This is a genomic window from Streptomyces venezuelae, from assembly GCF_008642315.1.
Classification (GTDB): Bacteria; Actinomycetota; Actinomycetes; order Streptomycetales; family Streptomycetaceae; genus Streptomyces; species Streptomyces venezuelae_D.
The window spans coordinates 3,818,857-4,044,485 of record NZ_CP029192.1 but is presented as its reverse complement, the minus strand read 5'-3'; the positions used below and the strand labels follow the sequence as shown (position 1 = coordinate 4,044,485).

206 protein-coding genes, 3 rRNA genes and 2 pseudogenes (1 of these 211 running past the window's edge) are annotated in these 225,629 nt (G+C 70.6%); 125 read left to right on the top strand and 86 right to left on the bottom strand.

Annotation, left to right across the window (positions count from 1 at the left end):
* Positions 1-903: 903 nt before the first annotated feature.
* A complete protein-coding gene (locus tag DEJ48_RS17295) occupies positions 904-2,505 on the top strand; it encodes a sensor histidine kinase (protein WP_150217063.1) in 1,602 nt (533 codons plus the stop codon).
* Positions 2,502-3,212, top strand: coding sequence for a response regulator transcription factor (locus DEJ48_RS17290; protein ID WP_223832079.1), 711 nt, complete (start codon positions 2,502-2,504; stop codon positions 3,210-3,212). Before DEJ48_RS17295 ends, DEJ48_RS17290 begins: the two co-directional genes overlap by 4 nt.
* A 16-nt stretch (positions 3,213-3,228) precedes the next feature.
* Here DEJ48_RS17290 and DEJ48_RS17285 read toward each other — a convergent pair whose 3' ends face one another.
* Positions 3,229-3,984, bottom strand: a complete 756-nt coding sequence (locus tag DEJ48_RS17285; RefSeq protein ID WP_150217062.1) for a phosphatase PAP2 family protein — start codon at positions 3,982-3,984, stop codon at positions 3,229-3,231.
* A gap of 172 nt (positions 3,985-4,156) precedes the next feature.
* On the opposite strand from DEJ48_RS17285, the gene DEJ48_RS17280 reads away from it, so the two are divergent.
* Entirely contained in the window at positions 4,157-4,966 is an 810-nt protein-coding gene (locus tag DEJ48_RS17280; RefSeq protein ID WP_150217061.1) for a hypothetical protein, read from the top strand.
* Positions 4,967-5,009: 43 nt separating this feature from the next.
* Here the strand turns inward: DEJ48_RS17280 and disA are convergent, their stop codons facing one another.
* Positions 5,010-6,134: a DNA integrity scanning diadenylate cyclase DisA gene (gene disA, locus DEJ48_RS17275; protein ID WP_150170668.1), complete on the bottom strand. Its 1,125-nt coding sequence runs from the start codon at positions 6,132-6,134 to the stop codon at positions 5,010-5,012.
* A gap of 78 nt (positions 6,135-6,212) precedes the next feature.
* Positions 6,213-7,622: a DNA repair protein RadA gene (gene radA / locus DEJ48_RS17270; RefSeq protein ID WP_150217060.1), complete on the bottom strand. Its 1,410-nt coding sequence runs from the start codon at positions 7,620-7,622 to the stop codon at positions 6,213-6,215.
* Between the two features lie 187 nt (positions 7,623-7,809).
* On the opposite strand from radA, the gene DEJ48_RS17265 reads away from it, so the two are divergent.
* Entirely contained in the window at positions 7,810-9,732 is a 1,923-nt protein-coding gene (locus DEJ48_RS17265; protein ID WP_223832078.1) for a BACON domain-containing protein, read from the top strand.
* Positions 9,733-9,772: 40 nt separating this feature from the next.
* On the opposite strand, the gene DEJ48_RS17260 is transcribed toward DEJ48_RS17265, so the two are convergent.
* Positions 9,773-10,699, bottom strand: a complete 927-nt coding sequence (locus DEJ48_RS17260; protein ID WP_150217058.1) for a DUF3109 family protein — start codon at positions 10,697-10,699, stop codon at positions 9,773-9,775.
* A gap of 71 nt (positions 10,700-10,770) precedes the next feature.
* Between DEJ48_RS17260 and DEJ48_RS17255 the strand changes: the two genes are divergently transcribed.
* From DEJ48_RS17255 to DEJ48_RS17235, 5 genes are all read left to right on the top strand, one after another.
* Positions 10,771-11,703 carry a Ppx/GppA phosphatase family protein gene (locus tag DEJ48_RS17255; protein WP_150217057.1) on the top strand — a complete coding sequence of 311 codons (933 nt, stop codon included), beginning with the start codon at positions 10,771-10,773 and terminating at the stop codon, positions 11,701-11,703.
* A 126-nt stretch (positions 11,704-11,829) separates the two neighbouring features.
* Positions 11,830-12,654, top strand: coding sequence for a sugar phosphate isomerase/epimerase family protein (locus DEJ48_RS17250; RefSeq protein ID WP_150217056.1), 825 nt, complete (start codon positions 11,830-11,832; stop codon positions 12,652-12,654).
* A complete protein-coding gene (locus DEJ48_RS17245) occupies positions 12,651-13,286 on the top strand; it encodes a TetR/AcrR family transcriptional regulator (RefSeq protein ID WP_150217055.1) in 636 nt (211 codons plus the stop codon). Before DEJ48_RS17250 ends, DEJ48_RS17245 begins: the two co-directional genes overlap by 4 nt.
* Positions 13,287-13,476: 190 nt before the next feature.
* Positions 13,477-15,330, top strand: coding sequence for a dihydroxy-acid dehydratase (gene ilvD / locus DEJ48_RS17240; protein WP_150217054.1), 1,854 nt, complete (start codon positions 13,477-13,479; stop codon positions 15,328-15,330).
* A gap of 94 nt (positions 15,331-15,424) precedes the next feature.
* Positions 15,425-15,754: an SH3 domain-containing protein gene (locus DEJ48_RS17235; protein ID WP_411757462.1), complete on the top strand. Its 330-nt coding sequence runs from the start codon at positions 15,425-15,427 to the stop codon at positions 15,752-15,754.
* Positions 15,755-15,841: 87 nt separating this feature from the next.
* Here DEJ48_RS17235 and DEJ48_RS17230 read toward each other — a convergent pair whose 3' ends face one another.
* Positions 15,842-18,115, bottom strand: coding sequence for a protein kinase domain-containing protein (locus DEJ48_RS17230; protein WP_150217053.1), 2,274 nt, complete (start codon positions 18,113-18,115; stop codon positions 15,842-15,844).
* A gap of 183 nt (positions 18,116-18,298) precedes the next feature.
* Here DEJ48_RS17230 and DEJ48_RS17225 point away from each other — a divergent pair, with 183 nt between their 5' ends.
* The 5 genes from DEJ48_RS17225 to proC all read left to right on the top strand — a co-directional run bounded on the left by DEJ48_RS17225 (position 18,299) and on the right by proC (position 22,472).
* Complete coding sequence (locus DEJ48_RS17225; RefSeq protein WP_150217052.1) at positions 18,299-18,835, top strand: EamA/RhaT family transporter; 537 nt, start codon at positions 18,299-18,301, stop codon at positions 18,833-18,835.
* A gap of 207 nt (positions 18,836-19,042) precedes the next feature.
* Complete coding sequence (locus tag DEJ48_RS17220; protein WP_150217051.1) at positions 19,043-19,813, top strand: class I SAM-dependent methyltransferase; 771 nt, start codon at positions 19,043-19,045, stop codon at positions 19,811-19,813.
* A 65-nt stretch (positions 19,814-19,878) separates the two neighbouring features.
* On the top strand, positions 19,879-20,754 hold the full coding sequence (locus DEJ48_RS17215; RefSeq protein WP_190537457.1) for an ABC transporter ATP-binding protein: 876 nt from the start codon (positions 19,879-19,881) through the stop codon (positions 20,752-20,754).
* The gene (locus DEJ48_RS17210; RefSeq protein ID WP_150217050.1) at positions 20,751-21,488 is read left to right on the top strand and encodes an ABC transporter permease; all 738 of its coding nucleotides are present in this window, start codon (positions 20,751-20,753) and stop codon (positions 21,486-21,488) included. The genes DEJ48_RS17215 and DEJ48_RS17210 overlap by 4 nt, the downstream gene beginning before the upstream one ends.
* 159 nt (positions 21,489-21,647) lie before the next feature.
* Positions 21,648-22,472, top strand: coding sequence for a pyrroline-5-carboxylate reductase (proC, locus tag DEJ48_RS17205; RefSeq protein ID WP_150217049.1), 825 nt, complete (start codon positions 21,648-21,650; stop codon positions 22,470-22,472).
* A 10-nt stretch (positions 22,473-22,482) separates the two neighbouring features.
* On the opposite strand, the gene DEJ48_RS17200 is transcribed toward proC, so the two are convergent.
* Positions 22,483-23,070 carry a cysteine hydrolase family protein gene (locus tag DEJ48_RS17200; RefSeq protein ID WP_150217048.1) on the bottom strand — a complete coding sequence of 196 codons (588 nt, stop codon included), beginning with the start codon at positions 23,068-23,070 and terminating at the stop codon, positions 22,483-22,485.
* 74 nt (positions 23,071-23,144) lie between these two features.
* Between DEJ48_RS17200 and DEJ48_RS17195 the strand changes: the two genes are divergently transcribed.
* Positions 23,145-24,152 carry a GlxA family transcriptional regulator gene (locus tag DEJ48_RS17195; protein WP_150217047.1) on the top strand — a complete coding sequence of 336 codons (1,008 nt, stop codon included), beginning with the start codon at positions 23,145-23,147 and terminating at the stop codon, positions 24,150-24,152.
* On the opposite strand, the gene trpS is transcribed toward DEJ48_RS17195, so the two are convergent.
* Complete coding sequence (gene trpS, locus DEJ48_RS17190; RefSeq protein WP_150217046.1) at positions 24,107-25,117, bottom strand: tryptophan--tRNA ligase; 1,011 nt, start codon at positions 25,115-25,117, stop codon at positions 24,107-24,109. The two genes, DEJ48_RS17195 and trpS, sit on opposite strands and share 46 nt — an antisense overlap.
* A gap of 863 nt (positions 25,118-25,980) precedes the next feature.
* On the opposite strand from trpS, the gene DEJ48_RS17180 reads away from it, so the two are divergent.
* The 12 genes from DEJ48_RS17180 (at position 25,981) to DEJ48_RS17125 (ending at position 39,093) form a co-directional block, all read left to right on the top strand.
* Positions 25,981-27,506, top strand: a 16S ribosomal RNA gene (locus DEJ48_RS17180).
* A 312-nt stretch (positions 27,507-27,818) separates the two neighbouring features.
* A 23S ribosomal RNA gene (locus DEJ48_RS17175) occupies positions 27,819-30,939 on the top strand.
* Between the two features lie 87 nt (positions 30,940-31,026).
* Positions 31,027-31,143 (top strand): 5S ribosomal RNA (rrf, locus tag DEJ48_RS17170).
* The 16S, 23S and 5S rRNA genes sit together here, the layout of an rRNA operon.
* An 85-nt stretch (positions 31,144-31,228) precedes the next feature.
* Positions 31,229-31,873 carry an HAD family hydrolase gene (locus DEJ48_RS17165; protein WP_150217045.1) on the top strand — a complete coding sequence of 215 codons (645 nt, stop codon included), beginning with the start codon at positions 31,229-31,231 and terminating at the stop codon, positions 31,871-31,873.
* A gap of 141 nt (positions 31,874-32,014) precedes the next feature.
* Positions 32,015-32,785, top strand: coding sequence for a VC0807 family protein (locus tag DEJ48_RS17160; protein WP_223832077.1), 771 nt, complete (start codon positions 32,015-32,017; stop codon positions 32,783-32,785).
* Positions 32,786-32,853: 68 nt separating this feature from the next.
* Positions 32,854-34,077, top strand: a complete 1,224-nt coding sequence (locus tag DEJ48_RS17155; RefSeq protein ID WP_150217044.1) for an MFS transporter — start codon at positions 32,854-32,856, stop codon at positions 34,075-34,077.
* On the top strand, positions 34,028-35,203 hold the full coding sequence (locus tag DEJ48_RS17150) for an acetoin utilization protein AcuC (protein ID WP_150217043.1): 1,176 nt from the start codon (positions 34,028-34,030) through the stop codon (positions 35,201-35,203). Before DEJ48_RS17155 ends, DEJ48_RS17150 begins: the two co-directional genes overlap by 50 nt.
* Before the next feature lie 170 nt (positions 35,204-35,373).
* On the top strand, positions 35,374-36,189 hold the full coding sequence (locus DEJ48_RS17145; protein WP_150217042.1) for a phosphatase: 816 nt from the start codon (positions 35,374-35,376) through the stop codon (positions 36,187-36,189).
* A 132-nt stretch (positions 36,190-36,321) separates the two neighbouring features.
* On the top strand, positions 36,322-36,531 hold the full coding sequence (locus DEJ48_RS17140) for a helix-turn-helix domain-containing protein (protein ID WP_157869005.1): 210 nt from the start codon (positions 36,322-36,324) through the stop codon (positions 36,529-36,531).
* Between the two features lie 147 nt (positions 36,532-36,678).
* Positions 36,679-36,777 (top strand): 30S ribosomal protein bS22, encoded by a 99-nt coding sequence (locus DEJ48_RS17135; protein WP_003948845.1) that lies wholly within the window; start codon positions 36,679-36,681, stop codon positions 36,775-36,777.
* Between the two features lie 175 nt (positions 36,778-36,952).
* The gene (locus DEJ48_RS17130; protein WP_150217041.1) at positions 36,953-38,008 is read left to right on the top strand and encodes an NAD-dependent epimerase/dehydratase family protein; all 1,056 of its coding nucleotides are present in this window, start codon (positions 36,953-36,955) and stop codon (positions 38,006-38,008) included.
* 14 nt (positions 38,009-38,022) lie between these two features.
* On the top strand, positions 38,023-39,093 hold the full coding sequence (locus tag DEJ48_RS17125; protein ID WP_150217040.1) for a lysophospholipid acyltransferase family protein: 1,071 nt from the start codon (positions 38,023-38,025) through the stop codon (positions 39,091-39,093).
* Between the two features lie 97 nt (positions 39,094-39,190).
* Here the strand turns inward: DEJ48_RS17125 and DEJ48_RS17120 are convergent, their stop codons facing one another.
* The 3 genes from DEJ48_RS17120 to DEJ48_RS17110 form a co-directional block, all read right to left on the bottom strand.
* A complete protein-coding gene (locus DEJ48_RS17120; protein WP_150217039.1) occupies positions 39,191-40,444 on the bottom strand; it encodes a DUF5667 domain-containing protein in 1,254 nt (417 codons plus the stop codon).
* A gap of 238 nt (positions 40,445-40,682) precedes the next feature.
* Positions 40,683-41,477: an ECF subfamily RNA polymerase sigma factor, BldN family gene (locus tag DEJ48_RS17115; protein WP_150217038.1), complete on the bottom strand. Its 795-nt coding sequence runs from the start codon at positions 41,475-41,477 to the stop codon at positions 40,683-40,685.
* Positions 41,478-41,775: 298 nt separating this feature from the next.
* Positions 41,776-42,729 (bottom strand): HAD family hydrolase, encoded by a 954-nt coding sequence (locus tag DEJ48_RS17110; RefSeq protein ID WP_150217037.1) that lies wholly within the window; start codon positions 42,727-42,729, stop codon positions 41,776-41,778.
* 104 nt (positions 42,730-42,833) lie between these two features.
* Here DEJ48_RS17110 and DEJ48_RS17105 point away from each other — a divergent pair, with 104 nt between their 5' ends.
* From DEJ48_RS17105 to DEJ48_RS17075, 7 genes are all read left to right on the top strand, one after another.
* Positions 42,834-43,109, top strand: a complete 276-nt coding sequence (locus DEJ48_RS17105) for a glutaredoxin family protein (protein ID WP_150217036.1) — start codon at positions 42,834-42,836, stop codon at positions 43,107-43,109.
* 305 nt (positions 43,110-43,414) lie between these two features.
* The gene (locus DEJ48_RS17100) at positions 43,415-44,170 is read left to right on the top strand and encodes a redox-sensing transcriptional repressor Rex (protein ID WP_150170720.1); all 756 of its coding nucleotides are present in this window, start codon (positions 43,415-43,417) and stop codon (positions 44,168-44,170) included.
* Positions 44,167-45,705 carry a glutamyl-tRNA reductase gene (locus DEJ48_RS17095; protein WP_150217035.1) on the top strand — a complete coding sequence of 513 codons (1,539 nt, stop codon included), beginning with the start codon at positions 44,167-44,169 and terminating at the stop codon, positions 45,703-45,705. The genes DEJ48_RS17100 and DEJ48_RS17095 overlap by 4 nt, the downstream gene beginning before the upstream one ends.
* Positions 45,702-46,661, top strand: coding sequence for a hydroxymethylbilane synthase (gene hemC / locus DEJ48_RS17090; protein WP_150217034.1), 960 nt, complete (start codon positions 45,702-45,704; stop codon positions 46,659-46,661). Before DEJ48_RS17095 ends, hemC begins: the two co-directional genes overlap by 4 nt.
* Entirely contained in the window at positions 46,658-48,313 is a 1,656-nt protein-coding gene (locus tag DEJ48_RS17085; RefSeq protein WP_150217033.1) for a uroporphyrinogen-III synthase, read from the top strand. The genes hemC and DEJ48_RS17085 overlap by 4 nt, the downstream gene beginning before the upstream one ends.
* A 152-nt stretch (positions 48,314-48,465) precedes the next feature.
* Positions 48,466-49,455, top strand: coding sequence for a porphobilinogen synthase (hemB, locus tag DEJ48_RS17080; protein WP_150217032.1), 990 nt, complete (start codon positions 48,466-48,468; stop codon positions 49,453-49,455).
* Positions 49,456-49,533: 78 nt separating this feature from the next.
* Positions 49,534-50,514, top strand: coding sequence for a zinc-binding dehydrogenase (locus DEJ48_RS17075; protein WP_150217031.1), 981 nt, complete (start codon positions 49,534-49,536; stop codon positions 50,512-50,514).
* A 96-nt stretch (positions 50,515-50,610) separates the two neighbouring features.
* Here DEJ48_RS17075 and DEJ48_RS17070 read toward each other — a convergent pair whose 3' ends face one another.
* Both DEJ48_RS17070 and DEJ48_RS17065 read right to left on the bottom strand, forming a co-directional pair.
* Positions 50,611-51,084 carry a carboxymuconolactone decarboxylase family protein gene (locus DEJ48_RS17070; RefSeq protein WP_150217030.1) on the bottom strand — a complete coding sequence of 158 codons (474 nt, stop codon included), beginning with the start codon at positions 51,082-51,084 and terminating at the stop codon, positions 50,611-50,613.
* 109 nt (positions 51,085-51,193) lie between these two features.
* Positions 51,194-51,451, bottom strand: coding sequence for a hypothetical protein (locus DEJ48_RS17065; protein WP_150217029.1), 258 nt, complete (start codon positions 51,449-51,451; stop codon positions 51,194-51,196).
* 186 nt (positions 51,452-51,637) lie between these two features.
* Here DEJ48_RS17065 and DEJ48_RS17060 point away from each other — a divergent pair, with 186 nt between their 5' ends.
* The 3 genes from DEJ48_RS17060 to DEJ48_RS17050 all read left to right on the top strand — a co-directional run bounded on the left by DEJ48_RS17060 (position 51,638) and on the right by DEJ48_RS17050 (position 55,374).
* Positions 51,638-52,996: a helix-turn-helix domain-containing protein gene (locus DEJ48_RS17060; protein WP_150217028.1), complete on the top strand. Its 1,359-nt coding sequence runs from the start codon at positions 51,638-51,640 to the stop codon at positions 52,994-52,996.
* A 101-nt stretch (positions 52,997-53,097) separates the two neighbouring features.
* Positions 53,098-54,321, top strand: a complete 1,224-nt coding sequence (locus DEJ48_RS17055) for a PLP-dependent aminotransferase family protein (protein WP_150217027.1) — start codon at positions 53,098-53,100, stop codon at positions 54,319-54,321.
* A gap of 111 nt (positions 54,322-54,432) precedes the next feature.
* On the top strand, positions 54,433-55,374 hold the full coding sequence (locus tag DEJ48_RS17050) for a hypothetical protein (RefSeq protein WP_150217026.1): 942 nt from the start codon (positions 54,433-54,435) through the stop codon (positions 55,372-55,374).
* Between the two features lie 26 nt (positions 55,375-55,400).
* Here the strand turns inward: DEJ48_RS17050 and argS are convergent, their stop codons facing one another.
* Complete coding sequence (gene argS / locus DEJ48_RS17045) at positions 55,401-57,167, bottom strand: arginine--tRNA ligase (protein WP_150217025.1); 1,767 nt, start codon at positions 57,165-57,167, stop codon at positions 55,401-55,403.
* A 145-nt stretch (positions 57,168-57,312) separates the two neighbouring features.
* On the opposite strand from argS, the gene lysS reads away from it, so the two are divergent.
* Both lysS and DEJ48_RS17035 read left to right on the top strand, forming a co-directional pair.
* Positions 57,313-59,082: a lysine--tRNA ligase gene (gene lysS, locus DEJ48_RS17040; protein ID WP_150217024.1), complete on the top strand. Its 1,770-nt coding sequence runs from the start codon at positions 57,313-57,315 to the stop codon at positions 59,080-59,082.
* Between the two features lie 88 nt (positions 59,083-59,170).
* Positions 59,171-59,380 carry a hypothetical protein gene (locus tag DEJ48_RS17035; RefSeq protein WP_150217023.1) on the top strand — a complete coding sequence of 70 codons (210 nt, stop codon included), beginning with the start codon at positions 59,171-59,173 and terminating at the stop codon, positions 59,378-59,380.
* An 8-nt stretch (positions 59,381-59,388) separates the two neighbouring features.
* On the opposite strand, the gene DEJ48_RS17030 is transcribed toward DEJ48_RS17035, so the two are convergent.
* From DEJ48_RS17030 to DEJ48_RS17020, 3 genes are all read right to left on the bottom strand, one after another.
* Positions 59,389-60,723, bottom strand: coding sequence for a DUF2637 domain-containing protein (locus DEJ48_RS17030; protein ID WP_150217022.1), 1,335 nt, complete (start codon positions 60,721-60,723; stop codon positions 59,389-59,391).
* A 206-nt stretch (positions 60,724-60,929) separates the two neighbouring features.
* On the bottom strand, positions 60,930-61,841 hold the full coding sequence (locus tag DEJ48_RS17025; protein WP_150217021.1) for a DUF3558 family protein: 912 nt from the start codon (positions 61,839-61,841) through the stop codon (positions 60,930-60,932).
* Between the two features lie 143 nt (positions 61,842-61,984).
* Positions 61,985-62,941 carry a DUF3558 domain-containing protein gene (locus DEJ48_RS17020; RefSeq protein WP_317850920.1) on the bottom strand — a complete coding sequence of 319 codons (957 nt, stop codon included), beginning with the start codon at positions 62,939-62,941 and terminating at the stop codon, positions 61,985-61,987.
* 180 nt (positions 62,942-63,121) lie between these two features.
* Between DEJ48_RS17020 and DEJ48_RS17015 the strand changes: the two genes are divergently transcribed.
* Positions 63,122-64,315 (top strand): RtcB family protein, encoded by a 1,194-nt coding sequence (locus tag DEJ48_RS17015; RefSeq protein WP_150217020.1) that lies wholly within the window; start codon positions 63,122-63,124, stop codon positions 64,313-64,315.
* Between the two features lie 50 nt (positions 64,316-64,365).
* Here DEJ48_RS17015 and DEJ48_RS17010 read toward each other — a convergent pair whose 3' ends face one another.
* From DEJ48_RS17010 to DEJ48_RS16995, 4 genes are all read right to left on the bottom strand, one after another.
* Positions 64,366-65,202, bottom strand: a complete 837-nt coding sequence (locus DEJ48_RS17010; protein WP_150217019.1) for a hypothetical protein — start codon at positions 65,200-65,202, stop codon at positions 64,366-64,368.
* Positions 65,203-65,384: 182 nt separating this feature from the next.
* A complete protein-coding gene (locus DEJ48_RS17005) occupies positions 65,385-65,594 on the bottom strand; it encodes a hypothetical protein (RefSeq protein ID WP_150217018.1) in 210 nt (69 codons plus the stop codon).
* 2 nt (positions 65,595-65,596) lie between these two features.
* Positions 65,597-66,364: an SDR family NAD(P)-dependent oxidoreductase gene (locus DEJ48_RS17000; RefSeq protein ID WP_150217017.1), complete on the bottom strand. Its 768-nt coding sequence runs from the start codon at positions 66,362-66,364 to the stop codon at positions 65,597-65,599.
* 107 nt (positions 66,365-66,471) lie between these two features.
* Positions 66,472-66,807: a YnfA family protein gene (locus DEJ48_RS16995; protein WP_150217016.1), complete on the bottom strand. Its 336-nt coding sequence runs from the start codon at positions 66,805-66,807 to the stop codon at positions 66,472-66,474.
* A gap of 97 nt (positions 66,808-66,904) precedes the next feature.
* Between DEJ48_RS16995 and DEJ48_RS16990 the strand changes: the two genes are divergently transcribed.
* On the top strand, positions 66,905-67,393 hold the full coding sequence (locus DEJ48_RS16990; protein ID WP_150217015.1) for a MarR family winged helix-turn-helix transcriptional regulator: 489 nt from the start codon (positions 66,905-66,907) through the stop codon (positions 67,391-67,393).
* A 10-nt stretch (positions 67,394-67,403) separates the two neighbouring features.
* Here DEJ48_RS16990 and DEJ48_RS16985 read toward each other — a convergent pair whose 3' ends face one another.
* From DEJ48_RS16985 to DEJ48_RS16975, 3 genes are all read right to left on the bottom strand, one after another.
* The gene (locus DEJ48_RS16985) at positions 67,404-68,834 is read right to left on the bottom strand and encodes an MFS transporter (protein WP_150217014.1); all 1,431 of its coding nucleotides are present in this window, start codon (positions 68,832-68,834) and stop codon (positions 67,404-67,406) included.
* A gap of 167 nt (positions 68,835-69,001) precedes the next feature.
* Complete coding sequence (locus DEJ48_RS16980; RefSeq protein WP_150217013.1) at positions 69,002-69,514, bottom strand: GNAT family N-acetyltransferase; 513 nt, start codon at positions 69,512-69,514, stop codon at positions 69,002-69,004.
* Positions 69,515-69,560: 46 nt separating this feature from the next.
* Positions 69,561-70,415 (bottom strand): helix-turn-helix domain-containing protein, encoded by an 855-nt coding sequence (locus DEJ48_RS16975; protein WP_150217012.1) that lies wholly within the window; start codon positions 70,413-70,415, stop codon positions 69,561-69,563.
* An 89-nt stretch (positions 70,416-70,504) separates the two neighbouring features.
* On the opposite strand from DEJ48_RS16975, the gene DEJ48_RS16970 reads away from it, so the two are divergent.
* The 3 genes from DEJ48_RS16970 (at position 70,505) to DEJ48_RS16960 (ending at position 72,939) form a co-directional block, all read left to right on the top strand.
* The gene (locus tag DEJ48_RS16970) at positions 70,505-71,143 is read left to right on the top strand and encodes a TIGR03086 family metal-binding protein (protein WP_150217011.1); all 639 of its coding nucleotides are present in this window, start codon (positions 70,505-70,507) and stop codon (positions 71,141-71,143) included.
* A gap of 105 nt (positions 71,144-71,248) precedes the next feature.
* A complete protein-coding gene (locus DEJ48_RS16965; protein WP_150217010.1) occupies positions 71,249-72,352 on the top strand; it encodes an LLM class flavin-dependent oxidoreductase in 1,104 nt (367 codons plus the stop codon).
* Complete coding sequence (locus tag DEJ48_RS16960; RefSeq protein ID WP_150217009.1) at positions 72,349-72,939, top strand: FMN reductase; 591 nt, start codon at positions 72,349-72,351, stop codon at positions 72,937-72,939. The genes DEJ48_RS16965 and DEJ48_RS16960 overlap by 4 nt, the downstream gene beginning before the upstream one ends.
* Before the next feature lie 35 nt (positions 72,940-72,974).
* On the opposite strand, the gene DEJ48_RS16955 is transcribed toward DEJ48_RS16960, so the two are convergent.
* On the bottom strand, positions 72,975-73,412 hold the full coding sequence (locus DEJ48_RS16955; RefSeq protein WP_016640275.1) for a hypothetical protein: 438 nt from the start codon (positions 73,410-73,412) through the stop codon (positions 72,975-72,977).
* A 335-nt stretch (positions 73,413-73,747) separates the two neighbouring features.
* Here DEJ48_RS16955 and hemL point away from each other — a divergent pair, with 335 nt between their 5' ends.
* From hemL to DEJ48_RS16905, 10 genes are all read left to right on the top strand, one after another.
* Positions 73,748-75,073, top strand: a complete 1,326-nt coding sequence (gene hemL, locus DEJ48_RS16950) for a glutamate-1-semialdehyde 2,1-aminomutase (RefSeq protein WP_150217008.1) — start codon at positions 73,748-73,750, stop codon at positions 75,071-75,073.
* Entirely contained in the window at positions 75,070-75,762 is a 693-nt protein-coding gene (locus tag DEJ48_RS16945; RefSeq protein WP_150217007.1) for a histidine phosphatase family protein, read from the top strand. Before hemL ends, DEJ48_RS16945 begins: the two co-directional genes overlap by 4 nt.
* Positions 75,763-75,976: 214 nt before the next feature.
* Complete coding sequence (locus tag DEJ48_RS16940) at positions 75,977-77,197, top strand: hypothetical protein (protein WP_150217006.1); 1,221 nt, start codon at positions 75,977-75,979, stop codon at positions 77,195-77,197.
* 89 nt (positions 77,198-77,286) lie between these two features.
* The gene (locus DEJ48_RS16935; RefSeq protein ID WP_150217005.1) at positions 77,287-77,922 is read left to right on the top strand and encodes a TlpA family protein disulfide reductase; all 636 of its coding nucleotides are present in this window, start codon (positions 77,287-77,289) and stop codon (positions 77,920-77,922) included.
* The gene (locus tag DEJ48_RS16930) at positions 77,922-78,686 is read left to right on the top strand and encodes a cytochrome c biogenesis CcdA family protein (protein ID WP_150217004.1); all 765 of its coding nucleotides are present in this window, start codon (positions 77,922-77,924) and stop codon (positions 78,684-78,686) included. Before DEJ48_RS16935 ends, DEJ48_RS16930 begins: the two co-directional genes overlap by 1 nt.
* Positions 78,687-78,689: 3 nt before the next feature.
* Positions 78,690-80,411: a cytochrome c biogenesis protein ResB gene (locus DEJ48_RS16925; RefSeq protein ID WP_150217003.1), complete on the top strand. Its 1,722-nt coding sequence runs from the start codon at positions 78,690-78,692 to the stop codon at positions 80,409-80,411.
* The gene (gene ccsB, locus DEJ48_RS16920) at positions 80,408-81,505 is read left to right on the top strand and encodes a c-type cytochrome biogenesis protein CcsB (protein ID WP_150217002.1); all 1,098 of its coding nucleotides are present in this window, start codon (positions 80,408-80,410) and stop codon (positions 81,503-81,505) included. Before DEJ48_RS16925 ends, ccsB begins: the two co-directional genes overlap by 4 nt.
* Positions 81,506-81,586: 81 nt before the next feature.
* The gene (locus DEJ48_RS16915) at positions 81,587-82,222 is read left to right on the top strand and encodes an RNA polymerase sigma factor (RefSeq protein ID WP_150217001.1); all 636 of its coding nucleotides are present in this window, start codon (positions 81,587-81,589) and stop codon (positions 82,220-82,222) included.
* Complete coding sequence (locus DEJ48_RS16910) at positions 82,219-83,154, top strand: CU044_5270 family protein (protein ID WP_150217000.1); 936 nt, start codon at positions 82,219-82,221, stop codon at positions 83,152-83,154. Before DEJ48_RS16915 ends, DEJ48_RS16910 begins: the two co-directional genes overlap by 4 nt.
* Positions 83,155-83,206: 52 nt before the next feature.
* Positions 83,207-83,713 (top strand): SRPBCC domain-containing protein, encoded by a 507-nt coding sequence (locus tag DEJ48_RS16905; protein WP_150216999.1) that lies wholly within the window; start codon positions 83,207-83,209, stop codon positions 83,711-83,713.
* 27 nt (positions 83,714-83,740) lie between these two features.
* On the opposite strand, the gene DEJ48_RS16900 is transcribed toward DEJ48_RS16905, so the two are convergent.
* Positions 83,741-84,190, bottom strand: coding sequence for a nucleoside deaminase (locus tag DEJ48_RS16900; RefSeq protein WP_150216998.1), 450 nt, complete (start codon positions 84,188-84,190; stop codon positions 83,741-83,743).
* Positions 84,183-85,151: an isopenicillin N synthase family dioxygenase gene (locus DEJ48_RS16895; protein WP_150216997.1), complete on the bottom strand. Its 969-nt coding sequence runs from the start codon at positions 85,149-85,151 to the stop codon at positions 84,183-84,185. Before DEJ48_RS16895 ends, DEJ48_RS16900 begins: the two co-directional genes overlap by 8 nt.
* A gap of 122 nt (positions 85,152-85,273) precedes the next feature.
* Between DEJ48_RS16895 and DEJ48_RS16890 the strand changes: the two genes are divergently transcribed.
* On the top strand, positions 85,274-86,239 hold the full coding sequence (locus DEJ48_RS16890; protein WP_150216996.1) for a DMT family transporter: 966 nt from the start codon (positions 85,274-85,276) through the stop codon (positions 86,237-86,239).
* Here the strand turns inward: DEJ48_RS16890 and DEJ48_RS16885 are convergent.
* A pseudogene (locus DEJ48_RS16885) lies at positions 86,142-87,032 on the bottom strand (LysR family transcriptional regulator); the annotation flags it as partial. The gene DEJ48_RS16890 and the pseudogene DEJ48_RS16885 overlap by 98 nt on opposite strands.
* Positions 87,033-87,038: 6 nt before the next feature.
* The gene (locus DEJ48_RS16880; RefSeq protein WP_150216995.1) at positions 87,039-87,368 is read right to left on the bottom strand and encodes a PLD nuclease N-terminal domain-containing protein; all 330 of its coding nucleotides are present in this window, start codon (positions 87,366-87,368) and stop codon (positions 87,039-87,041) included.
* Between the two features lie 89 nt (positions 87,369-87,457).
* Between DEJ48_RS16880 and DEJ48_RS16875 the strand changes: the two genes are divergently transcribed.
* The 3 genes from DEJ48_RS16875 to DEJ48_RS16865 are packed head-to-tail and all read left to right on the top strand — an operon-like array spanning position 87,458 to position 90,520.
* Positions 87,458-88,918, top strand: a complete 1,461-nt coding sequence (locus tag DEJ48_RS16875; RefSeq protein WP_150216994.1) for a menaquinone biosynthesis decarboxylase — start codon at positions 87,458-87,460, stop codon at positions 88,916-88,918.
* Positions 88,915-89,820 (top strand): menaquinone biosynthesis prenyltransferase MqnP, encoded by a 906-nt coding sequence (mqnP, locus tag DEJ48_RS16870; protein WP_150216993.1) that lies wholly within the window; start codon positions 88,915-88,917, stop codon positions 89,818-89,820. The genes DEJ48_RS16875 and mqnP overlap by 4 nt, the downstream gene beginning before the upstream one ends.
* 25 nt (positions 89,821-89,845) lie before the next feature.
* Positions 89,846-90,520 carry a UbiX family flavin prenyltransferase gene (locus DEJ48_RS16865; RefSeq protein WP_150216992.1) on the top strand — a complete coding sequence of 225 codons (675 nt, stop codon included), beginning with the start codon at positions 89,846-89,848 and terminating at the stop codon, positions 90,518-90,520.
* On the opposite strand, the gene DEJ48_RS40775 is transcribed toward DEJ48_RS16865, so the two are convergent.
* Positions 90,517-90,639, bottom strand: coding sequence for a hypothetical protein (locus DEJ48_RS40775; RefSeq protein ID WP_263398811.1), 123 nt, complete (start codon positions 90,637-90,639; stop codon positions 90,517-90,519). The two genes, DEJ48_RS16865 and DEJ48_RS40775, sit on opposite strands and share 4 nt — an antisense overlap.
* A gap of 133 nt (positions 90,640-90,772) precedes the next feature.
* Between DEJ48_RS40775 and DEJ48_RS16860 the strand changes: the two genes are divergently transcribed.
* The 6 genes from DEJ48_RS16860 (at position 90,773) to DEJ48_RS16835 (ending at position 96,091) form a co-directional block, all read left to right on the top strand.
* On the top strand, positions 90,773-91,228 hold the full coding sequence (locus DEJ48_RS16860; RefSeq protein ID WP_030791839.1) for an Lrp/AsnC family transcriptional regulator: 456 nt from the start codon (positions 90,773-90,775) through the stop codon (positions 91,226-91,228).
* Positions 91,229-91,292: 64 nt separating this feature from the next.
* Positions 91,293-92,456, top strand: a complete 1,164-nt coding sequence (gene mqnE / locus DEJ48_RS16855) for an aminofutalosine synthase MqnE (RefSeq protein WP_150216991.1) — start codon at positions 91,293-91,295, stop codon at positions 92,454-92,456.
* Positions 92,457-92,469: 13 nt separating this feature from the next.
* On the top strand, positions 92,470-92,994 hold the full coding sequence (locus DEJ48_RS16850) for a GNAT family N-acetyltransferase (RefSeq protein WP_150216990.1): 525 nt from the start codon (positions 92,470-92,472) through the stop codon (positions 92,992-92,994).
* A 118-nt stretch (positions 92,995-93,112) separates the two neighbouring features.
* Positions 93,113-93,412 carry a DUF4229 domain-containing protein gene (locus DEJ48_RS16845; RefSeq protein WP_150216989.1) on the top strand — a complete coding sequence of 100 codons (300 nt, stop codon included), beginning with the start codon at positions 93,113-93,115 and terminating at the stop codon, positions 93,410-93,412.
* 352 nt (positions 93,413-93,764) lie between these two features.
* On the top strand, positions 93,765-95,183 hold the full coding sequence (locus DEJ48_RS16840; RefSeq protein WP_150216988.1) for a dicarboxylate/amino acid:cation symporter: 1,419 nt from the start codon (positions 93,765-93,767) through the stop codon (positions 95,181-95,183).
* A gap of 272 nt (positions 95,184-95,455) precedes the next feature.
* On the top strand, positions 95,456-96,091 hold the full coding sequence (locus DEJ48_RS16835) for a TetR/AcrR family transcriptional regulator (protein ID WP_150221229.1): 636 nt from the start codon (positions 95,456-95,458) through the stop codon (positions 96,089-96,091).
* Here the strand turns inward: DEJ48_RS16835 and DEJ48_RS16830 are convergent.
* Together DEJ48_RS16830 and DEJ48_RS16825 are read right to left on the bottom strand one after the other, a co-directional pair.
* Entirely contained in the window at positions 96,054-96,938 is an 885-nt protein-coding gene (locus DEJ48_RS16830) for a MaoC/PaaZ C-terminal domain-containing protein (protein ID WP_150216987.1), read from the bottom strand. The two genes, DEJ48_RS16835 and DEJ48_RS16830, sit on opposite strands and share 38 nt — an antisense overlap.
* A gap of 385 nt (positions 96,939-97,323) precedes the next feature.
* Positions 97,324-98,637 carry a 3-oxoacyl-ACP reductase gene (locus DEJ48_RS16825; protein ID WP_150216986.1) on the bottom strand — a complete coding sequence of 438 codons (1,314 nt, stop codon included), beginning with the start codon at positions 98,635-98,637 and terminating at the stop codon, positions 97,324-97,326.
* 72 nt (positions 98,638-98,709) lie between these two features.
* Between DEJ48_RS16825 and DEJ48_RS16820 the strand changes: the two genes are divergently transcribed.
* Positions 98,710-99,990: an acetyl-CoA C-acetyltransferase gene (locus DEJ48_RS16820; RefSeq protein ID WP_150216985.1), complete on the top strand. Its 1,281-nt coding sequence runs from the start codon at positions 98,710-98,712 to the stop codon at positions 99,988-99,990.
* A 105-nt stretch (positions 99,991-100,095) separates the two neighbouring features.
* A complete protein-coding gene (locus tag DEJ48_RS16815) occupies positions 100,096-101,664 on the top strand; it encodes an alpha/beta hydrolase (RefSeq protein ID WP_317850919.1) in 1,569 nt (522 codons plus the stop codon).
* Between the two features lie 56 nt (positions 101,665-101,720).
* On the opposite strand, the gene DEJ48_RS16810 is transcribed toward DEJ48_RS16815, so the two are convergent.
* A complete protein-coding gene (locus tag DEJ48_RS16810) occupies positions 101,721-102,581 on the bottom strand; it encodes a helix-turn-helix transcriptional regulator (protein ID WP_150216984.1) in 861 nt (286 codons plus the stop codon).
* Positions 102,582-102,773: 192 nt separating this feature from the next.
* On the opposite strand from DEJ48_RS16810, the gene DEJ48_RS16805 reads away from it, so the two are divergent.
* Positions 102,774-104,192, top strand: coding sequence for an MFS transporter (locus tag DEJ48_RS16805; RefSeq protein WP_150216983.1), 1,419 nt, complete (start codon positions 102,774-102,776; stop codon positions 104,190-104,192).
* A gap of 25 nt (positions 104,193-104,217) precedes the next feature.
* Here DEJ48_RS16805 and DEJ48_RS16800 read toward each other — a convergent pair whose 3' ends face one another.
* The 8 genes from DEJ48_RS16800 to DEJ48_RS16765 form a co-directional block, all read right to left on the bottom strand.
* The gene (locus tag DEJ48_RS16800) at positions 104,218-105,258 is read right to left on the bottom strand and encodes a transaldolase family protein (protein WP_150216982.1); all 1,041 of its coding nucleotides are present in this window, start codon (positions 105,256-105,258) and stop codon (positions 104,218-104,220) included.
* A gap of 67 nt (positions 105,259-105,325) precedes the next feature.
* A complete protein-coding gene (locus DEJ48_RS16795; protein WP_150216981.1) occupies positions 105,326-106,336 on the bottom strand; it encodes a ketoacyl-ACP synthase III family protein in 1,011 nt (336 codons plus the stop codon).
* 36 nt (positions 106,337-106,372) lie between these two features.
* A complete protein-coding gene (locus tag DEJ48_RS16790) occupies positions 106,373-107,494 on the bottom strand; it encodes a VOC family protein (RefSeq protein WP_150216980.1) in 1,122 nt (373 codons plus the stop codon).
* 33 nt (positions 107,495-107,527) lie between these two features.
* On the bottom strand, positions 107,528-108,313 hold the full coding sequence (locus DEJ48_RS16785; protein WP_150216979.1) for an SDR family oxidoreductase: 786 nt from the start codon (positions 108,311-108,313) through the stop codon (positions 107,528-107,530).
* A 103-nt stretch (positions 108,314-108,416) separates the two neighbouring features.
* A complete protein-coding gene (locus tag DEJ48_RS16780) occupies positions 108,417-109,514 on the bottom strand; it encodes a zinc-dependent alcohol dehydrogenase (RefSeq protein ID WP_223832076.1) in 1,098 nt (365 codons plus the stop codon).
* 16 nt (positions 109,515-109,530) lie between these two features.
* Positions 109,531-109,950 carry a hypothetical protein gene (locus tag DEJ48_RS16775; protein ID WP_223832075.1) on the bottom strand — a complete coding sequence of 140 codons (420 nt, stop codon included), beginning with the start codon at positions 109,948-109,950 and terminating at the stop codon, positions 109,531-109,533.
* Positions 109,947-110,762, bottom strand: coding sequence for a cupin domain-containing protein (locus DEJ48_RS16770; protein WP_150216978.1), 816 nt, complete (start codon positions 110,760-110,762; stop codon positions 109,947-109,949). The genes DEJ48_RS16775 and DEJ48_RS16770 overlap by 4 nt, the downstream gene beginning before the upstream one ends.
* Positions 110,755-112,059 (bottom strand): sedoheptulose 7-phosphate cyclase, encoded by a 1,305-nt coding sequence (locus DEJ48_RS16765; protein ID WP_150216977.1) that lies wholly within the window; start codon positions 112,057-112,059, stop codon positions 110,755-110,757. Before DEJ48_RS16765 ends, DEJ48_RS16770 begins: the two co-directional genes overlap by 8 nt.
* A gap of 202 nt (positions 112,060-112,261) precedes the next feature.
* Between DEJ48_RS16765 and DEJ48_RS16760 the strand changes: the two genes are divergently transcribed.
* From DEJ48_RS16760 to DEJ48_RS16745, 4 genes are all read left to right on the top strand, one after another.
* Positions 112,262-113,173 (top strand): NADP-dependent oxidoreductase, encoded by a 912-nt coding sequence (locus DEJ48_RS16760; protein ID WP_150216976.1) that lies wholly within the window; start codon positions 112,262-112,264, stop codon positions 113,171-113,173.
* Between the two features lie 43 nt (positions 113,174-113,216).
* Entirely contained in the window at positions 113,217-114,452 is a 1,236-nt protein-coding gene (locus DEJ48_RS16755) for an MFS transporter (protein ID WP_150216975.1), read from the top strand.
* Positions 114,453-114,529: 77 nt separating this feature from the next.
* Entirely contained in the window at positions 114,530-116,194 is a 1,665-nt protein-coding gene (locus DEJ48_RS16750) for an FAD-binding oxidoreductase (protein WP_150216974.1), read from the top strand.
* 113 nt (positions 116,195-116,307) lie between these two features.
* A complete protein-coding gene (locus tag DEJ48_RS16745; RefSeq protein ID WP_150216973.1) occupies positions 116,308-117,111 on the top strand; it encodes an alpha/beta fold hydrolase in 804 nt (267 codons plus the stop codon).
* Positions 117,112-117,181: 70 nt separating this feature from the next.
* Here DEJ48_RS16745 and DEJ48_RS16740 read toward each other — a convergent pair whose 3' ends face one another.
* From DEJ48_RS16740 to DEJ48_RS16720, 5 genes are all read right to left on the bottom strand, one after another.
* Positions 117,182-117,631 carry a MarR family transcriptional regulator gene (locus tag DEJ48_RS16740; protein WP_150216972.1) on the bottom strand — a complete coding sequence of 150 codons (450 nt, stop codon included), beginning with the start codon at positions 117,629-117,631 and terminating at the stop codon, positions 117,182-117,184.
* Between the two features lie 201 nt (positions 117,632-117,832).
* Positions 117,833-119,071, bottom strand: a complete 1,239-nt coding sequence (locus DEJ48_RS16735; protein WP_150216971.1) for an acyltransferase family protein — start codon at positions 119,069-119,071, stop codon at positions 117,833-117,835.
* 43 nt (positions 119,072-119,114) lie between these two features.
* Positions 119,115-120,404 carry an MFS transporter gene (locus tag DEJ48_RS16730; protein WP_411757541.1) on the bottom strand — a complete coding sequence of 430 codons (1,290 nt, stop codon included), beginning with the start codon at positions 120,402-120,404 and terminating at the stop codon, positions 119,115-119,117.
* 108 nt (positions 120,405-120,512) lie between these two features.
* Positions 120,513-121,829 (bottom strand): sulfotransferase family protein, encoded by a 1,317-nt coding sequence (locus DEJ48_RS16725; RefSeq protein WP_223832073.1) that lies wholly within the window; start codon positions 121,827-121,829, stop codon positions 120,513-120,515.
* A gap of 132 nt (positions 121,830-121,961) precedes the next feature.
* Positions 121,962-122,585 carry a TetR/AcrR family transcriptional regulator gene (locus DEJ48_RS16720; protein ID WP_150216970.1) on the bottom strand — a complete coding sequence of 208 codons (624 nt, stop codon included), beginning with the start codon at positions 122,583-122,585 and terminating at the stop codon, positions 121,962-121,964.
* A 246-nt stretch (positions 122,586-122,831) separates the two neighbouring features.
* Here DEJ48_RS16720 and DEJ48_RS16715 point away from each other — a divergent pair, with 246 nt between their 5' ends.
* Complete coding sequence (locus DEJ48_RS16715; protein WP_150216969.1) at positions 122,832-124,028, top strand: transposase; 1,197 nt, start codon at positions 122,832-122,834, stop codon at positions 124,026-124,028.
* A 31-nt stretch (positions 124,029-124,059) separates the two neighbouring features.
* Here DEJ48_RS16715 and glpX read toward each other — a convergent pair whose 3' ends face one another.
* From glpX to DEJ48_RS16695, 4 genes are all read right to left on the bottom strand, one after another.
* Positions 124,060-125,097, bottom strand: a complete 1,038-nt coding sequence (gene glpX, locus DEJ48_RS16710; RefSeq protein WP_150221224.1) for a class II fructose-bisphosphatase — start codon at positions 125,095-125,097, stop codon at positions 124,060-124,062.
* 199 nt (positions 125,098-125,296) lie between these two features.
* Positions 125,297-126,094 (bottom strand): SDR family NAD(P)-dependent oxidoreductase, encoded by a 798-nt coding sequence (locus DEJ48_RS16705; protein WP_411757461.1) that lies wholly within the window; start codon positions 126,092-126,094, stop codon positions 125,297-125,299.
* A gap of 36 nt (positions 126,095-126,130) precedes the next feature.
* Positions 126,131-126,829, bottom strand: a complete 699-nt coding sequence (locus DEJ48_RS16700; RefSeq protein WP_150216968.1) for an HAD family hydrolase — start codon at positions 126,827-126,829, stop codon at positions 126,131-126,133.
* Between the two features lie 167 nt (positions 126,830-126,996).
* A complete protein-coding gene (locus DEJ48_RS16695) occupies positions 126,997-127,626 on the bottom strand; it encodes a ScbR family autoregulator-binding transcription factor (RefSeq protein WP_150216967.1) in 630 nt (209 codons plus the stop codon).
* Between the two features lie 115 nt (positions 127,627-127,741).
* Between DEJ48_RS16695 and DEJ48_RS16690 the strand changes: the two genes are divergently transcribed.
* On the top strand, positions 127,742-128,683 hold the full coding sequence (locus tag DEJ48_RS16690; RefSeq protein ID WP_150216966.1) for a ScbA/BarX family gamma-butyrolactone biosynthesis protein: 942 nt from the start codon (positions 127,742-127,744) through the stop codon (positions 128,681-128,683).
* Between the two features lie 69 nt (positions 128,684-128,752).
* Here the strand turns inward: DEJ48_RS16690 and DEJ48_RS16685 are convergent, their stop codons facing one another.
* The 4 genes from DEJ48_RS16685 to DEJ48_RS16675 form a co-directional block, all read right to left on the bottom strand.
* Complete coding sequence (locus DEJ48_RS16685; protein WP_150216965.1) at positions 128,753-129,658, bottom strand: aminoglycoside phosphotransferase family protein; 906 nt, start codon at positions 129,656-129,658, stop codon at positions 128,753-128,755.
* A 9-nt stretch (positions 129,659-129,667) separates the two neighbouring features.
* Positions 129,668-130,753, bottom strand: coding sequence for a molybdopterin-dependent oxidoreductase (locus tag DEJ48_RS16680; protein ID WP_150216964.1), 1,086 nt, complete (start codon positions 130,751-130,753; stop codon positions 129,668-129,670).
* A 65-nt stretch (positions 130,754-130,818) separates the two neighbouring features.
* A complete protein-coding gene (locus tag DEJ48_RS39745; RefSeq protein ID WP_190537455.1) occupies positions 130,819-130,965 on the bottom strand; it encodes a hypothetical protein in 147 nt (48 codons plus the stop codon).
* A 73-nt stretch (positions 130,966-131,038) separates the two neighbouring features.
* Complete coding sequence (locus DEJ48_RS16675) at positions 131,039-132,235, bottom strand: lipase family protein (protein WP_150216963.1); 1,197 nt, start codon at positions 132,233-132,235, stop codon at positions 131,039-131,041.
* Between the two features lie 494 nt (positions 132,236-132,729).
* On the opposite strand from DEJ48_RS16675, the gene DEJ48_RS16670 reads away from it, so the two are divergent.
* Positions 132,730-133,554 carry a tetratricopeptide repeat protein gene (locus DEJ48_RS16670; protein ID WP_190537453.1) on the top strand — a complete coding sequence of 275 codons (825 nt, stop codon included), beginning with the start codon at positions 132,730-132,732 and terminating at the stop codon, positions 133,552-133,554.
* Here the strand turns inward: DEJ48_RS16670 and DEJ48_RS16665 are convergent.
* Positions 133,458-134,573 (bottom strand): AraC family transcriptional regulator, encoded by a 1,116-nt coding sequence (locus DEJ48_RS16665; protein WP_150216961.1) that lies wholly within the window; start codon positions 134,571-134,573, stop codon positions 133,458-133,460. The two genes, DEJ48_RS16670 and DEJ48_RS16665, sit on opposite strands and share 97 nt — an antisense overlap.
* Positions 134,574-134,701: 128 nt before the next feature.
* Here DEJ48_RS16665 and DEJ48_RS16660 point away from each other — a divergent pair, with 128 nt between their 5' ends.
* Entirely contained in the window at positions 134,702-136,468 is a 1,767-nt protein-coding gene (locus DEJ48_RS16660; RefSeq protein ID WP_150216959.1) for an AMP-dependent synthetase/ligase, read from the top strand.
* Positions 136,469-136,484: 16 nt separating this feature from the next.
* On the opposite strand, the gene DEJ48_RS16655 is transcribed toward DEJ48_RS16660, so the two are convergent.
* Positions 136,485-136,799, bottom strand: a complete 315-nt coding sequence (locus DEJ48_RS16655) for an AzlD domain-containing protein (protein WP_150216958.1) — start codon at positions 136,797-136,799, stop codon at positions 136,485-136,487.
* Entirely contained in the window at positions 136,796-137,560 is a 765-nt protein-coding gene (locus DEJ48_RS16650; RefSeq protein ID WP_150216956.1) for an AzlC family ABC transporter permease, read from the bottom strand. The genes DEJ48_RS16655 and DEJ48_RS16650 overlap by 4 nt, the downstream gene beginning before the upstream one ends.
* A gap of 96 nt (positions 137,561-137,656) precedes the next feature.
* Here DEJ48_RS16650 and DEJ48_RS16645 point away from each other — a divergent pair, with 96 nt between their 5' ends.
* A complete protein-coding gene (locus tag DEJ48_RS16645; protein ID WP_150216954.1) occupies positions 137,657-138,226 on the top strand; it encodes a helix-turn-helix domain-containing protein in 570 nt (189 codons plus the stop codon).
* Between the two features lie 121 nt (positions 138,227-138,347).
* Here the strand turns inward: DEJ48_RS16645 and DEJ48_RS16640 are convergent, their stop codons facing one another.
* Complete coding sequence (locus DEJ48_RS16640; protein ID WP_006138897.1) at positions 138,348-138,551, bottom strand: cold-shock protein; 204 nt, start codon at positions 138,549-138,551, stop codon at positions 138,348-138,350.
* Positions 138,552-138,905: 354 nt separating this feature from the next.
* On the opposite strand from DEJ48_RS16640, the gene DEJ48_RS16635 reads away from it, so the two are divergent.
* Entirely contained in the window at positions 138,906-139,742 is an 837-nt protein-coding gene (locus DEJ48_RS16635; protein ID WP_150221222.1) for a menaquinone biosynthetic enzyme MqnA/MqnD family protein, read from the top strand.
* Between the two features lie 5 nt (positions 139,743-139,747).
* On the opposite strand, the gene DEJ48_RS16630 is transcribed toward DEJ48_RS16635, so the two are convergent.
* Positions 139,748-140,776, bottom strand: a complete 1,029-nt coding sequence (locus DEJ48_RS16630; RefSeq protein ID WP_150216952.1) for an alpha/beta hydrolase — start codon at positions 140,774-140,776, stop codon at positions 139,748-139,750.
* A gap of 178 nt (positions 140,777-140,954) precedes the next feature.
* Between DEJ48_RS16630 and DEJ48_RS16625 the strand changes: the two genes are divergently transcribed.
* Complete coding sequence (locus DEJ48_RS16625; protein WP_150216951.1) at positions 140,955-142,589, top strand: serine/threonine-protein kinase; 1,635 nt, start codon at positions 140,955-140,957, stop codon at positions 142,587-142,589.
* Here DEJ48_RS16625 and DEJ48_RS16620 read toward each other — a convergent pair.
* A complete protein-coding gene (locus tag DEJ48_RS16620) occupies positions 142,561-143,184 on the bottom strand; it encodes a hypothetical protein (protein ID WP_150216949.1) in 624 nt (207 codons plus the stop codon). The genes DEJ48_RS16625 and DEJ48_RS16620 overlap by 29 nt on opposite strands.
* A 19-nt stretch (positions 143,185-143,203) precedes the next feature.
* Entirely contained in the window at positions 143,204-147,979 is a 4,776-nt protein-coding gene (locus tag DEJ48_RS16615; RefSeq protein ID WP_150216947.1) for an FtsK/SpoIIIE domain-containing protein, read from the bottom strand.
* A gap of 294 nt (positions 147,980-148,273) precedes the next feature.
* On the opposite strand from DEJ48_RS16615, the gene DEJ48_RS16610 reads away from it, so the two are divergent.
* From DEJ48_RS16610 to DEJ48_RS16590, 5 genes are all read left to right on the top strand, one after another.
* Positions 148,274-148,573, top strand: coding sequence for a WXG100 family type VII secretion target (locus DEJ48_RS16610; protein ID WP_150185642.1), 300 nt, complete (start codon positions 148,274-148,276; stop codon positions 148,571-148,573).
* Between the two features lie 116 nt (positions 148,574-148,689).
* Positions 148,690-148,995 (top strand): hypothetical protein, encoded by a 306-nt coding sequence (locus DEJ48_RS16605; protein ID WP_150216945.1) that lies wholly within the window; start codon positions 148,690-148,692, stop codon positions 148,993-148,995.
* A complete protein-coding gene (locus tag DEJ48_RS16600; protein ID WP_150216944.1) occupies positions 148,995-150,368 on the top strand; it encodes a hypothetical protein in 1,374 nt (457 codons plus the stop codon). Before DEJ48_RS16605 ends, DEJ48_RS16600 begins: the two co-directional genes overlap by 1 nt.
* Positions 150,368-151,051, top strand: a complete 684-nt coding sequence (locus tag DEJ48_RS16595; RefSeq protein WP_150216943.1) for a hypothetical protein — start codon at positions 150,368-150,370, stop codon at positions 151,049-151,051. Before DEJ48_RS16600 ends, DEJ48_RS16595 begins: the two co-directional genes overlap by 1 nt.
* Position 151,052: 1 nt before the next feature.
* Positions 151,053-151,670 (top strand): hypothetical protein, encoded by a 618-nt coding sequence (locus tag DEJ48_RS16590; protein ID WP_150216942.1) that lies wholly within the window; start codon positions 151,053-151,055, stop codon positions 151,668-151,670.
* Here DEJ48_RS16590 and DEJ48_RS16585 read toward each other — a convergent pair.
* From DEJ48_RS16585 to DEJ48_RS16555, 8 genes are all read right to left on the bottom strand, one after another.
* Positions 151,660-152,757 (bottom strand): hypothetical protein, encoded by a 1,098-nt coding sequence (locus tag DEJ48_RS16585; protein WP_150216941.1) that lies wholly within the window; start codon positions 152,755-152,757, stop codon positions 151,660-151,662. The genes DEJ48_RS16590 and DEJ48_RS16585 overlap by 11 nt on opposite strands.
* Positions 152,748-153,422, bottom strand: coding sequence for a hypothetical protein (locus DEJ48_RS16580; protein ID WP_190537451.1), 675 nt, complete (start codon positions 153,420-153,422; stop codon positions 152,748-152,750). Before DEJ48_RS16580 ends, DEJ48_RS16585 begins: the two co-directional genes overlap by 10 nt.
* A 167-nt stretch (positions 153,423-153,589) precedes the next feature.
* A complete protein-coding gene (locus DEJ48_RS16575) occupies positions 153,590-154,180 on the bottom strand; it encodes a hypothetical protein (RefSeq protein ID WP_150216940.1) in 591 nt (196 codons plus the stop codon).
* Positions 154,174-154,779 carry a hypothetical protein gene (locus tag DEJ48_RS16570; protein ID WP_150216939.1) on the bottom strand — a complete coding sequence of 202 codons (606 nt, stop codon included), beginning with the start codon at positions 154,777-154,779 and terminating at the stop codon, positions 154,174-154,176. The genes DEJ48_RS16575 and DEJ48_RS16570 overlap by 7 nt, the downstream gene beginning before the upstream one ends.
* A 43-nt stretch (positions 154,780-154,822) precedes the next feature.
* Positions 154,823-155,152, bottom strand: coding sequence for a hypothetical protein (locus DEJ48_RS16565; RefSeq protein WP_150216938.1), 330 nt, complete (start codon positions 155,150-155,152; stop codon positions 154,823-154,825).
* A gap of 107 nt (positions 155,153-155,259) precedes the next feature.
* Complete coding sequence (locus tag DEJ48_RS40340; RefSeq protein ID WP_223832071.1) at positions 155,260-155,415, bottom strand: hypothetical protein; 156 nt, start codon at positions 155,413-155,415, stop codon at positions 155,260-155,262.
* Positions 155,385-156,386 (bottom strand): hypothetical protein, encoded by a 1,002-nt coding sequence (locus DEJ48_RS16560; protein ID WP_223832070.1) that lies wholly within the window; start codon positions 156,384-156,386, stop codon positions 155,385-155,387. The genes DEJ48_RS40340 and DEJ48_RS16560 overlap by 31 nt, the downstream gene beginning before the upstream one ends.
* Positions 156,387-156,612: 226 nt before the next feature.
* On the bottom strand, positions 156,613-156,912 hold the full coding sequence (locus DEJ48_RS16555) for a hypothetical protein (RefSeq protein WP_150216937.1): 300 nt from the start codon (positions 156,910-156,912) through the stop codon (positions 156,613-156,615).
* Positions 156,913-157,234: 322 nt separating this feature from the next.
* Here DEJ48_RS16555 and DEJ48_RS16550 point away from each other — a divergent pair, with 322 nt between their 5' ends.
* From DEJ48_RS16550 to DEJ48_RS16530, 5 genes are read left to right on the top strand one after another with little or no spacing between them, the layout of a single operon-like run.
* Positions 157,235-157,549 carry a hypothetical protein gene (locus tag DEJ48_RS16550; protein ID WP_223832069.1) on the top strand — a complete coding sequence of 105 codons (315 nt, stop codon included), beginning with the start codon at positions 157,235-157,237 and terminating at the stop codon, positions 157,547-157,549.
* A 2-nt stretch (positions 157,550-157,551) separates the two neighbouring features.
* The gene (locus tag DEJ48_RS16545; RefSeq protein WP_150216935.1) at positions 157,552-158,796 is read left to right on the top strand and encodes a hypothetical protein; all 1,245 of its coding nucleotides are present in this window, start codon (positions 157,552-157,554) and stop codon (positions 158,794-158,796) included.
* Positions 158,797-158,798: 2 nt separating this feature from the next.
* Complete coding sequence (locus DEJ48_RS16540) at positions 158,799-159,260, top strand: hypothetical protein (protein WP_150216933.1); 462 nt, start codon at positions 158,799-158,801, stop codon at positions 159,258-159,260.
* Positions 159,253-159,918: a hypothetical protein gene (locus DEJ48_RS16535; protein WP_150216932.1), complete on the top strand. Its 666-nt coding sequence runs from the start codon at positions 159,253-159,255 to the stop codon at positions 159,916-159,918. The genes DEJ48_RS16540 and DEJ48_RS16535 overlap by 8 nt, the downstream gene beginning before the upstream one ends.
* Positions 159,915-160,547 carry a hypothetical protein gene (locus DEJ48_RS16530; protein ID WP_150216930.1) on the top strand — a complete coding sequence of 211 codons (633 nt, stop codon included), beginning with the start codon at positions 159,915-159,917 and terminating at the stop codon, positions 160,545-160,547. Before DEJ48_RS16535 ends, DEJ48_RS16530 begins: the two co-directional genes overlap by 4 nt.
* A gap of 22 nt (positions 160,548-160,569) precedes the next feature.
* Here the strand turns inward: DEJ48_RS16530 and DEJ48_RS16525 are convergent, their stop codons facing one another.
* The 7 genes from DEJ48_RS16525 to DEJ48_RS40770 form a co-directional block, all read right to left on the bottom strand.
* Positions 160,570-161,229 (bottom strand): hypothetical protein, encoded by a 660-nt coding sequence (locus DEJ48_RS16525; protein WP_223832068.1) that lies wholly within the window; start codon positions 161,227-161,229, stop codon positions 160,570-160,572.
* Positions 161,226-161,930 (bottom strand): hypothetical protein, encoded by a 705-nt coding sequence (locus DEJ48_RS16520; protein WP_223832067.1) that lies wholly within the window; start codon positions 161,928-161,930, stop codon positions 161,226-161,228. The genes DEJ48_RS16525 and DEJ48_RS16520 overlap by 4 nt, the downstream gene beginning before the upstream one ends.
* The gene (locus tag DEJ48_RS16515; protein ID WP_150216928.1) at positions 161,920-162,360 is read right to left on the bottom strand and encodes a hypothetical protein; all 441 of its coding nucleotides are present in this window, start codon (positions 162,358-162,360) and stop codon (positions 161,920-161,922) included. The genes DEJ48_RS16520 and DEJ48_RS16515 overlap by 11 nt, the downstream gene beginning before the upstream one ends.
* On the bottom strand, positions 162,354-163,709 hold the full coding sequence (locus tag DEJ48_RS16510) for a putative T7SS-secreted protein (protein WP_150216926.1): 1,356 nt from the start codon (positions 163,707-163,709) through the stop codon (positions 162,354-162,356). The genes DEJ48_RS16515 and DEJ48_RS16510 overlap by 7 nt, the downstream gene beginning before the upstream one ends.
* 41 nt (positions 163,710-163,750) lie before the next feature.
* Complete coding sequence (locus DEJ48_RS16505) at positions 163,751-164,044, bottom strand: hypothetical protein (protein WP_150216924.1); 294 nt, start codon at positions 164,042-164,044, stop codon at positions 163,751-163,753.
* A gap of 205 nt (positions 164,045-164,249) precedes the next feature.
* Complete coding sequence (locus DEJ48_RS16500) at positions 164,250-165,692, bottom strand: hypothetical protein (protein WP_150216922.1); 1,443 nt, start codon at positions 165,690-165,692, stop codon at positions 164,250-164,252.
* A complete protein-coding gene (locus DEJ48_RS40770; RefSeq protein WP_263399445.1) occupies positions 165,682-167,985 on the bottom strand; it encodes a hypothetical protein in 2,304 nt (767 codons plus the stop codon). Before DEJ48_RS40770 ends, DEJ48_RS16500 begins: the two co-directional genes overlap by 11 nt.
* A gap of 122 nt (positions 167,986-168,107) precedes the next feature.
* Here DEJ48_RS40770 and DEJ48_RS16485 point away from each other — a divergent pair, with 122 nt between their 5' ends.
* From DEJ48_RS16485 to DEJ48_RS16470, 4 genes are all read left to right on the top strand, one after another.
* Complete coding sequence (locus DEJ48_RS16485) at positions 168,108-168,686, top strand: DinB family protein (protein WP_223832066.1); 579 nt, start codon at positions 168,108-168,110, stop codon at positions 168,684-168,686.
* 101 nt (positions 168,687-168,787) lie between these two features.
* Positions 168,788-169,429, top strand: a complete 642-nt coding sequence (locus tag DEJ48_RS16480) for a hypothetical protein (RefSeq protein ID WP_150216920.1) — start codon at positions 168,788-168,790, stop codon at positions 169,427-169,429.
* A 139-nt stretch (positions 169,430-169,568) separates the two neighbouring features.
* A complete protein-coding gene (locus DEJ48_RS16475; protein WP_150216918.1) occupies positions 169,569-174,158 on the top strand; it encodes an RHS repeat-associated core domain-containing protein in 4,590 nt (1,529 codons plus the stop codon).
* The gene (locus DEJ48_RS16470; protein WP_150216916.1) at positions 174,145-174,447 is read left to right on the top strand and encodes a hypothetical protein; all 303 of its coding nucleotides are present in this window, start codon (positions 174,145-174,147) and stop codon (positions 174,445-174,447) included. Before DEJ48_RS16475 ends, DEJ48_RS16470 begins: the two co-directional genes overlap by 14 nt.
* A 53-nt stretch (positions 174,448-174,500) precedes the next feature.
* On the opposite strand, the gene DEJ48_RS16465 is transcribed toward DEJ48_RS16470, so the two are convergent.
* The gene (locus tag DEJ48_RS16465; protein ID WP_150216914.1) at positions 174,501-175,367 is read right to left on the bottom strand and encodes a S1 family peptidase; all 867 of its coding nucleotides are present in this window, start codon (positions 175,365-175,367) and stop codon (positions 174,501-174,503) included.
* A 183-nt stretch (positions 175,368-175,550) separates the two neighbouring features.
* The gene (locus tag DEJ48_RS16460) at positions 175,551-176,507 is read right to left on the bottom strand and encodes a hypothetical protein (RefSeq protein ID WP_150216913.1); all 957 of its coding nucleotides are present in this window, start codon (positions 176,505-176,507) and stop codon (positions 175,551-175,553) included.
* Positions 176,508-176,857: 350 nt separating this feature from the next.
* Here DEJ48_RS16460 and DEJ48_RS16455 point away from each other — a divergent pair, with 350 nt between their 5' ends.
* The 9 genes from DEJ48_RS16455 (at position 176,858) to DEJ48_RS16415 (ending at position 183,437) form a co-directional block, all read left to right on the top strand.
* Positions 176,858-177,574 (top strand): hypothetical protein, encoded by a 717-nt coding sequence (locus DEJ48_RS16455; RefSeq protein WP_150216911.1) that lies wholly within the window; start codon positions 176,858-176,860, stop codon positions 177,572-177,574.
* A 17-nt stretch (positions 177,575-177,591) separates the two neighbouring features.
* Positions 177,592-178,428, top strand: coding sequence for a hypothetical protein (locus tag DEJ48_RS16450; RefSeq protein ID WP_150216909.1), 837 nt, complete (start codon positions 177,592-177,594; stop codon positions 178,426-178,428).
* Positions 178,425-179,735: a CpaF family protein gene (locus DEJ48_RS16445; protein ID WP_150216907.1), complete on the top strand. Its 1,311-nt coding sequence runs from the start codon at positions 178,425-178,427 to the stop codon at positions 179,733-179,735. The genes DEJ48_RS16450 and DEJ48_RS16445 overlap by 4 nt, the downstream gene beginning before the upstream one ends.
* 7 nt (positions 179,736-179,742) lie before the next feature.
* Complete coding sequence (locus DEJ48_RS16440; RefSeq protein ID WP_190537450.1) at positions 179,743-180,750, top strand: type II secretion system F family protein; 1,008 nt, start codon at positions 179,743-179,745, stop codon at positions 180,748-180,750.
* Positions 180,747-181,676 (top strand): type II secretion system F family protein, encoded by a 930-nt coding sequence (locus DEJ48_RS16435; RefSeq protein ID WP_190537448.1) that lies wholly within the window; start codon positions 180,747-180,749, stop codon positions 181,674-181,676. The genes DEJ48_RS16440 and DEJ48_RS16435 overlap by 4 nt, the downstream gene beginning before the upstream one ends.
* 85 nt (positions 181,677-181,761) lie before the next feature.
* The gene (locus DEJ48_RS16430) at positions 181,762-182,007 is read left to right on the top strand and encodes a hypothetical protein (protein ID WP_150170909.1); all 246 of its coding nucleotides are present in this window, start codon (positions 181,762-181,764) and stop codon (positions 182,005-182,007) included.
* Between the two features lie 160 nt (positions 182,008-182,167).
* Positions 182,168-182,545, top strand: a complete 378-nt coding sequence (locus DEJ48_RS16425) for a TadE family protein (RefSeq protein ID WP_223832065.1) — start codon at positions 182,168-182,170, stop codon at positions 182,543-182,545.
* Positions 182,545-182,967, top strand: coding sequence for a TadE/TadG family type IV pilus assembly protein (locus DEJ48_RS16420; protein WP_150216903.1), 423 nt, complete (start codon positions 182,545-182,547; stop codon positions 182,965-182,967). The genes DEJ48_RS16425 and DEJ48_RS16420 overlap by 1 nt, the downstream gene beginning before the upstream one ends.
* On the top strand, positions 182,964-183,437 hold the full coding sequence (locus tag DEJ48_RS16415; RefSeq protein WP_150216902.1) for a TadE/TadG family type IV pilus assembly protein: 474 nt from the start codon (positions 182,964-182,966) through the stop codon (positions 183,435-183,437). Before DEJ48_RS16420 ends, DEJ48_RS16415 begins: the two co-directional genes overlap by 4 nt.
* Positions 183,438-183,452: 15 nt before the next feature.
* Here the strand turns inward: DEJ48_RS16415 and DEJ48_RS16410 are convergent, their stop codons facing one another.
* Both DEJ48_RS16410 and DEJ48_RS16405 read right to left on the bottom strand, forming a co-directional pair.
* Entirely contained in the window at positions 183,453-183,809 is a 357-nt protein-coding gene (locus DEJ48_RS16410) for a hypothetical protein (protein WP_150216900.1), read from the bottom strand.
* 17 nt (positions 183,810-183,826) lie between these two features.
* A complete protein-coding gene (locus tag DEJ48_RS16405) occupies positions 183,827-186,967 on the bottom strand; it encodes a DUF6531 domain-containing protein (RefSeq protein ID WP_190537446.1) in 3,141 nt (1,046 codons plus the stop codon).
* Positions 186,968-187,312: 345 nt separating this feature from the next.
* Here DEJ48_RS16405 and DEJ48_RS16400 point away from each other — a divergent pair, with 345 nt between their 5' ends.
* The 6 genes from DEJ48_RS16400 (at position 187,313) to DEJ48_RS16375 (ending at position 196,877) form a co-directional block, all read left to right on the top strand.
* Positions 187,313-190,375 carry a bacterial transcriptional activator domain-containing protein gene (locus DEJ48_RS16400; RefSeq protein WP_150216897.1) on the top strand — a complete coding sequence of 1,021 codons (3,063 nt, stop codon included), beginning with the start codon at positions 187,313-187,315 and terminating at the stop codon, positions 190,373-190,375.
* A gap of 23 nt (positions 190,376-190,398) precedes the next feature.
* Positions 190,399-191,127, top strand: a complete 729-nt coding sequence (locus DEJ48_RS16395; protein ID WP_150216896.1) for a prepilin peptidase — start codon at positions 190,399-190,401, stop codon at positions 191,125-191,127.
* Between the two features lie 80 nt (positions 191,128-191,207).
* Entirely contained in the window at positions 191,208-192,407 is a 1,200-nt protein-coding gene (gene mqnC / locus DEJ48_RS16390; protein WP_150216895.1) for a cyclic dehypoxanthinyl futalosine synthase, read from the top strand.
* 17 nt (positions 192,408-192,424) lie between these two features.
* On the top strand, positions 192,425-193,024 hold the full coding sequence (locus DEJ48_RS16385) for an imidazolonepropionase-like domain-containing protein (protein WP_150216893.1): 600 nt from the start codon (positions 192,425-192,427) through the stop codon (positions 193,022-193,024).
* 458 nt (positions 193,025-193,482) lie between these two features.
* The gene (locus DEJ48_RS16380) at positions 193,483-194,178 is read left to right on the top strand and encodes a demethylmenaquinone methyltransferase (protein WP_150216892.1); all 696 of its coding nucleotides are present in this window, start codon (positions 193,483-193,485) and stop codon (positions 194,176-194,178) included.
* A 200-nt stretch (positions 194,179-194,378) separates the two neighbouring features.
* Positions 194,379-196,877 (top strand): zinc ribbon domain-containing protein, encoded by a 2,499-nt coding sequence (locus DEJ48_RS16375; RefSeq protein WP_223832064.1) that lies wholly within the window; start codon positions 194,379-194,381, stop codon positions 196,875-196,877.
* Between the two features lie 22 nt (positions 196,878-196,899).
* On the opposite strand, the gene DEJ48_RS16370 is transcribed toward DEJ48_RS16375, so the two are convergent.
* Positions 196,900-197,451: a GNAT family N-acetyltransferase gene (locus DEJ48_RS16370; protein WP_223832063.1), complete on the bottom strand. Its 552-nt coding sequence runs from the start codon at positions 197,449-197,451 to the stop codon at positions 196,900-196,902.
* Between the two features lie 97 nt (positions 197,452-197,548).
* Between DEJ48_RS16370 and DEJ48_RS16365 the strand changes: the two genes are divergently transcribed.
* Both DEJ48_RS16365 and DEJ48_RS16360 read left to right on the top strand, forming a co-directional pair.
* Positions 197,549-198,835 (top strand): geranylgeranyl reductase family protein, encoded by a 1,287-nt coding sequence (locus DEJ48_RS16365; protein ID WP_150216891.1) that lies wholly within the window; start codon positions 197,549-197,551, stop codon positions 198,833-198,835.
* A gap of 61 nt (positions 198,836-198,896) precedes the next feature.
* Positions 198,897-199,226 carry a putative quinol monooxygenase gene (locus DEJ48_RS16360; protein WP_150216890.1) on the top strand — a complete coding sequence of 110 codons (330 nt, stop codon included), beginning with the start codon at positions 198,897-198,899 and terminating at the stop codon, positions 199,224-199,226.
* 124 nt (positions 199,227-199,350) lie between these two features.
* On the opposite strand, the gene DEJ48_RS16355 is transcribed toward DEJ48_RS16360, so the two are convergent.
* Positions 199,351-200,169 (bottom strand): C40 family peptidase, encoded by an 819-nt coding sequence (locus DEJ48_RS16355; protein ID WP_150216888.1) that lies wholly within the window; start codon positions 200,167-200,169, stop codon positions 199,351-199,353.
* A gap of 778 nt (positions 200,170-200,947) precedes the next feature.
* Between DEJ48_RS16355 and DEJ48_RS16350 the strand changes: the two genes are divergently transcribed.
* The 15 genes from DEJ48_RS16350 (at position 200,948) to recQ (ending at position 219,169) form a co-directional block, all read left to right on the top strand.
* Positions 200,948-201,307: an NADH-quinone oxidoreductase subunit A gene (locus DEJ48_RS16350; protein ID WP_003992243.1), complete on the top strand. Its 360-nt coding sequence runs from the start codon at positions 200,948-200,950 to the stop codon at positions 201,305-201,307.
* Positions 201,308-201,328: 21 nt separating this feature from the next.
* Positions 201,329-201,883: a NuoB/complex I 20 kDa subunit family protein gene (locus DEJ48_RS16345; protein ID WP_055564035.1), complete on the top strand. Its 555-nt coding sequence runs from the start codon at positions 201,329-201,331 to the stop codon at positions 201,881-201,883.
* A complete protein-coding gene (locus DEJ48_RS16340; RefSeq protein WP_150216886.1) occupies positions 201,880-202,602 on the top strand; it encodes an NADH-quinone oxidoreductase subunit C in 723 nt (240 codons plus the stop codon). Before DEJ48_RS16345 ends, DEJ48_RS16340 begins: the two co-directional genes overlap by 4 nt.
* Complete coding sequence (locus DEJ48_RS16335) at positions 202,602-203,936, top strand: NADH-quinone oxidoreductase subunit D (protein ID WP_150216884.1); 1,335 nt, start codon at positions 202,602-202,604, stop codon at positions 203,934-203,936. The genes DEJ48_RS16340 and DEJ48_RS16335 overlap by 1 nt, the downstream gene beginning before the upstream one ends.
* Positions 203,933-204,784: an NADH-quinone oxidoreductase subunit NuoE gene (nuoE, locus tag DEJ48_RS16330; protein ID WP_150216882.1), complete on the top strand. Its 852-nt coding sequence runs from the start codon at positions 203,933-203,935 to the stop codon at positions 204,782-204,784. The genes DEJ48_RS16335 and nuoE overlap by 4 nt, the downstream gene beginning before the upstream one ends.
* Positions 204,784-206,145 (top strand): NADH-quinone oxidoreductase subunit NuoF, encoded by a 1,362-nt coding sequence (nuoF, locus tag DEJ48_RS16325; protein ID WP_150216880.1) that lies wholly within the window; start codon positions 204,784-204,786, stop codon positions 206,143-206,145. The genes nuoE and nuoF overlap by 1 nt, the downstream gene beginning before the upstream one ends.
* Positions 206,142-208,655 (top strand): NADH-quinone oxidoreductase subunit G, encoded by a 2,514-nt coding sequence (locus DEJ48_RS16320; protein ID WP_150216879.1) that lies wholly within the window; start codon positions 206,142-206,144, stop codon positions 208,653-208,655. Before nuoF ends, DEJ48_RS16320 begins: the two co-directional genes overlap by 4 nt.
* Positions 208,656-208,693: 38 nt before the next feature.
* Positions 208,694-210,031 (top strand): NADH-quinone oxidoreductase subunit NuoH, encoded by a 1,338-nt coding sequence (gene nuoH / locus DEJ48_RS16315; protein ID WP_223832484.1) that lies wholly within the window; start codon positions 208,694-208,696, stop codon positions 210,029-210,031.
* The gene (gene nuoI / locus DEJ48_RS16310; protein WP_150216877.1) at positions 210,024-210,683 is read left to right on the top strand and encodes an NADH-quinone oxidoreductase subunit NuoI; all 660 of its coding nucleotides are present in this window, start codon (positions 210,024-210,026) and stop codon (positions 210,681-210,683) included. Before nuoH ends, nuoI begins: the two co-directional genes overlap by 8 nt.
* Positions 210,680-211,519: an NADH-quinone oxidoreductase subunit J gene (locus DEJ48_RS16305; RefSeq protein WP_150216875.1), complete on the top strand. Its 840-nt coding sequence runs from the start codon at positions 210,680-210,682 to the stop codon at positions 211,517-211,519. The genes nuoI and DEJ48_RS16305 overlap by 4 nt, the downstream gene beginning before the upstream one ends.
* On the top strand, positions 211,516-211,815 hold the full coding sequence (gene nuoK, locus DEJ48_RS16300) for an NADH-quinone oxidoreductase subunit NuoK (RefSeq protein ID WP_003974374.1): 300 nt from the start codon (positions 211,516-211,518) through the stop codon (positions 211,813-211,815). Before DEJ48_RS16305 ends, nuoK begins: the two co-directional genes overlap by 4 nt.
* A gap of 14 nt (positions 211,816-211,829) precedes the next feature.
* Complete coding sequence (gene nuoL / locus DEJ48_RS16295) at positions 211,830-213,776, top strand: NADH-quinone oxidoreductase subunit L (protein WP_150216874.1); 1,947 nt, start codon at positions 211,830-211,832, stop codon at positions 213,774-213,776.
* A gap of 5 nt (positions 213,777-213,781) precedes the next feature.
* Complete coding sequence (locus tag DEJ48_RS16290) at positions 213,782-215,353, top strand: NADH-quinone oxidoreductase subunit M (RefSeq protein WP_150216872.1); 1,572 nt, start codon at positions 213,782-213,784, stop codon at positions 215,351-215,353.
* The gene (gene nuoN, locus DEJ48_RS16285) at positions 215,350-216,999 is read left to right on the top strand and encodes an NADH-quinone oxidoreductase subunit NuoN (protein ID WP_150216871.1); all 1,650 of its coding nucleotides are present in this window, start codon (positions 215,350-215,352) and stop codon (positions 216,997-216,999) included. Before DEJ48_RS16290 ends, nuoN begins: the two co-directional genes overlap by 4 nt.
* 181 nt (positions 217,000-217,180) lie before the next feature.
* Positions 217,181-219,169: a DNA helicase RecQ gene (recQ, locus tag DEJ48_RS16280; RefSeq protein ID WP_150221212.1), complete on the top strand. Its 1,989-nt coding sequence runs from the start codon at positions 217,181-217,183 to the stop codon at positions 219,167-219,169.
* A gap of 9 nt (positions 219,170-219,178) precedes the next feature.
* On the opposite strand, the pseudogene DEJ48_RS16275 reads toward recQ, so the two are convergent.
* From DEJ48_RS16275 to fahA, 4 genes and pseudogenes are all read right to left on the bottom strand, one after another.
* Positions 219,179-219,786, bottom strand: a pseudogene (locus DEJ48_RS16275) (Uma2 family endonuclease).
* 124 nt (positions 219,787-219,910) lie between these two features.
* A complete protein-coding gene (locus DEJ48_RS16270) occupies positions 219,911-220,306 on the bottom strand; it encodes a GntR family transcriptional regulator (RefSeq protein ID WP_150216868.1) in 396 nt (131 codons plus the stop codon).
* On the bottom strand, positions 220,303-221,103 hold the full coding sequence (locus DEJ48_RS16265; protein WP_223832062.1) for a hypothetical protein: 801 nt from the start codon (positions 221,101-221,103) through the stop codon (positions 220,303-220,305). The genes DEJ48_RS16270 and DEJ48_RS16265 overlap by 4 nt, the downstream gene beginning before the upstream one ends.
* A gap of 140 nt (positions 221,104-221,243) precedes the next feature.
* Positions 221,244-222,533, bottom strand: coding sequence for a fumarylacetoacetase (gene fahA, locus DEJ48_RS16260; RefSeq protein WP_150216867.1), 1,290 nt, complete (start codon positions 222,531-222,533; stop codon positions 221,244-221,246).
* A 386-nt stretch (positions 222,534-222,919) separates the two neighbouring features.
* Here fahA and DEJ48_RS16255 point away from each other — a divergent pair, with 386 nt between their 5' ends.
* Positions 222,920-223,729: an HAD family hydrolase gene (locus tag DEJ48_RS16255; RefSeq protein ID WP_150216865.1), complete on the top strand. Its 810-nt coding sequence runs from the start codon at positions 222,920-222,922 to the stop codon at positions 223,727-223,729.
* Here the strand turns inward: DEJ48_RS16255 and DEJ48_RS16250 are convergent.
* Positions 223,726-225,629, bottom strand: partial view of a CocE/NonD family hydrolase gene (locus tag DEJ48_RS16250; RefSeq protein WP_150216863.1) — the 3' portion only. It continues 88 nt past the right edge of the window; 1,904 of the gene's 1,992 nt are visible here — the last part of the coding sequence; the start codon falls outside the window, past its right edge; its stop codon occupies positions 223,726-223,728. The genes DEJ48_RS16255 and DEJ48_RS16250 overlap by 4 nt on opposite strands.

The window sequence follows — 225,629 nt, the reverse complement described above, 5'->3', positions numbered from 1 at the left end:
CCGAGCCGACCGCCCGACTGCCGGCGCGTCGTGCCCGGCCGCGAAGTTCCCCGCGCCCCTGAAGATCCCCGCACCGGGCCCACCGCAGCCCCCTGAAGATTCCCGCCCCGGGCCCGCCGCAGCCCGTCCCGCGGAGCCGGCCGGTGCGGACCGTCTCCCCGGCGCGGGTGCGTCGTGGCTGATCGCGCAGTTCCCCGCGCCCCTAAAGATCCCCGCCCCGGGCCCGCCGCATCCCCTTGGAGAACCCCGCGACGAGTCGTCGCTGCCGGGAGCGCCGCGGGCTGCCGAGCCCCGGTGCGGGGGGCATTTTGGGGGCGCGGGGAACTGCGCGATCAGCCACGATGGCCCCGCACTCGGGGTCAAGGCCGCGCCGGTCGCTCGGCAGCCGTCCGGGCCCGTTTCCATGGGGGCGTGGGTGCGGGGTGGGTTCAGGGGCGCGGGGAACTGCGCGATCAGCCACGATGGCCCCGCACTCGGGGTTAAGGCCGCGCCGGTCGCTCGGCAGCCGTCCGGGCCCGTTTCCATGGGGGCGTGGGTGCGGGGTGGGTTCAGGGGCGCGGGGAACTGCGCGATCAGCCACGATGGCCCCGCACTCGGGGTCAAGGCCGCGCCGGTCGCTCGGCAGCCGTCCGGGCCCGTTTCCATGGGGGCGTGGGTGCGGGGTGGGTTCAGGGGCGCGGGGAACTGCGCGCTCAGGCACGATGGGCCCGCACTCGGGGTCAAGGCCGCGCCGGTCGTTCGGTGGCCGTCTGGGCCCGTTTCTACGGGGGCGTGGGTGCGGGGTGGGTTCAGGGGCGCGGGGAACTGCGCGATCGGCCACGACGGGTCCGCACCCTGCGCGCTCGGCGGGACCTGACGATCGGCAGGGGCGGAAGGCCGCAGGCGGGCAGTAGCGTCGGCGGGATGGATCGGGGAACGGGGGAGCGCGTCGGCGGACGTATCAGAGGCGTGCTGCTCTGGGCAGCGCTCACCGCACCCGTCGTGAGCGTGGACCGACTGGGCCTCAACGAACCCCGCTCCGCGGGGCAACAGCTCGCCGGGCTCGTCGTCCTCGCCACCGCCGTCACCCTCCGCCGCCCCCACCCCCTCCCCGCCTTCCTCCTCGCCGCCGCCCTCGGCCTCGCCACCGCCCCCTCCCTCTTCACCCTCGCCTACGGCCCCGCCTTCGCCGTCCTCGCCCTGCTCCTCGGCCGCCGCGCCGACCGCGCGAGAACCGCGCTCATCGGCTTCGGAGCAGTCGCCGTCGCCGGCACCGTCAAGATCGCCGTGCGCGGCGTCGACCCGACCGTCGAGTGGGCCGTCCTCATGGCGACGCTCGTCTTCGGCGCGGTCTTCCCCTGGCTCGCCGGCCGCTACTGGCGCCAGGGCCGCGAACTGGCCGCCGCGGGATGGGCCCGCGCCGACCAGCTGGAGCGCGAGCAGCGCATCGTCGCCGACCGCGCCCGGCTGCGCGAACGGGCCCGCATCGCGCAGGACATGCACGACTCCCTGGGTCACGAACTGAGCCTGATCGCCGTACGGGCAGGCGCACTCCAGGTCGCCCCCGACCTGCCGGACCCGCACCGCGCGGCCGCCGCCGACCTCCGCGCGGCCGCCTCGCAGGCCACCGACCGGCTGCACACGATCATCGGCCTGCTCCGCGAGGAGGGCGACGAACAGGCGCCGCTGGCCCCGGCGGGCGAGAGCGTCGCGGCCCTCGTCGCACGCGCCACGGAGTCCGGGATGAGCGTCACGTACGTCGACGAAGAGGGCAGTCCCGGCGCGCAGGGTGACCCCGGGCGCCGGGAGTTGACCGAGGGAACCGTCCACCGTGTCGTCCAGGAGGCCCTGACCAACGCCGCGAAACACGCGCCGGGCGCACACGTCACCGTCACGGTCACGCGGGACGCCCCCTCGACGACGGTGACCATCACCAACAGCCGTAACGGACGGGAAAGTTCCGACGACCCCGCCCTCACGCTCCCACCGGGCAGCCGGTCCGGACTCCGCACCCTGCGCGCCCGCGTCGACGACCTCGACGGCACGCTCGAAGCGGGACCGCACGGCGACGGCTTCCGGGTCACCGCCCGCCTCCCCGTCCGGGGCGTCGCCCCACGGCCCGCCGCGCCCCGCCTCACCGAGGCCCGCCGCCGCACCGCCCTGGGCTTCGGCGCGGCCGTCGCCACGGGAGCGCTGCTCGTCGGCGGCACCTTCGCCTGGTACGCGTACACCCGCACGCATTCCGTCCTCGCCCCCGCCGACTACGCACGCCTGCGCGTCGGCGAGCCCCGCGCCGAGATCGAGCGCGTGCTCCCCGGCCGGGCCGTCGCCGACCCACCGCTCGAACGCGCCCCGACTCCGCCGCCGCGGGGCGCCGACTGCGCGTACTACCGGTCGAGCGGCGAACTCTTCACCTCCGTCGCACATTTCAGGCTCTGCTTCGAGAGCGGAGGTCAGGCCCGTCTTCTGGACAAGGCGGTCATCCCGACGGCACAGGACCAACAGAACAGGGAGAGGGCACGATGAACGAGGTGCGAACGGACGAGATGAGGTCAGCAGGGGGACTCGCCCCCGCCATCCGCGTTCTCCTCGCCGACGACGAGGCCATGATCCGGGCCGGCGTGCGCGCCATCCTGGCCGCGGGCCGGGACATCGAGGTCGTCGCGGAGGCCGGCGACGGGCGCGAGGCCGTGGCGCTGGCCCAGGCCCACCGGCCCGACGTCGCGCTGCTCGACATCCGCATGCCGCTCCTGGACGGCCTGACCGCGGGGGAGGAGATCGTACGGACGACTCCCGGCACCGCGGTGGCGATGCTGACCACGTTCTCCGAGGACGCGTACATCGCACGGGCCCTCGCCGGCGGAGCCACCGGCTTCCTGCTGAAGTCCGGCGACCCGCACGAACTCATCGCGGGTGTACGAGCCGTGGCGGACGGCGCCGCCTTCCTCTCGCCCAAGGTCGCCCGGCACGTCATCGACGGCTTCGGCGCCCGGCGCACGGGCCGCCGCGCCACCGCCCGCACCCGCGTCGAAGCGCTCACCCCGCGCGAACGCGAGGTGCTCGGCCTGGTCGGCGCGGGCCTCTCCAACCCGGAGATCGCCGCGCGCCTGCATCTCGTCGAGGGCACGGTCAAGGCGTACGTGAGCGCGGTCCTCGACCGGCTCGGGGTCAAGAACCGCGTTCAGGCGGCGATCGTCGCGTACGAGGCGGAACTCGTCCCGGAGACGGACTGATCCCGCACAGGGATGATCAGCGGGGCCGCTGCGTGTCGTCCCGGCGGATCGTCATGGTCGGCGGGTCGTACGCGGCGGGGTCGTAGACCGGCGGCTGCTGGGTCGGCGCGGGCGCCGGGGCGGGCGCGGGAGCCGGGACATGAGCACGGCCACGGCCGCGGCCCCGGCCGGGGCCCGGCCCAGCGAACCACGTCACGATCCCCGTGGACGACCCGCGCATCGCCAGCGTGACCCGCGCGACCGGACGCGTCATGATCCGGACGAGCAGGAACACGATCACCGCGCCGAAGACGAGGCCCACCGCCACGTCGTGCGGGTAGTGGACACCGACGAAGACCCGCGAGAAGGCCATGAGCACGGCCATCGGCACGGTCAGCGCCGCGATGCGCGGCCAGGCGAGCGCGAGGCCGATGGCGGCGGCGCCCGCGATGGTGGAGTGGTTGCTGGGGAAGGACCAGTCACCGTGCGGCGGGCACTCGACGAGCGGCCTCAGCGCACCGGACACCGCCCGGCACGGCCGCTCCTCGTCGATCGCGGACTTGGCCAGTTCGCTGCACACGTACGCCACCGCCGTGGCGAGAGGAGCGAGCACCGCGACCGCCAGGGCGCGGGGGTCCCCGCGCCTGGCCCGCCACCAGGCGACGATGAAGAGCACCCCGAAGAGCAGCAGGCCGAGCTCCGTCCAGACCTCCGCGAGGTGCTGGAACCACGAGGGTGTGTCGTGGGCGAACTCGGTGATATCGCGGTAGAGATCGTCGGTCATGGTGTCCATGATTACGGACGGTACGTAGTGCGGCCCAATCGTCACATCTGGCGATCGTCCGATCACGCACCTGACGATCGGCAGGGGCGAAAAGGCGTCCCGGGATGATGATCCGGAAACTTTGTCGCCGAAGGCGGCGGGTGGGGCGGGAGAAGCGGCGGATCTCTCGTAAGGTTTGGGCGTGGGATCTCTGCGCAATCCGGTCGGGCCGCTTCCCTCCACCATCTACTGGCGTCGGAGGGCCGTTCTGCTGTCCGTACTGGGCCTCCTGGTGCTCCTCGTCGTCTGGATCGTCACCTCCGGTGGCGGAGGCGGCGGCAACAACGCGGACGGGCCGGGCGGCAACGGCCCCGCGACGTCCATCACTCCGGGACCCACCGGGTCGGGTCCGGCGATCAGTGAACACCCGGGCGGACGGGACGAGTCGAGCGAGGGCTCCGGCTCCGGTTCGGGCGGCTCCGGCGGCGGATCGGGCTCCGGCGGTTCTGGCGGTTCGGGCGGCGCGGAGGGCTCAGGCGGCGGCGGTTCCGGCGACGACGCGAAGGGCGGCGGGGGTTCGGGCGACCGGCTTCCGGCCGGTACGCGGCTCCCCAACTGCACCAGTGGCGACGTCAAGTTGAAGGTGCGCAGCATCGAGAACCGGTACGCGGTCGACGAGAAGCCGAAGTTCGAGCTGATCGCCGAGAACAGCGGCGGCAAGGCGTGCAAGGTCGACCTCGGCGGCAAGGGCACGGTGCTGACGATCACTCAGGCCGAGGGCGACGACGAGTTCTGGTCCTCGGCGGACTGCCCCGAGGGCGGCGGGAGCCTGCTGCTGCGGGTGCCGGCGGACGGCCGGGTCACGCACTCGGTGCAGTGGGACCGGCGGGCCAGCGAGCCCCAGTGCGCGACGCCTTCGGCGGGATCGGCGGCTCCGGGAACGTACCTGGTCGAGGCGAAGGCCCCTGGACTCGGCACGGCCCAGGCGTCCTTCGTCCTGGAAAAGGACTAGGGCTCCGGAGGCCGGCGGCGCCGTGGGCCCCGCCGGTCGCAGGCTAGACGTACCGCTCGAGGATCGACGACTCCGCCAGGCGCGACAGGCCCTCGCGGACGCTGCGTGCCCGCGCCTCGCCGACGCCGTCCACCGTCTGGAGGTCGTCCACGCTGGCGGCGAGCAGCTTCTGCAGACCGCCGAAGTGCTCGACGAGACGGTCGATGATCGCCCCGGGGAGCCGGGGGACCTTGGCGAGGAGGCGGAAGCCCCGCGGGGAGACCGCGGAGTCCAGCGCCTCGGGGGAGCCCGTGTAACCCAGGGCCCGCGCCACCGTGGGGAGTTCGAGGAGCTCCGCGTGCGTGAGGGAGTCCAGCTCGGCCAGCGCTTCGTCGACCGTGCGGGACCGTTTGGCCGTGGGCTCGGGCACGTAGTCCCGCACGACCAGCTCGCGCTCGGGCTCGACACCCGCGATCAACTCGTCCAGCTGGAGGGCGAGGAGACGCCCGTCCGTGCCGAGCTCCACCACGTACTCGGCGATCTCCGTCGCGATGCGGCGCACCATTTCGAGGCGCTGGGCGACGGCGGTGACGTCCCGCACCGTCACCAGGTCCTCGATCTCCAGCGCCGACAGCGTGCCCGCGACCTCGTCGAGCCGGAGCTTGTACCGCTCCAGGGTGGCGAGCGCCTGGTTCGCGCGGGAGAGGATCGCCGCCGAGTCCTCCAGGACGCGCCGCTGACCGTCCACGTACAGCGCGATCAGCCGCATCGACTGGGAGACGGAGACCACGGGGAAGCCGACCTGCTTGCTCACGCGGTCCGCCGTGCGGTGCCGCGTGCCCGTCTCCTCCGTGGGGATCGTCGGATCCGGCACGAGCTGCACGCCGGCGCGGAGGATCTTGGTGATGTCCTTGTCGAGGACGATGCCGCCGTCGAGCTTGCACAGCTCACGCAGCCGCGTCGCCGTGAACTCGACGTCCAGGATGAAACCGCCCGTGCACATCGACTCGACGGTCTTGTCCCAGCCGAGGACGATCAGGCCGCCGGTGTTGCCGCGGAGGATGCGCTCCAGGCCGTCCCGCAGTGCCATCCCGGGCGCGACGGCGCTCAGGGAGGCGCGCATCAGCCCATCGGCACCGGAGCCCGAACCCGGCTTGCCGGGAACCGATGCCCGGTCGTTGGCTGCCACTGCACTCCCTCGGTCGCAGGTTCTCCAGGCCTTCGCCGGCACCCTGCTTCGTACGGATGGGCGAGACCAGGGCAAAGTCTACCGGCGCTCTTCGTCCTCCCGTGGGGCCTCTCGGCGACGCGACCTCGGAAGGACACGGAGGGCGTCCCCCATGTCGGCGACTTCGATGACCTTCATACCGGCGGGGATCTTCCCGGGATCGGCCGGCACGAGGGCGTGGGTGAAGCCCAGACGGTGGGCCTCCGCCAGTCTGCGCTGGACGCCGGTGACCCGTCTGACCTCGCCCGCCAGACCCACTTCGCCGATCGCGACGAGGTTCTTCGGCAGCGGAGTGTCACTCGCGGCGCTGGCCAGGGCCAGGGCGACGGCGAGGTCCGCCGCGGGCTCGGAGAGTTTCACGCCGCCGACCGTCGCGCTGTAGATGTCGCGCTTGCCGAGCGCGGTGATCCGGCCGCGCTGTTCCAGGACGGCCAGCATCATCGAGACGCGGGAGGTCTCCAGGCCGGACGTGGTGCGGCGGGGGCTCGGGATCTGCGAGTCGACCGTGAGCGCCTGGACTTCGGCCACCAGGGGGCGGCGGCCCTCCAGGGTCACGGTCAGGCAGGTGCCGGGGACGGGCTCCGCGCGGCGGGTGAGGAAGAGGCCGCTGGGGTCGGCGAGTCCGGTGATGCCCTCGTCGTGCAGTTCGAAGCAGCCGACCTCGTCCGTCGTCCCGTAACGGTTCTTGACGCCTCGTACGAGACGCAGGCGCGCGTGGCGGTCGCCCTCGAACTGGAGGACCACGTCGACCAGGTGCTCCAGGAGGCGGGGGCCCGCGATGGCGCCGTCCTTGGTGACGTGCCCGACCAGGAGCGTGGACATGCCGCGCTCCTTGGAGGCGCGGATCAGCGCGCCCGCGACCTCGCGGACCTGCGCCATGCCGCCGGGCGCCCCGTCGATCTCGGGGGAGGCGACCGTCTGGACCGAGTCGAGGATCAGGAGGGAGGGCTTGACCGCGTCCAAGTGGCCGAGGACGGCGGCGAGATCGGTCTCCGCGGCCAGGTACAGGTGGTCGTCGATGGCGCCGATGCGGTCGGCGCGAAGGCGCACCTGGCTCGCCGACTCCTCACCCGTCACATAGAGCGTGCGGTGCGCGTCGCTCGCCGCCTTCGCCGCGACGTCCAGGAGCAGCGTGGACTTGCCGACGCCCGGCTCGCCCGCGAGGAGCACCACGGCGCCGGGGACGAGACCACCGCCGAGCACCCGGTCCAGCTCGGGCACGCCGGTGGAGCGCGCGGTGGCCTGGCGTCCGTCGACCTCGCCGATCGGGACGGCGGACGAGGTGACGCGGCCGGGGGCGGTGGTGCGGACCGCGGGCGCGCCGTACTCCTCGACCGTCCCCCATGCCTGGCATTCGGGGCAGCGGCCGAGCCACTTGGCCGTCTGCCAGCCGCACTCCGTGCAGCGGTAGGACGGACGGTCCTTGGCGGATTTCGTACGGGCAGCCATGGTCGAAACCGTAGCCGAGCCCACTGACAACGCCGCCGCGTCGGTGGCTCATCCGTCACGTGTGCGAGCCGGGGCCACGGAATCGGGGGTTCCTGTCCTCTTTTGAGGGATCTGTTCACCCGTAAGGATTAAATGTGCTCAAGGGGGAGGAAGCGAGCTGCATCATCCGCATAACTTCGCACGGGTGATGAGCAGCAGTCCGGAATCTCCCACGAACACAACCGGCGCACACCGGGCGCACCGTGATGCGCGCAAGCGCGTTGTGCCCCGCCCGGCGTCCCGGACCACGCCTCCCGCGCGCTACGAACCGTGTCTGGACGGCCTGTTCACGTACTGCCTGTCCGTGCTCTGCGACCACGACGCGGCGACGGCGGCCCTGGGCGACGTGCTCCACCACGCCGAGCGCCGGGGCGCCCGCGGCCCCGCGGCCGAGAGCGAGCTGAAGACGTGGCTCTACGCCCTCGCCCGCTGGGTCTGCCTGCGCCGACTGGCCGAGGCGAAGCGCAACCGCGAGGGCGGCGGCAGGCACGCGCAGGGCGCGGCGAAGCGGGGCGAGGCGGCGCAGGGCGCGGGCGGCTCGGGCGGCGCGGGCGGCGCGAAAACCTCGGCGGCTGCGGGGACCTCGGGGGTCTCAGAGGCCCCAGGGACCTCATGGGCCTCGACAGACTCCGGAGCCACAGGGGCCCCAGCGGCCTCCACCGCTTCCGCCACCACCACCCCCTCCTCCTCCCCCTCCTCCGCAACAGACGCCTCCGTCACAGAAGAAACGGCACGCCGGCGCCGCCGCGAACTCGCCCAGCTCGCCTGGCCCGAAGCCGCGGGCACCACCCCCGAGCAGCGCGAGGCCCTCGAACTGGCCGTCCGCCACCAGCTCACCCCCGCCCAGGTCGCCGCCGTCCTCGGCATGGACCTCACCAAGGCCCGCGGCCTGCTCGCCTCCGCCGCCTGCGAGGTCGAGCGCACCCGCGCGGCCCTCGCCGTCGTCGAGACCGGCAGCTGCCCCATCGTGGCCCGCCTCACCGGCGACAACCAGCTCCTGCTCGGCACCGCCCTGCGCCGCGAGCTCGTCCGGCACGTCGACGACTGCCCGCGCTGCCGCCGCACCGCCGAGCGCGCCGGAGCCACCGCCTGGCCCGGCACGGCCGTCAGCCCGGCCGCGCTCCCCGTCGTCGAGGCCCCGCGGTCCGCGCTCCACATGGCGATGGCGCACGTCCCACGCGCGCGTGGCGGCGGCCCGCGCTACGACAGGCGCGGTTTCCCGATGGACCCCAAGGACCACGCGGCCCGCCGCGACCGCTTCCGCGCGCGTGCCGTCACGACGACCGTCGTCGCCACCGTGGTGGCCGCCCCGGTGCTCGCCCTCTGGGCCGCGTACCGGGGAGCGCCGCTCACCGGCGAGGGCCACGACGGCCGTTCGGTCACCGCGAGCGAGGACGGCGGCGCCGGAGGCCTCGGCGGCGACCGCGTGGACGGGTACGAGAACGCGGGCAACGCCCGCAAGGGCCCCGAGCCCCGCTTCACCAAGGGCAGCCACTCGCCCGACGTCTCCGTGGAGGTCATCAGCGGCGGGTCGGCCGGCTCGTCGACCGGCCCCGGCCGCCTCACCGTCGAGGCGCAGCCCAGCGGCGACACGACGCTCATCACGCTGACGGCATCGGGTGGCGCACCGGTCCACTGGTCGGCGGCCGAGAGCGCGTCGTGGCTCTATCTGAGCCGGTCGTCGGGGACGCTCGCGCCGGGCCGGTCGGTCACCATCCAGGTGTACGTCGACCACACCCGCGAACCCGCCGGGCACTGGAGCGCGCGGGTCTCGATCGCGCCCTCGGGCGCGATCATCGCCATCGACGGGCACGGGAACGGACGTCCGCCGACCCGCCCCGGACCGGGCCCCCGGCCCACGGAGCCCCGCCCCTCCGACCCCGGCCCCTCGAACCCGGGCCCCTCCGACCCGGGACCCTCGGATCCCGGCCCCTCCGACCCGGGCCCGACCGATCCCGATCCCACGCCGACCCCGACCGACCCGACCCCCGCCCCGTCGGACCCGGGGCCGGGCTCGGGCGACACGTCACCGCCGCAGGGCGACGGCAGCGGCGGCCCCAGCCCGAGCTAGGGCCCGTGTTGTGCCGCAAGCGCCGCCCGCCCCACAGGCCCTAGCGACCCACAGGGTCCGCGGGGTGCGGCGCGAGCAGCGGCAGCTGGGAGGCCAGGCGCTCCTCGCACAGCTCCACCAGCCGGTCGTACCCCTCCTTGCCCATCAGCTCGATCAGCTCGGGCCGGTAGGAGACGTACACCGGATCGCCCGCGCCGTGCGCCGACGTCGCCGACGTGCACCACCAGTGCAGATCGTGGCCGCCAGGGCCCCAGCCCCGCCGGTCGTACTCACCGATCGACACCTGCAGCACACGGGTGTCGTCGGGCCGGTCGATCCACTCGTACGTCCGGCGCACCGGCAGCTGCCAGCACACGTCCGGCTTCGTCTCCAGCGGCTCGCGGCCCTCGCGCAGCGCCAGGATGTGCAGCGAGCATCCCGCGCCGCCCTCGAAGCCGGGGCGGTTCTGGAAGATGCACGAGCCCTCGTACGGACGGGTCTGGCGGTCGCCGTCCTCGTCCGTGGAGACCCAGCCGGTCTCCCGGCCCACGTCGTGGTGCTGCCAGATGTCGGGCGTCAGCCGCTCGACGTACCCGGCGACGCGCTTCTCGTCGTCGTCGTCCGAGAAATGGGCGCCCAGCGTGCAGCAGCCGTCGGCGGCGCGACCCGGCTGGATGCCCTGGCAGCCACTGCCGAAGATGCAGTTCCACCGAGAGGTCAGCCATGTCAGATCGCAGCGGAACATCTGCTCGTCGTCCGCGGGATCAGGGAACTCCACCCAGGCACGGGCGAAGTCGAGCCCCTTCTCGTCCGGCTCGGCCCGCGTCACCTTCGCCGGCTTCCCGGACTTCCCCGGCTTCTCCTTCTTCGCCACCTTCTCCGGCTTCTCCGGCTTCCCCTTCTTCGTCGGCTTCTCCGACGCGGCCTGCTGGGTCGACGGCTTCCCCGACTTCGATTTGTCGGTCTTCGCCTTTTTCGTCTTTGGCACGTCTCCAGGGTATGCGTGCGGCCGACCGCCCGAGGCCAGCCGATCGCCCCATCCGGCGTAGCGTTCCGTATATGAGACTCGGTGTCCTCGACGTGGGGTCGAACACGGTGCATCTGCTCGTGGTCGACGCCCACCCCGGCGCGCGCCCGCTGCCCGCGCATTCCCACAAGGTCGACCTGCGCCTGGCCCAACTCCTCGACCCCGCCGGTGCGATCGGCCCCGAGGGCGTCGACCGTCTGGTGACCGTCGTCCGCGAGGCGATGGTCGCCGCCGAGGACAAGGGCGTGGAGGAAGTCCTGCCCTTCGCCACCTCCGCGGTGCGAGAGGCGAGCAACGCCGACGCGGTGCTCGCCAGGGTCAAGGAAGAGACCGGCGTCGACCTGCGGGTCCTTACCGGCGAGGAGGAGGCCCGGCTGACCTTCCTGGCCGCCCGGCGCTGGTTCGGCTGGTCCGCGGGCAAGCTGCTCGTCCTCGACATCGGCGGCGGCTCCCTGGAGATCGCGTACGGCATGGACGAGGAGCCCGACGCGGCGGCCAGCCTGCCGCTGGGCGCGGGCCGCCTCACCGCGGCCTGGCTGCCGACGGACCCGCCGGAACCCTCCGACGTGAAGGCGCTGCGCCGCCACGTCCGCGCGCAGATCGCGCGGACGGTCGGCGAGTTCAGCAGGCTCGGCGCGCCCGACCACATCGTGGCGACGTCGAAGACGTTCAAGCAGCTCGCCCGTCTCGCGGGCGCCGCACGCTCGGCCGACGGTCTCTACGTACAACGCGAACTGAAGCGCAAATCCCTGGAGGACTGGGTTCCGCGGCTCGCCGCGATGACCACGCAGGAGCGCTCCGAGCTGCCCGGCGTCTCCGAGGGGCGGGCCGGACAGCTGCTCGCGGGGGCGCTCGTCGCGGAGGGCGCGATGGACCTCTTCGGCGTCGAGACCCTGGAGATCTGCCCGTGGGCGCTGCGCGAGGGCGTGATCCTGCGCAAGCTCGACCACCTGCCGGCATCGTGAGCGGACGGCATGCGACCTGACCCGGACCGCGACCCGGACGGGGCTCCGGCCGACCTTGCGGGCCCCGACCAGGGCGGTACGAGGCCACCTCCCCGGCGCCCGGACGCGGCCCGTACGCTGTCCCTCGTGGCAGAACCAGTGGTGCGCATCCCGGATGCGAAGGTCGCCCTGTCGACAGCCTCGGTCTATCCGGAGTCGACGGCGACGGCCTTCGAGATCGCCGCGCGCCTCGGCTACGACGGCGTCGAGGTCATGGTCTGGACCGACCCCGTCAGCCAGGACATCGAGGCCCTGCGCAGACTGAGCGACTACCACCAGATCCCGATCCTCGCCGTTCACGCGCCCTGCCTGCTCATCACGCAGCGCGTCTGGTCCACGGACCCGTGGGTCAAGCTGCAGCGCGCCAAGGCCGCCGCGGAGAAGCTCGACGCGTCGACCGTCGTCGTGCACCCGCCGTTCCGCTGGCAGCGGCAGTACGCCCGCGACTTCGTCGACGGAATCTGGCGCATGGCCGACGAGACGGACGTGCGGTTCGCCGTCGAGAACATGTACCCCTGGCGCTACCGCGACCGCGAGATGCTCGCGTACGCACCCGACTGGGACGTCACCAAGGACGACTACCGCCACTTCACCGTCGACCTCTCGCACACCGCGACCGCCCGCACCGACGCGATGGACATGGTCGACCGCATGGGCGACCGCCTCGGCCACGTCCACCTCGCCGACGGCAAGGGCTCCGCCAAGGACGAGCACCTCGTCCCGGGCCGCGGCACCCAGCCCTGCGCCGAGCTCCTGGAGCGCCTCGCGGTCAACGGCTTCGACGGGCACGTCGTCATCGAGGTCAACACGCGCCGCGCGATGTCCAGCGCCGAACGGGAGGCCGACCTCGCCGAGGCCCTCGCCTTCACCCGGCTGCACCTGGCGTCCGCGGTGAAGGTGCCGCGCTCATGACCGCCACCGGCACGCCGTCGGAGGCCACGGCCCCGCGACGCCGGGGACGCCCGTCCCGTACGCAGACGGAGACCGGCCCCGCGACGCGCGACCAGATCCTGCGGGCGGCCCGCGAGGAGTTCTCCGAACGCGGCTACGAGAAGACGTCCGTACGCGGCATCGCCAAGGCAGCAGGCGTGGACTCGGCGCTCGTGCACCACTACTTCGGTACGAAGGAGCAGGTTTTCGAGGCGGCCATCACCGTCGCCTTCGCGCCCGCGCTGGAAGCGCCCGCCGCGATCGACGAAGGCCCGCTCGACGGGGTCGGTGAGCGCCTGACCCGGTTCGTCCTCGGCGTCTGGGAGAACCCCGCGACGCGCGCCCCGCTGCTCGCCATCGTGCGCTCGGCCGTCAACAACGAAACGGCCGCCGCGGTCTTCCGCCGCCTCATCTCCACCCAGCTCCTCGGGCGCATCGCGGGCCGTCTCGACCTGCCGGACGCGGAGCTGCGCGCCGAGCTCGCGGCCGCGCAGCTCGTGGGCGTCGCGATGCTGCGGTACGTGATCCAGGTCGAGCCGCTGGCATCGGCGGACGTGGAACAGCTCGTGGCCCGGCTGGCTCCGGTGGTGCAGGGGCACCTGACGGGGGCGTGAACGTGGACCGCGCGCCCCGAAAGGCATGAGACGGCCGTCCCGCGATTCGGACAGCCTGTCCAGATCCTGGAGCCGCGGCGTACGCTCGACAACAGTCACATCTCTCCGTAGACCGCACTCTCCGTAGACCAACCTTTCCGCAGATCGATATCTCCGTAGACCGCTGAAATCCCTGAAGGAGCGAGCGACCATGCCCGAGCTCAGGTCCCGCACAGTCACCCACGGCCGCAACATGGCGGGCGCCCGCGCCCTTATGCGCGCCTCCGGTGTACCCGGGGCCGACATCGGGCGGAAGCCGATCATCGCCGTGGCCAACTCCTTCACGGAGTTCGTCCCCGGCCACACGCACCTGCAGCCGGTCGGCCGCATCGTCTCCGAAGCGATCCGCGAGGCCGGCGGCATCCCGCGCGAGTTCAACACGATCGCCGTCGACGACGGCATCGCGATGGGCCACGGCGGCATGCTGTACTCGCTGCCGTCCCGCGACCTGATCGCGGACTCCGTGGAGTACATGGTCGAGGCGCACTGCGCCGACGCCCTGATCTGCATCTCCAACTGCGACAAGATCACCCCCGGCATGCTGATGGCCGCCCTGCGCCTCAACATCCCGACGGTCTTCGTCTCCGGCGGCCCGATGGAGGCCGGCAAGGCCACGCTGGTCGACGGCACGGTCCGCAAGCTCGACCTGGTCAACGCGATCAGCGACGCCGTCGACGAGAGCATCTCGGACGAGGACATCCTCCGCATCGAGGAGAACGCCTGCCCGACCTGCGGCTCCTGTTCCGGCATGTTCACCGCCAACTCGATGAACTGCCTGACCGAGGCCATCGGCCTCTCCCTGCCGGGCAACGGCTCGGTCCTCGCCACGCACACCGCCCGCAAGGCGCTGTACGAGAAGGCGGGGCAGACGGTCGTCGACATCACCAAGCGGTACTACGACGGGGACGACGCCTCCGTCCTGCCGCGCAGCATCGCCACCCACGCCGCCTTCGAGAACGCCATGGCCCTCGACATCGCCATGGGCGGCTCGACGAACACGATCCTGCACCTGCTCGCCGCGGCCCGCGAGGCCGAGGTCGACTACGACCTCGCCGACATCGACGCCGTCTCGCGCCGCGTCCCCTGCCTCGCCAAGGTCGCCCCGAACGCGGCGCCCACCACCACGTACTACATGGAGGACGTGCACCGCGCGGGCGGCATCCCCGCGCTCCTCGGCGAGCTGTACCGCGGCGGCCTCCTCAACGAGGACGTGCACACCGTCCACTCGCCGTCCATCAAGGAGTGGCTGGACACCTGGGACATCCGCTCCGGCTCCGCCTCCGACGAGGCGAACGACCTGTGGCACGCGGCGCCCGGCTGCAAGCGCTCCGCGGAGGCCTTCTCGCAGTCCGAGCGCTGGGACACCCTCGACACGGACGCCGCGGGCGGCTGCATCCGCGACGTCGCGCACGCCTACTCCAAGGACGGCGGTCTCGGCGTCCTCAAGGGCAACATCGCCGTGGACGGCTGTGTCGTGAAGACCGCGGGCGTCGACGAGTCGATCTGGAAGTTCGAGGGCCCCGCGGTCGTCTGCGACTCGCAGGAAGAGGCCGTCGAGAAGATCCTCAACAAGGTCGTGAAGGACGGCGACGTGGTCGTCATCCGCTACGAAGGACCCAAGGGCGGCCCGGGCATGCAGGAGATGCTCTACCCGACCTCCTTCCTGAAGGGGCGCGGCCTCGGCAAGACCTGCGCCCTCGTCACGGACGGCCGCTTCTCCGGCGGCACGTCGGGTCTGTCCATCGGCCACGCGTCGCCCGAGGCGGCGGCCGGCGGCACGATCGCGCTCGTCGAGGACGGCGACCGCATCCGCATCGACATCCCCGGCCGCTCGATCGAACTCCTCGTCCCCGAGGAGGAGCTGACCGCCCGCCGCGCGGCGCTCGGCGGCGTGTACGCGCCGAAGGCCCGCGAGCGCAAGGTCTCCGCGGCCCTGCGCGCGTACGCGGCGATGGCGACCAGCGCCGACAAGGGCGCGGTCCGGGACGTGTCGAAGCTCGGCTGAGCCTTCACGGAAACTTTTCGGGGCGCGGGCGCGTCCTTGGTGTGAGAAACGCACCGAGGGCGGCCCGCGTCCTCGTGTACGGGGGGAGAGCACTGTGAGCGAGAACGTGATGGTGCCGGAGACCGAGAGCGTCATCGACATCGACATCGACATCGACGCGGAGATCGACATCGAGGCGAAGGCCGCCAGGTCCTACCCGATCGTCGCGGACGTCAACGTCCGATCGGGCCCCGGCACTTCGTACCGCAAGGTCGGCCGCCTCAGTGCGGGCTCCCGCGTCACCATCGCCTGCCAGAAGCCGGGGGAGACGGTGACGGGCCCGACCGGCACGTCGAAGATCTGGGACCGCATCGGCAGCGGCCGGTACGTCTCGGACACGTACGTCCGCACGGGCAGCAGCGGATACGTGGCACCGCGCTGCTGACGCCTGATCCTGGCCTCGTCCTGGCCCCGGGGTCCGGCCGGACGTCAGCGTTCAGCCGGACTTCGGTGTTCAGTCGGACGTCAGCGTTCAGCCGGACTTCGGCGGCTTCGTCGCGTCGAAGGCGAACACCGTGTTCTTGGCGGCCGCCACGACCACCACGCTCCCCTCGACGTGCACGCGCGGGCTCGCGCCCACCTCGCCCGCCAGACCGTCGGCCCGCGGGTTCGTGGACCACCGCTGCTCGCCCTTGCGGGAGGTGAGCGCGGCGACACGGCCGCTGGCCGAGCTGAAGTAGAGCATTCCGTCGCCGTCCCCGGACACCGGCCCGGACAGGCCCTCCACGCCCGTCTGCCGGGACCACTTCTTCCTGCCGGTCACCGGGTCGAGCGCGTTGACGAGCCCGGTCTGCCCGGTCACGAAGACGGTGCCGTCCGCCATCCCGGGCGTCCCGTCGTACGTCTTCGGCAGCCGTGTGTACGTGGCCTTCGTGGAGTCCCGGCCGACCCGCGTCACCCCGTCGTAGCCCACCAGTGCGGGCCCTTCGTGCCGCTCGTGCAGGAGTACGAGGCTGTCGCCCGACGTGCCGACCGGCACGGCGGGTCCCCGGACGGCGACGGGCTCGCCGACGCTCCCCGACGCGAGGTCGACGGTGCGCAGCTCGGGGTGGCGCACATCGGTCGCGTCGATCTCGGCGCTCGGCGCGCACATCGCGTACAGCCGCGTGCCCGCCGTGACCGGGGCGCACTGCTTGCCCGCGGGGAACGGCTGCTTCCAGGCGACCTTGCCGCTGTGCGCCTGCCGCGCCTCGAACCGGCTGTTGGACGCGTCGATCGTCACGACGGTCGAGCCGACCACCACGGCGTCCTGCGTACGGTTCGTCACGGCCGTCGACTGGGCGCCGGACGGCACCGACCACAGCTCCTTGCCCTTGTCCGCGTCGATGGCGACCACTTCGGTGGCGGGGTTGACCGGGTCGTCCTGGGCGGCGATGCGGTAGCCGAGCACCGTGTCGTCGGTGACGCCCACCATGTGCATGCCCTGCGCGGGCACGCCGGGGCTCTTCTCCGTCCAGACCCGGGAGCCGTCGGAGAGCCTGATCCGGGTGGCGACGACACCGCCGCCCCCGCAGAACAGCGCGTCCCCGCGTGCCTCGCAGCGCAGCTCGTCGGGGATGTCCGCGCGGCCGCCCGGCACGGTCTTGCGCCACGGCTCGAACCCGCCGGGCAGCCGCGCCCCGGCGGCGGCGATGTCCCGTCCCTGTTCCCCGGAGCCGGGCTCCTTCGAGTCGCCTGCCCCCAGCACCGCGACACCGCCGCCGATGGCGGCCACGGCGACCGCGGCGGCCAGCGCGGGACGCCAGCGGCGACGCAGCCGGCGCCCGAGGAGGGTCCCGGTCTCCGTCTCCGCGGGGTCCGGGGCGGCCGTGGGCGCCGGAGCGGGTGCCGGCACGGGCGCCGGAGTGGCGTCGTCCGCCGACAGATGGTGCTGCGTGTCGGTCTCACGGGTGCGGCGCGGGCTCGCGGCCGGATCCGTACCGTCGGCCGCGCCGCCGAGGTCGGACGGCAGATCCCGCAGCCGTACGAGAAGTTCGTCCGCGGAGGGCCGGGCGTCGGGATCCTTCGAGAGGCACGGCTCGACGACCTGCCGCAGCGCGCCCGGCACCGCGCCCAGCGAGGGTGGCTCGTGGACGACTTGATACGCCGTCATGTACGGGCTGTCCGCGTCGAAGGGCCCCTGCCCGGTCGCCGCGTACACCAGCAGCGTGGCCAGCGAGAAGACGTCGGAGCGCGGCCCGACGCCGCGCGGCGTCTGCAACTGCTCGGGCGACATGAACGGCGGCGTGCCGATCACCCGGCCCGTCATCGTCAGCGTCTGCTGGTCCGCGGCGCGCGAGATGCCGAAGTCGATGACGCGGGGGCCCTCGGGGGAGAGGACCACGTTGGACGGCTTGAGGTCCCGGTGCACGACGCCCGCGCGGTGGATGTCGCGCAGCGCCTCGGTGAGCCCGATGGCCAGTCTGCGCAGCTCGGCACCGCCGATCGGACCCTGCTCGGCGATGCGCTGGGCGAGCGTGGGGCCCTCGATGAACGTGGTCGCCATCCAGGGGTGCTCGGCCTCGGGATCGGCGTCGATGACGGCCGCGGTGAAGGCGCCGCTGACCCGGCGGGCCGCGGCGACCTCCTGCCGGAAACGGATCCGGAACTCGTCGTCGTCCGCGAACTGCTGGTGGATCAGCTTGATCGCGACGGGCCGTCCGGAGGCCGTACGGCCCAGGAACACGGTCCCCATGCCGCCCGAACCGAGACGCGCCTCGAGCGGGTATCCGCCGATTTCCTCCGGATCTCCTCCACGGAGCGACATGCTGACCGACCTCCCCCGCGTTCACCGATGCAACGTTTCGCTGCCCAAACTAGCGGCCGAGCCTTGCGCCCTGGCAAGGCGGGGGACGAATAGGGCGCGCCTGCACGCGCGCCACCGCCTTCCGGGCGGACAGGCGATACACGCGCGCCGCCAGCTTCTGGGGAGGCAGGCGATAATCGACGAGTGACCGACGACCCCGCCCCCCAGACACCGCCCCCGGGCACAACTCCCTCATCCTCTTCCTCCGCCGGCACGGCCCCAGGCCCGCAACCGGAACCGCTCCGTTTCTTCGGGACGACCTGGGTGGCCCACGACGGCGGCTACGGCGCCCGGCGCGCCGGCGTGGCCGTCGGCTCACTTGTCGCGGCGGCCGCGGGCTGCTTCGTGCTGCGCTTCGCGTACGAGGGCCTGGCCATCGCGGCGGTCGGCAAGTTCGTGAACCTGCTGGTCGTCGTGATGTTCGCGATCTGCAGCGCCCTCGCCTTCCGCCGCACCTGGGAGGGGTTCACACGCCGCCACGACCCGGCGTCCCAGTCCTCGATGCGCGGCCTGATGACCATCGGCTTCGTCGGCACCCTCCTCGCGTACTTCCTCCGTTCCTTCTCCGAGGCCCCGGGCGAGAAACTGCACCGCAAGGAGTACGAGGAAGCGCGCGAGCAGTACGAGAAGCGCACGGCCCGCCGCACCCGCAACCCCTCCCGCAAAAACCGCAAGCGCTGAACCGGCCCCGGCGCCGGGGGGGGGAGGGCGGGAGCGGCACGCGTTCCGTACGGGGTGGTGGCCCCATGGGGTCGGGGCCGCGCGGGGTGGGGCCGTACGAGGTTGAGTCCGCGCCGGACGCAGGCGGCTCCGCGCCGGGCCCGGACGGCTCCGCGCCGGACCCATGACCCCTGGCGGGACCGTCGCCCCGCGCGCCACGATCCCCCCATGACTGCCGCCCCTTCGCGCGCCCACTCCTTCAACGCGGCCGCCGCCCAGTACGCGGCCTACCGCCCCTCCTATCCGCCCGCCCTCTTCGACGCCCTCGAACGCCTGGCGGGCCGCCCCCTCGCCCGCGCCCGCGTCGTGGACGTCGGCGCGGGCACCGGGATCGCCACCGCCCTGCTCGCCGAGCGCGGCGCGAACGTCCTCGCGGTCGAGCCGGGGGACGGCATGGCGGACCAGTTCCGCCGCACGCTCCCGCACATCCCCCTCGTACGCGGCAACGGCGACGCCCTGCCCCTGGCCGACGACTCGGCCGACTTCATCACGTACGCCCAGGCCTGGCACTGGACCGACCAGGGCCGCTCCGTCCCCGAGGCCCTCCGCGTCCTGCGCCCCGGCGGCGCCCTCGCCCTGTGGTGGAACGGCCAGGACCACCTGGACCCCGAAGCACCCTGGCTCGGCGAACAGGCCATCCGCATCGCCCGCTTCCTGGGCACGGACGACCAGGCCCACCGCGCGGCCGACCACGCATCGAACCAGGTCGGCGACCTGACGACCGCCCTCGCCTGCCACCGCGACCGCCTCCACTGGAGCCGCCGCGTCCCGCTCGACACCCACCTCGCCAACCTCGCCACGCACTCCGCGTTCCTGGTCCTCGACGACCGGCGCACGTCGGCCTTCTTCGCGCAGGAGCGCGAGCAGCTCCTGAAGGTCTTCCCGGATGCGGTGGTCGAGGAGCGCTACGTGGTGGACCTATTGGTGGCGACCCCATAACCCCTTCCGACGCACTCGGCGGGATCGGCTTGACGACCCCGACCGCCGGGAGGATTATTCATCACATGATGAATAAGAGGAGTCCGGCGGCCGGCCTCACGGCTCCAACGCCCCGCCCGGCCGACGACCACCCGAACACGACGCCCCCCGGACCGGCCCCGGCCACCGCCGTCCTGGCCCGGGACCTCACCGTCGTCCGAGGCCCCCGCACCGTCCTGCGCGGCCTCGACTTCACCGTCCCCCGAGGCCAGATCACCGGACTCCTCGGCCCCTCCGGCTGCGGCAAGTCCACGCTCATGCGCGCGATCGTCGGCACCCAGGCCAAGGTCACCGGCACCCTCCAGGTCCTCGACCACCCCGCGGGCGCCCCCGCCCTCCGCTCCCGCGTCGGCTACGTCACCCAGAGCCCGTCCGTCTACGACGACCTCACCGTCCGCCAGAACCTCGACTACTTCGCCGCCGTCCTCGACCCCGGCACAGGCGCCGCCGCCGACCGCCGCCGCGACCACGTCACCCGCGTCCTCGACGACGTCGCCCTCACCTCCCACGCCGACTCCCTCGCCGGACACCTCTCCGGCGGCCAGCGAAGCCGCGTCTCACTCGGCGTCGCCCTCCTCGGCGCCCCCGAACTCCTCGTGCTCGACGAACCGACCGTCGGCCTCGACCCCGTACTCCGCCGCGACCTCTGGCAGCTCTTCCACGCCATCGCCGCCGACCGCGCCGCCACGCTCCTCGTCTCCTCGCACGTCATGGACGAGGCCGAACGCTGCCACCGGCTCCTCCTCATGCGGGACGGCGAACTCCTCGCCGACGACACTCCCGACGCCCTGCGCACCCGAACCCACTCCGACACCGTCGAAGAGGCCTTCCTCCACCTCGTGGACGAAGCCGACGCACGCCACGCGGCCCCCAGCAGCACCACGCCCAGGAGCACCCCATGAACGCCTACCGCACCTTCGCCACCGCAGCCCGAGTCCTGCGCCAGCTCCGCCACGACCCGCGCTCCATCGCGCTGATGATCCTGGTCCCCTGCGTGATGCTGCTCCTCCTGCGCTACGTCTTCGACGGCAGCCCGCAGACCTTCGACTCCATCGGCGCCTCGCTCCTCGGCATCTTCCCGCTCATCACGATGTTCCTGGTCACCTCCATCGCCACCCTGCGCGAGCGCACCTCCGGCACCCTCGAACGCCTCCTCGCCATGCCGCTGGGCAAAGGCGACCTCATCGCCGGCTACGCACTCGCCTTCGGTGCCCTCGCCGTCATCCAGTCCGTCCTCGCCACCGGACTCGCCCTCTGGGCCCTCGGCCTCGAAGTCACCGGCTCCGCCTGGCTGCTCCTCCTGATCGCCCTGCTCGACGCCCTCCTCGGCACCGCACTCGGCCTGTTCGTCTCGGCCTTCGCCGCCTCCGAGTTCCAGGCCGTCCAGTTCATGCCGGCCGTGATCTTCCCCCAGCTCCTGCTCTGCGGCCTGTTCGCCCGGCGCGACACCATGCAGCCGATCCTGGAGTGGATCTCGAACGCCCTCCCCATGTCGTACGCCGTCGACGGCATGAACCAAGTCCTCCACCACCCCGACGTCACCGGGGACTTCGTCCGCGACGTCGTCATCGTCGCCGGCAGCGCCCTCCTGGTCCTCGCCCTCGGCGCCGCCACCCTCCGCCGCCGCACAACCTGACCCCCGGACCACGACCCATAGACGGCGACCCACGAACCGCGACCCATAGACCACGCCCCACCGCACCCCCGCGCATCCCGCCCACCGGACACCACCCCTGCCCCCGCCGCACCGATGCGAGGATGGCCCCCGGACGAAGCAACCCGGAGGCCCCCGTTCATGAGCAGCAACACGAGCCAGAAAGTCGCAGTCCTCGGCACCGGAAAGATCGGTGAAGCCCTGCTCAGCGGCATGATCCGCGGCGGCTGGGCGCCCGCCGACCTCCTGGTCACCACCCGCCGCCAGGAACGCGCCGACGAACTCCGCACCCGCTACGGCGTCACCCCCGTCTCCAACGCCGAAGCCGCCAAGCAGGCCGACACCCTGATCCTCGCCTGCAAGCCGCAGGACATGGCCAAGCTGCTCGACGAACTCACCCCCCACGTCACCCCCGACCGCCTCGTCATCAGCGCCGCCGCCGGAATCACCACCGCCTTCATCGAAGAGCGCCTGCCCCAATCCACCCCCGTGGTCCGCGTCATGCCGAACACCCCCGTCCTCGTCGACGAGGGCATGTCCGTGATCTCGGCCGGCAGCCACGCCTCCACCGCCGCCCTGGCCCACGCGGAGGCCATCTTCGGCGCCGTCGGCAAGACCCTCCGCGTCCCCGAGACCCAGCAGGACGCCTGCACTGCCCTCTCCGGCTCGGGCCCCGCCTACTTCTACTTCCTCGTCGAAGCCATGACCGACGCCGGCATCCTCCTCGGCCTGCCCCGCGACAAGGCCCACGACCTCATCGTCCAGGCGGCGATCGGCGCGTCCGTGATGCTCCGCGACAGCGGCGAACACCCCGTGAAACTCCGCGAGAACGTCACCTCCCCCGCGGGCACCACGATCAACGCCATCCGCGAACTCGAGAACCACGGAGTGCGCGCCGCCCTCATCGCCGCCCTGGAAGCAGCCCGCGACCGCAGCCGCGAACTGGCCTCCGGCAACAACACCTGACCCCTGCCCCCTACTGCGCGGCCGCGGTCCGCACCGTCTCCGTGGTCACCACCTGCGCGAAGCCCCCACCGTGCAGGGAAACCGCCGTGGCCTGCGCCAGCTCCTCCGCCTCACGCCGCCAGCCGAAGGGCCCCGCCAGATCGAAGGTGTACGTCGCGTCCAGCGCGAACACCACCTCGTACCCGAGGTTCCCTCCCATCCGCGCCGTCGTCTCGGCGCACATGTTGGTCTGAATTCCGACCACCACGAACTGCGTGATCCCCTCGGCCTTGAACCAGGCGTCCAGATCCGGCGACCCGTAGAAGGCCGAGTTCACGGTCTTGGTCACCAACAGCTCGGCCCCCGCTCCCTTCCCACGCCGCTCCTCGACGTACTCCTTGAAGCCGTTGCCCGCATACCCAGGCCGCAGCGGCGACTCCGGCTTCGTCGAGTCGTGCCGGACGAAGACCACCGGCCGTCCCGTCGCCTGCCACACGTCGAGCAACGACGCGATGTTGTCGTCGGCCTCCGGGTTGTTCCGCGTCCCCCAGAACTCCTCCTCCTCGAACCCCTTCTGTACGTCCACCACGACCAGCGCTGCGTTCTCTGCGATCTCCATGACCACGATGCTGCCGCCCCGCACCCCAACGCCCCAGCGGTACAAAAGACGGCGATCGATGGTTTACTGCCAACGTGCCCAGCACCCTCCCTTCCCCTTCCTCACAGCGCATCGCCCTCCTGGCCTTCCCCGGCATCCGCGCGTTCGACATCTCCGTCATCACCGAGGTCTGGGGCACCGACCGCACCGACCGGGGAGCGCCCGCCTTCGACCTCCGCCGTGTCGGGGCCGACCCCGCACCCGTACCGATCCGAGGCGGTCTGACCCTCACCCCCGACCGCACCCTCGACTGGCTGACCGGCCTCACCGGCACGGACCTGATCGTCGTCCCCGGCCTGGACGACCACCTCACGCCCGCCCCGCAGCCCGTCCTCGAAGCCCTGCGCGAGGCCCACACCCGAGGGATCACCGTCGCCGCGCTCTGTGGCGGCGCCTTCACCCTCGCCCAGGCAGGACTGCTCGACGGCCGCCGAGCGATCACCCACTGGAACCTCGTCGACCTGCTCCGCGCCCATCACCCCCTCGTCACCGTCGAACCCGACGCCCTCTTCATCGAGGACGACAACATCTGGACCGCGGCGGGCACAGCCGCCGGCATCGATCTGTGCCTGCACCTCGTCCGCACCACCCACGGCTCCGAAGCCGCCGCGACCATCGCCCGATCGATGGTCACCGCCCCCTTCCGCTCCGGCACCCAGGCCCAGTTCATCGAGCACCCCACACCGCGCGCCGACCGCGACGCCGATGCCCTCGCCTCCGTCCGCGAATACGCCCTCCGTCACCTCCACGAACCGCTCACCGTCACCGACCTCGCCGCCCGCGCGGGCATGTCGGCACGCTCCTTCGCCCGCCACTTCACGGCGGCCACCGGCACGACCCCACTCCGCTGGCTCCTGGACCAGCGCATCGCGGCCGCGCAGAAACTCCTCGAACGCACCGACCTCCCCATGCCCGAGGTCGCCCGCCGCGCGGGCTTCGGCAGCGAGGTCACGATGCGCCAGCACTTCGCATCGCGCCTCGCCACCAGCCCCCGTGCCTACCGCGCCTCGTTCACCGGCGGCAGCAGCCCGATCGCCCGATAGGCCCCGTCCACCGTCGGCTTGGCCATGCTCCGCGCCCGCTCGGCTCCCCGCCGCAACACCTCCTCCAAGTACCCGGGATCTGCCACCAGCTCCTTGTGCCGCTGCTGTACGGGCCTGAGCAGTTCCACCACGGCCTCGGCGGTGTCCTTCTTCAGCGCGCCATACGACTCGTATGCACCGCTCAAGGCTTCCGGGTTCCCTCCCTGACAGGACGCGAGGATCTCCAGCAGATTCGAGACCCCCGGCTTGGACTCGGGGTCGAAGACGATCTCGCTGCCGCTGTCCGTGACGGCCCGCATGATCTTCTTGCGCACCACCTCCGGCTCGTCGAGCAGATAGACGATGCCGGCCCCGGCCTCGTGGGACTTGCCCATCTTCGACGTCGGGTCCTGGAGGTCCATGACCCGCGCGGCCACCTTGGGCGGCGTGGCCCGCGGCACGACGAAGGTCTGCCCGTACCGCTGGTTGAACCGCACCGCCAGATCCCGCGTCAGCTCGACGTGCTGGGTCTGGTCCTCACCGACCGGCACCTCGTCCGCGTCGTACGCCAGGATGTCCGCGGCCATCAGCACGGGATAGGTGAGGAGCGACAACCGCACGCTCCCGCCCCGCGCCCGCTCAAGGACGGACTTCTCCTTGTACTGGATCATGCGCCGCATCTCGCCGTCCGTCGCGACGCACTCCAGCAGATACGAGAGCCGGGCGTGCTCGTCCACATGACTCTGGACGAAGACGGTCGCCCGCTCGGGATCGATCCCGGACGCGAGCAGCAGCGTCGCCGCCTGCCGACTGAGCCTGCGCACCCGTCCGGGATCGTGGTCCACGGTCAGGGCGTGCAGGTCGACGATGCTGAAGAGGGAGTCGGCCCGGAACTGGTCGACCTCGGCCCACTGCCGGACGGCTCCCAGGTAGTTCCCCAAGGTCAGGTGCCCGGTCGGCTTGACCCCGCTGAAGATCCTCGTCATTTCTCCGCCTCCTGGTCAGGACCGCCGGCCCGGCGACCGGGCTCCGGATCCCCCAGGGGGAGAACGAGAAACGGCCGCCGAGGCGGCGGCCGTTGAGTACATGCGTATGTACGGCCGCCCTCAGGCGGCCCACCACAGTTGGGCGTACGCACGTGTAGTCACGTCATCCAGAGTAGACCCGACGGAGGCCCGTCGTCATGAGTTGACACTCCGGGGGCGGCTACGTAGTGTTCTCCGAGTTGCCCGACGTGAGCGTCGACCACACGGTCGGTCCCCGGGCAGCCATTCCGCAAGAACCATTACAACGATCGACGTCGTGCGCCCTTCCGGGTCTCGCCTTCGGTTCGTTTTCATGCGTATTTGCGAAATGAGGAATCGGCGTTCGAAAGGACGCCCCCGATTAGGTCGGGAGCCAGGGTTCCGCTAAAGTCTCACTCGTCGGAACGGCCCAACAGCCGCAAAGACAACCCACTCTGACTGGGAGTCAGGCCCGAAAGGATCTGATAGAGTCGGAAACGCCGGAAAGGGAAACGCGAAAGCCGAAAGGCCGGAGCGGGAACCGGAAAGGCACCGAGGAAATCGGACACGAAAGAGTCTGATAGAGTCGGAAACGCAAGAACAAAAGAAACACCGAAGGGAAGCGCCCGGAGGAAAGCCCGCAAGGGTGAGTACAAAGGAAGCGTCCGTTCCTTGAGAACTCAACAGCGTGCCAAAAGTCAACGCCAGATATGTTGATAACCCCGGCTCACTTCGGTGAGTTGGAGGTTCCTTTGAAAAAACACAGCGAGGACGCTGTGAACGGACGGGATTATTCCTCCCGACCGTTCCGCTCTCGTGTGTGAGCACCGGATTACCGGTACACATTCACGGAGAGTTTGATCCTGGCTCAGGACGAACGCTGGCGGCGTGCTTAACACATGCAAGTCGAACGATGAAGCCCTTCGGGGTGGATTAGTGGCGAACGGGTGAGTAACACGTGGGCAATCTGCCCTTCACTCTGGGACAAGCCCTGGAAACGGGGTCTAATACCGGATAACACCTTCCCTCGCATGGGGGAAGGTTGAAAGCTCCGGCGGTGAAGGATGAGCCCGCGGCCTATCAGCTTGTTGGTGAGGTAGAAGCTCACCAAGGCGACGACGGGTAGCCGGCCTGAGAGGGCGACCGGCCACACTGGGACTGAGACACGGCCCAGACTCCTACGGGAGGCAGCAGTGGGGAATATTGCACAATGGGCGAAAGCCTGATGCAGCGACGCCGCGTGAGGGATGACGGCCTTCGGGTTGTAAACCTCTTTCAGCAGGGAAGAAGCGAAAGTGACGGTACCTGCAGAAGAAGCGCCGGCTAACTACGTGCCAGCAGCCGCGGTAATACGTAGGGCGCAAGCGTTGTCCGGAATTATTGGGCGTAAAGAGCTCGTAGGCGGCTTGTCACGTCGATTGTGAAAGCTCGGGGCTTAACCCCGAGTCTGCAGTCGATACGGGCTAGCTAGAGTGTGGTAGGGGAGATCGGAATTCCTGGTGTAGCGGTGAAATGCGCAGATATCAGGAGGAACACCGGTGGCGAAGGCGGATCTCTGGGCCATTACTGACGCTGAGGAGCGAAAGCGTGGGGAGCGAACAGGATTAGATACCCTGGTAGTCCACGCCGTAAACGGTGGGAACTAGGTGTTGGCGACATTCCACGTCGTCGGTGCCGCAGCTAACGCATTAAGTTCCCCGCCTGGGGAGTACGGCCGCAAGGCTAAAACTCAAAGGAATTGACGGGGGCCCGCACAAGCAGCGGAGCATGTGGCTTAATTCGACGCAACGCGAAGAACCTTACCAAGGCTTGACATACACCGGAAAGCATTAGAGATAGTGCCCCCCTTGTGGTCGGTGTACAGGTGGTGCATGGCTGTCGTCAGCTCGTGTCGTGAGATGTTGGGTTAAGTCCCGCAACGAGCGCAACCCTTGTTCTGTGTTGCCAGCATGCCCTTCGGGGTGATGGGGACTCACAGGAGACCGCCGGGGTCAACTCGGAGGAAGGTGGGGACGACGTCAAGTCATCATGCCCCTTATGTCTTGGGCTGCACACGTGCTACAATGGCCGATACAATGAGCTGCGATACCGTGAGGTGGAGCGAATCTCAAAAAGTCGGTCTCAGTTCGGATTGGGGTCTGCAACTCGACCCCATGAAGTTGGAGTTGCTAGTAATCGCAGATCAGCATTGCTGCGGTGAATACGTTCCCGGGCCTTGTACACACCGCCCGTCACGTCACGAAAGTCGGTAACACCCGAAGCCGGTGGCCCAACCCCTTGTGGGAGGGAGCTGTCGAAGGTGGGACTGGCGATTGGGACGAAGTCGTAACAAGGTAGCCGTACCGGAAGGTGCGGCTGGATCACCTCCTTTCTAAGGAGCACTTCTAGGCTGCCTCGGCAGCCCAGAGGCCACTACGTCGGCAAACGTTCGACGGTGGTTGCTCATGGGTGGAACGTTGACTACTCGGCACACTTGATCGTCTTCTCCTTCTAGTACTGCTCGTCAGAGCGTGGAGCGTTGAGGGAAGCGGTAAGGGTGTCGGGCACGCTGTTGGGTATCTGAGGGTACGGGCTGTCAAGCCTGTCCTTCGCGATGCCGACCCCAGTGCACTCGGGCTACTGGTCCGGGGTGATGGGTGGTTGGTCGTTGTTTGAGAACTGCACAGTGGACGCGAGCATCTGTGGCCAAGTTTTTAAGGGCGCACGGTGGATGCCTTGGCACCAGGAACCGATGAAGGACGTGGGAGGCCACGATAGTCCCCGGGGAGTCGTCAACCAGGCTTTGATCCGGGGGTTTCCGAATGGGGAAACCCGGCAGTCGTCATGGGCTGTCACCCGCTGCTGAACACATAGGCAGTGTGGAGGGAACGCGGGGAAGTGAAACATCTCAGTACCCGCAGGAAGAGAAAACAACCGTGATTCCGGGAGTAGTGGCGAGCGAAACCGGATGAGGCCAAACCGTATGCGTGTGAGACCCGGCAGGGGTTGCGCATACGGGGTTGTGGGATCTCTCTTTTACAGTCTGCCGGCTGTGAGACGAGTCAGAAACCGTTGATGTAGACGAAGGACATGCGAAAGGTCCGGCGTAGAGGGTAAGACCCCCGTAGTCGAAACGTCAGCGGCTCGTTTGAGAGACACCCAAGTAGCACGGGGCCCGAGAAATCCCGTGTGAATCTGGCGGGACCACCCGTTAAGCCTAAATATTCCCTGGTGACCGATAGCGGATAGTACCGTGAGGGAATGGTGAAAAGTACCGCGGGAGCGGAGTGAAATAGTACCTGAAACCGTGTGCCTACAAGCCGTGGGAGCGTCGGGATGGAGCTTGCTCCATCCTCGTGACTGCGTGCCTTTTGAAGAATGAGCCTGCGAGTTTGCGGTGTGTTGCGAGGTTAACCCGTGTGGGGAAGCCGTAGCGAAAGCGAGTCCGAATAGGGCGACATAGTAGCGCGCTCAAGACCCGAAGCGGAGTGATCTAGCCATGGGCAGGTTGAAGCGGCTGTAAGAGGTCGTGGAGGACCGAACCCACCAGGGTTGAAAACCTGGGGGATGACCTGTGGTTAGGGGTGAAAGGCCAATCAAACTCCGTGATAGCTGGTTCTCCCCGAAATGCATTTAGGTGCAGCGTCGTGTGTTTCTTGCCGGAGGTAGAGCACTGGATAGGCGATGGGCCCTACCGGGTTACTGACCTTAGCCAAACTCCGAATGCCGGTAAGTGAGAGCACGGCAGTGAGACTGTGGGGGATAAGCTCCATGGTCGAGAGGGAAACAGCCCAGAGCATCGACTAAGGCCCCTAAGCGTACGCTAAGTGGGAAAGGATGTGGAGTCGCAGAGACAACCAGGAGGTTGGCTTAGAAGCAGCCACCCTTGAAAGAGTGCGTAATAGCTCACTGGTCTAGTGATTCCGCGCCGACAATGTAGCGGGGCTCAAGCGTACCGCCGAAGTCGTGTCATTCCAGCAATAGGGCCAACGCCTGCTGGGATGGGTAGGGGAGCGTCGTGTGCCGGGTGAAGCTGCGCCGGAAGGCAGTGGTGGACGGTTCACGAGTGAGAATGCAGGCATGAGTAGCGATACATACGTGAGAAACGTGTGCGCCGATTGACTAAGGGTTCCTGGGTCAAGCTGATCTGCCCAGGGTAAGTCGGGACCTAAGGCGAGGCCGACAGGCGTAGTCGATGGATAACCGGTTGATATTCCGGTACCCGCTGTGAAGCGTCAAACATCGAGCCCATTAATGCTAAGGCCGTGAAGCCGTCCTGGAGCCTTCGGGCAAAGGGAAGTGGTGGAGCCGCTGACCCAAGGTGGTAGTAGGTGAGTGATGGGGTGACGCAGGAAGGTAGTCCAGCCCGGGCGGTGGTTGTCCCGGGGTAAGGGTGTAGGGCGCTGTCTAGGTAAATCCGGACAGCTTGTGCCTGAGACCTGATGCCGAGCCGATTGTGGTGAAGTGGATGATCCTATGCTGTCGAGAAAAGCCTCTAGCGAGTTTCATGGCGGCCCGTACCCTAAACCGACTCAGGTGGTCAGGTAGAGAATACCGAGGCGTTCGGGTGAACTATGGTTAAGGAACTCGGCAAAATGCCCCCGTAACTTCGGGAGAAGGGGGGCCATTCCTGGTGATGAGTCTTGCACTCTGAGCTGGGGGTGGCCGCAGAGACCAGCGAGAAGCGACTGTTTACTAAAAACACAGGTCCGTGCGAAGCCGTAAGGCGATGTATACGGACTGACGCCTGCCCGGTGCTGGAACGTTAAGGGGACCGGTTAGTGCGCTTTCGGGCGTGCGAAGCTGAGAACTTAAGCGCCAGTAAACGGCGGTGGTAACTATAACCATCCTAAGGTAGCGAAATTCCTTGTCGGGTAAGTTCCGACCTGCACGAATGGCGTAACGACTTCTCGACTGTCTCAACCATAGGCCCGGTGAAATTGCACTACGAGTAAAGATGCTCGTTTCGCGCAGAAGGACGGAAAGACCCCGGGACCTTTACTACAGTTTGATATTGGTGTTCGGTTCGGCTTGTGTAGGATAGGTGGGAGACTTTGAAGCGGGCACGCCAGTGTTCGTGGAGTCAACGTTGAAATACCACTCTGGTCGTGCTGGATGTCTAACCTCGGTCCGTGATCCGGATCAGGGACAGTGTCTGATGGGTAGTTTAACTGGGGCGGTTGCCTCCCAAAGAGTAACGGAGGCGCCCAAAGGTTCCCTCAGCCTGGTTGGTAATCAGGTGTTGAGTGTAAGTGCACAAGGGAGCTTGACTGTGAGACCGACGGGTCGAGCAGGGACGAAAGTCGGGACTAGTGATCCGGCGGTGGCTTGTGGAAGCGCCGTCGCTCAACGGATAAAAGGTACCCCGGGGATAACAGGCTGATCTTCCCCAAGAGTCCATATCGACGGGATGGTTTGGCACCTCGATGTCGGCTCGTCGCATCCTGGGGCTGGAGTCGGTCCCAAGGGTTGGGCTGTTCGCCCATTAAAGCGGTACGCGAGCTGGGTTTAGAACGTCGTGAGACAGTTCGGTCCCTATCCTCTGTGCGCGTAGGAATATTGAGAAGGGCTGTCCCTAGTACGAGAGGACCGGGACGGACGAACCTCTGGTGTGCCAGTTGTCCTGCCAAGGGCATGGCTGGTTGGCTACGTTCGGAAAGGATAACCGCTGAAAGCATCTAAGCGGGAAGCCTGCTTCGAGATGAGTATTCCCACCCCCTTTGAGGGGTTAAGGCTCCCAGTAGACGACTGGGTTGATAGGCCAGATCTGGAAGCCCGGTAACGGGTGGAGGTGACTGGTACTAATAGGCCGAGGGCTTGTCCTCAGTTGCTCGCGTCCACTGTGTTGGTTCTGAAACCACGAACAACCCCATGCAAGGTCACGCATGGTGCGGTTGACAGTTTCATAGTGTTTCGGTGGTCATAGCGTGAGGGAAACGCCCGGTTACATTCCGAACCCGGAAGCTAAGCCTCACAGCGCCGATGGTACTGCAGGGGGGACCCTGTGGGAGAGTAGGACGCCGCCGAACTTTTTTTGGGAAAACCCCCGCACCGTATGGTGCGGGGGTTTTCTGCGTTCCAGGGGGATTTCCGGAGAAGGATTAGGGTCGGGATATGCGATACGACCTCGTCATCTTCGACAACGACGGCGTTCTGGTGGACAGTGAGCCGATCTCCAACACGATCCTGGCCGGCTATCTGACCGAGCTCGGGCACCCCACCTCGTACAAGGACTCCTTGCGCGACTACATGGGGGGCGCCATGCATCGCGTACACGATCTGGTTCTCGAGCGGAGCGGGCAGCGGTTGCCCGAGGACTTCGACGACGTATTTCACGGGCGTGTGTTTGCCGCGTTCGAGCGGGAGCTGCAGCCCGTGGACGGGGCTGTGGAAGTGCTGGAGAAGTTGGCCGGGAGCGGCGTGGCCTACTGTCTGGCCTCTTCCGGGAGCCATGAGCGGATTCGGGTCGGTCATCGGAAGGCCGGGCTCGACAAGTGGTTCGGTGAGGACCGGGTCTTCAGTTCGCAGGACGTGGGGCGGGGCAAGCCGGCGCCCGACCTTTTCCTGTACGCCGCCGAGCGGATGGGCGTGACGCCGGAGAAGTGCGTCGTGGTGGAGGACAGTCCGCTCGGGGTGCAGGCCGCGGCCGCCGCCGGAATGGATGTCCTCGGGTACACGGCCATGACGCCCGCCGAGAGGCTCGTAGGGGCGACTGAACTCTTCGGTGACATGCGGGAGTTGCTTGACCTGCTCGTATGACGGCGGCCTCGGGGCGGGGCTGACATTTGTCATGGCGAGGTCCGGACGATCGTTTCTGTCGGCGGGTGGGCCGCGGAGGCGAAGCTGAGGTCGTCGCGGAGAAACCGGACGCACGCCGCAGCCCGACGGAGGAACCTGATCATGAGCCAGCTCGCCACCGACGTCCCTGTCGAGGTTCAGCCCCGTACCTACCCTGCCGATGAGGCCGGCGACGCACGCGACGTGCGCAAAGCGCGCGTCGAGTCGCTGAAGCCGCTCGTGCTCGACGCGCTGGTGCCCACCGCCTCGTACTACCTGCTCAGCAAGGGGTTCGGGATGGGGACCATGGCGGCGCTCGCGTGGAGCAGCGTCGTGCCCGCGGGGCGGACGGCGTGGGGGCTGGTCAAGGAGCGGCGGGTCAACGGGCTCGCGGCGCTCATCCTGACCGCCAACGTCGTCGGACTGCTGATGAGTCTCATCGCCGGGGACCCGCGGCTGATGCTCGCCAAGGACAGCGGCATCACCGCGACCGTGGGGATCGCCGTACTGCTGTCGGTGGTGGCCGGGCGTCCGCTGATGACCGCCGCCCTCGAGCCCTGGGTGACCAAGGGCAAGGCGGAGAGGATCGCGGCCTGGCAGCGGCTGAGTGCCGGACGGGGACGGTTCGTGCGGCTGGAGCGGACGTTCTCGGTCGTGTGGGGTGCGGCGCTGTTCGGGGAGGCGCTGCTGCGGGTCGTGGGTGCCTACACGCTGCCCGTCGACACGATGGTGTGGCTCGGCGGTGCGATCGCGGCCGTGACGATCACGCTGACCGTGTGGGTCAGCGGCGCCCTGGCCGTCGCGCCGATGGAGAAGATGGTCGCGGCGGAGGTGGTCCGGAAGACGGCCGGGGAGCCGGCTGGGGTGTGCGCCGAGGGCCGTGGTCGCTGCTGAAATGCCGGAAGAATTGGTCGAGTGATCCATCTACCCACGGGTAGTCCGGGGCCCTACGCTCTGCAGCCATGACCGAAGTGCTGCGGCGCGGCAGGGCCTCGCTGGCGTTCGCGTTCCTGGTGCAGGGCGTGACCTTTGCTCTGCTCGTGACGCGGATCCCGGCGATCCAGGACCGGTACGGGATATCCGACGGGCTGCTGCCCGTCTTCCTCGCGGCGGTGCCGATCCTGGCCGGGGTCGGGAGCGTGGGCACCGAGCAGCTGGTCAAAAGGGTGCCGCCGAGTGCGGTGCTGCGGTGGTCGCAGCCCGTCGTGCTGCTGGCGCTGCTGGGGGTGGGCGCGGGCGACGCCCTGTGGCACGTTGCCGTGGCGCTCGGGGCGTTCGGGCTGGCGGTGGGTGCGCTGGACGCGTCCATGAACATGCTCGGGGTCAGTCTTCAGCGGGCGTACGGGCGGAGCATCATGCTCGGGTTCCACGCCGCGTACAGCCTGGGCGGGATCGTGGGGGCGTCGCTGGCCTGGGCCGGGGCGCACTGGGACCTGTCGCTCTTCGTCTCCTGCCTGCCGGTCGTGGGGGTGCTGCTGCCGGCCGCGCTGATCGGGAGCCGGTGGTACGTCGATGCGCAGAAGGCCGAGGTGGGGGCGGCTGCGGAGGAGGCGGGCGGGCGCGGGGACGGCATCGTTTTCAAGGTGCTGCTTCCGCTGTGCCTGGTGATGACCTTCGCCTACATCGGTGACTCGACCGTCTCCAACTGGAGCGCCAAGTATCTGGAGGACGTGCTGGGGAGCTCGGAGGAGGTCTCCACCGTTCCGTACAACGTCTATATGGTCATGACGCTGGTGGGGCGCGGGCTCGGGGACCTGGGGGTGCGGCGCTTCGGGGCCGTGGCGGTGGTGCGGGCCGGGTCCGTGGTGGCGGCGCTGGGGTTCGCGGTGGTGGCGGTGGCGCCGGGGGCCTGGGTCGGGATCGTCGGGTTCACGGTCCTCGGGCTGGGGCTGTGCGTGATCGTTCCGCAGACGTTCGCCGCGGCGGGAAGACTGTTCCCGGGCGCTTCGGATGCGGCCGTCGCACGCCTGAATATCTTCAACTATGTGGGTTTCCTGATCGGTTCGCCGCTGGTGGGAGCACTTGGGGAGGCCTGGAACTACCGGGGGGCCATGGTCGTTCCCATGGTGTTGGTGCTCTTGACCTTGCTGTATGCCCGTTCCTTCGCCCCCGGACCGGACCGGTACGGTGACGGGCATGAGTGGCCGCGCACAGCTGATGTGGGACGAGGCAGTAACGGGCTATGACTTCGGCCCGGGTCACCCGATGGACCCGGTCCGGCTCGGGCTGACCCGAAGTCTGGTCGACGCCTTCGGGCTCGCCCGGGATCTGGAGGTGGTCTCGGCGAAGCGTGCCGGTGACTCCACACTTCGGCTCGTGCACCGCGGGGACTACGTGGACGCGGTGAAGGCCGCCTCCGTGGATCCCGCGTCGGCGCGGGGGGAGTACGGGCTCGGTACGGAGGACGACCCGGCCTTCGCCGGGATGCACGACGTGTCGGCGCTCATCGCCGGCCAGTCCGTCGGCGCGGCCGAGGCCGTGTGGCGCGGGGAGGCCCTGCACGCGGTGAACTTCGCGGGCGGACTGCACCACGCGATGCCCGGGGGAGCCTCCGGGTTCTGCATCTACAACGACGCCGCGCTGGCCGTCGCCCGGCTCCTGGAACTGGGCGCGGAGCGCGTGGCGTACGTGGACGTGGACGTGCATCACGGTGACGGGGTGCAGGCCGCCTTCTGGGAGGACCCGCGGGTTCTCACGGTCTCGCTCCATGAACATCCGCGGACGCTCTTCCCGCAGACCGGATGGCCCGAGGAGACGGGTGCGGACGGTGCGGCGGAAGGGACGGCCGCGAACGTCGCGCTGCCGGCCGGTACGGGGGACGCGGGATGGCTGCGGGCCTTCCATGCCGTGGTGCCCGAGCTGCTCGCCGAGTTCCGGCCGCAGGTCCTCGTCACGCAGCACGGTGCGGACACGCACTTCGAGGACCCGCTGGCGCACCTCGCGGTGTCGCTGGACGCGCAGCGCGCCGTGCAGGTGGCGTGCCACGAGCTGGCCCACGAGTACGCCGACGGGCGCTGGGTCGCGCTCGGCGGCGGGGGGTACGCGGTGGTGGATGTGGTGCCGCGGTCCTGGACGCACCTCGTCGGCATCGCCGCGGGGCGGCCCGTCGAGCCGACCGCGGAGATTCCCGAGTCCTGGCGGCAGGAAGTCTTCGCGCGGACACGGCAGTTGGCGCCCGGGAGGATGACGGACGGCCGATGGCCGGTGGACTGGAAGGAGTGGGAGTCGGGGTACGACCCCGCCGACCGCCTCGACCAGGCGGTGCTCGCCGCGCGGCGGGCCGTGTTTCCGCTGCGGGGGCTGCTGGCGTAGGAGCGCGTCGAGCTGGGGTGCGTCGGTCCGGGGGCTTCGGTTCGGGGTGTTTCAGGAGAGCGTACTCAGCAGGGGAGGCGGCGGCCCCGATTGTGCCCGTGTTAGCCCAACTGTGGGTGGTTTCCGGGGTTTTGGGGACGGGTGGTCGCGCATGCGACAGCATCGGCAGCGTGTTGAGCACCGGCGCGCTGCGTGCGCATCTGTTGGCGGCTCGGTTGGCCGGGCCCGTGGCCACCTCTCGGGAAGAGAGCCTGCGGAGCTATAGGCTCTTCGCGGCCCGCGACCCGCGGATACTTCTCGGGCTCGATCCCGAATGGAGCTGGGGATCGGCCGACCTGTTGCGCCTGATGTCGGACAAGTGCGGAGTGTCGGCCGATCCGAGGTGCACCTCGGGAGCCGACGTCATCGATCCGGAACGGACGCTGGCGGCGCTCGACGCGTTCGCGGAACGGCTCGCGGCCGCCGCCCGGGGCCGGCTCCCCGTGCTCTTCGGGACCGGTCATCCGCACCGGCTGCTCGGGTTCTACGCCGCGTTGGCGGACGCTTTGTCGGCGGCCGGATGTCCTGTCCTCACCCCTGCGCAGGGCAACAGTGTCGACATAACGACCCGGTTTGGTCTACGCACGTACAACCTTGACTACGTACAAGGAGTCGCGCTGGTGCGCGAACCCGGCGCGCGTCCGACCGGGAGTGAGACCGGCGCACACACCCACTCACCACTCCCGGTTCGGGCCGCCCTCGATGCCGCAGCGGAGGCCGGGGGACCGCTTCCGCGGTTGGTCGTGGGGGACCACGGATGGGTCTGCGGAGCAGGTCAGCTGGGGTTTGAGGCGATCGGTCTGGCGGATACGGACGATCCCGCGCTGTTCGTCGGAGAGGCCGAGGGGCGGGTGTCCGTCGTCGTTCCGCTTGATGACGCTGTGCGGTCTGATTACTACCGACCGCTTACTCGCTATGTACTCAATCGAGCGTGTCTGTCACAGTAGGCGGCCGATGGCTGCTCCTCTTCCCCACTCGCACCATCCGCCCCTAGTCTGGGGAGTGAGCGCGCAGCGACGAAGAGTCACCGGAAGGGGAAGCCGGTGCCCGTCATGTGCGGAAGGTTCAGGTGGGGTGTCATGGCTGCAGACCAGAGGCCGCTGAACGAGGTTCAGTTTCTGACCGTGGCGGAAGTCGCCTCGGTGATGCGAGTGTCCAAGATGACCGTGTACCGGCTGGTGCACAGCGGTCATCTGCCCGCCATCCGGGTCGGAAGGTCCTTCCGGGTTCCGGAGCAGGCGGTTCACGAGTACCTCCGCGAGTCCTATGTGGGGGTCGAAGCAGGTTGAGCGAGGGGTCCCGAGGGCCCGTCGCGCAGGGGTCATGGCCCCTCGATTACGTCCCTCACGCGGGGACGGGTAGGCTAGGCCGACGTAGGTCGTGTGGGCCCAGTCTGCTGCCCCGCACCGAGTGAAGAGAAGTGAGCGAGGGTAGTCGTGGGCTCTGTTATCAAGAAGCGGCGTAAGCGGATGGCCAAGAAGAAGCACCGCAAGCTGCTGAAGCGCACCCGCGTTCAGCGTCGCAACAAGAAGTAGGCGACCGCTGCAACAGCGTGTACCGAAGCCCTCCCGTCATCCGACGGGAGGGCTTCGGTGTTTTCGGCCGTCTCCGGGTGCACGGACATCACACCGCAACGTCCACCCGATAGCGTGGTCCGGAACACAGCCGACGGCGGTGCGGCGAGGGTTTGGGGAAAGGCAGGCGCTGATCTTGGGCAAGGTCGTGCTCGTGACCGGGGTGGCCCGACAACTGGGCGGCCGTTTCGTCCGGCGCATCCAGCGAGACCCGGACGTCGACCGGGTGATCGCCGTCGACGCGGTACCGCCCGAGCACCATCTGGGCGGCGCCGACTTCGTCCGGGCCGACATCCGCCAGCCCACGATCGCCAGGGTCCTCGCCGAGCACGGCGTCGACACGGTCGTGCACATGGACGTCACCGCGACGGCGCTCGGCGGCCGCGGGGGCGGCCGCGGCTCGGTCAAGGAAACCAACGTCATCGGCACCATGCAGCTCCTCGGCGCCTGCCAGAAGTCGCCGACGGTCAAGCGGCTCGTGGTGAAGTCGAGCACCAGCGTGTACGGGTCGGCGCCCAAGGACCCCGCGGTCTTCACGGAGACGACGCCGCCCAAATCGCTGCCCAGTGGTGGCTTCGCCAAGGACACCGTTGAGGTCGAGGGGTATGTGCGCGGCTTCGCGCGGCGCCGCCCGGACGTCGCGGTGTGCGTGCTGCGCTTCGCGAACATCCTCGGGCCCGCGGCGGACTCGCCGCTCGCCGAGTACTTCTCGCTGCCGGTCCTGCCGACCGTGTTCGGCTACGACCCGCGCCTCCAGTTCGTCCACGAGGACGACGCGGTCGAGGTGCTGCGGCTCGCCTCGCACGAACCGGAGCGCGGCACGCTCAACAGCGGCACGTTCAACATCGCCGGCGACGGCCAGCTGCTCCTGTCCCAGTGCTCGCGGCGGCTCGGCCGCCCCACCGTGCCGATGTTCCTGCCGGCCGTCACCTGGGTCGGCTCCGCGCTGCGCACGCTCGGCGCGACGGACTTCTCGCCCGAGCAGATCAGGCTGCTCACCCACGGCCGGGTCGTGGCGACCCGGCAGATGCGCGAGACACTGGGGTTCGAGCCGAAGTACACGACGGCGGAGACCTTCGCGGACTTCGTACGCAGCCGGGGCCCCGGGCTGCTGCCACCAGGTGCCCTCGCGGGCGCAGTCGACCGGATCGCCGCGCTGCCCCTCGCGGGCGGCCACCCGAGCGCCAACTGAGGAGAGCGTCAACGATGGCGGACGCCAAGGTCATTCCGTTCGACGACGACCGGTCGCGCGGCAGCGCGCAGCGCGCCTCGCGCCGCAGGTCCGCGCCGCGCCGCAAGGGTGACCCCGTGGCCGGGGTCAAGGCGCTGCCCGGGCAGCAGGAGGGACAGCAGCCGGAGGTCCCGCAGGCCGTGGAGGAGCAACCGGCGCCCGCTGAGCCGCGGGGCCGGGTGCCGGGGCCGCGGGCCGGCGGTGGCGGCGGCTGGGACCGGCGCATCGCGGGCGGCCTGGCGTTCCTGCGGCGGCGGCTCACGGGTGAGTACGAGGTCGACGACTTCGGTTACGACGAGGAGCTCACCGACCAGGTCCTGATGTCGATGCTCCGGCCCTTCTACGAGAAGTACTTCCGGGTCGAGGTGAAGGGCATCGAGAACATCCCCGCCGACGGCGGGGCGCTGATCGTCGCCAACCACTCCGGGACGCTGCCGCTGGACGGCCTGATGATGCAGGTCGCGGTGCACGACAACCATCCCGAGGGCCGGCATCTGCGGCTGCTCGCCGCCGACCTCGTCTTCATGCTGCCGGTGGTCAACGAACTGGCCCGCAAGGCCGGACACACGCTGGCGTGCGCGGAGGACGCGGAGCGGCTCCTGGAGCGGGGCGAGCTGGTGGGCGTGATGCCGGAGGGCTTCAAGGGCATAGGGAAACCGTTCAGCGAGCGCTACAAGCTGCAGCGGTTCGGCCGCGGCGGCTTCGTCTCGACGGCGCTGCGGACGGGCTCGCCGATCGTGCCGTGCTCGATCGTCGGGGCGGAGGAGATCTACCCCATGATCGGCAACGCCAAGACGTTGGCGCGGGTCCTCGGGTTCCCGTACTTCCCGATCACGCCCACGTTCCCGTGGCTCGGTCCGCTGGGTGCGGTGCCGTTGCCGACGAAGTGGACGATCCAGTTCGGTGAGCCGATCCCGACGGACGGGTATCCGCCGGAGGCGGCGGAGGACCCGATGCTGATGTTCAACCTGACGGACCAGGTGCGGGAACAGATCCAGCACTCGTTGTACAAGTTGCTGGTGCAGCGGCGGTCGGTGTTCTTCTAGCCGGTGTCCTTTTAGCCGGTGTTCTTTTGATCAGTGATACGTGATCGGGGGCGCCCTCCTCGTAAGGAAGGCGCCCCCAGTCACGTACGGGCAGGAGTCAGTTCGCGTCCTCGCCCTTGATGCCGAGCTCCGGGAGCTGGAGGCCGGGCAGGAGCGGTGGCAGCGTCACGTCCGGCTCGGCCGGTGTGCTGTGCTGGCCGGGTTTGCTCTTGCCGTCCGAGGGCTCCGGGCTGGTCTTCTCGTCCGGTGGGTCGAGGAGGCCGCCGGTGGTGCCGCCCAGCAGGCCGTCGTCCTTGCGGTCCGACGTGGACGGCTTCGGCTTGCTGTCGCTGCCCGTGCCGCTGCTGTGCGAACTGCCGCCGCCCGAGGGATGGGACGTCCGGCCGTCGGCGCTGTCCGAGCCGCTGGGGCTCTGCGACGTACGCCCGCTGGAGCCGCCCTTCTCCGGTGCGCTGGGCAGGAGGGAGCGCAGCGGGTCGACCTCTTCGTCTATGGCGTCGAAGACGGAGTTCACCTGCTCTCCGACGTCGCCCAGCTGGACGGGCAGGCGGCCCTGGAGGTCGGTCCATGCCTCGCGGTGCGACCGGGAGAAAGCGGACAGCGCCTGGATGGGGCCCAGGGAGCCGTCCCGCTCGTACGCCTCCAGGAGCAGGCGGTGGCCCTCCGTGGCGTCGTGCCGCATGCCGGAGAGGGCTCGCCTGACCTCGCCGAGGGACTCGTGGTCCAGGGCGCCGGAGCGGCCCCGCTCCATGAGCCTGCGGGCCTCGTTCAGGCGGGTCGACGCATGGTCCAGGTAGATCTGGCCGCGGTCGGTGTCGTCGTCGGCCAGGCCCAGCTTGAAGTCCTCCATGCCGCGCTTGAGGCCGTACAACGAATCGCCGGGGAGTGCGTCGGAGCTGGCCGCCGCCACTCCGCCGAACGCGCCCGCGGCGACGCCGACCGTGAGGCCGCCCGCCGCGATGCCCTTGGACAGACGGGAGCGCGGCCGCAACTTCCGCAGAGCACCCGCTCGGTGGGCCCCCTTGCGGGACCGTTGCTCGGGAACGGAAGGACTGCCGCCCTCGAGGAACATGGCTTCCATCGCGGCCACGAGCTGGGCGCGCTGGACGACCTTGACCTCGGGGTCCAGGGCGGGCTTGGGCAGCGCGTCGAGACCGTCCGTCAGGGCCAGCATGTGGCTCTGCTCGGACGGTTCGGCGCGGCCGGTGGTTTCGGGGGACTCCACGGGTGCGGCCGCGGGTACGGGCGCGGAGTCCACGGACTGCTCGGCCGCCGGACCCTGGTCGGAATGCTCCTCCAGGGCCTGGGCGAAGGCGTTCGCCCGCCGGTGGGCCGATACGTTCGCGATCACTGGCGGCACCTCCTCTCGTCAAGACGGTCGACTCCCCAGGGGGTCCTGAGGGTTGCATGTCCTGACCATTTCCACACGATCGAGTGAGCGGAGCCAGCCAGGTAGCGACCACAGGGAGCCTGCATCCCGCACAACGAGCGTCGCGGCACTTGGGTTACGGACGAAAGATGATCGGACCGCGACAATTCCGTGGCGCCCATCTGGCCGCCACGGAAGGTGAGTTGGGCGCTACGGAGCGCTAGCGGACGTCGTCGGGCAGGAGTCGGGCCAGCGTGCGCACCGCGCGGTACTGGAGGGTCTTGATCGCGCCCTCGTTCTTTCCCATGACCCGCGCGGTCTCCGCCACGGAGAGGCCCTGGAGGAAGCGCAGGGTCACGCACTCCTGCTGCTGCGGGTTGAGGCGGCGGACGGCTTCGAGGAGGGCGGCGTTCGAGAGGGACTCCAGGACGGAGTCCTCGGGGCTGCGCTCGACCTCGTTGGCGTCGAGCATTTCGCCCGTGGTCACCTCGAGGCGGAATCGGCTCGATTTGAAGTGATCGGCGACCAGGTTGCGTGCGATCGTGACCAGCCAGGCGCCGAAGTCGCGGCCCTGCCAGGTGAAGGTGCCGATGCGGCGGAGGGCGCGCAGAAAGGTCTCACTGGTGAGGTCCTCGGCGGTCGCCTTGCCGCCCACGCGGTAGTAGATGTAGCGGTAGACCGTGTCGCTGTACTGGTCGTAGAGGCGTCCGAAGGCGTCGGACTCGCCGGCCTGGGCGCGTTCGACCAGGTCCATCATGCGGGCGCTGTCGCTGTCCGCCGCGGGGCGGCGGGGGGTGGGGGTCGAAGTGGCGGCAGCGGAACCGGAACGGGCCCGTCTGCTGACTGCCGCGCCGCTGTTTGCCAGGGCGTAGCAGGGCCCGGCGGGTGCGGGGACGGCAAGGGCGGGGACGGCGGGGACGGCGTACGCGGTGGGGACGAAGCCGCGCAAGCGGTCGATGACCGTTGCGCGCAGCGTAGCCAGGCCCGAGGCGTCAACCCCGACGTGTGGGTACACGGGACTCCCAGAGGCAGAGCTTCCATCACGTGCAGTGCGGGACCGTTCACCCGTCGTAGCGACGCGCGGGGTCCGTTATGCGTCTGAGGAGAATAACGCTTCGTACAGGCAGCGCTACACCCAGTTGCTCAAATCATCGATTACGTCGCTTCTGTAACCGATTGACGCCCGTTCAAGTACCGCAGAGTGACCAACTGTTGATCGAATCAGTTCACATTCCGTGTCGGCCTGAGGCGTGTTGTGGCCGAGTGCTACCGGCGTGACTGGCGGGAGGCGCGGCGGGGTAGGACCGACGGAATCAGTGGCGGCGGCGGTGCAGGGCCACGGCCGCGGCGGCGCCGCCCGCGAGTGCGCCGACGCCGGCGGCGGCCGGGATGCCGACCTTCGCGGCCTTGCGGCCCGTGCGGTAGTCCCGCAGCCGCCAGTCCCGCTCGCGCGCGTGCTTGCGCAGCTTGGCGTCGGGATTGATCGCGTACGGGTGCCCGACGAGGGAGAGCATCGGGATGTCGTTGTGCGAGTCGCTGTACGCGGCGCAGCGGCCCAGGTCCAGGCCCTCGGCTGCGGCCAGCGCGCGGACGGCCTCGGCCTTCGCGGGGCCGTGCAGCGGCTCGCCGACGAGCTTTCCGGTGTAGACGCCGCCGATCGACTCGGCGACGGTGCCGAGGGCGCCGGTCAGGCCGAGGCGGCGGGCGATGACCGTGGCGATCTCGACCGGGGCGGCGGTGACCAGCCAGACCTTCTGGCCCGCGTCGAGGTGGGCCTGGGCGAGGGCGCGGGTGCCCGGCCAGATGCGCTCGGCCATGTACTCGTCGTAGATCTCCTCGCCGATGGACATCAGCTCGGCGACCCGGTGGCCCTTGACGATGGACAGGGCGCTGTCGCGGGCGTCCTGCATGTGCTCGGGGTCCTCGACGCCGGCGAGCCTGAACCAGGCCTGCTGCCAGGCGAATCGGAACAGCTCCTGGCGCTCGAAGAACTTGCGCTTGTAGAGCCCGCGGCCGAAGTGGAAGATCGCGGCGCCCTGCATCACGGTGTTGTCGAGGTCGAAGAAGGCGGCGGCCTTGTCGTCGCCGACGACGGGGAACTCCGGTTCCCGCTCGCCTTCGTCGGGCTCGGCCCGAGCGGCGAGGGCGTCGAGCTCCTCCTGCTTCCTGGAGGACTTGCGCGCTGCCTCAGCCGAGGCCTCGCCTGCCAACACGCTCCGCGCCGTGGCGGAGCGCCTACGGGGGGTGAGCCATCCGAGAGCGGCCATGTCGTGAGCATAGCCAGTTTGTTCGGTGGTTCCGGAGTCGGGAGGAATCGGGCCTGTGAACTCTCCGTGTCCTGGCCGGGGCAGGGCGGGGCGAGAATGGCGGCATGAGCCCGATTTTTCGTCGTACGAAGAGAAAGCCGCAGGAGCGGTCGGTCACTCTCATCGGCAAGCCCGGGTGCCATCTGTGCGATGACGCACAGTCGGTGATCGAGAAGGTCTGCGGGGAGCTCGGCACACCGTGGGAGAAGAAGGACATCACGCGGGACGAGGAGCTGCATCGGGCCTACTGGGAGCAGATCCCGGTCGTTCTGGTGGACGGGGAGCAGCACACCTTCTGGCGCGTGGACGAGGCGCGGCTGCGGCGCGAGCTCGAGGGCTAGGGCCGTCCGGCACTGACCGATCAGTCCAAAGTGCCCGCGAAGTCGATTACGCTTTGGGGCGGTTTTGGTCTCGGGGGCGATGATCGTGAGGAGTGTGTACGGTTTTGCCCCCCTTGAATGAGCGACGACGCCGCCCGTGCGCCGGTTCCACGATCGTGCGCCGGGAGCGCGTGACCCCGGTCACGTTGGCCGGGCAAATCGGACACCATCTTTGTGCACGCGTTCACAAAGACATAGCCTGCATTCGACGGGGCGGTCTGGGGACGAGTGACCGCCTGCAGCCCCGCTCTACCCGCAGGAGCACCGTGGCAACTGGCCGAACTCACCGACCGGCGACCCGCAGCCGAGGAATTCCCGAGGCCACCGTCGCCAGGCTTCCGCTGTACCTCCGAGCCCTCACCGCACTGTCGGAGCGCTCGGTGCCCACGGTCTCCTCCGAGGAGCTCGCGGCCGCCGCGGGGGTCAACTCCGCGAAGCTGCGCAAGGACTTCTCGTACCTGGGCTCCTACGGGACGCGCGGCGTCGGCTACGACGTCGAGTATCTCGTCTACCAGATCTCCCGCGAACTCGGGCTGACCCAGGACTGGCCGGTCGTCATCGTCGGCATCGGCAACCTCGGCGCCGCGCTCGCCAATTACGGCGGATTCGCCTCGCGCGGGTTCCGTGTCGCCGCGCTCATCGACGCCGACCCCGCGATGGCGGGCACCCCGGTCGCCGGCATGCCGGTGCAGCACACCGACGAGCTCGAGAAGATCATCAGCGACAACGGCGTCTCGATCGGCGTGATCTCGACGCCCGCCGGCGCGGCCCAGCAGGTCTGCGAGCGGCTCGTCGCCGCCGGTGTGACCTCCATCCTCAACTTCGCGCCGACGGTCCTGTCCGTGCCGGACGGCGTCGACGTGCGCAAGGTCGACCTCTCCATCGAGCTGCAGATCCTCGCCTTCCACGAGCAGCGCAAGGCCGGTGAGGACGCCGCCCCCGAGGGCCCCGTCCCGCCCGTCTCCGCCAAGCAGCAGCGCAAGGGACCGGACGGGGACGTTCCCGCCGTGATGCCGGCATGAGTCTCCTGGTCGTGGGGCTGAGTCACCGCAGCGCCCCGGTGAGCGTCCTGGAGCGCGCCGCGCTGTCCGCCGACGCGCAGGCCAAGCTCCTGCAGGACACCCTGGCCGCCGAGCCCGCCGCGGAGGCGGCCGTGCTCGCCACCTGCAACCGCATCGAGCTCTACGCCGACGTGGACAAGTTCCACGCGGGCGTCGCCGAGCTGTCCACGCTGCTCGCCCAGCACAGCGGCGTCGGCCTGGAGGAGCTCACTCCTTATCTTTACGTCCACTACGAGGACCGTGCCGTCCACCACCTGTTCTCGGTGGCGTGCGGACTCGACTCGATGGTCGTCGGCGAGGGCCAGATCCTCGGCCAGATAAAGGACGCCCTGGCGCGCTCGCAGGAGCTGCACACCGCGGGCAAGCTCCTCAACGACCTCTTCCAGCAGGCCCTCAGGGTCGGCAAGCGCGCGCACTCCGAGACCGGCATCGACCGGGCCGGGCAGTCGCTCGTCACCTTCGGCCTGGAGCAGCTCGCCGAGGGCGGCTCCGTGGAGAACTGGGCCGACGGCAAGCGCGCCCTGGTGATCGGCGCGGGCTCGATGTCCTCGCTGGCCGCGGCGACGCTCGCGCGCGCGGGCGTCCGCGAGCTGGTCATCGCCAACCGCACCCAGGAGCGGGCCCGGCGCCTCGCGGAGATCCTCGCGGACTCCGGCACCGAGGCCCTGGCACGCGCCGTCCCCATGGCCGACGTGGCCGATGAACTGACACGTGCCGACGTGGTCGTCTCCTGCACCGGTGCGACCGGACTCGTCCTCACGGCCGAGGCCGTCGCCGCCGCGGTGGGCCGTACGACCCCGCCGCCGGTCGTGCTCGAAGCCCCCGCGCCCGCCGTGGACCCGTTCGCGCCCGCGACCCCCGGCGGCGGAGGCGAAGCCACCGACTTCGAACAGCATGCCGCGTGGCTGGAGAAGGCGCCGGGCGAGGGCCCGGCACCGGCCGCCGCGCGGGACGGCGGCGCCCCCGGCGGGCGTACGACGTCACTCGCACTCCTCGACCTCGCCATGCCGCGCGACATCGACGCCGCGGTGCACCGCATCGACGGGGTGCGCCTCGTCGACATCGAGTCGCTCGCCGAGGCGTCCGCGGACGCCCCGATGGCCGACGACGTGGAGAAGGTCCGCGGCATCGTCTCCGACGAGGTCGCCGCCTTCGGCGCCGCCCAGCGCGCCGCGCACATCACGCCGACCGTGGTCGCCCTGCGCACCATGGCCGCCGACGTGGTGGCCGGTGAGATGGCCCGGCTCGAAGGACGTCTGCCGGGCCTGGAGGACAAGCAACGCGCGGAGATCACGCAGACCGTCCGCCGTGTCGTCGACAAGCTGCTGCACGCGCCGACGGTGCGGGTCAAGCAGCTGGCGAGCGAGCCCGGCGGCGCCGGGTACGCGGACGCGCTGCGCACGCTCTTCGACCTCGACCCGCAGACGGTCGCGGCGGTCAGCAGGGCTGACCACTTGAACAACGAGAACGACGACCCGAATAGAGGCCGGGCATGACCGAGAGGGCCTATCGACTCGGGACCAGGCGCAGCAAGCTGGCCATGACCCAGTCCGGCCACGTGGCCGAGGCTGTCCAGAAGCTGACGGGGCGTCCCGTCGAGCTCGTGGAGATCACGACGTACGGCGACACCTCGCGCGAGCACCTCGCGCAGATCGGTGGCACCGGCGTCTTCGTCGCCGCGCTGCGCGAGGCGCTGGCCAGTGGCGAGGTCGACTTCGCCGTCCACTCGCTCAAGGACCTGCCCACCGCGCAGCCCGCCGAGCTCACCCTCGCCGCCGTGCCGGTCCGCGAGGACCCGCGCGACGCGCTGGTGGCGCGCGACGGCCTGACCTTCGCGGAGCTGCCCGACGGCGCCCGCGTGGGCACCGGTTCGCCGCGCCGCATGGCGCAGCTGAACGCCTACGCGCGCAGCCACGGCATGTCCATCCAGACCGTGCCGATCCGCGGGAACGTCGACACCCGCATCGGATACGTGCACAAGGGCGAGCTCGACGCCGTCGTCCTCGCCGCCGCCGGACTCAACCGCGTCGGCAGGGCCGACGAGGTGACCGAGCTCCTCGCGGTCGACACCGTTCTGCCCGCCCCCGGCCAGGGGGCACTGGCGGTCGAGTGTGCCGCGCACAACGCGTCACTCGCCGCCGCGCTCGCCGAGCTCGACGACCCGTACACCCGGGCCGCCGTGACCGCCGAGCGGTCCCTGCTCGCCGCCCTGGAGGCCGGTTGCAGCGCACCTGTGGGAGCGCTGGCCGACGTCCTGGCCGACGGGCAGATTGTCAAGGAAATGCGCCTGCGCGGCGTCGTCGGTACGACCGACGGCTCGTCGCTGGTGCAGCTGTCCACCACCGGTCCCGTGCCCGAGACGGAGACCCAAGCCATGGCGCTGGGCCGCGAACTCGCGGCCGAGATGCTCGCCAAGGGCGCGGCCGGTCTGATGGGGGAGCGAGCACTTTGAGCCCCACCTCGAACCTTCCCGGCCTTCCCGCACACGGGCACGTCACCTTCCTCGGTGCCGGACCCGGAGATCCGGGACTGCTGACCCTGCGCGCCGTCGAGGCGCTGGCCCGAGCGGATGTGCTGATCGCCGAGCCGGATGTGCTCGACGTCGTCCGCGTGCATGCCAGGGGAGGTGTGGACACACCCCAGCCGACAGCTGACGACACGTCAATGACCGCCGACGCGACGCCGTTCCGAGCTGCGGCCAATCTTGTCATGGAGGCAGCGAAGGGCGGCAGGCGGGTCGTGCGTGCGGTGAGCGGCGACCCGGGCCTCGACACGTACGCGGCCGAGGAGATGCTCGCCTGCGCCGCCGCCGGCATCCCCTTCGAGGTGGTGCCCGGCATCGCGGCCGCCGTCGGCGTGCCCGCGTACGCGGGTGTGCCGCTGCGGGACGCGCAGGGCACGGACGTCCGCTTCGTCGACGCCCGTACCGCCTCCGACCGCTGCTGGAGCGAGGTCGGCGTGTCCGACGGGACCGTCGTCGTCTCGACGGCCCTGGACTCCGTGGCCGCGGCCGCCGGTGAACTGGTCGCCGCGGGCCGCAAGCCGGACACCCCGATGACCGTGACCGTCGCCGGTACGACGACGCGCCAGCGCACCTGGACCGCGACGCTCGGCACGGTCGCGCAGGTCCTCAAGCAGGCGAAGGTGCTGCCCTCGCCGGACGGCGGCCGGCCCGTCATAGCCGTGGTCGGCGAGTGTTCGGCCCCCGCCCAGCGCGACCAGCTGTCGTGGTTCGAGTCGAAGCCGCTCTTCGGGTGGCGCGTCCTCGTGCCGCGTACGAAGGAGCAGGCGGCCTCGCTCTCCGACCAGCTGCGGTCCTACGGCGCCGTGCCCCACGAGGTCCCGACCATCGCGGTCGAGCCGCCGCGCACGCCCCAGCAGATGGAGCGCGCGGTCAAGGGCCTGGTCACCGGGCGGTACGAGTGGATCGCCTTCACCTCCGTCAACGCCGTCAAGGCGGTGCGGGAGAAGTTCGAGGAGTACGGGCTCGACGCTCGTGCCTTCGCCGGGATCAAGGTCGCGGCCGTCGGCGAGCAGACCGCCGCCGCGCTGGTCGCCTTCGGCGTGAAGCCGGACCTGGTGCCGAGCGGTGAGCAGTCGGCCGCGGGGCTCCTGGAGGACTGGCCGCCTTACGACCCGGTCTTCGACCCGATCGACCGGGTGTTCCTGCCGCGGGCCGACATCGCCACGGAGACGCTGGTCGCCGGGCTCATCGACCTCGGGTGGGAGGTCGACGACGTCACCGCCTACCGGACGGTGCGGGCGTCGCCGCCGCCGGCGGACACGCGTGAGGCGATCAAGGGCGGTGGCTTCGACGCGGTGCTCTTCACGTCGTCGTCCACGGTGCGGAATCTCGTCGGCATCGCCGGGAAGCCGCACAACGTCACCGTCATCGCGTGCATCGGGCCCGCCACGGCGAAGACGGCGGAGGAGCACGGATTGCGGGTGGACGTGATGGCTCCTGAGCCGTCCGTCCACAAGCTGGCCGAGGCGTTGGCCGAGTTCGGTACGGCGCGGCGGGCGGCGGCGCTTGAGGCGGGGGACCCCGTCACTCGGCCCAGTGAACGTCGACCGGGGTCCCGTCGGCGCCGTACCGCCCCGTAGGTACCTTTGGGTGGGCGCCTCCCCATGTGGTGCTCTGCACCGGGGGCTGTGCCCACCCGTGCCGCCCTGCGGCACGACTGCCCACAGCGGGCAACGCCCTTGCGGCACGTCGGCCGGCAACGGGTGACCTGCAGCACGAGGTGAGGTTTCACGTGACCAAGTACGGATCGTTTCCCGGGGCGCGGCCGCGGCGGCTGCGGACCACGCCCGCCATGCGGCGCATGGTCGCCGAGACGCGGCTTCATCCGGCCGATCTGATCCTGCCCGCCTTCGTGCGCGAGGGGATCAGCGACCCCGTGGAGATCGGCGCCATGCCCGGCGTCTTCCAGCACACCCGCGACAGCCTGAAGAAGGCCGCCGTCGAGGCGATGGAGGCCGGGGTCGCCGGGATCATGCTGTTCGGCGTGCCGGAGGAGTCGAAGAAGGACGCCGTGGGCACGGCGGGCACCGACCCGGACGGGATTCTGCAGGTCGCGCTCCGCGATGTGCGCGACGAGGTCGGCGACGGCCTCATCGTCATGTCGGACCTGTGCCTCGACGAGACCACCGACCACGGTCACTGCGGTGTCCTGGACGACCAGGGGCGCGTGGACAACGACGCGACCCTGGAGCGGTACGCGGAGATGGCGCAGGTACAGGCCGACGCGGGCGCCCATGTGGTGGGCCCGAGCGGCATGATGGACGGTCAGATCGGTGTCATCCGTGACGCGTTGGACCAGGTCGGGCACGAGGACGTCGCCATCCTCGCGTACACCGCGAAGTACTCCTCGGCGTTCTACGGTCCCTTCAGGGAGGCCGTCGGGTCGTCCCTGAAGGGGGACCGCAAGACCTACCAGCAGGACCCGGCCAACATCCGGGAGTCGCTGCGGGAGCTGGCGCTCGACCTCGAAGAGGGCGCCGACATGGTGATGGTGAAGCCCGCGGGCCCCTACCTCGACATCCTCGCCCGGATCTCCGACGCGGTCGACGTGCCGGTGGCGGCGTACCAGATCAGTGGCGAGTACGCGATGATCGAGGCCGCCGCGGAGCGGGGCTGGATCGACCGGGACAGGGCGATCATGGAGTCCCTGACGGGGATCAGGCGCGCGGGCGCCAACATGATCCTCACGTACTGGGCGACCGAGGTGGCCCGGCAGCTCTGAGGCCCTTGACCTCCACCTTGGTTGAGGTCGGAGGGTGGTGTGCATCGACGTACGTTTCCACGTTCCGAGGAGCACACCATGCGCGCTGTCGTCCTGCACGAGTTCGGTCCCGCCGAGAACCTCCGCAACGAGACCCTGCCCGACCCCGTCGCGGGGCCGGGCCAGGTGCGGATCGCCGTGCGGGCGGCGGGAGTTCACTTCGTCGAGACCGTCATGCGCCGGGGCGAGGCGTCCGACATGGCGCCGCCCCTGCCCGAGCTGCCCGCGGTCTTCGGCGGTGAGGTCGCGGGGACGGTGGAGTCCGTGGGGACCGGCGTCGACACCGCGTGGCTCGGACGCTCCGTCGTGGTCCCGCGCGCGGCCCCCGGCGGGTACGCCGAACTGGCCGTCGCCGACGTCGGGCAGGCGCACGTCGTCCCCGACGGGCTGGGCTTCGAGGCCGCGGTGACGATGGTGATGACCGGCGCCACGACCATGGGGCTGCTCGGTGTCGCTCAACTGCGTCCGGACGACGTGGTGTTGGTCACCTCCGCCGCCGGGGGCGTGGGGCGGCTCGTCGTCCAGTACGCGCACTCCCTGGGGGCGACCGTGATCGGCGCGGCGGGCGGGCCCGCCAAGGTCGATGCCGTACGCGCCCTCGGCGCCGACATCGCCGTCGACTACGACCGGCCCGGCTGGGAGCGCGAGGTCGCCGAACGGCTCGGCGGCGGGCGGCGCGTCACCGCCGTACTCGACGGGGTGAGCGGGGATAAGGGCGCGGCGGCCTTCGAGCTGATCGCCGACGGCGGCCGGTACGTCGTCATCGGCTGGTCGTCGCAGACCGCCTTCGAGCCCGGCCCCGAGGTGCTCGCGGAGCGGGGCATCACCTTCACCAACGCGCTGCTGCACCTGCTGGAGAACCCCGGCGACGGCCCGGCGCACGAGCGGCAGGCCCTGGAGGCCGCCGCCAAGGGGGAGTTGGTGCCCGCCGTCCAGACGTTCCCGCTGGAGCGGGCGGCCGAGGCGCACGCCGCCATCGAGCGGCGGGAGACGACGGGGAAGGTGGTGCTGGTTCCGTAATGCCCTTCAGGCGCCGGGAAGTTGGGCGCGGTGAAGTTGCGTGGGGGGCTCCGGTCGGCATGGTGAGCCGACCGGAGCTCCCCCGTGCCGGGAGGGTCAGCCGAACATGCCGGGCTGGTAGTCCCCGGCGGGCTGCTGGACGATCACGTTCAGCCGGTTGAAGCTGTTGATCAGGGCGATCAGCATCGTCAGACCGGTCAGCTGCTCCTCGTCGAAGTGCTTGGCGGCGTTGCCCCAGACCTCGTCCGAGACCCCGCCCGCCGCGTCGGCGATGCGGGTGCCCTCCTCCGTCAGCTCCAGGGCGGCGCGCTCCGCGTCGGTGAAGACCTTGGCCTCGCGCCACGCGGCGACCAGGTGGACACGCGTCGCGTTCTCGCCGGCGGCGATCGCTTCCTTGGTGTGCATGTCGAGGCAGAAGCCGCAGCCGTTGATCTGGCTCGCGCGGATCCGGACCAGTTCCTGGACGGTGGCCGACAGCCCCGTTTCCGAGATGACCTTCTGGACCGCGGTGAGGTGCTTCAGGGCCTTGCCCGCGGACGGGCTGGCGAAGACGTTCAGACGGGCTTCCATGGTGTGCTCCTGTGCCGTTGGCCGGTGATTCCGGGTGGTTCACAGTGAGGACGGATGGACCCGGCGGGAATGTGACACGGGTGGATGTGACCCGCGTCTCACGTGATCGTCACCGGCGTGACGGGCCCGGGAGGTAGGGGGGCCGGTCGGCGGCGCAGGGAACCGGGTCGTGTGCGGTGCGCCGGTTGGAGCCCGGGAGCGGAACCGTGCTGTGCTGGTCCGTCGTCCGTGCGACGAACGTCGCCGCGCCCTCGTCCCGAGTGCCGGTTCCGTCGGTGCAGCCCGTCAGGGAAAGGGCGCCGAGTACCAGCGTCGTGACCGTGACGCCGCGGACAACGGGGGCGATCCGGGAACCGGTGAGGGGCATGGCTGGTCCTTACTGTGTGCCGGATGCGGCGTGCTTGGATTGCCTGGCGGAGCACAGCTTGTGCCGTGGCGGGACCTACGCGCCACGGGTGCGGGGGAGTTGGGGACGCTGGAACGTCCGCACCGGCTTTGAGCTGGGGGAACGTTGTTCCCTTGGAACGCGTGAATGGAATGGTGGAGGGCGGAGATGGCGACTCTCGCGGAGCTGCTGCGGGAGCTCAAGGAGCGGTCCGGGCTCAGTTACGGGGTGCTGGCCAAACGGCTCCACATGAGCACGTCGACGTTGCACCGGTACTGCAACGGGGACGCCGTGCCGACCGAGTTCGCTCCCGTGGAACGGTTCGCCCGCCTCTGCAAGGCGTCCCCGGAGGAGCTCGTCGAGGTCCACAGGCGGTGGATCCTCGCGGACGCCTCGCGGGGCAAGAAGGCGGAACCGGAACGCGCGGAACCCGCGGCGGTACGCGACGAGACCCCGCAAGTGCGTGCCGAACCCCCGCCGGGATGTGCCTGGCCCGAGCCGGACAGCCCCGGCTCCGCACCGGACAGCCCCGGCTCCGCCCCGGAAGAACCCGGCTCCGAGGCCGACTTGGTCACCGACCGGCCGCAGCGCTCCCCGGCGCGCAGACGCCGCCCCCTCATCCTCGCGGCCGCCGTCGCCGCGGTCGTCGGCATCAGCTCCGTCGCCCTCGCCATGAACGGCGACGATGACGGCGGCAACAAGCGGGACACGGGCGCCGCGGCCTCGCCCCGTCCCGGCGAATCCCCCGACGGTGCCCCCACCGGCAAGGGCAAGGACAAGGCCGACGAGGACAAGAAGAAGGTCGACGGCGAGAAGAAGGACGGCGCCTCCGCGTCGCCCTCCAAGAGCGGCGGCGCCGACCCCAGGACGTCACGGGGCCCCGGCAAGGGACCGGCCTCCGCGGGCGGCAACAGCGGCAGCTCCTTCGACGCGTTGACGGTGCGCACCAGGCCGTACGCCATGGACGACCCCTGCCTCCAGGACTTCCTCGTGAACCGGAAGGCCTCCGAGGTGCCGGAGCAGCCGGCCGTGCAGGACGCGGCCGCCTGGGTCGGCGACCTCGGAGCCGTCCCGGCGGGCCGGCAGCTCATCGAGGTCACCGTGCAGGGCACGGGCGAGGAGACCGTCGTACTGCAGGACATGAACGTCCGGGTGCAGAGCACCAGCGAGCCGCTGGCCTGGAACAACTTCCAGATGGCGACCGGCTGCGGCGGCGACGTCGACCCCAAGTCCTTCTCCGTCGACCTCGACGCCGGTTCGCCGAACGTCACACCGCAGTCGGGGCAGCGCGACTTCCCGTACAAGGTCAGCGAGAAGGACCCCGAGGTCTTCTTCATCATCGCCGACGCGGATCTGCACGACGTGCGGTGGTACCTGGAGCTGGAGTGGTCCAGCGGCAAGCGGCACGACTCCGTGCGCATCGACGACCAGGGCAAGCCGTTCCGCACCAGCGGCAAGAAGGGGCGCCCCACCTACGGGTGGCCGCCCGGCGCCGACAAGTGGACCAGGCAGCTCCAGGACGGCTGACCCGGTACGGCCACGTCCGCATCCCGGAATGGCGTGTGTAGCCCGCACCTACGTGCTTAGGGTGCGGGCTACACAGCTGCCAGAGCCCAAGGAGCTTCGCCGTGACCGTCATCGAGCCCTCCCGCACCGCAGCCCCCCTGCCGCCGTTCGCCGCGCGCGCCGCGGCCGTCGGGGGCTCGCCGGTACGGGACATCCTCGCGGTCACCGCCCGGCCCGAGGTCATCAACTTCGCGGGCGGCCTGCCCGCCCCCGGCCTCTTCGACGGCGAGGGCATCGCCGCCGCGTTCCGCGCGGTCCTCGAAGAGACGCCCGAGCGGGCGCTCCAGTACGCGACGACCGAGGGCGAGCCCGCCCTCCGTACCGCCATAGCCGCCCGCACGAGCGTGCGGGGCCTGCCGACCGACGCCGACGACGTGCTCGTCACCACCGGATCGCAGCAGGCGCTCTCACTCCTCGCGACCGCGCTCGTCGAGCCCGGCGACACCGTCCTCGTCGAGAACCCCTGCTACCTCGCGGCCCTCCAGGCCTTCGCGTTCGCCGGCGCCCGCGTGGTGCCCGTGCCCTGCGACGAGTCCGGCATCGACCCCGCCGCGCTCGAAGACCTCGTCGCCCTGCACCGCCCCAAGCTCCTGTACACCGTCCCCACCTTCCAGAACCCGACGGGACGCACCCTGCCCGCCGACCGGCGCGCGGCGATCGCCCGCGTCGCCGAGCGGCTCGGACTGTGGATCGTCGAGGACGACCCGTACGGCGAGCTGCGCTTCGAGGGGAAGCGCGCGCCCTGGATCGCCACGTACCCCGGCGCCGGGGACCGGACCGTGCTCCTCTCCAGCTTCTCCAAGGTCATGGCGCCCGGCCTGCGGCTCGGCTGGCTGCGCGCCCCCGCCGGGCTGCTGCGCGCCTGTGCCGTCGCCAAGCAGGCCGCGGACCTGCACACGCCCACCGTCAACCAGCTCGCCGCGGCACGGTACTTGGCCGACCGGGACCTGGACGCGCACGTCGCGCGTGTGGCGGGTGTCTACCGCGAGCGGCGGGACGCGATGCTCGCGGGCCTCGCGGACGCGCTCCCCGAGGGGTCCTCCTGGCTCCGTCCCGAGGGCGGCATGTTCGTGTGGGCGAAGCTCCCGGACGGCCACGACACGACGGAGTTGCTGCGGACCGTCATCACGCACGACGTCGCCTACGTCCCCGGCGCCCCCTTCTTCGCGGGCGAACCCGACCGGGCGACCCTGCGGATGTGCTTCGTGACGCAGACGCCGGAGGAGATCGCGGAAGGGCTGCGACGGCTGGGGCGTGCGCTTGTGGTGGCCTCTGGTGAAAACTGAGCGAACTCGCGTTATTTCAGAGGCAGTTGTCAAACCTCGCGCCTAAGGTGACCTCTGTTGAGAATTCATCCGCCTGGGGAGTGCGGATGCTCCACACAGAGGGGATCTCCCATGCGCAGTTCAGTTCTGCCTGTCCGCAGACTCGGGCGCGTCCTGGCCGGCTTCGCGGCAGTCGGCGGCCTGCTCGCCGTCGCCGCGCCCGCGCAGGCCGCGGCGGGCGACCCGGTCGCCGTCAGCTCCTACTCGTACACGAGCGCGGCGGGCGACTACATAGGCCAGGGCGAGTCGGGCACGTACAAGGACCCGCAGAGCCCGGTGCGGATCAGCGGCACGGCGGAGTCCCTCACGGTGCGGCTGCCCGACGCGGAGTGGAGCATCGACATCGCGGCGCCCCGGGGCGAGAAGCTGCACCCCGGCGTCTACCGCGGGGCCGAGCGCGCCGCGTTCCGCACCGGCCGCTCGCCCGGCCTCGACGTCAGCGGCGGCAGCCGCGGCTGCAACGAGGTGTACGGACAGTTCGCGGTCAACCAGATCGAGACGGACGCGGACGGCAACGTCACCGTCCTGGACGCCTCGTTCACGCAGAACTGCGAGAGCGCCACGGCTCCCGCGCTCAAGGGCGCCGTCAAGTACCGCGCCTACCCGCTGTCGTACCGCTTCCAGAGCGACCCCGGCGACTACATCGGCGGCGGCCTCACCGTCGGCTACACCGGCTCCACCAGCACCTTCAGGGCGTCCGGCGACGCTTCCCGGGTGCACTACTCGGTCTCCGGGAAGCGCGACGACTGGTCCGCGGACATTGGCGCGCCCGAGGGGCAGACCTTCGAGATCGGCAAGACCTACCGGGCCAACCGCTTCGGCGACGACGGCCTCGGCCAGCTCGACGTCTCCGGCGACGGCCGCGGCTGCAACACCACGTCGGGCGAGTTCAAGGTGACCAAGCTCGCCCTGGACGAGGCCGGTGAGGTGAAGGCGTTCGCCGCGACGTTCAAGCAGATCTGCGGCGACGGTGGCACCGCCGCGCTGAACGGCACCATCCACTACTACGCCTGACCCGCCCCGTCAGGACCGCCCGGGCGTCAGAGGCGCTCGGGCGTCCTGATGCCGAGCAGCGCCATGCCCTGGTGCAGCGTCCGGGCCGTGATGTCGCAGAGGAACAGACGGTTCTCGACCTGCGCCGGGGTCTCGGCCTTCAGGACCGGGCACTTGTCGTAGAACGTCGTGTACAGCGACGCCAGCTGGTACAGGTACGCGGCCAGCTTGTGCGGCGCGTACTCCGCGGCGGCCTCCGCGACCGTGTCGCCGAACGCGTCCAGGTGCAGGCCCAACGCGCGCTCGGCCGGGGCGAGTTCGAGCTCCGGGTGCGCCGCAGGGGCCGAATCGGCGCCCGCCTTGCGCAGGATCGACTTGATCCGCGCGTACGCGTACTGGAGGTAGACCGACGTGTCGCCGTTCAGGGACACCATCTGGTCGAGGTCGAACTTGTAGTCACGGTTGGCCGACGTCGACAGGTCCGCGTACTTCACGGCGCCGATGCCCACGTACCGCCCGTTCTCGACGATCTCCTCCTCGGAGAGGCCGACCTTCTCGGCCTTCTCCCGCACCACGGCCGTCGCCCGCTCGACCGCCTCGTCGAGCAGGTCCTCCAGGCGCACCGTCTCACCCGCACGCGTCTTGAACGGCTTGCCGTCCGCGCCGAGCACCGTGCCGTAGCCCATGTTGTGCGCGGTGACGTCGTCGTTCAGCCAGCCCATCCGGCGGGCCGCCTCGAAGACCATCTTGAAGTGCAGCGACTGCCGCACGTCCACCACGTACAACAGCGTCGACGCGTTCAGGTCCAGGACGCGGTTGCGGATCGCCGAGAGGTCGGACGCCGCGTACCCGAAGCCGCCGTCCGCCTTCTGCACGATCAGCGGGACCGGCTGGTCGTCCTTGCCGCGGATCTCGTCGAAGAACACGACGAGCGCGCCCTCGGAGCGGACGGCCACGCCCGACTCCTCCAGGAGACGGGCGGTCTCCGGCATCAGGTCGTTGTACGCGGACTCGCCGACGATCTCGTCGTCACGGACCTCCATGTCCAGCTTCTCGAAGACCGAGTAGAAGTAGACCTTCGACTCGTCGACGAAGCGCTGCCACAGGTCGAGCGTCTCCTTGTCGCCGGACTGCAGGGCGACGACCCGCTTGCGGGAGCGCTCCTTGAAGGCCTCGTCCGCGTCGAAGACGGCACGCGACGCCTTGTAGATCCGGTTCAGGTTCGACATGGCCTGCTCGCCGTCGACCTCGTCGGCCGGTGCCAGCTCGCCCGGGTTCTCGATCAGGTACTGGATGAGCATGCCGAACTGGGTGCCCCAGTCGCCGATGTGGTGGCGGCCGATCGTCTTCTCGCCGGTGAAGTCCAGCATGTGGCGCAGCGCGTCGCCGATGACGGCGGAGCGCAGGTGGCCGACGTGCATCTCCTTCGCCACGTTCGGCTGCGCGTAGTCGATCACCGTCGTGCCCGCGGCGGGGTTCAGCGGGACGCCGAGCCGGTCGCCGTCGGCGGCTCGGTCCGCGAGCGTCCGGGTGATCGCGCTGTCGGTGACCGTGACGTTCAGGAACCCGGGGCCCGACACCTCGACATCGGCGAGCAGGTCGCCGTGGGTGATCCGCTCGACGACCTGGGCGGCCAGCTCGCGCGGGTTCGCCTTGGCCTTCTTCGCGAGCGCCAGGATGCCGTTGGCCTGGTAGTCGGCCCGGTCGCTTCGTCGCAGCAGCGGGTCGGCGGCGCCGGCCTCCGGCAGGGCAGCCGAGAGGGCGTCCGCGAGGCGCTGGTGGACGGAAGCGGTGAGGGACGTGACCGAGGCCATGAATGGGTGCCGTTCTGCTCGGGTGCCTGGGTGTGCTGAAGCTACGAAAACCGAGTATCCCACGCGGTGAAAAGCGGTTTTCGCGGTTACGGGACGACCTGGGAGAATGGCTCCGTCAAGCGGTACTCATATAGAGAAGAAAGGCGTGCCGATCGTGGCTCAGAGCACCGATACCACCGACTGGGTCTCCCGCTACGCGGACGAGGTCATCGCCGAGTCGGAGCGTCGTGCCCCGGGCGCGAAACACGATGGCGCGGCCGCGCCGGTGGTCGTCGTCGCCTCCGGACTCTCCCCCTCGGGCCCCATCCACCTGGGCAACCTCCGCGAGGTCATGACCCCGCACCTGGTCGCCGACGAGATCCGCCGCCGCGGGTACCAGGTCCGGCACCTCATCTCCTGGGACGACTACGACCGGTACCGCAAGGTCCCGGCCGGCGTCCCCGGCATCGACGAGTCCTGGGCCGAGCACATCGGCAAGCCCCTGACGTCCGTCCCGGCGCCCGCGGGCTCCGCGTACCCGAACTGGGCCGAGCACTTCAAGGCGGCCATGACCGAGGCGCTCGCCGAGCTCGGCGTGGAGTACGACGGGATCAGCCAGACCGAGCAGTACACCTCCGGTGCCTACCGCGAGCAGGTCCTGCACGCGATGAAGCACCGCGCTGACATCGACGCGATCCTCGATCAGTACCGGACCAAGAAGGCGCCCGGCAAGAAGCAGTCGCAGAAGCCGGTCGACGAGGCCGAGCTGGAGGCCGCCGAGGGCTCCGGCGCGGCTTCCGAGGACGACGGCAGCGGCGGCACCAGCGGGTACTTCCCGTACAAGCCGTACTGCGGACAGTGCGAGAAGGACCTCACGACGGTCGTCTCGTACGACGACGAGACCACCGAGCTCGTCTACACCTGCACGGCGTGCGGCTTCGGCGAGACGGTCCGGCTGAACGAGTTCGACCGCGGCAAGCTGGTCTGGAAGGTCGACTGGCCCATGCGCTGGGCGTACGAGGGCGTCATCTTCGAGCCCAGCGGCGTGGACCACTCCTCGCCCGGCTCGTCCTTCGTGGTCGGCGGGCAGATCGTGCGCGAGATCTTCGACGGCGTGCAGCCCATCGGCCCGATGTACGCCTTCGTGGGCATCTCCGGCATGGCGAAGATGTCGTCCTCCAAGGGCGGCGTGCCCACCCCGGCCGACGCCCTGAAGATCATGGAGGCGCCGCTGCTGCGCTGGCTCTACGCGCGCCGCAAGCCCAACCAGTCCTTCAAGATCGCCTTCGACCAGGAGATCCAGCGGCTCTACGACGAGTGGGACAAGCTGGAGGCGAAGGTCGCCGACGGTTCCGCGCTGCCCGCGGACGCCGCCGCGCACTCGCGGGCGGTCCGCACGGCCGCCGGTGAGCTGCCGCGCACCCCGCGCCCGCTGCCCTACCGCACGCTGGCCTCCGTCGCCGACATCACCGCCGGCGCCGAGGACCAGACCCTGCGCATCCTGCGGGACCTGGACCCCTCCGACCCCATCACGTCCCTCGACGAGGCCCGCCCGCGCCTCGACCGCGCCGAGAACTGGATCACCACCCAGGTCCCGGCCGACGCCCGCACCATCGTCCGCTCCGAGCCGGACACGGAGCTCCTGTCCTCCCTGGACGACGAGGGCCGCGAGTCCCTGCGCCTCCTCCTGGAGGGCCTGGACTCGCACTGGTCCCTGGACGGCCTCACCCACCTCGTCTACGGCGTGCCGAAGGTGCAGGCCGGCTTCTCCGCGGACGCGACGGCGAAGGAACTCCCGCCGGAGATCAAGGTCGCCCAGCGCTCGTTCTTCGCGCTCCTGTACCGCCTCCTGGTCACCCGCGAGACCGGCCCGCGCCTGCCCACCCTGCTCCTCGCGGTCGGCGCGGACCGCGTGCGCAAGCTGCTGGCCGCGTAAAACCGCACGCGGGCTGCATCCTTCGGACTACCTCCGGTTCGGCCGGAGGCAGGACGTGAACGGACGATCCCTGGCCGATGGTGGACGCATGAAGGAAATCATCGCCATCGTCGGCTGGGTCGTCGGCATCCAGGGAGCACTCGGCGTCGCAGGACGCACCTTCGGCGACGAGCCCTGGGGCATGCTGAAGAAGTGGTGGGACGTGCCCACGCCCCTCTACGCCGCGCTCATCGCGGTGGGCGTGGTGCTCGCGGTCTACGGAGAGACCGCCAAGAAGAGGCAGCGGGCGCGGGCCTGAACCCCTGACTACGCGATGTGGTCTTCCATCAGCTCGTTGTCCAGACGGGCCGTGAAGCGGTCCATGTAGTTGTTCAGCTCACGGGACTGGAGGCGCAGGCCGAACGCCGCCTCCGCGTTCGCCGCGAACGCGCCCGGAGTCGGCATGCCCTCACCCTCTATCGAGTGCCGGAACACCTGGTACAGATCCTCGTCGGAGGGGGCCGGAGCCGGGGCGGGGCCCTGGACGGGGCCCTGCGCCGGGACCTCGGGCTGCTGCTGGGTGCCCTCGCCGAGCGGACGGGTGCCGCCCGCGCCGTTCGGGACGGGGAACGCCTGCTGCTCCTCCTGGAACTGCTGCTCGGCGTACTCCTGCCGCTCCTGCGCCCCGTCGGGCGCCTGCTGCCTCTCCTGCTCCGCGTACCACTCGTCGTACGGGGCCACCGGGGCGTACGACGCGTTGTGCGCCGCGAACCAGGGGCTCGCGTGGTTCGCGACCGGGAGGGTCTCCTCCGGGGAGGCGGGAGGCTGGGACTCCGGCTGGGGCTCGGGCTGCGGCTGCGGTTGCTGCTGTGCGGGGGCCGGGGCGGGCTCGGGCTCGGGTGCCGCCGGGAGCTGGGGGTGCTGCGGGGCCGCCTCGGGGGCCTTCGTCATCGAGACCGGCGGGGCCGGCGGGAGCAGGGCGGGGTCGATCCCGGCCGCCGCCAGGCCCGCCGGAGCCGTCTCGGCGAGCGGAACGCCGTAACGGGCCAGACGCAGCGGCATCAGCGACTCCACCGGAGCCTTGCGGCGCCAGCCGCGGCCGAAGCGGGCCTGCAGACGCGCCTGGTAGACGAGGCGCTCCTGTTCGAGCTTGATGACCTGCTCGTAACTGCGCAGCTCCCACAGCTTCATGCGGCGCCACAGCTTGAACGTGGGAACGGGGGAGAGCAGCCAGCGCGTGAGGCGCACGCCCTCCATGTGCTTGTCGGCGGTGATGTCCGCGATCCGGCCCACCGCGTGCCGCGCCGCCTCGACGGCGACCACGAACAGCACCGGGATCACCGCGTGCATGCCCACGCCCAGCGGGTCGGGCCAGGCCGCCGCCGCGTTGAACGCGATCGTCGCCGCCGTGAGCAGCCACGCCGTCTGGCGCAGCAGCGGGAAGGGGATGCGGAGCCAGGTCAGCAGGAGGTCCAGGGCGAGCAGCACACAGATGCCCGCGTCGACACCGATGGGGAAGACCACCGAGAAGCCGCCGAACCCCTTCTCCTCGGCGAGCTCGCGCACGGCCGCGTACGACCCCGCGAAGCCGATCCCGGCGATGACGACCGCTCCGGCGACGACCACTCCGATGAGTATCCGGTGCGTGCGTGTCAGCTGCATCGCGGCCACCCGCGAACCCCTCCCTGTGCAAGACCGTGTGTCGGCTTGTAGCGGCTAATGGCGCCGTGCGGCGCCGTATTGCGAGCGACAGCCTGGCACATACGTGCGGAACGCTGTGTGCCGGTACGCCGGGAGCCCGGCCCGTGAGGGGCCGGGCTCCGTCAACTTGCCTGGTGAGGGCGCGCGTTGGGCGATGCGCGGGAGCGTCAGGACTTGGTGTCGCTGTCGCTCTTCTTCTTGTCGTCGGACTTGGATGCGTCGGACTTCTTGTCGTCCGACTTCTTGTCCTCGGACTTCTTCTCGTCCGTCTTGCCGTCCGTCTTGTCGTCCGACTTCGGCTTGTCGCTCGCGCCCGACGACGCCTTGTCGCCGCCCCCGTTGGCCGCGACGACCGCGTCCGCGGCCTCCTTCGCGGCCTTCTGCGCGTCCTTGCCGAGCTTGCCCGCGTCCGGGGACTTGTCGCCCGCCAGGCCCGCGCCGTTGAAGTCGACGGTGATGACCGCGTTCTCCACGCGCGTCACGAACGTCTGCTGCTTGAAGGTGTCCTTGTCCTTCTTCAGGTCGTACCGCACGAGCGTCGCCTGCTGGCCGACACCCTGCACCGGCTCCGCCTTGACGTTCTTCGCGTCCTTCGTCGCCTGCGCGTCGGCGACCTGCTTGGCGAAGCTGTCCTGCGCGCGCTTGGCACCGCTGCCCAGCGACGCGTCCGACTCGAAACGCATCAGCGAGACGCGCAGCCAGCGGAACTGCGAGCCGTCCACGCCGTTGTTGTCGAGGCTGTCCCAGGAGCAGCTGCCGCGCAGCGCGGTGTCACTGGACGTGCCGGCCTTGCCGGACTTGTCCTTCGCCTTCGGCACGAGGTCCTCGAGGGTCTTCTTCGACAGGACGTCGCAGGGCTCCGGAAGCTTGGCGTACGCGGCCATCTCCACGCTCGGGGCGTCGTCGCCGGACTTGGCCGACGCCGAGGACTTGGCGCCCGAGTCCTTCTTCGACGCGTCGGATCCGGAGTCGGAGCCGGAGTCGGAGGAGCAGCCGGCGACGAGGATCACCGGTACGGCGGCCGCGCAGACGAGGAGGCGGCTGCGGAGCTGTCGCTTTCGCTGTGCAGGTCGGTGCATGGTTCCTTCACTCTGTTCGTCTCGTGACGTCCAGTTCGTCTCGTGACGTCGTCGGGTCCGAGGGGCCACGGTACGCGCATGGGACGGCGGACGACTCCGCTTCAGGGCGGCGGGGGCCCGCCCGTACCCGCCCCGGCCGCCCGCTACTCGTCGAACTCGCCGGCCAGGCCGTCGGCCAGATCCTGCGCTTTGTCCTGCATTTCCTTGCTGTCGGGGACATCCGTGCGACGGCCGGGCTGCTCGTCGTACTCGATGGTCACGATGACGTTCGACGTGCGGAACACCACAGTCACGGTGCGGTGACGGGAGGCGGAGGTGGCGGTCGTGAGGGCGTCGTCGAGGAAGGCCTCGTCGCCGAGGTCGGAGAGGGTGCGGGGCTCCAGGCCGGGGGGCGGGTCCGCGGGCTGGGACGTGGCGGCGCCGTCGCGGACGGCGCCGGCGTCCTCCGCGCCCTCAGGACTGCCCTCACGGCTGCCCTTGCGGCTGCTCTTCTCGTCACCGGCACGGGCGTTCTCGCCGCCCTGCGGCTTGTCGCCCCTGCTCTTGCCGGAGTCCTCGCCCTCGTCCGGACTCTCGCTCCCCTTCCCGCTGCCGCTCCCGCTCCCGCTGCCGCTCCCACTGCTCTCCGTGGGGGCGTCGGACGGGCGGGAGAGGCCCGCCTCGCGCAGCTTCGTCGCGTAGACCTCCGCGGCGCGGGCGTCGTCGCTGACCGAGCCGTCGTAGGACACGACGCGCTCGAAGTCGATGAGCAGGTGGTGGGAGGCGCCGGTCGACTCGACCTTCCAGTTGCAGCCCACGCGGCGGTCCGTGTCGTACGTCACCGCGGGGGTGCCCTCGTACGCCTTCTCGCGCTGCTCGGGGTCCTCCATCTCCGGGATGCCGGGCAGCATCGCGTCGAGGGTGTCCTCGTCGACCTCGCCGCAGGGCTCCGGCAGGGTGCGGTACTTGCCGGGCTGCGCCGGGGCGTTCGAACTGCCGCTGCCGCCCGGCTTGGAGTCGTCGCTCTCGTCACCGAGCCCGGACCCGCCGGTGCAGCCGGTCAGCACGACCGCGAGGAGCGCGGCGGCGCCCGGTACACAGGCCTTGGCCTTCAGCTGCACCGTATGGCTCCTCTCGCCTGGCTCTGCCTGGTTATTCGGTTGCCGCTGGTGGGCGGCCGGTGGACACAATGTGTATCGCACGCGCTGCCGTGGACGCCGGTCCGTCACCCCTTTCGTTGACCTTGGCGCCGGTATTTGCGCTTCTAGGCTTGTAGTTGTTTTCAGGGGGATGAGGACGATATGTCGTATGTAGAGGTTCCCGGGGCGAAGGTCCCGATACGGATGTGGACGGATCCGGCCACGGTCGAGGACTCGGCGATGCGCCAGCTCCAGAACGTGGCGACGCTGCCGTGGATCAAGGGCCTGGCCGTCATGCCGGACGTCCACTACGGCAAGGGCGCGACGGTCGGCTCGGTGATCGCCATGCGCGGCGCGGTCTGCCCGGCGGCGGTCGGCGTGGACATCGGCTGCGGCATGTCGGCGGTCAGGACGTCACTCACCGCGAACGACCTCCCGGGCGACCTGTCCCGCCTGCGGTCGCAGATCGAGCAGGCGATTCCGGTGGGGCGGGGCATGCACGACGACCCCGTCGGGCCGGGGCGCTTCCATGGGATGGCCACGGCTGGGTGGGAGGACTTCTGGGGGCGGTTCGAGGGGGTTGCGGAGGCGGTCAAGTTCCGGGAGGAGCGGGCGGTCAAGCAGATGGGAACGCTTGGAGCCGGCAACCATCACTTGGAACTATCGTTCGATACTGAAGGTGCGGTCTGGCTCACGCTTCACTCCGGGTCGCGCAACATCGGCAAGGAGCTTGCGGAGCATCACATCGGCGTCGCCCAGAAGCTCTCGCACAATCAGGGGCTGGTCGACCGTGATCTCGCGGTCTTCGTCTCGGACACCCCGCAGATGGCGGCGTACCGGAACGATCTCTACTGGGCGCAGGAGTACGCGAAGTACAACCGCTCGATCATGATGGGGCTCCTCAAGGACGTGGTCCGCAAGGAGTTCAAGAAGGCGAAGGTGACCTTCGAGCCGGAGATCAGCTGCCATCACAACTACGTGGCTGAGGAACGGTACGAAGGCATGGACCTGCTGGTGACGCGTAAGGGTGCGATCCGGGCGGGTACCGGTGACCTCGGGATCATCCCGGGTTCGATGGGTACGGCCACGTACATCGTGAAGGGTCTCGGTAACGAGAAGGCCTTCAACTCCGCTTCCCACGGTGCGGGTCGGCGCATGAGCCGAGGTGCGGCCAAGCGTCGCTTCTCGACGAAGGACCTGGAGGAGCAGACGCGGGGCGTCGAGTGCCGCAAGGACTCGGGCGTCGTGGACGAGATCCCGGCGGCCTACAAGCCGATCGAGCAGGTGATGGAGCACCAGCGCGACCTCGTGGAGGTCGTGGCGAAGCTGAAGCAGGTCGTCTGCGTCAAGGGGTGAAGAGGGCGGGGCCCGTGCTGTCACCGGCACGGGCCCCGCTGGTCAGTGCCTCACTGATCGTTCGAGGGCATGGGGACCCGGCCGGTGCGAAGGCGCCAGAGGCGCAGATTGCAGCTCTGGACCGTCCGCCCCAGCTCCGTGGCCGAGACCCCGGCGTCGCAGTGCTGCAGCAGGATCTGGTCTTCCCATTCTTTCCAGCGGCGACGGGGCGGGGCGTGCCTCATGTCGGCCGGGCGGACCCATGAGGCCAGCGTCGCGGCGGCGGCGCGTTTGCGGTCCAGAGCCAGACATCCCGGGTAGTAGAGATCCCTGGCCAGTTCCAGGGCTGGTTCCTTCGTGTAGACGATGTTGTAGATGTCGTCGCGTGCGTTTCGCTTGATCAGGCGCTCGGCGCCGGTGAGCATGCGCGTGTATCTGCAGAGGTAGACCCCTACTGCTGTGCTTGCCGTGGTCAGCGAGATGAACGGCAGCCCCTGGGCGGTGTATCCGACGGCGCCGTCCGCGTCGATGACGCCCCGCAGGTAGTCCCGACGGGAGAACTCCACGCGGGGTGGAGTGATCTTCCTGGACTTGCGGCCGTAGGGCAGGCCGAGTTCGTTGAGCCTGGTTCTGGCTTCCAAAGAGCACAAGGCCCAGGTGGCCGACGTGTGTGTCTCTGCGAAGTTCGTCGAGCGGGTCCGCTCGCTGATGGTGCTGTTGTACGGGGTCAGCCTCTGGAACTCGCGCAGGATCTCGATGTCCCGCACGCTGATCTCGACAGTCAACTTGCCCTTCTGACCGACTCCTTGCTGGAGATGCCCATCGGCCTGCAAGAAGCCGAACATGTACGCGTACTCGGGGACGCTGAGGTCCATGAACTGCGGAGCGCTAGGCTCGGGTTCAGCCATGAGGAAGATGTACGCCTTCCTGTGTGGTCAGGCCCTCGGCTCGGGGTCGCATCCCGGCCGGGGGCCGACGCATGTGATGTTGTCGGCACGAGCCTAGGCAGGCCGAACATCAACTCGCATGGCGATACGTCGCGTTCACCGGTGTGGGTGACTCGCGACGGTGCACGCCCAAGGCGGGATGCCTACTTCGCGTGGGTCACCGCGTAGATCATGATGAACGCGACGATGTGGATGCCGAAGAGGAAGTACGCCAGGTACCACCACACCAGGCGTTCGTTCTTCGCCTCTTCGGCGAGTGAGCGGGCCTCGTGTTCGTGGGTGAGGCGTTCCAGGGGGTCCGGGGAGTCCGCGGAGTAGGCGGGGCGGCCGGGGTCGTCGCCGGGGAGGCGCATCGTCAGGACTCCCTGTGGACCTTGCTGTTGGAGGCCTGGGCGCGGGGGCGGACCACCAGGAGGTCGATGTTGACGTGCGGGGGCCGCGTGACCGCCCACGTGATCGTGTCCGCCACGTCGTCCGCGGTGAGCGGCTCGGCGACGCCCGCGTAGACCTTCGCGGCCTTGTCGGTGTCGCCGCCGAAGCGGGTCAGGGCGAACTCGTCCGTCTTGACCATGCCGGGGGCGACCTCGATGACGCGGACCGGCGTGCCGACGATCTCCAGGCGGAGGGTCTCGGCGAGCACGTGCTCGGCGTGCTTCGCGGCCACGTAGCCGCCGCCTCCCTCGTACGTGCCGTGCCCGGCGGTCGAGGAGAGGACGACCACCGTGCCGTCGCCGCTCGCGGTGAGGGCGGGGAGGAGGGCCTGGGTGACGTTGAGCGTGCCGATGACGTTCGTCTCGTACATCTGGCGCCAGTCCGCCGGGTCGCTGCTCGCGACGGGGTCCGCGCCCAGCGCGCCGCCCGCGTTGTTCACCAGGACCGCGATCTTGCGGAAGGCGGTGGCGAACTCGTCGACGGCCGCGCGGTCGGTGACGTCGAGCGCGTACGCGACCGCGTCGTGTCCGGCGTCGGTCAGCTCGGCGGCGAGCGCCTCGATGCGGTCTTTGCGGCGCGCGGTGAGGACGACGCGGTAGCCGGCGGCGGCGAGGCCGCGGGCGGTGGCGGCGCCGATTCCGCTGCTCGCGCCGGTGACGATCGCGATGCGGGTGGCTGCGGCGGCGGTCATGGGCGCTCCTCGGGCAGGGGGTGCGGTTCGGGGGCGGTGGGCCTTCGGCCTTCAGCCCCTTGGTCAGGATATGCGGGCCGGTCAGCGGCTCCACGGGGCGTGGTCGTTCAGCGGCCCCGCGGCGCGTACATGATCACGGCCATGCCTGCGAGGCAGATCAGCGCCCCCGCCACGTCCCACCGGTCGGGCCGGTAGCCGTCCGCGACCATGCCCCAGGCGATCGAGCCCGCGACGAAGATTCCGCCGTACGCGGCGAGGATGCGGCCGAACTCGGCGTCGGGCTGCAGCGTGGCCACGAAACCGTAGATGCCGAGCGCGATCACGCCCGCGCCGATCCACGCCCAGCCCTTGTGCTCCCGCACGCCCTGCCAGACGAGCCAGGCGCCGCCGATCTCGAAGAGCGCGGCGAGGACGAAGAGTGCGGCGGAGCGGACGATGAGCATGGTCGACAGGGTGGCATGTTCGGTTTGCCGCCGACTCGGGCGCATGTGTGCGTCGTACGATTGTTGTCCGGCGCAGGTATTGGGAGAGGGTTCCGGCATGGCAGAGGGCGGGCAGGGGCGGCGCGGGCTGCTGATGAGTGAGCTGTCCGTCGAGTCGCGGCGGTACATGGCCTCGTACGCCCTCTTCAACCAGGCCGTCGCCGACCACCTCGGGCTGCACCCCACCGACGTGCAGTGCCTGAACCTGCTGGGCCTGGAGCGCGGCCCGGTCACCACCGGGCGCGTCGCGGAGCTGACCGGTCTGACGACGGGTTCGGCGACACGGCTCGTCGACCGGCTGGAGAAGGCGGGCTACGTCGTGAGGGAACGGGACACAGCCGACCGCCGACGCGTGCTCGTCGCGACCGTGCCGGAGAAGCTCGGCGAGTTCGGGCGGATGTGGGGGAAGCTGAGCGGCGGCTGGTTCGAGCTCTTCGAAGGGCTCGACGACGATGAACTCGCCCTCCTCATCGGCCATATGCGGCGCACCGTGGAGTTCAGCGGGGCGCAGGTGGAGCGGATCCGGGGCGGGGAGCTGGACGGCTGACGGGGGCGTCTCAGTGCGGGCGTGCTTCCGGTGCCTTGTATGGCAGCAGCCGTACGAGGGGGCAGCAGAGCAGCGTGACGCCCGCGACCACGGCGAGGCTGACCGTCATGGCGTGGGCCGTGCCGTCCCGCGCGGTCTTGAAGAACACCGTGGTGACCGTCGCCGCGCCGATGGCGTTGGCGAGCTGCTGCACGGCGCTCAGTGAACCGCTCGCGCTGCCGGCCTCCTCCTGGGCGATGTCGCCGATCGTGACGTCGTAGACGGTGCCGAAGCACGTGCCCATGCCGATGCCGATGACGAGCAGGGGCGGAACGAGGGCCCAGGTGCCGGTGTCCGTGCCGGTGGCGGCGGTCTGGGCGAGGAGCCAGCCGGTGCCGGTGAGCGTGATGAGCAGGCCCGCGAGGACGAGGGTGCGGCCGAACCTGCCGATGAGGCCGTAGCAGGCGATCGACGCGATGACGATGCCGACGGAGAGCGGGAGCAGGCCGAGCGCGGTTTCGGAGGGCGAGCGGCCGAGGCCCTGCTGGAGGAAGAGCGAGATGACGTAGAGCAGCCCTGAGACCGCCGCGAAGAAGACGACGCCGAGCACCAGGCCGGACGTGAAGCCGCGGTTGCGCAGCAGCGAGGGCCGGATCAGGGGGTCGGGCGCGGTGGTCTGGCGTCGGCAGAACAGGGCGAAGGCGGCGAGGCCGGCCGCGACGAGGAGGACGGGCGTGGCCGTCCAGCCGTTGGCGGAGCCCTCGATGAGGCCGGAGAGCAGGCCGAGCATGGTGGCGCCGAGGAGGGTGGCGCCGAGGCCGTCGATGGCGGTGGCGCGGTCGCCGTCGTCGTGGGGGAGGAGGCGTACGGCGGCCAGGAGGGCCGCGCCGCCGAGTACGAGGTTGATCAGGAACATCGGGCGCCAGCCGAGGCCGCCGAGGTCGGCGTCGATGAGGAAGCCCGCGAGGACGGGTCCGCCGACCGCGGACAGTCCCATGACGGGTCCGAAGAGGCTGAAGGCCTTGCCGATGTGCTCGCGCGGCCAGGCGGCGCCGAGGATGCCGAAGCCCTGCGGGATGACGAGGGCGCCGAACGCGCCCTGGACGAGGCGGGCGGCGACGAGGGTTCCGGGGGTGGGGGCGAGGCCGCAGGCGAGGGAGGCGAGCGTGAAGCCGGTGAGGCCGGCGAGGAAGAGGCGGCGGCGCCCGTACTTGTCGCCGAGGCGGCCGCCGACGACGAGCAGGACGCCGAGGGCCAGCGCGTAGGAGGCGCCGAGCCACTGGATGAGGGCGGGGCCGCCGCCGAGGTCCTCGGTGATGGCGGGGGCGGCGATGTTGGTGATGGTGGCGTCGACGAGGTCGAGGACGTCGGCGGCGAGGACGACGGCGAGGATGGCCCATCGGCGCTTGGCGGAGGCGGCCTGGGGGGTCTGTTCGGTGTCGGTGTCACTGTCGGAGAGCACGGGGTCCTTCGTTCATGTATTACTGCGGTACGCAGATATTGCGTGACGCAGGTAAATGTGAGGGAGGAGCCCCGGAGCTGTCAAGGCGATTGTGTGCCGGGGGCGCGGAACGCCCCCGGCCCGCAGGTCGGGCCCGCGACCTCGGCCCGAGAGGTCCGTCCGGTTGGTCAGCCCGCGCTCAGCGTGACGCGCCAGTCGTTGCACGCATGCCAGTTCCCCTTCGGGTACTCGACCGTCGACTCGCCCCGCAGCGTGAACCCCGCCTTGCGGCACACCGCGTTCGACGCGCCGTGGTCCGTCGCCGGGAACGCGTGCAGGTGGTCGTGGCGGCCCGCCGCCCTCGCCTTCTCGACGACGAGCCGCGCCGCGTCCGCCGCGACGCCCATGCCCTGGAACTCGGGCAGGACGCCCCACCCGGTCTCCCAGACCTGCTCGCCCTGCCAGGTCGTCTCCCAGTACCCGATCGAGCCCGCGGTGCGTCCGTCCAGCGTGATGCGGAACATCTCGCCCTTGCCGTCGAGCGCGAGATAGCGGCGGTGGCGGTCCGCGACCTTCTCGTCGGTCTCGGGGCCGCCCAAGTGCGCCGTCATATCAGGGGTGTTGAGGCCGTGGAGCAGCGCGAGGCCGTCGGTCTCCGACCAGGGTTCGAGCCGCAGTTCTCGTGCCGGTGATCGCTTCATGTCCCCACGGTAGGCGGGGGGTCCGACAACGACCCGTGCCCAGCCTTCAGTGCGGCCCGTAGGCCGTCGGCGGTACGCCCACCGTCGTGGTGAAGTCCCGTACGAGATGGGCCTGGTCGGCGTACCCGAGCGCGGCCGCCAGGTCCGCCCAGTCGACGTCCCGCTCCGACTCGGCCCGCTCCAGGGCCTCGTGGATGCGGTACCGCAGGATGATCCACTTCGGTCCCACGCCCACGTACGCGGAGAAGAGCCGCTGCAGCGCCCTCACGGACATGCCCTCCGTGCGCGCGAACGCGTCGACGCGGCGGATCGAGCGGTCGCCGCGGATGCGGTCGACGAGGCCCGCCGCCAGGTCGGCCTGCGGGTCCCGCGCGGGGGCGAGGTTCAGCAGGAAGGCGTCGAGCGCCGCCACGCGCGCGTGCTCGTCATCGGGGGAGAGGACCGCCGCCACGGCGGCCGCGGCCTGCTCGGGGGTGTGCGGGAACACCTCGTCCAGCGGGAGCCTGTGGCCCGTCAGGTCCGACAGCGGGCGCTCCGGCGCGAACGGGCGGAACGCGCCGGGACGGAACTGCACCCCGCACACCCGCCCGCGCCCCTCCAGTTTCTGGGTGAAGAGGCCGAGCCCGACGCCGGCGACCTCCCCGAAGGCGGTCCCGGTGGCGTCGGCGGCGTCGGCTGCGTATCGCTGGAAGACGACGTTCACCGACGGGTGCGGGACCACGTGGGTGGCGTAGGGCTCGGGCAGGTCCCAGTCGATCAGCCAGTAGTGCTCCAGGTAGGGGCGGAGCGCCTCGGCGGGGGTGTGGCGGCGGAAGCGCACCTTGGAGAACAGCCCCGGTGCGTCGACGATCCCTCGGGTGTCGCGGCGGGGGCCGTCACCGGCTGCGGGCGCGTCTGGCATGGAGGGATGGTAGGGCCCGCGGGGCCCGTCCGCCCGGAGTGTCGCGTTTCTTCAAGCCGCGGGTCCCCGCCCCTTCGTACCGTCGTCCCATGGACACTTCACGCACCCCCTCCGGCCTCAGGATCAGCGAGCTGCTCGCCCTGGCCGTCGAGCGCGCCGCCCCCGTGGTGCGCGCCCTTCCCGACGGCGACCGTCTCGGCGCGCCCACCCCGTGCGCCGACTACGACGTGCGCGCGCTGGTCAACCACCTCTTCCACGTGGTCGTCCAGTTCCAGGAGCTGGCGGCCAAGCGCGACTCGGACTTCTCCGAGACGCCGGACCGGCTGGCGGAACACGTCGACGACTGGCGGGAGCGCCTCCTGGAAGAGGCGGACGAGCTCGTCGCGGCCTGGGGCGAGCCCGGCGCCGACGAGGGCACCACCGGCGCGATGGACATGCCCGCCGAGACCGTCGGCTGCATGGTGCTGCTCGACCTGACCGTGCACGCCTGGGACCTGGCGCGGGCCACCGGGCAGGAGTACGCGCAGGGGGACCCGGAGGGCGATCCCGTGGTGGTGCGGCTCACCGCCGCCGTCGAGGGCATGGCTCCCATGGCCCGGAAGATGGGCGTCTTCGGGGAGGCCGTTCCGGTGGACGAGTCCCGCGCCTCCGCCTTCGAGCGGCTGCTGGCGGCCACGGGGCGCGATCCGTACTGGATGCCCGGCCAGGTGCGGGCCTCCCGGGAATAGCCCGGGCCGCACCCCTGTTCCGTGGGTATAGTTGAACCGTCAACAAATACGCGGAACAGAAAATACGCGGACCAGACACGCGGACCCGCGGAGAGTGAGCAAGCCATGCAGTTCGGGATCTTCAGCGTCGGCGACGTGACCACCGACCCGACCACCGGCCGCACGCCGACCGAGGCCGAGCGGATCAAGGCCATGGTCGCCATCGCGCTCAAGGCCGAGGAGGTCGGCCTCGACGTCTTCGCGACCGGCGAGCACCACAACCCGCCCTTCGTGCCGTCGTCCCCGACCACGATGCTCGGCTACATAGCCGCCCGCACCGAGCGCCTCGTCCTCTCCACCTCGACCACGCTCATCACCACCAACGACCCGGTGAAGATCGCCGAGGACTTCGCGATGCTCCAGCACCTCGCGGACGGCCGCGTCGACCTGATGATGGGCCGCGGCAACACCGGCCCTGTCTACCCGTGGTTCGGCAAGGACATCCGCCAGGGCATCAACCTCGCCGTCGAGAACTACGCACTCCTGCGCCGCCTCTGGGACGAGGAAGTGGTCACCTGGGAGGGCAAGTTCCGTACGCCGCTGCAGTCCTTCACCTCGACGCCCCGGCCGCTCGACGGAGTCGCGCCCTTCGTCTGGCACGGCTCGATCAGGTCCCCGGAGATCGCCGAGCAGGCCGCCTACTACGGAGACGGCTTCTTCCACAACAACATCTTCTGGCCCGCCGAACACACCGCGAAGATGGTCGAGCTGTACCGGACGCGGTACGCGCACTACGGGCACGGCACGCCCGAGCAGGCGATCGTCGGCCTCGGCGGCCAGGTGTTCATGCGCAGGAACTCCCAGGACGCGGTGCGCGAGTTCCGCCCCTACTTCGACAACGCGCCCGTCTACGGACACGGGCCCTCGCTGGAGGAGTTCACCGCGCAGACCCCGCTGACCGTGGGTTCCCCGCAGCAGGTCATCGAGCGGACGCTGTCCTTCCGCGACACCGTGGGCGACTACCAGCGCCAGCTGTTCCTGATGGACCACGCGGGCCTGCCGCTGAAGACCGTCCTGGAGCAGCTCGACATCCTCGGCGAGGAGGTCGTCCCCGTGCTGCGCGAGGAGTTCGCCAAGAACCGCCCGGCCGACGTCCCGGACGCGCCCACGCACGCGTCAAGGACCGCCGCGGCCCAGCAGGCCACCGCACAGGAAGAGGTCACCGCATGAAGCTCGTCGTCGTGTCCGCGGGGCTGAGCGTGCCCTCGTCCACCCGGCTGCTCGCCGACCGGCTCGCCGCCGCCGTCGGACAGCACGCCGACGTGAGCGTGGAAGTGGTCGAACTGCGCGACCTCGCCGTCGAGATCGCGCAGAGCCTCACCACCGGGTTCCCCGGGCCCGCCCTGGACGCCGCCATCGGCGCGGTGCGCGGCGCCGACGGCCTGATCGCCGTCACGCCCGTCTTCTCCGCGTCGTACAGCGGGCTGTTCAAGTCCTTCTTCGACGCGGTCAGCGGGTTCGACAAGGACGCGCTGGCGGGCACGCCGGTGCTGGTCGCGGCGACGGGCGGCACGGCGCGGCACTCCCTCGTCCTCGACCACGCGCTGCGGCCCCTCTTCGCGTATCTGCGGGCCGTCGTCGTGCCCACCGGCATCTACGCGGCGTCCGAGGACTGGGGCGCGGAAGGGCTCGCGGAGCGTCTCGACCGGGCGGGCGCGGAGCTCGCGCGGCTGATGCGGCCGGGGCCCTCCGGAAGGAGCGCCGAGGTGCCGGTCGTCCCGTTCGAGCAGCAGCTCGCCGCGCTGCGGCAGCGGTGACCGGAAAGCGACGGATGAAGCCGTAGCCGAAGACGTCAGGGCCACACCAGGCAGTACGCCTGGTGGCCCGCGTCGTGCAGGCGGTGGCTGAAATCCTGCCATTCGTGCAGGAGTTGGTACACGTTGAAGGCGTCGCGCGGGCCGCCGCGGTCCGGGACCGTGGACCAGATGAACGCCGCGGCGCCAACCGACTCCTCGCCGATGCCGCGCAGCGGGTCGACGACGGTCATGGGGAGCTTCACCACGGCGTAGTCGGGGTGGAGGACGACCAGTTCGAGCGGGGGGACCTTGTGCAGGGGTATGCCCTCGATGCCGGTCAGGACCATCGCGGCCATCGTCTCCGGCTTGATCTTCGTGAACATGCCGCCCATGCCGAGCTCGTCACCGCCGAGCTCCTCGGGCCGCATCGAGATCGGCACGCGGGCGGCGGTCGCGCCGTCCGGGGCGCCGAAGTACTTGTACGTCACCCCCACCCCGCCACTCCTGCTGCTCACCCGGTCCCGCCGGGACTCACCGGACCCGAGAGGCGTCTGGTCGGACGCCTGCGCCGGTTCCGCTTCCGCTTCGCGTCGGTGCTTGCCCCGCCGGGCACGCCGGGGGCCCAGGCCGTCGGTCCCCTCGCCCAGTCCGCCACCGCGATGCATATCTCCACCCGACTGCTTTGCCAGGGCGGCACGGCCCTGTCTTTTCTAGGCCTCGCGGCCCCCGCCACGCAACCCGATCATCGTGTCAGTGACCTCCCCCACGCTCACCCGCTAAAACGTGGAGTGAAACACCTGTCCGCAGGATGTCCGCGCCCTCTGACACCATGGCTCGTGTGAGCTTCCCGTATAGCGCCCCAGTTTCGCAGACTCTTTTCGACCGTGCGGCGGCCGTGACGCCCGGCGGTGTGAACTCTCCCGTGCGCGCGTTCCGCGCTGTGGGTGGTACGCCCCGTTTCATGGTGTCCGGTGCCGGTCCGTACCTGACTGATGCCGACGGCCGTGAGTACGTCGACCTCGTGTGCTCGTGGGGTCCGATGATCCTCGGGCACAGCCACCCCGAGGTGACCGCCGCCGTCCAGGAGGCCGTCGCGCGCGGCACCTCCTTCGGCACGCCCGGTGAGGGCGAGGTCGCGCTCGCCGAGGAGATCGTGGCCCGCATCGAGCCCGTCGAGCAGGTGCGGCTCGTCTCCAGCGGCACCGAGGCGACCATGTCCGCCATCCGTCTCGCGCGCGGCTTCACGGGCCGCGCCAAGGTGATCAAGTTCGCGGGGTGCTACCACGGCCACGTGGACGCGCTGCTCGCCGCGGCGGGTTCGGGCGTGGCGACGCTCGGCCTCCCGGACACCCCCGGGGTCACCGGTGCCCAGGCGGGCGACACCATCGTCGTGCCGTACAACGACCTCGAAGCGGTGCACGAGGCCTTCCACAAGCACCCCGGCGAGATCGCGTGCGTCATCACCGAGGCGGCGCCGGGCAACATGGGCGTCGTACCGCCGCAGCCGGGCTTCAACGCGGGCCTCAAGGCCGCCTGCGCCAAGAACGGCGCCCTCTACATCTCCGACGAGGTGATGACCGGCTTCCGTACGTCGAAGGCCGGCTGGTTCGGCGTCGACGGGGTGACGCCCGACCTGATGACCTTCGGCAAGGTCATGGGCGGCGGCTTCCCCGCCGCGGCCTTCGGCGGCCGCGCGGACGTCATGGCGCACCTGGCCCCGGCGGGCCCGGTGTACCAGGCGGGCACGCTGTCCGGTAACCCGGTCGCGACGGCCGCGGGCCTCGCGCAGCTGCGGCTCCTCGACGACGCGGCGTACGAGAAGGTGAACGCCGTCTCCGCCGAGCTCCGCTCGCTGGTGACGGAGGCGCTGGCCAAGGAGGGCGTCGCCCACCGGGTGCAGAACGCGTCGAACATGTTCACCGTCTTCTTCACCGACCGCGAGGTCCGCAACTACGAGGACGCGAAGGCGCAGGAGTCCTTCCGCTTCACCGCGTTCTTCCACTCGATGCTGTCGCAGGGCGTCTATCTGCCGCCGTCGTCCTTCGAGTCCTGGTTCGTGTCCACCGCCCACGACGAGCGGGCGATCGAGCGCGTCGCCGCCGCCCTGCCGGGTGCCGCGCGCGCGGCCGCGGAAGCCACGGAGGTCTCCGCATGACCGGCACCCCGGCGGGCGACGAGCTGACCGTCGTCCACGTGATGCGCCACGGCGAGGTGCACAACCCGGACGGGATCCTGTACGGGCGGCTGCCCGACTACCACCTGTCCGAGCTGGGCCGCCAGATGGCGGACCGGGTCGCCGAGCACCTCTCCCAGCGCGATGTCACACACGTCGTGGCGTCGCCGCTGGACCGTGCCCAGGAGACGGCCACGCCCATCGCCAAGGCGCACGGCCTGGACCTCGCCACGGACGCGCGGCTCATCGAGGCGGGCAACGTCTTCGAGGGCAAGACCTTCGGTGTCGGGGACGGCGCGCTGAAGAACCCCGACAACTGGAAGCACCTCGTCAACCCCTTCAAGCCCTCCTGGGGCGAGCCGTACATCGAGCAGGTCGTACGGATGATGGGCGCCCTGGACGCGGCGAAGGACGCGGCCCGCGGGCACGAGGCGGTGTGCGTCAGCCACCAGCTGCCGATCTGGATCGTGCGCAGCTTCGTGGAGAAGCGGCGGCTGTGGCACGACCCGCGCAAGCGGCAGTGCACGCTCGCGTCGCTGACGACGTTCACCTACCGCGGCGACAAGATCGTCTCGGTGGGATACACGGAACCCGCACGGGACTTGGTGCCCGCGCATCTCCTCGCCGGCGCCAAGCCGGTGAAGGGCAAGGGCAAGGCATTCGGCGCCTGAGGGCATCTGCTTTTCCCTTTGGGGCAACTCGATGCATCCCTGATTATCGACGTCGCGTAATCGCGCAGCGACTGTATGTCCCCTTCCGGTAAAACAACATAAATAACCGCGACTTACCGGAACCGCGGTGATCGTCGCGCCCTCTAACTGGTCGTCCGTCTTGCATGGCAGATAGAGCAGGGCCGGACCCAAGGGCGCGACGATTGGGGATGGAATGCGCGACATCAGCCGCAGGGGAATGCTCGGACTCGGAGCCGGTACGGCCGCCGCTTTCGGGCTCGCGGCATGCGGCTCCGGGGGCGGCGGCGATTCGTCGGGGCCCGCGGGAAAGGCCGGGGACGAGCAGGGCGGCGCGAACAAGCAGCCGGCCAAGCCGATCGGTGACGGCTCGACCTCGTACACCGGCAAGCAGCCCCACCAGCCGGGCAAGCCCGTCCCGCTGAAGCCGGGCGAGACGCCGCCGCAGTTCGTGATCTTCTCCTGGGACGGTGCGGGCGAAGTGGGGAACGGTCTGTTCCCGCGCTTTTTGAAGCTCGCCAAGGAGCACGACGCGCACATGACGTTCTTCCTCTCCGGGCTTTATCTGCTTCCGGAATCGAAGAAGCGGATGTACCGTCCGCCGAACAACGGTGTCGGCGCTTCCGACATCGGATATCTCACCGACGGTCACATCAAGGACACTCTGAAGTACGTGCGTGAGGCATGGCTCGACGGCCATGAAATCGGCACGCACTTCAACGGGCACTTCTGCGCGGGCTCGGGTTCGGTCGCCAACTGGACGCCCGCACAGTGGCAGGACGAGATAGACCAGGCGAAGTCCTTCGTGAAGAAGTGGCGTACGAACACGGGCTGGACCGACCTGCCTTCGCTGCCCTTCGACTACGAGAAGGAACTCGTCGGCGGCCGCACCCCGTGTCTGCTCGGCCAGGACAACCTGCTGCCGACGGCGAAGAAGCTCGGCTGGCGCTACGACGCGTCCTCGCCCGGCGGCCGCCAGCGCTGGCCCCAGAAGAAGATGGGCATCTGGGACCTGCCGCTGCAGGCCGTGCCCTTCCCCGGGCACTCCTTCGAGGTCCTGTCGATGGACTACAACATCCTCGCCAACCAGTCGAAGAACTCGACGAAGGCCCCCTCGTACAACTACCCGGGCTGGCGCAAGCAGGCCACGGAGGCGTACATAGCCGGGTTCAAGCGGGCCTACGAGTCCAACCGCGCGCCGTTCTTCATCGGCAACCACTTCGAGGAATGGAACGGCGGCATCTACATGGATGCCGTGGAGGAGGCGCTGAAGCACATCGCGGGCAAGAAGGACGTGCGCCTCGTCTCGTTCCGCCAGTTCGTCGACTGGCTCGACGTGCAGGACCCGAAGATCCTCGCCAAGCTCCAGGGCCTGGAGGTCGGCCAGCAGCCCGCAGGCGGCTGGAAGAGCCTCTGAGAGAGGCCCCCGGCCCGCTCTGAAGAGGGGACTTCGTTCGGTGGAGGGGGTGCGGAAGATCCACGAAATGGACATGCGAAACTTTTCACATGAGTGTCGCCTGCCGCGCCCCACACCGCACCGATAGCAGCAATCACCGCCGCAGCCGCGCCGCCCTGCTCGCCGCAGGTGCCGTCGTCGCCGCGCTGACACTGTCCGCCTGCGGTTCCGGCGGCACGTCGGGCGGTTCCGGCAACACCAACTTCGTCGCCGGGTCCGACGGCATCGCCACCGTGAAGAAGGCGGACCGCAAGGCGAACCCCTCGCTCGACGGCGAGACCCTCGACGGCAAGAAGCTGAACATCGCCGAGGACTACAAGGGCAAGATCGTCGTCATCAACGTCTGGGGATCCTGGTGCGCGCCGTGCCGGGCCGAGGCGCCGAACTTCGTGAAGGTCGCCGCCGAGACGAAGGCCAAGGGCGTCGAGTTCGTCGGGATCAACACGCGTGACCCCGAGCGGGGCCCCGCGATCCAGTTCGAGAAGGAACACAAGGTTCCCTACCCGAGCCTGCACGACCCGAGCGGGAAGCTGATGCTGCGCTTCCCCAAGGGCTCGCTCAACCCGAACTTCATCCCCTCCACGCTCGTCGTCGACCGGGACGGGAAGATCGCCGCCCGCTCCCAGCAGCCGCTGAACGAGGAGAAGCTGCGGAAGATGATCGACCCCGTGCTCGCGGAGAAGTGATGTCGACGCTCGCGGCCCTCACCGGACCGAATCAGACCGTGATGAGCGGGGCCCTGCTCCTCGCGATCCCGGTCGCCGTGCTCGGCGGGCTCGTCTCCTTCTTCTCCCCCTGCGTCCTGCCGCTCGTCCCCGGCTATCTGTCGTACGTCACCGGGGTCAGCGGCCAGGACCTCGGCGAGGCGAAGCGCGGCCGGATGGCCGCGGGCGCCGGACTGTTCGTCGCCGGCTTCACCGTCGTCTTCGTCTCGGCCACCGTCTTCTTCGGGGCGCTCGGACGCACGCTCAAGGAGCACCAGAGCGCCGTCAACACGACGCTCGGCGTGGTGATGATCCTGCTCGGCCTCTTCTTCATGGGGCTCATGCCATGGCTCACGCAGCGCGAGTTCCGCTTCCACAAGCGGCCCGCCGTCGGGCTGGCGGGCGCACCGATAGTGGGCGCCCTCTTCGCCGTCGGCTGGACGCCGTGCATCGGCCCGACCCTCGCCTCGGTCGTCGCCCTCTCCGCCGAGGACGCCAACCCGCAGCGCGGCGCCATCCTCGGTGTCGCGTACTCTCTGGGACTCGGCATCCCGTTCATCCTCGCCGCCGTCGCCTTCCGCAAGACGCTCGGCGCCTTCGGCTGGGTGAAGCGGCACTACGTCTGGGTGATGCGCGTCGGCGGCATCATGATGATCGCGACCGGACTCCTCCTCGTCACCGGTGTGTGGGACAGCATCGTGCAGGAGATGCAGGTCTGGACCAGCAGCTACACCCCGGGGATCTGATCCATGAGTAAGACAGAAGCTCCTGAAGGAACGCCCGAAGCCCCCGAGGGCACGGACGGGTCCCGCGAGGACGGCGATCTCGGTGCCGCGGGCGCCAGCCTGTCGACCGCGCCGCAGGACCGGGACGACGCCCCCAACCTGCCACGCCTCGGCGTCATCGGCTGGATCCGCTGGTTCTGGCGGCAGCTCACCTCGATGCGCGTCGCGCTGATCCTGCTCCTGCTGCTCTCCCTCGGCGCGATTCCGGGCTCCCTGATCCCGCAGAACAACGTCGACGAGCTCAAGGTCCAGGACTTCATGGACCGGCACACCACGCTCGGCCCGCTCTACGACAAGCTGCAGCTCTTCGACGTCTACAGCTCGGTGTGGTTCTCCGCGATCTACATCCTGCTTTTCGTCTCCCTCATCGGCTGCATCGTGCCCCGCACCTGGCAGTTCGTCGGCCAGCTCCGCGGCCGCCCGCCGGGCGCCCCCAGGAAGCTGACCCGGCTGCCCGCCTATACGACGTGGCGCACCGAGGCCGAGCCCGAGCAGGTGCACGAGGCCGCGCTCGCGATGCTCGAGCAGCGCCGCTTCCGCGTCCACACCGCGGGCTCCGGCGCCGACAGCTCCGTCGCCGCCGAGAAGGGCTACCTGCGCGAGGCCGGCAACCTGCTCTTCCACATCGCGCTGATCGTGATGCTCATCGCGTTCGCCGCCGGACAGCTCCTCAAGTCCGAGGGCGGCAAGCTGATCATGGAGGGCGACGGCTTCGCCAACACCCTCAGCCAGTACGACGACTTCAAGTCCGGCAGCCTCTACGACACCGACGACCTGGAGCCCTTCAGCTTCAAGCTCGACAATTTCGTCGGGACGTACGAGGAGTCCGGCCCCAACCGCGGCACGGCCCGCACCTACCGCGCGGACGTCACCTACAGCGAAGGCGTCGACGGCGCCGAGAAGAAGAAGTCCATCGAGGTCAACAAGCCGCTCGAGGTCGACGGCTCGAAGGTCTACCTGATCGGCCACGGCTTCGCCCCCGCCGTCACCGTCCGCGACGGCAAGGGCAAGGTCGTCTACCGGGCGTCCGTGCCGGTGCTGCCCATCGACCAGAACGGCACCGCGACCGGCGCCATCAAGGTCATGGACGGCTACCGCGACAAGAACGGCAAGTCCGACCAGCTCGGCTTCAACGCCTTCTTCGTGCCGACCTTCGCCGGTGTCGGCAAGGGCCAGATGTTCTCGCAGTTCCCCGCCGCGAACTACCCGGTCCTCGCCCTGTCCGCGTACCACGGCAGCCTCGGCGTGAACGCCGGTGTCCCGCAGAACGTGTACCAGCTGGACACCCGCAAGATGACGAAGTTCAAGGACGCCAAGGGCGAGCTGCTCAAGCAGCGGCTGCGCCCCGGCGAGACCATGAAGCTCCCCGACGGCGCCGGCTCGATCACCTTCGAGAAGGACCTCAAGGAGTGGGCGACCTTCCAGATCTCCCAGCAGCCCGGCACCGGGTGGGCGCTGGGCGGCGCCATCGCCGCCGTCGCGGGTCTCGCCGGCTCCCTGTTCATCCAGCGCCGACGCGTCTGGGTGCGGGCGGTCAAGGGCGCCGACGGCGTCACCGTCGTCGAGATGGCGGGCCTCGGCCGCAGCGAGTCCGCGAAGGTCCCCGAGGAGCTGTCCCAGCTCGCCGCACACCTGCACGACCAGGCGCCCACCGCGCCCGCACCCGCCGAAGGGGCTGAGAAGTGAATCTCGCCACCACCCTGGCCGCCGAGCCCAACGAGAACCTCGCGCACATCAGCAATGTGCTGATCTACTCCGCGATGGCCGTCTACCTCCTGGCGTTCTTCGCGCACATGGCGGAGTGGCTCTTCGGCAGCCGCAGCAAGGTCGCCCGCACGGCGGCGGCGCTCACTCCGCGCAAGGAGACGGCCGCCGCGGCCGCGCCCGCCGTCACCACCCGGGCCAAGGGCGGCACCGCCACCCTGGAGCGCCCCCAGGTCGTCACCCGGTCCGTGGCCGGCGCCCGTGACGTGCCCGACGGGCCCGGTGCCTCCGCGGGCGACGAGAAGGGCGACCTCTACGGCCGCATCGCCGTCTCCCTCACGGTCCTCGCGTTCCTGCTCGAGTTCGGCGGCGTGCTCACCCGCGCCCTGTCGGTGCAGCGCGCGCCGTGGGGCAACATGTACGAGTTCAGCATCACCTTCTCCACCGTGGCCGTCGCCGTGTACCTGGTGCTGCTCGCGCTGAAGAAGAACATCGCCTGGCTCGGCCTCCCGCTGGTCACGACGGTCCTGCTCGACCTCGGTCTCGCCGTCACCGTGCTCTACACCAGCAGCGACCAGCTGGTGCCCGCGCTGCACTCGTACTGGCTGTGGATCCACGTCTCCACCGCGATCTTCTGCGGTGCCGTCTTCTACGTCGGCGGCGTCGGCACGCTGCTCTACCTCTTCCGCGACAGCTACGAGACGAAGCTCGTGAACGGCGGGCAGCCCGGCAGGTTCGCCACCTCCGTCCTGGAGCGGCTCCCCTCCGCGGCCTCGCTCGACAAGTTCTCGTACCGCCTGAACGCCGCGATCTTCCCGCTGTGGACGTTCACGATCATCGCGGGCGCGATCTGGGCGGGCGACGCCTGGGGCCGCTACTGGGGCTGGGACCCCAAGGAGGTCTGGTCCTTCATCACGTGGGTCGCCTACGCCGGTTACCTGCACGCCCGCGCCACGGCCGGCTGGAAGGGCCGCAAGGCCGCCTACCTGGCCCTGATCGCCTTCGGCTGCTGGCTGTTCAACTACTACGGCGTGAACATCTTCGTCACCGGCAAGCACTCGTACGCCGGAGTCTGAGCGACGCACCTCCGCGAGAAGCCGGTTCCCGTGACCCAGGTCACGGGAACCGGCTTCTTCCGTACGGACAGGTAAGAGGGCGTGGAGACGAATCCGGGGGAACTTCAGGCACGTCACAGAGCGCTGCGCGTCCGCATCAGGGACGGTGACGCCGACGCCTACGGCGAGCTCTTCGACGCGTACGCGCGCTCGGTGTACAACCACGCCTATCGGCTTACGGGCGACTGGTCGTCGGCCGAGGACATCGTCTCCCTGACCTTCCTGGACGCGTGGCGGCTGCGCGGCCGGATCGACGCGGACGGCGGGTCGCTGCGGCCCTGGCTGCTCGGCGTCGCCACGAACGTCACCCGCAACACGCGCAGGGCCGCACGCCGGCACGCCGCCGCCGTGGCGCGCCTGCCGCGCGACGAGGTCGTCGCCGACTTCGCGGAGGAGCTCGCCGGACGCATCGACGACGAGGAGCAGCTCTCCCTCGTCCGCACGGCACTGGCACAGCTGCGCCGCGCCGAGCGGGAGGTGCTCGCGCTGTGCGTCTGGTCCGGGCTCGACTACGTGTCGGCGGCCGCCGCGCTCGGCATCCCCGTCGGCACGGTGCGCTCCCGGCTCTCCCGGGCCCGAAAGAAACTCGCAAAAGCCTTGGAACCCCCCAAGATGCGCGGACAGGCAAGAGGTGACCGCACCACGGCGGTCAGGCCCATCAAGGAGGGAAACCGATGAACGAGCTTCCCGAGCGCGACCTTCCGCCGGGCCGTCATCACCTGCTCAAGGAGCACCTGTTGACCGAGATCCGGCAGAGCGAGGCCACCGCGGCCGAGCCGAAGAAGAACTCCAAGACCTGGTTCCGCCCCGCGCTCCTCGCGGGAGCGGTCGCCGCGACCGTCGTGGCGGGCGTCCTGGTCGCCTCGCCGTTCGGCGACCGGGCCGCGCAGGCCGACCCGCCGTCGAAGGAGACGGTGCGGATGCTGGAGGAGATCGCGGCGGCGGCGAAGGCGCAGCCGGCGCTCAAGGGGGTCCGCGACGACCAGTACGTGTACATCAAGAGCAAGTCCGGCTACATGACCACGGAAGTGTCGGACGAGGGCGAGAAGTCGGAGATCGAGCCGGTACGGCCCCGGGAGTTCTGGCAGTCCGTCGACGGCCTGCACGACGAGATGCTCCACGAGCCGGACGGCGGCTTCCGGTACGAGAGGATGGAAGCCGACCCTCCGCTGGTCGAGGGGGACTCCCACTACCGCAGCCTGCAGAAGCTGCCGACCGACCCGGTCAACATGCTCGATTGGCTGCACAAGGTGAGCGACGGCGGCAAGAGCGAGGACCAGAACACGTTCGTACTGGTCGGCGACCTGTCGTACGAGTCGCTCATGCCTCCGAAGCAGGCGGCCGCCCTGTACCTGGCCGCCTCGAAGATCCCCGGCGTCGAGCTGATCAAGGACGCGGTGGACGCCGACGGGCGGCACGGCGTCGCCATCGCCCGCGTGGACGACGGCGTCCGGCAGGAGCTGATCTTCGACAAGAAGACCAAGCAGTTCCTCGGCGAGCGGGAGGTCGCCGTCGAGGACCTGCCCACCGGGTTCGAGAAGGGGACCGTGGTCGGCCGCAGCGCCATCCTGGAGCGAACCGTCGTGGACAAGCTGGGCGAGCGTCCGTAAGGACACCCGTGTCAGGAGTGCGGAACCCGCGCCGCCGGGCCACGCTGGACCCATGACCGCCACGATCGGACAGGGCACCAGCCGCACCGACGGCTCCACCCAGCACCTCCAGTACGAACTGCACCTTCCCCACCCTGTGGACAAGGTCTGGGCGGCGGTGGCCACCCCCGGCGGACTGCCGGGGTGGCTCGCCGCCGCCGACGTGTTCGAGCCCCGGCTCGGCGGCGCCGTCACCCTGCGCTGGCTCAACGGCGGGGAGGACGCCACGCACTCCGGGCGCGTCACCGCCTGGGACCCGGGCGTCGTCGCCGAGTACACGATCGACCTGCACGGCCGGTGCCGGTTCCACCTCGAACCCGTCGGGGCGACCGGCACCACGCTGCGCTTCACCAACGAGTTCGAGGGCGACGACGCGCTGCGGCTCGACTGCCTGGCCGGCTGGCACGACCACTTCGGGCTGCTCTCGGACGCGCTCGACGGCCGGCCCAAGGACTGGTCGACGTGGACGACGGCCCGGTGGCGGGAGCTCCGCGACACGTACGCACGCGGCACGGCCTGACCGGCCACCGGCCTCCCGCAGGGGCCGCTACTCCCCGATGTCCTCGCCCCACAGCTCCGGCTGCTCCTCGGCGAACCGCCGCATCAGCGCCGCGCACTCCGCGTCGTGGAGCAGCACGATCTCCACCCCGTGCGCCGCCAGCCAGTCGTGGCCGCCGCGGAACGTCTCCGCCTCGCCCACGATCACCCGCGAGATGCCGAACTGCCGCACCAGGCCGCTGCAGTACCAGCAGGGGGAGAGCGTCGTGACCATGGTCGTGCCGCGGTACGTGCGTTGCCGCCCGGCGTCGCGGAACGCCGTCGTCTCCGCGTGCGCCGACGGATCGCCGTCCTGCACCCGTCTGTTGTGCCCGCGCCCGAGCAGCGTGCCGTCGCCTCCGTAGAGCGCCGCGCCGATCGGGATGCCGCCCTCGGCCCGGCCCCGCCGGGCCTCCTCGACGGCCGTCGCGAGCCACGCGCGGGCCCGCGCCTCATCCATCGGTGCCCTCGGCCGTGTCGACCGTGATGGCGTCCAACTGGCCCCGCAGGTAGACGTGCGAGTCGACGCCCCGGACGTCGGTGCCCGGGTCGCACTCGTAGAAGTACACGAGCGACATCAGCTCCTCCGCGGGCAGGTCGGCCGGCGGGGGCAGGACGCGGTGGCGGCCCGACTGCCAGCGGCCGCCGGTCCAACGCGCCATCAGGTCACCGATGTTGACCGTGAAGGCCTCCGGGTCGAAGGGCGCGTCCTGCCAGCCGTCCTCGTCCGTGAAGACCTGGAGGCCGCCCCGGCCCGCCTCGCGGTCGAGGACCGTGACCGTGCCGAAGTCCGTGTGCGGGCCGATGCGGAACTGGCCCGGCTCCGGTTCGCCCACGGTCTCGCGGCCCGGATACCAGTTGATGTTGAAGCCCCAGGTGGGGTGCCCGGTGTGGCGGGTGAAGAAGTCCTCGCTCTCGCCCAGGGCCACGCCGAGGAGTTCCAGGAGGCGGTCCGAGAGCGACCGCATCTCCCGCAGATACGTCGTCACCAGGGCCCGCAGCTCCGGCGTCTCCTGGGGCCACGTGTTCGCCGCGAACCACTCCGCGTCGACCGCCGCGTCGCCCGTCGGCTCGTCGGCGGCGAAGGACAGGGACTCCTTGAGGTCCGGGGGAGCGGCCGTGCCCTCCGCGTAGCTGTTCGCCTCGGCGCCCGGGCCCAGCCAGCCGCGGCCACCGACCTTCACCGCGTACGGGCGCTTGGCCCGCTCGGGGAGGCGGAAGAAGCCGCGGGCGGACGACCGGATCGCCGCGCGCAGCGCCGGATCGACGCCGTGCCCGGTCACCAGGAGGAAACCGGCGCTCCGCAGCGCCTCGTCGACGGTCCGTGCCGTCCGCGCGCGGGCCTCCGGATCGCCGGAGAGCCAGGGCCGCAGATCGACGGTGGGGATGCGGGACGCGCTGTGTGCCGGTGCGCTGCTCATGCCTTCCATCGTGCCCGTCCCAGCCCCCTGTCAGGCCTCATCGACAACGCCGATGGAGCCATCGGAAGGACGCCCCACTGGCGCGTGGACCAGCGCTTACGCCCGCTCGTAGCTTCATGGGCATGACCTCCACCAAGCTCTCCGAGCGACTGGGCACGGCCCAGCTCACCGCTGCCATGATGCTGTCGGGCACCCTCGGCATCTTCGTCGTCGAGTCCGGCGCCTCCGCCTTCGACGTCGTCTTCTTCCGCGTCCTGTTCGGCGCTCTCGCCCTCGGCGCGTACGCGTTCGCCCGCGGCTACTTCCGCGACCACGGCCTCACCCTCAAGAAGCTCGGCCTCGCCGCGCTCGGCGGGGTGTTCATCGTCTTCAACTGGGTGTTCCTCTTCAAGGCGTACGAGGCCAGCTCGATCTCCCTGGCCACCGTCGTCTACCACACGCAGCCGTTCTTCCTGGTGCTGCTCAGCGCCCTCGTCCTGCGCGAGCGCCTGACCCGCTCCCAACTGGGGTGGCTGGTCGCCGCGTTCGCGGGGCTCATCCTGGTCTCGGGTGTGCGGCCGGGGGACGCGGGATCGCTCGCGGGCATCGGGCTCGCGCTCGCCGCCGCCGTCCTCTACGCCCTCTCCACGCTCGTCACCAAGCGCGTCACCGGCGTCCGCCCCCATCTGATCGCCCTGGTCCAGGTCGTCGTCGGCATCCCGCTGCTGCTGCCCTTCACCGACTTCGGCGCGATGAGCGGCACCGGCGCCGGGTGGGCCTGGCTCGCCGGGCTCGGCGTGATCCACACCGGCCTCATGTACGTCCTGATGTACGCGGCGTACGCCAAGCTGCCCACCGCCAAGATCGCCGTGCTGGCCTTCACCTACCCGGCGGTCGCGATGGTCGCGGACTGGGCGGTCTACGGCCACCACATCGGGCTCGTCCAGGCGCTCGGCGTCCCGCTGATCGTCGCCGCGAGCCTCAAGGTCACGCTGGCCCGGACGGCGAACCCTGCTCCCGCACGAGCCGCACGGCCTGCTCCACGAACAGCCGCACCTGCGGAGCAAGACGCTTCCCCGACCGCCACGCGAGCTGCGTCCACAGTGTGAACGGCGGCTCCCAGTCCAGCCGGACGAGCGTGCCGGCCGCGAGCTCCCTGGCCACCGTCACGGCCGGAAGCAGCGCGACACCCAGACCGCCCGCCACCCCCTGCTTCGTCGCCTCGATGGTGCCGAACTCCATGAAGGGGGGTGGCGTGCCGGTGCGTTCGCGCAGCTCGTCCTCGAAGAGGTCGCGGTACGGGCAGCCCGGCTCGGTGCCGACGAGCTGCGCCGACGTCAGGTCGCCGGTGGCCAGGGCGTCCGCGCCGCGCGCCGCGAGCGGATGGGTGGGCGCGCAGACCAGGACCAGCGGCTCCCGCGCGAGGACCTCGGTCTCCAGGCCCTGGTGCTCGGTCTCCGGCTCCATCAGGAAACCCACGTCGTACGTCCCCTGCCGCAGCGCCTGCCGGGTCTCGTCGCCCAGCGTGGGGCGCAGCGAGAGCCGCACCTTCGGGTAGCGGTGGTGGAAGAGTTCGAGGAGCGGCGGCAGCCGGTAGGACGTCAGCGACTCCATCGTGCCGACCGCGATCGTGCCGGAGGGTTCCTCGGCGCCGACGACGGCGGCCCGCGCCTCGTCGGAGAGCTCGATGATCTGCCGGGCGTAGGGCAGCAGCCGCTCGCCCGCCTCCGTGAGCCGGATGCGGCTGCCGAGCCGGTCGAAGAGCTCCGTGCCGAGGGAGGTCTCCAGGGCGCGGACCTGGCTGGTGACGCTGGACTGCGCGTACTTCAGCTCGGTGGCGGCCCGGGTGAAGCTGAGGACGGTGGCGACCTTCTCGAAGGTCACGAGCAGCCGCAGTTCCACGGTCCCTCAGCCCTCGTTGCCCTTGTCGCGCTTGTACTCGTCACGCTCGTTCTCGTCCGGGGCCTCGTCCCGCAGGGACTTCAGGAACTCCGGGTTGTCGTCGGGCGCGACCCAGCGGGTCCTGCCGCCCCCGGCACCGGCGCCGGGCGCGTGCCGCTTCTTGCCGGTGACGAACCAGGCGATGGGGCCGAGCAGCACCTCTCCGAAGAGGAGCACGATGATGACCCACACCACCTTGGGCAGATGCCTGACCTCTTTCTCCGGAGTGTTCAGGACATCGATGAAGGCGTAGATCCACACCGCCAGGACCAGCAGGAACGGCAGATACCTGAGCATGGTGGCGCGATCCCCCAAGCGGTTGCGGCGGGTGGCGTGCGTGCCCCCGGTGACGGGGCCAGGGTAACCGGTGCCGGATACTGGAACGCATGGCTTACGACGATCTTCGCTCCCTGCTCCGGGCACTGGACCGCGAGGGCGATCTCAAGCGCATCAAGGCCGAGGTCGACCCGTACCTGGAGGTCGGCGAGATCACCGACCGCGTCCAGAAGGCCGGCGGTCCCGCGCTCCTCTTCGAGAACGTCAAGGGCTCCGCGATGCCCCTGGCGATGAACGTGTACGGGACGGACCGCCGCCTCCTGAAGGCGCTCGGCCTGAAGTCGTACAACGAGATCAGCGAGAAGATCGGCGGCCTGCTCAAGCCGGAACTGCCGCACGGTTTCGTCGGGGTGCGCGAGGCGTTCGGGAAGCTCGGCGCGATGACGCACGTACCGCCGAAGAAGGTGAAGGGCGAGAACGCGCCCGTGCAGGAGACCGTCCTCACCGGGGACGACGTGGACCTGGAGCAGCTGCCCGCGCTCTTCACCTGGCCCGAGGACGGCGGCTCCTTCTTCAACCTGGGCCTGACCCACACCAAGGACCCGGACACCGGCGTCCGCAACCTGGGCCTGTACCGCCTCCAGCGCCACGACAAGCGCACCATCGGCATGCACTGGCAGATCCACAAGGACAGCCGCAACCACTACCAGGTGGCCGCCCGCAGGGGCGAGAAGCTCCCCGTCGCGATCGCCTTCGGCTGCCCGCCCGCCGTGACGTACGCCTCCACGGCGCCGCTGCCCGGTGACATGGACGAGTACATGCTGGCCGGGTTCATCCAGGGCAAGCGTGTCGAGATGGTCGACTGCAAGACCGTGCCGCTCCAGGTGCCCGCGCACGCCGAGGTCGTCATCGAGGGCTGGCTGGAGCCGGGCGAGATGCTCCCGGAGGGCCCCTTCGGCGACCACACGGGCTTCTACACGCCGCAGGAACCGTTCCCCGCACTGAAGATCGACTGCGTGACGATGCGGAAGCGTCCGCTGCTCCAGTCGATCGTGGTGGGCCGACCGCCGACGGAGGACGGCCCGCTGGGCCGCGCCACGGAGCGCTTCTTCCTCCCTCTCCTCAAGGTGATCGTCCCGGACATCGTGGACTACCACCTGCCGGAGTCCGGCGGCTTCCACAACTGCGCGATCGTCTCGATCGACAAGAAGTACCCGAAGCACGCGCAGAAGGTGATGCACGCCATCTGGGGCGCGCACATGATGTCCCTGACGAAGCTGATCATCGTGGTGGACAAGGACTGCGACGTGCACAACCTGCACGAGGTGTCCTGGCGTGCGCTCGGCAACACGGACTACGCCCGCGACCTCACCGTCGTCGAGGGTCCCGTCGACCACCTCGACCACGCCTCCTACCAGCAGTTCTGGGGCGGCAAGGCGGGCATCGACGCGACGAAGAAGCTGCCCGAGGAGGGCTACGTACGCGACGGCGGCTGGCCGAACATGGTCGAGTCCGACCCGTCCATCGCGGCGAAGGTCGACCGTCGCTGGAAGGAGTACGGACTCTCGTGAGTTCAGCATCAGCCGCGATCCCGCAGCAGCCGGGCCGCACCAAGGCGTTCCTGCGCCTCGTCATGATCGAGCACTCCGTGTTCGCGCTGCCGTTCGCGTACATCGCCGCGCTGACCGCGATGTTCCGGCTGGACGGGAACATCCACTGGGGACGGCTGCTCCTGGTCACCATCTGCATGGTGGGGCTGCGGACGTTCGCGATGGCGGCGAACCGGATCATCGACCGCGAGATCGACGCCCGCAATCCGCGCACCGCCCACCGCGAGCTCGTCACGGGCGCGGTGTCGGTGAAGTCCGCGTGGACGGGCGCGCTCATCGCGCTCGTCGTGTTCCTCGGCTCGGCGGCTCTGCTCAACCCGCTCTGTCTGGCGCTCGCGCCCGTCGCGGTGGTCCCGATGGTCGTCTATCCGTACGGCAAGCGGTTCACGAACTTCCCGCAGGCGATCCTCGGCCTCGCCCAGGCGATCGGCCCGATCGGCGCGTGGCTCGCGGTGACCGGCGAGTGGTCGTGGCAGGCGGTGATCCTCGGGCTCGCGGTCGGCATCTGGATCGGCGGCTTCGACCTGATCTACGCCTGTCAGGACGTGGAGACGGACCGCGAGGTCGGCGTGAAGTCGGTGCCCGCGCGGTTCGGCATCCCGGCCGCCATCCGGGGCGCGCGCGGCTGTCACCTGGTGACCACGGCGCTCTTCGTCTGGTATGCGGCGGCCACGGACGCGGGCGTGTTCTTCTGGCTGGGCATCGCGATCGTCGCGGGCGCCTTCGTCTACGAGCACTCGATCGTGAAGCCGCACGACCTGTCCCGCCTGAACCGTGCCTTCTTCCAGGTGAACGGATTCATCGGGATCGCCCTGTTCGCGTGCGCGCTGCTCGATCTGCTCGTACGCGGGCTCACCGTGTGAACGGCCCGGGGATAGGCTTCACAGCGTGAACCCAGGAGATACACAGCGTAGGCCTTGGATCGTGGGGGTGTCGGGTGCCTCGGGCACGCCGTACGCCGCCGCTGTGCTGCGTGCGCTGCTCGCGGCGGGGGAGAGCGTGGACCTCGTCGTGTCCCGGGCGTCACGGCTGACGCTGCTCGACGAGACGGGGATCGCCTTCCGGGACGCGCACTGGCGGGACGACCTGCGGCAGTGGCTGGCGCGCGGCGCGGACGGCAAGCCGGGGGTGTTCGACCCGGACGTGTCCGACGTGCGGTACTGGTCCGCCGGTGACCTGGCGGCGGGGCCGTCCTCAGGCTCGTACGCGACGAAGGGGATGCTGATCGTGCCGGCGTCCACGGCGTGCGTGGCCGGGGTGGCGCTCGGGCTCTCGAAGGACCTGCTGCAGCGGTCGGCGAGCGTGACGCTGAAGGAAGGCCGACGGCTCGTGGTCTGCGTACGCGAGACGCCGCTGAACGGACAGACGCTGAAGCACTTGGTGAGCCTGGACGAGGCGGGCGCGATCGTGCTGCCCGCCTCTCCGGCGTTCTACGCGGGGGCGACGCACATCCAGGATCTGGTGGACTTCGTCGCCGGGCGGGTGCTGGACGCGGCACGGGTGCCGCACAGCCTGTACCGCCGGTGGGAGGGAGAGCTGGGCTCCGGCTCCCAGGGGGGTTAGCGCTTCTTGGCGGCGCGCTTCGCGCGGGCCTTGGGCGCGGCGGTCTTGTGGGCACGCGAGCGGTTGGCCATGTCCTGGAGCTCGCGCATGCGGGCGTAGGCCATCTCGATCGAGTACACGGGTGACTCACTCCTGAAGGATCGTCGTTGATCGGCTGAGATTGAGAAAGATTCACAGGGCCTAGGCCCTGTTACGCCTTAGATTCTACACATAGACTCGCGGTATCGCTGAATAATGAAAGGCATCGCACCTATGGACGCCGTGGACAGGCAGCTCATCCAGGCTTTGCGGGAGAACGGACGGGCGTCGTACGCCGAACTCGGCCGGCTCGTCGGCCTCTCCGGGCCCAGCGTCACGGACCGGATCAACCGCCTGGAGGCGGCCGGTGTCATCACGGGTTACCGCGCCACCGTCGACTCCGCCTCGCTCGGCCTCGGCGTCATCGCCCTCATCGGCATCTCGCTCTCCGACGCCGCCGACCACGAGGACGTGGCACGGCGCCTGAAGGACCTGCACGAGATCGAGGACTGCTGGTTCATCGCGGGCGACGACTCGTACATGCTCAAGGTCAGGGCCAGCGACGTGGACGGCCTGGAGAAGACGATCCGCCGCCTCAGCGGCACGCGGGGCGTCTCCCGCACGCGGACGACCATCGTGCTCTCCACCAAGTGGGAGAACCGGGTCGGAGAGCTGCCCGAAGAGGAGTGACCCCCGGGGCGTACCGTGGGCAGGAGTTTTGTGGCAGGTCGTAGGGAGAGGTAAGGGCGAGGGCATGGACGCAGGTCTCAAGCGCGAACTTGAGCAGAAGGTCCGCGACGGGGAGCGGTTGTCCCGCGAGGACGGCATCGCGCTCTACGAGTCGGACGACCTGGCCTGGCTCGGCGGGCTCGCCCACGAGGTGCGCACCCGCAAGAACGGCGACGTCGTGCACTTCAACGTCAACCGTCACCTCAACATGACGAACGTGTGCACCGCGTCCTGCGCGTACTGCTCGTTCCAGCGCAAGCCGGGCGAGAAGGACGCGTACACGATGCGCATCGAGGAGGCCGTCCGCCTCGCCAAGGCGATGGAGGGCGAGAACCTCACCGAGCTGCACATCGTCAACGGCCTGCACCCGAACCTGCCGTGGCGCTACTACCCGCGCTCGCTCAGCGAGCTCAAGAAGGCGCTCCCGGACGTGTCGTTGAAGGCGTTCACGGCGACGGAGATCCACCACTTCGAGACGATCTCCGGGATGCCCGCCTCCGAGATCCTCGACGAGCTCATCGAGGCCGGTCTGGAGTCGCTCACCGGCGGCGGCGCGGAGATCTTCGACTGGGAGGTCCGCCAGCACATCGTCGACCACCGCACCCACTGGGAGGACTGGTCGCGCATCCACCGCCTCGCGCACGAGAAGGGTCTCAAGACCCCGAGCACGATGCTGTACGGCCACATCGAGGAGCGCCGCCACCGCGTCGACCACGTCCTGCGCCTGCGTGAGCTCCAGGACGAGACGGGCGGCTTCCAGGTCTTCATCCCGCTGCGCTACCAGCACGACTTCGTCGACATGCAGGACGGCAAGGTCAGGAACCGCCTCCAGGCGCGCACGAAGATGGCGTCCGGCGCCGAGGCGCTGAAGACCTTCGCGGTCTCGCGCCTCCTCTTCGACAACGTCCCGCACGTCAAGGTCTTCTGGGTCATGCACGGCCTGCACACCACGCAGCTCGCGCTCCAGCACGGCGCCGACGACATGGACGGCTCGGTCGTCGAGTACAAGATCACGCACGACGCGGACAACTTCGGCACGCCGAACAAGCTGACCCGCGAGGACCTCCTCGACCTGATCCGCGAGGCCGGGTTCCGCCCGGTCGAGCGGAACACGCGGTACGAGGCGATCCGGGAGTACGAGGGGCCCGACCCGCTGCTGCGGGAGACGCCGCAGGCGATGCGGGTCTGAGGGAGCGCTGCCCATGTCGCTCGTCTTTCGGCTGGATCCGCCGGTCGACCCCGCGCTGCGCGACGGCGTCCTCGCCCTGTGGGCCGACGTCACCAACGCCGGCGGGGCCGTCGGGTTCGTGCCGCCCACGACGCCCGAGGAGATACGTCCCGAGTTCGTCCGGCACCTCGCCGCGATGTCCGAGGGCCGGACACGGCTCCTCGTGGGGTACGACGAGGAGGGCGCCGTCGCCGCGACCGCGTTCCTCACCCACAACACGCACCGCCTCATGCGGCACTGGATATGGCTCTACACGGTCATGGTCCACCCCCGCCACCAGGGCAAGGGGTACGGCCGCGACCTGATGGCGGCCGTCGACGACGCGGCCCGCTCGCTGGAGGGCACGGACGCGATCCGGCTCACCTGCCGCGGCGGCACGGGCCTGGAGCACTTCTACGCGTCCTGCGGCTACAAGGAGGTCGGGCGGGTGCCCGGCGCCATACGCGTCGCCCCGGGCGACGACCGCGACGACATCATGCTGCTGCGGGAGCTCCGGTAGGTGCTGTGGCAGGCGCCGCGGTAGGCCCGCCCCCCCTTGCCGGGGGTGGAGTTCTCCGTGCTTCACTGGAGAGGCTCGTCCTACTCGGGCCCATTTCGGAACGGAAGAGTGGATTGACATGCTCCGCTACACGCTGATGCGCCTCGGGATCTTCGTGGGTTGCTTCTTGGTCGTCTGGGGCCTCGTCTACTCGGAGATCCTGCCGCGCGGCCTCGGCGAATCGAACCTCCTCTGGGTGCTGCTGCTGGCGCTGGTCATCTCCGCGCCGATCAGCTTCGTCGTCCTCCGCAAGGAGCGGGACCGCGCCTCGGAGACCGTCGTGGCGCGCGTGGACCGCGCCAAGGCGAACCTGGAGGCGAACCGCACGCAGGAGGACGAGGCGGACGACGTGGCGCGCGCGCAGGCGCAGGGTTCGTAAGCGCTGGGTTCGTAAGCTTCGTCACATACTTCTCGGGACCCCGGTTCCGGAGCGCGCTGCTCCGGGCCGGGGTTTCGTGCGTCGGGGGGGGCCTCGGCGCCACCCTTACCTCAAACAAGACCTTTGATGTTCTCAAAGCACGAGTGTTAACGTGTTCGACATGAAGACAGCAGCAGCGCACCACAACGCCATGAGCGTCCCGCTCGTGGCGCGCCTGCATGTCGACCTCTGCCGCTGCATGTCCGCGGCCTGTCACATCTGAAAGTGACCCCCGCTGCAGCGCCGCTGACCCTTCGCGGTCGCCGCTCCCGTACGTCCCCCTCCCCCTGACTTTCCTCACCGGAGTGTGTCCGTGTCCGCGAATTCCGCGACGCCCGCCGACAAGGCCGGCACGACCGAGAAGCCCCAGTCCGGCTTCCGGATACCCAAGTTCCTCAAGATCCCGTTCTGGGCGCAGATCCTCGGCGGTCTCGTGCTGGGCGTCCTGCTCGGCTGGCTCGCCCGCAGCCAGGACATCTCCTGGCTGGTCACGACCCTCTCCAAGGTCGGCGACACCTTCATCGGCCTGCTGAAGCTCGCGGTCGCCCCGCTCGTCTTCTTCGCCATCCTGGTGTCGATCACCAACCTGCGCAAGGTCAACAACGCCGCCCGGCTGGCCACCCGCACGCTGCTCTGGTTCATGATCACGTCGCTGATCGCGGTCGCCATCGGCCTCGCCATCGGCCTGCTCACCAACCCCGGCTCCGGCACCGGCCTCACGCCGAAGGACGGCAAGGCCCCCGACCACGCGGGCTCCTGGATCGACTTCCTGACCGGGATCATCCCGACGGACGTCATCACGCCCTTCACCCAGCTGAACGTCCTGCAGATCGTCTTCATGGCCGCCGTCGCCGGCATCGCCGTGCTGAAGATCGGCGACAAGGCGCAGCCGATCCTGGAGCTCAGCGAGTCGGTGCTCGCCCTCCTCCAGAAGGCCCTGTGGTGGGTCATCAAGCTCTCCCCGATCGGCACCATCGGCCTCATCGGCTTCGCCATCGCGGACTACGGCTGGAACCTCATCAGCAAGTACGCGACGTTCACCGCCGACATCTACATCGGCTGCGCGCTGGTCCTCTTCGGTGTCTACCCGCTGCTCCTCGCGTTCGTCGCCAAGGTCAACCCGCTCCAGTTCTTCAAGGGCGCCTGGCCCGCGATCCAGCTGGCCTTCGTCTCCCGCTCCTCGGTCGGCACGATGCCGATCACCCAGAAGGTCACCGAGCGCCTCGGCGTCCCGAAGGAGTACACGTCCTTCGCCGTGCCCTTCGGCGCCACGACCAAGATGGACGGCTGCGCCGCGATCTACCCGTCGATCGCCGCGATCTTCGTCGCGCAGATCTTCGACGTGAACCTGGGCATCAAGGAGTACCTGCTCATCGCGTTCGTGTCGGTCGTCGGCTCGGCCGCGACGGCGGGTCTGACCGGCGCCACGGTCATGCTGACCCTGACCCTGTCGACGCTCGGCCTCCCGATGGAGGGCGTGGGCCTGCTCCTCGCGATCGACCCGGTCCTCGACATGATGCGCACGGCGACGAACGTCGCCGGCCAGGCGCTGGTGCCGGTCGTCGTCGCGGCCCGCGAGAAGATCCTCGACCGCGAGGCGTACGAGCGTGCGTCGGCGTCGTCGCTGGAGGAGTTCGACTCGTCGGAGTCCACGGACTCCGTGGGTTCGTCGGACTCGGTGGACACGCCGGAGGATGCGCGGCCGTCGCGGAAGGTGCCTGCGGCTGTGTGATGCCGCTTGCGTCCGTGTGACGCCTGACGCCATGGAACCCCACCCCGGAACGATTCCGGGGTGGGGTTCCGTCGTTTTCGCGGTTCCGGCCGGGTTCCGGCCGGGTTCCGTTAATCGTGACCCGGTCCCCGTTGACCGTACGCTGACGTGTGAACGGACAGCGTGGGAAGGCGGGGGCCGGGGTGGGCGAGAAGCCGGGCGACAAGCGGCGGCAGAAACGGCCGAAGGAGCCGAAGGAGCCGAGGGAGCCGAGGGAGCCGAAGCAGACGAGGATGCCGCGCGCCGTGCGCGAACAGCAGATGCTGGACGCGGCGGTGCGGACGTTCGGTCAGCGGGGGTACCGGGCCGCGTCCATGGACGAGATCGCGGAGCTCGCCGGCGTCTCCAAGCCGCTCGTGTACCTGTACCTGAACTCCAAGGAAGAGCTCTTCAGCGCGTGCATCCGCCGGGAGGCGGCGGCGCTGGTCGCGGCGGTGCGGGGTGCCGACGGCGGGGCCGCGGCCCCGGGTCCGGTCCCGGCGGACCGTCAACTCTGGGACGGTCTGCGGGCGTTCTTCACGCACACCGCGGAGCGGCCCGACGGGTGGGCTGTGCTGCACAGTCAGGCGCGGACGCAGGGGGAGCCGTTCGCGGCGGAGGTCGCCGCGATGCGGGAGGAGATCGTCTCGTTCGTCACGACGCTGATCGCCGAGGCGGCACGGGCCGCCCACGGTGACCCGTCCCTTCCCGAGCGGGAGGTCGCCGGGCTCGCGCAGGCGCTGGTGGGCGCGGCGGAGTCCCTGGCGGGCTGGGCCAACGTGGAGGGGGCCGTCTCCGCGAAGGAGGCGGCGGCGACGCTCATGAACTTCGCGTGGGCGGGGCTCGGAGGGCTCATGGAGGGGCGTCGGTGGGTCCCGTCGCCCCTGTGAGGTGCAGTTTGCCCTGGGGGCTGCGGAGTTCGAAGGTGTGGGGGGTGGGGGTGGAGTAGGTCACGGTGGTGGGGAGCGGGACGGGGGCTTTGAACTCGATGCGGGTGTGGGTGGGGGCGTGAGTGTGGGTGGGGGTGCGTGTTTCTCCCCTCTCCTGCTCGGCCAGGCAGCGGGCGGCGGTCCACATGCCGTGGGCGATGGCTCGGGGGAAGCCGAAGGGGCGGGCGGTGAGGGCGTGCAGGTGGATGGGGTTGCGGTCGCCGCTGACGGAGGCGTAGCGGCGGCCGAGGCCGGCGGGTAGCTGCCAGTTCTCGCCGGGTGCGGGTGCGGGTGCGGATTCGGGTTCGGGGGCGGATTCGGGTTCGGTGCGCGGCGCTGAGGCGGTGCTGGTCGGTCGCGTCTTGTGGCGGGCCAAGTAAGTGCTGCGGGACTGCCAGAGGAGTTCCCCGTCGGCGGAGGCGGCCTCGGTGAGGAGGGTGGCTTCGGTGCCGCGGCGGTGCGGGGTGAGTGCGGTGGTGCGGACGGAGAGGTGGAGCTCTTCGGTGGAGCGGATGGGCTTGTACTGGTCGATCTCGATGGAGGTGTGCACGAGGCCGAGCAGGGGGAGCGGGAAGTCTCGCCCGGTCATGAGCCGCATGCTCAGCGGGAAGGCGAGGACGTGCGGGTACGGGAGGGGAAGCGTGGCGTGTCCTGCCGGGAACCCGCAGAGGCGCCGGTAGGCGGCGAGGTGGTCGGGGTCGGTCGTCCGGGTGGTGGTGAGCCGGGTCGGGGGCGGTGGGGCGGAGGGGTCGGGGCGGGAGTGGGTACGCCTGAGGGCGGCTCGGAGAACGGCCAGTGCGGGCGGCATTGAGTCCTTTCGGGGATTGGGTGGTGCGCCTTCGGTCCGTCTGTGGGTGCGGGGCCGCGGGGGTATGTCCGTACTCGCCATCCCTGCGCCGCGCCCGACGTTTCCGGCCGCTATGGCTGGCTCGGTGCTCCGTGCGCACATACCCCCACGTCCCCTCCGGCGCGTGGGCGCCTGCGGCTGGGTGGGGGTCCCCTGGGCCCCTACTCCCACTGGACGGTGCGGGGCAAACGGGTGGGTGGGTGGGGACCATCCGCCGCGAAGCGGCGGTGTCGGTGCTCCTACCCGGAAAGGGCGGTGCGGGGTGAACGGGCGGGTGGGTGGGAGTGATCCGCCGCGGAGCGGCGGGGTCGGTGCTCCTGCCCGGAAAGGGCGTCGCGGGCAAGGGTCAGGCGCCGAGGAGGCTTTGGGCGCAGACTCGGATCGTCTGGGCGTTGAGGCCTCCCTGGGCCAGCCAGGAGGCCGTCTCGGCGACGTCGACGGGAAGGCCCCCCTGCGCAAGGGAGTTCATGCGGCGCCCCGCTTCGCGGATGAGGAGAGGAACCGCCGCAGTCATCTTCGTCTCGATGAACCCGGGCGCCACCGCGTTCACCGCCACCCCGTGCTCCACGAGCGCCCGAGGCCCGAGCGAACGGACGAGCCCGATGACCCCCGCCTTGCTCGCCGCGTAGTTCGTCTGGCCCGCGTTGCCCGCGATGCCGGCGATGGAGGCGGTGGCGACGACGCACCCCCCGCGGCGGATCGTGCCGGTCTTGAGGAGCGTGTCGGTGACGGTGAGGACGGAGGTGAGGTTGACGTCGAGGACCGAGGTCCAGCGGTCCCGGTCCATGTTGGCCAGCTTGCGGTCCCGCGTGATGCCCGCGTTGTGGACGAGGATGTCGAGGCCGTCGGGCAGCGCCGCGGCGATCCGTTCGCCGGCGTCGTGCGCCGTGATGTCGAGGGGGAGCGCCGTGCCGCCGTCGAGGCGGTCGGCGAGGCGGGTCAGGTCCGGCTGTGCGGACGGTACGTCGAGGAGCGTGACGCGGGCCCCGTCACGGGTGAGGACCTCCGCGACTGCCGCGCCGATGCCGCGTGCCGCGCCGGTGACGAGGGCGGTACGACCGGCCAGGGGGCGGTCCCGGTCCGCCGGGGCGGCCACGGTCTCGGCGGGGCCGGTCTCGACGACCTGACCGGTGACGTACGCCGACTTGGGGGAGAGCAGGAAGCGGAGCGTCGACTCCGCGGTGGCCATGGGGCCGCTGACGCGGACGAGGTTGGCGGTGCGGCCGCGGCCGACTTCCTTGGCGAGGGAGCGCAGGAAACCTTCCAGGGCCTGCTGTGCCGCCGCCTGGTGGTGGTCCGCCGGGTCGGGCGGGGAACCGACGATCAGGATGCGGCCGTTGTCGGCCACGTCGCGGACCACGGGATGCAGTGCCGCGTACACCTCGGTGAGGGACCGCGTGTCCGTGACGGCGGTGGCGTCCACCACAACTGCCGTGGGACGGGCGGAGGTTGACGTCACGTTCAGCGATGTCGACAGGAGTGTCCGGAGGTCCGGGGCGCAGGGGGATGCGGTGGTGGGGGACAGGAGCAGCAAATCGCCGGTCAGGTACGGGTTTTCGGGCGTCCAGCGGCGCAGCCGCGTCGGGCGTGGCAGGCCCAGGCGGCGGGTGAGGAAGCGGCCGGGTCCGGTGGCGGTGAAGGTCAGGTAGCGGTCGGCCATTGTCCAACTCCCAGCTCGGTCGTAAATTTACTTCGGAGTAAGGTTACTCAAGGGTCAGGAGCTGGTCGAGACATGAGTCTTCCCTCAGTGCGCCGCGTCGCGGTTCTCGGTGGCAGCCGCGTTCCGTTCGCCCGGTCCGACGGGCCGTACGCCACCGCGTCGAATCAGGACATGCTGACCGCCGTGGTCGACGGGCTCGTCGAGCGCCACGGCCTCCGGGGGCGGGGCGTGGTCGGGGAGCTCGTCGCGGGCGCCGTGCTCAAGCACAGCCGGGACTTCAACCTCGCCAGGGAGGTCGTCCTCGGGTCCGCCCTCGATTCCCGTACGCCCGCCTACGACCTGCAACAGGCCTGCGGGACCGGTCTGCAGGCCGTCGTCGCCGTCGCCAACAAGGTCATGCTCGGGCAGGTCGAGTCCGGTATCGCCGGGGGATCCGACACGGCGAGCGACGCGCCGCTCGGCGTCAACGACGAACTGCGGCGGGTGCTGCTCGCGGCCCGGCGCGCCACGTCCGTCGGCGGGCGGCTGCGGGCCCTGGGCGGAGTGCGGCCGCGGCACCTCGTACCCGACATCCCGCGCAACGCCGAGCCGCGGACCGGGCTCTCCATGGGCGAGCACGCCGCCGTGACCGCGCGGGCGTGGGGGATCACGCGGGCGGCGCAGGACGAGCTCGCGGCGGCCAGTCACCAGCGGCTCGCGGCCGCGTACGAGCGGGGGTTGCTGGACGACCTCGTCGTGCCGTACGAGGGGCTCACGCGGGACCAGAATCTGCGGCCGGGGTCGACCGTGGAGCAACTGGGCAGGCTGAAGCCCGTGTTCGGGGTGGCGGCCGGCGGGGCGACCATGACCGCGGGGAACTCCACTCCGCTGACGGACGGCGCGGCCGTCGTCCTGCTGGGCAGCGACGAGTGGGCCGCGGGGCGCGGCCTCGAACCGCTCGCGCACCTCGTCGCCTGCGAGACCGCCGCGGTGGACTTCGTGCACGGAGATGTCGCCGGGGGCGACGACGGACTCCTGATGGCACCCGCGTACGCCGTGCCGCGGATGCTGGAGCGCGTCGGGCTCGGACTGGGGGACTTCGACTTCGTGGAGGTGCACGAGGCCTTCGCCTCGCAGGTGCTCGCCACGCTCGCCGCCTGGGAGAAGCAGGGGCTCGGCACGGTGGACCGGGAACGGCTCAACGTCGCCGGGTCCTCGCTCGCGACCGGACACCCCTTCGCGGCCACCGGGGCTCGGATCGTCGCCACGCTCGCCAAGCTCCTCGCCGAGCGGGGGCGGCCCGGGCGCGGGCTCATCTCCATCTGTGCGGCGGGCGGGCAGGGGGTGACCGCGATCCTTGAGCGGTCACAGTGACGGAGGGCGAGGCGGTTACGGAGGGTGAGCGTGGGGTGCGCCGAACGGGCGAGGGGCGAGGGGCGCGCTTAGGGTGAGCCGAGGGGCACACCCTGGGAGGTTGCCGTGCGCGGAGCTTGTGCAGTCGCCGGCGTCACCGTGCTCGTCGTCGTGGGAGCGGGCATGGCCGCCGCCGGCGACGAGAGCGGGCGGCCCGATCTGGCGCGCTACTACACGCAGAAGATCAAATGGGGCACCTGCAAGGGCGACACCGAGGCGATGGCCGAGGCCACGGGCGGCGCCAAGGACATCCGGTGCGGGCACGTCAGCGTCCCGCTCGACTACGCCGACCCCGCATCGGGGGACGTCGACGTCGCGATGATCCGGATGAAGTCCAGCGCGAGCGGCAAGCCGCGCGGCTCCCTGCTGCTGAACTTCGGCGGGCCCGGCGGACCCGGCGTCTCCGCGCTCGCGGGGGCCCAGAAGGACTTCGGCTTCCTCAGCAAGGACTACGACGTCGTCTCCTTCGACCCGCGCGGCGTCGGCCTGAGCGAGCCGGTCAGCTGCGGCGACGCCGACAAGAGCACGGATCCCTCGTCCGGCGGAACGGGTGACGCGGCCGCCGTCCTCGCGGAGATGCGCAACGTCGCCGCGGAGTGCGCGAAGAAGTCGGGGCCCGTCCTGCCGCACATGGGGACCGTCAACGTCTCCCGCGACCTGGACGTCATGCGCCAGGCCCTCGGCGACAAGAAACTCAACTACCTGGGCTTCTCGTACGGCACGCGGCTGGGAGCCGTGTACGCCGCGCAGTTCCCGAAGAACGTCGGACGAATGGTGCTCGACGGCGTCGACACGCTCACCGAACCCGTCGCCGAGCAGTCCCTCGTGACCGCCGAGGGGCGCCAGACCGCCCTCGACAACTTCCTCACCTGGTGCACCGGGAACGCGGGCTGCGTCTTCGGCACGGACTCGCGCAGCGCCCGCAAGGGCATGGTCCGGCTCATCAAGGACATGGACCAGATGCCGCTGCGTTCCCTGGACGGCGCCGAGTTCACCGGACAGGACGTCGTCGGCGTACTCGGTCAGGCCCTGTACAGCAGGCAGGCGTGGCCCGCGCTCTCGCAGGCGTTGGGCGCGCTGCTCGCGGACGGTGATCCTCGGGCGCTGATCCGGATGAGTGGGGGCCTCGTGCCCACGGGCATTCCGGCGACCGGTCCGGCGACCGGTCCGGCGGCGGGGGAGGAGGTGCCCGCCGACAACATGGCTGCCGCGCTCATGGGCGTGAACTGCGCCGACGACCCCGACCGGCCCGACGCCGCGCACATAGAGAAGGAAGTCGGCAAGCTGCAGAAGCAGTTCGACGACGCGTCGCCCGTCTTCGGCAAGTCGATGCTGATGCCCGTCCTGCTCTGCTTCGGCCGGCCGGCCGGGACGAAGTACATCCGTGAGGACGTACGTGACGTGAAGACGCCCAAGCTGCTGCTCGTCGGCACGCGCGGCGACCCGGCCACGCCCTACCGGTGGACGGAGGAGACCGCGCGGCGCCTCGGCTCGCAGGCCGTCGTCCTCGACAACAAGGGGGACGGGCACACCGGTTACCTCGGGTCCACGTGTGTGCAGGACAAGGTGAACGGGTTCCTGCTGTACGGGGAGACGCCCAAGAGCGGGGAGTCCTGTGCCGCCGACGAGGGTTAGGGCTTGTGTCGGAAGTCCCGCCCTCCGCCCGGAGGGCGGGACTTCCGACACAGGCCCTAGCCCGCGGTCAGTCTCAGCATCGCTGTCTCGTCCGGCGTGTTCCGCGGGGCCTGGTAGACCACCATGCGCTGGCCGCCCGTCCTCGCCAGCGTCATCACCTCGTACGTGAGCGTCATCGGGCCGACCTTCGGGTGCTCGAACGTCTTGATGCCGCCGCCGCGCTCGCACACGTCGTACCGCTCCCAGATGCGGGCGAAGTCCGGTGACTTCAGCAGGAGTTCCCCTACCAGGTTCGTCAGCTGCGGCGAGTCCGTGTCGGTGCCGCCGATCGCGCGCAGGTGCGACACCGACTTGGCGACCGTCTCCTCCCACGGCTGGTACAGGACGCGGCCCACGGGGTGCAGGAAGAGGTAGCGGAGTACGTTGCGCCGCTCGGCCGGCCACTCCCACAGGCCGGGCAGCAGGGCCTTGCCGGGGGCGTTGGCGGCCAGCATGTGGCTGTGCCTGCTCACCACGTACGCGGGGAGCGGGGCCAGCGCGTCCAGGGTGCGCAGCGTGGAGTCGCGGACCGTGTGGTCGGCCGTGGGGTGCGGTTCCGTGAGGCGGCCCGAGGACAGCTCCGCGAGGTCGCGCAGGCGCTCGTGGGAGTCGCCCGAGAGGCGCAGGGCGCGGGCGAGGGCGTCGATCACGGCGGGGGAGGGGTTCGTCTCGCGGCCGCGTTCCAGGCGTGTGTAGTAGTCGACGCTCACCCCGGCGAGGGTCGCGAGCTCCTCGCGGCGGAGGCCGGGGGTGCGGCGGAAACCCGTGCCCGCGGGGAGGCCCGCTTCGGCGGGGGCCACCCTGGCGCGACGGGCCCGGAGGTAGCGGCCCAGTTCCGTGCCGGGGCTCGGCGCGATGCCGGTGGTGGTGGTCGTCATCCGCTCATTGTCCCTGGTGGTGGTCGGCCTTGGGGGGCCGTGTCAGGGCCTGCCACTGCGTGGGGCTCGGGCGGAGAGTGGGTGTGCCTTGCCGCTCCGCGGCGGTTTCTCCGTCGCTCCGCGACGGGCTTCCCACCTGCCCACCCGGTACCCCGCGACGGGGTCCCCGTAGCCGCGTAGGAGTTTGTCTCCATGGCCGTCCCCACCCTCGTCCCCAGCGCCCGTGTCCCCCGTTCCCCCGACGCCCCCCGCGCCTCCTCCTCCGGCTCCCTCGCCCTCGTCGCCTCCCTGCTCGGGTTCGCCGTCATCACCATCGACGTCACCGCCGTGAACATCGCGCTGCCCGACATCCGCGCCACCCTGCACGGGGGCATGGCCGGGTTGCAGTGGGTCGTGGACGCGTACACGTTGATGTTCGCCGCGCTGATGCTGTCCGCGGGGGCGCTCGCCGACCGGGCCGGGGCGCGGCGGGCGTATGCGCTGGGGGTGGGGGTCTTCACCGCCGCCTCGCTCGCCTGCGCCCTCGCGCCCGGCATCGGCGCGCTGATCGCCGCCCGCGTGGCGCAGGGCGCCGGGGCCGCCATCGTGATGCCTGCCTCGCTCTCGCTGATCAGGCAGGCCTACGACGATCCGCGCCGCAGGGCCCGGGCCATCGCGTTGTGGACGGTGGGCGGGTCCGTCTCCGTCGCGGTGGGGCCCGTGCTCGGGGGCGTGCTGACGGAGGCCGCCGGGTGGCGTTCCGTGTTTCTGCTCAACCTGCCCGTGGGCGCCCTCATCCTCGTGCTGCTCGCCCGCGTCGCCCGCTCCCCGCGCCGCCCCGCGGCGGTCGACCTCGGCGGTCAGGTGACGGCCGTACTCGCCCTCGCGGGGCTCGCGTTCGCCGTCATCGAGGGCGGGCACATGGGGTGGACCAGTGCGCCCGTGGTCGCGGGGTTCGGTGTCGCCGTCGTCTGTGCGGTCGCCTTCCATCGTGTCGAGAAGCGGCACCCCGCCCCCATGGTTCCGCTCTCCCTGCTGCGGCAGCGGCAGGTCGGTGTCGCTCTTGCCGTCGGCTTCGCGGTGAACGCCGGGTTCTACGGCGTGACGTTCCTGCTCGGCCTCTACTACCAGCAGCTGCGCGGCATGTCGGGCGTCGCGGCCGGGCTCATGTTCGTGCCACTCGCCGCGATCATCACCGGCACCAACCTTGTCTCGCCCCGCGCCGCCGAACGGTTCGGACGGCGGACGGTCATCGTGCTCGGCCAGGCCGTCCTCGCCCTCGCCATGTTCGCCCTCGTACCGCTGGACGCCGACACGCCGCTGTGGCTCGTCCTCGTCCTGCTCGTGCCGACCGGTCTCGGCGGCGCCTTCGCCGTCCCCGCGCTGACCGCCCAGCTCCTCGACAGCGTCCCCGGCGAGCGCGCGGGCACCGCGTCCGGGATGCTCAACTCCCTTCGGCAGACCGGCGGTGCGATGTCCGTCGCCCTGTTCGGTGCGCTGATCGCCGGCGGCGGGGACGGTGGCGTCGGGGGCGGGTTCTCGCTCTCCGGGATGCATGGTGGGCTCGTCGTCGCGGGGCTCGTCCTCTGCGCCACGACCGCCCTCGCCGCGTGGATGCTGCCGCGGGACTGATCCGGCCGGTCCCGGCGACCTCGCGTCAGGCCGGGGTCAGCCGCCTGTGGGACTGGTGCGCCCCTCGGTGCGGGTGGGCCGGCGGGTGGGAGGCGGTCTCGCGGGGGGCCGGTGGATCCGCGAGTGCGGCCGGTGGGCTCTGGGGGCCCGCTGCCAACGTCTCCACCGAGATGCCGAACCAGTTCAAGTACGCCAACGTCCGCTCCGCGTCGGCGTAGTGGCGCCACACCCGGTCGCCGCTCACCGTGCCCGCCTCCGCCAGCGCGTCCGCCGCGGCCGGGCGCATCGCGGTGGCCGTGCCCCGCGTCACCAGTTCCTGTACGTAGTACGCCGAGCGGTACGGGGAGGCGCCGCCCGTCACCCACAGCAGCTTCGGTTCCGGGGTGCCCGCGGCCGCCAGTGCTCCCCAGCGTGCCGAGGAGAACGTCATCTCGTGCGCGCGGTGCGCGAGTCGGGCGCACGCCAGACCCGCGCGGCCGCGGAGCGCCTTGGCCTCGTCGGAGCCGATGAGGTCCAGGCGGGCGTCGACGTGGCGTTCGACGCCGGTCACGTCGAAGGAGACGAAGGAGGCCGTGCGGGCCGGGCCGTCGAGGGCCGACAGGAGGGCGGTGGCCGCCTCGCCGTACCGGCGCGGGGAGCACACCCCGGACACCTCCACGGCGACGTCCAGCGCGAACAGTGCCCGCAGGGTCGCCGTGTCGGCCGCCTCGGCGGGGAGGCGCACGACGAGGTTGGGGCGGTCGATCTCGTCGCGCAGGGCGCGGGCCCGCGCCGCCCAGGCGGCGGGATCGGGCGCCGCTCCCGCGGGGAGGGGGACGGAGACCAGGCCGCCGGTGCCGCCGCTCGCCCGGTGCCGGGGGAGAAGCTGGTCGCAGACCCGCCTGATCTCGGCGGCCGGGGCGTGGCCGGCCGCCGGGTCCTCCCGCGGGACGTCCATGCGGGCCCCCGCCACCTCGCCCTGTGCGAGCGCGCGGCGCACCTCGCGCGCCGCGCCCCCGGCGGTGGCCGACACGTCGATCCATACGTCGACGCCTTCGGCCCGAAGTCGCTTCCAGGCGTGATTCATCTCCCCCACCCTCTCCTCGTGTCCCTCGTGTCCTTCTTGTCCCGCACGTCGGATGCCGTCACCGGAGTCAGCTCCGCTCCAGGACCGCGCAGGTCCAGCTGAAGCCCGCGCCCACCCCCACGAGCAGCACCTGGTCGCCGCTCTCCAGCGTGTCGTCCTCCAGGAGCTTCGCCAGGCCCGCCGCCTGGTCGCCGGCGCCCAAGTGGCCGACCGTCAGGCCGAATTCCTGCAGGGTCACCTCGGGCTGGATGCCGAGCGGGGCCAGGCACTGGAGCCGGGAGAGCCGGGCGCCGAAGAACGGGACGACCACGGCCTTCATCCCGGCGATGTCCGTGTCGGCCTCCGCGAGGCAGGTCTTGACCGCGGACATCATGCCCGTCTCGTTGCGCGTCGTGATCTCCTCCTGGGAGCGCCCGCGCAGGAAGCCCTTCTTGCGCGCCACCAGGTCGAGCGGGCCCGTCTCGCTGCCGCTCGGCAGGAACGGCTCGGCACCGCGGTGCAGGCCTTCCAGCATCGGCTGTGAGTACGACGACGTGGCGACCAGGCGCAGCGCCCCCGGCGTGCGGGACAGGACGACGGCCGTTCCCGCGTCGCCGAACGCGAGGCCCCGGTCGGTGCTCCAGCGGGGGAACGCCGGGTCCGCGAACCGGTCGCCGGTGGTGACCAGCGCGGCCCGCGTGGCGGGAATCGCCGTGAGCCGCGCCGCCGCGTTCTCCAGGGCGCTCATCCCGCCGTTGGACATCTGCCGCAGCTCGTACGCCACGCAGTCGCCGTGGCCGAGCACCTGGTCCTGGACGTACGCGGCCGTGTTCCAGAACTCCAGGCCCTGGTACCAGCAGTCCGCGTGGATGAGCAGCCCCACGTCCCGCGCGTCCCGGCCGGCGCGGGCGAGCGCCGTGCGGCCCGCGGCGACGGCGAGTTCGGGCCCGCTGCGCCCGTCGCTCACCGACACGGAGCGCTGTGCGCTCCGTACGATCTCCTCGGCGGGCAGCAGACCGAGGTCCACCGCCTCCTGACCGGTCTGCAGCTTCCCGAACTCGGCGGCCGCGCTCTCCACGTAGATGTCGGTCCAGCGCATTCCCCACCCCTTTCTGTCGCCTGTCCGCCGCGGCGGTCAGCGGTTGGTCCACCGCGGGCTCGGGCCGAACCTGCGGGCCGCGGTGTGCTGCTCGTACGGCATGCCGGGCGGCATGTTGAGCACCTCCAGCTGGAATCCGCCGACGCCGCGGAAGTAGACCCAGCGGTCGCCGTGGATCGGGCCGCCGTCCTCGATGAGCTGCGGCTCGCCCAGCACCTCGGCGCCGTCCGTCGCCGCGAGCCACGCGGCGGCGCGCTCGACGTCGTCGACGAAGAACGCCAGGTGGTGGCCGCCCACGTCGCTGTTGCGGGGGCGTTCCGTGCGGCGGCCCTCGATCTCGTAGCTGCTGAGCTCGACGGTGGTGACCGGGCCGAGGCGGATCGCCGCGGTGTCCTTGCGGAAGGGGGACGTGACCGCGTACTGGCGGCGGGCCGTGCCCGCGTCCACCGACTCGCTGGTGCGGTAGGCGAGTTCGCCGCCCATCGGGCCGGTGAAGAAGGCGACGGCCTCGTCCAGGTCGGCCACCGAGTAGCCGACGTGGCCGATGCCGAGGGAGCCGGGCAGGCCGCGCGGCCAGTCGCCCGCGGGGCGGTAGACGCGGGCCTCGGTCTCCTTCTCGTACGGCAACTCGGTCGCGAGTTCGCGGAGTTCGAGTCGCATGCCCCAGCTGGTGAGCAGGTGGATCCAGCGGTTGCCCGCCGTCGGGCCGCCCGTGTCGGTGTGAGGTTCGCCGAGGACACGGACGTGGGGGGAGCGCTCGGCCTTGGCGAGCGCCACGTCCAGGTCGCTCACGTGGATGCCGATGTGATGGCCGCCGACGTCGGTGAACTCCGGTGCCTGGGTGCGCTGTTCGGGCGCTGTGTACTGGAAGAGCTCCAGGTTGCTGTCCGGGCCGAGGCGCAGCATCGCGATGTTCGTGCTGGCCCGCGGGTGGACGCCGAGCTGGCGCGCCATCCAGTCGCTGTCCGGTTCCTCGACCGGGCCGAGCCGGTAGAGGACGTCGGCGCCGAGCACCGTGGTGCAGAAGTCCACGGCCGTGTCCAGGTCCGCGACGGTGTAGGCGTAGTGGTCGACGTTGCGGGCGGTGGGGATGGAGAGGCCGTCCGCGGTCCGGCCGGTCGCGGCGGCCCGGGTGTCCGACGGGGCTGTGGGTGACATGTTCTTCTGCTCCAGGGTTGTGGGCGGCCGGGGTCAGACCGTGCCGGCGTGGGCGGCGTTGGCGACCGCCGCGGAGAGCGCCATGCCGCCGTCCACGAGGGTCGAGGTGCCCGTGGTGTAGGCGGCGGCGGGGGAGGCCAGGTACGCGACGAGGGCGGCGACCTCGTCGGGGCGGCCGGGGCGGCCCGCGGGGATGGCGGGGCGGGCGATGTCGGCGGCGTCGAGTCCTGCCGGCACGTTGTTCATCGGGGTGGCGGTCTCGCCGGGTGCCACGGCGTTGACCGTGATGCCGTGTCCGGCCAGGTCGAGGGCCATGGCCTTGGTGAGCGCGCCGAGGCCGCCCTTGGCGGCGCAGTACGTGCTGCCCTCGCCGATGGGGATGTGCTCGTGGATGCTGGTGATGTTGATGATGCGGCCGCCGCGGCCCTGCGCGATCATGCGCGCGGCGGCGACCTGGCTCAGCCGGAACGGGCTGGTCAGATTGACGTCGAGGATGCGCTGCCAGTCCTGGAGGGTCTCCTCGACGACGGAGGCGCGCCGGTTCAGGCCCGCGTTGTTGACCAGGACGTCGATGCCGCCGAACGCGTCGACGCGGTCCCGCAGGGCCTCGCCCGCGGCCGCGGGGTCGGTCAGGTCGAGCCCGAGGGTCTCGGCCCGTACGCCGTGCCGCACGGCGAGCCCGTCGGCGATCTCCTTGGCGGCGTCCGCCTGCCGTCCGTAGCCGACGACGAGGTCGAAGCCGGCCGCGGCGAGCGCCTCGGCGACGGCCGCGCCGATGCCTGAACTGGCGCCGGTGACAACGGCGATGGGGCGGTTCATGGGATGTCCTTTCCAGAAAGTGGGGCGAGGTGGGGTGGGGCCGGAAGCCCCTGACGCAGCCGGGGGAAGGAAGCGTCAGGGGCGGTTGCCGGCCACATCCCCTTCAGGGACGGGGAGTCAGTGACAGAGCCACCTTGGGAGCGGCTCGACGCCCCCTCTCCAGGAGCTCGAACGCCTTGTCGACGTCGGCCAGCTCGAAGACGTCGGCGATCATGCCCTTCGCCGACAGGACGCCCTCGGAGAAGAGCCGCAGTGCCCGCTCGTAGTAGTCGAGCCCGTGCCGTACGCCGGTCATGGTGACGCCGCGCAGCACCAGCTCCGAGGCGTCGACGGCCGGCAGCGGGTCGTTGGGCACGCCGACCGCCGCGATCCGGCCCCCGACGTCGGCGACCCGCAGCGCTTCGAGGAGGGCCGGCACCGCGCCGGACGCCTCGATGACGACGTCGTAGTCGCCGTCGCGCGCCTCGCCGGGCAGGAAGGCGTGCTCCGCCCCCATGCGCAGCGCGGCGCCGATGCCCGCGTCGTCGATGCCGACCACGTCGACCGTGCCCGCGACGCGGCGCGCCATCTGCACGGCGAGCAGGCCCATCGTGCCGGTGCCGAAGACGAGGACGCGTTCGCCGGGGAAGACCCCGACCTTGTCCAGCGCCGCGAGCACCGTCACCGCGGGTTCCGCGAGCGCCGCGGAGAAGTCGTCGACGCCCGGCGGGACCTTCGTCAGGGACTGGGCGGGGAGTCTGATGAACTCCGCGGCCGCGCCCTGCTGGCCGTAGAGGCCGACCTCCTTGAGCTGCGAGCACTCGTTGCGGTGGCCGCGCTGGCAGGCCCGGCAGCCCCCGCAGGAGAGCATGGTCTGCCCGACGACGCGGTCGCCGATCTGCAGCTGCCGCGAGTACTGGCAGTTCCCGGCGATCGCCACCACACGTCCGACCCACTCGTGGCCGAACACGTGGGGCATGGTGGCCCTGCCGTCCCGCACGTAACTGGCCGTGCCGTGCAGGAGTTCGAGATCCGTGCCGCAGATGCCGACCGTCGTGGGGGCCACCAGGACATAGCCGAGCTCGGGGCCCGGTATCTCCACCTCCACCTGGCCGACCTTGTTGACGTCCATGACCGCCGCGGCCTTCATGGAGCCGTTCGGCCAGCGGCCGCACAGCAGGTCGTCCGTGGGCGGCAGCACTTTTTCGTGGTGATCAGCCAACGTGTCTGCTCCTCAATCAGCGCCCGTCTTCGGTCGGCGGGCGGAAAATCGGGGTCTGCTCGCGCGTCGGCAGCTCCGGCACCCGCACGGGGAGCCGGGAGGCGACATCGGCGGGCAGTACGCGTACGGCGAGGAGGTCGAGCCCCTCGGACCCGGCGGTGACCCGCACCGCGGCGCGCGCCTCGACGAGCAGCGCGCCGCCGGTGTCGAGCGCGCGCCCGGCACTCTCACCGGCCTCCACCGACGCCGACCCGGCGACGGCGTAGAGCGCGGCCTCGGTGCCGTGGGCCGGCTCGTGCGCCCAGGAGGCGCCGGGGGCGAGCCGGATCTGCTCGAAGGACTCGCACTCGCTGTGCAACATGCCGCGGCGGGCGAGGCAGCGCCAGGTGCCGCCGGCGCCGCGCAGGGAGGGCGGGGCGGGTTCGCTGACGATCACCGGTCGGACCCCGGCGTCGCGACGGCGACCTCGGCGTGGAAGAACTCCAGGCCGTCCTCGCGGTCCGCGCCGATGCGGGCGCGGGTGCCGAGCGGCAGGGTGACGGCCGTGCCGGGGTGGAGCTCCGCGGTGTCGCTGCCGTTCTCGACCCAGCCCGTGCCGGAGAGCACGAACACCATGTGCTCGCGGCCGTCGGCCGTCAGCTCGACGGTGCCGGAGGCGTCGACCGTCTCCAGGGAGAGCGTGCGCAGCGGTCCTGTGAAGACGCCGGCGGGGGAGACGGAACGCTCGGCTCGTAGGTCGTGAAGGCGTGCGGTGGGCACCGGGGGCTCCTCCTTGGCGGAAGCGGGTACAGGGGGGTGGGCCGGGGCGTCGGTCGCGCCGAGCTCCGCGCTGAAGCGGGGCGACCGCATTTCGATGACCAGCCAGGCCAGGTCGCTGTCGCCCGTGTTGCGCAGGCCGTGGACGGTGCCGAGGCCCGTGAGGACCATCGAGCCGGGCGCGATGGGGTGCGCCGTGCCGTCGAGGTAGATCTCGCCGGTCCCGGAGAGGATGAAGTAGACCTCTTCGGTCCGGGTGTGCAGGTGCTCGCCGCTGACGCCGCCCGGCGGGACGCACGCCCACTCGACGGCCTCCCAGCCGCCGCGCAGGTCGGCGCCGGACGCGAGGGCCTTCCAGCGGGTCACGCCGGTGGTGCCGTGCACGCCGTGGATGTGGGCGGGGCCGCTGACGTCGCCGATGATCACGTCACCGCCGCCGTACGCGGAGAGGGGCTGTGCCTCGGGAGCCGGGGCGTACGCGGTCTCAGACATGCTGGCCCTCCACGAGGTCACGCCCGCGCCCGGCGACCCGCAACTCGGCGACCGCGTCGAGGAGTTCCTGCTCGGTGACGTCGTTGACGAAGGTGACGTCGCCGATGCCCACGGGGAGCGGGAGGCGCTGCTGTCCGTTGCGGTGGCGGACCGTGTCGAGGAGGGCGGCCGTCAGGAGTTCCGGCTGGTCCAGGAGGTCGTCCCAGGCGGGCAGTTCGAGGCCGTGCATCACGTCGTAGACGCGTCGCGCGTCCGCGTCGTCGATCAGGCCGCGCCGGCGGGCGAGTGCGGTGGTCAGCGCCATGTCGACGCAGACCGCCTCGCCGTGAAGGAGTGCGGGCAGGGCGCGCATCTCGACGGTGGGGCTGAAGGTGTGGCCGTAGTCGACCGAGCGCTCCAGCTTGGTCTCCCACAGGTTGGGCTGCAGCTCTTCGAGCATGCCCTGGATGGCGCGGTGCACGACCTCGCGCGCGGCGTCCTCGCCCGCCTCGCTCTCGCCCTGGAACTTCTCGTTCAGGAGCAGCGGTCCGTGGCTCTCCAGGACGTCGAAGAGGCGGGCGTCCTTGATCAGGGCGATCTTGAGGATCTCGGCGAGCCCGTTGCCGATGTGACGGCGGTCGAGCGTGGCGAGGAAGGTGCGGTCCAGGAGGGTGAGGTCGGCGGGGAAGTAGGTGCCGAGCCGGTTCTTGTGGCCGTTGAAGTTGACGCCGGTCTTGGCGCCCACGCCCGCGTCGACCAGGCCGATGAGGGTGGTGGGGACGCGGATGAACGGGGTGCCGCGGCGGTAGAGGCTGCTCGCCAGGCCGACGATGTCCATGAGGACCCCGCCGCCGATGACGATGAGGGGCTCGCGGCGCCGGTCCACGCCGAACGCGTCGAGTTCCTCGACGATGCGGGACGCGGTCTCGAAGCTCTTGACGGTCTCGTCGGCGGGGACGACGCAGATGACGTGCTCGACGTCGTGGTAGTCGAAGTAGGCGCGGATGCGGTTGCCGTGGAGCAGGTCGACGTCGGAGTCGAGCACCACGAACCGGCGCAGGCGCTTGCCGGGGGCCGCGGCCGGTTCCAGGAGGTCCGTGCGCTCGAAGTCGAACAGGCCGTCGGCGACGCGCACTTCGTAGCTGACGGGCTTGGCGGTTCGGACGACCCATGAGTCGACGCGCTCGCTGTAGGCGTAAAGACCGGCGCCGGGCTGGGCCGCGACGGCTGCGTCACCGGCGGTGCCGGCCGCCCCGTACCCGACGGTCTGGACGCGCTCGCTGGGTCGGCCCAGAAGCGCCGAATTGTTCCCGGACACAAGTCACCTCAACTGGTTCGGAGTGAGCCTCTCGGTTGTGGAGAGCGACTTAATCTATGCATTCTCAAGCAATCAACGGCAAGCGCGATCGGCCATTTCCTGGACTTGGCGAAGTAGCAGTCCATGGCTCGCGGGGGCGGGATCGAAGAACCGAACGACTGCTACGTTCTCCCGTAATCACATAACTCGCAGGAGGATCTACGTGCGTGCCAGCACCCTGCCCCGGTACGGGGGCCCTGAACTGCTGACCGTGGCCGAGCTGCCCCGCCCCACGCCGGGGCCGGGGCAGATCCTGGTCCGGGTCGCGGCGTCGGCCGTGAACCCGGTCGACCTGGAGGTCCGTTCGGGCTCGCATGCCCAGAACGTCCGCCACGGCTTCCCGATGATCCTCGGCTGGGACCTCTCCGGCGTCGTCGAGGAGTGCGGCACCGGGGTCGACCGCTTCACCGCGGGGGACCGGGTCGTCGCCATGTCGGCGCAGATGGCCACCGGGGCCGGCACCCACGCGCAGTACGTCGCGCTCGACGCGGAGCTGGCCGCGAAGGCCCCGCGCACCGCCGAACTGCCGGACGCCGCCGCGCTGCCCCTCGCCGGGCTCACCGCCCACCAGGCGCTCGAAGCCCTCGCCCCGCAGGCCGGCGCCACCCTGCTCGTCACCGGCGCGACCGGTGCCGTCGGCGGGTTCGCCGTCCAACTGGCCGTCTCCCGCGGCTTCAAGGTGCTCGCGTACGGACGGCCCGGCGACGCCGACCGGCTGACGGCGCTCGGCGCCCACGAGACCTACTCCGACGAGCGCCCCGTGCCGCCCGGCGCCGCCGACTGCCTCCTGGAGACGGCGGGCCTGCCCGGCTCGATCGCCGGGGTACGGGACGGCGGCCGTGCCGTCTCCATCGTGCCCAAGGCGCCGCCCGTCGCGGAGCGCGGCATCGACGTACGGATGTCGTTCGTGGAGCAGGACGGCCGGCGCCTCGAAGAGCTCTCCGCCCTGGTGGACGAGGGCGTGCTCACGCTGCGGGTGGCGGAGACGTTCCCGCTCGCCGGGGTGGGCGAGGCACACCGGCGGCTCGCGGCGGGCGGCTCCCGCGGCAAGCTCCTGATCTCTCCCTGGGACTGACCCCGGCTCTCTCCTTTTCCCCGACCCGTGCATTGGAACAGCCATGCCGTTTGCCCTCTTCCCCCTGATGCTCTGCGTCTTCAGCGTCGGCAGCGCGGAGCTGGTCGTCGCCGGTGTCCTGCCGGCCATCGCCGGTGACCTGGACGTCTCCCTGTCCGACGCGGGGCTGCTCGTGACGGCGTACGCGCTCGGCGTCGTGGTCCTCGGCCCGCTCGTCACCCTCGCCACCAGCCGGGTGCCGCGCACCCCGCTGCTGCTCGCCCTGATGGGGCTGTTCGTGGCGAGCAACGTGCTCGCCGCGCTCGCCCCCACGTACGCGGTCCTGATGACCGCGCGCGTGCTCTCGGCGATCACCCACTGCACGCTGTTCGCGGTCTGCATCGTCGTCGCGGGGTCGCTGGCGGAGAAGGGCAAGGAGGCCTCGGCCGTGTCGCGGGTCGCCGTCGGCCTCAACCTCGCCACCGTGCTGGGCGTGCCGCTCGGCGTCCTCCTTGAGGAGCACTTCGGCTGGCGCTCGGCGTTCTGGAGCATCGCGGGCCTCAGCCTGCTCGCCCTCGCCCTGGTCGCCTGGCGGCCGCCCGTCACGCCCGCGCCGGTCGCCGGCGCGTCCGGTGGCGTCGGTGCCGAGCTGCGGGTGCTGCGCAACCGCACGGTCCAGATCGCCATCCTGCTCACCGCGCTGGCGATGGCGGGCGTCTTCACCGCGTACACCTTCGTCAACCCGATCCTCACCTCGATGGGCGGGTTCGACGACTCGACGGTGAGTTGGCTGCTGCTGCTCGTCGGCTGCGGCTCCCTCGTCGGCAACCTCATCGGCGGCAAGCTCGCCGACCGCGCGCTGATGCCCTCGCTCGTCGGCGTCCTCGCGGTGCTCGGCGCCGACCTCGCCCTGATGGCGCTCGGCGGCGACGTGCCCTGGCTCCTGCTCGTCCTGCTCGTCGTCTTCGGCGCCGCCTACTTCGCCGTCATGCCGGGGCTGCAGGCACGCATCCTCAAGGGAGCGGGGGACGGCGCGCCCACGCTCGCCATCGCCATCAACATCGGCGCCTTCAACATCGGCATCGCCTTCGGTGCCTGGTTCGGCGGTCAGATCCTCGGCCTCGACCACGGGCTGCGCGTCGTCATCGCCGCGTCGGCGGTCCTCTCCTGGCTCGCCATGTCCCTCGCGGCCAACGAGCTCAGGAAGGACCGGCGCGCCGAGCGCGCCGCCGCCCCGGAGCCCGCCGCCCCGGACCCCGCCTCCGCCCCCGCTTCGCGCGTTCCCGCCACGGCCGACTGAGGCAGGCCCCCGTCGTCCGCGGCCCCACCTGCCGCAGCAACCACCTGTGGCACCCGACTTCTCCTGGAGTAGCACTGATGAGTGAGCTCACCCGGCGCAAGGTCCTGCGGCGATCCGCGGTGGCGGGCGGCGTCGCCCTGGGCGCGACGGTCCCCGGCGCGGGATTCGCCGAGGCCGCGCCCGTCCGGGCCACGTCCGTCCGGGCCACGTCCGTCCGCGCCGCGTCCACCGCCTCGTCGGCGGCCGGTCCCGCGGTCACCGTGCGGCCCGACGACGCCCGCTACCCGGAGCTGATCCGCGGCACCAACCAGCGCTGGGTCGGCAGCCCCGACTACGTACGTCTGGTGACCAGTGCCGACCAGGTGGTCGACGCCGTCAAGGAGGCCGTCGCCGCGGGCAAGCGCGTCGCGGTGCGCAGCGGCGGGCACTGCTACGAGAACTTCACCACCAGCTCCGACATCAAGGTCGTCATCGATCTGTCGCAGCTCGCGTCGGTGACGTACGACGCCGGTCAGCGGGTCTTCGTGGTGGAGCCGGGCGCCTGGCTCTCCGACGTCTACAGCACCCTGTTCAAGCGCTGGGGCGTCACGCTGCCCGGCGGCTCCTGCCCGTCGGTGGCGGCCGGCGGCCACATCGTCGGCGGCGGCTACGGCGCGCTGTCCCGCCTGTTCGGGCTCACCGTCGACCACCTGCACGGCGTCGAGGTCGTGACGGTGGACAAGGACAAGACCGTGCGCAAGGTGGTCGCCACCCGGGACAGCGCCGACGCCCGCCTGCGCGACCTGTGGTGGGCGCACACCGGAGGCGGCGGCGGCAACTTCGGCATCGTCACCAAGTACCTGCTCCGCACCCCCGACGCCACAGGATCCGATCCGGCGAAGCTCCTGCCCCGCCCGCCCGCGGAGCTGCTCACGTCCACCGTCACCTGGTCCTGGGACGGTCTGACGCAGACGGGCTTCAAGCGTCTGGTGAAGAACTACGGCGACTGGTTCGTCGCCCACGGCGGCCCCGACGCCGCCCACCTCGACCTGTTCAGCCAGCTCAAGGCGGCCCACAAGGCGGCGGGCGCGATCACGATGGTCACGCAGCTCGACGCCACCCGCGCCGGCGCCGAGGCCGACCTGGACGCGTTCGTCGCCGCCGTCGGCGCGGGCGTGCCCGTCAAGCCGCAGGCGAGCACTCAGCGGCTGCCGTTCCTGCACGCCACCAAGTGGCCCGGCTTCGCGGGCGGCGACCCGACGCTGCGCTTCGAGGACAAGTCCGCGTACATGCGCGCGAGTTTCCCCGACGACCAGCTCTCCGCCGCGTACCACCACCTGACCCGCACCGACTACACCAACCCGGCGGCGCTGCTGCTCATCGCGGGGTACGGCGGGCGCGTCAACGCCGTCGCGCCCGACGCGACCGCGGTGGCCCAGCGGGACTCGGTGATGAAGCTGCAGTACCTCGCGTTCTGGCAGGACGCCGCCGAGGACGAGCGGCACCTGGCGTGGGTGCGCGAGTTCTACCGCGACGTCTACAGCGCCTCCGGCGGCGTCCCCGCGCCGGGCCGCGTCAACGACGGCTGCTTCGTCAACTACGCCGACGTCGACCTCGGCGACCCGGCGCACAACACCTCGAAGACGCCGTGGCACGCCCTGTACTACAAGGACAACTACCCGCGCCTGCAGCGCGTGAAGGCCGCCTGGGACCCGCGCGGCATCCTGCGCCACGCCCAGTCCGTCGAGCCCTCCGCGGGCTGACCCCCTGATCTCCGCGGTCCCTCCCCGGGCCGCGGCGCCGCGCCGGCCCCACAACCGGCGCGGCCTCCCCTCCCGCACGACAGCAGAACGAACACGACGACAAGGAGAAAGCGATGCCTTTCGCTTCGACGCACGGCTCCAAGGTGGAGTACTTCGAGACCGGCACCGGCCCCGGCCTCGTCCTGGTCCACGGCACCGGCGGCGACGCGGGAACGTACGACCAGCTGCGCGACACCTTCAGTGACCGCCGCACCGTCGTCGTCCCCAACTACTCGGGCAGCGGCGCCACCGAGGACGAGGGCGGTCCGCTCACCCTGGACCTGCTCGTCGACCAGATCGACGCCGCGATCGAGGACAGCAGCGCCGAAGGCCCCGTCGACCTGGTGGGCTGGTCGCAGGGCGCGCTCGCCGTCGCCGCCTACGCGGCCGCGCACCCGGAGAAGGTGCGCCGCCTCGTGCTGCTCACCGGCTGGATCAAGAACGACGCGCGCCAGCAGCTCTACTTCGACCTGTGGCACCGCCTCGACCAGCTCGACCACGAGACGTTCGGCCGGTTCCTCCAGCTGAACGGCTGGACCACGGCGCAGGTCAACTCCTTCGGCGTCTCGGGCGTCGAGGAGATGGTCTCGGGCGGCGTCCCCGCGGGCATCGGCCGGCAGATCGCGCTCAACCTGGAGCTCGACATCACCGAGCAGCTGCCGAAGATCACCGCGCCGACGCTGGTGATCGGCGCCACGCACGACAACATGATCCCGGTCCAGCACTCGCGCGCGCTGCACGCGGCCATCAAGGGCAGCCGGTACGCCGAGCTGGACGCCGGTCACTTCGCGGTCTTCGAGAAGCCCGCCGAACTGGCCGAGCTGGTCGAGGAGTTCCTCGCGGAGGACGACGCGAAGGGCGAGACCGAGGCGGCCTGAGCCTGCTGCCGTACGGAGCCCGGCCGGGGCGGTGAGAGCCGCCCCCGCCGGGCTCCGTCGCGTGCTCCCGCTACCGGGCCGGCGGCGCCGGGGTGTGCCGGAGCCGGTTGACCAGGGATGCCGTCTCCGGCTCGAAGGAGGCCATGTCCAGGGCGAGCGACAGCTCCTTGGCGAACGTGCCCTGCGCCTGGGCGACCAGCTTCTTGCCCTCGGCGGTGAGGTGGGCGAACATCACCCGCCGGTCCTCCTCGCCGACCGTGCGGGCGACCAGGTCCTCGTTCTCCAGGCGGGTCACCAGCCGGCTCATCGTGGACTGGCTCGACCCCACCGAGTCGGCGAGCTCCTGCATCCGCAGCGCGCCGCGCCCCAGGACCGACAGGGCGGTGAACTCCGAGGCGGTCACGCCGTGTTGGCGCTGGAGCTTCTTGTCGAGCGTCGTGCTCACCCCGTTGACCAGGAGCAGCAGCTGCCTCCACAGTTCGAGTTCGCCACTGAGTCGTCCGCGCGCGGCAGTCGCCATGCCGTCCTTCACCGTCCCGATATCCGCCTGCGCCCGAACCCCGGCCCCCTGGGAAGCGGCTCGGCGCCCCACGGTGTCGTCACAGCAGTGTGAAATACTTGCCTTTGCAAGCATAGGTCAAGGTGCGTCACGAGGGCCAGCATGTGGACGCACGGAAGAGCCGGCGCACCCCCGGGCGGGGCACGCCGGCTCTCGTCGTGGCTACGGGCGGCGCTCCGCGCGGGGTGCGGCCCGGCGCTCCGCGCGCGGCTTGGCGAACCGCCGCATCAGCGGCATCTCGACGCCCTTGTGCAGCAGCCACGCGAAGGCCATGCACACCACGAAGTACAGGACCATGACGCCCATGCCGCCGGCGAACCCGAACTGCCGCGTCTCGCCGATCAGCGAACGGACGTGCACCAGAAGGACGTTGTGCACGATGTAGAAGGCGAACGACACCTCGCCCAGCCACACCATCACGCGCCCGCGGAACGGGGAGCGGCCCCCGCGCAGGTCGGTGGCGGCGACGGCGGGGATGAGCAGGGCGAACGGGATGAGCGCCGCCGCGTTGAGGCCGAAGAGCCAGGGCGTGGCGTTGGCGATCGCGTACCCGACGGCGACGAGACCGCAGGCGGGCAGCATCCCCAGGTTGATCCAGCGGCCGGTCATGAGGATGCGCGCCATGACGATGCCGAGGACGAAGTCGAGGGTGCGCACCGGCGGCAGCATGTAGACGGCCCAGTACTGGACCTCGGAGACCGGGAAGCCGTTGGACATCGTGCCGTCGGGCAGCAGCAGGTAGCCGAGCGCGGGGATCGCGGTGATGACGGCGACCAGGCCGCCGGCCCACGCCCACAGCCGCTCGGGGCGTATCGCCGAGATCCAGCGGTGCAACAGGGGGAAGCAGAGGTAGAAGAAGACCTCGCAGGAGAGCGACCAGCTCGGCGGGTTGATGCTCAGGTACGTGTGGTAGTCGGGGATCCACGTCTGCAGCAGGAGCAGGTTGGGCAGCCACTGCTGCCAGGTCGCGGTGGCCGCGGCGAACAGCACCATCGCGCCGATCCAGCCGACCACGTGGCTCGGGTAGAGCTTGACGAGGCGGCGGCGCCAGAACCTGCGGGGCGTGTCGTCCTGGCGCGCGGAGTAGGTCAGGATGAAGCCGCTGAGCAGGAAGAAGAACGTGACGCCCATCCACCCGGTCTTGCTGGCGGCGGCGTGGAAGAAGTCCGAGACGTCGCCGCTGAAGGGGTTCAGTGGCGGCTCGGTGGTCAGGGACGCGTGGAAGAGGAAGACCATGACCGCGGCGATGAAGCGCAGGCCGGTCAGCGAGGGGAGCCGGGCGAAGCCGACCGGTCTCGCGGCCGGGGCGGGGTCCGTACCGGCCGTACCGGCTGCGCCGGCTGTGCTGTCTGCACCGGCTGTGCCGGTGGTCCTGCTGGGGGGTGCGACATCCGTCGCCATGGGAACCTCCGTGAGTGAGTTAGATTGCATCCTGATGCAAGGATTAGTGCCGCGCGCCTGCGGCCAGTTCCCGCTGGATCGCGTCGAACGAGCGGTTCTTCGTCTCGGGGACCGTGCGCACCACGAAGACCAGCGCCGCGACGCAGACCGCGGCGAAGAACCAGAAGACGCTCGCCTCGCCGAACTGGTCGGCGGCGGGCAGGAAGAGCTGGCCCACGACGAAGTTGGCGGACCAGTTGACGAGGACGCACAGCGCGACCCCCTTGGCCCGTACGGCGGGCGGGAAGACCTCGGCGGCGAGGATCCAGAACACCGGTCCGATGCCGACCGCGAAGGCGGAGACGTAGAGCCCCATGGAGACAAGGCTGACCACGTGCGAGGCCCCGCCGAACGCGCCGTTCAGCGCGCAGCCGAGCGGCACGAGCGCCGCGGCCATGCCCACCAGGGAGAGCAGGAGCAGCGGCTTGCGGCCCGCCCGGTCGACCAGCGGGATCGCGGCGACCGTCATCAGCAGGTTGGCGACGCCGATGGCGACCGAGTACATGATCGAGTTCGTGGCGGGGAGCCCGGCGCGCTGCATGATGCTGGGGGCGTAGTAGATGATCGTGTTGATCCCCGCGAACTGCTGCACCGCGCCGATCGTGACGCCGATCAGCAGCGCGCGCCGCACGACGGGCTCGGCGAGCATCCCGCGCAGTGTGCCGTGGCTCGCGCCCTTCGCCCGTGACATCACCTCGCCGCGCCTGCGCCGCTGGAGCCACACCGGGCTCTCGGGGACGAAGAAGAGGCCGACCAGCATCAGGACGGACGGGAGCAGACCCGCGCCGAACATCGCGCGCCAGTTGGCGTCATCGGCGAACCAGAGGTTGATCAGGTACGAGACGAGGATGCCCGCGGTGAGCAGGATCTGGTTGACCGTGATGAGGCGGCCGCGCAGCCGGGGCGGCGCCACCTCGGCGAGGTAGAGCGGGACGAGCGAGGAGGCGGAGCCGACGGCGAGCCCGAGGATCACGCGCGCGGCGACCAGCGTCCAGAAGCCGGCGGCCAGGGTGGCGAGCAGCAGCCCGAGCGTGAAGGTGGCGGCGATGACGATCAGCGTCTTCCGCCGTCCCCAGCGGTCGGCGGGCGTACCGCTCCACAGGGCGCCCGCCGCCGCGCCGAGCAGGAGCGACGAGATCACCGCGCCCTCCTGGAAGGACGTCAGGTGGAAGTCCTCCTTGAGGAAAAGGAGCGCTCCCGAGATGACGCCCGTGTCGAAGCCGAAGAGCAGTCCGCCCAGGGCGACGACGCCGACGGTGAACGCCAACCGCCCGGTAGGAATGGCTGATTCCAGTCCTTCGGACTCCGTCGGCCCCCCGGGGGCCAGGGACGTCGCCTCGTCAGATGTCACGGTCACCGACGGCACTCTCCTTCTTGAGTCTGTATGCGCAGGGTTCGTGTCTCACACGCCGTACCTGGTCCGGTACACGGCATAGCGGCTGTGCAACTCCCGCCGTGAGAGGTCGAATTCGGCGGGCTGGAAGGGGCGTGCGCGGCGGGCCTCGCGGGCCGTCCCGGCGACGAACGTCGTCACGACGCGGTCGAACATCGGTGTCGCCGTCACGCCCGCGAAGGCGAGCACGGCACGCACCTGCCCCGCCGGGTCCGCCACCAGGTCGTCGAAGCGCAGGTCGAGCAGGCGCCCCCGGGGGACGTCGAGCCTGGCCCGCTCGGCCGCCACGAGGTGGCGCTCGACGCGGTCGGCCCACTCCTGCCCGGTGGGCCGGACCTGCCGGGCCGTACGTCCGCGCAGCGCCGTCGCGATCCCGGCGCACGCGGCGACGGTGTCCGCGGGATCGCGGTGCACCTGGACGACCTTGGCGTCGGGGTAGACCCGCAGGAGCTGCTTCAGGTGGCGGGCGTGGAAGGAGTCGCGCAGGACCGGGCGGGAGGCGGGGACGCGCCAGGTGAGCGCCTGGAGCTGGGCGCGGTGGAACGCGTACGCCTCGGTCGTGTCGGTCGTCTCCAGCCAGGCCGCGTAACCGGGCACGCGCCAGGCGAGCGTCGCCGCCATGCCGTGGAACGCGTTGCCGAGCAGCCGGTGGCAGCCGCCGGGCCGCGTGGCGCCGATGAGCAGCCCGGAGCCCCGCCCGGCCGTGGCGAGCGCCGTGTCCCGCGCGACGCTCCCGGCCCGGTCGAGGGCCGCGCGGCGCCCGCGGATCGTGGTGGGGCGGCCCGCCGGGTCGTGCAGTTCGGCGAGGGTCGGGGCGTCGAGTCCGGGGTGCTCGGCGAGGGCGTTGTGCAGCATCGCCGCGCCGCTGCCCGGCAGTCCGGTGACGAAGATCGGGGCGCGGATGTCGTTCAGGGCGATCTCGGGCCGGTCCCGCAGCAGCCGGATCATCTGCTGCTGCTTCAGCAGGGCCGTCACCAGGGCGGAGCGTGCGGCCGCGCGGCCCTCCGCGTGCAGGTCGGCCTCGGTGTCGAGGGAGTGGAGGAGACGGTCGAGCGCGGGCAGGAAGCGCAGCCCGACGGCGTCCGCGCCGCCTTCCGCGCCGCCGTCCTCGCGCACCCGGTCCAGGAGGTCGTCCACGGCGAGCACGTCACGGTCGCGTCCGCGCGGTAGCCCGCCGGGCATCCCGTGCGCCGCCGTCCGCAGCGGGGCGCCGGCTCCCCGCCGGGGCCGGCCCGCGGCGCGCCCCCAGACGGGGCCGCCTCCGGTGCCGCCCCAGGGAACAGCCGACTCGCGTGCGAGGACAGCGGGTTCACTCCGTCTGCTCACCGACCCACCTTCCTGATACGTGCGTCACTCGGCGCCGTGCGTGTCGTGTCCGCACGGCGGCAGGGCCGGGTCGGCCCCGTCGAGTCCTGGATGTTCTTCGCGTACGTGTCCCGCCCGGCCTCCGCCCCGGCGTCAGTGCCCGGAGAGGCCCGGCAGGACGAGTGCCCAGAGGCGGGAGAGGTGCCGCTCGACGCTGCCGTCGTCCTCGGCCGATTCCTCTCGCTCGCCTTCGCCCTCGCTCGCGTGACCGTGGATCCGCCCCCGGATGCGGGACTCCGCACCCGCGAGGAGGTACTCCGCGAGGAGTGCCACGTCGCGTCCGCCGACGGCGGGGGCGAGTCCGGTGCGGCCCGCGCGGTCGAGGGCCTCCGCCACCGCGGGCAGCCACAGGGCGGACCACGTGCCGTCGCTGTCCGGGACCTCCCGCCAGAGCCGGACGGCCGCGCGCACCACTTCGTCCTCCTCCAGGAGCCGTGCGAGCGCGAGGGTGAGCGCGACAACGCTGTCGAGCGCGGGCGCCGTGCCCGAGCCGGCCTCCGCCACGCACGCGCGGACCGCGGCGTCGCCGCGGGTCCGCACGGCCTGCGCGAGGCCCGCCTTGGAGGAGAAGTGGAAGGTGAGGGCGCCGACCGAGATGCCCGCGGCCCCGGCGACCCGGGTGAGGGAGGTGCCCTCGTACCCGGTCTGCTCGAACTCGTGGGCCGCCGCGCGGACCAGCGCCTCCCGGGTCCTCGCGGCCCGTTCCTGCTTCACCATCTCGCCCTTCCCTGTCCCCCCGGAGCCGTGGCATCCGCTCCGGTCCTGCACGCCACAGCCACTGTGGGCACTGGGCGCTTCGCCGACAACGCCGACTTCCGAAAGTCGCCCCTCGTGCCGCACGGGACCGCATGGACTTGGCCAAGTAGCGGCGGTCCGCGTGCCTGTTCGGCCCCCGGGCTTCAAAAGAAAACGAACGTTCTCTATTCTTGTGGGAGTCAGGCGCCATCACGGGGAGGGAATGCCATGACGGAGCTGCAGGACCACCGGCTGCCCGAGCTGATCGCGGACGGGTCGATCACCTCGTACGCGGAGACCGTCTTCGGTCATCTGCGCCGCGCTGACCAGCGGCGCTGGGCAGCGGCCTACGTACTGGGGCTGCTCACCACGCCCGGCAGGAAGTCGGTCAAGCGGCTCGCGGCACAGCTGCACGCGGGACCGACGGCCGCCCAGTCCCTGCACCAGTTCGCCAACGCCAGCCCCTGGGAGTGGAATCCGGCGCGGTACGAGCTGCTGCGTCTGGCCGAGCGCCGCACCCGGGTCCGTGCCTGGACCGTCGGCGTCGCGGTGCTGCCCAAGCGGGGCAGCCACTCCTGCGGCGTGCACCAGCGGTTCGAGCGGGCCACGGGCCGCACCGTCAACTGCCAGATGGGGATCGGGCTCTTCCTGTCCTCGGACACCGACCACATTCCCGTGGACTGGCGGCTGCGGCTCCCCAAGGAGTGGGACGAGGACGAGGAGCTGCGGGCGCGGACGCGCATCCCCGACACCGTGCGGCACTGCTCTCCCACGGAGCACGTCCTGAACCTCGTCGACTCGCTCACCCCGCACACCGGCCGCGAACCGGTCCCGGTGGTCGCCGACACGAGCCACCACCCGACGTCCGGGGCGCACCTGGCCACGGAGCTGACCGCGCGCGGACGCCACAGCGTGATCGCCGTGCCGCACGGACTGCGGGTCGTGCCGGAGGGACAGCGCGTGCTCACGCCGGGCGCGCCCGACGGCATCCTCACCGCGGGACGGCTCCTGCAACTCCTGTCGCCGAAGGGCGCGGTGTCGGCCGCGGTCGACTTCCGGCACGGTGCGCCGCGCGTGGACCGGCTGGTCTCCGCCCTGGTGCGGCTGCCCGGGCGGCGGGGCGTCTCACCGGGCGTCTACCGGGTCTTCGCCCGGCGCAGGCCCGGCTCGCCGGGTGTGGGGCGTGTCTGGCTGACCAGTCTGGTCAACCCGCGGCTGCACGATCTGCTGCCGCTGGTGCAGGCGCACTCGGGCACGGTCGGCGCTCTCGCCGACCTCACGGAGAACTACGGCCTGCGCGACTTCGAGGGCCGCTCGTTCCCCGGCTGGCACCACCACATGACCCTGGCGTCGGCCGCGTACGCCTACCGGCGGCTCGTCGCGCCGGACCCGGCCGAACAGTGGCCGCAGCGCCGCATCGCCTGAAGGCGTACACAGGACGTGTCGTGATGTCGCGTCAGCTCGCGCGGTCGAAGTCGACGGCGCTGTACGCGCGCAGCTTCGCGAGCCGGTGCGTGGAGTCGATGCGGCGGACCGTACGGGAGCGGGAGCGCATCACCAGGGACTCCGTGGTGGCGCCCGCCGCGCCGTAGCGCACGCCACGCAGCAGTTCGCCGTCGGTGATGCCGGTGGCGACGAAGAAGACGTTGTCGCCCTTGACCAGGTCGTCCGTGGCGAGGACACGGTCGAGATCGTGGCCGGCGTCCAGGGCGCGGCCGCGCTCCTCGTCGTCCCGCGGACGCAACTTGCCCTGGATGGTGCCGCCCAGGCACTTGATGGCGCAGGCGGAGATGATGCCCTCGGGGGTGCCGCCGACGCCGAGCAGCAGGTCGACGCCGCTGTCCTCCTGGACGGCGAGCACGGAACCCGCGACGTCGCCGTCGGAGATGAGCTTGATGCGGGCGCCCGTCGCCCGGACCTCGTCGATCACCGCCCGGTGCCGCGGCCGGTCCAGGACGACGACGGTGACGTCCTCGGGCGCCAGGTTCTTCGCCTTGGCGACGCGGCGGACGTTGACCGACGCGGGCGCGTCGATGTCGACGAAGTCGGCGGCCTCGGGGCCGGTGACGAGCTTGTCCATGTAGAAGACGGCGGACGGGTCGAACATGGCGCCGCGGTCGGCGGCGGCGAGCACGGCGATCGCGTTGGGCATGCCCTTGGCGGTCAGGGTCGTGCCGTCGATCGGGTCGACGGCGATGTCGACCTCGGCGCCGGTGCCGTCGCCGACGCGCTCTCCGTTGAAGAGCATCGGGGCTTCGTCCTTCTCGCCCTCGCCGATGACGACGACGCCGTTCATCGAGACGGTGGAGACGAGGGTCCGCATGGCGCGCACGGCGGCGCCGTCGGCGCCGTTCTTGTCGCCGCGGCCGACCCAGCGGCCCGCGGCCATGGCGGCGGCCTCGGTGACCCGGACGAGCTCCAGGGCGAGGTTGCGGTCGGGAGCCTCCGGGGCTACCGCAAGCGGGGAGGACGTCGGGACGGGGGAGGTGAGCAGAGACACCGGTGAGACCTTCCGATTCCGTGCACGGGCAGCTTCCGTCCGGACGTTACGTCCCGAGTGCGCCTCGATGCCCGCCCCGGCCCCCGATCCCCCCACGCCTTTGGCAACTCCCCGAGGCCCCGCGGCCCTTGGGCGCGCGTCGGCCGGGGCACCCCCCTCCTGTGCCCCGGCCCGCGCGTACGACCGCCGTGCCTCAGGCCGCCGTCCACCCGCCGTCGACCGGCACGGAGCCGCCCGTGACGAACGACGACCGGTCGCTGAGCAGCCACGCGGCCGCCTGCGCCACCTCCACCGGGTCGGCCATCCGCTTCTGCATGGAGCGGGAGACGAAGCTCTCCTCCAGGGACGGTGTGTCCGTGAGCACCTGGTCCATCAGCTCCGTGCGGGTGCTCCCCACCACCAGGGCGTTCACGCGGATCCCGCGTCGGCCGTACTCGTCGCCGCCCGCTTTCGTCAGGCCGAGCACCGCGTGCTTCGCCGCGATGTACGACGCCGTGGCCCCCGTCGCGACGACGCCCGCGGCGCTGGACGTGTTGACGACGGCGCCCCCTCTGCCGTCCGCGAGCATCGCGGTGATCTGCGCCTTCATGCAGTTCCAGACGCCGCGTACGTTGACGTCGATCACCTGGTCGAAGACGGCGTCGTCGGTCTCGTGCAGCGGTGTGCCCGCGGTGGCCCACCCGGCGTTGTTGAACCCGCCGTCCAGTCGGCCGTACGTCTCCACCGCCGCGTCGACCACGCGCCGCACGTCCGCCGGGACCGTCACGTCCCCGGCGACCGCGAGGGCCCGCCCACCGGACTCCGCTATCTCCGCGGCGATCTTCTCGATCAGCGGCTCACGGCGTGCCGTGAGGACCACCGCGGCCCCCTCCGCGGCGAACAGGCGTGCCGCGGCCGCGCCGATGCCGCTCGAAGCGCCGGTGATCATGATCGTCTTGCCGGCCAGCATGCCGTGTCCGCCGTGTCCGCCGTGCGTCGTGGTGTCGTTCATCGTCTTGCCGTCCCCCTGGTTGTGGTGGTGTCCGGTTCAGCTGGCCGTCGTCGCGGGCCAGTTGGCGCCCGCCGCGGCCTCGGCGTCGAGGGTGCGCAGCAGCTCCTCGTCGATCGCGTCCAGCGAGTCGACGATGTGCCGCACCGACAGCTCCTCCATGAACGTGCGCTGGAAGCTGCAGGGATGGCCGATGAACGGCACGCCGAGCCCCTTCGCCGCCTCGGCGACCCGGGCGACGTCGTCCACGAACAGCACCTCGTCGAGGCCCAGCGAGAACACGTCCTCGGCGATCTCCTTGATGCCGGGGCGGAAGGAGTCGGTGCAGACGTAGCCGGGGCCGTCGAAGAGGTGGGCCCAGGAGCCCAGGTGGGTGTCGAAGTGGGGCTTGCTCAGGCCGCCGTAGCAGACGACCTGGAGGCCCAGGCCGCGTATCCGCTCGATGAGTTCCGCGGCGCCGGGGTTCGGCCGCACGGGGTGCTCGGCGACGTACCGGTCGCGTTCGGCGAAGTAGAGCTCCAGGGCCTCGTCGCCCGTGATGTCGAGGCCGGCCGCGCGGGCCATCTCGCCACCGGCGACGCGGCGCGGCTGGGAGAGGATGCGCCGCTCGGTCGAGGCGTCGTACACGCCCCCGCGGCTGGTGATGAAGTTGCCGATGACGGGGCTGAACGTGTCGTTGAGCAGAACGCCGTCGATGTTGAGCGCGACGAGGCGCAGTCGGTCGAAGTGCTGGTGCATGGAACGTCCTTGGCTGCTGATCGGTCGGAAAGTGATGTGGTGCTAGGGCCTGTGTCGGAAGCCCCGTCGTTCGCCCGGAGGGCGGGCCCGACAACGCCGCGAGCGTGCGTGCCGGGCGTCGCCGGGCAGACGGGACTTTCGACACAGGCCCTAGGAGGGGGCCGTCGTCAGGCGTTGACCGCGGCCTCCCGCGACTCGCTCACGTCGATGCTGTCGGCGGCGCTCGCCGTGGCGATGGCGGGCATGAGCAGCCGCCACATGGCCCGGGTCCGCTCGGGCAGGTCCTCGCGGCCGGTCGCCAGCAGGGAGTACGCCTGGAGGCCCGTACACGCGGAGACGATGAACTCGGCCAGCGTGCGGACGTCGACGTCCGGGCGGACGTCGCCCGCCGTGCGGCCGTCGGTGAGGCACTCCTCCATGATCCGGGCCCACTCCCGGTAGGGCGTGGCGTCGTCGAGGCCGAAGCCGGTCTGTTCGCTGGTGAGGCGGACGCCCGCGCGCAGCGTCGGGTCCGTCTGGAGCTTGTGCGCCCACACGAACGTGATGTCCACCAGGCGCTGGAGGCCCTGCGACTTCAGGGCGGGCACGATGCTCGCGGGCTGGGCCCGCATCACCGCCAGGGCCAGCGCTTCCTTGTTGGGGAAGTGGAAGTAGACGGCTCCGAGCGTCACACCGGCGCGGTTCATGATCTCCCGCATGCTGGCACCGCTGTACCCGCGTTCGTCGAAGACCTCAGCGGCGGCGCGAAGGATTTCCTCGCGCGTCTTCTGGGCCCGCTCCTGCTTCGGTTCCGGCATCCGGACGGCCTCTCTCGACAAACAAAAAGAACGCACGTTACTTTACGCGTCATGGTTCTGGGAGACCAGAGCCCGCGCACTTCGATCGGGCATCACACATCCCTGGGGGGGACCCATGACTCTCGTTTCGTATGCACAGACCACGCCAGCTACCCAACTGCGGGACGTGCCGCAGGAGTACGTCCACAAGCTGGTCAGCGCCGAAGTGCTGCTGACCGGCTGGGCGCCCGCGGGCGAGGACCGGGTGACGGTCACCGCCCGGTGGCCGCGCGGCCACGCCTTCTACGAGCCCGTCACCGGACGGCACGACCCGATGCTGCTCGCCGAGACGTTGCGGCAGAGCATCCCGCTGATCTCGCACGCCCTCTACGACGTGCCGCTCGGCCATCACCTCATCTGGCAGCACTTCACCTTCGAGGTCGCGCCCGACGCGATGGTCCTCGACAGCGGCCCGATGGACGTCGAACTCCGCATCACCTGCGGCGACATCACCCGGCGCGGCGGCCGCCTCGCCGCCCTCACGATGGACATCGAGATCCTCCGCGACGGCCGGCACCTGGGAACCGCGCACACCCGCTTCAGCAGCAACGCCCCGGCGATCTACCGCAGACTCCGCGGCGACCGCGGCACGGCGCCGGGCGCCACGTCCCCGACGCCGCTCACCCCGCCGATACCGCCCGCCCCGGCGGGCCGGAACCACGCCGACGACGTAGTGCTCTCACCCACCTCGCAGCCGCACCAGTGGCAACTGCGCGTCGACCAGACACACCCCATCCTGTTCGACCACCCCGTCGACCACGCACCCGGCATGCTCCTGCTCGAAGCCGCCCGCCAGGCCGCCCACGCCGTCCAGGACCCGCTGGGCAGGCCCGCCTTCCCGATCCGCTTCGAGTCGGCGTTCTTCCGCTACGTCGAGTTCGACGCACCCTGCCTGATCACCGCCCACGTCGAACCCGCCGCCTACCCGAAGGGCCACCAGAGCATCTCGGTCACCGCCCTCCAGGAGGACAACGAGGCCTTCTCCTGCCGCGTGACCCTGGCCCACCCGGCCCCGTGAACCACCCGACCCCGTGAACCACCGGGCCCGGCGGAACGGAGGGCCGCCGGGCCCGGTACCACGCCTGAACTACCGACCGACCAGCCGCTGAATCGTCGCCCGCCCCGCATGCCCCCAGGTCACCTTGCCGCCGGGCAGACCCCGTTCGCCGTTGCGGCCGACGTCGATGAGGGCGAGGGACTGGATGGCCGCCCAGCCCTTGGCCCGGCGGATCATCGCCGGGTCGGCGCGGCCGTACGCCTCGAAGAAGCGGGGGGCGGCGCCCTGCGGCAGGAGGAGCCACGCCGCGCCGAGGTCCGTCGCCGGGTCTCCCGCGCAGAGTTCTCCGAAGTCGAGCACTCCGGTGAGGGCGCCGTCGGCGACCACGACGTTCGCGGGGTGCAGGTCGCAGTGCAGCCAGGTGGGCGGGCCCTGCCAGGCGGGGGCCGCGACGGCGTCGTCCCAGAGGGCGCGGAGGGTGTGCGCGTCGTCCGTTCCGATGCCGGTGTCCTCGGGCGACAGGTCCGCGAGCCGGCCGGGGAAGTCGTCTGCGAGCGGGCGCAGTGGGCCGCCCCTGCCCTGGTGCGGGGGCGCCCCCGGCGGCGCGGGTTCGTGCAGTGTTCGCAGGAAGTCGCCGAGGGCTTCCGCGGCCTGGGCGCTGCGGCTGACCGGTGTGCGGTCCGCCGGTGTGCCCGGCACCCAGGCCGCCACGGTCCACGGTTCCGGGAAGCGGGTGGACGGGACACCCAAGCGCAGGGGTGTCGGAACGGGAAGGGGGAGGCCCGGCGCCATGGCCGGCAGCCAGCGGTACTCCTTGCGCAGGAGTCCGGGCGCGCGCTCCGTGCGGGGCATGCGCAGCGCCAAGTCGTCGCCCAGGCGCCAGAGTTCGTTGTCCCAGCCCCTGGCGGCCCGGCGGATCTCCAGATCCGCCAGATCCGGGTGCTGTTCCTTGAGGAGGGTGCGCAGTAACGGTTCGGTGATCTCGGGGGACTTGATGGTGGCTCCTTAGCGGCGGGCGGTGTTCCGTTGAGGCCTGCGGCTTGTGCGAGCGCCCACCGTGAACCGGACCTCGTGCACGGAGTTCCGTGCGCCCGGCGGCGGCTGGACGCGTCCCGCCGCGTCCGTCGCGCGCGAGCGGACCGTGTGCCGGCCCGGCGCCAGCGCGCGGCGCAGGGAGAAACCCTGCCAGGCCGGGTCGCCGCCGGGGACGTCGAGGGTGGCGGGCTCCCACGGGCCGCCGTCGAAGGAGAGGTCGAGGCGGACGACCTCTGTCGTGCTCCAGGCGCGGCCTCTGAACGCCCAGCCGGTGTAGGGGAGTTCGGCTTCCGCGTCGGGGGAGAGGATCTTGCTGTTGACGTCCAGCGCGCGCACCGGCTGCGGGGTGTCGTGCCCCGGAAGCGTCCGCGTGTAGAAGGTCGTCGTGAACATGTGCTCCGGGCGTTCGTCCGTCAGCACGATCCGGGTCAGCCACTTCACCGAGTTCGTGCCGAACATCCGCGGGACCACGGCCCGCAGCGGATACCCGTGCCGGACGCGCAGCGGCTCGCCGTTCATGCCGTGGGCGAGGAACACATCGCGGCGCGCGGTCTCCAGGGGGAGGTCCTTCACGTACGAGAGGCCGTCCTCGCCGTGGAAGGAGCCGGTGTCGGCACCCTCGAACAGCACGTGCCGGGCGGTGGGCAGCGGGCCCGCGCGGTCCAGGAGGGCGGCGAGGGGCAGGCCCGTCCACTCGATGTTCGTCACCGCGCGCGTCGGCGTCTCGGGCCGCAGCGGGCTGCCGAAGCACTCGTGGACGGCGGTGAGTTGGTCCGCCGGGATGGCGCGGAGCGTCGCGAGGTCCAGGCGCAGGGGGCGTTCCACCAGGCCCTCGACCGTCAGGGTCCAGGCCGCGGCGTCGATGTCGGGGAAGCCGCCGAGGTGACTGCGGACGAAGACGTTGTCCACCGGCGTGATGAAGTCGGGGCCGGGGGCCGGATCCCCGTGCGAGGGGTCCTCGGGCGGCGGCGTCAGCGGCGGCGTGGCCGTCGGGGCGGGCGCGGACGCGGGCGAGGGCGCGTCGGACGGCGGGCGGGGCGTGGTGCGTGCGGTCATCGGGCGGCTCCCTTTCCGGGGCGTCCGGGGCGTCCGGGGCCTCCGGGGCTGCCGGGGCCGTCGGGTTAGGCGCCGGACTCCGCCCCGCCGCGGTGCGGCGCCGCGTCCGACGCCTTCATCGCCAGGACGAACAGGGCCAGCATGGCCAGGGACAGAGCCGTGGGCGCGATGAGCATGACGAGAATTCCCCCCGGGTTCTCGAAGTCGTGCAAACCTCAAGATCCTAGGGGGACTTCGCCACCGGGCCCAATCCTTTTCCGCTCCGCCCGTGTGTCGGAACGCGGCTCAGCAGTTGCCGCGCGCCTCCTTGCCCGCGAACCGGTCCGCCAGCCACTGCGCGGCGAGCGGCGACTGCGTGATCACGCCGCTGACGTGCTCACCGACCGGCACCGTGTGCCACTCGACGTTCGCGCCCCGCCCGCACCATTCCTTGCGGACCTGCTTGCCCACGGCGTACGGGATGAGCTCGTCGCCGAGCGCGTGGTACTGGTACACGGGCGCGTCCGGCCGTGCCGACCCGACCCGGGACTCGGTCAGGCGCTGCTTCCAGTCGGGCTGGTCGAGGGGGTTCTTCGTCGTCATGGACGCGATCGTCTTGAACGAGCCGAGCACCGAGCCGTCCGCGACGCAGGAGTTGCGCAGGGCGCCGATGAGCGTCCTGCCCTTGGAGTTGAGGTAGGAGTCGAGCTTCAGCTCGGGGAAGGCCGCGTTCTGGCCGATCGCCGCCATGAAGATCAGGCCCGACCCGTACAGGCCGTCGTTGAACTTCGCGACCTTCAGCAGGTCACCGGGTACGCCGCCGGTCGCCGTGCCCTTGACGTCGAGCTCGGGAGCGTACGAACCGTGCAGCTCGGCCGCCCACGACGAGGCCTGGCCGCCCTGCGAGTAGCCCATGATGCCGACCGGCGTGTCCTTGCCGAGACCCGCCTCGGGCAGGCGGATCGCGGCGCGGGCGGCGTCCAGCACGGCCTGCCCCTCGGCGCGGCCCACGGTGTACGTGTGGTCGCCCGGTGTGCCGAGGCCTTCGTAGTCGGTGACGGCGACCGCCCAGCCCCGCAGGGTGAGCTGCTGGATGAGGTTGGCCTCCACGGTGGTGCCCTTGGGGAAGCCCGCGCTGGGGGCGCAGTGGTCGCCGACCCCGACGGTCCCCACGGCGTACGTGATCAGGGGGCGGGGGCCCTTCCTGCCGTCCTGGGGCACGATGACCGTGCCCGAGACGGTGTTCGGCTCGCCCTTGGCCGTGGTCGAGCGGTAGTGGATCTTCCAGGCCCTGGTGTCGGTCGGCTGGCCGGGGAGCGGGTGGAAGCTGCTGGGTTCGGAGGACACGATGTCGCCGGGGGACGCGGCTTTCGCGGGGGTCTCGGTGGTCGTGGGGGTGCCGGTGGGTACGGCGGCGGCGTGCGCCGCGGTGAGCGGGGTGATGGCCGACAGGCCGAGCGCGGCCACCACGGCCCACGCTCTGGCGCTGGTACGTGTGTGCATGCGGCTCTCCCAACTTTCCTCAGGGGCAGGGGTGTTCTGTCAACGACCGTAGAGACCGGCGGGTAATCGCCGGGATGACCGGGACGCTCACCTTCGTTGACCTCGGCTCGCAGGTATCCAGGCCGCCGTCTCGGCGCTACGTTCCCAGAGGGGGAGCCGCGGGGCCCGGACGCGATGGGGGTGTGGCGCATGCTCGACGACGCCATGACGGCGCCGGCGGCCGAGGGCTGAGCGGGCCGGTGGGCACCGGGCCGTTCACCCGGCACGGCCCGCACCGCGCCCGCGCGGCCTCGCGAGCCCCCTGCTCGCCCGCGGGACGCTGCCCGACCCCGGCGGCATCCTCCGCCGACCACACCCCCGGGGTCCCCCATCAGGCCGTACGCGTCCGCCGACTGGTCCAGCGCAGCATCCGCGAGGCCGGGCGCCGCGGGCGAACACGGACGCACCGGGACGGAAGCAGGACCCCACCATCCGACCCCGAACGGAGAACCGCCATGCCGGAAGAGACCAGCCAGTCGCGGCCCGCCCGTCTGGAACAGGCCCTCGCCTGCTTCCACGAGGCGCGCGGGCTGACCGACCCCGAGGAGTCGCCGGGCGTCTACGGCATCATCCTGCACGACATCGCCGACACCTACCGCGACGCCCACGACCTCAAGGAGGCCGTCGAGTACTTCCGGCAGGCCGTCTCGTACAAGCAGCGGGCCGACAATCCGAGCGACCTCGCCACGACGATGACGGCCCTCGCCAACACGCTGGTCGCGATGGGCGAGCGGTCCGAGGCGCGGGACATTCTCGAGCAACTCGCCGCGGAGGTACCGAAGATCGGGGACACCGAGCGGCGCGCCGCGGTCCTGCACAACATGGCCCTCACCTACGAAGAGCTGGGCCGCATGGGCGTCGAGGGGGCCTATGCCGACGCCGTGGCCTCCTGCCAGGCGGTGCTCGCCCTGATCGACGGCGCGTCCGACCCCGGCTGGTACGCGTCCGTGCTCAAGGACATGGGGGACGTCTACGACGCGCAGGACATGCTGCCGCAGGCCCACGCCGCGTACGAGGAGGCCGTCCGCCACACCCGCCGCATGGAGTCCACGTCCGCCTCGCTGATCACCGTCCTGATCGCCCTCGGCCGCACGAGCAGGCGGCTCGGCAAGCGGGAGGGGGAGACGACGGTGTCCGGCGACGGCGCGGCGGTCAACGGCGCCCGGTTCGACGCCGTGCGGTCTCAGCCGCGCGGCGCCTCCTCGGAGCCCCCGTCGGACGCGCCCCCGCCGCCGGACGGCCCGCCACCGGAGGGGAAGGCGTCCGACGAGGAGTCGTAGGGCGGGGCTCCGGGCGGGCGTTCCGTCTCCGTGCGGTAGGCACCCGGTGTCGTGCCCGTCCAGCGTCGGAACGCCCGGTGGAACGCGGTGTCCTCGGAGAATCCGAGCCGGGCCGCGAGCTCGGCGATCGGCTCGCGGCCCTCCACCAGACCCGCGATCGCCGCGTCGCGCCGCACCGCGTCCTTCAGCCGCTGGTACGACGTGGACTCCTGGGCGAGCCTGCGGCGCAGCGTCGCCGGGCTCACCGCGAGCCGCGCCGCGATCTCGCCGAGGGAGGGCAGCCGCGGCGATGAGCGCAGCGCCCGGGCGAGGACGCGGCGCACCTGCTCGGCGACGGTCGTGCCGTACTCGCGGCGGCTGAGGAGCTCGAAGGGGGCCCGGCGCAGCATCTCGTCGAGCGCGTCCTCGTCCCTGACGAGCGGCGCGTCGAGCCAGTGCGGGTCGAAGCCCGCGCCGGTCCGCTCGGCGCCGAACCGCACGGGGCACCCGAAGAGCAGCTCGTACTCGTCCTTGTGCGGGGGCGGCGGATGCCCGAACTCGGCCCAGCGCAGCGGGATGCGGCGCCCGATCAGCCAGCTGCACAGCCGGTGCCAGATGATGACGAGGCACTCGGCGAGGAAGTAGTCCTGTTCGAGGTCGCTGCGCACGCCGAACACGGCCTCGTCGCCGCGCCGTTCGAGGACGAGGTCGGGGCCGCCGGGGAACAGTCCGTAGAACGTCGCGCCCCGCTCGACGGCCGCGCCCAGATCACGGCAGCCCAGCGCGGCCTGGCACATCATCGCGAACGTCCCCGGCCTGCTGACGGCGGAGCCGAGACCGAGGAACTCGTCCTGCGTCGCCCGGTACAGCTCACGGAAGAGCCGGGCGAACTGGGGCGCGGTGACCCGCGCCCGGTCGTCCCCGAGCAGGAGCGGCGGAATCTGCGCTCCCCGCAACAGCGGCACCGTGTCCACGCCGTGCCGCTCGGCGCCGCGCAGCACGGCCCGTACGTGGTGCACGGTGATCGTCCGCCTGGCCATGCCACGACGTTAGCGCCGGGAGGTCCGACCCAGAACACCGCGTTCCGAGAACGGCTGAGCGCCCCGGCCAGTGGTGCTGACGTTTCGCGTCATCCCCGCGGCCGGGCGCGCTCCTTAGCGTCGTACGCATGCAGCAGACGCGGAAGGACCCCGTGAAGCCGTCCGAACTGCCCGGCACCCTGGCGCTCCTCGCGGAGTGGGCGGCGGAGCGCCACACCGGTCTGCCCGCCCTGCGCTTCCGGCGCGACGGGGAGTGGGCCGAGATGTCGTACGAGGAGCTGCGCGACGCCGCACGCCGGATGGGCCGGGCGCTGCTCGCGCTCGGGGTCCGTCCCGGGGACCGTGTCGGGATCCTCGCCGAGACGCGGCCCGAGTGGACCTGCACGCACTTCGGTGTCCTCGCGGCGGGCGCCGTCGTGGTGCCGGTCTATCCGACGGCCGGTGACGACGAGGTCGCGTGGGTCCTGTCGGACTCGGGCGCGGAGGTCGTCATCTGCGAGGACGCGGACCGGGCGGCGAAGGTCGAACGGCTGCGGGACCGGCTCCCGGCCCTGCGGCACGTACTGCTCATGACGGACCCGCCCGCCGAACTCGGCTCACCGGACGAGCTGTTGGCACGGGCCTCCGCGCGCTCCGCCGCGGACCTGGCCACCATCATCTACACGTCGGGCACCACGGGGCCGCCCAAGGGCTGTCTGCTCACGCACGGCAACCTGCTGGCCGTGCAGGCCGCCACCGTGCCGCTCGTGGACGGCGGTCCCGGCGAGTCCACGTACCTGTATCTGCCGCTCGCCCACCTCCTGGCCCAGCTCATCGAGTTCATGACGCTCGTCGAGGGCGGCACGCTCACCTACTTCGGCGGGCGCATCGAGGACGTCGTCGCGGAACTCGCCGAGGCACGGCCCACGCATCTGCCGTCCGTGCCGCGGTTGTTCGAGAAGGTGCGGTCCGTGGTGCTGTCGCTGGCCGAGGCGGAGGAAGGCGGGCGCGAACGGTTCGAGGAGGCGGTCCGCATCGGGGTCCTCGCCGCCGATGGCGAGCTCCCCGACGAGCTGCGGGACGCGCACGAAGCGGCCGACAAGGCCCTCTACAGCCTGGTCAGGCAGGCGCTCGGCGGCCGGGTCCGGTGGGCGCTGACCGGCGGCGCGCCCATCGCGCCGGACACCGTCGACTTCCTGCGGGCCTGCGGCATCGCGTTCTACGAGGGGTACGGGATGACGGAGTCGGCGGGCGTCCTCACCCTCAACCACCCGGGGGCGGTGCGGTACGGGACCGTCGGCCGGCCGGTCGACGGCGTCGAACTCCGCATCGCCGACGACGGGGAGGTCCTGGCCCGTGGCGCCATGGTCTTCCCGGGCTACCACGACAACCCCGGGGCCACCCGTGATGTGCTCGACGCCGAAGGCTGGCTGCACACGGGTGACCTGGGCGCGCTCGACGCCGACGGGTATCTCACGATCACCGGCCGCAAGAAGGACCTCATCATCACCTCGGGCGGCAAGAACCTCACCCCCTCCCTGACCGAACTCGCCATCCAGGCCTCGCGGTTCGTCTCCCGCGCGGTGATGGTCGGCGACCACCGGCCCTACCCGGTCGCGCTCGTCACCCTGGACGCGGAGGAGGTCGCGGGATGGGCGGAGCGCGCAGGTGTGACACTGACCGTCCCCGTCTCCCGCGACCCGCGCGTACGCCTTCTCGTCCAGGAGGCCGTGGACGCCGCCAACGCCACGGCGTCCCGCCCCGCCCGCATCCGCGACTTCACCGTCCTGGAAGGCGACTTCACGGTGGAGGACGGCCTGCTCACACCGAGCCTGAAGGTGCGCAGGAAGGCGGTGACGGAGCGGTACGCGCAGGTGGTGGAGGAGCTGTACGAGCGGGGGCACGCGCCCCGGTAGGAACGGGCGCCGACGGCTACCGCACCCCGGCCAGCCGCAGCAGCGCCGTCGTCGCCGCCGCGCCCACCACGACCACGGCGAACGGCGCCCTGCGCCAGGCGAGCACCCCGCCGGCCAGCACCCCGGCGGGCCTCGCCCACCCCGCGAAGCCCTGCCCCTCGGTGAGCGCACCGGTGGCGAGCAGCGCGACGAGCAGCACGGTGGCGCCCACGGTCAGCATCTCCTGGAAGCGGGCGGGGAGTTCGACGCGTCCGTGCAGGACGGGCCCGGCGAGCCGGAAGACGTACGTTCCCGCGGCCAGGGCGAGGACGCAGGCGAGCGTGGCGTTCATGAGGTGCTCCTCGAAGAGGCGGTACGGGGGCGGCGGGGTCCGCGGCGGGCCGCGAGCAGCCCCAGGAGGGCGAGGAGGACGGGCACCCCCGCGGGCAGCAGCGGCGCCGCGATCACCGCGATGACCGCGCCGGCCGCCGAGGCCCGCCGCGCCGCGCTGTCGCCGCGCAGGGCGGGCAGCACCAGCGCGAGCAGCACCGCGGGGAACGCGGCGTCGAGCCCGAACCGGTCGGTGTCGCCGAGCGCGGACCCGGCGAGGGCGCCCGCGAGCACGGAGAGGTTCCAGGCGACGAACAGGCCGATCCCGGATATCCAGAAGGCCGCCTTGCGCTGTCCGCGGCCCTCCTGGGCGAGGACGAACGCGGCGGTCTCGTCGGTGACGAGGTGCGCGCCGATCAGCCGCGCGGTCCAGGACCGGCCGAGGTCGTCGGCGAGGGCGAGGCTGAACGCGGCCGTACGGGAGTTGAGCAGCAGCCCGGTCGCCGCGGCCGCCACGGGCCCGCCGCCCGCGGTGAGGACGCCGACCGCGCTGAACTGGGCGGAGCCCGCGTACACGAGCAGCGACATGAGCACCGGCACCCACACGGGCAGCCCGCCGCCGACGGCGATGGCGCCGAAGGAGACGCCGACGACGGCGTCGGCGAGCCAGACGAGCGCGATGTCGCGCAGGACACCGGGCGGCAGGTCGGAGAAGCGGACGAGGCCGGTGGGCCCCTCGTCCGTTCGGCAGGTCGGGTCGTCTGTTCGGTGTGACGAACGCATGCGTCGTAGGATGGGCGGAGCGGGCCGCGTTCGTCAAGCCGAACGATCGGTCCCCTTTACCGAACGAACGGGGAAGAGGGCGAGGAGAGGCAGATCATGACCGACGGGTCCGACGGGTCCCGCATGCCGCGCGAGTGGGTGGCCGCTGCGCTGCGCCGCGAGCGCGCCAGAGCCGGGCTCTCCCTCTCCGAGCTGGCCAAGCGCGCGGGCATCGCGAAGTCCACGCTGTCCCAGCTGGAGGCGGCCACGGGCAACCCCGGCATCGAGACGCTCTGGGCGCTGGCCGTCGCGCTCGGCGTCCCCTTCAGCGTGCTCGTGGAGTCGCCGGCGCCCGCGGTGACGGTGATCCGCGCGGGCGAGGGCCCGACCATGCACGCGGAGAATTCCTCGTACGCGGGCACGCTGCTCTCCGCGGGCCCGACAGGCGTACGGCGCGACATCTACCACGGCGCCCTGGAGCCCGGCGCCCCCCGCGAGTCCGACGCGCACATCCCGGGTTCGGTGGAACACCTGGTCATCAGCACGGGCCGCCTCCTGGCGGGCCCCCAGGGTGAAACGGTGGAACTGACCCCCGGCGACTACATGTCGTACCGCGGCGACGTCCCCCACTCGTACGAGGCCCTGGAGCCGAACACGACGTTCGTCATGATCATGCAGCACACCTAGCAAAAGGCAGGAGCCCCGTCTTCCCTGCTTGCGCAGGGAGCGGGGCTCCTTGGGTACTGCTATCAATCTCCGGATCTGGTCACCGGAGCAACCACACGCCCCACTCGCGTGAGGCGCCCGATTACATCGGGGTGACGTTCTCCGCCTGCGGGCCCTTCGGACCCTGCGTCACGTCGAAGGAAACGGCCTGGTTCTCCTCGAGGGAGCGGAAGCCGTTCGCGTTGATCGCGGAGTAGTGGACGAAGACGTCCGGGCCGCCGCCTTCCTGGGCAATGAAGCCAAAGCCCTTTTCAGCGTTGAACCACTTCACGGTTCCGGTAGCCATAAGCCCTCCTTGGGCCAAAGGGTTGCCCTGCTCCAGAACCAGCGATTGTTTAAACAACTGCATAAGTCTGAAAACGACGAGAGCCCGCGGAGTTACATGCTCCGCAGGCTCTGTACTGCAAGGGAAACCAAACTGCAACTTGCGGCGAGCTTAGCACGCAGGCAGGGGAATGCAATAGGGGGCAAGATCACGTCACCCGGAGGTTTGACGCGTCCCCCGGCAGGGTTGACGAGGCGCGTCCCGGCCCCGGCGCCCCGACCGTACCGCAAGGGGGCTAGCCTCCCCGATGTGGACAATTCTCCCCTGAACGCCTTCGCGGGGGCAGGCGCCGAACAGCCGCACGACTCCCGTCGCATTCCCCGGCCGCGCGTCGGTCACATCCAGTTCCTCAACTGCATGCCCCTGTACTGGGGTCTCGCGCGGACCGGGACCCTCCTCGACTTCGAGCTCACCAAGGACACCCCCGAGAAGCTCAGCGAGCAGCTGGTCAGGGGCGAGCTGGACATCGCGCCGGTCACCCTCGTCGAGTTCCTGAAGAACGCCGACGACCTCGTCGCCTTCCCCGACCTGGCGGTCGGCTGCGACGGCCCCGTCATGTCGTGCGTGATCGTCTCGCAGGTGCCGCTGGACCGGCTGGACGGCGCCCGCGTGGCGCTCGGCTCGACGTCCAGGACCTCCGTGCGGCTCGCGCAGCTGCTGCTCGCCGAGCGCCACGGCGTGCGGCCCGACTACTACACGTGCCCGCCCGACCTGGGGCTGATGATGCGGGAGGCGGACGCCGCCGTCCTCATCGGGGACGCGGCGCTCCGCGCGAACCTCATCGACGGACCGCGGCTCGGTCTGGACGTGTACGACCTCGGGGAGATGTGGAAGGAGTGGACGGGCCTGCCGTTCGTCTTCGCCGTCTGGGCGGCGCGGCGCGACTACGCGACGCGCGAGCCGGAGGTCGTCCGCGAGGTGCACAAGGCGTTCCTCTCCTCCCGTGACCTCTCCCTGGAGGAGGTCGGCAAGGTCGCGGAGCAGGCCGCGCGCTGGGAGTCCTTCGACGCCGGCGTCCTGGAGCGGTACTTCACGACCCTCGACTTCCGCTTCGGCGGCGCGCAGCTGGAGGGCGTGACCGAGTTCGCCCGCCGGGTCGGTCCGACGACGGGCTTCCCGGCGGACGTGCGGGTGGAGCTGCTGAAGCCGTAGGCGGCTCAGCCGCCGCTGCCGGGGATCGGCGCCTGCATGTGCTCGCTGATCCACTGGATGGGGCCGTCGGCCATGGCGGGGACGTAGGAGCGCGCGTTGTGGCCGCCGCCCCGGATGACGTTGAGCCGCGTCTTCACGGGGCCCTTCCCGTACGTCCTGATGAACTTCCGCAGGTTCGCCTGCCCCGACTCCTCCGTGCCGATCTGGAAGGCGAGGTCGACCTCCGGGCCGCCGCGTTCGGCGAGGCGGCGGGCGAGCCGCTCCGGGTCGTTGGCCCGGCGCTCCTTCTCGTGGCCCGCCCAGAGCGGCGAGTCGGGGACGGTGTCCGGGCCGCTCGCGATCACCGCGCGGAACCTGTCCGGGCGCTTCAGGACGGACTTCAGGCCGACGAAGCCGCCGGACGACGAGCCCATGAAGGCCCAGCCGTCACGGGACTTGAAGGTCCGGAAATTCGCCCGTACGAAATCGGGGACGTCGTCCGTCATCCACGTGCCCATTCTGGGCTGCCCCGGAATATCGCTGCCGTCGTAATAGTTCTTTGCGTCCGGATTGAGGACGGGCATCACCACGATGAACGGGAGGCTCTTCCCTTCCCGGGACCAACGGGCGATGCTGCTCTCCAGCTTGAGATCGGTCCCCATCCAATAGTTGTTGGGATAGCCGGGGCCGCCCGGCAGGGCTATCAGCACGGGGAAGCCGCTGTCGGCGTACTTCGGGTCGAAGTACTGCTTCGGCGCCCAGACCCATACCTTGCCGGTGAATCCGGACTTCTTCCCCTTCAGCGTCGTCACGCCGATCTTCGTGCCGTCGTCCAGCGTGCTCTCGGTGGTGAAGGCCGCCTTGGGGCCGGTGGGCAGCAGCGTCTTCGCCGCCGCCGGGCCCTTCGCCTGCGTCGTGGTGCCCGAAGGGCGCTTCGGGTCGTCGAAGCTCACCGGCTCGCCCTTGTCGGAGGAGCAGGCGGACAGGAGCAGCGCCGAGGCCAGGGCCGCCGCGGTCGCGGCGAGTGCGGTGGGGGAGGGGCGGCGACGGTTCATGGGGACCTCGGGGCGGGGGTGGAGGACAGAAGGGAACGAAGGTGAGTAATACGGTCATTGCGTACATGTAGAGGGGAATGCGGGCGGGAGCGTTCCGTCCGCGGCGCGCGCACTACGCTGATCCGCGGTGCCGAGGCGCGCGAGGTGTCCGGCGCCGCGCCTGGGGGAGGCCAAGGTCATGCATCCGCTCGAAGCCGACGAACCCACCGCGATCGGGCCCTACCGACTCCTCGGCCGGCTCGGCTCGGGCGGCATGGGCCGGGTCTATCTGGGCCGCAGCGCGGGCGGCCGCACCGTCGCCGTCAAGGTCGTGCACCCGCACTTCGCGCTCGACGAGGAGTTCCGGGCGCGCTTCCGCCGCGAGGTCGACGCGGCGCGACAGGTGGGCGGCGACTGGACGGCGCCCGTCCTGGACGCGGACCCGGACGCTGCCGTCCCGTGGGTCGCCACGGGATACGCGGCCGGGCCCTCGCTCACCGAGGCGGTACGGGACGGCGGGCCGCTGCCCGAGCACTCCGTGCGGGTCCTCGGCGCGGGCCTCGCCGAGGCGCTGGCGCACGTGCACGGCCTCGGACTCGTCCACCGCGACGTGAAACCCTCGAACGTCCTGCTCACCCTCGACGGCCCCCGCCTGATCGACTTCGGCATCGCGCGCGCCACCGACGGCACCGCCTCCCTCACCTCCACCGGCGTCTCCATCGGCTCACCCGGCTACATGTCGCCCGAGCAGGTCCTCGGCAAGGGCGTCACGGGCGCCGCGGACGTCTTCTCGCTGGGCGCGGTCCTCGTGTACGGGGCGACGGGGGAGTCGCCCTTCCCTGGCGACTCGTCGGCCGCCCTGCTCTACAAGGTCGTCCACGAAGAACCCGAACTGGGCGCCCTCCGCGGCGATCTGCGCGAGCTCGCCGCCGCCTGTCTGGCCAAGGACGCGTCGGCGCGCCCCGCCCCCGGCGACCTCGCCCGCCGCCTCGCCCCACAGGGCGCGGCCGCGCTGGTGGCGGCCGGCTGGCTGCCGGGACCTGTGGTGGAGCGGGTGAGCCGGAGCGCGGTGCGGCTCCTGGATCTGGACACGGGGGCGGGCGCGGGTCCTGCCCCTCAGGAGGCACCCTCGGGCCCCGTGGCGTTCAACTCCCCTTCCGTGGAGGGCTCGTTCGGGCCGCCGGACCCGTCGTACGCACCCGCACCACCGCCCGTGCCCTCGGCCGCCCTCACCCCTCCCCCCGCCGCACCCGGCAAGTTCTCCGTCTCCGTGGCCGCGACCTCCGTATCCGAGGGCCCGAACGGGCGCGGCCGTAAAGTGAGTTGTACGGTCGCGCTCGCCGTGGCCGGGGCGTTGGCCGCCGTCACGGTCGGCTCGGTGTTCGTCCTAGGGATGCTGCGGGAGGACGAGAACGCGGCGGGCGACCAGGACCCATCGGCGACCGGCGCACCCAGCACCCCGGGGGACTCCGCGAGCCCGGGCAAGGTCCCCGAGGCGTACCTCGGCAAGTGGCGCGGAGACGCCGACGCGAGCGGCGGCCGGGTCCCCCTCGGCACCTTCACGGTCACCCTGCGCCAGACGGAGCCGGGGGGCCGGCTCGGCACGGTCCTGCAGCGCGACCCGATCGGCAACACGTGCACGGACGTCCTGACCCTCAAGTCCGCGACGAAGGCGGAGATCGTGGCGGTCGGCAAGGGCGCCGAGAACAACGGCGGCCAGTGCGCGCAGACGCCCCACACGGTCCACCTGCGCCTGGACGGCAAGACCCTCGTCTACACGTCGGACGACCCCGACGCGGGCGACCCTAAGGCGCGGCTGTCCCGGGTGGAGTGAGGGCCGTACGGCGCCTCCGCACGTACAGGTGCACGAGCCAGCCGCCCGCCACCGCGCAGAAGACGGCCGCCGCGACGCCCGGCAGCCACAGGTAGGGGTACTGCTCGTGGACCCAGCAGGGCTCGCCGTGCGCGAAGCACTCCGGGCCGCGGCGGCGCCGCTTGGGCCTGGTCGCCCCGAAGCAGAGCAGGAGCAGCAGACACGTCAGCGCCACGCCGGGCAGGGCGGCGACCGCCAGGCCAGCCGAACGCAGCGGCTCCTTCTTCCAGTTCGCCCGCATCAGCGGCACGACGATCGCGGCGACGGCGGGCGGGGCGAGGAGCCCGATGGAGATCGCGAAGCCGTACCCCCCGCCGGGCCAGCCGGGCGCCACGTCTCCCCACAGCGTCTCGCCCCACGCCAGGTCCGCCAGGGCGAAGAGGACCACCACGGCGAGGACGGCGAGGAACATCAGGGCTCCGAAGCGATAGTTGGCCCGCTCCCCCTCCTCGGCCCCCTTCCTGTCCCGCTTCCCCGACCGGCCCGAGGTCCGCGCCCCCGGCACATGCGCGTACCGCAGCGCGGGCCCCGCCGCCCGCCGTCGAGAACTTCCCACGACCAACCCCTCGCTCCCGCTACAGCGGAGTCGTCACCGTCGAGATCTCGCCCGTGCCGAGGTGCAGCATGCCCTTGCCCGGCGCCACCGGCCCGCCGACCATGCTGCGCGAGATCCGCAGCCCGATCAGGTCGCCGCTCGAGCTGTCCTGCGGCGACAGCAGGATGCCGCGGCGCCCCTTCTTCGCGTCGACCTGCCAGCCCGAGAAGCCGCTGCAGACGTCCTCCTCGTCACCGGCGATGACCATGGCGAGGCCCAGGTCGGTGCCGCGCTGGATGATCCGCTTGAAGTGGCTCGCCGCGTCCGCGTCCTCCAGGATCTCGGCGTCGTCGATCAGGACGACGACCGGGTCCTCCGTGGACGCCTCTGCCTCGTCGATGAGCTCCTCGAACTCGTCCTCGTCGATGTCGTCCCCGGTGAACACCTTCAGGACGCCCTCCGTGCCTTCCAGCGCACGCAGCGGCGACTGGCGCGGGGCGGCCACGACGAGACGTACGCCCTGCGTACGGAACGAACGCGCCATGTTCATCAGAACCGTCGAACGGCCCGACTTGGCCGGACCCGCGATGACGAACGCCGGCACGCCCTCCGCCAGGTCGGGCCCGTGTCCCATGACCTCGTCGCCGCCGATGCCCACCAGCGCCCACAGCTTCGAGCGCGAGGCGTCCGGGTCGCGCAGCTCCCACGCCTCCTCGAAGGAGATGCGGCTCGGCAGCGTGTCGACCCTGAACGGGCGGCGGTGGCGCGGCACTTCGGCGTCGCGCGCCGCGGCCCGCTCGCCGATCGCGGCGATCGCGGCGGCCTGCCCCTGACCCGTGGAGTCCTCGGAGAGCAGCGCGAACTGCGTCTCCGTGCCGCTCTCGTTGCGGAAGGCGCGGCCCGGCGCGATCTCCTCGGGGACCTTGCGGGCCGGGATGCCGAGCATCGAGAAGTCGGAGCGGTCGGCGAGGCGCAGCCCGTACTTGTCCTCGGTGAGGGAGGAGATGCGGCCCACCAGGATCTGGCGGTCGCCCGTCATCACCATGTGGAGGCCGACGCTCGCGCCCTCCCGCATGATCGTCGTGATCTCGTCGGTCAGCGAACCGTGGTCGATCTCGCCGAGCGTGGGCAGCCAGCCCTCCCAGCGGTCGAGGAGCACGACGATGTGCGGCAGCCGCTCGTCCTCGGTGGCGTCGGCCCGCTGCTCGCCGATGTCCGCGTACCCCTTGTCGGCGAGCAGGTCCTGGCGGCGGGTGAGTTCGCCCTTGAGGCGGTTCATGAGGCGTACGACGCGCTCGGTCTGGTTGCGGCCGACGACGGCGCCGCAGTGCGGCAGGCGGGTCAGCGCGTTGAGCGCGCCGTTGCCGCAGTCGATGCCGTAGAGGTGCACGTCGGCGCTGGAGTGGGTGCGGGCCAGCGAGCCCGCGATGGTCCGCAGGACCTGCGAGCGTCCGGAGCGCGGGGCGCCGCCGATCATCAGGTGGCCGAAGTGCGCGAAGTCCACGACGACGGGGCGGCGCGCCTGGTCGGCGGGGAGGTCCTCGACCCCGTACGGGGCGGGGGTGAGCGTGCCGGGGGCCGTGCGGGGCGCCGGGGCGGGGATCTCGTCGAGCAGCAGGGTCTCGCCGAGCGCGGGCAGCCAGGGGCTGTGCTGGGCGGGGATGCCGAGGGCCCGGTTGGCCTCGATGATCTCGTCGACGAGGACCTTCAGGTCGGTGATCTCCTCCTCCTCGCGTGCCTGCGCCTTCGGCTTCACGAGGGTGGCGCGGCCGAGGGCCGCCCAGTCCAGGGAGTCGACCCAGGGGGCGAGCAGGGCGGGGTCGGCGGCGCCGGGCCTGCGGCCACCGACGCGGCCCGACTGGAACGGTACGAGGGAGGCGTGCCCGAGACGCACGTACGCCCGTCCCGGGGTGTTCTTGGAGATGTGCCCGGCCTCGGGCGAGTCGATGACGTCGCTGGACTCGCCGCCGTCCGTCACGCGCAGCGCGATGCGGAGGTTGGTGTTGGCGCGGATCTCGGGCGACACGACACCGGAGGGCCGCTGCGTGGCGAGCAGCAGGTGAATGCCCAGCGAACGGCCACGCTGAGCGATGTTCACGAGGCCCGTCACGAAGTCGGGCAGGTCGCGCACCATGGACGCGAACTCGTCGATGACGATGAGGAGTCGCGGCACCGGCGCGTGCGACGGGTCGCGCCGCACCAGATCCTGGTAGTCCTCGATGTCCTTGGCGTCGGCGTCGGCGAGGATGTGCTCGCGCCGCTTCAGCTCGGCCCCGAGGGATTCGAGCGCCCTCTCGACGAGGTGGGCGTCGAGGTCGGTGACCATGCCGACGGTGTGCGGCAGCTTCACACAGTCCTTGAAGGCCGACCCACCCTTGTAGTCCACGAGAACGAAGGTCATGTTCTCGGGCGTATTGGCGACGGCGAGCGCGGCCACGATGGTCTGCAGCAGCTCCGACTTACCGGAACCGGTGGTACCGGCGATGAGGCCGTGCGGTCCGTCCTTGCGCATGTCGATGCCGAAGGGCCCGTCGTACGACTCACCGATGACGGCCATCGTCGACTGCCCGCCGGCCTGCCACCTGGCGGTGATCGCCCCGGACGTCGGCGGCTCCAGCTGCAGCACGTCGAGCAACCGGCTGGAGCCCGGCAGCGCGGAGTCCTCGGTCTCGCCGCTGATGTCGCGCAGCGGCGACACGGACCGCGCGAGACGCAGGCACCAGGCGGGGGTCACGAAGTCGGGCCGTACGTCGAGGAGCCGCTCGGCGCCGCTCATCTCGACGCGCAGCCGCAGCTCGCGCGGGGCGCCGGCCTGCTGGGGGTCGGGCGCGGTGGTGTGCCAGGCCTGGAAGGAGGGGAAGCCGCCGGGGGCCTGCTGGGGCATCGCGGGCCCGCCCGGCGCGCTCGGCAGGGCCCCGCCGCTCGCGTGCGCGTACGCGTTCGGGTCCGGCTTCGGCTCGGCGACCACGAAGGCCTGGCACTCACCGGGCAGGAACCGTTCCTCGGTGTCGAGGCAGAGCGCGTACATGTGCACGGCGGGCCCCTCGCGCAGCAGCCGCACCACACCGGGCAGCGACCGCAGCCGCCGCGACCCGTCCCACACCACGACGATGTCCGGGTCGGAGAAGTCGGCGCCCTGGCCCCTGTTCTCCTCGGCGGCCTTGACCCGCGCGTCGAGGATCTGGGTCAGCTCGCCGATGCGGGCGCCGACGGTCTCGGCGTCCGTGCCTATGAGTACGTTGACGTCCTGGCCGCCGGACGGCCGGGCGTGCGGCAGCCACCGCACCCAGTCCCAGCTCTCCCTCGACGTGGTCTCGGTGAGCACGTAGAACTGCACGTCCATCGGGCTGTGCAGGGTCGCGGTCTGCGCGACGGCCCAGCGCCCGAGCGCGGTGGCGGAGTCGTCGGGCCCCGCGACGCCGATGACGCCGAGCCCCTTCAGCGGCAGCGCGACGGGCGCGTCCTCGATCTTCCACGTCACCTGGCGCCGGTGGTCGTCCTTCTCCGGGTCGTCGAGGACGACCTCGGAGGGCAGCTGCCCGGTCCCGAACCGCACGAGCAGATGGTCACCATCGGTCCGCCGCCGCTCCCAGAGCCGCGTACGGGGCCCGGTGGCGAGGGCGAGCACGGAGGCGGGATCGGGCACGGCGCTCCGCCGGTCAACCCGCTCGGCCACCAAGGCGTCCTGCGCGTCCCGCTCGATCCGGGCCTTGGTCTCCTTGTACTCCTTGACCTGCTTCGCATGGGACTTGCGCCCGTGCTTCTTGTCCATGAAGTAGTTGCCGAACAGCATGATGGGACTCAGTCCCGCCATGATCAGGTAGTACCAGCGATTGAAGATCATTGCTGCGACGACGGCACCGACCAGCGGAAACAGCGCCATCAGCCACGGCAGCGGCCGCGCCTCGAACTCGCGGGGCGGGCTCGGCAGCCGAAAGGCGGTCTGCCGCTCGGGCGGCCGCAGCCGAGGGGGCCGGTTGTAGTCGAGCCCGGCACCGTCCTCGGACCACTTGAGGGCGGCGTTCGGGGGCGTGTAGCGGACGAGTTCAAGGAGGGTGTTGCCAACCCCGATCTGAGCGCCCAACGGCCAGACAACGGTATCGAGCCGCCCATTGCCCCCGCGGGCCCTCTCCTTCACCAGCTTGGCGCGGGCCTCCTTCCGCTCCTTCCACTCCTTGCGGGCCTGCCGCTCCCGCTTCTCCCGTGCCTTGCGCTCCTTCTTGGACTCGCCTTCCATGGGCGCCGCGGCCTCGACCGGCTCGTCCTCCTCCTTCTCCACCCCGAAGGGCGCACCGTCGAGAGTGACGCCCTCCTTCTCCTCGGGGGTGCCGTGGAGGGTGGCCTGGCAGGTGCCGTCGGTTGCGACTGACAACGTCAGGGCGCGGGCGGGCAGCTCCGGATCGTCGATGCGGATGTACGAGGCGGGCCCGCTGCCGATGTCGTACCGCCCGATCCCGAGCCGGTGCACGGCCCCGGCGGCGGCCCCGCTCGCGACGCGCAGCTCGACGAGGCCGGAGGGCTCACCGGGCAGGCACCCGGCGGGATCGTCGAGACTGACGACGGCACCTTCGCGCAGCGGCGAGGTCACGACGGTGGCGGACGGATCAACGGCATACCCGTCCACGTAGATGATCGGCGCACCCCTGCCGGGCGCCTGCTGCCCGTGCCCGATCGGAATGACCTGCGCGCCGCTGCGGCCGACCTGCCGGGCCAGTTCCACCGCGATGTCCTGCACGGTGGACTCGGGATCGGCGTCGAGAACCACGTCGGCGGAGTCCCCGCCGAACGGATCGACGACGGTCAGAGTCAGGCGCACGATCGTCCTCCCCGGAGCTGAACAATGCGCCTGACGATATCCGCTCCACCCTTCCCACAGGCAACGGCCTGCGCACAGCCGCACCTCCCGGAACGGAACGCGCCCGCCGCTCTCTCCCTTCTCTCTCCCTTCACATCCCTTCGCACTCGCTCATAGCAGAGCTGTGACTGAACCGGACTGTGATCCCATCCGCCCCACCCGTAAGCTGCTGGCGCAAGAGCGGAAGATCACACCATCCGCGTTACGGGAGCCACGGGGGTTGGCCCTGCGGCGAGTTGATTGGGAGAGAGCCTCATGGCCAAGGACCTTGATGTCACATATCAGGACATGCGAGACGCGGCCAAGCACGTGGTCAAGGAGAAGGACAAGCTCAACGAGAAGCTCGACGGCCTGAAGAAGTACATCAAGCACCTCGTCGAGACGGGCTTCGTCACGAAGAGCGCCTCGAAGGCGTTCGACGAGAACTTCGACGAGTTCGTCGAGGGCGCGAAGAAGACGATCGACGGCCTGGACGGCATGGGCGACTACCTGACCAACGCCGCGGACAAGTACGAGCAGATCGACGACGAGCTGGGCAAGGCTGCGCGCAAGTAGCCGGGGACTCGGCTCCTTCGGGGCGGGGGTGGCGGGAGGATTCCGCCGTTCCCGCCCCGCCTTCGTTGTTCGCATGCGAGAACTTACGGACCACGACGCGACAGAGGGGACGGCTCGTGGGGGAGTACGCGAGGATCGACGACCTGAACGTCATCCGCGAGATGGGTGTCGGTCTTGGCAGGATCAAGGACGCGTTCGACGGACTGGACAAGCTGAAGGGCCAGTACGAGGACGACTTCGGAGAGCACGACCTGTCCTGGCAGTTCGGGGACTTCGTGGACAACTGGGACAAACACCGCGAGGAACTGGGCGACGAGATCAAGCGTCTCGGCGAGATCGCGAAGGCCGCCGCGAAGACGTACGAGAAGATCGACAGCGAGCTGGCCAAGGCGCTCCGCGACTCCGACAAGAAGAAGTCCTGATGGCCGGCGCACGCCCCAGGGACTGGCAGCCGCTCGCCGACCAGGACCCGGTTCCCGGCGACCCGGACCGCCTGGAACAGCTGGGCCGCAAGCTCCGCAAGACGGCCGACGAACTCGAACGCCAGGTACGGCACCTCAAGGCGGCTTCCGAGGTGACGTCGTGGGACAGCGACGCCGGGAAAGAGTTCCGCGAGAAGGCCAAGAAGTGCCGCGGCCGTCTGGAGGCCGCGCACAAGCGCTACAAGACGGTGGCCGATGCGGTCGGCGACCGGATCGTGGACCACGGAGCCGACTACGAGTCGAACGCCGCAGCGCCGCCCGGCAGTTACGCCACAGAACTCCACCGCGCCCAGCGGATCGCCGAGATCGCCCGGCAGGAGGCCCAGGAGGCGGAGGCCGACAAGAGCGCCGCGAAGAAGAGCCTCGACGGCCTCTCCGGGAAATCCGACAAGGGCGACGGAGCGAAGGGGGACGACAAGGGCCGCAAGGAGAAACTGGAGGACCGGGCGGAGGCCGCCGGGAAGTCCCTGGAAGCGGCCCGCGACAAGCTGAAGAAGGCGCAGAGCATCCGCGACGAGGCGGCGCGCAAGGCCCGCGATGCCATTGACGACGTCATCTCCGACGATGCGCTCAAGGATGGTTTTTGGGACGACTTCTCCCAGGTCGTGGACGTCGTGGCGAACTGGACGGAGGACATCTCCAAATGGGCCGGTATCGCCGCTCTCGCGGTCGGTTGGATTCCTATCGTCGGCCAGGGGCTGGCAGGATTTCTCGGCGCCGTCTCCATGGTGGCCACGATCGTCAACATCGCCTGTACGGCGATCCAGGTCGGTATGGGTGATGAGTCGTGGACGGCGCTCGCCACGGCCGCGGTGGGGCTGCTGATGATGGGCGTGGGCAAGGCGATGTCCAAGGTCAGCGGCAAGTACGCCAAGGGTCTCGCGGACCGCATGCAGGCCGCCAAGGACGGCAAGCTGACCGGGCGGCAGTTCAAGCGGTCCCGCCAGAAGTTCAACCGTGACGCAGGTGTCGTCAAGGGGCTCGAAAAGGGCGACATCAAGAAGTCGCTCCGTGAGCCCGTGACCGAACTCTTCAAGGGGGCGACTTGGAAGGACGCTTTCAAGGGCGGATACCGTGAGATGGGACGGACGCTGAAGGAAACCGGTAACGGCAGCTATATGAAGGGCATCGGCAAGTCGATCACCTTGGCGGACGCATCCGCGGCATCGTCACTCAGTCAAGCCAAGAACCTGGGCAAGGGCTTGGACGATGTCGGGTTCGATGTCAACAAGATGTCGCGCAGAGCGACGCAGCTCAGCTTCGCCGGAAGTGTAGTCACGGCCGGCGGCCTATTCATCGACGAGGTGTCGTGATGGAGCGGGAACAACGGAGTCCGGACGGCCGTGCATGGGGCCCCGAGGACGATTTCATCGCCGAATTCGACTTCGGCGGCGGATGGCTCGATCTCACTCTCCATGAGGGCACTCGGGCCGAAGCCAGAACACTGGCCGCACGCCTCGTGGGACAGTTCGACCCTCTGCGCCTTGGCGTCAGCAAGGCGGCGCTCCAGCAGGAACTGGAGGAACACGCCTTGTCCGTCCAGGATTCCGGGCCGATCCTGAGCGCCGTCGCGTACACGGACAGCGGCGTGTTCCTGGCGGACATGAACGTCATCGCCTACGGAGAGGACGGGGTGACGCGGCCTACCCCCGAGGAGTACCAGGGGATGCTGCTGAAGTGGTCCTACGCCGAAGTGAAGGGCGACGCCCGGATCACGGAGGTCGAACTGCCGATCGGCCCCGCCGTGAGGGTGCAGGCGGTACTGGTCGAGAAGCGACGCCTCGGCTGGGGCAAGAAGCTCAGTGAGTGTGTCCGGTACTGGGTCTGGCCGACCGGCCACGAGGAGATCCTGCTGGTCGAGGCCAGGTGGCTCAACTTCGAGCGCACGAACGAGCTGACGGACCTCGTGGACCGGGTCATGCCCTCCCTCCGCCTCGTGCCCGTCCCGCCGGAGCCCGAACCGACCCGTGCCCCCGAACCCCCCAGCGAGCTCTGACATGCCTCTCCGCACCACATGGGACACCCCGCCCAGCGACTACACGATCCTCGTCCCCGCCGGATGGTTCCAGCTGCACCTGGATCCCGACGAACGCGACCGAGGCATCGCCGCACTGGCCGACCGGCAGTTCGAAGGAATCGACAACGCGCCCGTACTCAAGGAACGCCTGATGCGGGACCTGCAGAAGCAGGCGAAGGCGGCCCATCGCGAAGGCGGTGTCGAGCTCTACATCTCGCTGCTGACCGTCGAGGGTCTCCCGCTGGCCTCCTCACTGCTCGTGAGCCTGATCCCGGACGGCTGGCCCGGCTGCGCCACGGCGCACGACCTCGCGCGCAGACTCGCGGAGACGGGGCGGCCCGCCGAAGTGCGGAGGCTGGACGCCGCGGGCGACGCCGTACGGACGGAGAAGACCGAAGCGGCCGATCCCGAGCGCCAGATGGGCAACACGCTCGCGACGACCACGGTGACGTATCACGTCCCGGTCCCCGCGAGCAGCCAGTGGCTGAACCTCACCTTCTCCACCCCCATGGAGGGCCTGGCGCCACAGATGGTGGAACTCTTCGACACCGTGGCCGGGACGCTTCACTGGGAGCAGGCGGGGGCCCTCAACGGTTGATCGACTGGATCTCCTCGACCGTGACGTCCTGGACCGCCTCGATCTTGCCGTCGGGCATGGGCTCGGCCCCGGCTTGGCCCGTGCCCGTCCAGCTGATCTCCCAGGTGAGGGAGGCCTTGAGGGGGAACGTGGAGCCGGCGGACGAGCGGCCGTAGACGATGCCGCAGGGCGGGGTCTCCTTGGACTTGCCCTTCGCGTACGGTTCGCCGATCGTCTCGCCGACGAGGGGGCACTCACCGTTCGCGGGGAGCGTGGTCGCGTCCGCGGTGCCGGGGTCGAGGGTGAGCGACTTGGGCTTCGCCGTCGTCGTCGCCTCGATCCGGAAGCCGGGGACATTGATCGCCGCCGTCGCCTTCACCTCGTCGAAGGCCGCCTTGTCGAGCCAGGCCCACGTCGGCAGCTTCACCTTGGTCGTGCCGTCGGGGGCGAGGGTGACCTTGGTCTTCGGCAGTTCCATGTGCTGGTAGGCGAGCGCCGCGAGGATCTCCGGGCTGATGGCCTCCTCGTACTGGGGCGGCGGCGCCTCGCCGTTCTCGACCCAGAAGGGAATGTCACTGCACGAGGTCCGCTTGAGGTAGTCCGGCTCGTCGGGGTTCTCGACCGCCGCCCAGAACATCCCCTCGCCGTCCTTGTCGACGTTGTAGTCCTTGTAGCCGGGCGTGTCCGTCCAGCCGTAGTCGTCCTCGTAATGACGCTGGAGCTCATTGATCGCCGCGCCCGCGTGCCCGGCCATCCCGGGCGCGCTCGCCGCGTCCTTGAGCTCCTTCGACATCTTCTTCTTGAATTCCTTGGCCCCGTATTTCGGTGCGTACCAGCAGGGCGGCGGCGTCCAGTTGACGTCGGACGACGTCACGTTGCCGCTGCCGCCGCCTTTGGCGACGGAGCCGGAGTACGTGACTTTGGCGGCGGCGTAGATGCCGCCACCGGATTTGTCGCTGCCGCCCTGCTGTTCGGTGCTTCCGCCATCGCCGTTGCTGCTGGGCTCCGCGGCGTACGCCGGGTGTGTGAGGGCGAGCGCTCCGACGGCGAGCGTCAGGGCCGCCGCGCCGGTACCGAGCGTCGTGACCCGTGATCTGTTCACTGGCATTGCTTCGCCTTCGTCTCGACGAACACCTTGGAGGCCTGCCACAGAGCGTCACCCGTGGGGTACTTGACCATCACGACCTTGAAGTGGTCGTAGTCCTTGATGCTGGGCGTGCTCTTCAGGACTTTCCCGGTCTTGACCTCTTTGCCGTAGAACTTGCTCGAGTCCACGCAGAAGGCGACCTCCACCGAATTGCCGTTCTGGGCGGAACGAGTGGTGGCCTGGTAGTGACGCCGGGTCCCGGTGGCCGTCCAGCCGCCGTCGATCCGGTTGTCGATCTGCACCTTCGCGTAGTGCAGCCCCTCGCCGGTGGAATACGCGGACACCGCCGCGTCCTTCGAGGTGCGCTTGTCGATGCCCCGATAGATCGCCCGCATGAAGTTCGCGGCGTCATCCATCGCCGCCGCCTCGTTCTTGTCCTTCGGCCTGTCCCAGTCGAAGACCAGATTCATGCTCTTCGGCAGCGATACGTCGACGCCGTCCGGCTTGTCCGCGGCCGGCGCGCCCGACGGGTCGGCCGACTTCTTCGGCTTCGCCGAACCGTCGTCGGCCCCGGCGATCTTGTCGTTGTCCTTGGAGTCACTGTCGCTCCCGCCGCCGCATCCCGTCAGAAGCAGGGCAGCGGTCGCGGCGAGCGCGGCGGTGACGGGCATGGTGCGGCGGTTCACGGTCGGCTCCCGGTGGGGCGAGGGGTGTCTCCAGCGTGCCGACGTTAACCGTGGGGTTCCGGGTTCCGCCAGGGTCGAAACTGGCTGGATAGCGGGGCGAATCGGGTGATTCCCACGGACTGTCACCGTGTCGTGACGCGGTGGGCGGTGCCCGTCGCGGGCGGCGGTCACATGGAGGTCGGGGCCAGCCGGAGCGTGCGGGCGAAGTCGTCGATGGCGTCGAAGGAGGCTTCGAGGAGGGCCGGGTCGTCGTAGTGCCCCTTGAGGACCAGGTCGATGTCGTGGGTCGGGTCGTTCCACGCGTACGTGACGGAGAGCATGAGTTCTCCGTCGGGGCCGGTCCAGCTGCGCAGGCAGCGCAGCCCCTCGCCGAAGTGGGGGGAGACGAAAGGCGCAGTCTCCACTCGCTGCCCCGGAGCGGCCGAAGAGTCGGGGACGGCCAGCATGTTCAGGTGTTCGGTGCTGTGGGCCTCGTCGCAGGCGAACTGCTTGGTGAAGAGGACCAGCGGTGCGGCCTGCGGCGGCATCGGGCCGAAGACGAACGCCTGCTCCGCACCGATCCGGTCGCGCAGCATCGCGGCCGAGCCCTCGAGGAACTTCTTCATCTGCCGCTTCTCGCGCCAGGTGAGCTTGCGCTGATGGACCAGGCCGACCGCGTCGAGCTGCATGTCCAGCCACTGCGCGAACTCCGACTTGCTGTCGGTGAGCGGCATGTGGAACCACACGCCCGGGTCGGAATCGGTCTCGACGATCAGCATGCGTAGCTCCATCGGAAGGTGGTCATCACCGCGTCGAAGAGTTCGACCAGGGTCTCGGTGAACTCGGTCTCCATGCCGGTTGCGATCAGCGTGCTGAAGGAGAACGTCAGCCACTGCGCGGGGGTGCTGTCGGGGATCGGCACGGTGTACTGCACTTGCCAGGACGGCACCTCGACTCCCTTGTCGGGATCGGCATGCAGCTTCTGCAGGGTGCGTACGGCAGCGGTTCCGTCGAGCTCGTGGACCGATGCGTCCTCGGAGTCGCGTGCCAGGTCTCGGAGCACGTCCTCGGGGCCGATGTCCGGCCGCGGGGCGGCCAGCGGCTCGGAGGCGACGAAGGAGGCGGGAATGATCACGCCATGCATGGGCTCGACGGGAAGATAGAGGGTCAGGCCGTCGGACTTCCGGGCTCGCCGAACCGTCTCCTTCAGCTCCTTCGTGAGCTGCAGCCGCGCCTTTGGGATGTCGTCCTTCGGAAACCCCGCCGGGAGTTGCGCCACGGACTTCCGCACGATCCGCTGGATCGCCTCCCTGGTTCCGAGCTGGAGAGGAATGGTGTCCCAGCCGGGTGGCGGCACGATGTTGAACCCATTGGGCACACGGGCAGATCCGGTGATGCTCTCCGGCCGGGGCGTCGGATTCTCAGGGTGTTGCACTGCGCTTCCGCATCTTCTCTGCGACCGACGTCGCGCCGACCAATACGGTGAACAGGGGGGCTCCGATGATTCCCGGCCAGAAGGAGCTGAAGAGACTGGGCAGCAGGAGAGCCCAGCCCATGGCGAGATCACGGGTCAACAGCGGGGGGCGCGTGCTGGGCACGGGATTCCTGATCAGGATCCACACCAGGTTGAGCAGGCATCCGGTCAGTAGTGCCCAGTAGATCCAGAACAGGGCATCACGGCCGCCGTCCGGCAACAGAAGTGCGATACCGATCAGCGGGACGATCGACACCAGTGCTCCGATGATGGTCACGCGCACTCTGAAATTGGGCCCCGTGCCCAATTGTTCTCTGAGAGAGTCGGCCATTTCTCCTGCTTTCTGTGCCGCGTCGACGGTGCCCCGGTGGTGCATCCGAGTTCTCACCAGTGAGTGTCGGGGGCGGGCATCCAGCCGCTTTCTTTCCAGGTGTTGTAGTCCTCGTTGTACGGCTTGTCCCCGGGCACCAGGCCCTGCTGGTCCAGCCAGCCGATGGAGTCGCTCTTGCTCAGCGATTTGTCCACGACATCGACGCCCATGCCACCGTACGCGGCACCCATGGATGCCACGTATCCAGCGTGGCCGAGCTTGGACGCGCCTCCCGCGACGGCGTCGGGGAAGGCACCCTTGTTGGAGCGGAGCTGGCCGAGGAGCCCGGCCGCCTCGTCGTCACCGAGGTGCAGCCACTTGGAGGCCGTGGATACCTCGGTCGGGCCCTTGGCCACCAGCCCGTGTCCCTGGAGATCTTCTTCAGGGTGAAGCGGCGAAGGTCCGAGAAGAACTTCCGGGACACGTCGTCCTGTGCACCGGACATGGCCCTGCTCAGGTCGTTCAGCATTCCCTTGTGCGACCTGAGGCCCGCCTTGAGTCCCGCGGTCCGGCTGGTCTGAGCGGCGGCACTGGTGACCTTGTTCGCGCCCTTGAGCATTCTGATGCCACCGCGTCCGATGCCCATGAGGAGCAGACCGCCGATGTCGAAGGCCAGATCGGTCCAGGACGCGTCCCCGGAGGCGACCAGCATGGATCTCGTCAGGATGGTGAGGATGGCGATGCCGAGGACCAGGGCGTTCAGACCGGGGATCCAGATGGCGACGATGCCGGCGATGGTCGCGATCCAACCGAGTCCATCGAGGACCGTCTTGATCCAGTCCGCGTTGTCGTGGAACCACCCCTTGAGGTCGTCCCACCACGAGTCCTCGATGACGTCGTCGATCTCGCCCTTGATCTTGCCCGCATGGTGGCCGGCGCGGGTGTCGCGGTCGCTGGTGATGCCGGCCAGCTGGTTGCGGTACTCCTGCAGCGGATCGTGATCCGTCCCGCCGGCCGACGGCTTCGGGGTCTCCTTGCCGCCGGAGTCGACCTTCTTGGCCTTCTCCGTCTCGAGTTCGTCCTGCTTCTCCTTGGCCCGGCGCAGGACGTCGTCCGCTTCGGTCTGGAAGCCCTCCAACTCGTTCGCCCAGCTGGTCAGGTGCCCGTGGACCCGCTCGTAGCGGCCTGCCACCTCCCGCATGTGCTTCTCCAGAGTGGAGGAGTCCTCACGCAGCCGCTTGACGTACTTCCCCTTGAGGTTGTCTCCTCGCTCAGGGTCTTGAGGTTCTTGGCCTGGGCGCGAAGCTTCTCGGCGACCGAGAGCATGTGCTTGACCTCGTCGCGGATCTCCTCCGGGTCTCCGGGCACCGGGTCGGAGTCGCGGAGCGGGTGCCAGTCGGCCGGGCGTCGCTTGGATGTCGCTGTGGTCACTTCTTCGGCTTCTTCTCGTCGCGCCTGCCCAGTTGTTTCTCGAGATCCCCGAATGCCTTCTTCGTGCCGGACACGAGCTTGCCGACCGAGTCGAGGCCTTCGATGAGCTTGGTGCGGTAGTCGTCCCAGTTGTCGACGAACTGTGCCATCGCGTCGGCGATCTCGCTGGACCCCCAGTGCTTGTCCATCTCGTCGCGGCGCTTCTCGATGTCCTCGAACGTCTTCTTGAGCTGCCCGAGCTTGCGCTCCGAATCCGTGAGGAAGTCGAAGTCGACCGTCAAGTCTGGTCCTGACACTGCGGACTCTCTCCCCGTGCGGCGCCTCCAACGGGACGACGCTATCCAGCGGACCGCCGAGGCTGCCACGGGAGAAAGCCGGGCAAGTTCGGAAATGTCGACGACCGTCACTGTGTCGTAATGCGAAGTGGGCGGGCGGAAAGGTTCGTTCTGACTTGGTAATTCAGGTATCAGGTGTTCGGCATCCGTTTGCCAGTGCGACTCGCGTGGCGAAGGTGGGGAGGTGGATGAGTGGTGATAGCTTCGCTCTACATGCTTGTAGTAGTTCGGCGTGGGGCCGTGGTCCAGAACTGACGGGGGGTTTCAGGTGAGCGTTCCGGACTTGTCCGTCGACATCACCCTGCTCAAGTCGACGGAGAAGCAACTCCACTCCATCAAGAACGAGTTCGACGGTATCGACGAGTGGAAGAAGGAGCTCAGGGGGGTTGTCGGGGAGGAGCGCATGGTTGAGGCCATGTCGACCTTCGTGGACAACTGGGACCGGCACCGCGGCAAGCTCGTCGAGCAGATCGAGGAGATCGGCGGCTGGGTCGAGTCGACGCGGAAGACCTTCGAGAAGGCCGATCTCGATCTCGCGGAGGCCGCGCGGAAGCGGAAGAAGGAGCGGCACAAGTCCGGTGCCGGGGAGGGGGAGTAGCCGTGTCGCGCGCCTCACTGGACTGGCACCCGCTCGCCGACAGCGACCCGGTGCCCGGCTCGCCCAAGGCCATCGACGAAGAAGTCGAGCACATGACCGGCGTCGCGAAGAAGCTGCGCGACCAGGCGGAGAAGCTCCGCAGGATCGCCAGGAAGGACGGCCTGAAGGGCAAGTACTCGGACCGGTTGACCGAGGGCGCGGGTGAGCTCGGCGAGAGGCTGGACCAGACCGCGGAGCGGTACGAAGGCGTCCGGAAGCACCTCTCGGACTGGTCCGAGCAGCTGCGGATCGTCCAGTCCGCCGCCGAGGACGCCCGCCTGCTCGCCAAGAGCGACGAGGAGCAGGCCAAGGAGGATCTGAAGACGGCCACCGAGCGCTACCACGAGCGGGCCGACGAGCTGGCCACCCTGATCGAGAACGCCATCGACGACGACCCCCTCACCGACAGCTGGTGGGACGACGTCAAGGACTGGATCGACAAGAACGCCGGCTGGCTGAAGGTCGTCATCGAGATCGCCAGTTACGTCGCCACCGCGCTCGCCATCGCGGCGATCTTCATCTCCGGCATCGGGATCGGGGTGGTCCTCGCCGCGGGAATCGCGGTCCTTGTGGCGAGAGTGGTGATGGCCGCGGCGGGGCAGGGCTCCTGGGCCGACGTCGCCCTCGACGTCTTCGCGCTGGCGACCATGGGGCTCGGCCGCGGTGCGGTGTCGGGCCTGAAGGCCGGCCAGGCCGCCACCCGGCTCGCCGCCGGGCAGGGCGCCAAGAAGGCCGCCGCGGGCGCGGCCAAGAACAGCATGAACAAGGTGTACGGGCAGGCCGGGCGCACGCTGGCCAGCAAGAGCGCCACCAAGGCGCAGAAGCGCGCCGCGCGCGCAGCCATCGAGCAGGCCGACGCCGTGGCCGCCAAGGCCGGCGCGGGCGCCGAGAAGCTGGCCGCCAAGGCGCCGGTGCCCAAGGCGAGCAGGATGGACATCGTCAGGGCGGGCGGCGACAAGGACGCGGCCGTGGCGTACAAGGACATGATGAGGATGCGGGGCGCCCACGCGGGCAACGACGCCGTCCACGCCGCCAGCCGGGGCGCCGAGAGCCAACTCCGCCTCAACCAGCAGGTCTTCCTCTCCGGCCAGGGCATCGACCTGGGCGGCAAGGCCCTCGGGTCGAGCGACACGGTGGACAAGCCGTACTTCGAGCCGTTCCAGGCCTACAAGAACGAGTACACCGCCGAAGTGGGGTCCTCCTGGTGAACATGAGCCGAGGGGAACGTCGCGAGCCCGGCGAGCGCTACTTCGCCGCGCTCGACCGCGACCGCGCGGAGCGGGAGCGCGTGGCCGAGGAGGCGGAGCGCGCCTACGCCAGGGACGTCGGCGTGGTGCGCGTGATCTCGATGGTGCCCCCGCTCCTGTACTGCACGTCCATGATCGCGGGCGCCGCCTCGGAGGACGTCTCGCTGTTCGTCCTGCGGTACGTGCTGGGGCCCTTGGGCGTCGTCGCCACGGCCTTCGTGATCTGGCTGATCCTGAAGTACGAACGCTCGCCCCGGCGCGACTTCGGGGTGCCGGTGGTGGTCTTCGGCGCGGCCCTCCTGAACGGCCTGACCGGCTTCGCCACGGGGTCGGTCGTCTACGTACTCGTACCGCTCCTCGCACCGCTCACCCAATGGGCGCTGCCCACACTCCGCACCCTGCCGAAGGCCCGACGACGTGACTGACCGCACCGCCACCGCCCCCCGCGGCTACCAGCTGATCCTGCCGCCCGAATGGGCCCGCATACCGATGCGGACCGGCACCGAAGAGGCGATCCGCGCCCTCGTCGACGACGCGTTCGCGACGCTGCCCGCGGACGCGCCGCGGGACAAGGTCGGGCCGTACCGGCGGGAACTGGAGCGGCGTCTGAAGGACGCCGTGCAGGAGGCCCGCAAGGCCGAGGCGCTCGACCTCTATCTCCCGGTCGAGCGCATGCACGGCATCGCCGTCCCCGCGTCGATCGTCGTCTCGGAGATGAAGTTCCCGGACGAGGTGGCCGTCGACCCGTCCGCGGTCTCGCGCCGTCTGCTGGAATCGCCGGGCCGGGCGGGCGAGGCCACGGTTGTGGACGTCGACGGCGTGAGCGCGGTCCGTACGGAACGCACGGTCGCCGCCGGGGGACCGGGTGGCGGCGAGCTCGCCTCACGTCGCGTGGACTACGTGGTTCCCGTGCCGGGCGATCCCGGGCGCTGGCTCGGTGTCGTCTTCTCGACGCTCGCCGAGGGCGTCGAGGAGATCGAGTCCGCCGAGTCCGCCGAGTCCGCCGAGTACGCCGAGTACGCGGATCTGTTCGTGGAGCTGTTCGACGCGATGATGTGCACCTTCCGATGGAGTCGCCCGTGAGCCGGCCGCATGTGGACTACGACACCGACCTGTGGATGCAGATCCCGAACTCCTGGGAGGGCACCCCGTGGAAGGGCCCCAAGGAGTGGGGCCGCGACCTGTCCGCGGCGTGGTGGGGCGACAGCGGCCTGGAGCCGAGCCGCAAGGACCTCAAGATCCTGGCGGCGACGCTCCGTTCCTGCGCCGAGCGCTTTCCGTTGAGCCACCCCGGGTTCGACGTATACCTCCACCTGCCCGACCCGCGCCTGATGCCGCTGCCGGTGTACGTCGCCTCGATCGAGGCGGAGGGCGACCGGGACGAGAGCCTGCGGGCCCTGGTCACCACGGACGACCCGGACCTCGTCGAGAAGCCGATCGTGGAGGACTTCACCAGCGACTTGCTCGGCACGGGCCTGCGTTCCCTGCGCTACACGCAGCTGCCGCGCGCGGAGTCGGAGGGCGGCACGCTCGTCGCGGGCGTGCGCTACGCCTGGCGTCACGAGGCGAGCGCATGCGACGTCGTGGTCATCGTGTCCGCCCCCGACCCGCGACGGGTGCTGGGCGCCATGGACGACCTCGACGATTTCGTGCATCGGATCGGCATGCCGGGGCCGGGGCCGGGGCCCGGGGAGGCGCAGGGGCCGTCGTGAAGCGGGGGCGGTGGCAGTCCGGTCAGGGAGTCCAGATGCTCAGCGTCCGCGCCAGGTTCTCCAGGTCCTCCGCCGCCCGCATGACATGCGCGATGTCCTCGGACGCCGTCCAGATGACGACGTCCGCGCCGTGCTCCTCGACCTGCCAGGCGTACCGCACGCAGGCCAGCAGGTGCGGGGAGTCCTCCTGCGGGACGTAGCGGAACGTGGTCATGCCCTTGCCGAGCCTGTCGGACTTGACCGTCTTCACGACCGGCGGCTCGACCGCGCTCCTGTCGTCCGCCTCGGTGAGGGCGCGGAGGGTCTCCTCGCGCGGTCCCGCGGCCGGGCCGAGCGCCGCGCAGACGGGCAGCGGGACGTCCGCCGGGTGGTCGAGGTGGAGGAAGAGCCAGTGGTCCGAGCCGGGCGGGGCGAGGGCCTCCGCGGTGCGCAGCAGGGTGCCCGCGACGAAGTCGACGCCGTCGGGGCCGGGGTCGAGGTCGCTGTCCGTCCACAGGTCCTCGGCGACTTCCCGGGACCAGGCGCCGATGTCGTCCCACTCGGGGAAGGGCGCCGCGCGCCCGGCACGGGGCGGGACCATCACCCACGCGTCGTCGTCGACGCCCTCGACGTCGAGGATCGGCCAGAACAGCTCACTCACGCCCGTACCCCCGCTCGCACCCATACCCGTGCTCATGCTCATGTCCGGCTCCAGCGGAAGTTGGCCATCACCGCGTCGAACCATTCGACGAGCGCTTCGGCAAGCTCGTCCCGCGGGTCCCCGCCCCCGACCGTCGAGAACGCGGCGACGAACCAGCGGTCCGGGTCGGCGGGCACGGAAAGGATGTACTCGACGCGCCGCGAGGCGAGTTCGGCGCCCTTGTCCGGTGCGGCGTCGGCGACGTGCTCGCGCCGTACCGCCAGCGCCCCGTCGATCTCGCCCGAGCTCAGGTCGGCGTCCGTCACGTCGTCCCGGCCGTCCCGCGACAGCAACTGCACCGCCACCTCGGTCGGTTCGGCCGTGTCACGGGGCTGACCGGGGCGCCGGGGCACGAGGGATTCGGAGACCAGGATCGAGGCCCCGACGTTGAAGTCGCCCATGGGCTTCACCGGCAGGTAGAGGTCCAGGCCCTTGCCGCGCTGGGCCTCGGCGACGGACGCGCGGAAGCGGCGCTCCAGTTCGCGCTTGTACGGGCCGATCCTGTCCCGCGGGGCGTCGGCGGGGATACGGGCGTACGCCTCGTCCAGGATGCGGCGTACCGCGTCCTCCGTGCCGTGGCGCAGCGGGATCTGGGCCCATTCGGAGGGCAGGAGGATGCGGTAACCGGTGGGCGGCAGCTCTACGGCGGACTCGTCGGTCGGCTCGGTGGACGGCACGCCCGGTATGGGCTGGTCAGCGGGCACTTTGATGTTCCTTGCGGTTGAGATGCCACATCCCGGCGAAGCCGGCGAGGGCGGCGGCGACGGCGACCCAGAGCACCAGGACGTCCTGCGCGAGCGCGAAGGCGAGGGCGTAGAGGAAGTAGAAGGCGAGGGCGATGCGCAGGAGCGAGCGCTCGCCCTCCAGCCGCCGCCAGTCCTTCGGCGCACGCGCGAACCAGATCAGCAGGCCGGGGATGAGAGAGCACAGCGCCCACTCCCACGTCGCCCACGGCAGCAGTTCCTCGTCGAAGAAGTCCTTGGTCGCGGGGGTGGCGAACATGCGGAGCAGGGCCAGCACGAAGATCCACCGGAAGGCGAGCACGCCGATGTTCAGGCGCCGGTCCCGCACCTCCTGGGCCTCCCGCCGGGCCTCCCGCAGTTCCCGCGCCTCGCGAGGTTCCCGCGTCACCATCGCGATGTCCCCGGCACCGGCGTGGTCATCCGGTCCTTCATCCTGCTGTACTCCCCGCCCGACACCGCGTCGCCGCTCTTGTCGGCGGCGTCGAGGCCGGTGCCGACCGCCCACGAGCCCCGGAGCGCGTCCTTCTGGCGCGCGGCCTCGCTGGCGTTGTCCGCCAGCTTGGTGTTGCCCGGGTAGGTGTCACGCCACTTGTTGATGTCCTTCATCTGCTGGCCGAGCTTGGCGTCGCCGAGAACGCCTGCCTTCTCCTGTGCGGTGATCTGGGGCATCTCGGCGTCGCGCACCTCGTCGCCCGCCTTCTTGCCGGCCGTGCGGTTCTTCTGTTCCATCTTCAGGCGACGGGCACGGTTCTTCTGGCGGTCGCCGCCCGACCGGCCGCCGCCCTTCTTCTCGCCCTTCGCCGCGTTCTTCATGGCGTTCTTGCGGGTCGCCGCGGCGCTGGACTCGGCACCTTCCTTGGCGACTCCCGCCGCCGTCTTGCGGGAGCTCTGCTGCAGCATCTTGATGGCCTTGGCGGCCTTCACGCCGTTGCGCGCCATTTTGAGCGCGCCGATGTCCATGACGACGTCGAACCACGACCCGTTGCCTGTCGCCGCTTGTACCAGGTGGGCGACGGCGACGATGGCGGTCAGGACGAGGGCGATGACGCCGAGGGCGGGGAAGAACATGGCGGCGATGCCCACGATCGTGGCCGCCCAGCTCAGAATGTCCGCCCAGTCACCTATCCAGTCGGCATCGGCGACCCAGGCCTTGAAGTCGTTCCACCAACTGTCCTCCATGTCGTCGTCGATGGACTTGCGGATCTTGCCGGCGTAATGGCTCGCGCGCTCGTCGTAGTCCCCGGCCGCGGAGTTGAGACGCCCTCGGGCGTCCGACAGGTCTTCCTTGGCCTTCTTCAGGGCGGGATCCTCGGTGTCGGAGTCCTTGTCGCCCTTCTTGTCCTTCTCGTCGCCGTCCTTGGCCTTCTTGTCGGAGTCCGGCTTGTTCTCGTGGGCGTCGATGACGCGCTGGGCGTCCTTGGCGTCGTCCAGCGCCTTGTCCGCCCGCTTCTGGAACCCTTCGAGGTCATCGGCCCAGCCGGAAAGGTGGCCCTTCACCTCGCGGTAGCGGTCCTCCGCCTCGTCGAGCTTGCGGCCCAGGGCGCGGGAGTCCTCACCGAGCTTCTCCGCGTACTTTCCCTTGAGATTGTCCGCGTCGGCCATCGCATTGAGCGCCTCCGCCTGCGTACGCAGATACTCGGCGATCTTCTTCATGTGCTTGACCTGCTCGCGCACCGCGACCGGGTCGCCCGGTACGGGATCGCTCTCGCGCAGTGGTTGCCAGTCCTTGGGCCGTGCCATTTCCTTCTCCCCCGAATGAACCTGAATGTGCGAAGCGGCTGTTACTTCTCTTTCTTGCCCTTCTTCGACAACTGGTCCTCAAGCTTCTGAAACGCGTCCCGCGTGTTCTCGACCATCTTCCCGACCTCGTCGAGCGATTCGAGAAGGCGTTTGCGGTTCTTGTCCCAGTTGTCCACGAAGTCGCCCATCGCGTCCTTGATGTCGGACGCGCCGACCGCGGTCTTGATGTCGTCCTTCCACTCACCGAGATTCCTGAACTCTTTCTCGATGGCGCTCAGTTGGCTCGCCGACTTGTTGAGCAGCTGGAAGTCGACGACCAAGTCCGATCCGGACATGTCTCCCCGTTCTCGCCGTGCTTGCCGGATTTGTTCACGATTCCGGCCCCGTTGGCGCAATCCCTACGCTACCTATCCGGTGCGTCGCCTTGCACGGGCACTACTTTGCCATGATCGCCCTGCCCCGGCGGCTGCCGTTCTGTGGATGTCCTGGGGAAGTGCGGATTCCTCGCGCCGTCGAGGAATCCGGCCGGGGCGGTGAGAATCAGCCGCGCGTCTCCCGCGTCCCGCCGCGCCCCCGCGAGAAATCCCCCCGCCCCACGCGCACCGCGATCCCATCCCCCGCCGCGTCGCCCAGCAGCGACCCGTACCCCGTCGCCGCCCACACGCTCGATTCGGCGTCCACCTCGAAGTAGGGGACGGGACGGCCGTCCGGGGCCGGCGTGTCCGTGAGGACCTCCGGGGCGCGGCATTCGCTGATCGCGCGGGCGCAGGCGGGGCAGGCGGAGACGTGCAGCTGATCGCGGTGGCCCAGGGGGCGCCAGGGGATGGTGCGGGCCGCGCGGCCGTGCAGGGGGTTGAAGAAGCAGAGGGGGAGCGGGTCCGGGGTGCCGTCCAGGGCGTCGCGGCCCTCCGTCACCAGGGCCAGGACCCCGGCCAGGTCGGGCAGCCCGTGTGCGGAGTCGAGCACCGTGCCCGCGGCGGCGTACGCGTCGAGGGCCCGCTGGAGCCCCGGCGTCGCCCCCGCGTCCGCCGCCCGCGCCGCCTCGCCGAGCGCGAGGACCTCCGCCTCCGCGCGGCGGCGCAGCTCGGCCTCGTCGGCGGCGCGTGCCGCGGCGAAGACGGCTCGGGGGAGGGTGAAGGGGGCGGCGGCCGATCCGGAGCGGCGGCGTGCGGAACGTACGAGGAAGGGGGTGAGGAGAGCGAGGGCCAGCGCCGGTAGCGCGATGGCGGTGATGAGGGCCCAAGGGGGAGCGTTGTTGCCGTCGGCACCGGAGTCGCCGCCCTTGCCGTCGCTCCCTGCCCCGCGGTGCTCGGCCAGGCTCTCGTCCAGCTTCTTCGTCTGCTTCTCGTACTCCGCCGTGCCGTTGCCCCGCTCGATCACCGTGACGGCCTCGGCGGTCAGGTCCGCGAGGCTCGCGTCGTCCAGTTCGTCCATGAGGTCGACGGCGTTCGCGGCGTCCTCGGCCTGATGCGCGTCACCGGGCCACTCGTGGCCGCGGACCGAGCCGGGGAACTCGCCGTCGGTGGTGAGGAGGATGAGGTCGCTGTCCGGCGAAGGGGTGCGGTCTGCCGACGGGGCGCGGTCCTTGAGGCGGTCGCGCACGACGCCCGCGAGCGTGTCCGCCTCCCCGTCGTACGCGTCGCCCTTGGCCAGCGGTACGAGGACGACCTTGATGGGCAGGCCGGTGGCGTCGATCTGCCGGGCGAGTTCCTTCTGCCGGGCGGGCGGCACGGCGGACGCGGCGTACGAAGGATCGACGTACACCGGGGACTTCGTCAGCGCCTCCGCGATCTTCTCGCCCGGAGCCGGAGCCGGAGCCGCAGCGGGTGCGACCGCCAGCGCGGGTGCCGTGCACGTCACGAGGGCGAGGACGGCGCCGCCCGTGAGCAGCGCGGCGGCGGATGCGGCGGCCCCCGGCAAGCGGCGACGACGGGCTTTCGCGGCGCTGCGCGTGGTCGGAGGGCGGTTCGGGTCACTGGACACCGGCGTACTCCCGTACCTGGCGGATGAATTGCGGAACACCCTTGCGCGCGGCGCCCATCGGCCCCGCGGCGTCCTCGTAGGGGACGCGGTCGGCGCCGCGCCCGCCCGAGGGCGACGGCAGCGTGAGGCGGCGCGTGTGGGCGAGGTCCGGCCGTTCGGTGACGAAGGCGCGGCACGTGTCGCAGACGGGGATCGTGCGACGCCTGCTGTCCTCCGGCGCGTACTGGGCGTCGCGCCAGCCGGTGGCCGGGCCGTGCAGCGGGTTGAGCGCGCAGCACGGCTTGTCGGTGTCGCGGTTCGCGAGCGCGGCGCGGCCCATGCGGGCGAGCGTGACGGCGGCGGCGAGGTCGGCGGCCGGTACGTCGTCGTCGACGCGGCCGTCGGGCCCGCCGGCGTCCCGGTCGGCGAGCAGGGTGGCGGTGTCGAGGCAGTCCCATACGCGGGTGCGCAGACCCGGGGGCAGGGCGGCGTCGGGGTCGAACTCGCGGGCCAAGGCGGTGAGTTCCTCGTGGGCGGTGCGGCGGAGGTAGGAGGCGGAGGGGGCGGTGGGGGCGTCGAAGCCGACGAGCGTCGCGTTCCTTCCTCCGGCCCTTCCCCCGCCCCCGGGCCTCGGTCGGATGACGCGGATGCCCGGAGCGGCGGTACGCAGCCCCGGCACCGCACGCCCCAGGATCCCGAGCACGGCGGCGACCACGAGGAGGACGATCACGGCCCCGACCGCGCCCACCAGGAGCCCTGGCCAGAAATCCGTGCTGAACAGGCGCGGCAGGGCGGTGTCCTCGACGGGGTCGGGCGCGCCGGTCCCGACCGACGAGGTCTCGGGGTCGTCCGTGCGGGGCGAGTCGTCGAGGAACGTCAGGAGCTTGTCGAGCCGTTGGCCCAGCCGGTGGTCGGCGGAACGCTTCTCGGATTCGTCGTAGCCGATGCCGTCGGGGAGGTCGAAGGCGATGCGGTTCGCGTCGATGCGTACGTCGTACGTGACGACGTCGATGTCCCCCGAGAGCGGGTCGGCGACGACGTACACGCCGGGCTTGCCGAGGCCGCGGTGGAGCGCGTCGGCGAAGGCCTCGGTGTCGCCGGCGGACTCGTCGTCGGGCGTCTGCGGTACGAGGGCGACGTATACGGAGCCGTAGTCGGCGTCCTTCGTGCGGGAGCGGAGGTCGTCGAGCTGCCGGGCCGTGAGGGGGCGGGGGCTCTCGGGGTCGCTGTAGACCGGGTCGCGGCGCAGTCCGTCCACCACGCGGTCGACGCGCGACGCCATGTCGGCGGCGGTGGGCGGGGGCGAGGCACTGGAGGTGGTCTGGTCGAAGAGGGCGGTCGCGGTGAGGGCGACGGCCGCGGCGAGGGCGAGGGCGACGGCGCCCTCGGCCCAGTGGAGCCGACGGGCCCGGGGCCGGGGCGTGACCGGTCCCGGTCCCGCATCGTCATCGTCCTTGCTCAGGGAGACGGCATCGAGGGGCGGGGTCCGGCGCCGTCGCCACCAGCGGCGCACGTACGGGGAGATCAGCAGGACGAGCAGTGGGAGGCCGGTGAGCGCGATACCGGTGACGAAGGACTGGTTGCGGCGGTCGGTGGGGCCGATGTGCAGCTCGTCGGGCTCCTCGCCGGGACCGCCGTCGGGGCCGCGCGACCCGTACTTCTCACGGGCGGCCTCGGCCCGCTCCGCGGCCTTCTTCGGGCCCAGCGCGATGATGTCGGCGAACCGTTCGAAGCTGAGCAGAGGCCCGGCGTCGTAGGGGAGTTCGTGGAGCTGCACCGACCAGGCGTCCTCGGCGGGCGCGCGCACGCCGAAGGCGACGGCCTGGGAGACGGAGTGCTCGTCGATGAGCACGTACAGTCCGTCCCGCCCGAGCCGGTCGTGCACGGCGCCGAGCAACGCCTTGCTCTCCATGCTGGTACCGCCCTCGGGCAGCACGAGCACGTAGGTCCGCACGCCGGTCCGTTTCCTGATGCCTTCGGCCACTTCGGCGTAGTCGGGGGCGGTGGATCGGGGGACGGCGCGGGGGATTTGGTCGGTGACGTGGACGGGGTTCTCGCGGAGGCGGTCGGCGAGTACGGCGGCCTGGGTGGACTCTTGCGGGGGTGGTTTGGGGGCGGCGGCGAGGGCGGGGGCGGGGGCGGCGGCGAGGAAAGAGAGAAGGAGGAGGGTGACCAGGAGGGATCGGCGCCACGGCCCCGGGCCGGTCCCCCTGCTGCCCCGAGCGGGCCTCGCTCCGTTGCCGTGGCGAACCCGGTCCGCCCCCGTGCGCCCCGCACCCTTCGCTTCCACGGCCACAGCGTCCCCCTCGTTCATTCGCCGCACTTTACTGTCGCGACGAGCCGAGGACCACGGGTGGTGGGACGGGCGGTACGAGGGCGGCGCGCGGACCACGGATATCCCACGCGGCGCGCGCCCGGCATCGGCATGATGGCCCGATGCCAGACGAGATCCCCACGCCCGCCGCGCCCACCACTTCGACCACCCCCACCACCCCCATATCCGTCCCCCGCAGAACCGACCCCCCGCACGCCGCCGCCGACGAATACACCTCGCTCACCGCCTTCCTCCAGTACCAGCGCGAGACCCTCGCGATGAAGTGCGCGGGACTGACCGCCGAGCAGCTCAAGGAGCGGGCCGTGCCGCCCTCGGACATGTCGCTGCTGGGGCTCGTCCGGCACCTCGCGGAGGTCGAGCGGTCCTGGTTCCGGAACGTGCTGAGCCGCGAGGCGGCGAACGCCCACTGGCAGGGCCGGGTCCCGGGCGAGCACGCCGACTTCGACGTGGCGGACGCCGACCCCGACGAGGCGTTCGCGACATGGCACGCGGAGTGCGCCCGCTCCCGCGGCATCGTGGAGGCACTGAACCGCGCCGGTTCCCTCGACATCTCCGTCGACTTCCGCGGCGACACGTACTCGCTGCGCTATGTCCTCACGCACATGGTCGAGGAGTACGCCCGCCACAACGGGCACGCCGACCTGCTCAGGGAGCGGATCGACGGGGCCACCGGGGAGTAGCCCGGAAAGGCCGCCCGTAGGCTGGCGGCCGGAGAACAGTCGGCCCGGAGATCAGGCGGACCGGAGAACAGTCGGCCCGGGGGACGGAAAGGGTGCCAGTCATGGCCCGCTACACAGCACCGCAGACCATCGCGCGCGGCGGCTTCAGCATCAAGGTGCCGGAGACGTGGTGGGAGTTCGACGTGCGCCCCGAGTCGCGCGACGCCGCCATCCGCCAGATGATCAACGACCGCGTCCGGGCCCGCCCGGAGCTCGCCCCGCACCGGGAGACGTTCGAGGCGTTCCTGCGCAAGGCGTCGAAGGACGCGTGGCAGTCCGGCGCGCTGTACTGCGGCTGCATGGCGGAGAGCTTCGGCGGCGATACGCCGGTGACGGGCTCGGTCACCGTCTCCCTGGTCGGCGCCCGTACCCCGGACGGCGACGTCCTCCCCACCGACCCGGACCGCATCGTCGCCCAGCTCGGCGTCCGCGAGGCCAAGCGGGAGGGGGACACGTGGCGGAAGGTCGAGACGGTCGACATCCCGGGCGTCGGCCTCGCCGCCCGCACGTACGGCATCGAGGACGTCTCCGTCCCCGGCGACGAGCGCACCATCCGCGTCGTCCTCATGCAGACCTTCATCCCGGTCCCCGGCCAGGAGGGCAAGGTGGCCCTGGTCTCCGGCAGCAGCCGGCTCCTCGAACTCGCGGACTCGTTCTTCGACATCTTCGACGCGGTGACTTCTACGTTCCGCTTCGCGGAGTAGGACAGGGCCTCCCAGGGTTTGTCGGAGACCGGCAGGACACGTCAGATACTGAGGAGCGCCTTTTCCTGGACGGTGATCGTTTAGTAACTTCGCTTTCGCGTACGGACAGCAAGCGAAGTGAGCAACGGGGGAACGTCGCATGGGGGGCCATCGGCCGCGGGACTGGCATGTGCTGGATCTGGAGAAGGATCCAACGCCGGGTGATCCGCACCGGGTGCGCTCGCTGGCCAAGAACCTGCACGACTTCGCCGACGACGTGGGCAAGGTGCTGCGGGACATCAAGGGGATGGCGGGCGACGAGGCCATCCTGAAGTGGGTGGGCAAGACCGCCGACGCGTTCACGGAGAAGTTCGAGGACGCCCCCGACAAGCTGAAGAAGCTCCGCACGTCCTACGAGATGGCGGGCGACGCGCTGTCCGCGTACTGGCCGGAGCTGGAGCGCGCCCAGTCGCTGGCCGACAAGGCGCTGGTCAAGGGGCGTGAGGCGCAGGCCGATCTGTCGTCCGCCAAGTCCCGTCTTTCCTCCGCCGATTCGTGGGTGGAGAGGGCCGGCAAGGAAGCCGACAAGTACAAGGACAAGCCCGGCGGCGGCAAGGACGTGCCCAAGCCGGACGAGGACAAGGTCAAGGCCGCCACCCGCAACGCGCACTCCGCGGAGAAGGCCCAGAAGTCCGCCCAGGGTGACGTCGACTCCGCGAAGAGTGCGCTGGAGGCGGCGAAGAAGATGGCGGCCGACGCGCGCAAGATGCGCGAGGAGGCCGCGGGCACCGCGAAGAAGAAGATCGACGAGGCGTCGGATGCGGGTATCCCCAACCGCAAGTGGTGGGAGGAGGTCGGCGACTGGGTCTCCGACAACTGGGACACCATCGTCGCCGTCTGCAAGGTCGTCGTCGCCGTCGTGGGCGTGATCGCGATGATCGTCGGCGGACCCATCCTCGCCGCCATCGTCATCGTCGCCGGGGCGATCATCCTGGCCGACACCTTGAGCAAATACGCGAAGGGCCAGGCCACCCTCATGGATGTGGCCTTCTCCGCCATGGACTGCATCCCGGGCGGCAAGGGCATCACCACCGCCGCCAAACTTGCCAAGGGCGTGAAGGGCCTAGCCAAGGGCGGCCTGAAGGGTATGGCGAAGGGGCTCGGCAAGGGAGGTCTGCGCAAGGGCGCGGACGACGCGGTTGCCAAGAGCAAGCCAACTAAGGGGCGGTGCAAGAACGGCGACCCGATCGACATGGTCACGGGTGAAATGATCATGGGCAAGACGGACTTCGCGCTCCCGGGCCTGCTCCCGATGGTGCTCCGCCGCACCCATCTCTCCACCTACCGGTGGGGACGCCACTTCGGTGAGTCGTGGGCGTCCACACTTGACGAGCGCCTCGAGCTCGATGATCAGGGAGTCCTGTTCGCGAGCGAGGACGGCATGATCCTTTCCTATCCCGTCCCAAGCCCGGGTGCCGAAGTCCTGCCGGTCGAAGGCCCCCGGTGGCCGCTGAAGTGGGACGGCGGCAGCGCGCCGCTGCGCATCACCGACCCCAGGACCGGCCACGTCCGCCACTTCTCCCCGCAGGCCCACACCGCCGGGGACCTCGCCGCCTTCACACTTCCGCTGCGGGCCATCACGGACCGCAACGGCCACAGCGTGACCGTGGAACGTGCTCAGGACGGCACCCCGACAGCGATGCGCACCTCGGGCGGGCACCACGTCGCGGTCGAGACCGTGGACGGACGTGTTACGCGGCTCAGCCTCATGGCGGAGACGGACCGCGAGGCCTCCCCGGCCGTCGGCGAGCCGGGCGGCACGGAGCTGCTGCGCTACTCCTACGACGGCCAAGGCAACCTCACCGAGATCCACAACTCCAGCGGGCTGCCCTTCCGGCTGTTCTACGACGCCGAGGGGCACATCACGTCGTGGGTGGACCGCAACGGCTCCTGGTACCGCTTCACCTACGACGATCAGGACCGCGTCATCAGGGGCGAGGGCGCCGACGGGTTCCTCGACTGCGTTGTGGCGTACGACACGGAGAACCGGCGTACGCGGTACACCGACAGCCTCGGTTTCACCACCACCTACGAGTACAACGAACTGCTCCAGGTCACGGCGGAAACCGACGCTCTCGGCCAGGTCCGACACAACGAGTGGGACCGCTACAACAACCTGGCGGCGAGCACCGACGCGAACGGGGCGCGGACCAGGTACCGCCATGACGCGTACGGCAACCTCACCTCGGTGACCCGCCCCGACGGATCGAAGCTGAGTGTCGTGTTCGACGAGCTGCAGCTGCCTGTCGAGGTCGTCGCGTCCGACGGGGCCGTCTGGCGGCACCGCTACGACGACCGGGGCAACGTGACCGAGAGTACGGACCCCGCCGGGTTCACGACGCGCTACCGATACGACCGTCTCGGTCATCTGAGCGCGGTCATCGACCCGCTGGGCACCGAACGCCGCATCGACTGCGACGCCCACGGCCTGCCGGTGGCGGAGACGGACCACCTGGGCTGCACGACCCGGTTCGAACGGGACACCTTCGGCAGGATCGTCGCCGTGCGCGATCAGCTCGGCAGCCTCACCACGCTGTCATGGACGCTCGAAGGCAAGCTCAGCCGCAGGGTAAGCCCTGACGGTGCAACCGAGAGCTGGACGTACGACGGCGAGGGCAACCTGCTGGAGCACCGGGCACCGGGTGGGGCCCGTACCCGCTTCGAGACCGGCCCATTCAATCTGGCGACGGCGCGGATCAACCCTGACGACACGCGTCTCGTCTTCGCCTACGACACCGAACTCCGGCTGAGGGAGGTGCGCGACGCGCGGGACAAGGCGTGGACCTACACACGTGACCCAGTGGGCAACGTCATCTCCGAGACGGACTTCAACGGCCGTTCGCTCACTTACAGCTACGACCCAGCCGGCCGCCTGGCAGAGAGGGTCAACGGCGCGGGGCAGACGGCTCGCTACATCCGCAACGCCCTGGGGAAGGTAGTCCAGCAACGCTGCGACGACCGCGTCACCACGTACGCGTACGACACCGCGGGCCGGCTCGTCGGAGCCGAGAACGAACACACGCGGATCGGCTTCGTCCGCGACGGTCTGGGCCGGGTCGTCGAGGAGAGCTGCAACGGTGACACCACTACTGCGGCCTACGATGCGAACGGCCGACGGACGAGCTTCACCACGCCGAGCGGCGTCCCCGCGTCGTGGGAGTACGACGCCGCGGGCCGGCCCACAGGCCTGCACGTCGCGCGGCGGTGCATGGAGCTCGCCTACGACGAAGCCGGCCACGAGATCGAACGGGCGCTATTTCCGGGCGTGCGGCTCGCCCAGGAGTGGGACGGCAATCATCGGCTGACCCGACAGTCGCTGACGAGCGCGGAGACGTCCGCACCGCGTTGGGGGCGCGACTTCCGGTACTACCAGGATGGCCATCTCGCGGAAGTCACGGAGCACGACGGCAGGACCCGCGGCCTGGTCCTGGACCGGGCGGGTCGCGTAGTCGAGGTCAACGGCCGCGACTGGTCCGAGTCGTACGCGTACGACGGCTCCGGGAACGTCTCCTCGGCGTCCTGGCCGACGGATGACGAATCCGAGCACCACGCGACGCAGGGCGAGCGGCACTTCACGGGCACCCTGCTGCGCCGTGCGGGGCGCACCTTCTACGAGTACGACGCTCAGGGACGGACTGTCCGCAAGTCCCAGAAGCTGCTCTCGGGGAAGACTCGGGCCTGGGCGTACGCGTGGGATGCCGAGGACCGCCTCGTGCGCGTGACGGTCCCCGACGGAACCGTTTGGTCCTACCACTACGACCCGCTGGGGCGCCGCGTGGAGAAGCGGCACATCGGAGCGGACGGCGAGGTGCTCGAGCGGGTGCGGTTCGCCTGGGACGGGGCGCGGATCGCGGAACAGGTGCGGGTCGGCGCGGGCACCGGGGAACAGACGGTCACCACGTGGCAGTGGAAGCCCGATTCGTTGCGTCCCGTCGCGCAGTGCGTGCGCCGCCTTCCGGAGACGGCCCGCGACGTTCCGCAGCGCGAGATCGACGCCCACTTCTACGCCATCGTCACCGATGGGACGGGGACACCCACGGAGCTGATCGACGAGGATGGTGCGGTGGCATGGAGCTCCGCCACGAGCTTGTGGGGCAGCCCCACAGGCGGTTCGCGCAGCGAATCCGGCGGCGGTAAGGACTGTCCACTGCGTTTCCCCGGCCAGTACCACGACGAGGAAACGGGACTCCACTACAACCATTTCCGCTATTACGAGCCGGACACGGCCCGTTATCAGTCACCTGATCCGCTCGGCCTCCTTCCGGCGCCGAATCACCACTCCTACGTACCCAATCCGACCGCATGGGTGGACCCGCTCGGTCTGTCCTGTGACGAAGCCGACGAGGAGTGGACCCGGGTAGGCCGCTGGATGTCCGACGACGAGTACAACAAGATGGTGTCGGAGGGCAGGGTCCAGCCAGGAGCGGGTGACCGCTCCTACGTCGCGAACCCGCCGGATTCCTCCGCGTACGGACGCCAGGCGGCGCCGGGCACGAGCTACGTGGAGTACGACGTACCGTTGAGTTCTCTGCGTCCCGGCGGTGAACCTGGCTGGTCCCAGATCGAGGGGCCGAATTCCCTGCGCGGCAGAATGGCCGCCCGCAAGGGTCTGCCATTGCCGGAGTTCCCCGAGGTGCGGAACGTCGAGAGAATCATGACCAAGGAGGAATTCACCGGTGGAGCTGGCTGAGCTGCGCACCCTGTACGACCGGCTGGCCACCGAGCTCGCCCCGTCGGAGTACGAGGTCGTCTGGCAGGGTCCGGCCGCCGAACGGCCCAAGCAGGCCGCGTCCCTTGGCATCGACGGGCCGGAGCGGCTCGCGGAACTGACGGTGTGGGACTCCGGCGAGGCACAGTTGCAACTGGGTGACCTGGCCGACGGCCACGTCACCGAGGAGCGTCTGCGCCTGGCCGACGCGGGAGAACTCGCCGCAGCTGTGGACCGGATGACGGCGTGGGTGACAGGGCGGGACGGCTGAGCGGGCGGCCCGGGACTCGGTGGTGCGCCCCGGGCCGCCCGCTCGACCTGCGGTCAGCGCCGCTTCAGCGCCCGCTTGACCTTCTTCCCCGCCGCCGACTCGTCCAGCGTCTTCCACAGCTTCGACGAGCTGAGGGACGTGTAGACGCCGGGGGCGCCCTGCGCGCCGCAGCCGTCGCCGTAGGAGACGACGCCGATGAGGATCGGGGCCTCGCGGCCGGGGACCTTGCGGAAGACGGGGCCGCCGCTGTCGCCCTGGCAGGAGTCCTTCGTCTCGACGCCCGCGCAGAAGTTGACCTTCGCGTCGTACTCCTTGTAGCTCGTTCCGCACTCCGCGTGGGAGAGGATCGGCACCTTCACCTGACGCAGGCGGTCGGGCGTGTGCGTCAGTTCCGTGTCCGTGTTGCCCCAGCCCGCGACCGTCGCCTTCTGACCCGGGCGGATCAGCGCGTCCGTCCCCTGCGTGGGGAGCGCCACGGGCGAGATGCCGCGCACCGGCTTCTTCAGCTGCAGGAAGGCGACGTCGTATGCCTCCTTGCCCTTGAGGTAGCGGGGGTGCACGACCACGCCGCCCTTGGCGATGTCGCGTATCTGGCCCTGCCGCGAGGACAGGACCGTGCGGCCCACGGCCACCTGGAGCGTCTTCGGCTGCACCGGCTTGCCCGCGTCGTCGACCAGGCAGTGCGCCGCCGTCACCGCCGTGTCGGGGGTGACCAGGCTCGCGCCGCAGAACTGACGGTCGCGGGCGCCGCCCGGGCCCTTCTCCAGGACCGCCGTCATGAACGGGTAGGCGTCGTTGGGGACTTCGGTGCCGCCGATGATGGCGTGCGCCGCGGGGGCCGACGTGGCGAGCATCGCCAGCGCCGCGCCGGTCGCGGCGATACCGGCGGCCATGGAGGACTTGCGTGTGGGGGTTCTCATGGGGGGTTACGTCTCTTTCGTGCGTCCGTGTGACAGGAATGACGAATCACTCGGCGCGCGAAAAGTCTGTACCAGAGAGCTGTGTCAATCGGAGCTAACTGCCGTGCGTTCATTCAGTTGTTCAACCATCTCGTACCGCTTTCCTCGCGCCGAAAAGAGAGAGGGAGAATGCGCGTGAAGGGTTCATTCCTTCTGCTCCTCGCATTCCTCCGCGTACAACTTGCGCAATTGCGGCGACAGTTCCGGAACCCGTGCGCCGGCCGCCTGCGCCGCCGCGAGCGCGCGCACGTACGCCAGCGCCTCCTCGCGCAACCTCCGCTTCTCGTCGCCCTGTCGGCTGCCCGCGAGCCATGTCACGATCGCCAGGGGGATGAGCGCGCCGGCCAGGTAGCCGAGGGGGACCTGCTGCGTGTACCCCCAGCCGATCCCGATGCCTCCCGCGATCAGCAGGACGCATCCCGCTTCGTCGTGCCAGCCACCTTCATCCGCTCTTGCCTCGTATTGGGATACGGCGGCTGATTTCACCGGAATCGGGATACTGGGGTCGGCCGGGGTGCTGGTGGCGGCGCCCCTTGTGTCCATGGTCGGGGTGTACGTATGCGCACCCGCCTCCCCGCGCTCCCCGGCGTGCTCGTACGACGGAATCGGCGCCACTCCCTTCCCCGTCCCGCTCTCCGAACGGCCCACCAGCCAGTCCGGCACTTGCGTCACCGGCGCCCCGCACGCCGTCGCCGCCCCGAGCACCTCGCGGTACCCGGCCAGCAGTGGATGCAGCAACTCCCGCTTCCAGCGCCGCCACACGAGCACCCAGAGCCAGACCGCGAGCACCAGCAGGAAGGCCGCCGGGCCGAAGCGGACCGCCGGAGAGCGGTCCGCGAGGGCCGGAAGCGCGGCGGCGGCGAACGGCCAGCAGGCCGCAGCGACGATCGCCAGCGCGCCCAGCCAGCCGGGCGCGCTGTTCCCCGCCCCGCGGACCGCCGTCCTGCGCTCCCGCAGGAGTGCCCCCGTCGCCGTGTCGTCCGTGTAGTCGAAGCCGTGCCGGGCACCGATGTCCCGTACGACGGCCAGAAGTCTTGTGTCGGCGGCCAGAGTTGCGTGGGTTATGGGGAGGAGTGACGGGTGTTCCGTGGGGGAGCCCATGGTGGCGTCGCATCCCTTCGTGAGTGGGGAACCGGCCCGGTCCTCCGGGGCGTCGTCCCCGGGGCCGACGGATCATGGCACAGGCTTTGACACGCGCCACAAAACCCATCTCTCGCCGCTCCCGACGACACCGGAACCGAACCCCGCGCATCACGCGTGAACAACGATGACAGCTGTGAGGTTCGCGATCTTTAACGCGCCTTGAGGGGCTTATGTGCTGCTGATACGGTGCGATGACTTGACACCGGACCTGGGGCTGAATAGCCCGTCCGAGACCGGGTGAGAAACCCGCGAGTGTCGCAGATGACGATATTTGACCGAATCTTCTTGGGTGTGCGGGGAGCAGTTGCGTGAAGATCCAGGAGCGTACGGGGGCGGGCAACAACCGTTCTGCCGTCCCGGCCCAGCCGGGAGTCGGTGAGCGCCTTCCCGCGCCGCCTCGCGAGCGCAAACCGGCACTTGCCGCGCTGGCCGTCCTGCTCATCCTGGTCGGCGCCCTCGGCGCCACCGTGCTCGTGCTGCGCGCGGGCGACCGGATCGAGGTCGTGCGGGTCACCAAGCCGATCGCCGCCGGAGAAGCCGCCGTCGAGAACAAGAACATCACCGGAGTGATGGTCGCCGAGGACGACTCCATCAACTACGTGAAGTGGGAGCAGCGCGGCGCCCTCGCGAAGCTCAAGGCGAAGAGCGACATCCCCGCCGGTGCCGTCGCCGTCGGTGAGATGTTCGCCAAGAAGGCCGCGCTGCCCGCGGGCAAGGCCTCCGTCGGCCTCTCCCTGAAGGAGGGCCAGTACCCCTCCGACATCAAGTCCGGCGACACCGTCGCCGTCTTCCCCGTCCTCTCCGGGACCTCCACCGGCAAGGGCTCCACCGGCGGCAGCTCCGCGAGCGGCACACCCCTCGTCGCCGACGCCAAGGTGAACACCATCGCGGCCAAGAGCGACGCCACCGTGAGCACCGGCAACCTCAACATCACCCTCGTCGTCCCGCAGGAGGAGGCCGCGGCTCTGGCGAGCGCGGCGTCCGAGGGCAAGGCCGTCGTCGCCCGCGTCTCCGACGCCGACTAGAGGCGAGTACAAGAGACATGGCGCTCATCGCTCTCGCCGCCGACAAGGGTTCGCCCGGCGTCACCACCGCGGCCGTCGCGCTCGCCGCCGTCTGGCCGCGCCGCGTGCTGGTCGCGGAGACCGACCCCGCGGGCGGCGACCTGGTCTACCGCAGTGCCGCCGCGCACGGCGGACCGCTCAACCCCAACACCGGCATGCTCTCCATCGCGGCCACCGCACGGCGCGGCCTCGTGCCCGACCAACTCTGGGACCACACACAGCCCCTGAGCGGCGGCCTCGAAGTCCTCGTCGGCCTCGGCATCGCCGAGCAGGCCGCGGGCCTCGCCGGGCTCTGGCCCACCCTCGGCCGCGCCTTCTCGCAGCTCGCCGACTCCCCGAACGCGCCCGCCGACGTGATAGCGGACTGCGGCCGGATCAGTGGCGACAGCCCCGCCGTCGAGCTGTTCCCGCACGCGGCGCTCGTGCTGCTTGTCTCGCGCACCGAGCCCGAGGCCATCGCCCGCGTCCGCGACCGCGCCGCGGCTCTCGCCACCAAGCTGCACGGCGGCCCGAGGGGCGCTGCTTCCCTGGCGCAGCCCCTCATCGGCGTACTCCTGATCGCCGACCCCTCGACATCCGCGAAGCTCGTCCACCAGGTCAATGACATGCTGATGGCCGCGCAGACCGGCGCGCGCGTCGTGGGCACCCTCGCCGACGACGCCGCGGGCGCCGACCAGCTCGCCGGACGCCGCCGCGGCCGGCTCGACAAGTCGCTGCTCATCCGCTCGGCGCGCAAGGTGACCGTCGACCTGTACCAGCAGTACGGCGCCGCCTGGACCAACCCCGTCGCGCAGCAGCCCGGGACGGGCCGATGAGCGCACCCGTCGATCACCAGCTCGTCAAGCGGTTCCGGCAGGACGCCGGTGACCGCATCGCCGAGCAGCGCCGCCTCGACCAGGTCTCCGGCGTCACCCCGATGTCGGGCGAGGACGAGCGGCACTACGCCCGCGCCGTCATCGCGCAGATCCTCGAGGAGTACGCGCGCACGGAGATCAACGCCGGGCGCACCCCGCTCGACGCGGAGACCGAGGAGCAGTACGCGGCCGCGGTGCACGCCGCGCTCTTCGGCGTCGGACGGCTCCAGCCGCTGCTCGACGACCCCGAGGTCGAGAACATCGACATCAACGGCTGCGACCAGGTCTTCGTCGGATACGCCGACGGCCGCGAGACCAAGGCCGACCCCGTCGCCGAGACCGACGAGGAGCTCGTCGAGCTCATCCAGGTGCTCGGCGCGTACTCCGGCCTGTCGTCCCGCCCCTTCGACTCCGCCAACCCGCAGCTCGACCTGCGCCTGCCCGACGGCTCGCGTCTGTCCGCGGTCATGGACGTCACGCGCCGCCCGGCCCTGTCCATCCGCCGCGCGCGCATGGGCAAGGTCTTCATGTCCGACCTCGTCGGGAACGGCACGCTGACCCCCGAGATCGGGCACTTCCTGGCCTGCGCCGTCCGCGCCCGCAAGAACATCATGATCGCGGGCGCGACCAACGCGGGAAAGACGACGCTGCTGCGCGCCCTCGCCAACGAGATCCCGCCGCACGAGCGCCTCGTCACCGTCGAACGCGCCCTGGAGCTCGGCCTCGACACCTTCGCCGACCTGCACCCCAACGTCGTCGCCTTCGAGGAGCGCCTGCCCAACTCCGAGGGCCAGGGCGAGATCTCGATGGCCGAGCTGGTCCGCAGGTCGCTGCGCATGAACCCGTCCCGCGTCATCGTCGGCGAGGTGCTCGGCGACGAGATCGTCACCATGCTCAACGCGATGTCGCAGGGCAACGACGGCTCGCTCTCCACGATCCACGCCAACAGCTCCAGCGAGGTCTTCAACCGCATCTCGACGTACGCGCTGCAGGCCTCCGAGCGGCTCCCCATCGAGGCGAGCCAGATGCTCGTCGCGGGCGCCGTCAACTTCGTCGTCTTCATCCAGCGGCGCAACAACTACCAGTCCGGCGGCAAGCTCCAGCGCATGGTGACCTCCGTCCGTGAGGTCAACGGCGTCGACGGCCGCGTCCTGTCCAGCGAGGTCTTCGCGGAGGCCCCCGACGGACGGGTCGTCGCCCACGCGCCGATCGCCTGCATGGACGAGCTGGCCGCGTTCGGCTACCGCCCCGCCGGGCAATGGGGGTGAGCACGACATGCAGCACGACATGAACTCACTGGCCGCTCTGGACGGCCTCGGCTCCATGGGCGGCGTCTTCTCGCTGCCCGTCCTGTACGCACTGGGCTGCGGCGTCGCCGCGGGTGGCGGCCTCGCGCTGCTCGCCGTCGCGATCCGCGGCCTGCCCGCCAAGCCCGCGCACGAGAAGCACCGGGCGAGCGAGCGCGCGAGCGAACTCGTCCGCTTCGTGGGCCGGCGCGGCTCCGCCGCCATCGGCGTGGGCCTGGTCGTCCTGCTCCTCACCCGCTGGGCCGTCGCGGGCATCGCGGCCGGCATCCTCGTCTTCTTCTGGGACAAGCTCTTCGGCGGCGCTGCCGAGGAGCGCGCGCAGATGAAGCGCGTCGAGGCGCTCGCCGCCTGGACGGAGTCGCTGCGCGACACCATCGCGGGCGCGGTCGGCCTGGAACAGGCGATCCCCGCGTCCGCGCGGGCCGCCGCCCCGGTGCTCCGCCCCCACCTGGACGCGCTCGTGGACCGCCTCCGCGCGCGCACCCCGCTCCCCGAGGCCCTGCAGATCCTCGCCGACGAGATCGACGACGCCTCGGCCGACATCATCGTCGCCGCGCTGATCCTCAACGCCAAGCTGCGCGGCCCCGGCCTGCGCCAGGTCCTCGGAGCGCTCGCCAAGTCCGCGCGCGAGGAGGTCGACATGCGCCAGCGCGTCATGGCGCAGCGCGCCTCGACGCGCCGCTCGGTGCAGATCGTGGTCGCCGTCTCCATCGCCTTCGTGCTCGGCCTGTCCATCTTCAACCGCGAGTTCGTCGAGCCGTACGGCACGCCCGTCGGCCAGCTCGTCCTCGCCATGGTCTGCGCGCTGTTCGCGCTCGGCTTCTGGTGGCTGCGGAAGCTGTCGACGGTGGAGACCCCGGACCGCTTCCTGGTCAAGGACGAGCCGGGCGTCCAGTTCGTACGTCCGCGGGGTCCCGGCGCCGCCCCGCAGACCCTGCCGGGGTACTCCAACCCGTCTGAGGGGGTACGACGATGAGCCTGACCATGCCGGTCGTGATAGGCGCGGTCCTCGGCCTCGGCATCTTCGCCCTCATCCGTGCCCTGATGCCGTCCAAGCGCAGCGCGGTCGCGACCGTCGCGCGCATCGACGCGATGCGGGCACGCGGCGCGGCGTACGAGTCGCAGCGGGCCACGACCGACACCGAGAGCCCCGGCCGGTTCGGCACGATGCGCGGCCGCGTGGGCCAGCGTGTCGCCGAGTTCTATCTCCAGCAGGGCTGGGAACAGCGTTCGCTGCGCGCGGACCTCGCGGTCCTCGACCGCAGCTGGGAGAAGTTCCTGGCGACGAAGGTGCTCCTCGCCGCGGCGGGCGTGTTCTTCGGCCCGTTCCTCTTCGCGGTCATCTACACGCTCGGCGTCGGCCGCAGCCCGATCATCCCGGTGTGGCTGGCGCTGATGTTCGGCGCGCTCTTCTTCTTCCTGCCGGACCTGGAAGTACGCAGGGACGCGGCGGACAAGCGGCGCGACCTGCGCCGCGTCATCGGCGCCTATCTGGATTTGGTGTCGATGAGCCTCGCGGGCGGCCGCGGTCTCCCCGAGGCGCTCATGGCGGCGGCGGAGGTCTCCGACGGATGGGCGACGCAACGTATCCGAAGCGCTCTGGCCGACGCCCGCATCACCGGCGTCAGCCAGTGGCAGGCCCTCGGCTCGCTCGGCGAGGAGCTCGGCGTCGAAGAGCTGAAGGACCTGTCGGCGTCTCTGGCGCTGGTGGCGGACGACGGCGCGAAGGTGCGCGAGTCCCTCGCCTCCCGCGCGGAGACGATGCGACACCGCGAACTGGCCGAGATCGAGGGCAGTGCGGGCGAGAAATCCCAGTCGATGCTGGTCGCGCAGCTGCTTCTGTGCGCGGGCTTCCTGGTCTTCCTCATCTTCCCGGCGGCGATGCGCGTGTTCCAGGTCTGACGCGCGTGTTCCAGGACCAGGTGGCGCCGGCGACAACGGGGGCCGGCGTCTTTTCCCCCCACCAACTCTGAGAGGACTACTCATCATGAACGGACGGAACTTCAGTCACCCGGCTGTCGACTTCCTCGTGGCCTTCCTCAAGGGCCGTGTGGAGCGCGCCCGCTCCGGCGAGCTCGACCGCGGTGCGTCCGCGGTGGAGTGGGTCATCATCTCGGCGGTCGTCGTGGCGATCGTCGGTGTGGTGGCCGCGGTCATCAACGCGGCGCTGAAGGGCGGCGCGGACAAGGTCAGCGACTGCATCGAGGGCGCGGACGCGGGCAGCACCTGCTGACGGCGGACTGTTCACTGTCCGCGGCATCGGCGTTCGCGGCATCGGCATCGGCATCGTGAAAGGCGACGGGGTTCGAGTGCGGAGATCGCGGAGAGCGCGGGGGCTGCGGGAATTCGTACGCCGCAGGGTGGAGGCCGCCTCCACCCGCGGCGAATCCGGCATGACCGCGATCGAGTTCGTGCTGCTCACCCCCGTACTCTTCTTCATGATCTTCGCGACGGTGCAGTTCGCCCTGTACTTCTTCGCGGACCACGTCGCCCAGGCGGCGGCACAGGCGGGCGCGCGCAAGGCCCGCGCGACGGCCGACGAGAACGCGGGCGGCTGGCGGGGCGAGGCACGTGACGTGGCCGACGCGTACATCCGCCAGCTCGGGCCGAAGCTCGTGCTCGGGCCGGACGTGAAGACGATCCAGCCGGAGCAGAACACGGTCGGCGTGGAGATCACGGCACGGGTCCCCACGGTCTTCCCCGGCCTGGACCTGGACGTGCACGCGCGCTCGTCGGGTCCCGTCGAGCGGTTCGTGGAGGACAACGGCTGATGCGGAACGTACGCCTTCGGCTGCGCGACGACCGCGGGCTCTCCACGGTCGAAGTGGTCATCCTCGCCCCGGTGATGATCCTCCTCATCCTGGTCCTCGTGGCCTTCGGTCAACTGGTCGACGGCCGGGGAGCCATCGACGGCGCCGCGCGCGACGCCGCACGCGCGGGCTCGATCCAGAAGGAACACGGCACGGCGCTCGCGGAAGCACGCGCGGCGGCGCGGGCCGATCTGGCGGACGTCTGCTCGGGCCCGGTCTCGGTGGTCCAGAAGAGTCAGGGCTTCGACGAGAAGATCGACCCCTTCTTCACGGTGGAGGTCAGCTGCGAGGTCAGGGGACTCGCCATGCTGGGCCTGGACATCCCGACGACGCTGGAGGCCACCTTCAGCTCTCCGCTCGACCCGTACCGGAGGCAGGCGTGACGCGCCGCACCGCCACCGCCGCCGTACGCGACTGGATCGCGTCCCGCCGCACTCGCCTCGACGACCGCGGCTCGGGCGCCGGCGCGGTCATCATCTTCGCGATCGTCTTCCTCGCGCTCGCGGCCTTCGTCATCGACGGCGGCCTCTCCATCTCCAAGCGGGAACGCGCGGCCGACATAGCGGAACAGGCCGCACGCTACGCGGCCCAGGACCTCGACCTCGAAGACATCTACGAGGGCGTCAAGGGCGCCCCCATCAACTTCCAGAACTGCGACGCGCGCGTGGCGGCCTATGTCGCGGAGGCGGGCCTCAAGGGCGCGGACGTGGCCAACACCCACTGCGTGACGGCGAACGCGCAACAGGTCGAGGTGGAGGTCCAGATGACGTACAGCCCGGTGTTCACGGGAATGTTCTACGGCGGAGACGTGACGGTGAAGGGACGGGCGGTGGCGGAGAACGAGGTGGGCTGAGCCGCGGGGCCCTCGTCACGACTTCGCGTCGCCGCCCTTCTCGCCTTTCCCGCCCTTCCCTTCCTTCTCCTTGACCGCATCGTTGATCTTCTTCGTCAGATCGTCCTCGAGTTTCTTGAACTCGCGGACCACCGCGTCGGACAGATCGGCGAGCTGGTCCAGCTGCTGCCCGATGTCCTCACGCCCGTCCTCCCAGTTGGACTCGAAGTCGTCCAGGGCGTCATACACACCGCCGTCACCGATGTCGTCCTCATAGGACTCGAAGGTCTTCTTCGTACGGTTCATGCGGGTCTTGATGGAACGCAGCCTGCTCCCGTAGTCCTCGAGATCGGTGAGCGGAATCGAGAGATCGCTCTTGCCTTTGGCACCCATGGATGTCGTCCCCTCCCTCAGCTGCCCGAACAGTTTAGGTACCGGGCGGTTTCCGGGTCGTAGTAGCCGGAGTTGTCGTAGTGCAGGCCCGATTCCGGGTCGAAGTACTGAGTCGGGGAACGCAGTGGCGTGTAGGCCGTGCTGTTGGCCGGCCATGCGGTCGTGCCCCCGAGCGTGCTGCGGGTTCGCCATGTGATGGTGCCGCGGGCGTCGACGAGTTCCGTGGGGGTGCCGGACCTGTCGGTGACGATCACGAAGGAGCGGGAGTCGACCGCTTCGGGGGAGCGGCCGTCGGGCGTCGGCAGGATCCGCTCCGTCTGGACGATGGGGTGGGTTCCCTCGTAGTCCCAGGTGAGGCTCACGGGGTGCGGCAGGTTCCGTGCCGTCGTCGTCTGTTCGCAGAGCGTCGTGCCGTCCCACGTGAAGTCGGTTCGCTCGATCACCGTGTCATCGCCGGGTGCGAGCCGCTGTTTCGTGGTGCGGCGGCCCAGCGGGTCGTACGTGTAGCGCCAGCGCGTGCCGTCCGGGGTCGTGAGGGCGGTGAGCCGGTTCTCCGCGTCCCACGTGTACCGCCACGACAGGCCCGCCTTCCGGCGCAGGACCACGCGGCCCAGCGCGTCGTGTTCGTAGCGGGTGCGGCCGGCGCGCGTCAGCTGTGTGCCGGTGTACTCACGGGGGCCCGTGGACTCGTGCCCGGGGTGGATGTCGGGCCAGACCGCGTACGTCTGGTTGCCCGCGGGGTCGTAGGCGTACGTCTCCGTCCAGTCGTGGGCGTACACCGCCGTCACCCGGCCCACCGGGTCGAGTTCGAAGCGGCGTCCGCCGGAGAGGCGGTCGTCCAGGGCGGTGAGGGCTCCGTCGGCGCGGTAGGTGTAGGCGCGGTACTGGATCGGGCTGCCGTCCGGTGCCGTCACCGTGTGGGTGGTGAGGCGGCCGACTTCGTCGTAGGCGCGCTCCATGGTCACGCAGGTGTCGTTCCCGGTGCGCCGGACCGTCTCCCGGCCCGCCGCGTCCCGCTCGAAGTCCACGGTCCTGCCGCCGGACAGGGTGAGCCGGGTGTGGCGGCCCGCGGCGTCGTGCTCCCAGCCGCTGGTCGCCCCCGTCGGAGTCGTGCGTCCCGTACGACGGCCCGCCTCGTCGTACGCGTACGTGAGGGGACCGCGCCCGTCGACCGTCTCGGAGAGCAGGCGGCCGGAACCGTCCCGCTCCAGGGTGAGGCGGCAGTCGGGGCCGACCGCTCCGACCAAGTTGCCGAGCACGTCGTACGCGTAGGTGGTGACCTCCTCGGTGGACTCCTTGCGGACGAGTCGGTCCAGCGCGTCGTGGGCGAACGAGACCGACTCTCCCGCGGCGTTCGTCCGGGTGACGAGGCGGCCCGCGGCGTCGTACGCGTAGGAGACGGTGCGGCCGTCGAAGTCCGTCTCCGCGATCAGGCGCCCCGCCGCGTCGTGCTCGTACGTCCAGGACAGGCCCTGCGCGTTGTCGACGCGGGTGAGACGCAACGACGCGTCGTAGTCGAAGTGGTGGCGGGCCCCGTCGGGCCCGACGCGCGCGGAGAGCAGGTCGAAGTGCGTGTACTCGAACGACGTGACCTGGCCAAGACGGTCGGTGTGGGTGAGGCAGTTGCCCTTGCCGTCGTATGTCCAGGACTCCACCGCGCCGTCCGGCGTCGCGTGCCGGACGAGCCGGCCCTCCGTCGACCACGCGAGGCGCGTCGTGCGCCCGAGGGGGTCGGTGAGGGCCGTGGGCCGCCCCAGCCCGTCGCGCTGCCAGAGGGTCTTGGCTCCCGTCGGGTCCGTGACCTTGAGCGGCAGGCCCGCGCTGTCGCACCGGACGGTGGTCGTGTTGCCGGCCTCGTCGGTGACCGAGAGAGGGTGACCCGCGGGCGTGTAGGCGTGTCGGACGGTCACGCCCGACGGCTCGGTGACCGAGGTGCAGTTGCCGCGCTCGTCGTACGTGTACCGCCACTCGGTGCCGTCGGGCAGCTCGACGACCGTCTTGAGGTTCAGGTCGTTGTAGGCGACGCGGACGACGGCGCCGTCGGGCCGCGTCACCCTGGTCGGCAGGCCCAGTTCGTTGTTGACGTAGGCCGTGGTGTGCCCGAGCTGGTCGGTCGTGGCGGCGACGTGGTGCAGCGCGTCGTACACCGTGGTGACCGTCGCGCCGAGCGGGTCGGTCTCGGCGACGACCAGGCAGTGTTCGTCCACGGAGAAGCGGGAGGTGGCACCCTCGGCCGTGGTGACCTCGGTGACGCGGCAGTCGGGCCGGTCGGTGTCGGGGGCGTCGTACGTGAAGGTATTGGCCATGTGCCCGGCCATGCCCCGTTGGGCGACGCAGCGGTCCCGGTCGTCGTAGGCGTACGTGTAACGGCTGTTGTTCGTGTCCTCCCGGGCGGTGAGGCGCAGCTGTTCGTCGTACGTGAAACGTGTCGGCCGCCCGGAGGAGTCGGTGACGGCGGTGAGGTTGCCGTCGGTGTAGCCGTACCGCTTGACGACGAGGTCGTCACCGCTGCCGTCCGCGGCCGCGCCCGCCACGGTCAGCACGGTGACGCGCTCGTCCTCGACAGTCAGCTGCACGTAGTAGCCGCTGCTGTGGAGGATCGCCCGCGGGGTGCCCGCCGTGTCGTGGTCGAAGTCGACGGTGTTGCGGTTGCGGTCCGAGATCATGGTCAGCAGGGCCACGCCGTCGTCCTCGCGGGGCGCCGCGAAGCGGCGGGCGATGCCGGTGACCGGGTCGGTCACACGGTAGCCGCCGTCGGCAAGGCGCTTGAGGGGCCATCGGGGACCGGACTCGGGCAGGACGAGCCCCGCGGTCGTCGCCGCGGGAGCCACCGGGTGCGGGTACGTGAGGAGCATCCCGTCCTCCGTCACGAACACGATCCCGTCCTCGTCGACTTCGAGGCGCTGGTCGATCGTGGAGGTCCACGTCGGCCCGAACCAGCCGCCGGACCGGTAGCCGGAGGCGACCCGACGGGTGAAGTCCAGCGGCAGCGTGCCGGGCAGCGAGAGGTCCGTCTCCTCCAGGAACATCTGCCCGGTGGCGACGTCGACCGTCGCGCCACGGCCCTTGATCCTGCTCCTGACGCGGTCGTACGCGCCCCGCTCGCCGTCCTTGACCGCGGTACGGGCCGACTTGAATCCCCTGAGCCCGTCCTTCAAGCCCTGAGCCCCTTTCCGAGAGCGGCCGCCTTCAACAGGCCGACCTGGTCCTTTGCGTGCCCAGTATTGGCGCATCACCGACCCGCACCGCGGATCCGTACCGGAACTGTGACGGGGACCCCCGATCCGTACAACCGCAAGCTCAGCGCGGTCCGCGGGCCACGCACCCGGTCCGCGAGGGAAACGGGCCTATCGGGTGCGGAGGGAGGAAGCGGGCCGCGGGCCCGGTGGCCGGGGCCGTACGGGCCTGTCTCCCGTCCGACCCCTTCCGTAACATCACCTCGGTAGCCTCACCCGCCCCCTCCGACCATCCACTCCTCCCCACAGGACACCAGGACACCTGCCATGGCGCGCACCACCTCACGCTCGACGAGCCCGCCGAACCCGCAGTCCCCGCGGAACCGGACGCCGCAGCCGTTGCCGCGGCGTCGGCGCACCGTCGGGGACTTCGTCAAGGCCCTCCTCGCGTTCGTAGCGCTCGCCGTGCTCCTCGTCGGCGTGCCCGGAGCCCTCGTCGTCTTCGTGGGGTGGCCGCTGCCGGGCGGCGCGCCCTCGCTGAGCTGGCTGCAGCAGGAGATCACCGTCAGTACGTTCATCAACGTACTGACCGTCGTCGTCTGGTTCGCCTGGGCGCAGTTCACCGCCTGCGTCCTCGTCGAGATAAAGGCCGCCCTCTCCGGAGTCGGCATTCCGGGCCGGGTGCCGGGTGCCGGCGGCAGCCAGATGCTCGCGCGGCAGCTCGTCGCCGCCGTGCTGCTCGTGGGCGCCACCGCGGCCAGTTTCGCGCCGGGACTCTCGCAGTTCGGGCAGTCCCTGGAGGGCAACCAGAAGCCGGCGTCCGCCGCGAGCGCCCAGCAGACCCCCGGTCTCTTCGGGCAGGAGCAGCAGGCCGCGGCGACCGCCGCCGACGCGCTGGCCGCGCAGGCCGACCAGGCCGCCGCGCACGCCGACGGGGGCGGCAGCACCGCCAAGGACGGCGACACGAAGTACTACCGGATCCAGCCTCCCGAGGGGCGCCACCACGACTCCCTGTGGGAGGTCGCGGAGCGGCACCTCGGTGACGGCCGCCGGTACAAGGAGATCTACCAGCTCAACAAGGACCGTGAGCAGCCCGACGGTTCGAAGCTCTCCGAGGCGAGCCTCATCCGGCCCGGCTGGATCATGGAGATGCCCGCGGACGCGCACGGCGGCGAGCTCGTCGAGATGCCCGACGAGGCGCCCAAGGTCTCCGAGGACGTCAAGGAGCAGATCTCCGACTACTCGAAGACGGGCGACCAGCGCCAGGGCGGCGGGGCCCAGGAGGGCGGCGGCCAGGAGCAGGGCGGCGGTCGGGAACAGGGCGGCGGCAGCTCCGTCGACCACGACACCGCCCACATCGTCCTCCCCGAGCAGCGCCCCGCCGCGCCGGAGAAGCCCGCCATGCCGCAGGCCCCGGCCACGCCGGAGGCGCCCGCCGCCGAGGCTCCCTCCGCCACCGCCGGAACCGACTCCGAAGGCTTCGACTTCGGCCTGCCCGAGGCGCTCCTCGGCGCGCCCCTCCTCGCCGCCGGCCTCCTCGGCGCGCTCGGCCGTCGTCGCCGTCACGCGCTGTGGCAGTCCGCCATGGGCGCCGTCGGCGGGCGCGGCGGCATGCAGCCGCCGACGCCGACCGGCACCGCGGCCGACGTGCAGGACGCGCTGCTCGTGGGCGCCGACCCCGAGGGCGTACGCCTCCTCGACCGGTCCCTGCGCGGCCTCGCCGCCTCGCTCACCGAGGAGAACCGCCCCCTTCCGACTGTGTACGCGGCCTGGCTGACGGGCGGCGACCTGCACCTGCAGCTCGCCACGCCCGCCGGACGCCCGCCCGCGCCCTGGCAGCTGGGCCAGGACCAGACGTTCTGGGTGCTGTCGCGCGCCGACGCCGAGCGGTACGAGGACGTGGACACGGCCGCGCCCTACCCCGGCCTCGTCTGCCTGGGCACCCTGGACGACTCGCGGCTCCTGCTCAACCTGGAGGCCGTGCCCGGCATCGTGTCGCTGAGCGGCGGCGAGGCCGACCGCGCCGCCGTCTTCGCGTCGGTCGCCGCCGAACTCGCCACCAACGGCTGGTCGGACCGCATGACCATCACCGTCGTCGGCTTCGGCCAGGACCTCACGCCGCTCGCGCCCAACCGTCTCCGCCACCTGGAGGACGTCGAGGCGCTCATCGAGACGATGGAGGCCGAGACGCGGCAGCGGCGTGGCGCGCTCGGCGCCGCCGGGCACGACTCCGTGCTCACCGGCCGCACGGGACCCGCCCAGCACACCCGCTGGGCCCCGCACTTGGTGCTGCTCGCCGCCGAGCCGAGCGCCGAGGACGCGGTCAAGCTCGCCGAACTCGCCGCCGACGCGAGCCGCCTGGGCATCGGCTACCTCGTCGGAGCGGAGGCCGGGGACCTGCCCGGCGCCGCCTGGGAGATGGAGATCACCCGCGACGGCAAGCTGCTCGCGCCGTTGCTCGGGCTCGAACTGGCGGCGCAGTCGCTGCCGGAGGCCCAGCAGCGCGCCGTCGTCCAGCTGTTCACCGACGCCGACCCGGAGAGCTCCGGCAGCCCCACGGGCCCCGGCGACGGCCCCACCGGCGCCGCGCCGCCGTTCCTCGTCGACGTCACCGAGCAGGGCCGCCCCGCGGTCTACGCCCGCCTCGTCGGCACGTACGAGATCATCGGCCTCGACACCCCGGACGGCGAGCGCAGCCCGCTGATGCACGAGGCGCTCGCCCTGCTGCTCCTGCACCGCGAGGGAGTGCACCCCCGGGTGCTCGCCTCCGCGCTGTGGCCGCGCGGCGTCACCGACGACGTGCGGGACGCCCTCGTCGACCGGCTGCGCGACTGGCTCGGCACCGAGCCCGACGGCTCGCCGCGGCTGCGCGCCGACCGCACGGGACGGCTCACGCTCGCCAAGTCGGTGGTCTCCGACCTGGACGTGCTGCGCTCGCTCTACCACGAGGCGACGCAGGGACGCGGCGCCGGAAACCGCGCGGTGCGCGGCCGGATGCTCACCGACGCGCTGGTCCTCGTCCGCGGACCGCTGCTCGCCGACCGGCCGCGGGGGCGGTACGGCTGGCTCACGCACGAGATCATCGACGCCCAGCTCCCGCTGCTCGTCGCCGACATCGGGCTCGCGCTCTCCGAGTTCCACCTGGAGAAGGGCCGCGCGGAGAAGGCGATCGAGGCGCTCAACGCGGCGATGGGCTCGGCGCCCGGCGACGAGCGGCTCTGGAACGAGCTGCTCCGCGCCACGCACGCCACGGAGGACCCGGCCCGCCTCCAGCGGGTCGCCGCGGATCTCATGGCCCGCAGCGGGGCCCGCGGGCTGCCGCCGCGCACGGAGGCGCTCCTCGACGAGCTGCTGCCGGCGTGGCGCAGCGGTGCCACGGCGGCGGGCTGAGCCCACGAGGGAAGCTGTAGCCGTTGCTGTTGACACTCATCCTGGGAGGCGCCCTGTGGGGCGCCTTCACCGGACTCTTCGTGCCGCGAGCGGCCTACCGCCTGTCGGTGCCGCCGGGCGAGCCGTGGCGCGCCGAGTGCCCGGAGGGACACCCGCTCGGGCGGTGGCTGGGACTGGCCCGATGCGGACAGGAGGCGGAGGCCCCCGGATACGGCCCCCGGACCTCCGCCACGGCCCTCACCACCGCCCTGGTCTGCGCCGCGCTGGCCGCGACCACGGGCACACGCCCCGAGCTCGCGGTCTGGCTCCTGCTCGCCCCCGTCGGCGTACTCCTCGCCCTGGTCGACTTCACCGTGCACCGCCTGCCGGACGTCCTGACGCTCCCGCTGGCGGCCGCGTCGCTCGCGCTGCTCGGAGCGGTGACACTCGTACCGGAGCAGGCGGGCTCCTGGAGAACAGCCCTCTACGGATCATGCGCCCTCGCGGCCGCCTACTTCGTCCTCTTCCTCATCAACCCCAACGGCATGGGGTTCGGCGACGTGAAGCTGGCGCTCGGCCTGGGCGCCGTCCTCGGCTGGTACGGGTGGGGCGTCCTCCTGATCGGCACCTTCGCCGGCTTCCTGCTGGCCTCGCTGTACGGCGCGGCCCTGGTCGTCGCCCGCCGCGCGAGCCGCAAGACGGCGATCCCCTTCGGCCCGTTCCTGATCGGCGGGGCCTTCGTGGGGCTGCTGCTGGGGGGCTACACCGCCTGACGTCGGACGTTCCCCACCCCTGGCGTACGCTGGCGTGGTCCGTCCACAACCCTTACGAAACTTACGAAAGGGACGCCCCGGTGACCGAGAAGGCCGACCTTCAGTCCGTCCTCGACCGCGCCGCCGCAGGTGGGCGGATCACCCCGGAAGAGGCGCTCGACCTCTACCGCGACGCTCCGCTGCACGCGCTCGGCGCCGCCGCCGACGCCGTGCGCCGCCGTCGGTACGCCGGTACGGAGCACATCGCGACGTACATCATCGAGCGCAACATCAACTACACGAACGTCTGCGTGACGGCGTGCAAGTTCTGCGCGTTCTACGCCGCTCCGAAGGACACGAAGAAGGGCTGGAGCCGCGACCTCGACGACATCCTGCGCCGCTGCGCGGAGACCGTCGAGCTGGGCGGCACCCAGATCATGTTCCAGGGCGGCCACCACCCGGACTACGGCGTCGAGTACTACGAGAAGCACTTCGCGGCGATCAAGAAGGAATTCCCGCAGCTGGTCATCCACTCCCTCGGCGCGTCCGAGGTCGAGCACATGGCCCGCATCTCGAAGGTCTCCGTGGAGGAGGCCATCCAGCGCATCAACGCGGCGGGTCTCGACTCCTTCGCGGGCGCCGGCGCCGAGCTGCTCCCCGCGCGCCCCCGCAAGGCCATCGCCCCCCTCAAGGAGTCCGGCGAGCGCTGGCTGGAGATCATGGAGATCTCCCACAACCTGGGCGTGGAGTCCACGTCCACGATGCTCATGGGCACGGGCGAGACGAACGCCGAGCGCATCGAGCACCTCCGGATGATCCGCGACGTGCAGGACCGGACGGGTGGCTTCCGCGCCTTCATCCCGTACACGTACCAGCCCGAGAACAACCACCTCAAGGGCCGCACCCAGGCGACGATCTTCGAGTACATCCGCATGATCGCGATCTCCCGGATCTTCCTCGACAACGTCGCGCACATCCAGGGCTCCTGGCTGACGACCGGCAAGGAGGCGGGCCAGCTCACCCTCCACTACGGAGCGGACGACCTGGGCTCGGTCATGCTGGAGGAGAACGTCGTCTCGTCGGCGGGCGCCAAGCACCGCAACAACCTGCGCGACATGATCGACATGATCCGCACGGCGGACCGGGTCCCGGCGCAGCGCGCCACGACGTACGAGCACCTCGTCGTGCACGACGACCCGGCGAACGACCCGGTCGACGACCGCGTGGCCTCGCACATCTCCTCCACGGCGATCGAGGGCGGCACGGCCCACCCGGAGCTCAAGCTCCTCGCCTCCAACTGAGCCCGGCGAGACCTCTCTTGCTCACCCTCCACGTCGCCGAGCACACCCCGGAGACGGCGGTCCTGGTCTCCGGGGCGAGCGTCGCGGCGGTCGGTCCGTACGACGACCTGGCCGCGGCGCACCCGTCGGCCCGCGTCCGCCGCTGGCCCGGCATCCTGACCCCCGGCCTCCTCAACCCGTACGCCCCCGAACTCCTGGAGGCGACGTACCACCCCGACCCGCGCGAGTCCGACACGCTCGGTGTCGACCCCATCGGCGGCGAACGCGCCCGCGCGATCTTCGCCGCCGACCCCGCCCGCCTCGGGGCGAGCGCCCGCCGCGGCGTCCAGCGCCTCCTGGCGCACGGCACGGTGGCGGTCGCCGGCGACCTCCGCGCCCGCCCGGCCGTGGACGCGGTCCGCAGAGCATCCCTACCGGTGGGCCACCGCCCCCCGACCCTCCCCGGCCCCCCATCCCTCTCCCCAACCCCCTTGATCCTCCTCCCACCCCTCTCCCGGTCCTCCCCGGCCCGCTTCGCGATCTTCGACGTACGAGACCGCCAAGACCTGGTGAGACGGGGCGCGGCCACGTGCGTGGCAACGGTGCTCGAGGGCAGGTTGGTCTACAGGGCACGCTGACCCTGCCGTGGCCAGGGGTGATGCTCCCTCACGGGGACGGTTGCCTTCGAGGCACCGGGCGAGGTGGACCAGTCGGGCGCTTTCAAAGGCGCCGGGCGAGGCGGACCAGTCGGGTGCTTTCAAGGCACCGGGCGAGATGGACCAGTCGGTTGCCTTCGAGGCGCCGGGCGAGGTGGACCAGTCGGGCGCTTTCAAGGCACCGGGCGAGGTGGACCAGTCGGGTGCTTTCAAAGGCGCCGGGCGAGGTGGACCAGTCGGGTGCTTTCAAAGGCGCCGGGCGAGGTGGACCAGTTAGGGGCGCGGGGAACTGCGCGAGCAACCACAACGAACCCGCACCCGCGAACGCGCCCAAGCGGGGCAGACGCAACCGCGAGAAAGCCCGCCGCAGGCGAACGAGCCCGCCGCAGGCGAAAGAGCCCGCCGCCAAGGCAGAAGACCGGCCTGACACAATGGGCCGGGTGACCCGAGCCACCTTGGACAAGCAGCCGCACGAAGTCGCCACCATGTTCGACGACGTAGCAGAACGCTACGACCTCACCAACGACGTGCTCTCCCTCGGCCAGGCCCGCCTCTGGCGCAAGGCAGTCGCAAAGGCAGTGGACGCCCGCCCCGCCCAGAAGGTCCTCGACCTCGCCGCCGGCACCGCCACCTCCTCCCAGCCCTTCGCCCAGGCCGGCGCCTACGTCGTCCCCTGCGACTTCTCCCTCGGCATGCTGCGCGTCGGCAAGCAGCGCCACCCGTGGATGCCGTTCACCGCGGGCGACGGCACGAAGCTGCCGTTCAAGGACGACACCTTCGACGCCGTCACGATCTCCTTCGGCCTGCGCAACATCCAGGACACGAGCGCCGCGCTCCGCGAGCTGTACCGCGTGACGAAGCCCGGCGGCCGGGTCGTGATCTGCGAGTTCTCGCACGCGACGTGGGCCCCGTTCCGCACGGTCTACGAGGAGTACCTGATGCGCGCGCTGCCCCCGGTCGCCCGTGCGGTCTCCTCGAACCCGGACGCGTACGTCTACCTCGCGGAGTCGATCCGCTCCTGGCCCGACCAGCCGGCGCTGGCCGCGCTGCTGCAGGACGCGGGCTGGTCGAAGGTCGCCTGGCGCAACCTGACGGGCGGCGTCGTGGCGCTGCACCGCGGCTTCAAGCAGAACTGATCAAAGCAGAGCCGCTCAAGCAGAGCCGCTCAAGCAGAGCTGATTCATAACGCTCCAGTTGAGACTCGGATTCCGCGGACCCGAGGGAACCGGCCACCGGGCAAGATGTGTCCGTTGATACGACCCTGCCGTTTACTTATGCGGCGCTTACGGGCCGGTCCGCATTCCTTGCCGAACTCCTGAGTCCACGGAGCGTCTTGATGGCGTCGTACTGCCCACACTGCGGGGCTCCCAGCCCCGATGAGGCCCGCTTCTGCATGAAGTGCGGCCGCGAACGCCTCCCGGCGCCGACGGCGGAGGAGTCTCCGCGGCCCGAGCAGACGCCACCGACCCCCGAGGCCCCACCCCCACCACCCCAAGCCCCCACACTCAGCCCCACCTACACCCCCACCACCCCTGCCGCCCCCTCCCCCCTCGCAGTCTTCTTCACCCGCACCTTCCGCGGCGACTGGGCCGGCTCCGTACAGGCCGCGCTGTGGCCCGTCGTGCTGCTGCTGGCCAGTGCCGCCGCGCTCGCGACCCCGGCGTACGGCCAGGACGACGACGCCGTCTTCGGCTTCACCGACCGGCTCCGCATCGCCCTCGCGCTCCTGCTCCAATCGGTCGGCGGAGGCTTCGAGTTCACGGGCCGCGAGGAGAGGCCGGACTTCGGCTCGGGTTCCGGAAGCGACGGCCTGGGCCTGGGCACGGACACCGGCCTGGGCACGGACACCGGCTTGGGTTCGGGCCCCGGCTCGACGACGACCGCCGTGGAAGGCACCGCCTCCCTGCACCTGGTCCCGCTGACCATGACCGCGCTGTGGATCGTGGCGCTCTACATCGGCGTACGCGTGCTCCGGAACCGCCTCGTGACCCGCGGCGCGGTGCAGGGCAGCGCGACGGCGGGCCTCGAAGCCGCCGTGCGCGTCGCCCTGTTGGTGACCGTCGGCGTGCTCGCGCTCGCGCTCTTCGCGCAGCCCGAGATCGAGGGCGTGGAACTGTCGTCGTCGCCGGTGCTCGCCGCGTTGGGCGCGCTCCTGCTCGGACTCGCCGTCTCCGGCGCGGTGTTGCTCCGCGTGGACACGTCGCTGTGGGCGAGGGTGACAGCCCGGCCGGGAGCGCAGACCCTCGTCCGGGTGACGGGCACGGCACTTCGCGCCCTGGTCGTCGTACTCGTCCTCTGCTCGGTCGTCGCCTTCATCAGCCTCGCCCAAGTGGACGACCTGTCCGAGATCACGGACCTCGACGACTCCGACATCTCACCGCTCCTGGTCGCGCTGCTGATCCTGCCGAACCTCGCGGTGACGGCACTCGGCATCGGCTGGGGCGCGGGCGCGGAGGCCTCGGTGCGCGGCAGCAGCTCGATGTACGGCGGCGGGCGCGAGAGCGGGTCGTTCGGGCTCTCCGAACTCGGTGACGTCACCAACGACTGGGCGGTCGTGGGCGCGTTGGCGCTCGGCCTCGTCTGCGCGCTGACGCTCGGCGTGCTCGCAGCCCGGCGCTGCGTGGGCCGGGGCGAGCAGCTCCTCGCCGCGGGAGTCTTCTTCGGCATGGTCCTGCTGCTCGCAGGGTTCAGCGGGATCGGCGTGGAGGTGTCCGGGCAGGCGTTCGACAGCGGTTCGGGATTCGGCGGGTCGAGCAGCGGTGGCGGCAGCAGCGTGGATACGGGCCTGAGCGTCCCGGAGATGCTGCTGTTCGGCCTGTTGTGGATCTTCCCCGCGGCGCTGCTCGGCCCGTACCTCCTCCAGATGACGGGCCGACAGACCGCACCCCCTACCCCTCTCACGTATGCGCCGCTCCCCGCGGCCCCCCAGACGCCCCCGTCACAGACACCCCCGTCCCAAGCGCCCGCCACCCCGACCCCGACCTCGGCGGCCCCCACCCAAACGGCCGCCGCCCACACCCCACCCCCGGCCCACCCCACACCCGCGGCCCACCTCACCCCCATGGACCCCGCGCACCCCGCGCACCCCGTCCACCTCGCCCCCACCAAGCCTCACAACCGAGCCACCATCTGGGTGGTCACCATCGTCGTGGCCCTCGTCGTCGGAGGCGGCGCCACCGCCGGCGCGCTGCTCTGGCGGGACATGGGGGACGACAAGGCGGGCAACGGGGACAACGCGGGCAAGGACAACAGGCCCGCGGTCAGCCGCTCCGAGGACCCGACCGGCGCCCCGAGCGGTGACCCGACCGACGACACCGGCCAGACCCCGACCCCCGCTTCCTCATCCGACGAGGCCCCCGAGGCCCCCGAGGCCCCCGAGGGCACCGAACGCGTCACGGACCCCGAAGGCTTCTCCTTCGCCGTGCCCGAGGGCTGGTCCCGACAGCCCGTCAACCCCGAGCGACCCGGACAGATCACCTATGCCGGGTCGACGGGGCGCGAGGAGTTCCTCGTCGGTGTCGTCGCCGATGCCCCCTACACCTCGTACGAGAACTTCAGGAACATCGAGAAGCACACCAAGGCCGCACCGGACAAGTCGGACTACGACCGCATCCGGATGGAGGAGAACACCTTCCAGGGGCGTGACGGGGCGATCTGGGAGTACACGTACACCGACAAGGGCGGCCGCACGATCCACGCCCTCAACCAGAGTTACGTCGCCCAGAACGGCACGGAGTACGCGATCCAGCTCTCCTGGCGCGAGGACTTCTGGCCCGCGGGCGAGGGCGCCAAGACGCACGGCGCCGCGCTGGACACGTGGCGCCTCACGGACTGACCCGGTGCCGGCGTCAGTCGTCTTACAGGACGAGCCGGAAGCAGTGCGACGTACGCCGCGACGACTCGACGCCGGGCACCAACGGGGGAGTGGTGAAGGACTCGGCGAGCTCCATGCCGAGCCGCCGGGCCACCGCGATGGACCGCTCGTTCTCGGAGACGATCATCGCGACGACGCTCGGCACCCCCACCGCCCGCAACCGTTCCACCGTCGCCTCCGCGGCGGCGGACGCGTACCCCTTGCCCCAGGCGGCGCGCCCGAGCCGCCAGCCGATCTCGATCTCGCCGACCGGCCCCCACGTCCTGGGCCACGGCTGCGCGCCGGTGAAGCCGATCGGTTCACCGGCCGCGTCGAGCATGGTCCACAGGCAGTAGCCCAGTTCGGCGTCGTGTCTGCGCTGCCGGGCGGTCAGCTCCTCGTACATGGAGAGCTCCGCCGAGGACCCGCCGAAGAACTCCATGACCTCGGGGTCGTCGAAGAGGCGGTGCCACGCGAAAGCGTCCTCATGTGTGGGGACGCGCAGCTCCACGGCGGGGAGGAGCGGCGCGGGCAGGGTATCGGTCTGCTCGGTCACGTGTGGCCCTTCGGCTGGCTGATCAGTACCGCCTCATAGACTGCCCATATCCCGTGCCGGTCGGCACACAGATTTCGAGCCTTGGGGAGAACCCGCCGTGACCGAGCCCCTCTCCGAACACACCGCGGACGTCATCGTCGTCGGCGCCGGCCCCGCCGGTTCGACGACGGCGTACTACCTGGCGAAGGCCGGTCTTGACGTCCTCCTCCTTGAGAAGACCGCGTTTCCGAGGGAAAAGGTCTGCGGTGACGGGCTCACGCCCCGCGCCACCAAGCAGCTGGTGTCCATGGGAATCGACATCTCCGAAGAGGCGGGCTGGCTGCGGAACAAGGGCCTGCGCATCATCGGCGGCGGTGTACGGCTCCAGTTGGACTGGCCGGATCTCGCCTCCTACCCGGACTACGGACTCGTGCGGAAGCGCGACGACTTCGACGAGCAGCTCGCGCGGCAGGCGCAGAAGGCGGGCGCACGCCTGTACGAGCGGTGCAACGTCGGTGAGCCCATCCTCGACGACCGCACCGGCCGCATCACCGGCGTGCACGCCAAGATGGGCGAGGAGAAGACCCCGGTCACCTTCCACGCCCCGCTCGTCGTCGCGGCCGACGGCAACTCCTCGCGGATCTCGCTCGCGATGGGCCTGCACCGCCGCGAGGACCGCCCGATGGGCGTCGCCGTCCGCACGTACTTCACCTCGCCCCGCCACGACGACGACTACCTGGAGTCGTGGCTGGAACTGTGGGACCGCCGCGGCCCCGGCGAGGACCGCCTCCTGCCGGGTTACGGCTGGATCTTCGGCATGGGCGACGGCACGTCCAACGTCGGCCTCGGCATCCTCAACTCCTCCAAGTCGTTCCGGGAGCTGGACTGGCGCGAGGTCCTCAAGGCCTGGTGCGCCTCGATGCCGGAGGACTGGGGCTACACCCCGGAGAACATGACGATGCCGATCCGCGGCGCCGCCCTGCCGATGGCCTTCAACCGTCAGCCGCACTACACGAAGGGCCTGCTGCTCGTCGGTGACGCGGGTGGCCTGGTGAACCCCTTCAACGGCGAGGGCATCGCGTACGCCATGGAGTCCGGCCAGATCGCGGCGGACGTCATCGCGCAGGCGCACGCGCGTGCCACCCCCGCCCAGCGGGAACTGGCGCTGCAGAACTACCCGAAGACGCTCAAGGAGGTCTACGGCGGCTACTACACGCTGGGCCGCGCCTTCGTGAAGCTCATCGGCAACCCGAAGGTCATGAAGATCGCGACCCAGCGCGGCCTGTCCCACCCGGTCCTGATGCGGTTCACGCTGAAGATGCTGGCGAACCTGACGGACCCGATGGGCGGCGACGCGATGGACCGCATCATCAACGGGCTGAGCAAGGTGGCACCGAAGGCCTGACCCCGGCACGGAAGGCGTAGCCCCGGTGGGCGGTCCGCACGGTACGGTGCAAAATGGACGCATGATATTTATTGCCGTCAAGTTCACCGTCCGCCCCGAGCACAGCGACAGCTGGCTCGAGCGGACCGCCGCATTCACCGCCGCCACGCGCGCGGAGCCGGGCAACATCTTCTTCGAGTGGTCCCGCTCCGTGGAGGACCCGAACCAGTTCGTGCTCCTGGAGGCCTTCGCCGACGGGGACGCGGGCGCCGCGCACGTCAACTCCGACCACTTCAAGGCCGGTCTGGAGACGATGGGCGGGCTCATCGCGACCGTGCCGCAGATCGTGAACACCGAGATCGAGGGCAGCGGTTGGTCCGAGATGGCGGAGCTGAAGCCGAAGAACGCCTGAAGCGGAAGCCGAAGAACTTCTGAAGCGGACGCCGCGGAACGCCTGAGAAGGCGCCTCAGGGCACACCAAGGGCCGGAACCCCTCCAGGGGGGTTCCGGCCCTTGGTCGTGGCTCTAAGAGGCCGTCAGAGGACGCGCACGGCGCCCGAGGCCGGGTAACCCGACAGGTCCTGGATGACAACGCCCTTGCCGGGGTTGGCGGCGTCCAGGTACTGGCCGTTACCGATGTACACACCGACGTGGTACGCGGAGCCCTTGCCGCCCCAGTACAGGATGTCGCCGACCTGCAGGTTCGAAGTGCCGACCTCGGTGCCCATCGTCGACTGGTCCTGCGAGACGCGCGGGAGGTCCACGCCCGCCTGCTTGAACGCGGCCTGCACCAGGCTGGAGCAGTCCCAGGCGTTCGGGCCCGAGGCACCCATCACATAGGCGTCGCCCAGCTGGGCCTTGAGGAAGCCGATGACGGAGCCGACGCTGCCGCTGGCCGGAGCCGGGGCGTCCGCGGTGTTGGAGCCACCGCCGGCGGACTGCGTGGAGAGCGACGTGCGCTCGGCGGAACGCGAAGCGCGCTCCTCCGCGGCCTTCTTCTTCGCGGCGGCCTCGGCCTTGCGCTCGGCCTCGGCCTTCTTCTCCGCCTTCGCAAGGTCCGCCTTGGCCTGCTTGGCGGCCTTGGAGGCGGCGGCGTCCTGCTCGGCGCGCGACTCGTAGGTGTCGGCGGCCTGCTGCGTGGCGTCCGCCGACTGCGCGATCTGAGCGGACAGATCGGTGGAGAGGGTGGGCATCTCGATGGTCTCGGACACCGGCTCGGCAGCGTTAGCCGTACCGGCCGCCGCGGCCACTGCCAGGGTGCTGAGGACGCCACCGGCAACTCCGGCACGCAGGGCGATCTTCGAGGCGCTGCGACGGGGCTTCCGGTGGCTGGGTATGTGAGCGGTGTGGGACATGAGAACAACTGCTAGCAGGGACCCACGGTTCCCTTCAAGAAACGTGTGCTGCGCCACAGTTGCCGTTTCCGCGCTCGAATCCCGGGCGTGTCGCTTCTTATTGACGCCGTAACGGGCAATGCGGACAGGGTGGATCACGCCTGTGATCATGGGTTTTCTGCGATACGTCCGAATTGCCCTCGGTCTACCACCCGTTGAGTCCGTTGGCCAAGCCCGGCTTATTCACGGAAGTTGCCGGTGTGGCACAGGTCACATCGTGGGCTCCAGGGGATCTCCCTGAGATCTCGCTGAGACATCCCTGAGATCTCCCGCAGATTCCGACACCTCTTGAAGGGGTCGCCGGACCCGGCTCCTCCGGTGGGTGGTCGCTCGTGAATCCGCGCACGCGTCCACATCCGTCCACACCTCTGCCGCCAAAGTGTGAACGCGGCTCCTTTACCAAGCGAACCGGTCCAGCGCCAATTTGCTTGCAGAGGCCATCGCTTGATAGTGCGACACCTCTTCGACCAGCGATGACGCGCTGAGATGTCACCTCTAGTGATCACTCAGGCGCTTCGCGTGCGAAGATCACCGCTCATCCGACTTCATGATCCTTCGTCAGGTGGTGGAGATCACAAAGCCGTTGTCGTACCCCGTGTCGCAGATCACAGACCGCCGGGCATAGGATGCGGGGCAGTTGGGCTTGTGACCTGCTTCACATGTAAGCGATCTTGAGGGGAGCAGGGCGCGGCCCGACGCAACCGCCAACAGTCAGTGCCGACTGAGAGGAGCGAGGAGCGTGAACGCCTATGCGCCCATCCTCGTGCTGGGAGCCCTCGGGGCAGGCTTTGCGATCTTCTCCGTGGTCATGGCCACGCTTATCGGTCCAAAGCGGTACAACCGCGCGAAGCTAGAGGCCTATGAGTGCGGCATCGAGCCGACACCGACGCCGGCAGGCGGCGGGCGATTCCCCATCAAGTACTACCTGACGGCGATGCTCTTCATCGTCTTCGACATCGAGATCGTCTTCCTCTATCCCTGGGCCGTCACCTTCGACGCGCTGGGGATTTTCGGGCTCGTGGAGATGCTGCTCTTCGTGCTCACCGTCTTTGTCGCCTATGCGTACGTATGGCGGCGCGGCGGCCTGGAATGGGACTAAGGGTCTGAGGGGTCAAAGAGCATGGGAATCGAAGAGAAGCTGCCGAGCGGGTTTCTGCTGACCACCGTCGAGCAGGCCGCGGGCTGGATGCGGAAGTCGTCCGTCTTCCCCGCCACGTTCGGTCTCGCCTGCTGCGCCATCGAGATGATGACGACCGGTGCCGGGCGCTATGACATGGCGCGCTTCGGCATGGAGGTGTTCCGCGGCTCGCCGCGCCAGGCCGACCTGATGATCGTCGCGGGCCGGGTGAGCCAGAAGATGGCGCCGGTGCTCCGCCAGGTCTATGACCAGATGCCCAACCCCAAGTGGGTCATCTCCATGGGTGTTTGCGCGTCATCGGGTGGAATGTTCAACAATTACGCGATTGTGCAAGGTGTCGACCATGTTGTCCCGGTTGACATCTATTTGCCCGGCTGCCCGCCGCGCCCCGAGATGCTGTTGGACGCGATTCTCAAGCTCCATCAGAAGATCCAGAACACCAAGCTCGGCGTGAACGCGGAAGAAGCCGCCCGTGAGGCGGAGGAGGCGGCCCTCAAGGCGCTCCCCACCATCGAGATGAAGGGGCTGCTGCGGTGAGCGACGCGCCCGACGAGCATCTGAACGGCAACGGCGTCCCCGCGCCGCGCGACGAGGCCGGCGAGGTCATCGGCGTACGCAAGGGCATGTTCGGCGCCAACAACGGCGGCGACACGTCCGGGTACGGCGGGCTCGTACGGACCATCACCCTGCCCGGCGCCTCCTCGCGCCCCTACGGCGGCTGGTTCGACGAAACCGCGGACGAACTGGAAGGCGCCCTCGAGGAGCAGGGCCTCGTCCCGGAGAACGCGATCGAGAAGACGGTCGTCGACCGCGACGAGCTCACCTTCCACATCGAGCGCGAGCACCTCGTCCGCGTGGCCAGGACCCTGCGCGACGACCCGGCCCTGCGCTTCGAGCTCTGCACGGGCGTGAGCGGGGTGCACCTCCCCGGCGACAAGGGCCGCGAGCTGCACGCCGTCTACCACCTGCGCTCGATCACCCACAACCGGCTGATCCGGCTCGAAGTAGGTGTCCCCGAAGCCGATCCGCACCTGCCCTCACTGGTCGCGGTCTACCCGACCAACGACTGGCACGAGCGCGAGGCGTACGACTTCTTCGGCCTCGTCTTCGACGGCCACCCGGCGCTCACGCGGATCATGATGCCGGACGACTGGCAGGGCTTCCCGCAGCGCAAGGACTACCCCCTCGGCGGCATCCCCGTCGAATACAAGGGCGCCCAGATCCCGGCTCCGGACCAGCGGAGGTCGTACAGCTGATGTCTGCCACTCAGGGAACATCCCACGCTTCCCCCCGCGAGACGACCGAGGGGACCGTATATACGGTCACCGGCGGCGACTGGGACGAGGTCGTCCAGTCGGCGGCCAAGGCCGACGACGAACGCATCATCGTCAACATGGGCCCCCAGCACCCGTCCACACACGGCGTGCTCCGGCTCATCCTGGAGATCGAGGGCGAGACCGTCTCCGAAGCCCGCTGCGGCATCGGCTACCTGCACACCGGCATCGAGAAGAACCTCGAGTACCGCACGTGGACGCAGGGCACGACGTTCGTCACGCGCATGGACTACCTGACGCCGTTCTTCAACGAGACGGCGTACTGCCTCGGGGTCGAGAAGCTCCTCGGCATCGAGGACCAGATCCCCGACCGCGCCTCGGTCATCCGCGTGCTCCTCATGGAGCTCAACCGTCTCTCCTCGCACCTGGTGTGCATCGCCACCGGCGGCATGGAGCTCGGCGCCACGACGATCATGATCTACGGCTTCCGGGATCGTGAACTCGTTCTCGATGTCTTCGAACTCATCACCGGCCTGCGCATGAACCACGCGTACGTCCGGCCCGGCGGACTCGCCCAGGACCTGCCCCCCGGCACGGTCGACCAGCTCCGCGAGTTCGTGAAGACCATGAAGAAGAACCTCCCGGAGTACGACAAGCTCGCCACCGGGAACCCCATCTTCAAGGCCCGCATGCAGGACGTCGGCTACCTCGACCTCGCAGGCTGCATGGCCCTCGGCGCCACGGGCCCGGTCCTGCGCTCGGCGGGCCTCCCGCACGACCTGCGCAAGTCCCAGCCCTACTGCGGCTACGAGAACTACGAGTTCGACGTCCCGACCGCCGACACCTGCGACTCCTACGGGCGTTTCCTGATCCGCCTGGAGGAGATGCGGCAGTCGCTGCGCATCGTCGAGCAGTGCATCGAGCGGCTCGCCCCGGGCCCGGTCATGGTCGAGGACAAGAAGATCGCCTGGCCCGCCCAACTGGCCCTCGGCCCCGACGGGCTCGGCAACTCGCTCGACCACATCAAGAAGATCATGGGCACCTCCATGGAGTCCCTCATCCACCACTTCAAGCTGGTGACCGAGGGCTTCCGGGTCCCGCCGGGCCAGACGTACGCGGCGGTCGAGTCGCCCAAGGGCGAGCTCGGCGTGCACGTCGTCTCCGACGGAGGCACCCGCCCCTACCGGGTCCACTTCCGCGACCCGTCCTTCACCAACCTGCAGGCCATGGCGGCCATGTGCGAAGGCGGCCAGGTCGCCGACGTCATCGTCGCCGTCGCCTCCATCGACCCCGTGATGGGAGGCGTCGACCGGTGACCACCACTCCTTCGGAACAGGGCACGGGCGTCAGCCTGGGCATGCCCCAACTCCCCGCCCCCGACTACCCGGCCGATGTGCGGGCCCGCCTGGAGGCGGACGCCAAGGACGTCATCGCGCGCTACCCCGGGTCCCGGTCCGCCCTCCTCCCGCTGCTGCACCTGGTGCAGTCCGAGGAGGGCCACATCACGCGCACGGGCATGCGGTTCTGCGCCGAGATGCTGGGCCTGACCACCGCCGAGGTGACGGCCGTGGCGACCTTCTACACCATGTACCGGCGCAAGCCGTCGGGTGACTACCAGGTCGGCGTCTGCACCAACACGCTGTGCGCCGTCATGGGCGGCGACGCGATCTTCGACGAACTCAAGCAGCACCTCGGCGTCGGCAACGACGAGACGACCGAGGACGGCAAGATCACTCTTGAGCACATCGAGTGCAACGCCGCCTGCGACTTCGCCCCCGTGGTGATGGTCAACTGGGAGTTCTTCGACAACCAGACTCCCGAGTCCGCCAAGCGGCTCGTGGACGACCTGCGCGCGGGCGTACCGGTCGAGCCCACGCGCGGGGCGCCGCTCTGCACGTACAAGGAGACCGCCCGGATCCTGGCGGGCTTCCCCGACCAGCGGCCCGGCGCCGTGGAGGCGAGCGGCGGCGCGGGCCCCGCCTCGCTCATCGGACTGCGCCTTGCCAAGGGCGAGGAGCCGCAGCCGCGCGTGGTCCACCCGCGTACCGGAGGACCTCAGGACGAGGCCCCCGCCGAGCACCTCAGCTCGCACGACGCACCGCAGGAGACCTCGGCGTCCGACCCGGCGCACCCGGCAGGGCCCGCCGCCGAGGAGGGGGAGTGATGACCTTGGCAGCCGAGATCGACAACGAGACCAGCCCCGAGAAGCTGCTCGCACCGGTCCTTTCGGCCTTCTGGGACGAGGAGAAGTCCTGGACGCTGGAGACCTACCGACGGCACGAGGGGTACGAAGGCCTGCGCAAGGCGCTCGCCATGGCCCCGGACGACGTCATCGCGTACGTGAAGGACTCCGGCCTGCGGGGCAGGGGCGGCGCGGGCTTCCCCACCGGAATGAAGTGGCAGTTCATCCCGCAGGGAGACGGCAAGCCGCACTATCTAGTTGTCAACGCCGACGAATCGGAGCCGGGGACCTGCAAGGACATCCCGCTCCTCTTCGCGAACCCGCATTCCCTCATCGAGGGGATCGTCATCGCGTGCCACGCGATCAGGTCGTCGCATGCCTTCATCTATCTGCGGGGTGAAGTCGTCCCCGTCCTGCGCAGGCTGCACGAGGCCGTCCGCGAGGCGTATGCGGCGGGCTACCTCGGGAAGAACGTGCTGGGCAGCGGACTCGACCTCGAACTCACCGTGCACGCGGGCGCGGGCGCGTACATCTGTGGTGAAGAGACCGCACTGCTCGACTCGCTCGAAGGCCGCCGCGGCCAACCGCGACTGCGTCCCCCCTTCCCTGCCGTCGCGGGCCTCTACGCGTGCCCCACTGTCGTGAATAACGTCGAGTCCATCGCGTCCGTTCCCGCGATCCTCAATCGGGGGAAAGACTGGTTCAAGTCGATGGGAAGCGAGAAGTCGCCGGGCTTCACGCTCTACTCGCTGAGCGGGCACGTCACCAACCCCGGCCAGTACGAAGGACCGCTCGGCATCACGCTGCGCCAGCTGCTCGACATGAGCGGCGGCATGCGCGCCGGGCACCGGCTCAAGTTCTGGACACCGGGCGGCTCGTCGACGCCGATGTTCACCGACGAGCACCTCGACGTCCCCCTCGACTACGAGGGCGTCGGCGCCGCCGGATCGATGCTCGGCACCAAGGCGCTCCAGTGCTTCGACGAGACGACGTGCGTCGTGCGGGCCGTGACCCGCTGGACCGAGTTCTACGCCCACGAGTCCTGCGGCAAGTGCACGCCCTGCCGCGAAGGGACGTACTGGCTGGTGCAGTTGCTCCGCGACATCGAGGCCGGCAAGGGCGCCATGGCCGACCTCGACAAGCTGAACGACATCGCCGACAACATCAACGGCAAGTCCTTCTGCGCCCTGGGCGACGGCGCGGCCTCGCCGATCTTCTCCTCCCTCAAGTACTTCCGTGCGGAGTACGAGCAGCACATCACCGGCAAGGGCTGCCCCTTCGACCCGGCCAAGTCGACTCTCTGGGCCGACCGGCCCGCTGAAAGCGCGCAGGTGAACGCATGACAGTGACCACCAACAACGCCGCCTCCGGGGGCGGGGAGGCGGCGGTCCCGCCCGAGGATCTCGTCTCGCTGACCATCGACGGCATCGAGATCAGCGTGCCCAAGGGGACGCTGGTGATCCGGGCGGCCGAGCTGCTCGGCATCGAGATCCCGCGGTTCTGCGACCACCCGCTGCTCGACCCCGCGGGCGCCTGCCGCCAGTGCATCGTCGAGGTGGAGGGCCAGCGCAAGCCGATGGCGTCCTGCACCATCACCTGCACCGACGGCATGGTCGTGAAGTCACAGCTGACCTCCGCCGTCGCGGAGAAGTCGCAGCGCGGCGTGATGGAGCTGCTGCTCATCAACCACCCGCTGGACTGCCCCGTCTGTGACAAGGGCGGCGAGTGCCCGCTGCAGAACCAGGCGATGCAGGTCGGTGACTCGGACACCCGCTTCGAGGGCAAGAAGCGGACGTACGAGAAGCCGGTGCCGATCTCCACCCAGGTGCTGCTCGACCGCGAACGGTGCGTGCTCTGCGCGCGCTGCACCCGCTTCAGCAACCAGGTCGCGGGCGACCCGATGATCGAGCTCATCGAGCGCGGCGCCCTCCAGCAGGTCGGCACCGGCGAGGGCGACCCCTTCGAGTCGTACTTCTCCGGGAACACCATTCAGATCTGCCCGGTCGGCGCGCTGACCTCGGCGGCGTATCGCTTCCGCTCCCGGCCCTTCGACCTGGTGTCGTCCCCTTCGGTGTGCGAGCACTGCTCGGGTGGCTGCGCCACGCGCACGGACCACCGGCGCGGCAAGGTCATGCGGCGGCTCGCCGCGGACGACCCCGAGGTCAACGAAGAGTGGATGTGCGACAAGGGACGCTTCGGCTTCCGTTACGCGCAGCGCCCGGACCGGCTCACCACACCCCTGGTGCGCAACGCGTCGACGGGTGAACTGGAGCCCGCCAGCTGGCCCGAGGCCCTGGAGATCGCGGCCACCGGTCTCGCCGCCGCGCGCGGCCGGGCCGGAGTCCTCGTCGGCGGCCGTCTCACCGTGGAGGACGCCTACGCGTACAGCAAGTACGCGCGCGTGGCGCTCGACACGAACGACATCGATTTCCGCGCGCGCGTGCACAGCAGCGAGGAGGCCGACTTCCTCGCGGCGCGGGTGGCGGGCCGGGGCCGGGACCTCGACGGGACCGGCGTCACGTACGCCCTCCTGGAGAAGGCGCCCGCCGTCCTGCTCGCCGGGTTCGAGTCCGAGGAGGAGGCGCCGGGCGTCTTCCTGAGGCTGCGCAAGGCCTGGCGCAAGCACGGCCAGCGCACCTTCTCCCTCGCGCCGTTCGCGACCCGCGGCCTGGAGAAGGCGGGCGGCACGCTGCTGCCCGCGGCGCCGGGCACCGAGACCGAGTGGCTGGACGCCCTCGCCGCGGGCGTAGGCCTGGAGGCCCCCGGCACCGAGGCCTCCGAGGCCCTGCGCGCCGAGGGCGCGGTCATCGTCGTCGGTGAGCGGCTCGCGGCCGTGCCCGGCGGACTCACCGCCGCCGTGCGGGCCGCATCGGCGACCGGCGCCCGGCTGGTGTGGATCCCGCGCAGGGCCGGGGAGCGTGCCGCCGTCGAGGTGGGCGCCCTGCCGTCGCTGCTGCCCGGCGGGCGTCCGGCCACCGACCCGCGCGCGCGGGACGAGGTCGCGACCGCCTGGGGAGTCGCCGAACTCCCGCACCGCTACGGCCGCGACACCGGCCAGATCATCGAGGCCGCCGCGACCGGTGAGCTCGGTGCCCTCCTGGTGGCGGGTGTCGAGGTCGCCGACCTGCCGGACCCGGCACGCGCGCGTGCGGCGCTCGACGAGGTCGGCTTCCTGGTCTCGCTGGAGCTGCGGCCCAGTGAGGTGACGGACCGGGCCGACGTGGTGCTGCCCGTCGCCGCCGTCGCGGAGAAGCCGGGCACCTTCCTCAACTGGGAGGGGAGGGCGCGGATGTTCGACGCCGCGCTGAAGCCGGATCAGATGACGCGCAGGCTGGCGCCCACCGACGCGCGCGTGCTGCACATGCTCGCCGACGCCGGTGACATCCACCTGGGCCTGCCCGACCTGCTGACCCTCCGCCGCGAGCTCGACCGCCTCGGCGGCTGGGACGGGCCGCACGCCACGGACCCCCTGGAGACCGGCGCCCAGCCGCCGCGGCCCGCCGCCGGCGAGGCCGTCCTCTCGGGGCACCGGCTGCTGCTCGACCAGGGCCGCCTCCAGGACGGCGACGAGGCCCTGGCCGGTACGCGGCACGCCGCCCACGCGCGCGTGTCCGCGGCCACCGCGGCGGAGGCGGGCGTGAAGGACGGCGACCTCCTGTCGGTCGCCGGACCGGTGGGGGCGACCGAACTCCCGCTCCAGATCACGGAGATGCCCGACCGCGTGGTCTGGCTGCCGCTGAACTCGACCGGGGGAGGCGTCACGTCGGACACCGGCGCCCGCCCCGGCGACCTCGTCCGCATCGGCCCGGCGGTCCTGCCGGAGCCCACTGAGGCCCCGGAGGTGACGTCGTGACGCACACCCTGGTGCCGCTTGCGGCGGAAGACCTGTCCATGTTCGGCCGCGACCCCTGGTGGCTGGTCGCCTTCAAGGCGGTCTTCTGCTTCGCGTTCCTGATGGTGACGGTCCTCCTCGCCATCGTGTGGGAGCGCAAGGTCGTCGCCTGGATGCAGCTGCGCATCGGCCCCAACAGGAACGGCCCCTGGGGTCTGCTGCAGTCCCTCGCGGACGGCGTCAAGCTGATGCTCAAGGAAGACGTGATCGTCAAGCGCGCGGACAAGGTGGTCTACGTCCTCGCTCCGGTGATCGCGGCGATTCCGGCCTTCATGGCGATCGCGGTGATCCCGTTCGGGCCCGCCGGCAACGAGGTCTCGATCTTCGGCCACCGCACCACGATGCAGCTCACGGACCTGCCGATCGCGATGCTCTACATCCTCGCGGTCGCCTCCGTCGGCATCTACGGCATCGTGCTCGCGGGCTGGAGCTCCGGCTCGACGTACCCGCTCCTCGGCGGCCTGCGCTCCTGCGCGCAGATGATCTCGTACGAGATCGCGATGGGCGCCGCCTTCGCCTCCGTCTTCCTCTACTCCGGGTCGATGTCGACGTCGGCGATCGTGGAGGCGCAGGCGGACCGCTGGTACGTCCTGCTGCTCCCCGTCTCCTTCATCATCTACATCGTCACGATGATCGGTGAGACGAACCGTGCGCCGTTCGACATGCCGGAGTCCGAGGGCGACCTCGTCGGTGGCTTCAACACCGAGTACTCGTCCATCAAGTTCGCGATGTTCATGCTCGCCGAGTACATCAACATGGTCACCGTCTCGGCGGTGTCGGCCACGCTCTTCCTGGGCGGCTGGCGGGCGCCGTATCCGATCAGCACGTTCTGGGAGGGCGCGAACCACGGCTGGTGGCCGATGCTCTGGTTCGTGATCAAGGTCCAGCTGCTGCTGTTCTTCTTCATCTGGCTGCGCGGCTCGCTGCCCCGCGTCCGTTACGACCAGCTGATGAAGCTCGGCTGGAAGGTCCTGATCCCGGTCTCCGTCGTCTGGCTGATGCTGGTCGCCACGGTCAGGGCGATGCGGAACGAGGACTACGAATTCACCTCGATCGCGCTCTATGTCGGCGGCGGAGTCATCGCGTTGCTGCTGCTCTCCGTCGTCGTCGACATCTTCCGCGACAAGCGCGAGAAGGAAGCCGCCGCCGAGGAGGAGAAGCCGGTCGCCTTCGACCCCATGGCGGGCGGATTCCCCGTGCCGCCGCTGCCCGGCCAGAGCCTGCCACCCGTCCCGCGCCGACGCTCGCGCCAGGAGCGGGAGTTGATTGTCAGTGGTGGACCGGATACTCAAAGTGACGGAACCCGAAGTGACGGAAAGGAGGCGTCCGATGGCTGAGTCGAACCAGGAGTCGCAGGAGTCGAACCAATCGAAGCAGGGGTTCCAGAACCCTGTCGCGGGCTTCGGCGTGACCTTCAAGGCCATGTTCAAGAAGCGGCTGACCGAGCAGTATCCGGAGCAGCAGAAGACCACTGCTCCCCGCTTCCACGGCAGGCACCAGCTGAACCGCCATCCGGACGGCCTGGAGAAGTGCGTCGGCTGTGAGCTCTGCGCATGGGCCTGTCCGGCGGACGCCATCTATGTGGAGGGCGCGGACAACACGGACGAGGAAAGGTACTCGCCCGGCGAGCGGTACGGCCGCGTCTACCAGATCAACTACGCCCGCTGCATCCTGTGCGGCCTGTGCATCGAGGCGTGCCCCACGCGCGCGTTGACGATGACGAACGAGTTCGAGTTGGCCGACAGCAGTCGCGAGAACCTCATCTACACCAAGGAGCAGCTGCTCGCCGGTCTCGAAGAGGGCATGGTCGACTCGCCGCACGCGATCTTCCCCGGCACGGACGAGCAGGACTACTACCGAGGTCTGGTGACCGAGGCCGCGCCCGGCACCGTGCCGCAGGTGGCCCTCTCCAAGGGCGAGACGCCGCAGGAGGCGGCCTCGGACTTCGGAGACGGCGAGCCCGCCTCGGAGAAGGTGGTCGGCCGATGACGCAGCTCGCCGCCTACTCGACCTCGACCGGCGAGGCCTTCCAGTTCTGGGTGCTCGGCACGGTCGCGGTGATCGGCGCCCTGTGCACCATCCTCATGAAGAAGGCCGTGCACAGCGCGCTCTGCCTGGCCGGGACCATGATCATCCTCGCGGTGTTCTACCTGGCGAACGGCGCGTACTTCCTGGGCATCGTCCAGATCGTCGTCTACACCGGCGCGATCATGATGCTCTTCCTCTTCGTCGTCATGCTCGTCGGCGTCACCGCGGCGGACTCCCTGAAGGAGACCATCAAGGGACAGCGCTGGCTGGCGCTCCTGTGCGGACTCGGCTTCGCCGTGCTGCTCTTCGCGGGCATCGGGAACGCCTCCATGAAGGAGTTCAACGGCCTCGGCAAGGCGAACGCCGGCGGCAACGTGGAGGGCCTCGCGGGGCTCATCTTCACCAAGTACGTCTTCGCCTTCGAGATCACCGGCGCCCTGCTCATCACGGCGACGGTCGGCGCGATGGTGCTCACCCACCGCGAGCGCACGGAGCGCGCCAAGACCCAGCGCGAGCTGTCCGAGCAGCGCGTGCGCGACGGCAAGCACCTGCCGCCGCTGCCCGCCCCGGGTGTGTACGCACGGCACAACGCCGTGGACATCGCCGGTCTGCTCCCCGACGGCACCCCGTCGGAGCTCACGGTCAACAAGACGCTGCGTGACCGCGGTCAGATCCGCGACGTGTCGAACGAGGCGCTGGACGACCTGCGGGCGCTTGAGCAGCGCTCCACCGACCGTCTGGAGCGGCCCGACCTGCGGAGCGGCGACATCGGGCGGACCGAGGAGGCGTCGAAGTGAACCCCGTCAACTACCTGTACCTCGCGGCACTGTTGTTCACGATCGGCGCGACCGGCGTGCTCATCAGGCGGAACGCGATCGTGGTGTTCATGTGCATCGAGCTCATGCTCAACGCCTGCAACCTCGCGTTCGTGGCCTTCTCCCGGATGCACGGCAACCTCGACGGCCAGATCATCGCGTTCTTCACGATGGTCGTCGCCGCCGCGGAGGTCGTGGTCGGGCTCGCGATCATCGTGTCGCTGTTCCGTTCCCGCCACTCGGCCTCGGTCGACGACGCCAGCCTGATGAAGCTCTGAGGGGTCGCTGAATCGTGGAGAACTTGATTGCGCTGCTCGTCGCGGCGCCTCTGCTCGGAGCGGCCGTACTGCTGTGCGGCGGGCGGGCACTGGACCGCGCGGGCCACTGGCTCGGCACGCTGCTCGCGGCCGCCTCCTTCGTCATCGCCGTGGTGCTCTTCTCGGACATGCTGGGCAAGGGCGCCGAGGAACGCTCCCTGTCGCAGCACCTGTTCAGCTGGATCCCTGTGGAGGGGTTCCAGGCGGACGTCGCCTTCCAGCTCGACCAGCTGTCGATGACGTTCGTCCTGCTGATCTCCGGTGTGGGCACCCTGATCCACATCTACTCGATCGGGTACATGGAGCACGACGAGCGGCGCCGCCGCTTCTTCGGCTACCTGAACCTGTTCCTCGCGGCGATGCTCCTGCTGGTCCTCGCCGACAACTACCTGCTTCTGTACGTCGGCTGGGAGGGCGTGGGTCTCGCCTCGTACCTCCTGATCGGCTTCTGGCAGCACAAGCCCAGCGCGGCCACCGCCGCGAAGAAGGCCTTCCTGGTCAACCGGGTCGGCGACGTGGGTCTGTCCATCGCCATCATGCTGATGTTCACCACCTTCGGGACGTTCGCCTTCGGGCCCGTCCTGGAGGCCACCGGTGACACGTCGGAGGGCAAGCTCACCGCCATCGGCCTGATGCTGCTGCTCGCCGCGTGCGGCAAGTCCGCGCAGGTGCCGCTGCAGTCCTGGCTCGGCGACGCGATGGAGGGCCCGACCCCGGTCTCGGCCCTGATCCACGCCGCGACGATGGTGACCGCGGGTGTCTATCTGATCGTCCGCTCCGGAGCGATCTTCAACGGCGCGCCGGACGCACAGCTCGTGGTCACCGTCGTCGGAGCGGTCACGCTCCTGTTCGGTGCGATCGTCGGTTGCGCGAAGGACGACATCAAGAAGGCCCTCGCCGGATCGACGATGTCCCAGATCGGGTACATGATCCTGGCCGCAGGACTCGGCCCCATCGGCTACGTCTTCGCGATCATGCACCTGGTGACGCACGGCTTCTTCAAGGCCGGGCTCTTCCTCGGCGCCGGTTCGGTCATGCACGGCATGAACGACGAGGTCGACATGAGGAAGTACGGCGGCCTCAGGAAGTACATGCCGGTCACCTTCGTCACCTTCGGTCTCGGCTACCTCGCGATCATCGGCTTTCCCGGTCTGTCCGGCTTCTTCTCCAAGGACAAGATCATCGAGGCGGCGTTCGCCAAGGGCGGCACGGAGGGCTGGATCCTCGGCTCGGTGGCGCTCCTGGGCGCGGCCATCACCGCGTACTACATGACGCGCGTGATGATCATGACCTTCTTCGGAGAGGAGCGCTGGCGCAACCGGCCGACGGCCTCCCCGGACCAGCCGGACGTCGAGCCGGCCGCGGAGCACCACGGCGCCCACGACGAGCCGCACCCGCACGAGTCCCCGAAGTCCATGACGATCCCGATGATCGTGCTCGCCTTCGGGTCGGTGTTCGCGGGTGGCTTCTTCAGCATCGGCGACCGCTTCATGCACTGGCTGGAGCCGGTCACCGAGCACAGCCACGGCGACTCGCCGCTGAGCGCCGCCACGGTCACGGGCGCCACCATGGTGGTCCTCGTCATCGGCGTCGCCCTCGCCTACGTGCAGTACGGGCGCAGGCCCGTCCCGGTCACCGCCCCGCGCGGCTCGGTGCTCACCCGCGCCGCCCGCCGTGACCTCCTCCAGGACGACTTCAACCACGTCGTCCTGGTGCGCGGCGGCGAGCACCTCACGCGGTCCCTGGTCTACGTGGACCACACCCTGGTCGACGGCGTCGTCAACGGCACGGCGGCCTCGGTCGGCGGCCTCTCCGGGCGGCTGCGCAAACTGCAGAACGGCTACGCCCGCTCCTACGCGGTCTCGATGTTCGGCGGCGCTGCGGTGCTCATCGCCGCGACCCTGCTGATGAGGGCGGTCTGATACCGATGTCCTTTCCCCTGCTGACAGCGACGGCGGTCCTGCCCGCGGTCGGCGCGATCGCCACGGCAGCCGTTCCGGCCGCCCGGCGTACCGCCGCCAAGTGGCTCGCCCTGCTCGTCTCGCTCGCCACGCTCGGCCTCGCGGCGACCGTGCTCGTACGGTTCGACCCCGACGGCGACCGCTATCAACTGACCGAATCGCACGCCTGGATCAAGGAGTTCGGGGTGCGGTACGAGCTCGGGGTCGACGGCATCGCCGTCGCGCTCCTCGCGCTCACCGCGCTCCTGATCCCGTTCATCATCCTCGCGGGCTGGCACGACGCCGACCCCCTGGAGACGAAGTCGTCGCGCTGGCGTCCGACTCAGGGCTTCTTCGCCCTGATCCTGGCCGTCGAGGCGATGGTGATCATCTCCTTCGAGGCGACCGACGTCTTCGTCTTCTACATCTTCTTCGAAGCCATGCTCATCCCGATGTACTTCCTCATCGGCGGCTTCGGAGACCGCGCCCACGCGGGCACGGACGAGAACGCCTCGGCGCAGCGCTCGTACGCGGCCGTGAAGTTCCTCCTCTACAACCTCGTCGGCGGCCTGATCATGCTGGCCGCCGTCATCGGGCTCTACGTGGTGGCGGGGACCTTCTCCCTCCAGGAGATCGCCTCCGCGCGCGCGGACGGCTCGCTCGACATGGCGACCAACACGGAGCGGCTGCTCTTCCTCGGCTTCTTCTTCGCCTTCGCGGTGAAGGCGCCGCTGTGGCCGCTGCACACCTGGCTGCCGAACGCGATGGGGGAGTCCACCGCCCCGGTCGCCGTCCTGATCACCGCGGTCGTGGACAAGGTCGGCACGTTCGCGATGCTGCGGTTCTGCCTCGGCCTCTTCCCGGAGGCGAGCGACTGGGCGACACCGGTCGTCCTCGTCCTCGCACTGATCAGCATCATCTACGGAGCACTGCTCGCCGTCGGCCAGCGCGACATCAAGCGCCTGGTGGCGTACGCGTCGATCTCGCACTTCGGCTTCATCATCCTCGGCATCTTCGCGATGACCTCGCAGGGCCAGTCCGGCGCGACGCTCTACATGGTCAACCACGGCATCTCGACGGCCGCGCTGATGCTGGTGGCCGGATTCCTGATCTCGCGGCGCGGCTCGCGCCTGATCGCCGACTACGGAGGGGTGCAGAAGGTCGCGCCGGTGCTCGCCGGCACCTTCCTGATCGGCGGCCTGGCCACGCTGTCGCTGCCCGGCCTCGCACCGTTCGTCAGTGAATTCCTGGTCCTGGTCGGCGCGTTCGCGCGCTATCCGGTGGTCGGGATCATCGCGACCGTCGGCATCGTGCTGGCCGCGCTGTACACGCTCGTCCTCTACCAGCGGACGATGACGGGCCCCGTGAAGGCGGAGGTCTCGGCCATGCCCGACCTGCGGGTGCGTGAGCTGGTCGTCGTCGCTCCGCTGATCGCCCTCCTGATCGGCCTCGGCGTCTACCCGAAGCCGCTCACCGATCTGGTGAACCCGGCGGTCGAGCACACGATGTCCGACGTACAGAAGCATGACCCCAAGCCCGATGTGGAGGCGGCCAAGTGAGCGCAACAGCCGTCCACAGCCTGTGGACAATGGCGGCCGACCCGGTCGACAAGATCGACGCGCCCACCATCGAGTACGGGCAGCTGTCGCCGGTGCTGATCGTCATCGGCGCGGCCGTCATCGGAGTGCTCATCGAAGCCTTCGTGCCGCGCAAGTCCCGTTACTACGCACAGCTGTTCCTCTCCGTGGTCTCCCTGGCCGCCGCGTTCGCCGCGGTCGTCGGGCTCGCGGCCCGCGGCTTCGGGACCACCAAGGCGCAGATCGCCGCGATGGGCGCCATCGCGGTCGACGGACCCGCGCTCTTCCTCCAGGGCACGATCCTGCTCACCGGAATCGTCGCGATCTTCACCTTCGCGGAGCGGCGCCTCGACCCCTTGTCGCACGGCAACCGCGTCGACTCGTTCGTGGCACAGGCCGGGTCCGTCCCGGGCAGCGAGGGCGAACAGGACGCCACCAAGGCCGGGTTCGCCACCACCGAGGTGTTCCCGCTGGCGCTCTTCGCCATCGGCGGCATGCTCGTCTTCCCGGCGGCCAACGACCTCCTGACGCTCTTCATCGCGCTGGAGGTCTTCTCCCTGCCGCTGTACCTGCTGTGCGCCCTCGCCCGGCGCAAGCGCCTCATGTCGCAGGAATCCGCCGTCAAGTACTTCCTGCTCGGCGCGTTCGCCTCGGCGTTCACGCTCTTCGGCATCGCGCTCCTCTACGGGTACGCGGGCTCCGTGTCGTACGCGACGGTCGCGGACGTCGTCGAGGGCAACGTCAAGACCGTGGACCCGGCGCTCGCCGACACCATGGGCAATGACGCGCTGCTTCTCATCGGCGTCGCGATGGTGGTGATGGGGCTGCTCTTCAAGGTGGGTGCGGTGCCGTTCCACATGTGGACCCCGGACGTGTACCAGGGCGCCCCGACGCCGGTCACCGGCTTCATGGCGGCGGCGACGAAGGTGGCCGCGTTCGGCGCCCTCCTCCGCCTCCTCTATGTGGTCCTTCCCGGCCTGCGCTGGGACTGGCGGCCGGTCATGTGGGGCGTCGCGGTCATCACGATGCTGGGCGGCGCGATCATCGCGATCACGCAGACCGACATCAAGCGGCTCCTCGCGTACTCGTCCGTCGCCCACGCCGGCTTCATCCTCGCCGGTGTCATCGCGACCACCCCGGACGGCATCTCCTCCGTCCTCTTCTACCTGGCCGCCTACTCCTTCGTGACCATCGGTGCCTTCGCCGTCGTCACGCTGGTGCGGGACGCGGGCGGCGAGGCCACGCACCTGTCCAAGTGGGCGGGGCTCGGCCGCCGGTCCCCACTGGTGGCCGCGGTCTTCGCGGTCTTCCTGCTCGCCTTCGCCGGCATTCCGCTGACCTCCGGGTTCGCCGGGAAGTTCGCGGTCTTCAAGGCGGCGGCGGAGGGCGGAGCGGGCCCGCTGGTCGTCGTCGGTGTGCTGTCGTCGGCGATCGCCGCGTTCTTCTACATCCGCGTGATCGTCCTGATGTTCTTCAGCGAGCCGAAGGCGGACGGCCCCACGGTCGCCGTTCCCTCGCCGCTGACGATGACGGCGATCGGCATGGGCGTCGCGGTGACGCTGGTGCTCGGTGTGGCCCCGCAGTACTTCCTGGACCTGGCGAACCAGGCGGGGGTCTTCGTCCGCTGACCCGACCCTTCCGTACGCACCGCACGCCGCTGCCCGGCATCCCGAGAAGGGGTGCCGGGCGGCGGCCTGTGGATAACTGTCCGGGGTGTCGGTGGGGAGCCCTATCGTGGAGGCAGTGGTCGAGGTAGTGGCCGAGGCGGGAAGCACGGCGGGGGACAGGGCGATGGATGGGATCAAAGGCATGAGCGAGGTGACGGCGTCGGTATCGGCGCCGGGCGCGGCGACCGGCACCGTGACGGAGAGCGACGCGCTGCGCACGCTCCACCGCGTCTTCGGGTACGACGCCTTCCGCGGCGAGCAGGAATCGATCATCGACCACGTGGTGGGCGGCGGGGACGCCGTCGTCCTCATGCCGACCGGCGGCGGCAAATCCCTCTGCTATCAGATCCCGGCCCTGGTCAGGCCCGGCACCGGCGTCGTGATCTCCCCGCTCATCGCGCTGATGCAGGACCAGGTGGACGCGCTGCGGGCGCTCGGTGTGCGCGCCGGGTTCATCAACTCGACGCAGGACTTCGACGAGCGGCGCGTGATGGAGGCGGAGTTCCTCGCGGGCGAGCTCGACGTGCTCTATCTGGCGCCGGAGCGGCTGCGCCTGGACGCCACCCTGGATCTTCTCGGCCGGGCGAAGATCTCCGTCTTCGCCATCGACGAGGCGCACTGTGTCGCCCAGTGGGGCCACGACTTCCGCCCCGACTATCTCGCCCTCTCCCTGCTCGGCGAGCGCTGGCCGGATGTCCCCCGTATCGCCCTGACCGCGACGGCCACCGACGCCACGCACCGGGAGATCACGCAGCGGCTCGGCATGCCCGACGCCCGGCACTTCGTGGCGAGCTTCGACCGCCCCAACATCCAGTACCGCATCGTGCCGAAGGCCGAGCCGAAGAAGCAGCTCCTCGCTTTCCTGAAGGAGGAGCACGCGGGCGACGCCGGCATCGTCTACTGCCTGTCCCGCAATTCGGTGGAGAAGACCGCCGAGTTCCTCTGCAAGAACGGCATCGAGGCCGTCCCGTACCACGCGGGCCTGGACGGCGGCACGCGCGCGGCGCACCAGTCCCGCTTCCTGCGGGAGGACGGCCTCGTCGTCTGCGCGACGATCGCCTTCGGCATGGGCATCGACAAGCCCGACGTCCGCTTCGTCGCCCACCTGGACCTGCCCAAGTCCGTCGAGGGGTACTACCAGGAGACGGGCCGCGCGGGCCGCGACGGCCTGCCCTCGACGGCCTGGATGGCGTACGGCCTGCAGGACGTCGTGCAGCAGCGGAAGTTGATCCAGGGCGGCGAGGGCGACGAGGCGTTCCGGCGCCGAGCCTCCTCCCATCTGGACTCGATGCTGGCGCTCTGCGAGACCGCCCAGTGCCGCCGCGCTCAGCTCCTGACCTACTTCGGCCAGGAGGCGGGCGCCCAGTCCTGCGGCAACTGCGACACCTGCCTGACGCCGCCCGAGACCTGGGACGGCACGGTGGCGGCGCAGAAGGTCCTCTCCACGGTCGTGCGTCTGCAGCGCGAGCGCGGCCAGAAGTTCGGCGCGGGCCAGATCATCGACATCCTCCTCGGCAAGAAGACCGCGAAGGTCATCCAGTTCGACCACGACCAGCTCTCGGTCTTCGGCATCGGCGAGGAGCTGGCGGAGGCCGAATGGCGCGGTGTGGTCCGGCAGCTGCTGGCGCAGGGCCTGATCGCGGTCGAGGGGGAGTACGGCACGTTGGTGCTCACCGAGACGAGCGGCTCCGTCCTGGGCCGCGAGCGCGAGGTGCGCCTGCGCAAGGAGCCGAAGCGGGCACCGGCGGCCCGTGCGTCCAAAAGCGACCGCAAGGCGAAGTCGGCGGCAGCGGTCGCGGAGCTCCCCCAGGAGGCGGTCCCGCTCTTCGAGGCACTGCGCGCCTGGCGCGCGGCTCAGGCGAAGGAACAGGGCGTCCCCGCATACGTGATCTTCCACGACGCCACGCTCCGAGAGATCGCCACCCTGCGTCCCTCGTCCGTGGGGGACCTGGCAGGCATCAGCGGAGTCGGCGAGAAGAAGCGGGCGACCTACGGCGAGGGCGTGGTCGGGGTCGTCGCGGAGTTTTTGGGCGGGGCGGCTGCGACAGGCGGGGGGACGGCTGCGGGGTCCGAGGTGCCGCTCAGCGACGAGGAGGAGCCGGACTGGGGCGCTGAGGAACCGGACTGGTAGACGCTCTTTCTACGGTGACTCGGGCGCCGGCCGCCGAGCTGTGATGGCGGTGAGGTCCAGTTCGATGGTGAAGGGGACGCTCACCTTGAGGTCGTCATGGAAGATGCCGGTGGGCACGTAGGTGCGCGTCGCGGGTTCGAGTTCGAAGACATGGATCACGGGGCGCCCCTCGTCGTTCTCCACGCGCCAGTAGTGGCGGATGCCCGCCTTGGAGTACTTGAGCGGCTTGGCTTCCCGGTCGCGGGGTGCGGAGTCGAGGGCGACGACATCGAGGGCCAGTACCACGGTGTCTGCGGGGACGCGTGTCTGTCCGGGGCCGACGACCTCCTCGGAGGGCACGACGATGACATCGGGCTCGAGCCTGTTCTGCGGGTCGACGTCGATGGTGAATTCGCGTAGGACTTCGGGTCCTGCGGGGGCTGCGCTTCGAGTCGCCTATTGAGGAAATTGATCGCTCGCAAATGAAAGTGTGTTTGCTGACTCACGAAGACAAGGCTCCCGTCGATCAGCTCCGTGTGCGGAGGCAGATTCGGAAGCCGGTCCAGGTCGTCGGCGGTCCAACCACCCTTGGGCGGGACCGGCCACGTGGGCCCGGAAGCCTCGGGTTCGACGCTCATCAGTGCTCCCACGGGGTGGAGTCTCACCGGTCCGACCACGTATCGGGCGGGGACCCGTAGAGGTCTGCACGTACGTGTGAACGAGTGTCGGCACCTTGACTCGCTCCGGAGGTGTCCGTCGAGGTCACACGTGGTCCAGCGCCTCCCTCACCGCCCGCAGGGCCGCCGCATCGTCCGCTCCGAGCGAGCGGGCAGCGGTGACGAACTGTCCCGCCAGCGCCGCCAGTTGCTCCTGGTCAAGAGGGGAGGCACCCGCCGGAAGCGGGGCGACCCTCGTGCCGGCGCCGCGGCGCGTGTGGATCAGGGAGGCCGCTTCCAGTTCGCGGTAGGCGCGCGCCACCGTGCCCGCCGCCAGGCCCAGGTCGGCGGCGAGTTGGCGGACGGGTGGAAGGCGTTCGCCCTCGGGGAGGCGGCCCGTGGTGATGAGGGCGGAGAGCTGGGCCCGGATCTGTTCGTAGGGCGGGACGGGGCTCGTGGTGTCGACCCGGACGGCGGGGCCGCCTCTGGCCGGGCCTGTCATCGGCGGCCTGCCCGGGGAGCGACGATCGTGGTCAGGGACCAGGTCATCGTGGATGCCGCCGAGAGGGCCACGGGAATCAGTATCCAGGCCGACCCGGACGCGCCCATGCAGTCGAGGCCGAGGAGCGCGCCCGCGGCGAAGGTCGTGGTTCCCAACAGGGGAGTGGAGACCAGCAGGCCCCAGGCCGCGGTGATCGCCAACGCCCGGTCGCGGCGCGGCTGTTCCTCCGAGGGGCGGCGGGCGATGCGGCGCAGGGACCATGCGCACGCGACCGTGCCGATGGCGAGTGTGGCCAGGACCGGGGCGCCGTAGAAGAGCCCGGGCCAGGGGCCGACGGTCTGGGTCATGCCCTGGCAGGTGGCGGAGAGGGTGCGTCCGGCTCGGCCCTGGTCGTCCGGCGAGGCCGTGACGGCGGCCGCGACGAGGAGCGTGAGCAGGGTCAGCGCCTGCGCGACGAGCAGACGGGTCGTCCGGGGCGGTACGTAGTCCCGGGCTCGGCGCGGGGTGAGGCCGGCGCTGCGGACCGGGCCGCGTGGTGGGGGCGTGAGGGCGTCGCCGAGCAGGACTCCGGCGACGGCGCAGAGCCCGAACGCCGGGATGGCGTAGAGGATCCCTATGCCCAGGCCGTCGTCGCGGGACACGATCGCCCAGGCCGCGGCGGCGCCCGCGGCGAGGCCGGCCCAGCGGGCGTACAGATCGGCGCGGGCGCGGGCGACCGCCTCCGGTGGGAGGGGTGGGAGCGGCGGCGCGGTGCGGGTGCCAGTGGTCGTGCCGCTGATCGTGTCGGTGTCGTGCATGGCTGAACCCCCGAGTGGACGGTGCCGGGTGGTCGGGCCCGGACCTGTACTCAGCGCCCGTTTGTATCAAGCGCTGAGTACAAGTTCACCTCGCTCCGGAGCTTGTGTCAAGCAGTTGGTACAAGTTCCCGGCGTGCGGATCAGCGTGCCGGCGCGATCCGGCCCGTCACCTCGCCCAGTCCGACCTTCGTGCCGTTCGGCCCCGGCGCCCAGGCCGAGAGCGTGACCTCGTCGCCGTCCTCGAGGAACGTCCGCTTGCCGTCGCGCAGTTCGAGGGGGTCGCGGCCGTTCCAGGTCATTTCGATCAGCGAGCCGAGCTGCCCGGCCTCGGGGCCGCTGACCGTGCCCGAGCCGTACAGGTCGCCGGTGCGCAGTGAGGCGCCGTTGACCGTCATGTGCGCCAGCTGCTGCGCGGCCGTCCAGTACACGGTGGAGAACGGCGGCTCCGAGACGACCTGGCCGTTCAGGGTGACCGTCATGCGCAGGTCGTAACCGCCCGGCTCGTCCGCCGCGGACTCCGCGGAGTCGTCCAGATACGGCAGGAGCTGGTGTGTGCGCTCCGGGGGTGCGATCCGTGCCGAGTCCAGCGCCTCCAGCGGGGTGATCCACGCCGACACCGATGTGGCGAACGACTTGCCGAGGAACGGTCCCAGCGGGACGTACTCCCAGGCCTGGATGTCGCGTGCGGACCAGTCGTTGAGGAGGGTCAGTCCGAAGACGTGCTCCCGGAAGTCCGCGAGGGGGACGGCGGTGCCCTGCTCCGAGGACGCGCCGACGACGAAGCCGACCTCCGCCTCGATGTCGAGCCGCACGGACGGGCCGAAGACGGGGGCCGGGTCCGAGGGTGCCTTGCGCTGGCCCGTCGGGCGGACGACGTCCGTGCCGGACACGACGACCGTGCCGGAGCGGCCGTGGTAACCGATGGGCAGGTGCTTCCAGTTGGGGGTCAGCGGCGACGGCGCGTCCGGCCGGAACATCTGCCCCAGGTTGGAGGCGTGGTGCTCGGACGCGTAGAAGTCGACGTAGTCCGCGACCTCGAAGGGCAGGTGCAGGGTCACTTCGGAGAGCGGGTGCAGCAGGGGGCGTACGGCCTCGCGGTGGGCGGGCACCGTGACCCATGCCGTCAGCGCGCGTCGCACGTCGGACCAGGCCCTGCGGCCCGCGGCGAGCAGCGGGTTCAGCGTGGTGCGGGCGAGGAGCGAGACGTAGGGGGAGCCGAGCGCGGCGGCCGCGGCGCCCGCGTCCAGGACGTACGAGCCGAGCCGTACCCCCACCCTGCGTCGGCCGTCCGCCTCCCCGGCCAGGGAGAACACGCCGTAGGGGAGGTTGTGCGGACCGAAGGGGTCGCCCTCGGGAAGGCCGAAGGGGTCTCCTCCGGGAAGGTCGGCGGAGTCACCGGCGGCCGGGTCGAGCGGGGTCTGCTCGGACATGCGTACCTGCCTCGCTTTCCATAGGGATGTGCCACACGTTACGTGTGGACACCCCGGTTGCGGCAGTGTCCAAAGGGTCGACGATGTCCGCATAAGTCGCACTGAGACCCCGCCGGAGCCGCGTCGAAGCCTTCCTGAAGCCTTGTCGAGGAGTTCCCGCAGCCTCGCCGTGGCCTTCCATTCCGGTGTGGGGGACGTGCACTTGGCGGCCGCATATGACTACGCGGCACGGGCCGGGTGGCATAGCCGGAATGAGGCATGCCGGAATGTAATCCTCCACTTTTCGGTGAACCGGCGACACGTCGGTGCGGTCCGGTCTCACCCGCCCGTATGCGCACCTTGCCAAGCAGCTTCCGGCCGGGCTCAGGATCCGTATTCTCTGGATCATGGCCGCCTCCCTCGCATATGCACTCATCGCCACTGACCTGGACGGGACGCTGCTGCGCGGCGACGACACGGTCTCGGACCGGTCCCGGCGGGCGCTGGCCGCCGCGGGCGGGGCGGGCGCCCGGCACCTCGTGGTGACAGGCCGTCCGGCCCCACGGGTGCGGCCCCTCCTCGACGAACTCGGGTACGACGGCCTGGCCGTGTGCGGTCAAGGCGCCCAGCTGTACGACGCGGGCGCGGACCGGATGGAGTGGTCGGTGACCCTCGACCGCGAGCTCGCCGAGGTGGCGCTCGGGAAGATCGAGGCGGAGGTCGGCCAGGTCCACGCGGCCGTGGACCAGGACGGCGTGGAGGGCCTCACGCTCATCGAGCCGGGGTACGAGATGCCGCACCCCACGCTGCCCGCGGTGCGGGTGCCCGGTCGGGACGTGCTGTGGGAGGAGCCCATCAGCAAGGTGCTGCTGCGCCATCCGACGCTGGCCGACGACGAGTTGGCGGCGGTCGCGCGGGACGCGGCGGGCACCCTCGCGTCGGTGACCATGTCCGGCCCCGGCACGGTGGAGCTCCAGCCGTGCGGGGTGACCAAGGCGACCGGGCTCGCGCTGGCCGCGGAGCGGCTCGGCCTGACCGCCGCGGACACCATCGCCTTCGGGGACATGCCCAACGACATCCCCATGTTCCTGTGGGCCGCACACGGAGTGGCCATGGCCAACGCCCATGGGGAACTGAAAGCGGTGGCTGATGAGTTGACCCTCTCGAACGAGGACGACGGCATCGCCGTCGTCCTCGAACGTCTTCTGAAGGTCTAGCCCGCCGTCCGCCGGATCCGCTGCTCCCACGTGCGGTGGAAGACGACCTCGTCGCCGTCCTTGCACACCACCTCGTTCGACGTGATGAAGTCCGCCGCGTCGCAGGTGATCTCCGAGCGGGTCTCGACGCGTGTGTCCCAGCCGAGGTCGGGCCGGTGCAGGCGGATCGTCCAGTCCGAGCGGGTGCGGGCGCTCAGCGGGTCGCCCTCCTGGATCGTGTACGTCTCCAGGGCGTCCTCGGTGAACTCGAGCCCGTCGGGGTACACGCGCGTGCCGCCGTACCGCGGGTCGACCTCGAGCCGCCACTCGCCCTTGGCGACATCGCGTACGACAAGACGCTCGGGCCGCTGTTCGTCCAGGGGCGCCGGGTACACCACGCCCAGCGGCTCCGACTGCTCGGCGGGCTGGAAGGTGATCGACGGATCCAAGTCACCGTCACGGACCGGCAGTTCCAGGGCGCTGCCGACCGGCTCCAGGGTGAACCCCACCGAGTCCGCCTGCGGCCAGATCCAGGGCCAGTAGGCGGAGGACACCGCGAGCCGGATGCGGTGGCCCGGCGGGAAGGTGTGGCCGATGCCGTTGAGCTCGAAGGTGACGTCCTCGGTGGCGCCCAGGGGCCAGGCGTCCGCGCGGTCCCTGCCGTTCCGCGCGGAGAGGTTCAGGACGCCCCGGGTGACGAGGGTGGACGAGCCGTCCGGGGCGATGTCGCAGAGCCGGGCGACGGCCTGGCCGTAGGGCACGTCCATCCGCAGCCGCAGGGTCACCTTCGGGCGCCCCAGGATGCGTACCTGCGCGGGAACCTCGAACTCGAAGCACGCCGACTTCGCGTCCTCGTCCCGCTGGTCGGGCGGCAGGTCCGCGTCGTTGCCGAAGGGGAAGTAGCGGCCCGCGTCCAGGCCCGTGTGCTGCGGGGAATCGACGACGACGGGGGTGCCCTGGAGGGCGTAGGGGACGGGGGTGACGTTCGGGGACGGCCAGGAGGGGTCGCCCACCCAGCCGCCGGACAACTCTTTGTATACAGTCGCCGGCGGATGGGAATCGCTGATCCAGGAGCGGAGCTTCGGCTCGGCCATCACTCCGGAGTCGATGCCTTTGAGGTGGTGGTCCCACCAGCGCAGGGTCTCCTGGAGGAAGCCGATCGAGGGGCCCGGCGGCAGTCCGCGGTCCGGGTACTGGTGCGACCAGGGGCCGATGAGGCCGCGCACCCGGTCGTCGGGGAGGTGCTCGACGAGGCGCAGGACCGTGTCGCGGTACGGGTCGTGCCAGCCGCCCACCGCGAGGACCGCGGCGCCGATCGCGGAGTAGTCCTCGCAGACGCTGCCGTGCCGCCAGTAGTCGTCCCGGGTCTGGTGGTCCAGCCAGGTGTGGATGAAGGGCTCCACGGCCGCGAGGCGCGTCAGCCACATCTCGCGCCAGGCATCGCCCACGAAGTACGGGTCGGGCGGGCGAGAGACGAAGGCCAGCATCGTCGCCGCCCACGCGTGCATGTCCACCGCGAGGACGGACCCGCCCATGTAGTGCACGTCGTTGTCGTAGCGGTCGTCCGCCGAACAGACCGTGACGATCGCCTTGAGCGGCTCGGGGGCGAGCGCCGCGATCTGGAGGGAGTTGAAGCCGCCCCAGGAGATGCCGAACATGCCGACCTTGCCGGTCGACCACTCCTGGGCGGCCAGCCAGTTCACCACCTCGACGCCGTCGGCCAGCTCCTGCGCCGAGTACTCGTCGGTGGGCAGGCCCTCGCTGTTGCCGTGCCCGCGGACGTCGACCCGCACGGAGGCGTAGCCGTGGCCCGCGTACCAGGGGTGCCGCTGCCAGTCCCGCGGCGCCGTCCAGTCGCTGAGGCGGTAGGGGAGGTACTCGAGGAGCACGGGGACGGGTTCGTCGGTCACGGGACGCCACA

Excerpts from the sequence above, each read along its gene's own strand:
- DEJ48_RS17295 (WP_150217063.1), top strand. The coding sequence starts at position 904 with ATGGATCGGGGAACGGGGGAGCGCGTCGGCGGACGTATCAGAGGCGTG.
- DEJ48_RS17290 (WP_223832079.1), top strand. The coding sequence starts at position 2,502 with ATGAACGAGGTGCGAACGGACGAGATGAGGTCAGCAGGGGGACTCGCC.
- DEJ48_RS17285 (WP_150217062.1), bottom strand. The coding sequence starts at position 3,984 with ATGGACACCATGACCGACGATCTCTACCGCGATATCACCGAGTTCGCC.
- radA (WP_150217060.1), bottom strand. The coding sequence starts at position 7,622 with ATGGCTGCCCGTACGAAATCCGCCAAGGACCGTCCGTCCTACCGCTGC.
- DEJ48_RS17265 (WP_223832078.1), top strand. The coding sequence starts at position 7,810 with ATGAGCAGCAGTCCGGAATCTCCCACGAACACAACCGGCGCACACCGG.
- DEJ48_RS17255 (WP_150217057.1), top strand. The coding sequence starts at position 10,771 with ATGAGACTCGGTGTCCTCGACGTGGGGTCGAACACGGTGCATCTGCTC.
- DEJ48_RS17245 (WP_150217055.1), top strand. The coding sequence starts at position 12,651 with ATGACCGCCACCGGCACGCCGTCGGAGGCCACGGCCCCGCGACGCCGG.
- ilvD (WP_150217054.1), top strand. The coding sequence starts at position 13,477 with ATGCCCGAGCTCAGGTCCCGCACAGTCACCCACGGCCGCAACATGGCG.
- DEJ48_RS17230 (WP_150217053.1), bottom strand. The coding sequence starts at position 18,115 with ATGTCGCTCCGTGGAGGAGATCCGGAGGAAATCGGCGGATACCCGCTC.
- DEJ48_RS17220 (WP_150217051.1), top strand. The coding sequence starts at position 19,043 with ATGACTGCCGCCCCTTCGCGCGCCCACTCCTTCAACGCGGCCGCCGCC.
- DEJ48_RS17215 (WP_190537457.1), top strand. The coding sequence starts at position 19,879 with ATGATGAATAAGAGGAGTCCGGCGGCCGGCCTCACGGCTCCAACGCCC.
- DEJ48_RS17210 (WP_150217050.1), top strand. The coding sequence starts at position 20,751 with ATGAACGCCTACCGCACCTTCGCCACCGCAGCCCGAGTCCTGCGCCAG.
- proC (WP_150217049.1), top strand. The coding sequence starts at position 21,648 with ATGAGCAGCAACACGAGCCAGAAAGTCGCAGTCCTCGGCACCGGAAAG.
- DEJ48_RS17200 (WP_150217048.1), bottom strand. The coding sequence starts at position 23,070 with ATGGAGATCGCAGAGAACGCAGCGCTGGTCGTGGTGGACGTACAGAAG.
- trpS (WP_150217046.1), bottom strand. The coding sequence starts at position 25,117 with ATGACGAGGATCTTCAGCGGGGTCAAGCCGACCGGGCACCTGACCTTG.
- DEJ48_RS17165 (WP_150217045.1), top strand. The coding sequence starts at position 31,229 with ATGCGATACGACCTCGTCATCTTCGACAACGACGGCGTTCTGGTGGAC.
- DEJ48_RS17160 (WP_223832077.1), top strand. The coding sequence starts at position 32,015 with ATGAGCCAGCTCGCCACCGACGTCCCTGTCGAGGTTCAGCCCCGTACC.
- DEJ48_RS17155 (WP_150217044.1), top strand. The coding sequence starts at position 32,854 with ATGACCGAAGTGCTGCGGCGCGGCAGGGCCTCGCTGGCGTTCGCGTTC.
- DEJ48_RS17150 (WP_150217043.1), top strand. The coding sequence starts at position 34,028 with ATGAGTGGCCGCGCACAGCTGATGTGGGACGAGGCAGTAACGGGCTAT.
- DEJ48_RS17140 (WP_157869005.1), top strand. The coding sequence starts at position 36,322 with ATGGCTGCAGACCAGAGGCCGCTGAACGAGGTTCAGTTTCTGACCGTG.
- DEJ48_RS17125 (WP_150217040.1), top strand. The coding sequence starts at position 38,023 with ATGGCGGACGCCAAGGTCATTCCGTTCGACGACGACCGGTCGCGCGGC.
- DEJ48_RS17110 (WP_150217037.1), bottom strand. The coding sequence starts at position 42,729 with ATGGCCGCTCTCGGATGGCTCACCCCCCGTAGGCGCTCCGCCACGGCG.
- DEJ48_RS17105 (WP_150217036.1), top strand. The coding sequence starts at position 42,834 with ATGAGCCCGATTTTTCGTCGTACGAAGAGAAAGCCGCAGGAGCGGTCG.
- DEJ48_RS17095 (WP_150217035.1), top strand. The coding sequence starts at position 44,167 with ATGAGTCTCCTGGTCGTGGGGCTGAGTCACCGCAGCGCCCCGGTGAGC.
- hemC (WP_150217034.1), top strand. The coding sequence starts at position 45,702 with ATGACCGAGAGGGCCTATCGACTCGGGACCAGGCGCAGCAAGCTGGCC.
- DEJ48_RS17075 (WP_150217031.1), top strand. The coding sequence starts at position 49,534 with ATGCGCGCTGTCGTCCTGCACGAGTTCGGTCCCGCCGAGAACCTCCGC.
- DEJ48_RS17070 (WP_150217030.1), bottom strand. The coding sequence starts at position 51,084 with ATGGAAGCCCGTCTGAACGTCTTCGCCAGCCCGTCCGCGGGCAAGGCC.
- DEJ48_RS17065 (WP_150217029.1), bottom strand. The coding sequence starts at position 51,451 with ATGCCCCTCACCGGTTCCCGGATCGCCCCCGTTGTCCGCGGCGTCACG.
- DEJ48_RS17060 (WP_150217028.1), top strand. The coding sequence starts at position 51,638 with ATGGCGACTCTCGCGGAGCTGCTGCGGGAGCTCAAGGAGCGGTCCGGG.
- DEJ48_RS17050 (WP_150217026.1), top strand. The coding sequence starts at position 54,433 with ATGCGCAGTTCAGTTCTGCCTGTCCGCAGACTCGGGCGCGTCCTGGCC.
- argS (WP_150217025.1), bottom strand. The coding sequence starts at position 57,167 with ATGGCCTCGGTCACGTCCCTCACCGCTTCCGTCCACCAGCGCCTCGCG.
- DEJ48_RS17035 (WP_150217023.1), top strand. The coding sequence starts at position 59,171 with ATGAAGGAAATCATCGCCATCGTCGGCTGGGTCGTCGGCATCCAGGGA.
- DEJ48_RS17030 (WP_150217022.1), bottom strand. The coding sequence starts at position 60,723 with ATGCAGCTGACACGCACGCACCGGATACTCATCGGAGTGGTCGTCGCC.
- DEJ48_RS17025 (WP_150217021.1), bottom strand. The coding sequence starts at position 61,841 with ATGCACCGACCTGCACAGCGAAAGCGACAGCTCCGCAGCCGCCTCCTC.
- DEJ48_RS17015 (WP_150217020.1), top strand. The coding sequence starts at position 63,122 with ATGTCGTATGTAGAGGTTCCCGGGGCGAAGGTCCCGATACGGATGTGG.
- DEJ48_RS17010 (WP_150217019.1), bottom strand. The coding sequence starts at position 65,202 with ATGGCTGAACCCGAGCCTAGCGCTCCGCAGTTCATGGACCTCAGCGTC.
- DEJ48_RS17005 (WP_150217018.1), bottom strand. The coding sequence starts at position 65,594 with ATGCGCCTCCCCGGCGACGACCCCGGCCGCCCCGCCTACTCCGCGGAC.
- DEJ48_RS17000 (WP_150217017.1), bottom strand. The coding sequence starts at position 66,364 with ATGACCGCCGCCGCAGCCACCCGCATCGCGATCGTCACCGGCGCGAGC.
- DEJ48_RS16995 (WP_150217016.1), bottom strand. The coding sequence starts at position 66,807 with ATGCTCATCGTCCGCTCCGCCGCACTCTTCGTCCTCGCCGCGCTCTTC.
- DEJ48_RS16990 (WP_150217015.1), top strand. The coding sequence starts at position 66,905 with ATGGCAGAGGGCGGGCAGGGGCGGCGCGGGCTGCTGATGAGTGAGCTG.
- DEJ48_RS16980 (WP_150217013.1), bottom strand. The coding sequence starts at position 69,514 with ATGAAGCGATCACCGGCACGAGAACTGCGGCTCGAACCCTGGTCGGAG.
- DEJ48_RS16975 (WP_150217012.1), bottom strand. The coding sequence starts at position 70,415 with ATGCCAGACGCGCCCGCAGCCGGTGACGGCCCCCGCCGCGACACCCGA.
- DEJ48_RS16970 (WP_150217011.1), top strand. The coding sequence starts at position 70,505 with ATGGACACTTCACGCACCCCCTCCGGCCTCAGGATCAGCGAGCTGCTC.
- DEJ48_RS16965 (WP_150217010.1), top strand. The coding sequence starts at position 71,249 with ATGCAGTTCGGGATCTTCAGCGTCGGCGACGTGACCACCGACCCGACC.
- DEJ48_RS16960 (WP_150217009.1), top strand. The coding sequence starts at position 72,349 with ATGAAGCTCGTCGTCGTGTCCGCGGGGCTGAGCGTGCCCTCGTCCACC.
- hemL (WP_150217008.1), top strand. The coding sequence starts at position 73,748 with ATGGCTCGTGTGAGCTTCCCGTATAGCGCCCCAGTTTCGCAGACTCTT.
- DEJ48_RS16945 (WP_150217007.1), top strand. The coding sequence starts at position 75,070 with ATGACCGGCACCCCGGCGGGCGACGAGCTGACCGTCGTCCACGTGATG.
- DEJ48_RS16940 (WP_150217006.1), top strand. The coding sequence starts at position 75,977 with ATGCGCGACATCAGCCGCAGGGGAATGCTCGGACTCGGAGCCGGTACG.
- DEJ48_RS16935 (WP_150217005.1), top strand. The coding sequence starts at position 77,287 with ATGAGTGTCGCCTGCCGCGCCCCACACCGCACCGATAGCAGCAATCAC.
- DEJ48_RS16930 (WP_150217004.1), top strand. The coding sequence starts at position 77,922 with ATGTCGACGCTCGCGGCCCTCACCGGACCGAATCAGACCGTGATGAGC.
- DEJ48_RS16925 (WP_150217003.1), top strand. The coding sequence starts at position 78,690 with ATGAGTAAGACAGAAGCTCCTGAAGGAACGCCCGAAGCCCCCGAGGGC.
- DEJ48_RS16910 (WP_150217000.1), top strand. The coding sequence starts at position 82,219 with ATGAACGAGCTTCCCGAGCGCGACCTTCCGCCGGGCCGTCATCACCTG.
- DEJ48_RS16905 (WP_150216999.1), top strand. The coding sequence starts at position 83,207 with ATGACCGCCACGATCGGACAGGGCACCAGCCGCACCGACGGCTCCACC.
- DEJ48_RS16900 (WP_150216998.1), bottom strand. The coding sequence starts at position 84,190 with ATGGATGAGGCGCGGGCCCGCGCGTGGCTCGCGACGGCCGTCGAGGAG.
- DEJ48_RS16895 (WP_150216997.1), bottom strand. The coding sequence starts at position 85,151 with ATGAGCAGCGCACCGGCACACAGCGCGTCCCGCATCCCCACCGTCGAT.
- DEJ48_RS16890 (WP_150216996.1), top strand. The coding sequence starts at position 85,274 with ATGACCTCCACCAAGCTCTCCGAGCGACTGGGCACGGCCCAGCTCACC.
- DEJ48_RS16880 (WP_150216995.1), bottom strand. The coding sequence starts at position 87,368 with ATGCTCAGGTATCTGCCGTTCCTGCTGGTCCTGGCGGTGTGGATCTAC.
- DEJ48_RS16875 (WP_150216994.1), top strand. The coding sequence starts at position 87,458 with ATGGCTTACGACGATCTTCGCTCCCTGCTCCGGGCACTGGACCGCGAG.
- DEJ48_RS16860 (WP_030791839.1), top strand. The coding sequence starts at position 90,773 with ATGGACGCCGTGGACAGGCAGCTCATCCAGGCTTTGCGGGAGAACGGA.
- mqnE (WP_150216991.1), top strand. The coding sequence starts at position 91,293 with ATGGACGCAGGTCTCAAGCGCGAACTTGAGCAGAAGGTCCGCGACGGG.
- DEJ48_RS16850 (WP_150216990.1), top strand. The coding sequence starts at position 92,470 with ATGTCGCTCGTCTTTCGGCTGGATCCGCCGGTCGACCCCGCGCTGCGC.
- DEJ48_RS16845 (WP_150216989.1), top strand. The coding sequence starts at position 93,113 with ATGCTCCGCTACACGCTGATGCGCCTCGGGATCTTCGTGGGTTGCTTC.
- DEJ48_RS16835 (WP_150221229.1), top strand. The coding sequence starts at position 95,456 with ATGCCGCGCGCCGTGCGCGAACAGCAGATGCTGGACGCGGCGGTGCGG.
- DEJ48_RS16830 (WP_150216987.1), bottom strand. The coding sequence starts at position 96,938 with ATGCCGCCCGCACTGGCCGTTCTCCGAGCCGCCCTCAGGCGTACCCAC.
- DEJ48_RS16825 (WP_150216986.1), bottom strand. The coding sequence starts at position 98,637 with ATGGCCGACCGCTACCTGACCTTCACCGCCACCGGACCCGGCCGCTTC.
- DEJ48_RS16820 (WP_150216985.1), top strand. The coding sequence starts at position 98,710 with ATGAGTCTTCCCTCAGTGCGCCGCGTCGCGGTTCTCGGTGGCAGCCGC.
- DEJ48_RS16810 (WP_150216984.1), bottom strand. The coding sequence starts at position 102,581 with ATGACGACCACCACCACCGGCATCGCGCCGAGCCCCGGCACGGAACTG.
- DEJ48_RS16805 (WP_150216983.1), top strand. The coding sequence starts at position 102,774 with ATGGCCGTCCCCACCCTCGTCCCCAGCGCCCGTGTCCCCCGTTCCCCC.
- DEJ48_RS16800 (WP_150216982.1), bottom strand. The coding sequence starts at position 105,258 with ATGAATCACGCCTGGAAGCGACTTCGGGCCGAAGGCGTCGACGTATGG.
- DEJ48_RS16795 (WP_150216981.1), bottom strand. The coding sequence starts at position 106,336 with ATGCGCTGGACCGACATCTACGTGGAGAGCGCGGCCGCCGAGTTCGGG.
- DEJ48_RS16790 (WP_150216980.1), bottom strand. The coding sequence starts at position 107,494 with ATGTCACCCACAGCCCCGTCGGACACCCGGGCCGCCGCGACCGGCCGG.
- DEJ48_RS16785 (WP_150216979.1), bottom strand. The coding sequence starts at position 108,313 with ATGAACCGCCCCATCGCCGTTGTCACCGGCGCCAGTTCAGGCATCGGC.
- DEJ48_RS16770 (WP_150216978.1), bottom strand. The coding sequence starts at position 110,762 with ATGTCTGAGACCGCGTACGCCCCGGCTCCCGAGGCACAGCCCCTCTCC.
- DEJ48_RS16755 (WP_150216975.1), top strand. The coding sequence starts at position 113,217 with ATGCCGTTTGCCCTCTTCCCCCTGATGCTCTGCGTCTTCAGCGTCGGC.
- DEJ48_RS16750 (WP_150216974.1), top strand. The coding sequence starts at position 114,530 with ATGAGTGAGCTCACCCGGCGCAAGGTCCTGCGGCGATCCGCGGTGGCG.
- DEJ48_RS16745 (WP_150216973.1), top strand. The coding sequence starts at position 116,308 with ATGCCTTTCGCTTCGACGCACGGCTCCAAGGTGGAGTACTTCGAGACC.
- DEJ48_RS16740 (WP_150216972.1), bottom strand. The coding sequence starts at position 117,631 with ATGGCGACTGCCGCGCGCGGACGACTCAGTGGCGAACTCGAACTGTGG.
- DEJ48_RS16735 (WP_150216971.1), bottom strand. The coding sequence starts at position 119,071 with ATGGCGACGGATGTCGCACCCCCCAGCAGGACCACCGGCACAGCCGGT.
- DEJ48_RS16720 (WP_150216970.1), bottom strand. The coding sequence starts at position 122,585 with ATGGTGAAGCAGGAACGGGCCGCGAGGACCCGGGAGGCGCTGGTCCGC.
- DEJ48_RS16715 (WP_150216969.1), top strand. The coding sequence starts at position 122,832 with ATGACGGAGCTGCAGGACCACCGGCTGCCCGAGCTGATCGCGGACGGG.
- DEJ48_RS16705 (WP_411757461.1), bottom strand. The coding sequence starts at position 126,094 with ATGAACGACACCACGACGCACGGCGGACACGGCGGACACGGCATGCTG.
- DEJ48_RS16700 (WP_150216968.1), bottom strand. The coding sequence starts at position 126,829 with ATGCACCAGCACTTCGACCGACTGCGCCTCGTCGCGCTCAACATCGAC.
- DEJ48_RS16695 (WP_150216967.1), bottom strand. The coding sequence starts at position 127,626 with ATGCCGGAACCGAAGCAGGAGCGGGCCCAGAAGACGCGCGAGGAAATC.
- DEJ48_RS16690 (WP_150216966.1), top strand. The coding sequence starts at position 127,742 with ATGACTCTCGTTTCGTATGCACAGACCACGCCAGCTACCCAACTGCGG.
- DEJ48_RS16680 (WP_150216964.1), bottom strand. The coding sequence starts at position 130,753 with ATGACCGCACGCACCACGCCCCGCCCGCCGTCCGACGCGCCCTCGCCC.
- DEJ48_RS16675 (WP_150216963.1), bottom strand. The coding sequence starts at position 132,235 with ATGCACACACGTACCAGCGCCAGAGCGTGGGCCGTGGTGGCCGCGCTC.
- DEJ48_RS16670 (WP_190537453.1), top strand. The coding sequence starts at position 132,730 with ATGCCGGAAGAGACCAGCCAGTCGCGGCCCGCCCGTCTGGAACAGGCC.
- DEJ48_RS16665 (WP_150216961.1), bottom strand. The coding sequence starts at position 134,573 with ATGGCCAGGCGGACGATCACCGTGCACCACGTACGGGCCGTGCTGCGC.
- DEJ48_RS16660 (WP_150216959.1), top strand. The coding sequence starts at position 134,702 with ATGCAGCAGACGCGGAAGGACCCCGTGAAGCCGTCCGAACTGCCCGGC.
- DEJ48_RS16655 (WP_150216958.1), bottom strand. The coding sequence starts at position 136,799 with ATGAACGCCACGCTCGCCTGCGTCCTCGCCCTGGCCGCGGGAACGTAC.
- DEJ48_RS16650 (WP_150216956.1), bottom strand. The coding sequence starts at position 137,560 with ATGCGTTCGTCACACCGAACAGACGACCCGACCTGCCGAACGGACGAG.
- DEJ48_RS16645 (WP_150216954.1), top strand. The coding sequence starts at position 137,657 with ATGACCGACGGGTCCGACGGGTCCCGCATGCCGCGCGAGTGGGTGGCC.
- DEJ48_RS16640 (WP_006138897.1), bottom strand. The coding sequence starts at position 138,551 with ATGGCTACCGGAACCGTGAAGTGGTTCAACGCTGAAAAGGGCTTTGGC.
- DEJ48_RS16630 (WP_150216952.1), bottom strand. The coding sequence starts at position 140,776 with ATGAACCGTCGCCGCCCCTCCCCCACCGCACTCGCCGCGACCGCGGCG.
- DEJ48_RS16625 (WP_150216951.1), top strand. The coding sequence starts at position 140,955 with ATGCATCCGCTCGAAGCCGACGAACCCACCGCGATCGGGCCCTACCGA.
- DEJ48_RS16610 (WP_150185642.1), top strand. The coding sequence starts at position 148,274 with ATGGCCAAGGACCTTGATGTCACATATCAGGACATGCGAGACGCGGCC.
- DEJ48_RS16600 (WP_150216944.1), top strand. The coding sequence starts at position 148,995 with ATGGCCGGCGCACGCCCCAGGGACTGGCAGCCGCTCGCCGACCAGGAC.
- DEJ48_RS16595 (WP_150216943.1), top strand. The coding sequence starts at position 150,368 with ATGGAGCGGGAACAACGGAGTCCGGACGGCCGTGCATGGGGCCCCGAG.
- DEJ48_RS16590 (WP_150216942.1), top strand. The coding sequence starts at position 151,053 with ATGCCTCTCCGCACCACATGGGACACCCCGCCCAGCGACTACACGATC.
- DEJ48_RS16585 (WP_150216941.1), bottom strand. The coding sequence starts at position 152,757 with ATGCCAGTGAACAGATCACGGGTCACGACGCTCGGTACCGGCGCGGCG.
- DEJ48_RS16575 (WP_150216940.1), bottom strand. The coding sequence starts at position 154,180 with ATGCTGATCGTCGAGACCGATTCCGACCCGGGCGTGTGGTTCCACATG.
- DEJ48_RS40340 (WP_223832071.1), bottom strand. The coding sequence starts at position 155,415 with ATGGGCGTCGATGTCGTGGACAAATCGCTGAGCAAGAGCGACTCCATC.
- DEJ48_RS16560 (WP_223832070.1), bottom strand. The coding sequence starts at position 156,386 with ATGCGGGAGGTGGCAGGCCGCTACGAGCGGGTCCACGGGCACCTGACC.
- DEJ48_RS16540 (WP_150216933.1), top strand. The coding sequence starts at position 158,799 with ATGAGCCGAGGGGAACGTCGCGAGCCCGGCGAGCGCTACTTCGCCGCG.
- DEJ48_RS16525 (WP_223832068.1), bottom strand. The coding sequence starts at position 161,229 with ATGAGCATGAGCACGGGTATGGGTGCGAGCGGGGGTACGGGCGTGAGT.
- DEJ48_RS16515 (WP_150216928.1), bottom strand. The coding sequence starts at position 162,360 with ATGGTGACGCGGGAACCTCGCGAGGCGCGGGAACTGCGGGAGGCCCGG.
- DEJ48_RS16510 (WP_150216926.1), bottom strand. The coding sequence starts at position 163,709 with ATGGCACGGCCCAAGGACTGGCAACCACTGCGCGAGAGCGATCCCGTA.
- DEJ48_RS16505 (WP_150216924.1), bottom strand. The coding sequence starts at position 164,044 with ATGTCCGGATCGGACTTGGTCGTCGACTTCCAGCTGCTCAACAAGTCG.
- DEJ48_RS40770 (WP_263399445.1), bottom strand. The coding sequence starts at position 167,985 with ATGAACGAGGGGGACGCTGTGGCCGTGGAAGCGAAGGGTGCGGGGCGC.
- DEJ48_RS16485 (WP_223832066.1), top strand. The coding sequence starts at position 168,108 with ATGCCAGACGAGATCCCCACGCCCGCCGCGCCCACCACTTCGACCACC.
- DEJ48_RS16480 (WP_150216920.1), top strand. The coding sequence starts at position 168,788 with ATGGCCCGCTACACAGCACCGCAGACCATCGCGCGCGGCGGCTTCAGC.
- DEJ48_RS16475 (WP_150216918.1), top strand. The coding sequence starts at position 169,569 with ATGGGGGGCCATCGGCCGCGGGACTGGCATGTGCTGGATCTGGAGAAG.
- DEJ48_RS16465 (WP_150216914.1), bottom strand. The coding sequence starts at position 175,367 with ATGAGAACCCCCACACGCAAGTCCTCCATGGCCGCCGGTATCGCCGCG.
- DEJ48_RS16460 (WP_150216913.1), bottom strand. The coding sequence starts at position 176,507 with ATGGGCTCCCCCACGGAACACCCGTCACTCCTCCCCATAACCCACGCA.
- DEJ48_RS16450 (WP_150216909.1), top strand. The coding sequence starts at position 177,592 with ATGGCGCTCATCGCTCTCGCCGCCGACAAGGGTTCGCCCGGCGTCACC.
- DEJ48_RS16445 (WP_150216907.1), top strand. The coding sequence starts at position 178,425 with ATGAGCGCACCCGTCGATCACCAGCTCGTCAAGCGGTTCCGGCAGGAC.
- DEJ48_RS16440 (WP_190537450.1), top strand. The coding sequence starts at position 179,743 with ATGCAGCACGACATGAACTCACTGGCCGCTCTGGACGGCCTCGGCTCC.
- DEJ48_RS16435 (WP_190537448.1), top strand. The coding sequence starts at position 180,747 with ATGAGCCTGACCATGCCGGTCGTGATAGGCGCGGTCCTCGGCCTCGGC.
- DEJ48_RS16430 (WP_150170909.1), top strand. The coding sequence starts at position 181,762 with ATGAACGGACGGAACTTCAGTCACCCGGCTGTCGACTTCCTCGTGGCC.
- DEJ48_RS16425 (WP_223832065.1), top strand. The coding sequence starts at position 182,168 with ATGACCGCGATCGAGTTCGTGCTGCTCACCCCCGTACTCTTCTTCATG.
- DEJ48_RS16420 (WP_150216903.1), top strand. The coding sequence starts at position 182,545 with ATGCGGAACGTACGCCTTCGGCTGCGCGACGACCGCGGGCTCTCCACG.
- DEJ48_RS16410 (WP_150216900.1), bottom strand. The coding sequence starts at position 183,809 with ATGGGTGCCAAAGGCAAGAGCGATCTCTCGATTCCGCTCACCGATCTC.
- DEJ48_RS16400 (WP_150216897.1), top strand. The coding sequence starts at position 187,313 with ATGGCGCGCACCACCTCACGCTCGACGAGCCCGCCGAACCCGCAGTCC.
- DEJ48_RS16375 (WP_223832064.1), top strand. The coding sequence starts at position 194,379 with ATGGCGTCGTACTGCCCACACTGCGGGGCTCCCAGCCCCGATGAGGCC.
- DEJ48_RS16360 (WP_150216890.1), top strand. The coding sequence starts at position 198,897 with ATGATATTTATTGCCGTCAAGTTCACCGTCCGCCCCGAGCACAGCGAC.
- DEJ48_RS16355 (WP_150216888.1), bottom strand. The coding sequence starts at position 200,169 with ATGTCCCACACCGCTCACATACCCAGCCACCGGAAGCCCCGTCGCAGC.
- DEJ48_RS16345 (WP_055564035.1), top strand. The coding sequence starts at position 201,329 with ATGGGAATCGAAGAGAAGCTGCCGAGCGGGTTTCTGCTGACCACCGTC.
- DEJ48_RS16335 (WP_150216884.1), top strand. The coding sequence starts at position 202,602 with ATGTCTGCCACTCAGGGAACATCCCACGCTTCCCCCCGCGAGACGACC.
- nuoF (WP_150216880.1), top strand. The coding sequence starts at position 204,784 with ATGACCTTGGCAGCCGAGATCGACAACGAGACCAGCCCCGAGAAGCTG.
- DEJ48_RS16320 (WP_150216879.1), top strand. The coding sequence starts at position 206,142 with ATGACAGTGACCACCAACAACGCCGCCTCCGGGGGCGGGGAGGCGGCG.
- nuoH (WP_223832484.1), top strand. The coding sequence starts at position 208,694 with ATGTTCGGCCGCGACCCCTGGTGGCTGGTCGCCTTCAAGGCGGTCTTC.
- nuoI (WP_150216877.1), top strand. The coding sequence starts at position 210,024 with ATGGCTGAGTCGAACCAGGAGTCGCAGGAGTCGAACCAATCGAAGCAG.
- DEJ48_RS16305 (WP_150216875.1), top strand. The coding sequence starts at position 210,680 with ATGACGCAGCTCGCCGCCTACTCGACCTCGACCGGCGAGGCCTTCCAG.
- DEJ48_RS16290 (WP_150216872.1), top strand. The coding sequence starts at position 213,782 with ATGTCCTTTCCCCTGCTGACAGCGACGGCGGTCCTGCCCGCGGTCGGC.
- recQ (WP_150221212.1), top strand. The coding sequence starts at position 217,181 with ATGAGCGAGGTGACGGCGTCGGTATCGGCGCCGGGCGCGGCGACCGGC.
- DEJ48_RS16270 (WP_150216868.1), bottom strand. The coding sequence starts at position 220,306 with ATGACAGGCCCGGCCAGAGGCGGCCCCGCCGTCCGGGTCGACACCACG.
- DEJ48_RS16265 (WP_223832062.1), bottom strand. The coding sequence starts at position 221,103 with ATGCACGACACCGACACGATCAGCGGCACGACCACTGGCACCCGCACC.
- fahA (WP_150216867.1), bottom strand. The coding sequence starts at position 222,533 with ATGTCCGAGCAGACCCCGCTCGACCCGGCCGCCGGTGACTCCGCCGAC.
- DEJ48_RS16255 (WP_150216865.1), top strand. The coding sequence starts at position 222,920 with ATGGCCGCCTCCCTCGCATATGCACTCATCGCCACTGACCTGGACGGG.